222 protein-coding genes and 1 riboswitch (2 of these 223 only partly in view) are annotated in these 224531 nt (G+C 68.7%); of the genes, 159 read left to right on the forward strand and 63 right to left on the reverse strand.

From position 1 onward, the window contains the following. The 4 genes from EO081_RS11335 to EO081_RS11350 form a co-directional block, all read left to right on the forward strand. A protein-coding gene (locus EO081_RS11335) for a 3-hydroxybutyryl-CoA dehydrogenase (protein ID WP_129342505.1) crosses the window boundary here: on the forward strand, positions 1-795 show its 3' portion. Its footprint begins 75 nt before the window's first position; only the last 795 of its 870 coding nucleotides appear in the window; the start codon falls outside the window, past its left edge; the stop codon is at positions 793-795. 240 nt (positions 796-1035) lie between these two features. After that, complete coding sequence (gene otsB, locus EO081_RS11340) at positions 1036-1791, forward strand: trehalose-phosphatase (RefSeq protein ID WP_129342020.1); 756 nt, start codon at positions 1036-1038, stop codon at positions 1789-1791. Continuing rightward, positions 1788-3587 (forward strand): glycoside hydrolase family 15 protein, encoded by a 1800-nt coding sequence (locus EO081_RS11345; RefSeq protein ID WP_129342021.1) that lies wholly within the window; start codon positions 1788-1790, stop codon positions 3585-3587. The genes otsB and EO081_RS11345 overlap by 4 nt, the downstream gene beginning before the upstream one ends. Then, positions 3584-4978 carry an alpha,alpha-trehalose-phosphate synthase (UDP-forming) gene (locus EO081_RS11350; RefSeq protein ID WP_129342022.1) on the forward strand — a complete coding sequence of 465 codons (1395 nt, stop codon included), beginning with the start codon at positions 3584-3586 and terminating at the stop codon, positions 4976-4978. Before EO081_RS11345 ends, EO081_RS11350 begins: the two co-directional genes overlap by 4 nt. Before the next feature lie 22 nt (positions 4979-5000). Here the strand turns inward: EO081_RS11350 and EO081_RS11355 are convergent, their stop codons facing one another. Further along, positions 5001-6263 carry a NupC/NupG family nucleoside CNT transporter gene (locus EO081_RS11355; protein WP_129342023.1) on the reverse strand — a complete coding sequence of 421 codons (1263 nt, stop codon included), beginning with the start codon at positions 6261-6263 and terminating at the stop codon, positions 5001-5003. Positions 6264-6447: 184 nt separating this feature from the next. Here EO081_RS11355 and EO081_RS11360 point away from each other — a divergent pair, with 184 nt between their 5' ends. The 9 genes from EO081_RS11360 (at position 6448) to EO081_RS11400 (ending at position 17982) form a co-directional block, all read left to right on the forward strand. Continuing rightward, positions 6448-7104: a queuosine precursor transporter gene (locus EO081_RS11360; protein ID WP_129342024.1), complete on the forward strand. Its 657-nt coding sequence runs from the start codon at positions 6448-6450 to the stop codon at positions 7102-7104. Next, positions 7101-7409: a zinc ribbon domain-containing protein YjdM gene (locus EO081_RS11365; RefSeq protein WP_129342025.1), complete on the forward strand. Its 309-nt coding sequence runs from the start codon at positions 7101-7103 to the stop codon at positions 7407-7409. Before EO081_RS11360 ends, EO081_RS11365 begins: the two co-directional genes overlap by 4 nt. 168 nt (positions 7410-7577) lie before the next feature. Then, on the forward strand, positions 7578-8477 hold the full coding sequence (argB, locus tag EO081_RS11370; RefSeq protein WP_129342026.1) for an acetylglutamate kinase: 900 nt from the start codon (positions 7578-7580) through the stop codon (positions 8475-8477). Positions 8478-8747: 270 nt separating this feature from the next. Next, positions 8748-9044 (forward strand): YggT family protein, encoded by a 297-nt coding sequence (locus tag EO081_RS11375; RefSeq protein WP_375781663.1) that lies wholly within the window; start codon positions 8748-8750, stop codon positions 9042-9044. Next, entirely contained in the window at positions 9044-9355 is a 312-nt protein-coding gene (locus tag EO081_RS11380) for a DUF167 domain-containing protein (RefSeq protein WP_129342028.1), read from the forward strand. Before EO081_RS11375 ends, EO081_RS11380 begins: the two co-directional genes overlap by 1 nt. After that, complete coding sequence (gene folD, locus EO081_RS11385) at positions 9352-10227, forward strand: bifunctional methylenetetrahydrofolate dehydrogenase/methenyltetrahydrofolate cyclohydrolase FolD (protein WP_129342029.1); 876 nt, start codon at positions 9352-9354, stop codon at positions 10225-10227. The genes EO081_RS11380 and folD overlap by 4 nt, the downstream gene beginning before the upstream one ends. 16 nt (positions 10228-10243) lie before the next feature. Continuing rightward, positions 10244-10864 (forward strand): MarC family protein, encoded by a 621-nt coding sequence (locus tag EO081_RS11390; protein ID WP_129342030.1) that lies wholly within the window; start codon positions 10244-10246, stop codon positions 10862-10864. Between the two features lie 174 nt (positions 10865-11038). Next, positions 11039-14131, forward strand: coding sequence for a TonB-dependent receptor domain-containing protein (locus EO081_RS11395; protein ID WP_165284609.1), 3093 nt, complete (start codon positions 11039-11041; stop codon positions 14129-14131). Positions 14132-15015: 884 nt separating this feature from the next. Further along, positions 15016-17982, forward strand: a complete 2967-nt coding sequence (locus EO081_RS11400; protein ID WP_129342032.1) for a TonB-dependent receptor domain-containing protein — start codon at positions 15016-15018, stop codon at positions 17980-17982. Between the two features lie 603 nt (positions 17983-18585). Here EO081_RS11400 and clpB read toward each other — a convergent pair. Continuing rightward, positions 18586-21165, reverse strand: coding sequence for an ATP-dependent chaperone ClpB (gene clpB, locus EO081_RS11405; protein ID WP_129342033.1), 2580 nt, complete (start codon positions 21163-21165; stop codon positions 18586-18588). 65 nt (positions 21166-21230) lie between these two features. Between clpB and EO081_RS11410 the strand changes: the two genes are divergently transcribed. The 3 genes from EO081_RS11410 to EO081_RS11420 all read left to right on the forward strand — a co-directional run bounded on the left by EO081_RS11410 (position 21231) and on the right by EO081_RS11420 (position 24895). After that, the gene (locus tag EO081_RS11410; protein WP_129342034.1) at positions 21231-21542 is read left to right on the forward strand and encodes a hypothetical protein; all 312 of its coding nucleotides are present in this window, start codon (positions 21231-21233) and stop codon (positions 21540-21542) included. Between the two features lie 159 nt (positions 21543-21701). Then, positions 21702-24581 (forward strand): M16 family metallopeptidase, encoded by a 2880-nt coding sequence (locus EO081_RS11415; protein WP_129342035.1) that lies wholly within the window; start codon positions 21702-21704, stop codon positions 24579-24581. An 11-nt stretch (positions 24582-24592) separates the two neighbouring features. After that, entirely contained in the window at positions 24593-24895 is a 303-nt protein-coding gene (locus EO081_RS11420) for a hypothetical protein (RefSeq protein ID WP_129342036.1), read from the forward strand. 82 nt (positions 24896-24977) lie between these two features. On the opposite strand, the gene EO081_RS11425 is transcribed toward EO081_RS11420, so the two are convergent. Further along, positions 24978-25286, reverse strand: a complete 309-nt coding sequence (locus tag EO081_RS11425) for a hypothetical protein (protein ID WP_129342037.1) — start codon at positions 25284-25286, stop codon at positions 24978-24980. A 347-nt stretch (positions 25287-25633) separates the two neighbouring features. Between EO081_RS11425 and EO081_RS11430 the strand changes: the two genes are divergently transcribed. Together EO081_RS11430 and EO081_RS11435 are read left to right on the forward strand one after the other, a co-directional pair. After that, the gene (locus EO081_RS11430; RefSeq protein WP_129342038.1) at positions 25634-26209 is read left to right on the forward strand and encodes an opacity protein; all 576 of its coding nucleotides are present in this window, start codon (positions 25634-25636) and stop codon (positions 26207-26209) included. Positions 26210-26361: 152 nt separating this feature from the next. Then, the gene (locus tag EO081_RS11435; protein ID WP_183947916.1) at positions 26362-27036 is read left to right on the forward strand and encodes a fumarylacetoacetate hydrolase family protein; all 675 of its coding nucleotides are present in this window, start codon (positions 26362-26364) and stop codon (positions 27034-27036) included. Between the two features lie 61 nt (positions 27037-27097). On the opposite strand, the gene EO081_RS11440 is transcribed toward EO081_RS11435, so the two are convergent. Continuing rightward, positions 27098-29920 carry a TonB-dependent receptor gene (locus tag EO081_RS11440; protein ID WP_129342040.1) on the reverse strand — a complete coding sequence of 941 codons (2823 nt, stop codon included), beginning with the start codon at positions 29918-29920 and terminating at the stop codon, positions 27098-27100. A 1231-nt stretch (positions 29921-31151) separates the two neighbouring features. On the opposite strand from EO081_RS11440, the gene EO081_RS11445 reads away from it, so the two are divergent. Beyond that, the gene (locus tag EO081_RS11445; protein ID WP_165284610.1) at positions 31152-32951 is read left to right on the forward strand and encodes a WecB/TagA/CpsF family glycosyltransferase; all 1800 of its coding nucleotides are present in this window, start codon (positions 31152-31154) and stop codon (positions 32949-32951) included. A 256-nt stretch (positions 32952-33207) separates the two neighbouring features. Here the strand turns inward: EO081_RS11445 and EO081_RS11450 are convergent, their stop codons facing one another. From EO081_RS11450 to EO081_RS11465, 5 genes are all read right to left on the reverse strand, one after another. Continuing rightward, complete coding sequence (locus tag EO081_RS11450; protein WP_129342042.1) at positions 33208-33771, reverse strand: hypothetical protein; 564 nt, start codon at positions 33769-33771, stop codon at positions 33208-33210. A gap of 10 nt (positions 33772-33781) precedes the next feature. Then, the gene (locus EO081_RS11455; protein ID WP_129342043.1) at positions 33782-34093 is read right to left on the reverse strand and encodes an antitoxin Xre/MbcA/ParS toxin-binding domain-containing protein; all 312 of its coding nucleotides are present in this window, start codon (positions 34091-34093) and stop codon (positions 33782-33784) included. A gap of 3 nt (positions 34094-34096) precedes the next feature. Then, positions 34097-34270: a hypothetical protein gene (locus tag EO081_RS16870; RefSeq protein ID WP_165284611.1), complete on the reverse strand. Its 174-nt coding sequence runs from the start codon at positions 34268-34270 to the stop codon at positions 34097-34099. Between the two features lie 120 nt (positions 34271-34390). After that, positions 34391-35332, reverse strand: a complete 942-nt coding sequence (locus tag EO081_RS11460; protein WP_129342044.1) for a copper resistance protein B — start codon at positions 35330-35332, stop codon at positions 34391-34393. Then, a complete protein-coding gene (locus EO081_RS11465) occupies positions 35329-37215 on the reverse strand; it encodes a copper resistance system multicopper oxidase (RefSeq protein ID WP_129342045.1) in 1887 nt (628 codons plus the stop codon). The genes EO081_RS11460 and EO081_RS11465 overlap by 4 nt, the downstream gene beginning before the upstream one ends. Positions 37216-37370: 155 nt before the next feature. On the opposite strand from EO081_RS11465, the gene EO081_RS11470 reads away from it, so the two are divergent. Continuing rightward, on the forward strand, positions 37371-39713 hold the full coding sequence (locus EO081_RS11470) for a heavy metal translocating P-type ATPase (RefSeq protein WP_375781654.1): 2343 nt from the start codon (positions 37371-37373) through the stop codon (positions 39711-39713). Continuing rightward, entirely contained in the window at positions 39710-40102 is a 393-nt protein-coding gene (gene cueR, locus EO081_RS11475; RefSeq protein WP_129342047.1) for a Cu(I)-responsive transcriptional regulator, read from the forward strand. The genes EO081_RS11470 and cueR overlap by 4 nt, the downstream gene beginning before the upstream one ends. Positions 40103-40157: 55 nt before the next feature. Here cueR and EO081_RS11480 read toward each other — a convergent pair whose 3' ends face one another. Together EO081_RS11480 and EO081_RS11485 are read right to left on the reverse strand one after the other, a co-directional pair. Beyond that, positions 40158-41210 carry a ribonucleotide-diphosphate reductase subunit beta gene (locus EO081_RS11480; RefSeq protein WP_129342048.1) on the reverse strand — a complete coding sequence of 351 codons (1053 nt, stop codon included), beginning with the start codon at positions 41208-41210 and terminating at the stop codon, positions 40158-40160. Positions 41211-41254: 44 nt separating this feature from the next. Beyond that, the gene (locus EO081_RS11485) at positions 41255-41455 is read right to left on the reverse strand and encodes a hypothetical protein (RefSeq protein WP_129342049.1); all 201 of its coding nucleotides are present in this window, start codon (positions 41453-41455) and stop codon (positions 41255-41257) included. Between the two features lie 56 nt (positions 41456-41511). On the opposite strand from EO081_RS11485, the gene EO081_RS11490 reads away from it, so the two are divergent. Continuing rightward, complete coding sequence (locus tag EO081_RS11490) at positions 41512-41790, forward strand: DUF2171 domain-containing protein (protein WP_129342050.1); 279 nt, start codon at positions 41512-41514, stop codon at positions 41788-41790. A gap of 172 nt (positions 41791-41962) precedes the next feature. On the opposite strand, the gene EO081_RS11495 is transcribed toward EO081_RS11490, so the two are convergent. Continuing rightward, positions 41963-43864 carry a ribonucleoside-diphosphate reductase subunit alpha gene (locus EO081_RS11495; RefSeq protein WP_129342051.1) on the reverse strand — a complete coding sequence of 634 codons (1902 nt, stop codon included), beginning with the start codon at positions 43862-43864 and terminating at the stop codon, positions 41963-41965. Between the two features lie 409 nt (positions 43865-44273). On the opposite strand from EO081_RS11495, the gene EO081_RS11500 reads away from it, so the two are divergent. After that, a complete protein-coding gene (locus tag EO081_RS11500; RefSeq protein ID WP_129342052.1) occupies positions 44274-45863 on the forward strand; it encodes an amidase in 1590 nt (529 codons plus the stop codon). A gap of 380 nt (positions 45864-46243) precedes the next feature. On the opposite strand, the gene EO081_RS11505 is transcribed toward EO081_RS11500, so the two are convergent. Further along, positions 46244-46639: a DUF4345 domain-containing protein gene (locus EO081_RS11505; RefSeq protein ID WP_129342053.1), complete on the reverse strand. Its 396-nt coding sequence runs from the start codon at positions 46637-46639 to the stop codon at positions 46244-46246. Further along, positions 46636-47097 (reverse strand): DUF2721 domain-containing protein, encoded by a 462-nt coding sequence (locus tag EO081_RS11510; protein WP_129342054.1) that lies wholly within the window; start codon positions 47095-47097, stop codon positions 46636-46638. Before EO081_RS11510 ends, EO081_RS11505 begins: the two co-directional genes overlap by 4 nt. Positions 47098-47159: 62 nt before the next feature. On the opposite strand from EO081_RS11510, the gene EO081_RS11515 reads away from it, so the two are divergent. Further along, positions 47160-47864 carry a glutamine amidotransferase gene (locus tag EO081_RS11515; protein WP_129342055.1) on the forward strand — a complete coding sequence of 235 codons (705 nt, stop codon included), beginning with the start codon at positions 47160-47162 and terminating at the stop codon, positions 47862-47864. A gap of 7 nt (positions 47865-47871) precedes the next feature. Here the strand turns inward: EO081_RS11515 and EO081_RS11520 are convergent, their stop codons facing one another. Continuing rightward, positions 47872-48495 (reverse strand): DNA-3-methyladenine glycosylase family protein, encoded by a 624-nt coding sequence (locus EO081_RS11520; RefSeq protein WP_129342056.1) that lies wholly within the window; start codon positions 48493-48495, stop codon positions 47872-47874. A 66-nt stretch (positions 48496-48561) separates the two neighbouring features. On the opposite strand from EO081_RS11520, the gene EO081_RS11525 reads away from it, so the two are divergent. Continuing rightward, complete coding sequence (locus tag EO081_RS11525; protein ID WP_129342057.1) at positions 48562-48879, forward strand: 2Fe-2S iron-sulfur cluster-binding protein; 318 nt, start codon at positions 48562-48564, stop codon at positions 48877-48879. A gap of 284 nt (positions 48880-49163) precedes the next feature. Here EO081_RS11525 and EO081_RS11530 read toward each other — a convergent pair whose 3' ends face one another. Continuing rightward, on the reverse strand, positions 49164-50168 hold the full coding sequence (locus tag EO081_RS11530; protein ID WP_129342058.1) for a quinone-dependent dihydroorotate dehydrogenase: 1005 nt from the start codon (positions 50166-50168) through the stop codon (positions 49164-49166). 337 nt (positions 50169-50505) lie between these two features. Here EO081_RS11530 and EO081_RS11535 point away from each other — a divergent pair, with 337 nt between their 5' ends. The 8 genes from EO081_RS11535 (at position 50506) to EO081_RS11570 (ending at position 56765) form a co-directional block, all read left to right on the forward strand. After that, positions 50506-50988 carry an SUF system Fe-S cluster assembly regulator gene (locus tag EO081_RS11535; RefSeq protein WP_129342059.1) on the forward strand — a complete coding sequence of 161 codons (483 nt, stop codon included), beginning with the start codon at positions 50506-50508 and terminating at the stop codon, positions 50986-50988. Further along, positions 50988-52451, forward strand: a complete 1464-nt coding sequence (sufB, locus tag EO081_RS11540; protein WP_129342060.1) for a Fe-S cluster assembly protein SufB — start codon at positions 50988-50990, stop codon at positions 52449-52451. Before EO081_RS11535 ends, sufB begins: the two co-directional genes overlap by 1 nt. 139 nt (positions 52452-52590) lie before the next feature. Then, a complete protein-coding gene (locus EO081_RS11545; RefSeq protein WP_129342061.1) occupies positions 52591-52878 on the forward strand; it encodes a hypothetical protein in 288 nt (95 codons plus the stop codon). Between the two features lie 6 nt (positions 52879-52884). Continuing rightward, on the forward strand, positions 52885-53628 hold the full coding sequence (gene sufC / locus EO081_RS11550; RefSeq protein ID WP_129342062.1) for a Fe-S cluster assembly ATPase SufC: 744 nt from the start codon (positions 52885-52887) through the stop codon (positions 53626-53628). Then, positions 53625-54704 (forward strand): SufD family Fe-S cluster assembly protein, encoded by a 1080-nt coding sequence (locus tag EO081_RS11555; RefSeq protein WP_129342063.1) that lies wholly within the window; start codon positions 53625-53627, stop codon positions 54702-54704. The genes sufC and EO081_RS11555 overlap by 4 nt, the downstream gene beginning before the upstream one ends. Beyond that, positions 54701-55915, forward strand: coding sequence for a cysteine desulfurase (locus tag EO081_RS11560; RefSeq protein WP_129342064.1), 1215 nt, complete (start codon positions 54701-54703; stop codon positions 55913-55915). Before EO081_RS11555 ends, EO081_RS11560 begins: the two co-directional genes overlap by 4 nt. After that, entirely contained in the window at positions 55915-56397 is a 483-nt protein-coding gene (locus tag EO081_RS11565; RefSeq protein ID WP_129342065.1) for an SUF system Fe-S cluster assembly protein, read from the forward strand. The genes EO081_RS11560 and EO081_RS11565 overlap by 1 nt, the downstream gene beginning before the upstream one ends. A gap of 14 nt (positions 56398-56411) precedes the next feature. Further along, complete coding sequence (locus EO081_RS11570) at positions 56412-56765, forward strand: HesB/IscA family protein (protein WP_129342066.1); 354 nt, start codon at positions 56412-56414, stop codon at positions 56763-56765. A gap of 284 nt (positions 56766-57049) precedes the next feature. On the opposite strand, the gene EO081_RS11575 is transcribed toward EO081_RS11570, so the two are convergent. Next, a complete protein-coding gene (locus EO081_RS11575; RefSeq protein ID WP_240697643.1) occupies positions 57050-57667 on the reverse strand; it encodes an arylesterase in 618 nt (205 codons plus the stop codon). Positions 57668-57798: 131 nt separating this feature from the next. Here EO081_RS11575 and EO081_RS11580 point away from each other — a divergent pair, with 131 nt between their 5' ends. The 5 genes from EO081_RS11580 to EO081_RS11600 all read left to right on the forward strand — a co-directional run bounded on the left by EO081_RS11580 (position 57799) and on the right by EO081_RS11600 (position 62779). After that, on the forward strand, positions 57799-58497 hold the full coding sequence (locus tag EO081_RS11580) for an ABC transporter ATP-binding protein (protein ID WP_129342067.1): 699 nt from the start codon (positions 57799-57801) through the stop codon (positions 58495-58497). Continuing rightward, entirely contained in the window at positions 58494-61007 is a 2514-nt protein-coding gene (locus EO081_RS11585; RefSeq protein WP_129342068.1) for an ABC transporter permease, read from the forward strand. Before EO081_RS11580 ends, EO081_RS11585 begins: the two co-directional genes overlap by 4 nt. A 34-nt stretch (positions 61008-61041) precedes the next feature. Next, the gene (locus EO081_RS11590) at positions 61042-61653 is read left to right on the forward strand and encodes a TetR/AcrR family transcriptional regulator (RefSeq protein WP_183947914.1); all 612 of its coding nucleotides are present in this window, start codon (positions 61042-61044) and stop codon (positions 61651-61653) included. A 141-nt stretch (positions 61654-61794) separates the two neighbouring features. Beyond that, the gene (locus EO081_RS11595) at positions 61795-62205 is read left to right on the forward strand and encodes a hypothetical protein (RefSeq protein WP_129342069.1); all 411 of its coding nucleotides are present in this window, start codon (positions 61795-61797) and stop codon (positions 62203-62205) included. A 232-nt stretch (positions 62206-62437) separates the two neighbouring features. Further along, entirely contained in the window at positions 62438-62779 is a 342-nt protein-coding gene (locus EO081_RS11600) for a hypothetical protein (RefSeq protein ID WP_129342070.1), read from the forward strand. A 57-nt stretch (positions 62780-62836) separates the two neighbouring features. Here EO081_RS11600 and EO081_RS11605 read toward each other — a convergent pair whose 3' ends face one another. Genes EO081_RS11605 through tgt form a run of 4 tightly spaced genes read right to left on the reverse strand, consistent with a single transcriptional unit; the run spans position 62837 to position 68054 of the window. After that, positions 62837-63814 carry a cell wall hydrolase gene (locus EO081_RS11605; RefSeq protein ID WP_240697644.1) on the reverse strand — a complete coding sequence of 326 codons (978 nt, stop codon included), beginning with the start codon at positions 63812-63814 and terminating at the stop codon, positions 62837-62839. Between the two features lie 19 nt (positions 63815-63833). Beyond that, positions 63834-66680: a M16 family metallopeptidase gene (locus EO081_RS11610; protein ID WP_129342071.1), complete on the reverse strand. Its 2847-nt coding sequence runs from the start codon at positions 66678-66680 to the stop codon at positions 63834-63836. Positions 66681-66703: 23 nt separating this feature from the next. After that, positions 66704-66904, reverse strand: coding sequence for a hypothetical protein (locus EO081_RS11615; protein ID WP_129342072.1), 201 nt, complete (start codon positions 66902-66904; stop codon positions 66704-66706). A 19-nt stretch (positions 66905-66923) separates the two neighbouring features. Next, complete coding sequence (tgt, locus tag EO081_RS11620) at positions 66924-68054, reverse strand: tRNA guanosine(34) transglycosylase Tgt (protein ID WP_129342073.1); 1131 nt, start codon at positions 68052-68054, stop codon at positions 66924-66926. 99 nt (positions 68055-68153) lie between these two features. On the opposite strand from tgt, the gene EO081_RS16875 reads away from it, so the two are divergent. Then, on the forward strand, positions 68154-68318 hold the full coding sequence (locus EO081_RS16875; protein ID WP_165284613.1) for a hypothetical protein: 165 nt from the start codon (positions 68154-68156) through the stop codon (positions 68316-68318). Between the two features lie 201 nt (positions 68319-68519). Here EO081_RS16875 and pgeF read toward each other — a convergent pair whose 3' ends face one another. The 4 genes from pgeF to lgt are packed head-to-tail and all read right to left on the reverse strand — an operon-like array spanning position 68520 to position 71708. Further along, positions 68520-69284 carry a peptidoglycan editing factor PgeF gene (pgeF, locus tag EO081_RS11625; RefSeq protein WP_129342074.1) on the reverse strand — a complete coding sequence of 255 codons (765 nt, stop codon included), beginning with the start codon at positions 69282-69284 and terminating at the stop codon, positions 68520-68522. Then, positions 69281-69790 (reverse strand): GNAT family N-acetyltransferase, encoded by a 510-nt coding sequence (locus EO081_RS11630; RefSeq protein ID WP_129342075.1) that lies wholly within the window; start codon positions 69788-69790, stop codon positions 69281-69283. The genes pgeF and EO081_RS11630 overlap by 4 nt, the downstream gene beginning before the upstream one ends. After that, complete coding sequence (locus EO081_RS11635; RefSeq protein WP_375781653.1) at positions 69787-70833, reverse strand: class I SAM-dependent methyltransferase; 1047 nt, start codon at positions 70831-70833, stop codon at positions 69787-69789. The genes EO081_RS11630 and EO081_RS11635 overlap by 4 nt, the downstream gene beginning before the upstream one ends. Next, a complete protein-coding gene (lgt, locus tag EO081_RS11640; protein WP_129342076.1) occupies positions 70830-71708 on the reverse strand; it encodes a prolipoprotein diacylglyceryl transferase in 879 nt (292 codons plus the stop codon). Before lgt ends, EO081_RS11635 begins: the two co-directional genes overlap by 4 nt. A 113-nt stretch (positions 71709-71821) precedes the next feature. Here lgt and EO081_RS11645 point away from each other — a divergent pair, with 113 nt between their 5' ends. The 3 genes from EO081_RS11645 to phbB are packed head-to-tail and all read left to right on the forward strand — an operon-like array spanning position 71822 to position 75869. Then, positions 71822-74083 (forward strand): xanthine dehydrogenase family protein molybdopterin-binding subunit, encoded by a 2262-nt coding sequence (locus tag EO081_RS11645; RefSeq protein WP_129342077.1) that lies wholly within the window; start codon positions 71822-71824, stop codon positions 74081-74083. Beyond that, positions 74080-75087, forward strand: coding sequence for a ferrochelatase (gene hemH, locus EO081_RS11650; RefSeq protein WP_129342078.1), 1008 nt, complete (start codon positions 74080-74082; stop codon positions 75085-75087). The genes EO081_RS11645 and hemH overlap by 4 nt, the downstream gene beginning before the upstream one ends. 59 nt (positions 75088-75146) lie before the next feature. Beyond that, a complete protein-coding gene (gene phbB, locus EO081_RS11655; RefSeq protein WP_129342079.1) occupies positions 75147-75869 on the forward strand; it encodes an acetoacetyl-CoA reductase in 723 nt (240 codons plus the stop codon). A gap of 105 nt (positions 75870-75974) precedes the next feature. Here the strand turns inward: phbB and EO081_RS11660 are convergent, their stop codons facing one another. Further along, positions 75975-76367 (reverse strand): glycine zipper 2TM domain-containing protein, encoded by a 393-nt coding sequence (locus EO081_RS11660; RefSeq protein ID WP_129342080.1) that lies wholly within the window; start codon positions 76365-76367, stop codon positions 75975-75977. A gap of 164 nt (positions 76368-76531) precedes the next feature. Here EO081_RS11660 and EO081_RS11665 point away from each other — a divergent pair, with 164 nt between their 5' ends. Beyond that, positions 76532-77530 carry an esterase-like activity of phytase family protein gene (locus EO081_RS11665; protein WP_129342081.1) on the forward strand — a complete coding sequence of 333 codons (999 nt, stop codon included), beginning with the start codon at positions 76532-76534 and terminating at the stop codon, positions 77528-77530. A gap of 44 nt (positions 77531-77574) precedes the next feature. Here the strand turns inward: EO081_RS11665 and rpmB are convergent, their stop codons facing one another. Next, the gene (gene rpmB, locus EO081_RS11670) at positions 77575-77877 is read right to left on the reverse strand and encodes a 50S ribosomal protein L28 (RefSeq protein ID WP_129342082.1); all 303 of its coding nucleotides are present in this window, start codon (positions 77875-77877) and stop codon (positions 77575-77577) included. A 182-nt stretch (positions 77878-78059) separates the two neighbouring features. On the opposite strand from rpmB, the gene EO081_RS11675 reads away from it, so the two are divergent. Together EO081_RS11675 and EO081_RS11680 are read left to right on the forward strand one after the other, a co-directional pair. Next, positions 78060-78278 carry a hypothetical protein gene (locus EO081_RS11675; protein ID WP_129342083.1) on the forward strand — a complete coding sequence of 73 codons (219 nt, stop codon included), beginning with the start codon at positions 78060-78062 and terminating at the stop codon, positions 78276-78278. Positions 78279-78386: 108 nt separating this feature from the next. Next, on the forward strand, positions 78387-78815 hold the full coding sequence (locus EO081_RS11680; protein ID WP_129342512.1) for a nucleoside deaminase: 429 nt from the start codon (positions 78387-78389) through the stop codon (positions 78813-78815). Positions 78816-79020: 205 nt separating this feature from the next. Here EO081_RS11680 and EO081_RS11685 read toward each other — a convergent pair whose 3' ends face one another. Continuing rightward, positions 79021-79698 (reverse strand): YiaD family glycine zipper/OmpA-like lipoprotein, encoded by a 678-nt coding sequence (locus tag EO081_RS11685; RefSeq protein ID WP_129342084.1) that lies wholly within the window; start codon positions 79696-79698, stop codon positions 79021-79023. Positions 79699-79855: 157 nt separating this feature from the next. Here EO081_RS11685 and EO081_RS11690 point away from each other — a divergent pair, with 157 nt between their 5' ends. Then, entirely contained in the window at positions 79856-81163 is a 1308-nt protein-coding gene (locus EO081_RS11690; RefSeq protein ID WP_129342085.1) for a hemolysin family protein, read from the forward strand. A gap of 21 nt (positions 81164-81184) precedes the next feature. Here the strand turns inward: EO081_RS11690 and EO081_RS11695 are convergent, their stop codons facing one another. Both EO081_RS11695 and purD read right to left on the reverse strand, forming a co-directional pair. Further along, positions 81185-81865, reverse strand: coding sequence for a helix-hairpin-helix domain-containing protein (locus tag EO081_RS11695; RefSeq protein WP_240697645.1), 681 nt, complete (start codon positions 81863-81865; stop codon positions 81185-81187). A gap of 80 nt (positions 81866-81945) precedes the next feature. After that, positions 81946-83208 (reverse strand): phosphoribosylamine--glycine ligase, encoded by a 1263-nt coding sequence (purD, locus tag EO081_RS11700; protein WP_129342086.1) that lies wholly within the window; start codon positions 83206-83208, stop codon positions 81946-81948. On the opposite strand from purD, the gene xseA reads away from it, so the two are divergent. The 6 genes from xseA to mtnP all read left to right on the forward strand — a co-directional run bounded on the left by xseA (position 83207) and on the right by mtnP (position 89146). Beyond that, entirely contained in the window at positions 83207-84586 is a 1380-nt protein-coding gene (gene xseA / locus EO081_RS11705; protein WP_129342087.1) for an exodeoxyribonuclease VII large subunit, read from the forward strand. The two genes, purD and xseA, sit on opposite strands and share 2 nt — an antisense overlap. Before the next feature lie 19 nt (positions 84587-84605). Then, the gene (locus tag EO081_RS11710) at positions 84606-84806 is read left to right on the forward strand and encodes a DUF2093 domain-containing protein (protein WP_129342088.1); all 201 of its coding nucleotides are present in this window, start codon (positions 84606-84608) and stop codon (positions 84804-84806) included. After that, positions 84803-85711 carry a M23 family metallopeptidase gene (locus tag EO081_RS11715; RefSeq protein WP_375781652.1) on the forward strand — a complete coding sequence of 303 codons (909 nt, stop codon included), beginning with the start codon at positions 84803-84805 and terminating at the stop codon, positions 85709-85711. Before EO081_RS11710 ends, EO081_RS11715 begins: the two co-directional genes overlap by 4 nt. Before the next feature lie 56 nt (positions 85712-85767). Further along, on the forward strand, positions 85768-86301 hold the full coding sequence (locus EO081_RS11720; RefSeq protein WP_129342089.1) for a superoxide dismutase family protein: 534 nt from the start codon (positions 85768-85770) through the stop codon (positions 86299-86301). A 101-nt stretch (positions 86302-86402) separates the two neighbouring features. Further along, positions 86403-88280, forward strand: coding sequence for a CocE/NonD family hydrolase (locus EO081_RS11725; RefSeq protein WP_129342090.1), 1878 nt, complete (start codon positions 86403-86405; stop codon positions 88278-88280). Further along, positions 88277-89146 carry an S-methyl-5'-thioadenosine phosphorylase gene (mtnP, locus tag EO081_RS11730; RefSeq protein ID WP_129342091.1) on the forward strand — a complete coding sequence of 290 codons (870 nt, stop codon included), beginning with the start codon at positions 88277-88279 and terminating at the stop codon, positions 89144-89146. Before EO081_RS11725 ends, mtnP begins: the two co-directional genes overlap by 4 nt. A 240-nt stretch (positions 89147-89386) precedes the next feature. Here mtnP and EO081_RS11735 read toward each other — a convergent pair whose 3' ends face one another. Both EO081_RS11735 and acnA read right to left on the reverse strand, forming a co-directional pair. Further along, positions 89387-89812, reverse strand: a complete 426-nt coding sequence (locus EO081_RS11735; RefSeq protein ID WP_129342092.1) for a GNAT family N-acetyltransferase — start codon at positions 89810-89812, stop codon at positions 89387-89389. A 497-nt stretch (positions 89813-90309) separates the two neighbouring features. Then, positions 90310-92982: an aconitate hydratase AcnA gene (gene acnA, locus EO081_RS11740; protein ID WP_129342093.1), complete on the reverse strand. Its 2673-nt coding sequence runs from the start codon at positions 92980-92982 to the stop codon at positions 90310-90312. 234 nt (positions 92983-93216) lie between these two features. On the opposite strand from acnA, the gene EO081_RS11745 reads away from it, so the two are divergent. Genes EO081_RS11745 through EO081_RS11755 form a run of 3 tightly spaced genes read left to right on the forward strand, consistent with a single transcriptional unit; the run spans position 93217 to position 95949 of the window. Continuing rightward, positions 93217-93996: a histidine phosphatase family protein gene (locus tag EO081_RS11745; protein ID WP_129342094.1), complete on the forward strand. Its 780-nt coding sequence runs from the start codon at positions 93217-93219 to the stop codon at positions 93994-93996. Then, entirely contained in the window at positions 93993-94877 is an 885-nt protein-coding gene (locus tag EO081_RS11750; RefSeq protein WP_129342095.1) for an NAD(P)H-hydrate dehydratase, read from the forward strand. The genes EO081_RS11745 and EO081_RS11750 overlap by 4 nt, the downstream gene beginning before the upstream one ends. A gap of 52 nt (positions 94878-94929) precedes the next feature. Then, positions 94930-95949: a glycosyltransferase family 2 protein gene (locus tag EO081_RS11755; RefSeq protein ID WP_129342096.1), complete on the forward strand. Its 1020-nt coding sequence runs from the start codon at positions 94930-94932 to the stop codon at positions 95947-95949. Positions 95950-95955: 6 nt separating this feature from the next. Here EO081_RS11755 and EO081_RS11760 read toward each other — a convergent pair whose 3' ends face one another. Both EO081_RS11760 and EO081_RS11765 read right to left on the reverse strand, forming a co-directional pair. After that, complete coding sequence (locus EO081_RS11760) at positions 95956-96687, reverse strand: class I SAM-dependent methyltransferase (protein WP_129342518.1); 732 nt, start codon at positions 96685-96687, stop codon at positions 95956-95958. A 1-nt stretch (position 96688) separates the two neighbouring features. Then, entirely contained in the window at positions 96689-97072 is a 384-nt protein-coding gene (locus tag EO081_RS11765) for a GtrA family protein (protein ID WP_129342519.1), read from the reverse strand. Positions 97073-97246: 174 nt separating this feature from the next. On the opposite strand from EO081_RS11765, the gene EO081_RS11770 reads away from it, so the two are divergent. Beyond that, entirely contained in the window at positions 97247-99037 is a 1791-nt protein-coding gene (locus tag EO081_RS11770) for an AcrB/AcrD/AcrF family protein (protein ID WP_183947959.1), read from the forward strand. 6 nt (positions 99038-99043) lie between these two features. Here the strand turns inward: EO081_RS11770 and EO081_RS11775 are convergent, their stop codons facing one another. The 3 genes from EO081_RS11775 to EO081_RS11785 all read right to left on the reverse strand — a co-directional run bounded on the left by EO081_RS11775 (position 99044) and on the right by EO081_RS11785 (position 102925). Further along, on the reverse strand, positions 99044-99427 hold the full coding sequence (locus EO081_RS11775; RefSeq protein ID WP_239434974.1) for an acyl-CoA thioesterase: 384 nt from the start codon (positions 99425-99427) through the stop codon (positions 99044-99046). 31 nt (positions 99428-99458) lie between these two features. After that, positions 99459-101570 (reverse strand): RelA/SpoT family protein, encoded by a 2112-nt coding sequence (locus EO081_RS11780; RefSeq protein ID WP_129342521.1) that lies wholly within the window; start codon positions 101568-101570, stop codon positions 99459-99461. Between the two features lie 146 nt (positions 101571-101716). Continuing rightward, positions 101717-102925, reverse strand: a complete 1209-nt coding sequence (locus tag EO081_RS11785; protein ID WP_129342099.1) for an LL-diaminopimelate aminotransferase — start codon at positions 102923-102925, stop codon at positions 101717-101719. Between the two features lie 171 nt (positions 102926-103096). Between EO081_RS11785 and EO081_RS11790 the strand changes: the two genes are divergently transcribed. The 4 genes from EO081_RS11790 (at position 103097) to murA (ending at position 107804) form a co-directional block, all read left to right on the forward strand. Then, the gene (locus EO081_RS11790) at positions 103097-104881 is read left to right on the forward strand and encodes a PHA/PHB synthase family protein (RefSeq protein WP_129342100.1); all 1785 of its coding nucleotides are present in this window, start codon (positions 103097-103099) and stop codon (positions 104879-104881) included. A 122-nt stretch (positions 104882-105003) separates the two neighbouring features. Next, a complete protein-coding gene (locus EO081_RS11795) occupies positions 105004-105777 on the forward strand; it encodes a phasin family protein (RefSeq protein WP_206364375.1) in 774 nt (257 codons plus the stop codon). Positions 105778-105942: 165 nt separating this feature from the next. Further along, entirely contained in the window at positions 105943-106323 is a 381-nt protein-coding gene (gene clpS, locus EO081_RS11800; protein WP_375781651.1) for an ATP-dependent Clp protease adapter ClpS, read from the forward strand. A gap of 197 nt (positions 106324-106520) precedes the next feature. Then, on the forward strand, positions 106521-107804 hold the full coding sequence (gene murA, locus EO081_RS11805; protein WP_129342101.1) for a UDP-N-acetylglucosamine 1-carboxyvinyltransferase: 1284 nt from the start codon (positions 106521-106523) through the stop codon (positions 107802-107804). 155 nt (positions 107805-107959) lie between these two features. On the opposite strand, the gene EO081_RS11810 is transcribed toward murA, so the two are convergent. Genes EO081_RS11810 through EO081_RS11825 form a run of 4 tightly spaced genes read right to left on the reverse strand, consistent with a single transcriptional unit; the run spans position 107960 to position 110616 of the window. Further along, positions 107960-108904: a cation diffusion facilitator family transporter gene (locus EO081_RS11810; protein ID WP_129342102.1), complete on the reverse strand. Its 945-nt coding sequence runs from the start codon at positions 108902-108904 to the stop codon at positions 107960-107962. 53 nt (positions 108905-108957) lie between these two features. Continuing rightward, positions 108958-109467, reverse strand: a complete 510-nt coding sequence (gene coaD / locus EO081_RS11815) for a pantetheine-phosphate adenylyltransferase (RefSeq protein ID WP_129342103.1) — start codon at positions 109465-109467, stop codon at positions 108958-108960. Then, positions 109464-110369, reverse strand: coding sequence for a polyprenyl synthetase family protein (locus EO081_RS11820; protein WP_240697646.1), 906 nt, complete (start codon positions 110367-110369; stop codon positions 109464-109466). Before EO081_RS11820 ends, coaD begins: the two co-directional genes overlap by 4 nt. Position 110370: 1 nt before the next feature. Then, positions 110371-110616 carry an exodeoxyribonuclease VII small subunit gene (locus tag EO081_RS11825; protein ID WP_129342105.1) on the reverse strand — a complete coding sequence of 82 codons (246 nt, stop codon included), beginning with the start codon at positions 110614-110616 and terminating at the stop codon, positions 110371-110373. Positions 110617-110715: 99 nt separating this feature from the next. On the opposite strand from EO081_RS11825, the gene EO081_RS11830 reads away from it, so the two are divergent. Further along, positions 110716-112119, forward strand: coding sequence for an NAD-dependent succinate-semialdehyde dehydrogenase (locus tag EO081_RS11830; protein ID WP_129342106.1), 1404 nt, complete (start codon positions 110716-110718; stop codon positions 112117-112119). A 344-nt stretch (positions 112120-112463) separates the two neighbouring features. Here the strand turns inward: EO081_RS11830 and EO081_RS11835 are convergent, their stop codons facing one another. The 3 genes from EO081_RS11835 to EO081_RS11845 are packed head-to-tail and all read right to left on the reverse strand — an operon-like array spanning position 112464 to position 116844. Continuing rightward, entirely contained in the window at positions 112464-113840 is a 1377-nt protein-coding gene (locus EO081_RS11835; protein ID WP_129342107.1) for an efflux transporter outer membrane subunit, read from the reverse strand. Continuing rightward, positions 113837-114967 (reverse strand): HlyD family secretion protein, encoded by a 1131-nt coding sequence (locus EO081_RS11840; protein WP_375781662.1) that lies wholly within the window; start codon positions 114965-114967, stop codon positions 113837-113839. The genes EO081_RS11835 and EO081_RS11840 overlap by 4 nt, the downstream gene beginning before the upstream one ends. A 41-nt stretch (positions 114968-115008) precedes the next feature. Then, a complete protein-coding gene (locus EO081_RS11845; protein WP_206364376.1) occupies positions 115009-116844 on the reverse strand; it encodes an MFS transporter in 1836 nt (611 codons plus the stop codon). Here EO081_RS11845 and EO081_RS11850 point away from each other — a divergent pair. From EO081_RS11850 to EO081_RS11865, 4 genes are all read left to right on the forward strand, one after another. Further along, on the forward strand, positions 116843-117280 hold the full coding sequence (locus EO081_RS11850; RefSeq protein WP_240697647.1) for a phasin family protein: 438 nt from the start codon (positions 116843-116845) through the stop codon (positions 117278-117280). The two genes, EO081_RS11845 and EO081_RS11850, sit on opposite strands and share 2 nt — an antisense overlap. An 86-nt stretch (positions 117281-117366) precedes the next feature. After that, positions 117367-118146 (forward strand): molybdate ABC transporter substrate-binding protein, encoded by a 780-nt coding sequence (gene modA, locus EO081_RS11855; RefSeq protein WP_129342108.1) that lies wholly within the window; start codon positions 117367-117369, stop codon positions 118144-118146. 9 nt (positions 118147-118155) lie between these two features. Next, complete coding sequence (gene modB / locus EO081_RS11860) at positions 118156-118842, forward strand: molybdate ABC transporter permease subunit (RefSeq protein WP_129342533.1); 687 nt, start codon at positions 118156-118158, stop codon at positions 118840-118842. Then, positions 118832-119452 (forward strand): ATP-binding cassette domain-containing protein, encoded by a 621-nt coding sequence (locus EO081_RS11865; RefSeq protein ID WP_129342109.1) that lies wholly within the window; start codon positions 118832-118834, stop codon positions 119450-119452. The genes modB and EO081_RS11865 overlap by 11 nt, the downstream gene beginning before the upstream one ends. A gap of 45 nt (positions 119453-119497) precedes the next feature. On the opposite strand, the gene EO081_RS11870 is transcribed toward EO081_RS11865, so the two are convergent. After that, a complete protein-coding gene (locus EO081_RS11870; RefSeq protein ID WP_129342110.1) occupies positions 119498-121561 on the reverse strand; it encodes a TonB-dependent receptor in 2064 nt (687 codons plus the stop codon). Positions 121562-121709: 148 nt separating this feature from the next. Here EO081_RS11870 and EO081_RS11875 point away from each other — a divergent pair, with 148 nt between their 5' ends. The 29 genes from EO081_RS11875 (at position 121710) to tatC (ending at position 152454) form a co-directional block, all read left to right on the forward strand. Beyond that, positions 121710-122702, forward strand: coding sequence for a cysteine synthase A (locus EO081_RS11875; protein ID WP_129342111.1), 993 nt, complete (start codon positions 121710-121712; stop codon positions 122700-122702). A 77-nt stretch (positions 122703-122779) separates the two neighbouring features. Continuing rightward, complete coding sequence (locus EO081_RS11880; RefSeq protein WP_129342535.1) at positions 122780-123067, forward strand: hypothetical protein; 288 nt, start codon at positions 122780-122782, stop codon at positions 123065-123067. A gap of 357 nt (positions 123068-123424) precedes the next feature. Continuing rightward, entirely contained in the window at positions 123425-123907 is a 483-nt protein-coding gene (locus EO081_RS11885; protein ID WP_129342112.1) for a division/cell wall cluster transcriptional repressor MraZ, read from the forward strand. Beyond that, positions 123904-124851, forward strand: a complete 948-nt coding sequence (gene rsmH / locus EO081_RS11890) for a 16S rRNA (cytosine(1402)-N(4))-methyltransferase RsmH (RefSeq protein WP_129342113.1) — start codon at positions 123904-123906, stop codon at positions 124849-124851. Before EO081_RS11885 ends, rsmH begins: the two co-directional genes overlap by 4 nt. Then, complete coding sequence (locus EO081_RS11895) at positions 124851-125585, forward strand: hypothetical protein (protein ID WP_129342114.1); 735 nt, start codon at positions 124851-124853, stop codon at positions 125583-125585. The genes rsmH and EO081_RS11895 overlap by 1 nt, the downstream gene beginning before the upstream one ends. 20 nt (positions 125586-125605) lie before the next feature. Then, positions 125606-127291 (forward strand): peptidoglycan D,D-transpeptidase FtsI family protein, encoded by a 1686-nt coding sequence (locus EO081_RS11900; protein ID WP_221215075.1) that lies wholly within the window; start codon positions 125606-125608, stop codon positions 127289-127291. Continuing rightward, positions 127288-128709: a UDP-N-acetylmuramoyl-L-alanyl-D-glutamate--2,6-diaminopimelate ligase gene (locus EO081_RS11905; RefSeq protein ID WP_129342116.1), complete on the forward strand. Its 1422-nt coding sequence runs from the start codon at positions 127288-127290 to the stop codon at positions 128707-128709. Before EO081_RS11900 ends, EO081_RS11905 begins: the two co-directional genes overlap by 4 nt. Beyond that, complete coding sequence (locus tag EO081_RS11910; RefSeq protein WP_129342117.1) at positions 128706-130076, forward strand: UDP-N-acetylmuramoyl-tripeptide--D-alanyl-D-alanine ligase; 1371 nt, start codon at positions 128706-128708, stop codon at positions 130074-130076. The genes EO081_RS11905 and EO081_RS11910 overlap by 4 nt, the downstream gene beginning before the upstream one ends. Further along, the gene (gene mraY / locus EO081_RS11915; RefSeq protein WP_129342118.1) at positions 130076-131146 is read left to right on the forward strand and encodes a phospho-N-acetylmuramoyl-pentapeptide-transferase; all 1071 of its coding nucleotides are present in this window, start codon (positions 130076-130078) and stop codon (positions 131144-131146) included. The genes EO081_RS11910 and mraY overlap by 1 nt, the downstream gene beginning before the upstream one ends. Then, positions 131143-132432, forward strand: coding sequence for a UDP-N-acetylmuramoyl-L-alanine--D-glutamate ligase (gene murD / locus EO081_RS11920; protein ID WP_129342119.1), 1290 nt, complete (start codon positions 131143-131145; stop codon positions 132430-132432). The genes mraY and murD overlap by 4 nt, the downstream gene beginning before the upstream one ends. Continuing rightward, complete coding sequence (locus EO081_RS11925; protein ID WP_129342120.1) at positions 132429-133658, forward strand: FtsW/RodA/SpoVE family cell cycle protein; 1230 nt, start codon at positions 132429-132431, stop codon at positions 133656-133658. Before murD ends, EO081_RS11925 begins: the two co-directional genes overlap by 4 nt. After that, positions 133658-134812 (forward strand): undecaprenyldiphospho-muramoylpentapeptide beta-N-acetylglucosaminyltransferase, encoded by a 1155-nt coding sequence (gene murG, locus EO081_RS11930; protein WP_129342121.1) that lies wholly within the window; start codon positions 133658-133660, stop codon positions 134810-134812. The genes EO081_RS11925 and murG overlap by 1 nt, the downstream gene beginning before the upstream one ends. After that, positions 134809-136236 (forward strand): UDP-N-acetylmuramate--L-alanine ligase, encoded by a 1428-nt coding sequence (gene murC, locus EO081_RS11935; protein WP_129342122.1) that lies wholly within the window; start codon positions 134809-134811, stop codon positions 136234-136236. Before murG ends, murC begins: the two co-directional genes overlap by 4 nt. After that, positions 136233-136430 (forward strand): hypothetical protein, encoded by a 198-nt coding sequence (locus tag EO081_RS11940; RefSeq protein ID WP_129342123.1) that lies wholly within the window; start codon positions 136233-136235, stop codon positions 136428-136430. The genes murC and EO081_RS11940 overlap by 4 nt, the downstream gene beginning before the upstream one ends. Continuing rightward, positions 136427-137341, forward strand: a complete 915-nt coding sequence (murB, locus tag EO081_RS11945) for a UDP-N-acetylmuramate dehydrogenase (RefSeq protein WP_240697648.1) — start codon at positions 136427-136429, stop codon at positions 137339-137341. The genes EO081_RS11940 and murB overlap by 4 nt, the downstream gene beginning before the upstream one ends. Positions 137342-137384: 43 nt before the next feature. Beyond that, complete coding sequence (locus EO081_RS11950; RefSeq protein ID WP_129342124.1) at positions 137385-138326, forward strand: D-alanine--D-alanine ligase; 942 nt, start codon at positions 137385-137387, stop codon at positions 138324-138326. After that, on the forward strand, positions 138323-139303 hold the full coding sequence (locus EO081_RS11955; RefSeq protein ID WP_129342125.1) for a cell division protein FtsQ/DivIB: 981 nt from the start codon (positions 138323-138325) through the stop codon (positions 139301-139303). The genes EO081_RS11950 and EO081_RS11955 overlap by 4 nt, the downstream gene beginning before the upstream one ends. Positions 139304-139313: 10 nt before the next feature. Next, positions 139314-140573: a cell division protein FtsA gene (gene ftsA / locus EO081_RS11960; RefSeq protein ID WP_129342126.1), complete on the forward strand. Its 1260-nt coding sequence runs from the start codon at positions 139314-139316 to the stop codon at positions 140571-140573. 112 nt (positions 140574-140685) lie between these two features. Beyond that, positions 140686-142182: a cell division protein FtsZ gene (ftsZ, locus tag EO081_RS11965; protein WP_129342127.1), complete on the forward strand. Its 1497-nt coding sequence runs from the start codon at positions 140686-140688 to the stop codon at positions 142180-142182. Between the two features lie 139 nt (positions 142183-142321). Further along, positions 142322-144292, forward strand: coding sequence for a tetratricopeptide repeat protein (locus tag EO081_RS11970; RefSeq protein WP_129342128.1), 1971 nt, complete (start codon positions 142322-142324; stop codon positions 144290-144292). Further along, positions 144289-145458 (forward strand): deoxyguanosinetriphosphate triphosphohydrolase, encoded by a 1170-nt coding sequence (locus EO081_RS11975; protein ID WP_129342129.1) that lies wholly within the window; start codon positions 144289-144291, stop codon positions 145456-145458. The genes EO081_RS11970 and EO081_RS11975 overlap by 4 nt, the downstream gene beginning before the upstream one ends. A gap of 226 nt (positions 145459-145684) precedes the next feature. Then, positions 145685-147409: an arginine--tRNA ligase gene (argS, locus tag EO081_RS11980; protein ID WP_129342130.1), complete on the forward strand. Its 1725-nt coding sequence runs from the start codon at positions 145685-145687 to the stop codon at positions 147407-147409. After that, entirely contained in the window at positions 147409-148155 is a 747-nt protein-coding gene (locus EO081_RS11985; protein WP_129342131.1) for an SPOR domain-containing protein, read from the forward strand. Before argS ends, EO081_RS11985 begins: the two co-directional genes overlap by 1 nt. A 217-nt stretch (positions 148156-148372) precedes the next feature. Then, a complete protein-coding gene (gene nagZ / locus EO081_RS11990; RefSeq protein WP_129342132.1) occupies positions 148373-149380 on the forward strand; it encodes a beta-N-acetylhexosaminidase in 1008 nt (335 codons plus the stop codon). 215 nt (positions 149381-149595) lie between these two features. Beyond that, a complete protein-coding gene (locus tag EO081_RS11995; RefSeq protein ID WP_129342133.1) occupies positions 149596-150324 on the forward strand; it encodes a segregation and condensation protein A in 729 nt (242 codons plus the stop codon). After that, the gene (gene scpB / locus EO081_RS12000) at positions 150321-150899 is read left to right on the forward strand and encodes an SMC-Scp complex subunit ScpB (RefSeq protein WP_129342134.1); all 579 of its coding nucleotides are present in this window, start codon (positions 150321-150323) and stop codon (positions 150897-150899) included. The genes EO081_RS11995 and scpB overlap by 4 nt, the downstream gene beginning before the upstream one ends. A 30-nt stretch (positions 150900-150929) precedes the next feature. Next, the gene (locus EO081_RS12005; RefSeq protein ID WP_129342135.1) at positions 150930-151211 is read left to right on the forward strand and encodes a twin-arginine translocase TatA/TatE family subunit; all 282 of its coding nucleotides are present in this window, start codon (positions 150930-150932) and stop codon (positions 151209-151211) included. A 53-nt stretch (positions 151212-151264) separates the two neighbouring features. Continuing rightward, positions 151265-151681: a Sec-independent protein translocase protein TatB gene (tatB, locus tag EO081_RS12010; protein WP_129342136.1), complete on the forward strand. Its 417-nt coding sequence runs from the start codon at positions 151265-151267 to the stop codon at positions 151679-151681. After that, positions 151678-152454: a twin-arginine translocase subunit TatC gene (tatC, locus tag EO081_RS12015; protein WP_129342137.1), complete on the forward strand. Its 777-nt coding sequence runs from the start codon at positions 151678-151680 to the stop codon at positions 152452-152454. The genes tatB and tatC overlap by 4 nt, the downstream gene beginning before the upstream one ends. 294 nt (positions 152455-152748) lie before the next feature. Here the strand turns inward: tatC and EO081_RS12020 are convergent, their stop codons facing one another. The 4 genes from EO081_RS12020 to EO081_RS12035 form a co-directional block, all read right to left on the reverse strand. Then, positions 152749-154101, reverse strand: a complete 1353-nt coding sequence (locus EO081_RS12020; RefSeq protein ID WP_129342138.1) for a serine hydrolase — start codon at positions 154099-154101, stop codon at positions 152749-152751. A gap of 115 nt (positions 154102-154216) precedes the next feature. Next, positions 154217-156199 carry a DNA topoisomerase IV subunit B gene (parE, locus tag EO081_RS12025; RefSeq protein WP_129342139.1) on the reverse strand — a complete coding sequence of 661 codons (1983 nt, stop codon included), beginning with the start codon at positions 156197-156199 and terminating at the stop codon, positions 154217-154219. A gap of 51 nt (positions 156200-156250) precedes the next feature. Beyond that, positions 156251-157255 (reverse strand): alpha/beta fold hydrolase, encoded by a 1005-nt coding sequence (locus EO081_RS12030; protein WP_129342140.1) that lies wholly within the window; start codon positions 157253-157255, stop codon positions 156251-156253. Between the two features lie 79 nt (positions 157256-157334). Beyond that, entirely contained in the window at positions 157335-158051 is a 717-nt protein-coding gene (locus EO081_RS12035; protein WP_129342141.1) for a GcrA family cell cycle regulator, read from the reverse strand. Positions 158052-158119: 68 nt separating this feature from the next. Here EO081_RS12035 and EO081_RS12040 point away from each other — a divergent pair, with 68 nt between their 5' ends. From EO081_RS12040 to EO081_RS12060, 5 genes are all read left to right on the forward strand, one after another. Beyond that, entirely contained in the window at positions 158120-158962 is an 843-nt protein-coding gene (locus tag EO081_RS12040; RefSeq protein ID WP_129342142.1) for an ABC transporter permease, read from the forward strand. A gap of 129 nt (positions 158963-159091) precedes the next feature. Beyond that, positions 159092-160282: an aspartate aminotransferase family protein gene (locus tag EO081_RS12045; protein WP_129342143.1), complete on the forward strand. Its 1191-nt coding sequence runs from the start codon at positions 159092-159094 to the stop codon at positions 160280-160282. A gap of 90 nt (positions 160283-160372) precedes the next feature. After that, the gene (argF, locus tag EO081_RS12050) at positions 160373-161299 is read left to right on the forward strand and encodes an ornithine carbamoyltransferase (protein WP_129342144.1); all 927 of its coding nucleotides are present in this window, start codon (positions 160373-160375) and stop codon (positions 161297-161299) included. A gap of 304 nt (positions 161300-161603) precedes the next feature. Beyond that, positions 161604-162515 carry an Hsp33 family molecular chaperone HslO gene (locus tag EO081_RS12055; protein WP_129342145.1) on the forward strand — a complete coding sequence of 304 codons (912 nt, stop codon included), beginning with the start codon at positions 161604-161606 and terminating at the stop codon, positions 162513-162515. A gap of 73 nt (positions 162516-162588) precedes the next feature. Next, entirely contained in the window at positions 162589-163017 is a 429-nt protein-coding gene (locus EO081_RS12060; RefSeq protein WP_129342146.1) for a DUF3617 domain-containing protein, read from the forward strand. Positions 163018-163568: 551 nt separating this feature from the next. Here the strand turns inward: EO081_RS12060 and EO081_RS12065 are convergent. Continuing rightward, positions 163569-164861 carry a M20/M25/M40 family metallo-hydrolase gene (locus EO081_RS12065; protein WP_129342147.1) on the reverse strand — a complete coding sequence of 431 codons (1293 nt, stop codon included), beginning with the start codon at positions 164859-164861 and terminating at the stop codon, positions 163569-163571. A 288-nt stretch (positions 164862-165149) separates the two neighbouring features. On the opposite strand from EO081_RS12065, the gene EO081_RS12070 reads away from it, so the two are divergent. Further along, on the forward strand, positions 165150-165419 hold the full coding sequence (locus tag EO081_RS12070; protein ID WP_206364377.1) for a hypothetical protein: 270 nt from the start codon (positions 165150-165152) through the stop codon (positions 165417-165419). Positions 165420-165466: 47 nt separating this feature from the next. Here the strand turns inward: EO081_RS12070 and EO081_RS12075 are convergent, their stop codons facing one another. Further along, positions 165467-165922 carry a universal stress protein gene (locus tag EO081_RS12075; protein WP_129342148.1) on the reverse strand — a complete coding sequence of 152 codons (456 nt, stop codon included), beginning with the start codon at positions 165920-165922 and terminating at the stop codon, positions 165467-165469. 125 nt (positions 165923-166047) lie between these two features. Between EO081_RS12075 and EO081_RS12080 the strand changes: the two genes are divergently transcribed. The 40 genes from EO081_RS12080 (at position 166048) to guaA (ending at position 196820) form a co-directional block, all read left to right on the forward strand. After that, a complete protein-coding gene (locus EO081_RS12080; protein WP_129342149.1) occupies positions 166048-167367 on the forward strand; it encodes a pyruvate dehydrogenase complex dihydrolipoamide acetyltransferase in 1320 nt (439 codons plus the stop codon). A 40-nt stretch (positions 167368-167407) separates the two neighbouring features. Next, a complete protein-coding gene (locus tag EO081_RS12085) occupies positions 167408-167629 on the forward strand; it encodes a hypothetical protein (protein WP_129342150.1) in 222 nt (73 codons plus the stop codon). Then, on the forward strand, positions 167622-168011 hold the full coding sequence (locus EO081_RS12090; protein WP_129342151.1) for an acyl-CoA thioesterase: 390 nt from the start codon (positions 167622-167624) through the stop codon (positions 168009-168011). The genes EO081_RS12085 and EO081_RS12090 overlap by 8 nt, the downstream gene beginning before the upstream one ends. Positions 168012-168037: 26 nt before the next feature. Continuing rightward, the gene (gene lpdA / locus EO081_RS12095) at positions 168038-169438 is read left to right on the forward strand and encodes a dihydrolipoyl dehydrogenase (RefSeq protein WP_129342152.1); all 1401 of its coding nucleotides are present in this window, start codon (positions 168038-168040) and stop codon (positions 169436-169438) included. Between the two features lie 105 nt (positions 169439-169543). After that, positions 169544-169825: a hypothetical protein gene (locus EO081_RS12100; protein WP_129342153.1), complete on the forward strand. Its 282-nt coding sequence runs from the start codon at positions 169544-169546 to the stop codon at positions 169823-169825. Positions 169826-169912: 87 nt separating this feature from the next. After that, positions 169913-170521 (forward strand): DUF4142 domain-containing protein, encoded by a 609-nt coding sequence (locus EO081_RS12105; protein ID WP_129342154.1) that lies wholly within the window; start codon positions 169913-169915, stop codon positions 170519-170521. Positions 170522-170639: 118 nt separating this feature from the next. Continuing rightward, positions 170640-171935 carry a Xaa-Pro dipeptidase gene (locus tag EO081_RS12110; protein ID WP_129342155.1) on the forward strand — a complete coding sequence of 432 codons (1296 nt, stop codon included), beginning with the start codon at positions 170640-170642 and terminating at the stop codon, positions 171933-171935. A gap of 258 nt (positions 171936-172193) precedes the next feature. Next, positions 172194-172565, forward strand: a complete 372-nt coding sequence (rpsL, locus tag EO081_RS12115) for a 30S ribosomal protein S12 (RefSeq protein ID WP_086129340.1) — start codon at positions 172194-172196, stop codon at positions 172563-172565. 52 nt (positions 172566-172617) lie between these two features. After that, complete coding sequence (gene rpsG / locus EO081_RS12120; RefSeq protein WP_125961416.1) at positions 172618-173088, forward strand: 30S ribosomal protein S7; 471 nt, start codon at positions 172618-172620, stop codon at positions 173086-173088. Positions 173089-173183: 95 nt separating this feature from the next. Beyond that, complete coding sequence (fusA, locus tag EO081_RS12125) at positions 173184-175277, forward strand: elongation factor G (RefSeq protein ID WP_129342156.1); 2094 nt, start codon at positions 173184-173186, stop codon at positions 175275-175277. Positions 175278-175353: 76 nt separating this feature from the next. Beyond that, positions 175354-176550: an elongation factor Tu gene (gene tuf / locus EO081_RS12130; protein WP_129342157.1), complete on the forward strand. Its 1197-nt coding sequence runs from the start codon at positions 175354-175356 to the stop codon at positions 176548-176550. A 241-nt stretch (positions 176551-176791) separates the two neighbouring features. Then, positions 176792-177100, forward strand: a complete 309-nt coding sequence (gene rpsJ / locus EO081_RS12135; protein WP_033921125.1) for a 30S ribosomal protein S10 — start codon at positions 176792-176794, stop codon at positions 177098-177100. 305 nt (positions 177101-177405) lie between these two features. Beyond that, positions 177406-178155: a 50S ribosomal protein L3 gene (gene rplC / locus EO081_RS12140; protein ID WP_129342158.1), complete on the forward strand. Its 750-nt coding sequence runs from the start codon at positions 177406-177408 to the stop codon at positions 178153-178155. 2 nt (positions 178156-178157) lie between these two features. Next, a complete protein-coding gene (gene rplD / locus EO081_RS12145) occupies positions 178158-178784 on the forward strand; it encodes a 50S ribosomal protein L4 (protein WP_129342159.1) in 627 nt (208 codons plus the stop codon). Further along, positions 178777-179094 carry a 50S ribosomal protein L23 gene (locus EO081_RS12150; RefSeq protein WP_125961411.1) on the forward strand — a complete coding sequence of 106 codons (318 nt, stop codon included), beginning with the start codon at positions 178777-178779 and terminating at the stop codon, positions 179092-179094. The genes rplD and EO081_RS12150 overlap by 8 nt, the downstream gene beginning before the upstream one ends. After that, positions 179094-179942, forward strand: a complete 849-nt coding sequence (rplB, locus tag EO081_RS12155; protein WP_129342160.1) for a 50S ribosomal protein L2 — start codon at positions 179094-179096, stop codon at positions 179940-179942. Before EO081_RS12150 ends, rplB begins: the two co-directional genes overlap by 1 nt. 4 nt (positions 179943-179946) lie before the next feature. After that, positions 179947-180225: a 30S ribosomal protein S19 gene (gene rpsS / locus EO081_RS12160; protein ID WP_125961409.1), complete on the forward strand. Its 279-nt coding sequence runs from the start codon at positions 179947-179949 to the stop codon at positions 180223-180225. Then, positions 180225-180602: a 50S ribosomal protein L22 gene (rplV, locus tag EO081_RS12165; RefSeq protein ID WP_125961408.1), complete on the forward strand. Its 378-nt coding sequence runs from the start codon at positions 180225-180227 to the stop codon at positions 180600-180602. The genes rpsS and rplV overlap by 1 nt, the downstream gene beginning before the upstream one ends. Continuing rightward, the gene (rpsC, locus tag EO081_RS12170; protein ID WP_129342161.1) at positions 180602-181309 is read left to right on the forward strand and encodes a 30S ribosomal protein S3; all 708 of its coding nucleotides are present in this window, start codon (positions 180602-180604) and stop codon (positions 181307-181309) included. The genes rplV and rpsC overlap by 1 nt, the downstream gene beginning before the upstream one ends. Positions 181310-181320: 11 nt before the next feature. Beyond that, complete coding sequence (rplP, locus tag EO081_RS12175) at positions 181321-181752, forward strand: 50S ribosomal protein L16 (RefSeq protein WP_125961406.1); 432 nt, start codon at positions 181321-181323, stop codon at positions 181750-181752. A 2-nt stretch (positions 181753-181754) separates the two neighbouring features. Further along, entirely contained in the window at positions 181755-181958 is a 204-nt protein-coding gene (gene rpmC / locus EO081_RS12180) for a 50S ribosomal protein L29 (RefSeq protein WP_125961405.1), read from the forward strand. Between the two features lie 12 nt (positions 181959-181970). Then, positions 181971-182243, forward strand: coding sequence for a 30S ribosomal protein S17 (rpsQ, locus tag EO081_RS12185; protein WP_125961404.1), 273 nt, complete (start codon positions 181971-181973; stop codon positions 182241-182243). Between the two features lie 174 nt (positions 182244-182417). Then, positions 182418-182786 carry a 50S ribosomal protein L14 gene (gene rplN, locus EO081_RS12190; RefSeq protein WP_125961403.1) on the forward strand — a complete coding sequence of 123 codons (369 nt, stop codon included), beginning with the start codon at positions 182418-182420 and terminating at the stop codon, positions 182784-182786. After that, positions 182786-183100 carry a 50S ribosomal protein L24 gene (rplX, locus tag EO081_RS12195; RefSeq protein WP_125961402.1) on the forward strand — a complete coding sequence of 105 codons (315 nt, stop codon included), beginning with the start codon at positions 182786-182788 and terminating at the stop codon, positions 183098-183100. The genes rplN and rplX overlap by 1 nt, the downstream gene beginning before the upstream one ends. Next, on the forward strand, positions 183093-183677 hold the full coding sequence (rplE, locus tag EO081_RS12200) for a 50S ribosomal protein L5 (protein WP_129342162.1): 585 nt from the start codon (positions 183093-183095) through the stop codon (positions 183675-183677). Before rplX ends, rplE begins: the two co-directional genes overlap by 8 nt. Positions 183678-183774: 97 nt before the next feature. Then, the gene (rpsN, locus tag EO081_RS12205; protein ID WP_129342163.1) at positions 183775-184080 is read left to right on the forward strand and encodes a 30S ribosomal protein S14; all 306 of its coding nucleotides are present in this window, start codon (positions 183775-183777) and stop codon (positions 184078-184080) included. 11 nt (positions 184081-184091) lie between these two features. Then, complete coding sequence (rpsH, locus tag EO081_RS12210; RefSeq protein WP_125961399.1) at positions 184092-184487, forward strand: 30S ribosomal protein S8; 396 nt, start codon at positions 184092-184094, stop codon at positions 184485-184487. Beyond that, on the forward strand, positions 184487-185020 hold the full coding sequence (gene rplF / locus EO081_RS12215; RefSeq protein ID WP_125961398.1) for a 50S ribosomal protein L6: 534 nt from the start codon (positions 184487-184489) through the stop codon (positions 185018-185020). Before rpsH ends, rplF begins: the two co-directional genes overlap by 1 nt. Further along, complete coding sequence (gene rplR / locus EO081_RS12220; protein WP_129342164.1) at positions 185020-185379, forward strand: 50S ribosomal protein L18; 360 nt, start codon at positions 185020-185022, stop codon at positions 185377-185379. Before rplF ends, rplR begins: the two co-directional genes overlap by 1 nt. Before the next feature lies 1 nt (position 185380). Further along, positions 185381-186085: a 30S ribosomal protein S5 gene (rpsE, locus tag EO081_RS12225; protein WP_129342165.1), complete on the forward strand. Its 705-nt coding sequence runs from the start codon at positions 185381-185383 to the stop codon at positions 186083-186085. A gap of 4 nt (positions 186086-186089) precedes the next feature. Beyond that, positions 186090-186266 carry a 50S ribosomal protein L30 gene (gene rpmD / locus EO081_RS12230; protein WP_129342166.1) on the forward strand — a complete coding sequence of 59 codons (177 nt, stop codon included), beginning with the start codon at positions 186090-186092 and terminating at the stop codon, positions 186264-186266. Positions 186267-186363: 97 nt separating this feature from the next. Beyond that, entirely contained in the window at positions 186364-186891 is a 528-nt protein-coding gene (rplO, locus tag EO081_RS12235; protein WP_129342167.1) for a 50S ribosomal protein L15, read from the forward strand. Positions 186892-187099: 208 nt separating this feature from the next. Further along, positions 187100-188467 (forward strand): preprotein translocase subunit SecY, encoded by a 1368-nt coding sequence (gene secY / locus EO081_RS12240; protein WP_129342168.1) that lies wholly within the window; start codon positions 187100-187102, stop codon positions 188465-188467. Positions 188468-188490: 23 nt separating this feature from the next. Next, entirely contained in the window at positions 188491-189138 is a 648-nt protein-coding gene (locus tag EO081_RS12245; protein ID WP_129342169.1) for an adenylate kinase, read from the forward strand. Between the two features lie 355 nt (positions 189139-189493). Next, positions 189494-189862: a 30S ribosomal protein S13 gene (rpsM, locus tag EO081_RS12250; protein WP_125961391.1), complete on the forward strand. Its 369-nt coding sequence runs from the start codon at positions 189494-189496 to the stop codon at positions 189860-189862. An 86-nt stretch (positions 189863-189948) separates the two neighbouring features. Beyond that, the gene (gene rpsK, locus EO081_RS12255; protein WP_129342170.1) at positions 189949-190338 is read left to right on the forward strand and encodes a 30S ribosomal protein S11; all 390 of its coding nucleotides are present in this window, start codon (positions 189949-189951) and stop codon (positions 190336-190338) included. Positions 190339-190436: 98 nt separating this feature from the next. Next, the gene (locus EO081_RS12260) at positions 190437-191501 is read left to right on the forward strand and encodes a DNA-directed RNA polymerase subunit alpha (protein ID WP_129342171.1); all 1065 of its coding nucleotides are present in this window, start codon (positions 190437-190439) and stop codon (positions 191499-191501) included. Positions 191502-192307: 806 nt separating this feature from the next. Next, entirely contained in the window at positions 192308-192730 is a 423-nt protein-coding gene (rplQ, locus tag EO081_RS12265) for a 50S ribosomal protein L17 (protein ID WP_129342172.1), read from the forward strand. Positions 192731-192995: 265 nt separating this feature from the next. After that, a complete protein-coding gene (locus tag EO081_RS12270) occupies positions 192996-195053 on the forward strand; it encodes a prolyl oligopeptidase family serine peptidase (RefSeq protein ID WP_129342173.1) in 2058 nt (685 codons plus the stop codon). A 207-nt stretch (positions 195054-195260) separates the two neighbouring features. After that, positions 195261-196820: a glutamine-hydrolyzing GMP synthase gene (gene guaA, locus EO081_RS12275; RefSeq protein ID WP_129342174.1), complete on the forward strand. Its 1560-nt coding sequence runs from the start codon at positions 195261-195263 to the stop codon at positions 196818-196820. A gap of 77 nt (positions 196821-196897) precedes the next feature. Here the strand turns inward: guaA and EO081_RS12280 are convergent, their stop codons facing one another. Both EO081_RS12280 and EO081_RS12285 read right to left on the reverse strand, forming a co-directional pair. Further along, positions 196898-198256, reverse strand: a complete 1359-nt coding sequence (locus tag EO081_RS12280) for a PQQ-dependent sugar dehydrogenase (protein WP_129342175.1) — start codon at positions 198254-198256, stop codon at positions 196898-196900. After that, positions 198256-198705, reverse strand: coding sequence for a DUF2231 domain-containing protein (locus EO081_RS12285; protein ID WP_129342176.1), 450 nt, complete (start codon positions 198703-198705; stop codon positions 198256-198258). Before EO081_RS12285 ends, EO081_RS12280 begins: the two co-directional genes overlap by 1 nt. A gap of 180 nt (positions 198706-198885) precedes the next feature. On the opposite strand from EO081_RS12285, the gene EO081_RS12290 reads away from it, so the two are divergent. From EO081_RS12290 to EO081_RS12300, 3 genes are all read left to right on the forward strand, one after another. Beyond that, positions 198886-199182: a hypothetical protein gene (locus EO081_RS12290; RefSeq protein WP_129342177.1), complete on the forward strand. Its 297-nt coding sequence runs from the start codon at positions 198886-198888 to the stop codon at positions 199180-199182. Positions 199183-199295: 113 nt separating this feature from the next. Further along, a complete protein-coding gene (locus EO081_RS12295; protein ID WP_129342178.1) occupies positions 199296-200618 on the forward strand; it encodes an erythromycin esterase family protein in 1323 nt (440 codons plus the stop codon). Positions 200619-200712: 94 nt separating this feature from the next. Beyond that, entirely contained in the window at positions 200713-201156 is a 444-nt protein-coding gene (locus tag EO081_RS12300; RefSeq protein WP_129342179.1) for an NIPSNAP family protein, read from the forward strand. Positions 201157-201210: 54 nt separating this feature from the next. Here EO081_RS12300 and metE read toward each other — a convergent pair whose 3' ends face one another. Continuing rightward, the gene (gene metE / locus EO081_RS12305) at positions 201211-203499 is read right to left on the reverse strand and encodes a 5-methyltetrahydropteroyltriglutamate--homocysteine S-methyltransferase (protein WP_129342180.1); all 2289 of its coding nucleotides are present in this window, start codon (positions 203497-203499) and stop codon (positions 201211-201213) included. 107 nt (positions 203500-203606) lie between these two features. Then, a riboswitch (cobalamin riboswitch) is annotated at positions 203607-203825 on the reverse strand. Positions 203826-203960: 135 nt separating this feature from the next. On the opposite strand from metE, the gene EO081_RS12310 reads away from it, so the two are divergent. Next, positions 203961-204530 carry a hemerythrin domain-containing protein gene (locus EO081_RS12310; RefSeq protein ID WP_129342181.1) on the forward strand — a complete coding sequence of 190 codons (570 nt, stop codon included), beginning with the start codon at positions 203961-203963 and terminating at the stop codon, positions 204528-204530. Between the two features lie 54 nt (positions 204531-204584). Here the strand turns inward: EO081_RS12310 and EO081_RS12315 are convergent, their stop codons facing one another. Further along, complete coding sequence (locus EO081_RS12315; protein WP_129342182.1) at positions 204585-205604, reverse strand: SDR family oxidoreductase; 1020 nt, start codon at positions 205602-205604, stop codon at positions 204585-204587. A gap of 143 nt (positions 205605-205747) precedes the next feature. Here EO081_RS12315 and EO081_RS17070 point away from each other — a divergent pair, with 143 nt between their 5' ends. From EO081_RS17070 to EO081_RS12325, 3 genes are all read left to right on the forward strand, one after another. Continuing rightward, entirely contained in the window at positions 205748-206134 is a 387-nt protein-coding gene (locus EO081_RS17070; protein ID WP_240697649.1) for a hypothetical protein, read from the forward strand. Further along, on the forward strand, positions 206131-206553 hold the full coding sequence (locus EO081_RS12320) for a GNAT family acetyltransferase (protein ID WP_240697650.1): 423 nt from the start codon (positions 206131-206133) through the stop codon (positions 206551-206553). Before EO081_RS17070 ends, EO081_RS12320 begins: the two co-directional genes overlap by 4 nt. A 102-nt stretch (positions 206554-206655) precedes the next feature. Next, a complete protein-coding gene (locus tag EO081_RS12325; RefSeq protein WP_129342184.1) occupies positions 206656-207939 on the forward strand; it encodes a family 1 glycosylhydrolase in 1284 nt (427 codons plus the stop codon). 72 nt (positions 207940-208011) lie between these two features. Here EO081_RS12325 and EO081_RS12330 read toward each other — a convergent pair whose 3' ends face one another. Next, a complete protein-coding gene (locus EO081_RS12330) occupies positions 208012-208191 on the reverse strand; it encodes a hypothetical protein (protein ID WP_129342185.1) in 180 nt (59 codons plus the stop codon). A 241-nt stretch (positions 208192-208432) separates the two neighbouring features. Between EO081_RS12330 and EO081_RS12335 the strand changes: the two genes are divergently transcribed. The 11 genes from EO081_RS12335 to EO081_RS12385 all read left to right on the forward strand — a co-directional run bounded on the left by EO081_RS12335 (position 208433) and on the right by EO081_RS12385 (position 217445). Continuing rightward, positions 208433-208792 carry a hypothetical protein gene (locus tag EO081_RS12335; RefSeq protein WP_129342186.1) on the forward strand — a complete coding sequence of 120 codons (360 nt, stop codon included), beginning with the start codon at positions 208433-208435 and terminating at the stop codon, positions 208790-208792. Positions 208793-209125: 333 nt separating this feature from the next. Then, on the forward strand, positions 209126-209398 hold the full coding sequence (locus tag EO081_RS17285) for an energy transducer TonB (RefSeq protein WP_410176409.1): 273 nt from the start codon (positions 209126-209128) through the stop codon (positions 209396-209398). A 225-nt stretch (positions 209399-209623) separates the two neighbouring features. After that, positions 209624-210577, forward strand: a complete 954-nt coding sequence (locus tag EO081_RS12345) for a hypothetical protein (protein ID WP_129342188.1) — start codon at positions 209624-209626, stop codon at positions 210575-210577. A 125-nt stretch (positions 210578-210702) separates the two neighbouring features. Further along, positions 210703-211074: an arsenate reductase gene (locus tag EO081_RS12350; protein ID WP_129342189.1), complete on the forward strand. Its 372-nt coding sequence runs from the start codon at positions 210703-210705 to the stop codon at positions 211072-211074. Between the two features lie 227 nt (positions 211075-211301). Then, positions 211302-211721: a hypothetical protein gene (locus EO081_RS12355; protein ID WP_129342190.1), complete on the forward strand. Its 420-nt coding sequence runs from the start codon at positions 211302-211304 to the stop codon at positions 211719-211721. 236 nt (positions 211722-211957) lie between these two features. After that, on the forward strand, positions 211958-212824 hold the full coding sequence (panB, locus tag EO081_RS12360; RefSeq protein ID WP_129342191.1) for a 3-methyl-2-oxobutanoate hydroxymethyltransferase: 867 nt from the start codon (positions 211958-211960) through the stop codon (positions 212822-212824). 68 nt (positions 212825-212892) lie between these two features. Then, complete coding sequence (locus EO081_RS12365) at positions 212893-213615, forward strand: tetratricopeptide repeat protein (protein WP_129342192.1); 723 nt, start codon at positions 212893-212895, stop codon at positions 213613-213615. Next, positions 213612-214946, forward strand: coding sequence for an outer membrane protein assembly factor BamB family protein (locus EO081_RS12370; protein WP_129342193.1), 1335 nt, complete (start codon positions 213612-213614; stop codon positions 214944-214946). The genes EO081_RS12365 and EO081_RS12370 overlap by 4 nt, the downstream gene beginning before the upstream one ends. 18 nt (positions 214947-214964) lie before the next feature. Next, the gene (der, locus tag EO081_RS12375) at positions 214965-216320 is read left to right on the forward strand and encodes a ribosome biogenesis GTPase Der (RefSeq protein WP_129342194.1); all 1356 of its coding nucleotides are present in this window, start codon (positions 214965-214967) and stop codon (positions 216318-216320) included. Further along, entirely contained in the window at positions 216317-216520 is a 204-nt protein-coding gene (locus EO081_RS12380; RefSeq protein ID WP_129342195.1) for a sulfurtransferase TusA family protein, read from the forward strand. Before der ends, EO081_RS12380 begins: the two co-directional genes overlap by 4 nt. Before the next feature lie 145 nt (positions 216521-216665). Then, positions 216666-217445 carry an SDR family oxidoreductase gene (locus tag EO081_RS12385; RefSeq protein ID WP_129342196.1) on the forward strand — a complete coding sequence of 260 codons (780 nt, stop codon included), beginning with the start codon at positions 216666-216668 and terminating at the stop codon, positions 217443-217445. A gap of 100 nt (positions 217446-217545) precedes the next feature. On the opposite strand, the gene bfr is transcribed toward EO081_RS12385, so the two are convergent. The 5 genes from bfr to purL form a co-directional block, all read right to left on the reverse strand. Beyond that, positions 217546-218037, reverse strand: coding sequence for a bacterioferritin (gene bfr / locus EO081_RS12390; RefSeq protein ID WP_125961468.1), 492 nt, complete (start codon positions 218035-218037; stop codon positions 217546-217548). A 106-nt stretch (positions 218038-218143) separates the two neighbouring features. Beyond that, a complete protein-coding gene (locus EO081_RS12395; RefSeq protein ID WP_125961363.1) occupies positions 218144-218314 on the reverse strand; it encodes a (2Fe-2S)-binding protein in 171 nt (56 codons plus the stop codon). Positions 218315-218406: 92 nt separating this feature from the next. After that, positions 218407-219663: a DUF418 domain-containing protein gene (locus EO081_RS12400; RefSeq protein ID WP_129342197.1), complete on the reverse strand. Its 1257-nt coding sequence runs from the start codon at positions 219661-219663 to the stop codon at positions 218407-218409. Between the two features lie 429 nt (positions 219664-220092). Beyond that, entirely contained in the window at positions 220093-220491 is a 399-nt protein-coding gene (locus tag EO081_RS12405; protein WP_129342198.1) for a hypothetical protein, read from the reverse strand. A gap of 63 nt (positions 220492-220554) precedes the next feature. Further along, entirely contained in the window at positions 220555-222774 is a 2220-nt protein-coding gene (purL, locus tag EO081_RS12410) for a phosphoribosylformylglycinamidine synthase subunit PurL (protein WP_129342199.1), read from the reverse strand. A gap of 154 nt (positions 222775-222928) precedes the next feature. Here purL and EO081_RS12415 point away from each other — a divergent pair, with 154 nt between their 5' ends. After that, a complete protein-coding gene (locus tag EO081_RS12415; protein ID WP_129342200.1) occupies positions 222929-223351 on the forward strand; it encodes a VOC family protein in 423 nt (140 codons plus the stop codon). A gap of 19 nt (positions 223352-223370) precedes the next feature. Here the strand turns inward: EO081_RS12415 and EO081_RS12420 are convergent, their stop codons facing one another. Both EO081_RS12420 and EO081_RS12425 read right to left on the reverse strand, forming a co-directional pair. Further along, positions 223371-223775 (reverse strand): Dabb family protein, encoded by a 405-nt coding sequence (locus EO081_RS12420; RefSeq protein ID WP_240697651.1) that lies wholly within the window; start codon positions 223773-223775, stop codon positions 223371-223373. A 45-nt stretch (positions 223776-223820) separates the two neighbouring features. Beyond that, on the reverse strand, positions 223821-224531 hold the end of the coding sequence (locus EO081_RS12425) for a tetratricopeptide repeat protein (protein WP_240697652.1). The gene runs 852 nt beyond the window's last position; 711 of the gene's 1563 nt are visible here — the last part of the coding sequence; its start codon lies off the right edge, out of view; it ends in the stop codon at positions 223821-223823.

Consider the following 224531-nt stretch of genomic DNA (forward strand, 5'->3'; position numbering starts at 1 on the left):
CGCGTGCTGCTGTCGGACGTGTCGGTCGAGCGTGCCGAAGCGGGCAGGACGGGGATCGCCAAGCAGCTTGCCCGCGCCCTCGAGAAGGAAAAGATCACCGCGCACGACCGGGATGCGGCGCTCGGGCGCATCGAAGCGGTGGGCGACCTCGCCGCCATGGCCGGGTGCGACCTGGTCATCGAGGCCGCGACGGAGCGCGAGGAGATCAAGCGCGCGATCTTTGCCGACGTGGGCACGGTGCTGGGCACCGATGCGATCCTGGCGAGCAACACCTCGTCGATCCCGATCACCCGGCTGGCGCAGGCATCGCCCGATCCCGCCCGCTTCATGGGCGTGCACTTCTTCAATCCCGTGCCGGTGATGGGGCTGATCGAACTGATCCGCGGGCTCGCGACCTCCGACGAGACGGTGTCGCGCGTGGAGGCGTTCGGCCAGTCGCTCGGCAAGCGCATCGTCCACGCCAACGACGCGCCCGGCTTCATCGTCAATCGCGTGCTGATGCCGATGCTGAACGAGGCCTGCTTTGCGCTGGGCGAGGGCGTGGCGACGATCGCGGACATCGACGCCGCGTGCCAGCTGGGGCTCAACCATCCGATGGGGCCGTTCACGCTGGCCGACTTCATCGGCCTCGATACCTGCCTGGAGATCACGCGCGTCCTGTTCGAGGGGACGGGGGACCCCAAGTTCCGGCCGGCGCCGCTCCTGGTGAAGTACGTCGAAGCCGGCTGGTACGGACGCAAGACCAAGCGCGGCTTCTATGACTACACGGGCGCGGAGCCGGTGCCGACGCGATAGCGCTTTCGGCTCGGCGCAGGAGCGGCCCGGCCGACGCCCGGTTGCCCCGGTGAGCGCCGGAGCCCGGCGGAAGGGGGCCCGACTCCCTGCCGACGGGTCGCGTTGTCCCCGGCCTCCGCCGGGGTGCGGCTGCCATGATGGGGCGGGTGGCCGGGCGCACCCGCGGGCGTTAAGGGTCGTTTCCTGTACGAAATGACTGCTTGCGCGAAACAACTGCGCGGCTGTCGGGTTAGGAGTGGCATGCAACCACCATCGGCGTTCGCGGCTCTGGAGGAGCCACCCTTTTCCCTGCTTCGTGATGCAAGCCTGTTCCTGGACTTCGACGGAACCCTCGTCGACCTGGCCGAACGACCGGACGGGGTCGAGGTGGACGACGCGCTGCACGCGCTGCTTCCGCGGCTGGCAGAGCGGCTCGACGGGCGGGTAGCCATCGTCAGCGGGCGATCGGTCGCACAGATCGACGACTTCCTCGGCGGCTCGCTCGGGCAGATCGCGGTCGTTGGCAGCCATGGCGCGGAGATCCGCCGCGCCGGCGGCGCGATCGTGCGGCCCGAACGGCCCCCGGTTCTGGAAACTGCCGAGGCGGCGTTCACGGAGCGGCTGGGGGATCGCCCCGGCGTGGTCATCGAGGTGAAGTCGCTGGGCGTCGCCATCCACTACCGCATGGCGCCGGAAGTGGAGCCGGAGGCCAAGGCCCTGGTGGAGGCGTTCGCGCGACACGACGGCCTGGAAGTGCAGCACGGCAAGATGATGGCCGAATTGCGCATGGCCGGCCATGACAAGGGCACGGCGATCGCCGCGCTGCTGGAGGATGCGCCGTTCCTCGGCCATGCGCCGATCTTCGTCGGCGACGATCTGACCGACGAGCCCGGATTCGTGTTGTGCGCCCGTCATGGCGGTGCCGGCATCCTGATCGGCAGCCCGCGCGATACCGCGGCCCGGTTCCGGCTCGAGGACGTGTGGCGCCTGCGTCGCTGGCTGGAGGCGGCGGCTTGACTGCGACGCTCGACCTCTGGCCCATCGGGAACTGCCAGGTATCCGCGCTTGTCGATCGTGCCGGCCGCTTCGTGTGGGGCTGCGTGCCGCGCGTCGATGGCGAACCGACCTTCTGCTCCCTGCTCGACGACCGGCCCAAGGGCGGCGAGGAGGGGTCGCGCGGCTTCTGGGACATCGACCTCGACGGCTGCGTCGAGACCCGCCAGTCCTACGTGCGCAACACTCCGGTGCTGACGACCCGGCATAGCGACGCCGATGGCAACGCCATCGAGGTGATCGACTTCGCCCCGCGGTTTCGCCGCAACGGGCGCATGTACCGGCCCGTGGCCTTCTGCCGGATCGTGCGGCCGGCCGCGGGGTCGCCCCGGGTGCGCGTGCGGCTGCGCCCGGCGCGGGACTGGGGCGCGCACTCGCCCGAGCGGACGCGCGGCACCAACCATATCCGCTACCTGCTGGGCGACATGACGCTGCGGCTGTCGACCAACGCGCCGGTCGGCTGGATCGAGGACGAGCGCCTGTTCCGGGTGGAGCGCCCGCTCTATTTCTTCCTCGGGCCGGACGAGAGCTTCTCGATGGACATCCCGCCCGCCGTCGAGGCGATGCTCGACGAGACGGTGGGGGAGTGGCGGCACTGGGTGCGGGATCTTGCCACCCCCGCGGAGTGGCAGGACGCCGTGATCCGCGCGGCGATCACGCTCAAGCTGTGCCAGCATGAGGAGACCGGCGCCATCGTCGCGGCGCTGACCACCTCGATCCCCGAACATGCGGGATCGCAGCGCAACTGGGACTATCGCTTCTGCTGGATCCGCGACGCCTATTACACGGTGCAGGCGCTCAACCGGCTGGGCGCGCTCGACGTGCTGGAGGGGTATCTCGAATATCTCCGCAACATCGTCGACAACGCCAAGGGCGGCCACATCCAGCCGCTCTATGGCGTGGGCGGGGAGGCGCAGCTTCCGGAGCGGATCGCAGAGGCGCTGACGGGCTATCGCGGCATGGGGCCCGTCCGCGTCGGAAACCAGGCATATGAGCAGGTCCAGCACGACGCCTACGGCCAGATCGTGCTGTCGAACGCCCAGGCCTTCTTCGACCAGCGGCTGTTCCGCATCGCGGGCGAGCGCGACTTCGAAGCGCTGGAACCGGTGGGGGAGCGGGCGTGGGAGTCGTTCGACCAGGCGGACGCCGGCCTTTGGGAACTGCGCACGCGCAGCCATGTGCATACCTATTCGGCGGCGATGTGCTGGGCGGCATGCGACCGCCTGGCGAGCGTCGCCAACCATCTGGGGCTCGAGGAGCGTGCATCCTTCTGGCGCGCGCGGGCCGACACGATGCGGAAGCGCATCGAGAAGGCGGCGTGGCGGCCGGAGACGAACCGCATGTCGGCGACCTTCAGCGGCGACGACCTCGACGCCAGCCTGATCCAGCTGCTCGACCTGCGTTTCGTCGCGCCCGACGACCCGCGCTTCCGCGGCACGCTGGAGGCGGTGGAGGCGGGGCTTCGGCGCGGGTCGCACATGCTGCGCTATGCGACCGAAGACGATTTCGGCCTGCCGCATACGGCCTTCAACGTCTGCACCTTCTGGCTGATCGAAGCGTTGCACGCGACCGGACGGGTAGAGGACGCGCGCGTCCTGCTGGAGGAGATGATCGAGCGGCGTACGCGCGCAGGACTTCTTTCGGAGGATATCGATCCCGCCACCGGCGAGCTCTGGGGCAACTATCCCCAGACCTACTCGCTGGTCGGGCTGATCAATTCGGCGATGCTGCTCAGCAAGCCGTGGACGGAGGTACGATGAGCCGCCTGATCGTGATTTCGAACCGCGTGCAGGCCCCGACCGCGGCCGGCGTCGGCGGCGCGCAAGGGGGGCTGGCGGTGGCGCTGACGGCGGCGCTGCGCGAGGAGCACGGCATCTGGTTCGGCTGGTCGGGCGAGACCGGCGAGGACCACGAGCTTCGGTTCGAGACCTTCGAGGGCGTGACCTCTGCCGTCATGGACCTGTCCGAGCAGGACGTGGAGGAATATTACGACGGCTTCGCCAATCGTACGCTCTGGCCGCTGTTCCACTATCGCCTCGACCTCACCGAGTTCGAGCGCGACTTCCAGGGCGGCTACGAGCGGGTGAACCGCGTCTTCGGCCAGGCGATCGGCCCCCATATCGAGCCCGACGACGTGGTGTGGGTCCACGACTATCACATGATCCCGCTCGGCTGGGTGCTGCGCCAGCAGGGCGTGAACAACCGCATGGGCTTCTTTCTCCACATCCCGTGGCCGCCGACGCGTCTCCTGGTCGCGCTTCCGCAGCACCGGCGGCTCGTCGAGTCGCTGTTCGCCTATGACGTCGTCGGCTTCCAGACGGAGGAGTGGCTCGAATCCTTCCGCCACTATGTCGTGACGGAAATGGGCGGCGTCCTCTCCGACGGCGACTGCGTGACCGTCGGCGGTCGCACCATCCGCGCGATCGCCTGCCCGATCGGCGTCGACGCGGAATCGTTCATCGCGGCCGCCAACGGGCCGGTCGCCAAGGCGACCCAGCTGCGCATGCTCGAGAGTGCGGTGGGGCGCAGCATGATGGTGGGCGTCGACCGGCTCGACTATTCGAAGGGCCTTGCCGAGCGCTTCTCAGGGTATGAGCGGTTCCTCCAGAACCATCCCGACCGTCGCGCGCTGGTCTATCTGCTCCAGATCGCCCCGCCGTCCCGCACGGCCGTGCAGAGCTATCGCGACATCCGCGATAACCTCGACGCCATGTCCGGGCGCATCAACGGCGCCTATGCCGACATCGATTGGGTGCCGATCCGCTACGTGAACCAGGGCTATCCGCGCGACGTGCTGGCCGGCATCTATCGCGCGGCCCGGATCGGGCTGGTCACCCCGTTGCGCGACGGCATGAACCTGGTGGCCAAGGAGTTCGTGGCGGCCCAGGATCCGCACGACCCCGGTGTGCTGATCCTTTCGCGCTTCGCGGGTGCCGCCGCGCAGATGCCGCAGGCCGTCCTCTGCAATCCCTACAGCGCCGAGGACGTGGCGGATGCCATTGACAAGGCGCTGCGCATGTCGCGCGAGGAGCGGATCGCCCGGTGGAAGCCGATGTTCGACAACGTGCGCAACGAGGACGTGCTGTGGTGGCGCCGGCGCTTCCTGGACACGCTGACGGAAGCGCCGCTGTGCGAGCGGAACGCGATCTAGCCGCGGCAGCTGCGTCCTGGATTCAGGACAGCAGCAGCCCGGCGAGCGCCGCCGACATCAGGTTTGCAAGGCTCCCGGCGACCAGCGCGCGCACGCCGAGCTTGGCGATCATCGGGCGCTGATTGGGGGCCAGGCTGCCGGTCGCGGCCATCTGGATCGCGATGGAGCTGAAGTTCGCGAAGCCGCACAGCGCGAAGGTCACGATGGCGACGGTGCGGGGCGACAGCTGGTCGCGCAGGTTGCCGAGTTCGATGAACGAGACGAACTCGTTCAGCACGACCTTGCTGCCGAACAGCCCGCCGGCGATGCCTGCCTCGTGCCAGGGGATGTTGAGCAGGAACATCACCGGCTGGAACACCGTGCCGATGATCATCTGGAAGCTCAGCTCGGGATGGCCGAACCAGCCGCCGACCGCACCCAGAAGGCCGTTGGCGAGCGCCACCAGCGCGACAAAGGCGAGCACCATCGCCCCGACGGCGACGGCGATCTTCACGCCGATCTGCGCGCCCGTCGCCGCCGCCATGATCAGGTTGGCGGCGCGTTCCTCTTCCAGGTGAACCTCCGCCTCGCGGATGGTCTCCTCCTCATCCGCCGCCGCTGTCGCATCCTTTGCCGCGACCGGGGCGTCCGGCATGATGATCTTGGCCATCAGCAGTCCGCCGGGTGCCGCCATGAAGGAGGCGGCGAGCAGGAAGGGCAGCGATTGCGGGCCGAGGAAGGCCGCATAGGCGGCAAGGATCGTGCCGGCGACGCCCGCCATGCCGACCGACATCACCGCGAACAGCTGCGAGGGCGTGAGGCTGGCGAGATAGGGCCGGATCACCAGCGGAGCCTCGCTCTGGCCCACGAAGATGTTGGCCGCGGCGCACAGCGATTCGACCTTGGAGACGCCGGTTACCTTTTCGATGCCCCCGCCGACCCAGCGGACGACGAACTGCATCACCCCCAGATGGTAGAGGATCGAGACCAGGGCCGCGAAGAAGATGATGACCGGCAGGGCCGAGATGGCAAAGCTGTGGCCGCCCATTTCCGGCCGCGCGAGCGGGCCGAACACGAAGTCGGTGCCGGCCTGCGCATAGCCGAGCAGCGCGGAGACGCCCGCGGCGGCACCCTGGATCAGGCGCCGGCCGAACGGTACGTAGAGCACCAGCACCGCGATGCCGACCTGCAGCGCGAAGGCGGCGCCCACGACGCGCAGCCGGATGGCCCGGCGGTTCGTCGAGATTGCGAAGGCGATCGCAAGGATCACGACGATACCGGCCACGCCGATAAGAAAACGGTTCATTCCTGGTTCCGGCCCCGTGCCCGCTCGGCAGGCGTAGTGATGGTCACGTCGAGCTTCTGGCGCAGAAGCGCGGCGGCACTATGGCCAAGCGGCGCTCGCGGCAACAGTCCTTTCATCGCGGGACGTTGCATTTCAGGCGGTTGCGCGCATTGACCGACACGGGAAAGCGTCTAGCGTCGCGCGGATGACTCCCCATCCTTCCACCGCGGTTCCGCGGTCGTTGTTCGTGTTCTCCATCTTCTACGGCGGCATGGTCTGCATCGCGGGTGTGCTGGGCAACAAGCAGGTCGCACTCGGGCCGCTGGCCGTCGAAGCGGGCATCTTCGCCTTCCTGCTGCTCGTGACCGTCTCCAGCGCAGTCGCCGAACTGCACGGCCGCGCCACCGCCAACCGGCTGGTGCAATATGGCTTCGTCCCGCTGATCTTCTCGATCCTGCTGCTGCTGGCGGTGCTGACCGTGCCGGCCGCGCCGGACATGGAGCCCGAGCGGCTGGCCGCGTTCGACCTGATGATGCGCGCGACGCCGCGCATCTGGGGCGCGGGGATCGTCGCCTATGGCGTGTCGCAGACGCTGAACGTCACCATCTTTGCCGCGATGCGCCGCGGCGTGGGCAAGTTCCTGTGGCTGCGGGCGGGAACGGCCAGCGCCCTGTCGCAGATCGTCGACACGCTGATCTTCATCACCATCGCCTTCTACGGCGCCTTCCCGATCGGCCAGCTGATCGTCGGACAGATGATCGCCAAGGTGGTGCTGTCGATCGTGCTGGTGCCGCCGCTCATCTATTTCTTCGTCGCGCTCGGCCGCTGGCTGGACGGGACCGGAGCGGAGCGGGCGGCATGAGCGACGACTACATCTATGACGAGGCGACCGGCGAGTGGATCAGCCCGGCCGACGCCGCCGCTGCCGCCCCTTCGGAGGCGCCGGACGGCGAGGTCGAGGTGCGGGATGCCGCGGGCAACCTGCTTGCGGACGGCGACAGCGTCACGCTGGTCAAGGACCTGAAGGTCAAGGGCGCGAACCAGACGCTGAAGCGCGGCACCGTCATCAAGTCGATCCGCCTGACCGGCGACGCGCAGGAGATCGACTGCCGGTTCGAAGGCATCAAGGGGCTGGTGCTGCGCGCGGAGTTCGTGCGCAAGCGGTGAACGCGCCGGACCCCGGCGCAGGCCGGGGGTCCGGATCCCGATAGGGCGACCGCGGTTGGTGCGCGGGGCCCTGGGCTCCTGCCTCCGCAGGAGCACGGCGCAGGCGGGGGAGTGCCCGCCCCTTCAAAAACTTTGGATCGCGGCGCGCTTGGCGCTACAGGCGCGCGCATGACCGACCATTCCCCCGATCCCGCGATGCTTGCCAAGGCGGAGACGCTGACCGAAGCGCTGCCTTATCTCCAGCGCTATGCCGGCAAGACCTTTGTCGTGAAATATGGCGGGCACGCGATGGGCGACCCGGAACTGCAGCGCGACTTCGCCGAGGATGTGGTGCTGCTGAAGGCGGTGGGCATCAACCCGGTGGTGGTCCACGGCGGCGGGCCGCAGATCGGGTCGATGCTCAAACGGCTGGGCGTCGAAAGCCGCTTCGTCGACGGTCTGCGCGTGACCGATGCCGCCACGGCCGAGGTCGCGGAGATGGTCCTCGCCGGCAAGATCAACAAGGAGATCGTGTCCTGGATCGCCGCCGCCGGGGGGCGCGCGGTCGGTATCTCGGGCAAGGACGCCGGCCTCGTGCGCGCCGAAAAGGTGCAGCGGATCGAGCCCGACCGCAATTCGGGCATCGAGCGCCATGTCGACCTGGGCTTCGTTGGCGAGCCGGTGGCGGTGGACCCGACGCTGCTCAACAGCCTGGCGCGCGACGGCTTCATTCCCGTCGTGGCGCCGGTCGCGCTCGGCGCGGACGGCCACACCTACAACGTCAACGCCGACACCATGGCGGGCGCGATCGCCGGCGCGCTGGGGGCTGCGCGCTTCTTCCTGCTGACGGACGTGCCCGGGGTGATGGACAAGCAGGGCGAGTTGCTCACCGACCTCCAGCCCGGCGACATCGCCGCGCTGAAGGAGGACGGCACCATCAAGGGCGGCATGATCCCCAAGGTCGAGACCTGCGTCGCCGCCGTCGGCGCGGGCGTGGACGCGGCCGTAATCCTGGACGGCCGCATTCCGCACGGGCTGCTCTTGGAGATCTTCACGCGGCAGGGCGCGGGAACGCTGGTTCGCGCCTGAGGGGGCGCCTCTTTTCCGGTCAAGCCGACGTTTGCAAAGCCCGCTTTGTGCCCCTGCGCAGGCAGGGGCCCAGGGCCAAGCAGACCAACGGGTGCCTTGCCGCCCTGGGCTCCTGCCTGCGCAGGAGCACGGGAAAGGGCTTTGCGAAGGTTCCACGGTCGCCAGGGTGACGGGAGAGCAGGTGGGGCAGGGCGCACCGCCCCGCTTGTCCGCATGGGGGCGGCTGGGGTATCTCCCCGTCCAGCAAGCCTTGGAGCCCCCGCGTTGAACATCCTCATCGAGATCCTCAACTACCTGCTCAACGTCCTGTGGTGGATCATCTTCGTCCAGTTCGTGCTGTCGATCCTGATCGCCTTCAACGTCATCAACACGCACAGCGACTTCGTGCGCAGCGTGTGGCGGGCGCTGAACGTCATCACCGAACCGATCTATCGCCCGTTCCGCCGGATCCTGCCGGACCTGGGCGCGATCGACCTTGCGCCGATGGCGGTGCTGGTGACCATGGGCATCCTCCAGACGATCGTGCTGCCGGCGCTGTATCGGGCGACGCTGCCCTACGCGATCTGATGCGGGCCGGGGCGGCCTGGTCGCCCGACGCGCATGGAATCCGCATCGCGGTGCGCGTGACGCCCCGTTCCTCGCGGGAGGCGTTCGGGGGCAGCGATGCGGAGCATTTTTCCGCGCGGCTGACGGCGCCGCCCGTCGAAGGCGCCGCCAATGCCGCGCTGGTGCAACTGGTGGCCCGCAGCTTCGGCGTACCGAAGCGTGCGGTGACGCTGGTCGCGGGCGACACGGCGCGGCTGAAGCGGTTGCGGGTGGAAGGCGACACCGCGGCGCTGGAACAGACGGCCGCGACCCTCTATGCGACCAAGGCATGAGCGCTGACATCATCGACGGAAAGGCCTTCGCGGCCGGGTTGCGGGGCCGGGTAGGCGAGGCCGCAGGAGCATTTGCCAAGGCCGCCGGCCGCCCCGCGGGGCTTGCGGTGGTGCTGGTGGGCGAGGACCCGGCCTCGGCCGTCTACGTCCGCTCCAAGGGCAAGGCGACGGTCGCCGCCGGCATGGCGAGCTTCGAGCACCGCCTGCCCGCCGACACCGACCAGGCGACGCTCGAGGCACTGGTCGACCAGCTCAACGCCGATCCGGCGGTCGACGGTATCCTGGTGCAGCTGCCGCTCCCGCGCCACCTGGATGCGGACGCGGTGCTGCTGCGCATCGATCCGGACAAGGACGTCGACGGCTTCCACCCGGTCAACGCCGGTCGGCTCGCCTCCGGCCTGCCGGGCTTCGTGCCGTGCACGCCGCTCGGCTGCCTGATGCTGCTGCGCGACCGGCTCGGCGACCTGTCGGGGAAGGAGGCGGTGGTGATCGGCCGCTCCAACATCGTCGGCAAGCCGATGGCGGCGCTGCTGACCGCCGATAGCGCCACCGTCACGCTGGCGCATTCGCGCACGCGGGATCTTCCGTCCCATGTGGGTCGCGCCGACATCGTCGTCGCGGCCGTGGGTCGTCCGAACTTCGTGCGCGGCGAGTGGCTGAAGCCCGGCGCGACGGTAATCGACGTGGGCATCAACCGAGTCGAGGGCGGGCTGGTCGGCGACGTCGACTTTGCCTCCGCAGTCGAAGTGGCCGGGGCGATCACGCCGGTGCCGGGCGGGGTGGGGCCGATGACCATCGCCGTCCTCCTGCGCAACACGCTGGTCGCAGCGCACCGTCGTGCGGGCGTGCCGCTCGACGACGCCACGCTCTAATCGCGGAGGGCCCGCCGTGCTCGAGCTGTTCATCTCCGCCCTGATCACCTTCTTCGTGGTGATCGATCCCCCCGGCTGCGCCCCGATCTACGCGGGGCTGACGGCGGGGGCGAGCGGGGTGCAGCGCCGCAGCATGGCGATCCGCGCGGTGGTCACCGCGGCCGCGATCCTGCTGGTGTTCGCGCTGTTCGGGCGCGGCCTGCTCCATGCGCTCGGCATCAGCCTCGACAGCTTCCGGATCGCGGGCGGCATCATGCTGTTCCTGATCGCGCTGGAAATGGTGTTCGAGAAGCGCACCCAGCGCCGCGAGGACCGCGCCGCCAAGATCATCGAGACGCACGAGGTGGAGGACGTCTCGATCTTCCCCATGGCGATGCCGATGATCGCGGGGCCGGGATCGATCGCCAGCGTCATGCTGCTGATGGGTCAGACCGACGGCACCACCGCCAAACTGGTCGTGCTGGCCGCCCTGGCGAGCAACCTCCTGCTGATGCTGGTGGCGCTGCTCGCGGCCGCCCCGCTGATGCGCCTGCTGGGCGCCAAGATCGAAGCGGTGATCACTCGCGTGCTGGGCGTCCTGCTGGCGGCGCTCGCCTCGCAGTTCGTGATCGACGGCCTGCGGGCGAGCTTCTTGTAACCTGCGCGGCTCTTTGTTGCGGTTCTGCTACACGCACGACAGAAAATTTCGCGGCCGGCGCAACTTTCTTTACAGTCCGATATGCACGAGCCATCCCCAGGGAATGCGGGCGTAGGAGCGCCTGTATTCCGAGGCCCGGACCAACGTTCGGGCACACAGGGGGACAACAAGTTGATGAGTTCTTCCACCAAGCGCACCATCCTGCGCGGAACCACTGCACTTTCTGCTCTCGCTCTTGTCGGCGTGACTGCGCCTGCGTTCGCTCAGACGGCGACCACCGCCGCTCCCGATGACGCAACCACGGTCCTTGCGCCTGCTCCGCAGGAAACGGCAGTCGAGGAAACCGGCGCCGACATCGTGGTGACTGGCTCGCTGTTCCGGCGTACGGACGCGGAAACCCCGTCGCCCGTGACCGTCCTGAGCGCCGAATCCTTGGCGCAGCGCGGCATCAACACGGTTGCAGAGGCGGTGCAGCGCGTTTCGGCAAACGGCGCTGGCACGATTTCTCAGGGCTGGAACACCGGCAACAACTTCGCGACCGGCGCAAACGCCGTGTCGCTGCGCGGCCTGACGGTGCAGTCGACGCTGACCGTGTTCGACGGCTTGCGCATGGCGCCGTACCCGCTCGCGGACGACGGCCATCGCAACTTCGTCGATCTGAACACCATTCCGAGCGCGATCATCGACCGGATCGAAGTGCTGCGCGACGGCGCATCCTCGACCTACGGTGCGGACGCGGTCGCCGGCGTGATCAACGTCATCACCAAGAAGCAGATCGAGGGGCTCCACCTCAACGGTTCCGCCGGCATCTCCGATCGCGGCGACGCGGCCGAGCAGCGCTTCGACGCGACCTGGGGCTACGGCGACCTGAAGGAGCAGGGCTTCAACTTCTACATCAACGGCGAGTATCAGCGGAACGAGGCGCTGTATGCGCGCGACCGCGGCTTCCCGTACAACACGGCGGATCTCAGCAGACAGTGCGCCCCGTCGATCGGCCGCCCGGAAGTGCGCGACGCCAACGGGAACATCACCCAGACCGCCATCGCGGCCGGGACCACCACCTGCCGCGCCAATGGCATTCGCAACGGCTTCAACGTCGACGGCGGCTTCAACGGTCTGCTTTCCACCACCGTCCCTGTTGCACGTCCCGTGGATGACGCGGGCGCAGGCACCGGCCGTTACAACCTGATCAACGCCGCCGCGGGCTGCCGTGATCTGACCGCCGTCACCGTTCTGCCGAGCCAGTCGGCCACGGCAGGCTCGATCCAGTGCCAGCAGGATTTCCGCAACCAGTATTCGCAGCTGCTGCCCGATCAGGAGCGCCTGGGCTTCTCCGGCCGCTTCACGGCGAACGTCGGTGATCGCGCGCAGGTGTATGCGATCGCCAACTATTACCAGACCGAGACGAAGACGCAGCTTTCGCCCCTCGGCTTCAACAACCAGACGACGCCCCCGGGCACCGTCCTGCTCAACCCGCTCTACCTGCCGGTGTATGTCTGCGCGGGTGGCGTGGGCTCGCTCACGATGCTGGATACCGGGTGCAATGCCACCAATGGCACGCTCAATCCGAACAACCCGTACGCGGCAACCGGCCAGCGCGCCCAGGTCCTGGCGCTGTACGACCAGCCGCGTATCATCGAGTCCAAGGCACGCGCGCTGCGCGGCGTTGTCGGCATCTCGGGCACGTTTGGAAGCGACTGGAACTACGCCGCAGACTTCACCGCGTCGAACGTCCAGCTCGACATCAACCAGGCAAATTATCTGATTCCGCAGCGAATCATGGATGTCGTTGCCCGCGGCACGTACAACTTCGTCAACCCGGAGCTGAACTCGCAGGAGATCCGCGATTACATCGCGCCGCTCAACAGCACGCGTTCGGAATCCGACCTGTGGCAGGCAAGCGCCACCCTCAGCAAGGGCATCGTCCGCCTGCCTGGTGGCCCGCGTCAGGCTGCGGTCGGCGTGTCCTATCGTCACGAGTCGATCAACAATCCGAGCGCGAACCCGCAGAACGACTCCTCGCCGTATGACCGCTATTACGGCGTGAACTCGGTTGGTGCGATCGGCAGCCGCGAAGTGCGCTCGGCGTTCTTCGAAATCAACGCGCCGATCCTGGAACAGCTCGAAATCAACGGTTCGGGCCGGTACGACGACTACTCGTCGGGCCAGAGCAACTTCTCGCCGAAGATCGGCGCGAAGTTCACGCCGATCCGGCAGCTGGCGGTGCGCGGTACCTATTCGAAGGGCTTCCGCATCCCGAGCTTCAACGAAGCCTTTGGTCTTCCGACCACCGGCTACGTGACTCGGCAGCTCGACCGCAATAATCCGGCGCAGCTGGCGTTCATCAATGCGCACGGCGGCAACGATTATGCGACGGGGCAGTTCTCGGTTGGCCAGACCACGACCGGCAACCCGGGCCTGGATCCGGAAAAGTCGACCAGCTGGACGGTCGGCGCGATCTTCGAGCCGATGCGCCGGGTCAGCCTGACGGTCGACTACTGGAACATCCGGATCGACGGCATCATCGGCGCTGCGGACGACACGGGCGTGTTCGAGCAGTACTACGCCAACAACGGCGTCGTGAACGTTCCGGGGATCACGGTTCGTCCGGGCATTGCAGACGTGAACTTCCCGAACGCGCTGCCGCACCTCGGCTTTATCGAGTCCTCGTTCCAGAACGGCGACTCCCAGAAGGTGTCCGGCATCGACTTCGGCGCGAACGTCGAGTTCCCGATCAACGACAACATCACCTTCATCAGCAGCCTGGAGGGGACGTATCTGCTCAAGTTCGAGCGGATCACCGAATCGGGCAACGTGCAGCGTTACGACGGCACGCTCAGCCCCTGCGACGTCACGTCGTGCTCGGGTGCGCCGAAGTGGCGTGGCAGCTGGCAGAATACGGTCATCATCGGCGACGCGTCGATCACGGCCACTGCCTATTACACCAGCGGCTATGACCTGGCTTCGATCGACTATGACGGTGTGAAGGGCGACTGCCTTGCCAGCATCGGCGCGTCGGTCGTCACCTATCGCGATGGCGTGACCCCGGTCCGGTGCGAAGGCCCCGAGACCTGGAACGTCGATCTGACGGCGAGCTACAAGATCAACGACAAGTTCACGCTGTACACCAACATCTTGAACGTGCTCGATCTGAAGGCGCCGTTTGACCCGAGCGCTGCCTACAGCACGGGCCAGTACAACCCGGCATGGGCGGGCGCGAACATCCTCGGCCGCTTCATCCGCGTTGGTGCGAAGGTCGATTTCTAAGCGATCCGCTTAGACCCACTAGGAAGGGCCGCCTCGAAAGAGGCGGCCCTTTTTCTTCAGCATCGCCCAATGCCCTGCCATTTGGTGGCGCCGCTTCAACCCACGGCCGGTGGCGGTCCGTCGCCTTCATTCATTGCACGGTGGAGCGATCCCGCACCTCGTCCGTCAGGATCGGGCCGGGAAGCTTGCAGCCGCGTCGTCAGGTGGATCGAGCTGTTGCGACTGACCAGCAGTTTTGCGATCCGATCGGTGATCGAAGAGCGCCGACAAGGGGGGCGGCGGCCTGTCGAACAGGATGGTCGCGTCGATCCGGCCCATGCACGAAGGGTGGAAGTGCGGACACGCCACGTCCGCTACTGTCGGCTCGACTTGCTCTGTGCGGGCTCGTTCGCGTGAGTGCGTGCTCAGCATTGTTATCGCTGCGCCGCTACGACGATCTGGAGCAGTGCCCTAGAGGTTGGCTTTACCTGCCCCACCGCATTCAATATCGCCTCCGAAGCTTGGCCTGCTCCCCCGATCAGTCGTTTGCTGGCGGCGTCTGGCCCGCAACCTGATGCGGTGTACGTCCAGCAACCCGCCCATCAATGACAGTCATTGCACCGCTGCCTTGTGGGAACCAAGGGGACGAGCATTGTAGGCCGGGAACGATCGCAGATCCTTGCCGGGGTTGCTCCGGGCTCCACTAGGTGACCAACAGAGTTGCGAGGCAGGAGTTCTTGGAGATCCGGCATGGTGACAGGAATGTCACGTCCTCCGAAATTTCGGTGGCCCGCGATCACGGATGTTGCGCTGCGGCACGTGATCCATAGCATGAAGGCAGCGACGGCATTGCGTGAGCCGCGCCTTGAGCAGTGTGATACGTCGCCTTCAAGGGGAAAACACGAATGAAAGCTGTTTTTCGGTCGCGCCTCCTGGTCTCCTCCCTGCTGATCGGGACCACCTTGAGCGCCCATCCCGCCTTTGCGCAGATAGTGCCGCAAACTGAAGAAACCGCCACAGGGGATGCGTCCCAGGCACCGGCAGACGTTCCGAGCGGCGACATCGTGGTCACCGGAACACTGATCCGAAATCCGAACCTCACGTCGTCAAGCCCAGTTAACGTGGTGGGCCAGGAGGAACTGGCGTTGCGGCAAAGCAACGTGGCCGAAGAAGTGCTGCGTTCGCTGCCAGGCGTCGTTCCGAGCATCGGTTCCTCGGTGAACAACGGCAACGGTGGTTCCTCGTTCGTCGACCTCCGCGGCCTGGGTCCTCAACGCAACCTGGTGCTGCTGAACGGCTCGCGGCTGGTGCCGGCCGATTTCAACGGCCAGGTCAATCTGAACATCATCCCCTTGGCGCTCGTCGATCGGGTCGACGTGCTGACCGGTGGCGCCACCACCACCTATGGTGCGGACGCCGTTTCGGGCGTCGTGAACTTCATCACCCGCAAGGATTTCAGCGGGCTGGAGATCAATGCCTCGGAGCAGATTACGGAGCGCGGTGATGGCAACGTCTTCCGCGTCGACCTGACGACCGGCGCGAACCTGGACGACGGTCGCGGCAATGTGACGCTGAGCGTCGGCTATCAGAAGGCGAAGCCGGTCTTCCAAGGCGACCGCGACGTGTCGATCGCACAGGTCGATTCGGTCACCGGCGAGGAATCCGGTTCGGGCACGACGGTGCCGATCCGCCTGAATCTGGGCGACGGCAACGGCACGCTGCAGTTAGACCCCGCAAGCGGAAACCTGGTTCCCAGCTACCAGTTCTTCAACTTCAACCCGTACAACGTCTTCCAGACGCCGTTCGAGCGCTACAGCCTCTACACCGCCGGCCGCTATGAAGTCGCCGACGGCATCGAAGCCTATGCCGAGGGTCTGTTTTCAAAGACCAAGGTTTCGACGGTCATCGCGCCTTCGGGCACCTTCGGCCTTTCGTACCAAATCCCGTACAACAGCCCGTTCCTGCCCGCAGGCGTTCTCAACGCGGCTTGTGCCGCAAACGGCCTCGACGCCGCAGCCTGCGCTGCAGCGGCTTCGTCCACGGCGACGCCCGTCGCTGGCCAGAATACCTTCGGCGCCACGCTGTCGCGTCGCTTCACCGAAGGCGGCTCGCGCATTTCCGAGTACACGACGCAACTGTTCCAGTTCCGCACCGGTCTGCGTGGCGATGTCGGCGAGCACCTGAGCTACGACGTCTCAGGGAGCTATGGTGAGAGCGAAAACACGTCGCGCAGCACTGGCCAGGGCTTGTTCTCGCGGACCCAGGCCGCGTTGCTGGCAAACAACACGACCACTTGCGCGAACGGTGACGCGGCGTGCGTCCCGCTGAACCTGTTCGGCCCGGAAGGTTCAATTACGCCGGAGATGTTCGCCTATCTGAACATCCCCACGACCTCGGCGACCAAGACTTCGCTGGCCACCGTCCGGGGTGTCCTCTCCGGAGACTTCGGCTTCGCGACCCCAGGTGCGAACGATGCGGTCGGCTTCGCGGTCGGCGCTGAGTATCGCCGCTACGTCGCCGAAAGCACCTCGGACCTGTCCAGTCAGACTCCGGACGAAGTCCTGGGTGCGGGCGCAGCCAATCCGGACTCGCGCGGGACCTACAATGTCAAGGAAGCGTTCGCCGAGATCATCGCCCCACTGGTTCAGGACCGTCCGTTCTTCCACAACCTCACTCTGGAACTCGGCGCGCGGTATTCCGACTATTCGACCGCAGGTTCCAACTGGACCTGGAAAGCGGGCGGGAACTGGGAGCCGACGAACTGGATCAAGGTTCGCGGCAACTATCAGAAGGCGACCCGTGCACCGAACATTGGCGAGCTGTTCAGCCCGCAGGTGACCGGCCTCGACAACTTCGCCACGGATCCGTGCCAGGGCGCAGCCCCGGTGACCAACGCTCAACTGCGCGCGATCTGTCTTGCTCAGGGTGCGCCCGCCTCCTCCATCGGCAGCATCGAAGCCGAGCCATCCGCACAGCCGAACAACCGCACCGGTGGCAACCTGGATCTGGGCGTCGAAAAGGCCACCACCTGGACGGCGGGCGTCGTGGTGACCCCGGACTTCGTGCCTGGCCTGACCATCTCGGCCGACTATTACAACATCAAGGTTCGCGACGCGATCAGCCAGCCGTCGTTTGGCGATGCACTGAACGCGTGCTTCCTGGAGTCCAACAACCCCGGCCTCGACCCGACCAATCCAGCCTGTACCGCGATCCGCCGGAACCCGGCGACGGGCGGTCTGTTCGGCACCGCAGGCGCCTATGTCCCGCTGCCCTATTCCAACTCGGGCCGCATCTGGACGGATGGTGTCGACTTGACGATCAACTATCGTCGCGACCTGCAGTTCGCGAAGCTTGATCTGAGCTTTGCGGGGAATTGGACGAACGCATCGAAGTTCCAGGCGACCCCGGCTTCGGTGATCCGCGAGTGCGTTGGCTACTACAGCAACAGCTGCGGCAGCCCTGGTGCGGGTATCAACTTCCGCGGATCGATCCAGCCGGAGTGGAGCTTCAACCAGCGTACCACTCTGAGCTTCGACAAGATCGATGTGTCGCTGTTGTGGCGTTACGTCGACAAGATGGAATATGAGCCGCTCGCGGTCGAGGAACTCCTGAATGACAACAACCCGGACACCGATCCGCCTCTGGAGCAGTTCCGCCGGATCAAAGCGGCGCATTATTTCGATCTGGCGACCCGCTTTGCCGCGACCGAGAACTTCGACTTCACCGTGACGGTGACGAACCTGTTCGACAAGGATCCCCCGCTGGTCGGTAACACGATCGGTTCGACGTCGTTCAACAGCGGCAACACCTATCCGTCGACCTACGACGCGCTGGGTCGTCGTTTCGCCTTTGGTGCCAAGCTGAGGTTCTGATTTACGCGGAAAGCTTCAGGAAGGAGGGCGGGCCGCAAGGCTCGCCCTTTTTCATGGGGTTCTCGCTGCCTGTACAAAGCAATCAGCAGCGTGCCGCGAACGGATGAACCGCGAAGCCCTGCCTCTTCGGCGGAGGATTTAGCGCCGGCCTGGCAAGCAGCGGCGCATCGCGCCAAGGCTATCCGACCGGACGGGCCGCCCCGCTCCTGCAGCCCGTCAGGAGCCGTCCGGGCGGTGCGAGTTGATCGGGGTGCGATCCCGAAGCCGATCGAGCTCGGCGCCGTCACGCCGTTCCAGTGCCCGCCACTCAGCCTCTGTGCGGCAGACGCGCTGCTTGCGAACGTAGGATCCCGTTTCCTCGATGCGGACGCAGCGTTTCTTTGGGGGCGTGGGCGTGGGCAGTGCCGGCGGGGAAGCCTGAAGGGCCAAGGCGGCGGCGAGAAGGCTGAGCAAGGGCAATCTCCTGCAATCGCCGCATGAACCTCTCACAGTCGCCCGTGCAGGGCAACGTCACGCTGCGGCGTGACGGGAACCCGGCGCACGAAGAAAGAAGGGCGCGTCAGGGTTCGACGCGCCCCTTTCGTGCGGGCAGGCAGCTGTGCCTCAGGCCACGCTCAGCCGCAGGGCGCCTTCGCCTTCGTCCACGGTGACGGTCGAACCGTCGCGGACCTCGCCCTTCAGGATCAGGTCGGCGAGCGGGTCCTGCAGGTAGCGCTGGACTGCGCGTTTCAACGGGCGCGCGCCGTAGACGGGATCATAGCCCACCCGGCCGAGCCAGTCGCGCGCACCGTCGGTCAGGTGGATGGCGATCTTGCGATCCGCCAGCAGCTTGGCCACGCGGCCGACCTGGATGTCGACGATCGGCGCCATGTGCGCGCTGCCCAGGCGATGGAACAGGATGATCTCGTCCAGCCGGTTGAGGAATTCCGGGCGGAAGTGCGCGCGCACCACGTCCATCACCTGCGGCTCGACATCGTCGACCGACTGGCCCTCGGCGAGGTTGGTCAGATACTGGCTGCCGAGGTTCGAGGTCAGGATGATGATCGTGTTCGAGAAATCGACGGTGCGGCCCTGGCCATCGGTCAGCCGCCCGTCGTCGAGCACCTGGAGCAGCACGTTGAACACGTCGCCGTGCGCCTTCTCGACCTCGTCGAACAGCACGACCTGATACGGTCGGCGCCGGACGGCTTCGGTCAGCACGCCGCCTTCCTCATAGCCGACATAGCCCGGAGGAGCGCCGATCAGGCGGGCGACAGCATGCTTCTCCATGAACTCGCTCATGTCGATGCGGACCATCGCGTTGGGATCGTCGAACAGGAATTCGGCGAGCGCCTTGGTGAGCTCGGTCTTCCCGACGCCGGTCGGCCCCAGGAACAGGAACGAGCCCAGCGGCCGGTTCGGATCCTGTAGGCCGGCGCGGCTGCGGCGGACGGCGGTGGAGACGGCACGCACCGCCTCGGCCTGGCCGATCACGCGCTTGCCCAACTGTTCCTCCATCGCGAGCAGCTTTTCTCGCTGGCCCTCCAGCATGCGGTCGACGGGGATGCCGGTCCAGCGGCTGACCACGCCGGCGATGTCGTCGGCGGTGACCTCCTCGCGCAGCATCGCGCCCTTGGTCTGGCTCTGCGCTTCCTCCAGCTGGCGGGTGAGGGCGGGGATGCGGCCGTAGGAGAGCTCGCCAGCACGGGCGAGATCGCCCTGGCGCTGCGCCTGCTCCAGCTCGACGCGCGCGGCATCGAGTTGCTCCTTCAGCTTGGCTTCGGCGCCGATCTTGTCCTTCTCGCCCTGCCAGCGGGTGGTGAGCTCGGCCGACTGCTGTTCGAGGTTGGCGAGTTCCTCCTCCAGCGTGGCGAGCCGGTCCTGCGAGGCGGCGTCGCTCTCGCGGCGCAGCGCCTCGCGCTCGATCTTGAGTTGGATGATCCTGCGGTCGAGGTTTTCGATCTCCTCGGGCTTGGATTCCACCTCCATGCGGATGCGCGAGGCCGCCTCGTCCATCAGGTCGATCGCCTTGTCGGGCAGGAAGCGGTCGGTGATGTAGCGGTTCGACAGCGTCGCCGCCGAGACCAGCGCACCGTCGGTGATGCGCACGCCGTGGTGAAGCTCGTACTTCTCCTTCAGCCCGCGCAGGATCGAGATGGTGTCCTCGACCGTCGGCTCTCCGACGAACACGGGCTGGAAACGCCGCTGGAGCGCGGGGTCCTTTTCGACGTACTTGCGATATTCGTCGAGCGTGGTCGCGCCGATGCAATGGAGCTCGCCGCGAGCGAGCGCGGGCTTCAGCAGGTTGCCGGCGTCCATCGCGCCTTCGGATTTGCCCGCGCCGATCAGCGTGTGCATCTCGTCGATGAAGAGGATGATCTGGCCCTCGGCGCCCTTCACCTCGTCGAGCACGCCCTTCAGCCGCTCCTCGAACTCGCCGCGATATTTCGCGCCGGCGATCAGGCTGCCCATGTCGAGCGCCATCAGCGTGCGGTCCTTGAGCGTGTCGGGGACGTCGCCGTTGGCGATACGCAGCGCCAGGCCCTCGGCGATCGCGGTCTTGCCGACGCCGGGTTCTCCGATCAGCACCGGATTGTTCTTGGTACGGCGGGCGAGGATCTGGACGGTGCGGCGGATTTCCTCGTCGCGGCCGATCACCGGATCGAGCTTTCCGGCGTGCGCTGCCTCCGTCAGGTCGCGCGCGAACTTCTTGAGCGCGTCGTAGCGGTCTTCGGCCGTCGCGGTGTCGGCGGTGCGGCCGCCGCGCAGATCGTTGATCGCGGTGTTGAGCGCGTCCGCGCGCACCCCTGCGGCGGCAAGCGCCTTGCCCGCGGCAGTGTTGGGGGAAAGTGCAAGGGCGAGCAGCAGCCGTTCGACGGTGACATAGCTGTCGCCGGCTTTCTGCGCGACCTGCTCGGCCTGGTCGAGCACGCGCACCGCGTCGTTGTCGAGGCCAGGGGTCTGCTGCGCGCCGCTGCCGGACACGGCCGGGATCCTGGCGAGCGCAGCGTCGGTGTCCGCGACGGCACGGGGCGCGTCGCCGCCGGCGCGCTGGATCAGCCCGGCGGCCATCCCTTGGTCGTCATCGAGCAGGGCCTTGAGCAGGTGTTCGGGCGCGATACGCTGGTGGTTGAGGCGAATGGCGACGGTTTGCGCGGCCTGGAGGAAGCCCTTCGCGCGATCGGTGAATTTCTCTAGGTTCATGACGAATCCCTGTTACCTTTGAGAAGCAAGATGGTGTTGCCATTGTGCAACACAAGAGGTGTGTGATGCTGACATTCGCATTGTTGATCCTGGCCCCGATGCAGGATGCTCCGTCGCCTGCGCCGGTCAAGCTGGTGGTGCCGGCGGGGCCGTGCAAGCCGATGGTCGACGGGGTCGTCGTCACGCTCGACGGCCTGCGCGCGGCCACGGGGCAATGGGCGGCAGCGAAGCGCGAGGTGCGGTTCGAGCCGGATGCTAAGGCGGACCCCGCCTGCATGCAGGACGTGCTCAAGCTGCTGGGTGCGGCGGGGGCGGGGGAGAAGTTCCCGCTCGCCTTCGTCGAGAACGAGGCGATGTCGGGCGTCGAGGGAGACTGATCCTTCGGGGCGGGGCGCCGGCCGCGGGTCGATCTCGGGAAATAGGCTCGGGCGCCTGCGATGACGTGAGCTTTCACCGCGTCGAGCCGTGGAATCCATTGTCACCTTCCTCGCGAGACCATAGGCTTGGTGCATCCAGCTCTCGATCCTCGAGGTTTCATGTTCCGCTTCGCCACGCTTCTCGCCGCTTCCACCGCGCTCGCCACCGGCTCGGCCGCCTGGGCTGCGCCAACCGCGCCGCAGGCGGTAGCGGCAACCGCCGCACCGCTGCCGGCAGCACCGCTCGCCGAACTGATCCGGCCGGTCGACATTCCCCATGAGAAGTTCACGCTGCCCAACGGCCTGACCGTGATCGTCCACACCGATCGCAAGGCGCCGATCGTGGCGGTGTCGACCTGGTACGACGTCGGCTCCAAGCACGAGCCCAAGGGGAAGACCGGCTTTGCGCACCTGTTCGAGCATCTGATGTTCAACGGCTCGGAGAATGCACCGGGCGACTTCTTCGCGCCGCTGCGCGAAGTGGGGGCGACCGACTTCAACGGGACGACCTCGTTCGATCGCACCAACTATTTCGAGACGGTGCCTCGGGCGGCGCTCGATCGCGCGCTGTTCCTGGAAAGCGATCGCATGGGTTATCTGCTCGGCGCGATCACCCAGGGCGTGCTCGACGAGCAGCGCGGCGTCGTTCAGAACGAGAAGCGTCAGGGCGACAACCAGCCCTATGGCCTGGTCCGCTACAAGATGACTGAGGGGCTGTTCCCGGCGGGAAGCCCGTATCACCATTCCGTGATCGGCTCGATGGCGGATCTGGATGCGGCAAGCCTGGAGGATGTGAAGACCTGGTTCCGCAGCCACTATGGCCCGAACAACGCGGTGCTCGTGCTCGCGGGGGACATCACCGCAGCCGAAGCGCGGCCGCTCGTTCAGAAGTATTTCGGCAGCATCCCGAAGGGGCCGGAGTCGGCCCGACCGGCCATCACCGTGCCGACGCTTTCCGCCGCCAAGGTGGAGACAATGCGCGACCGCGTCGCCACCACCCGGGTCATGCGCATGTGGGCGGTGCCGGGGATGGACAGCGCCGATGCCACCGCGCTGGATGTCGCGGCAGGGGCGCTCGGCGGGCTCGGCAGCTCGCGGCTCGACAACGTGCTGGTGCGGCAGGAGAAGCTGGCGGTCTCGGTTTCCGCCTCCAATCAGACGCTCGCGCAGGCGGGCATGTTCGTGATCAGCATGGACGTGCGCCCGGGCGTGGATGCGAAGCTGGCGGCGCAGCGGCTCGACCAGGTGATCGCCGACTTCCTGCGCACCGGCCCGACGGCAGAGGAGGTGCAGCGGATCGCCACCGTCGCGGTCTCGGGCACCGTTGCGGGACTGGAGTCGGTCGGCGGCTTCGGGGGCAAGGCCGTCGCGCTTGCTCAGGGCGAACTCTACCTGGGCGACCCGGAATACTACAAGAAGCAGCTCCAGCAGCTCGCCGCGACCACCCCGGCCAGCGCCAAGGCGGCGGCGAACAAGTGGCTTTCGCGGCCCGTCTATGCGCTGACGGTGGAGCCGGGTGCGCGCGACGCCTATGAGGAGACTCAGGCGGCCCCCAAGACGCCGGCAGGCAACACCGCGCCCACGCCCGCTTCCGCGGAGGGCCCGGCCAAGGCCACGCGCGGTGCGATGCCGGCGGTCGGCCAGGTGCAGGACCTGAGTTTCCCCGCGATCCAGCGCAGCCGCCTCTCCAACGGCATCGAACTCGTCTACGCGCAGCGCACGGCCGTGCCCGTGACGCAGATCGCGGTCAGCTTCGACGCGGGTGCGGCCGCCGATCCGGCAGGCAAGCTCGGCACCCAGGCGCTGACGCTGGCGGTGATGGACGAGGGTACCGCCACCCGCAATTCGGTAGCGCTGGCGGAGGAGCAGGAGCGGCTCGGCACCAGCATCTTCTCGTCGAGCACGCCGGACCTGACCTATGTCGGGCTGGGCGGGCCGACCGCGAATCTGGGCAGCAGCGTGACGCTGCTCGCCGACATCGTGCGCAACCCTGCCTTTGCGCCCGCCGAAGTCGAGCGGCTGAAGGCGACGCAGCTCGCCCGCATCGCCCAGGAGATGACGAGCCCCGGCGGTCTGGCGAGCCGGGCGATGCCGCCGCTGCTCTATGGCAAGGATTCGCCCTATGCGAAGCTCGCCGCCGGCAGCGGAGACCCGGCCGCGGTCCAGGCGCTGACCCGCGACGATCTGGTCGCCTTCCACCGGGCCTGGCTGCGTCCGGACAAGGCGAAGATCTTCGTTACAAGCGACCGCCCGCTCGCCGAGGTGCAGGCGGCGCTCGAAAAGGGCTTCGGCGACTGGCGGGCAAGCGGTCAGGGCGGCGCCAAGAACTTCGCGGCGGCGCCCGCGCAGGCCGCTCCGAAGATCGTGCTGATCGACCGGCCGGATTCGCCGCAGTCGCTGATCTATGGCGCGCAGCTGACGCCGGAGAACGGAACCGACGACCTGCTCGCGCTGAACACCGCGAACGATGCGCTCGGCGGCAACTTCCTGTCGCGGATCAACATGGACCTGCGCGAAGAGAAGCACTGGTCCTATGGCGCCCACGGGTCCGTGAACCAGTTGCCGAACGCGGTGAGCTATGTGGTCTCCGCGCCGGTCCAGGCGGATCGCACCGGGGATTCGATCGCGGCCCTGCAAAAGGACGTGCGCGAGTTCCTGACGACTAACGGGATGACCCAGCAGGAATTCGATCGCACGATCACCGGTGAGACGCGCGAACTGACCGGCCGGTTCGAGACGTCGGACGCGGTGCTGAACGCGATGATCTCGAACGACCTGCTCAAGCGTCCGGACGATTACTACGCGACGATCACCGACAAGTACCGCGGCTTCACCCTGCCGCAGCTTAACGCGGCGGCGCGCAAGGCGCTGCGCCCGGACCGCTTCGTCTATGTCGTGGTCGGGGACGCCAAGGTCGTCCGCCCCCAGCTTGACAGCCTGGGGCTCCCAGTCGAGGTGGTTCCCGCACAGCCCGCCGCGACCGGACAGGGAAGCAAGTAGGAGAGCGTAGCATGGCAGAGATCGACGGCAGCTGGGATACGGTGACCAAGACGCCGCTGGGCGAGCAGCAGGCGACGCTGACCATCCGGCAGGAAGGCAGCAGCTTCACCGGCAGCTATTCCGGCGCCATGGGTTCGGTCGACATCGAGGACGGCCAGGTTGAGGGCGACACGCTGCGCTGGAAGGTGTCCGTCACCGTGCCGATGCCGCTGACGCTCGATTGTACCGCGCGGATCGAGGGCGACACGATCACGGGCGATGTCGGCGCAGGGGCGTTCGGCAGCTTCCCGATGACGGGAACGCGCGTCGGCTGACGGCGTAGCCGCACCCACGCGCAACGAAAAAGGGCCCGTCCGCCATCCCGGCAGACGGGCCTTTTTCGTCGGCAAGCGAGGCCTATTCGACGGTCACGACCGGGAACCGCCGGATCGGGCGACCTTCCTCGGCCATTTCCTTGCGGAAATCATGCTTCGCGTCGGCGATCTCGCGCCGATACTCGGCCCAGGCGTCTTCCCGGTCCGCTTCGTCATCCGCGCGCGCCAGGTCCTTGCGCAGCTCACGCTTCGCTTCGCTGATGTCGGTCTTGTAGTCGAGGTAGTGGGAGTTTGCGTCCGAGTAGATCGGCGCCCGGTTCCGGTCCCCGGCAAGGGCGGGTCCGGCAAGCACGGTTCCGGCGGCGGCAAGGGCCAGCATGGTCTTGTACATGATACGCTCTCCTGATGGCACCGGCCGAAAACCGGTGCCGCCAGGCGCGAGTTCCGGTCCTGCCGCCAGTGGTGCTCGTGCCGCGCCGAATCGAACCCGCAGGGCTTTACAAACGCGGCAAAGCGGATTGCCACATCTCCGCCACCTTTCGGCGGTTCCCCTGCCGCAGTTGAAGCGCCTTGTTCACCCCCGCGTCAGGAACTGTTGCCGAAAGGCCACTGGTTCCCGCCGAGTGTCCTCGCGAAACGATCGCGGTGCAACATTCCTGATGCTGGCCGGTTAACGGAGCCTCGGATAGCCGGCGCACCAACGACACCGGATCCAAACGAGTAACAGAGGTACAGAGTATGCGTAAGTTCACGCTTGCGGCCGCTGCCGCCGCCGCCTTCGTCGCCATGCCGGCTTATGCGCAGGACGAGGCCCCCGACGGCTCGCGCGCGTTCGGCATCGATCCGTATGTCGCCGTGCTGGGTGGCTGGGAGCAGTTCGACAACGAGCCGAACGAAGCAGGCATTCCGGCCGCGACTCGTGGCCGCCTCGACGGCAGCCTGGTTCAGGGCATCGTCGGCTTCAACGTCCCGCTCGGTCCCGTGTTCGTGGGCGCCGAAGGCAATGTCGCCAAGGGCATCTCGGGCGACATCGACTGGGAATATGGCGTTGCCGGCCGCGCGGGTGTCCGCGCCGGTGAGAGCGGCCTGATCTACGGCAAGGTCGGCTACCAGTGGGTCAACTTCGCCGCCTTCGGCAAGGACAGCCCCGACTATCACGCCATGACCTACGGCCTCGGCTTCGAAGTCGGTCCGAAGGACATCGGTCTCGGCGGTCTCACCGACAACGCCGGCTTCCGCTTCCGCGCGGAAGTCACCACCTTCGGTGACGCCCAGAGCCTCCGCCCGATGGCGGGTGTGGTTGCGCACTTCTAAGCGCGCGATCGTGTAACTGCGTACCGGAAGGGGCGGGGTTCGGTTTGCCGGACCCCGCCCTTTCTGCATGTGCGGGCAAGGCGATGCCCCGGCGGCATCGCGGGCGTGCAGGACCCTGGCCGGACGAGCAGGCGCGCACTATCCTCCTGCCCATGAACCTTCCCACCGTCTCCATCCCGACCGTCGCCATCCACGGCAGCAGCGCCTGCTTCCCGGTGCGGCGCATCTTCTGTGTCGGCCAGAACTATGCCGAACATGCCCGCGAGATGGGGAGCGATCCCGAGCGGCAGCAGCCGTTCTTCTTTGCCAAGCCTGCCGATGCCGTGGTGGCGAGTGGAACCACCCTCCCGTTCCCGAGCCGCACGCAGAACCTGCACCACGAGGTGGAACTGGTGATCGCGCTGGGCGAGGGCGGTGCCGATGTCCCCACGCAAGACGCCGAGCGGCTCATCTTCGGCTGTGCGGTGGGGATCGACCTCACCCGGCGGGACCTTCAGGCAGTCGCCAAGAAGGCAGGGCGGCCATGGGACATGGCCAAGGGGTTCGACCAGTCGGCCCCGGTCGGCGCGATCGTGCCGGGAGCGCTTCCAGCGAGGGCATCGGCGATCACGCTGGAGGTCAACGGCAGCCGTCGCCAGTCCGGCGTGCTGTCCGACATGATCTGGTCCCCGGCCGAAATCCTGGCGATCCTGTCCAACTATGTGCGCCTGGCACCCGGCGACCTGATCTTTACCGGCACGCCGTCGGGCGTGGGGCCGCTCAACCGAGGCGATCAGGTGACGGCAAGCGTCGAGGGCCTGCCGCCGGTCCGCATCGAACTCGCCTGAATGCAAAAGAGGCGCAGTCCGCAGGGACCGCGCCTCTTTCATAGTCAGCAGCGACCTTTCGTCAGAAGCGGAAGCGAACACCGAGCGAATATGCGCGCTCCAGGTACAGGACCTGACGCGTGTAGGCATCGCCCACGTCGTTATACTCGCGGGTACGGCGAAGCGGGTTGCCGAGCAGGTTCACGATGTCGAACGCGATCGTCACATTGTCGATCGGCGTCAGCGAGGTCGAGAAGTCGAGCTGCCCGCGACCGCGCTCCACGATCGCGTGCGCCGTGGGATCGAATGTTTCGAGCGTGTAGGCGGTGATGAACTTCGAGCGATAGTTGTAGGCGAGGCGCGCCGAGAACTGCTTGCGCTCGTACAGGCCAACGACGTTATAGGCCCAGCGGGACACGCCCGGGAACGCTTCCTGTCCGCCGCCGCGGGTTTCCGCGAAGCTCGGGATCAGGTCGCCCTTGGCATCGATGTAGGTACCGTTCGCCTGAATGCCGAAGCCCTTGGCCCAGTCCGGCAGCCCCTCAAAGTCGAGGAAGCTGGTGAACGTCACTTCGGCGCCCTGCAGCCGCGTCTTGCCCAGGTTGACCGGGCGGGCGATGCGCAGCCCGTCGACCGAGCGATCGTCGACCGTCGCCAGGAAGCCGGCGGCATCGTGGCGGAACAGCGCGGCCGTGAACGACCCAGTGCGCGAGAAATAATACTCCAGGCTGATGTCGTAGTTGTCCGAAGTGAGCGGCTTCAAGTCCGGATTGCCGGCCGAACCGCCACGACGCAGGCGCTCGACGCAGGCGGCCGTGGTGGGGTCATCGTTGCAGGGATCGTCCGGCGCAAGCACGACCGGCTGTCCGAGCGAGAGGTTCGGACGCAGGTCGAAGAAGTTCGGCCGCGTGCGGGTCTGGGTATAGGCCAGGCGCAGCTGCAGCTCGTCGGTGAGGCCGATGCGGGCGCTCGCGTTCGGCAGATAGTCGGTATAGTCGTTGCCCGCGCTGATCGCCGGGTAGGAGAGGATCTCTGCCCCGTTTTCGTCGAGCCCTTCGACGACACGCGAGAAGCCGTCGATCTTGGTCTTGGTCTTGACCGCGCGCAGGCCGACGACACCGTCGACGACTGTCGAGCCGAGGTCGAAGCCGTACTTCACCTGGGCATAGGCGGCGTAGGACTTCTCGTTCGCGCGGAAGTTTTCGGCCGGATTGAACGGCGGCACGCCTTCGGGCACGCCGAAGAAGCTACGCAGGTCGACGATGCTGTCCCGCATGCTGTCGCGCGTGGGAGCCGCGAAGAAGACGTTCGGCTGCGCCCGATTGTAGGTGAAGCCCGGCAGCATCGTCCGGATGTCGAGGCCCGGCAGCGAGGTGAGCGGGACGCGATCTTCTTCGTTGTTGATGTAGAGGTTGCCGAGGTCGCGCCCGGCCTTGCGGTCCGAATAGCGGACGCCGACGTCGATGCGCTTCAGGAAGCCGAGGTCGAGATCATAGGACAGGTCGGCACGCGTCTGCCAGTCCTGGCCGCTGACGACCAGCCGCTCCTGCCACAGGCCGCGGCTGATGTAGTTCGCCGGGTCGGTGATGTCGAAGTCCACGAACGTCTGGGTCGGCCCGCCGTCCTTTGCAGTCTCGAACTGGACGTTGCGCACCGGCGAGCTCGCCATCGCATAGTCGATGTTGATGACGCTCGTGCTGTACGTGCTGTCGGTATAGGCGACGTCGGCCGAGAGCCGCAGCCGGTCCTTGGTCCAGATCGCGCCGGCGCCGGCCTGATAGGTGTCGGTCTTGCCGTTGAACGAGCCGGTATAGCCGTCGGGACGCGATGCGCCGGTGACGGTCGCGCTGCCGATCTGGTTGGTGCCGCCGATCGTCTCGACGTTGGTCAGCGTCAGGTCCCCGTAGATGGGGATGAACATCCAGCGGTTATAATCCTTCGAGCGGAAGCCCTGGTACAGGCCGTCGGCGTAGATCTCGAGCTCCGGCGTCGGCTTCCACTGGAAGGCGGCATTGGCGGACGGGCGATAGCGGTTGCCATAGCCCAGGAAATTGCCCTGTGCGTCCGGGAAGCGCAGGCCAGCGGCGGCGCCGGGTGCGCGGTTCGACACCGTTCCATCCGCGTTGGTGACGTTGGTGGTGGCGATGACCAGCGACTGCTCGCGGGTGGAGTCGAGGAAGTTGACGCCGACATAGGAGGCGTTGAGCAGCAGGCCCATCTCGCCCATGCCGGTATCCCAGCGATTGCTGATCAGCAGGTTGCCGTTGGGCACGATCTTTTCGGACTGCTGCGACAGCACGCCGTTGAGCGAGCCCGAAAGCTCAAAGCCCTTGAAGTCGAACGGCTTGCGGCCGCGCACGTTGATCGAGCCGGCGATGCCGCCCTCGATCTGCGGGGCGAGGCCCGACTTGTACACTTCGAGCGCAGCGACGGTGCCGGCCGGGAAGTCCTGGATTGCGACGTAGCGACCTTCCGCCGTGAAGATCTGGCGACCGTTATAGGTGGTGGTGAGGTCGGGAAGACCGCGCACGGTGACGCCCGCTGCCTCACCGCCGCCGCGGGTGACGTTGACGCCCGCGACGCGCTGAAGTGCCGACGACGCAAAGGTGTCGGGCAGCTTGCCGATGTCTTCGGCGACGACCGCGTCGACGATGCCTTCCGAGTTGCGCTTGATCGCGGCTGCGGTGGCAAGGCTGCGGCGCAGGCCGGTGACGACGATCGCGTCGCTTGCCGCTTCGCCCGTATCCGCCTGTGCGGGGAGGGACTCCTGAGCGGACGCCGGCGTGCCCCCCTCGGCGGTCTGCCCCGAAGCCGGAACCTGCACGTCCTGGCCCCATGCCGCCGGCGCACTCGTCAGCAGTGCGAGCGCGGAAGTGGTGACGCAAAGACGCCTTCTCTTGATCATATATCCTCCCCCAGCATCATCATTACGCGGCAGCTTTGCGCCGTTCGTATATGTCCGATAATAGAGCGCCCACGCTTGGCGATTTGCAAGTATCCCAGGCGGCGCCTCTGCACGAAAGCTCCACTGTGGCTATTCTGACACAGTAGCTGGTCCGTAGTTCGGCGGTCCGGCAGGGCACGGCGCCAGCTTAGTGGGTATTTCATTCGTCTGAAATGGACGAAACGCCGATCCAAGTTGAACCCAAGTACCCTGGCTACGCGGGGCAGGAAAGCTAAGCTGATCTCCTGACTCTTGATGATGGGGCGGGGGTGGCGAGTGCAGGAGCGTGCCTGTATTTCTTGCGTGTCCGAGCGCGAGGACTGCCGTCGCAAGAGACATTCTTCCGCCCGAGGTGGTCGACGGTCCGCACAGACTGGCGGACCGCTCCCGATTGTACCGCGCGATCCCCTTCCGGGGGGGAGAACCTCGGCCGGGCCAGGTGGCGTGCCGTTCGCTTCAGTTGCACCACCCGCTTCATGGTGCAGTCCTACGGAAGCTGCGGTCGGCGCCGGGCCCGGGCGAGTAGGTGTGCGGCGGGGTGTGACCCCCATTCCGCCGCACACCGCTTCTGCCGCGATCTCGGCGAGCCGGGGCCGCGATGCCGGCAACGGGGCGTGCCGTGGCCACTGAACCGCCGGCGACGTCGCATCGACGAACGCGAAGCTTCGGCCGCCGAGGATTGGCCGACGCGCCACCGGACCGCCTCGCGCCCACGGATGCACTGAAAAGGGAAAGGGAAGCCGAGGCGGCGCGTGGCCGCGGCTCGGCGGCGCTGCCGCGGATTGCGGCGTCGCCGGCTGGGCCGACGTGCTCAGGGTGGGCGACTCAAGAGGCCGGTGTCGTCGCGGACCCAGGCGTGCCCCAAGGGGCCGACGTCGTCGCGGACCCAAGCGTGCCCGAAGAGGCCGATGTCGTCGCGGACCCAAGCGTGCCCCAAGAGGCCGATGTCGTCGCAGACCCAGGCGTGGGTCAAGTGGCCGGTATCGTTGGCGACGCCCGCGTTCGGCCGGCCGGGATCGTTGCTGATCCGGCCGCGAGGCAGGGGGCAGCCATCGGCGGGCGGCCGCGGGACAGCGCGGTCCCAAGCCCTGCGGCCCGGCAGTCCTCCTCGCCCGAGCCCTCTGCCGCCGCGCTCCTGCACGGGCTGCGCATCGTGCATGTGGTCCGGCAGTTCGCGCCTGGCGTGGGGGGGATGGAGGACTACGTCCGGCAACTGGCGCTGCAGCAGCGGGCGGCGGGGATGGTGGTGCGGATCGTCACCCTGGATCGCATCTTCGACCAGCAGCAGCCGGCGCGGCTGGCCGCGCGGGAGTGGATCGATCGGTTAGAGGTGGTGCGGCTGCCGTGGTGGGGATCGAAACGGTATCCGATTGCGCGGGGCGTGCTTCCCGCATTGGCAGACGCCGATCTGGTGCATGTCCATGGCGTCGACTTCTTCTGCGACTTCCTGGCGGCGACACGGGGAGTGCATCGCAAGCGGCTGGTGCTGTCGACCCACGGCGGCTTCTTTCACACCCCCTTCGCCGCGCGCGCCAAGCGATGGTTCTTTCACCTGGTGACGCGCCGCAGCCTTCGGGGGTTTGCCGCCATCATTCCCTCCAGCATCAGCGATGAAGTGCAGTTTCGGGCGATCCGGTCCGACGGGCTGGAGACGGTCGAGAACGGCGTCGACCTTGACAAGTTCGAAGATTGTGCGGATCCGACCGCGCACACCATGATCTATTTCGGCCGGCTCGCCCCCAACAAGGGACTGGACCGGCTGATCGACTGGTTCGCCGAGGTGCATCGGCAGGACCCGTCCTGGCGCCTGATCCTGGCAGGTCGGCCGATGGGCGTGGAGCCGGACACGCTGGCCAGCCAGGTGCGGCTGTCCGGGATTGCGGAGGCCGTGGAGATCCACCCCTGGCCCACCGATGCCGCGTTGCGGGCGTTGATCGGGCGCAGCAGCGTCTATGTCTGCGCCTCTGCCTATGAGGGATTCGGGATCGCCGCGGTGGAGGCGATGGCCGCCGGGCTCTATCCGGTGCTCAGCGACATCCCCGCCTTTCGGCGGACGCTCGCGCGGGCAGGCTATGGAACGCTCGCGACCTTCGCTTCCAATCCGGATGCGGTCGCGCAGACGCTGGCCGGGGTGGAAGCCGGGCTGCGAGGCGCACCCGATGCGGCCCGGCGCCGTCGCCGGCTCGCTCCGTTCGGCTGGGCGGGGGCGGCAGAGGCGATCGGCCACATCTACCTGCGCGCGCTCGGGCGCAGCCGGCGGCGGATCGGGCGGGTCTCGATCACCGTCTCGTGCCGGCGGGAGTTCCTGCGCCTGGTGGACCGCACCCTTTCCAACCCGCAGCGGCCGCCGCTGTTCGTGGCATTCTGCAACGCCCACACCGCCAATACCGCGGATCGCGATCCGGCCTTCGCCGCCGCCATGGCAGAGGCGGTGGTGGTCAATGACGGCCTGGGGATCGACCTTGCCAGTTCGGTCCTGTTCGGAAAGCCGTTCCAGGAGAATCTCGCCGGCACCGACCTGGTCGACCAGGTGCTGGAGCGTACCGCGGCGAGCCTGCGCGTCTTTCTGGTGGGCAGCGCGCCCGGCGTCGCGGAGCACGCGGCGCGGGTGCTGCGCGATCGCGTCCCCCGGCATCGCGTGGTCGGCACCGCCCATGGCTTCTTCACCGATGCGGAGACGCCGGACCTCGTCGCCCGTATTCGCGCAAGCGGCGCCGATCTGGTGCTGGTCGGCATGGGCCATCCCCGCCAGGAAATCTGGTGCGCGACCCATTACCGGGAGCTAGGGGCGATCACGATGGCAATTGGCGCCTATCTCGATTTCCTCGCCGGGGAGGTCCGGCGCGCGCCGCACTGGATGCGACGGGTGCGATGCGAATGGATCTACCGGCTCGTCCAGGAACCGCGCCGGCTATGGCGCCGGTACCTCGTCGGCAATCTCCGGTTCCTCGCGCGGCTGGTGGCGCAATGGTATCGCGGTGCCCGTATCTGAAGGGGGAAGCTCTTGCCGCCGGTCACCCCGAAGGCGGTCGTTCACGACCTATGGCGATCGGCCCGGCCGCTACCACGCCGGCGGTGATCCGCCTTCGAGGGCGAAGGGCTGCGCCGAAGTCGAGACGGCGCGGCACCGAAGTGGCGCCGTCCCGGCCGCAGCCGCAACGGCCGGGGGCGCCGCCTTCGGTGAGAGGCTGGTGCAGCCGCCGCATGGAACGTCGCTGCATTCGATCCCCCTCCCGCGCCCCGCGCCCTCAAGTCGGCTGGGCCGCGCTCCCGGAGCCGGGCTTCGTCAGTCGGCTGGCGATCGACAGATAGAAGTCGCAGACGTCGGCAACATCATCGGCGGTGATGATCAGCTGTTCGCCGACCGGGAACTGCTTGAGCGGCCCCGCACGATCGGGGGCATCGGCCCAGCCGACCGTCAGCCAGGGGGAGCCTGCCACGTCGCCCCGCGTCACCATCCCGCTGCAATGGAAGAGGCAGTCGCGCGCCCGGCCCAGGGCACGGAGCCGGGCATGTTCGCCGTCCGGCCGCCGCGAGCCGGTCAGGAGCGCGCGCAGCTTGTTCGCGGTGTTGCGTTCCGCGGGGGAGGGGGAACGGCCGGTCGCGATCGCCACCTCGTCCACCAGCACGTTCAGGAAGCGGTCGAGCTCGCGAAACCCGTTGCCGATCACCTTGGTGCGGTAGCGGCCGAGGATCGGGGTCCGCGCTTGCAGCGGCTCGGCATACAGGCCGGCCGCAAGGAAGCGCGCACCCTGTCGCAGCGTCGCCTCGGCCCGGGCAAGCGGTGCGTGCGTCAGGGAAGGGCTGGGCATGCGGCGTCGGTCAGCCGGCAGTGGCGCGCCCGGCGATCGCGTGCTCGACTGCCGCAAGGCCGGCGTCGCTTCCGACCGCGAGATCGAGCGGACGTCCTTCCAGAACCGGATCATGGCTGTTGAGAAAGGCGATCGCCTCGTCGCGGCCGCCCAGCATGCGAAACGCCATCAGGGTGATACGCCCCTGGCGGTCGGCCTCTTCCGGCGACAGTCGTGGCGCCTTGTAGCGGCTCACGAACTGGCGGCGTTTCGGCCGCTGGAGCGAGTCCGCAGGCTCTTCAGCGCTCCGGTTGGCGGTTGGCGTGGTGGACTTGTCCGTCATTGTTCACTGCGCCTGGATGATCGGCGAGGTCGCGCCGAGATCGAGCCGCAGCGCGTCGATGCGGAGGGCGTATTCGCTGGCCAGGCGTCGGTGGGCGAAGCGTGCCTCGCACCCGCTGGCATTTTGCACGCGCATCAAGGAAACCTGATGGCGTGCGAGCAGATAGTTGAGATCCATGGCAGTCTCCGGCTTGTAAGCGGGAGCGCATGCGTCTCTCAGTCGAGGGCGCCTACAAAGCGGATTGCCACCGATGTCTCCAATATGGGGGATCGCGCGCGAAATGGAAGGTGCGGGCGCCTAGAACCAGAAGCGGACCCCCGCGACAAAGGCCGTGTCTTCCACCTCGTCGCCGTCCTGCCGCGCGAAACGGGCGGTGTCGCCCAGCTTGCGGCTCCAGGACACGCCCACATAGGGTGCGAACTCCCGCCGGAGTTCGTAGCGCAGCCGCAGGCCGAGTTCCGCGTCGCTGAGGCCGGAGCCGGTGCGGGTGGCGGCCACGTCCTGCGCCGCGATGTTGAGCTCGGCGCGCGGCTGCAGGATCAGCCGTTGCGAGATCCGCTGGTCGTACCATCCCCCCAGGCGGCCGAGCAGGTCGCCCCTGGTCGACAGAAACAGCGCAGCTTCGGTGTGGAATTGGTAGGGAGCCAGTCCCTCGATCCCGAGCGTCGCATAGGTCCGGTCGCGTCCGGCGCCGAAGTCCTGCCGTACGCCCGCCTGCAGGTTGAAATAGGGGTCGATCGCACGCGAATAGAGCGCCTGCACTTCCGCATGCTCGGTGTCGCGGCCGAAGCTGCCTTCGCCTTCGCTCTTGAGCCACAGCCGATCGATGTCGCCGCCGAAGAAGGCTTCGCCGTCCCAGCGATAGCCATCCGTTCCGTTGCGTATCTGAACCTCGGCAAGGTTGAGCAGCAGCTGGCCGTAGCGCTGGCCACCGCCCTCCTGCATCATCGCATGGTGGCCGCGCGCCATCGCCTCGGGCGGAAAGAAGCGGTCGGCGTAGCGGTCCCGCGGGACGGGCGGGGGCGGCGCATCGCCGGCGGGCAGATCGGTGCCGACCGGCCCTGCCGGGGCGGCCGCGGGTGCCGGCATCGTGTGGCCCGCGTGCGGGTCGGCGGCGGGCGCGGAGTGCTGAGGCGCAGGCGGCGGGGCGGGTGCCGTCTCGTGCGCGCCATGGTGCTGCGCGAAGGCCGGAGCGCTGGCGAGGATCGCGAGCGTCGTCCACGGAAGCGCGCGGATCATGCCGCGTCTCCTGCCGGTCGCACGCTCACGACGCGCATCATCCCCGACGCCATGTGGTAGAGCATGTGGCAGTGGAACGCCCAGTCGCCGATCGCGTCCGCGGTAAAGTCGAAGGTGACGGTGCCGCCGGGATGGACGAGCACCGTGTGCTTGCGCGGGGCATGGCCGCCATGGCCGGTCACGAGTTCGAAGAAGTGGCCGTGCAGGTGGATGGGGTGGCCCATCATCGTGTCGTTGACCAGCTTCACGCGCACGCGTTCGCCCAGCGAAAAGGGCAGCGGCTCCATCGAGTCCGACATGCGCAGTCCGTCCATCGACCACATGTAGCGCTCCATGTTGCCGGTGAGGTGGACTTCGATCGAGCGGCTAGGCGCGCGCACGTCGGGATTGGGCGCAAGCGCGACGAGGTCGCGGTAGACGAGCACGCGGTGACCGGCATCCGCCAGTCCCTGCCCGGGCTCGCCGGTGCGGTCGACCGGCATCGGTGCGATGGTCTGGACGCTCGGATCGCGCGCGACCTGCGGCGCGTTGGCGAAGTCGCGCATCTTCATGGAGCCATGATCCATCTTGTGCGGCGCCGGTGCGCTGTGGCCCATGGCACCATGATCCATTCCGGCGTGACCCATGGCAGCGTGGTCCATCCCTGCGTGACCCATGGCAGCAGCGTGATCCATCGCGCCATGTGCCGGCGGGGCCGCGGCGGGCGTAGCAAGGCGTGCGGAGGCGTTCTGCTCGGCGGTCGGATCGACACCGCGTACGGCCTCGTGTTGCATGTCGCCCATGCCCATGTCCTTCATGGTCGCGACCGGCCGGCGGCGAAGCGGTGGCACCGGCGCGACCATGCCGGCGTGCGGCGCCAGGGTCGCGCGCGCCATGCCGGAGCGGTCGATGCTCTCGCCCACCAGCGTGTAGGCGCGGTCCTCCGCCGGCGTGACGACCACGTCATAGGTCTCGGCGACCGCGATCTGGAGCTCGTCGACGGTGACCGGGCGTACATGCTGCCCGTCTGCCTCCACCACCGTCAGCGGCAGGCCCGGAATGCGGACGTTGAAGGTCGTCATCGACGAGGCGTTGATGATGCGCAGCCGCACTCGCTCGCCCGGCCGGAACTGCGCGATCCAGTTGTCTGCGGGGCCATGGCCGTTGACCAGATAGGTGTAGGTTTCGCCCGTCACGTCGGCGATGTCGGTCGGGTCCATGCGCATCGCGCCCCAGTGCAGCCGGTCCCTGAGCGGCTGGTCCTTGCCCGCGGCGAGGCCGGCGAGCGTCTGGCGCTGCCGGTTGTAATAGCCGGGCTCGACCTTCAGGTGCCGGAAGATCGCGTCGGGCGACTCGCGGCTGTGGTCGGACAGGACGATCACATGCTCGCGATCGAAGGCGACCGGGTCGGGGCCCGCGGGATCGATGACGATGGGGCCATAGAGCCCCATCTGCTCCTGGAAGCCCGAATGACTGTGGTACCAATAGGTGCCCGACTGAACGATCGGGAATTCGTAGGTGAAGTGGGTGCGGGGGCGGATGCCCGGGAAGGAAACGCCCGGTACGCCGTCGAACTGCGCCGGCAGCAGCAGCCCGTGCCAGTGGAGCGAGCTGTCGACGTCGAGGTCGTTGTGCACGTGCAAGCGGAGCTTCTGCCCTTCGCGCAGGCGCAGCAGCGGAGCGGGCACGGTGCCGTTGATGCCGATCGCCTTCGTCCGCCGGCCGTCGATCGTCATCTCTTGCCGCTGGATGCGCAGCGTGATGTCCTCGCCCGAGAGCTCCGGAAGCGCAGTCCCGGTCGACACCGATTGTGCCCACGCCGGCATCCAGGCCGACAGCGCCATGCCGCCGCCCGCCAGGGTGGCACCGCGCAACAATCTGCGGCGATCGAGAACCAGACTCATGCGTTCACCCTCATGCGGCCACGACTCTGCGGCCCTGCGAGCCCTTGCTCGCATGGGAGACCTTGGCGGCTGACACCATGTCAGGGTCAAGCGGAAAGCAGCTCTTGACCCTGACATGATGTCAGTCCCCATCTAGGGCGGCGATGGAGGATGCGATGCACGATCACCACTCGCCCATGCCAGACCATGCGCATGGAGGATGCTGTGGCGGAGGAGCCATGGCCAGGGACCCGGTGTGCGGAATGGCGGTGGATCCGGCCAAGACCGACCATCATGCCGAACATGATGGTGTCGCCTATCATTTCTGTTGCGCCGGTTGCCGCACCAAGTTCCTGGCCGATCCCGACCGCTATCTTGGGGATGCGCCCCGCGCGCAGGCGCCTGCCGCGCCGGATGCGACCTATACCTGCCCGATGCACCCGGAGATCCGGCAGCAGGGGCCCGGCACCTGCCCGATCTGCGGCATGGCGCTGGAGCCGGAGGCGCCGTCGCTCGACGATGGCCCCAATCCGGAACTGGTCGATTTCACGCGCCGCACCTGGGTGTCCGCGGCGCTCGCGGTGCCGCTGCTCGGCCTCTCGATGGGCGCGGAGATGCTGGGACTGCGGCTGGTGCCGCCTGCATGGTCGGCCTGGGTGCAGCTCGTGCTGGCGGCGCCGATCGTGCTGTGGGCGGGGCTGCCCTTCTTCGAGCGCGGATGGGCGTCGCTGCGCTCGCGCCACTTCAACATGTTCACGCTGGTGTCGATCGGCGTGGGCGCGGCGTTCCTCTACAGTCTGGTGGCGACGGTCGCGCCGGGGCTGTTCCCGCCCACCTTCCGCATCCACGGCATGGTGCCCGTCTATTATGAGGCGGCGGGTGTCGTCGTGACGCTGGTGCTGCTGGGCCAGGTGCTGGAACTGCGCGCCCGTGCCGCCACCGGCCGCGCGATCCGCGCGCTCCTCAACCTTGCGCCTAAGACGGCACGCCGCATCGGCGCCGATGGGCGCGAGGCGGAAGTGGCGCTGGACGCCATCCTTGCGGGCGACCGGCTGCGCGTGCGCCCGGGCGAGGCGGTGCCGGTGGATGGGATCGTGGTCGAGGGGCACTCGTCCGTCGACGAATCGATGCTCACCGGCGAGCCCGCGCCGGTCGCCAAGGAGGCGGGCGCGACGCTCACCGGCGGTACCGTCAACGGCACCGGTGCTCTCGTGATGGAGGCACGCGCAGTGGGCGCCGACACAGTGCTCGCGCGCATCGTCGCGATGGTCGCCGCCGCGCAACGCAGCCGTGCACCGATTCAGGCGGTGGCGGATCGCGTCTCCGGCTGGTTCGTGCCGCTGGTGGTGGCGATCGCGGCCGGGACGTTCCTGGCGTGGAACGTCGCGGGGCCGGAGCCGCGGTTCAGCCATGCGCTGCTGAACGCCATCGCGGTGCTGATCATCGCCTGCCCCTGCGCACTGGGGCTCGCCACGCCGATGTCGATCATGGTGGGCACCGGCCGCGGCGCCCAGGCCGGCGTGCTGGTCAAGGACGCCCAGGCCTTGCAGGCGCTGGAGAAGGTCGACACGCTGGTGATCGACAAGACGGGCACGCTGACCGAGGGCAAGCCGCGGCTGACCGCGATCGAGCCGATCGATCTGCGCGAGGACGAACTGCTCGCCCTCGCAGCGGCGGTGGAGGCGCATTCCGAGCATCCGCTGGCGCACGCCATCGTGGCGGAAGCGGCCCGGCGCGGCCTGGCGGTGGCAGCGGCCGAGGGGTTCCGATCGAGAACCGGCGCGGGCGTGCGTGCAGAGGTCGCCGGGCGCTCGGTCGCGATCGGCAATGCCGCGATGATGCGCCACACCGGCGCGGACCCGCAGCCGCTCGCCGCCCGCGCGGAGGCGCTGGCCCGCGAGGGGGCGGGCGTGATGCTGGTCGCGGTCGACGGCCGCATCGCCGGCCTGCTCGGCGTCGCCGATCCCGTCCGCGAGGCCGCCTCGGTGGCGATCGCCCAGCTGCGTGCCGAGGGCCTGCGGATCGTCATGCTCACCGGCGACGGCCGCGGCACCGCGGAGGCGGTCGCGCGCACCATCGGCGGCATCGACGAAGTCCACGCCGGGCTCGCTCCCGAGGACAAGGCCCGCATCGTCGGCGAGCTCAAGGCGCGCGGCGCACGCGTGGCGATGGCAGGCGACGGCATCAACGACGCGCCCGCGCTTGCCGCAGCCGATGTCGGCGTGGCGATGGGGACCGGCACCGATGTCGCGATCGAAAGCGCGGGGCTGACGCTGACCCGCGGAGAGCTGGCCGCAATGGTGCGCGCACGGCGGCTGGCGAAGGCGACGATGCGCAACATCCGCCAGAACCTCGCCTTCTCCTTCCTGTTCAACGGCGTCGGCGTGCCCGTTGCGGCCGGCGTGCTCTATCCGGTGGCCGGCATCCTGCTGTCGCCGATGTTTGCCGGGGCGGCGATGGCCTTGTCGTCGTTTGCAGTGGTAACCAACGCGCTGCGGCTGAACGGAGTGCGGCTATGAACATCGGCCAGGCGGCGGACGCGAGCGGCATCTCCCAACGGATGATCCGCCATTATGAGAAGATCGGGCTGATCCCGGCGCCGCTGCGGCGGGACAGCGGCTATCGCGACTATGACGCGGCGGATGTGGCGCGCTTGCGCTTCGTCGCCCATGCCCGCGACCTGGGCTTCCCGATCGAGGAGATCCGCTCGCTCCTGGGCCTGTGGCAGGACCGCCACCGATCCAGCGCAGACGTGAAGGCGCTGGCGATAGCGCGCGCCGAGGAACTGGGCCGCAAGGCGCGGGCGCTGGAGGAGATGCGGGGCACGCTGCTCGACCTGGCGCAGCGCTGCCACGGCGACGACCGGCCGGACTGTCCGATCCTCGACCGCCTCGCAGACCCGGCCTGAACGCAAAAGGGGCGCCGCAGCGCGACGCCCCCTTCGGTTCGGCGGCTAGGCCGGGTTACTCCGCGGCGACGCCGTTGTGGGAGAACATGTCGCTCTCGCTCGCTTCCTCGTTCGCGGCGGCCGGACCCTTGGCCTTCTGGCGCTTGTCGAAGCTGTCCCAGACCTCGTTCCAGTTGCCGCGGGTTGCGCCCTTCGAATATTCGGTCGCGCGCTGCTCAAAGAAGTTGGCGTGCTCGACGCCGTTCAACAGCGGCGTCAGCCACGGCAGCGGGTGCTCGTCGATCATGTAGATCGGCTTCAGGCCCAGCTGCCCCATCCGCCAGTCGGCAATGTAGCGGATGTACTTCTTGATCTCCTTGGGCGTCATGCCGTTGACCGGGCCCATCTCGAACGCGAGGTCGATGAAGGCGTCCTCCAGGCGAATGGTGGTCTGGCACTGGTCGGCGATGTCGTCCTTCACCGCCTTGGTCAGGCAGTCACGCTCCTTGCAGAAGGCGTGGAACAGCTGGATGATGCCCTCGCAGTGCAGGCTCTCGTCGCGCACCGACCAGGACACGATCTGCCCCATCCCCTTCATCTTGTTGAAGCGCGGGAAGTTCATCAGCATCGCGAACGACGCGAACAGCTGCACGCCCTCGGTGAAGCCGCCGAACATCGCCAGCGTGCGGGCGATGTCCTCGTCGGTGTCGACGCCGAACTGCTGGAGATAGTCGTGCTTGTCCTTCATCTCGGCATAGTCGAGGAAGGCGCCATACTCGCTCTCGGGCATGCCGATGGTGTCGAGCAGATGGCTGTAGGCCGCAATGTGGATGGTCTCCATGTTGCTGAACGCCGTCAGCATCATCTTGACCTCGGTCGGCTTGAACACGCGGCCGTACTTCTCGTGGTAGCAGTCCTGCACCTCGACGTCGGCCTGGGTGAAGAAGCGGAAGATCTGCGTCAGCAGGTTGCGCTCGTGATCGCTGAGCTTCTGCGCCCAGTCGCGGCAATCCTCGCCCAGCGGCACTTCCTCCGGCAGCCAGTGGACCTGCTGCTGGCGCTTCCAATATTCATAGGCCCAGGGATATTCGAAGGGCTTGTAGGTCTTGCGGGCGTCGAGAAGGGACATGGGTCAGACTCCAGGAATTTGAATGGGGCGGGCGCGGCGACCGGTCATGGTGTCTGGTTCCAGGACCATTGCGCCGTCGCGAAGATGGCGAGGACGAGGGCGAGGGCCGCGAGCATCGTGCCGGCGATGCGATAGCCGTAGACCGCACCCTCGCTGGTGGCCGCGCGTAGCCGCAGGAGCAGCCAGCCGCCGGCGACACCTGCGACGAGTGCCACGCCCACCATGATGAGCACCGCGATCGTCATGCGACCATCCGCTGCGACATGCGTTGATCGACCGACACCAACCAAGGAGGAATCCCATGGCAGACCTGTCGGCCATCAAGGAACATATGGAAGTGATCGGCGCGGACGGCGTCCACATCGGCACCGTCGACAAGGTCGAGGGCGACCGGATCAAGCTGACCAAGAAGGACAGCGGTGCCGACATCGAAGGCGTCGAGAGCGGGCTTCACACCGACCATCACCACTTCATCTCCACCGGCCTCGTCGCCGAGGTCGAGGGCGACAAGGTCCGCCTGTCCGCCAATGCCGACGTCGCGGTGACCTTCGAGGAGGAAGAGGGCGGCGAGCCGCTCTGATCCGGATGACGTCGCACCGGTCCGCAAGACGCGGGCCGGTGCGGCGATTCCGAACGTGGCGGAGGCTGCGTTCATTCCATCCTCATCGCCCCGGTCGGGGCGGATCGGCGTCCCGGAGCAACGGCTCGGGGGGCGCCTTCCTATAGCATAGCCGACGGGCGGCTGCGCGGCCTTACTGGCAGGCCAGGCACTCGTCGTAGTCGGTGCTCTCGCCGATCTCGAACTTCGGCGCCTCGGGCGTGTTGTCCGCCTCGACGCCGCCGGTGCCGGCGAAGCCTGCGCGCTGGATCGACTTCGAGCGCAGATAGTAGAGCGACTTGATGCCCAGTTCCCACGCACGGAAGTGGAGCATCAGCAAGTCCCACTTTTCCACGTCGGCCGGGATGAACAGGTTCAGCGACTGCGCCTGGTCGATATAGGGCGTGCGGTCGCCGGCCAGTTCGAGCAGCCAGCGCTGGTCGATCTCGAAGCTCGTCTTGAAGCACGCCTTCTCGTCCGCCGACAGGAAGTCGAGGTGCTGGACCGAGCCGCCATGCTCCAGGATCGAGTTCCAGACCGCGTCCGAGTCCTTTGACTTCTCGCGCAGCAGCTTCTGGAGGTGCGGGTTCTTGACCGCAGTCGATCCCGACAGCGTCTTGTGCGTGTACATGTTCGCCGGGATCGGCTCGATACACGCCGAGGTGCCGCCGCAGATGATCGAGATCGACGCAGTCGGCGCGATCGCCATCTTGCAGCTGAACCGCTCCATCACGCCCATGTCGGCGGCGTCGGGGCAGGGGCCGCGCTCGACCGCCAGCTGCATCGACGCCTCGTTCACCTGGGCGTTGATGTGCTTGAAGATCTTGAGGTTCCACGACTTCGCCATGGCGCCCTCGAACGGCAGCCCGCGCGCCTGGAGGAAGCTGTGGAAGCCCATGACGCCGAGACCCACCGAGCGCTCGCGCTCCGCCGAATAGCGCGCGCGCGCCATCTCGTCGGGGGCATTCTTGATATAGTCGGTCAGCACGTTGTCGAGGAAGCGCATCACGTCCTCGATGAAGCGCTTGTCGCCGTTCCACTCGTCCCACTTCTCGAGGTTGAGCGAGGAGAGGCAGCACACCGCCGTACGATCGTTGCCGAGATGGTCGGTGCCGGTCGGCAGCGTGATTTCCGAGCAGAGGTTCGAGGTCGAGACCTTGAGCCCCAGGTCGCGATGATGCTTGGGCATCGTCGAGTTCACATGGTCGGAGAAGACGATGTAGGGCTCACCGGTCGCGAGGCGGACCTCGACCAGCTTCTGGAACAGCGCGCGTGCATCGACCTTGCCGCGAACCGAGCCGTCCTTGGGGCTCTTGAGCTCCCATTCGGCGCCGGCGCGGACCGCTTCCATGAACGCGTCGGGGATCAGCACGCCGTGGTGCAGGTTCAGCGCCTTGCGGTTGAAGTCGCCCGAGGTCTTGCGGATCTCGAGGAACTCCTCGATCTCCGGATGCGAGATGTCGAGGTAGCAGGCCGCCGAGCCGCGGCGCAGCGAGCCTTGCGAGATCGCCAGGGTGAGCGAATCCATCACCCGCACGAACGGGATGATGCCGCTGGTCTTGCCGTTGAGGCCGACCGGCTCGCCGATGCCGCGGACGTTGCCCCAATAGGTGCCGATGCCGCCGCCGCGCGAGGCGAGCCAGACGTTCTCGTTCCAGGTCTCGACGATGCCCTCCAGGCTGTCGGGCACCGAGTTCAGGTAGCAGGAGATCGGCAGGCCGCGGCCGGTGCCGCCGTTCGACAGCACGGGCGTCGCCGGCATGAACCACAGGCGCGAGATATAGTCGTACACGCGCTGCGCATGCGCGGCATCGTCGGCATAGGCGGAGGCCACGCGCACGAACAGGTCCTGGAACGACTCGCCCGGCAGCAGGTAACGGTCGGTCAGCGTTTCCTTGCCGAACTCGGTCAGCAGCGCGTCGCGCGCATGGTCGACCTCGACCGGATAGGGGCGGGCGATCGAGCGGCTGTCGCGCGCGGCCGCCGGCGCGGGTGCGTCCAGCGTGGCCGTGCTGTCACTTGCGCGATTGTCCTGGCTGTCCCTGCTGAAGTCCATGCTGCCCTCGTTCCAAATGTCTTGTTCGCGGCCGTGGCAGGCCCGATGTAGCGTCGCCGAACACGGCCGCAACCGGCCCGCGTGAGCCACCTGCACCGTCAAAAAACGCGGCTTTTCCGCCGCATTCCGTTCAAACTGGAAGCCTTCGCTGGATACCAGCGATAGCGCCGCTTCCCAGGCGCCACCACAAGACTTGGTGTCGCGCAAACCTTCGCGGCTTGCAAGATCGCTTCTCGCAGTGAATCCGGCGTTCATCGTTCCGCGGCGCGCGCGACGCGTGGACATTCCTAGCGTTCAAGCGAAAACCGCAGCCTGAAAAAATTTTCGCATGCGCCCGGCAGCCCTGCCGGCCCCGTTGCAAGCGGTGGCTGTCCGTCTCAAGCTGCGTCCACAAGGTAGGGAGTATCGGATGCGGCGGGTACAAGGGGGAATGCTGGGATTGGCTCTGCTGGCGCTTGCGACGACTGCGCGCGCGGAGCGGCCCAAAGCGCCTGCCGTCGAGGAACTCTCCCTCTCCGACGCCGCGGCCGCCTTGGCCGCGGGCACCAGCAGCGAGGCGCTGACCCGCGCCTATCTCGCGCGCATCGACGCGATCGACCGCAAGGGCCCGACGCTGCGCAGCATCATCGCCGTCAACCCCGAGGCGCTGGCGCAGGCGCGCGCGCTCGACGCCGAACGGCGTGCGGGTCGGATTCGCGGCCCGCTTCATGGCGTGCCGATCCTGATCAAGGACAATATCGAGACTCGCGAACTGCCGACCACCGCCGGCAGCCTGGCGCTCAGGGACAATCGCACGGGCCGCGATGCGCCGGTGGTGGCGCGGCTGCGCGCGGCAGGCGCCGTGATCCTGGGCAAGACCAACCTGTCCGAATGGGCGAACATCCGTTCCTCGGCATCGATGAGCGGGTGGAGCGCGGTCGGCGGGCTGGTGCGCAACCCCTATGCGCTCGACCGCACCGCCTGCGGATCCTCCAGCGGCAGCGGCACGGCGGCCGCGGCCAGCCTCGCCGCGGCCGCGGTGGGGACCGAGACCGACGGCTCGGTCGTATGCCCGGCGGCGATGAACGGGCTGGTGGGGCTCAAGCCGACGATCGGCTTGGTCAGCCGCACCCACATCGTGCCCATCAGCCACAGCCAGGACACCGCGGGGCCGATGGCGCGCAGCGTGCGCGATGCGGCGCTGCTGTTCTCGGCAATGATCGGCAGCGACCCGGCCGACCCGACTACGCGCGACGCCGACCGGCATCGAACCGACTATGCCGCCGCGCTCTCGGCCGATGCGCTGAAGGGTGTCCGCGTGGGCGTGCTCCGTCCGGAGATGTCGGCACCGCTCGCCAGGCAATATGATGCGGCGCTCGCAGTGCTGCGCGCGGCCGGCGCGACCCTGGTCGACGTGACCCCGCCCAAGCTCGAAGGCCTGGGGGAGGCCGAGTTCCTGGTGCTCAAGGCGGAGCTGAAGGCCGACCTCGACGCCTATCTCGCGACCACGCCGCCCGCCGTGAAGACGCGGACGCTCGCCGACGTGATCGCCTTCAACGCCGAGCACGCCGATACCGAAATGCGCTTCTTCGGCCAGGACACGTTCGAGGCGGCGCAGAAGATGCCCGGCCTAGAAGATCCCGCCTATAGGGAAGCGCGCGCCAAGGCGCTGCGGCTGGCGGGCGCCGAGGGCATCGACGCGATGCTCGGCCAGGCCAAGGTGCAGTTGCTGGTGTCGCCGACCTATGGCCTGCCGTGGCTGTCCGACCCCGTCCATGGCGACCATTTCGTGCCGCCATCGGCCAGCGAGCTTCCCGCGGTGGCCGGCACCCCGCACCTGACGGTGCCGATGGGCCTCGTGCAGGGATTGCCCGCCGGCCTCTCCTTCCTGGGCCCCAAGTACAGCGAAGCGCTGCTGCTGGGCGCTGGCTATGCGTTCGAACAACGCGGCCGCCTGCGGGTGAAGCCCGGCTATGCGGCGAGCGTGCCGACCGGCGAGGGACTCAAGGGCACCCCGTGAGGGATGAAAAGAAAAACGGGAACATTCTCACTCGCGGCCACGGTCTTCGGACTGGCTACGGTTTATATCCTGACAGGACCCTGGGAGGCCAGCGACGAACGTCAGTATGAAAATTTGAGAGACATTTCGACACAGATCGGCTTCCGGCAGTCGTCACGCCATGGTCCTGAAGTAGTAGCCGGGTGTCTTCTTCGGCTGCCTCCGACTGTGCTGAACCTCAGCCGCCTTCCAGCAGGAGAAGGTATAACGCTTGCAAATCCTGCTCAACACATGCTGGTCGAAATCAAGGAAGAAGGTGGTGGGTCGACACTGACCGTTTCACGACCACCAGAGCGAGATCTGCGGCCAGATCACGTCGCCGCAATGGCGCAATGTAGCGCTTAGCCTCGCTGCCAGCGGCGTTGCAGGCTCGCCTGCCATAGTAGGACCAGCGGTACCGCCCCCAGTTCGACGCACAGCCCGACCAAATGCGCCGTCGACGGCGGGCCAACCTCGATCAGCGACCAGGCCCGCGCCAAGCCGCCGATCACCACCATCATCCCCAGCAGGCGAAAGCGCGCGCCCTGTCGCTCGATCACAGGGATGCAGCTTGCGAAGCCCAGCGCCATCCCCAGGAAGATGCCGGACAGGTAGCGGAAATGGCTGTCGAGGTCCGGGCGCACGGCGTCCTGCGCCAGCCACTCGGCCCCCCGCAGGATGCCGACGCTCGCCGTGGACAGCGGGATCATGCACAACAGCGCGACGACCGCCTGCAGCAGGCGGCGCTCCCGAGTCACGGCAGCGGCAGTTCGAGCAGGTCGGAGCGGACGCGGATCGCGCGCACGGACATGTGGATCTCGATCAGGAAACAGATCAGCCCGCCGGTCAGCAGCAGCATCGAGACGATGAACGCCACCGCGATCACCTGGCCGATCTGGAAATTGCCCAGTTCGGCCACGAACAGCATGGCCACCACCAGACAGATCGCGATCGCGGCCATGACGACCAGATAGACGGCATTGTTGATCATGCGGATGCGCCCGTCGATCAGCCGCAGCTCCTGGAGGTGCTGGACCCGCTCGGGATCGTCGCCGCGCAGCTGCAGCGCCGTCAGCTGGCGCGAGCGGTCGACGATGCGGGCCAGCCGCCCGACCATCACGTTGAGGATCGCGCCGAGACCGGCGAGCAGGAACACGGGCGCGATCGCGACCTGGATCGTTTCCGCGACGGTGGAGAGAACCGGAGAGAATGCCACGAGCCCGTTATTCGGGGGCCGCCGAGGTTGCGCAAGCGAAATGGTGGCGGGATAGTGGCGACATGCCCCCGCGTACCGCCATCGCCATCCGTCACCTGGCCTTCGAGGACCTCGGCAGCTTCGCCGCGCCGCTGGAGCAGGCGGGATATCGCGTCCACACGCTCGACGCAGGTTGCGACCCGCTGGATGAGATCGACTCGCTCGCGCCCGATCTGCTGGTGGTGCTCGGCGGCCCGGTCGGCGTCTATGAGGCAGGGCGCTACCCGTTCCTGGCGACGGAACTCGATCTGCTACGACGCAGGCTGGCGGCGGACCGGCCGACGCTCGGCATCTGCCTGGGCGCGCAGCTGATGGCGGCGGCGTTGGGCGCGCGGGTGTATCCGTCCGGCGCCAAGGAGATCGGCTGGGCACCGGTGACGCTCACGCCCGAGGGGCACGCGCTGCTGAGCGCGCTCGACGGTGCGCCGATGCTGCACTGGCATGGCGACACCTTCGACCTGCCCGCCGGATGCGCGGGGCTCGCCTCGACCGAGCAGACGCCCAACCAGGCGTTCGCGCGGGGGCCGCACATCCTGGGGCTGCAATTCCACCCCGAGGTGCCGGGCCGCGGGTTCGAGCGCTGGCTGATCGGCCATGCCGCCGAACTGGCGGGGGCGGGGCTCGACCCGTCGGTGCTGCGCGCGCAGGCGACGATCGCCGCACCGGCGCTGGAGCAGGCGGCGGCGGCATGGATGCGGCAGTGGCTGCAGGCGATCGATCGGCGCTAGGCGGCGCTCAGATCACTTCCATCTTGCTGTTGTAATGGTGCCAGGCGAGGATCGCGGCGGCGCCGCGGTGCGGACGCCAGGCTTCCGCCAGGACGCGCACCAGCTTCTCGTTCGGGCGCTCGGCATGGCCCAGGATGCGGCCGACCTCCACCTGCACCGCCAGGTCGCCGGCCGGCCAGATGTCCGACCGCCCTTCCGCGAACAACAGATAGATTTCTGCCGACCAGCGGCCGATGCCCTTGATGCGGGTGAGCGCTGCGATCGCTTCCTCGTCGTCCTCGGGCAGTGCTGCGAGATCGAGGCGGCCGCTCGCCACTTCCTCGGCAAGGCTGCGGGCATAGCCGATCTTCTGCCGCGAGAGGCCGGCGGCGCGCAGCGTCTCGTCGCTCGCCGCCGCCAGGCGGGCGGGGTCCTCGACGTCGCCGAGCGCCTCCTCCAGCCGGCGCCACACGGCGGCGGCGGCATGGACGCTCACCTGCTGGCCGACGATCGTGCGCAGCAGCGTCGCATAGCCGGGCTCGCGGATGCGGGGCGGGGGATAGCCGACGCGGCCGAGCGCTGCGGCGAACGCCGGCTCGATCGCGGCGAGCGCATCCAGCGCCTCGCGCAGCTGTTCCGCACTCAGGCCCATGCCCGTGCGCCTTGAATTTGGCGGCGGCGGTCGCCAATGCCCTGACAGCTGTTCTGGAGAAAATGCATGCCCACGCTTACCGTCACCACGCGCGAAGGAGAAGAACGCAGCGTGCCCGCCGAGGTGGGCCTGAGCGTGATGGAAGTGATCCGCGACGCCGGCTTCGACGAACTGCTGGCGCTGTGCGGCGGCTGCTGCAGCTGCGCGACCTGCCACGTCCATGTCGACGAAGACTTCCTGCCGCTGCTGCCCGCGATGAGCGAGGACGAGGACGAGCTGCTCGACAGCACCTCGGACCGCGACGCGCGCTCGCGCCTGTCGTGCCAGATCCCGTTCACCGATGCGCTGGACGGCCTGCGCGTGACGATCGCCGCGGAGGATTGAGGCGGTCCTTCTCCTTCCCCGTCATGCTGACGAAAGTCAGCATCCATTCGCGCTCCGCCTGAAGTCGCGAGCGTAGCGGCAATGGATCCTGACTTTCGTCAGGATGACGAGAGTGGGGCCTGTCGAGGTACGAAACAGACCTCCGCATCCCGCCGCATCCCTGCGCAGGCGGGGAACCAGGGTCGGGCAGAACAACGGTCTGCTGTGGCTCGAAACCCTGAGCTCCTGCGTGCGCAGGAGCACCGCAACGGGATAGGCCAGACCCGCGGCCGCCGGGATGACGGTCAGGCGGGCCGCAGGCCCTTGACGATGCGCCGGGCCAGCCCCGGCCCCTCGAACACCAGCGCCGAGTAGAGCTGCACCAGGCTCGCGCCGGCATCCAGCCTCCGCTGCGCCTCGTCCGCCGAGCCGATGCCGCCGACCGAGACCAGCGGCAGCTGCCCGCCGGTGATGTCGCGCGCCTCCGCCAGCTTTGCGCGGGCGAGTTCGGCGAGCGGGGCGCCCGAAAGCCCGCCGGTCTCGCCCGCATTCGCCGACCGCAGCCCGGCGGGACGCGATATGGTTGTGTTGGAGACGACCAGCGCGTCGATGCCGCCGTCGATCGCGGCGCGCGCGGCCACTTCCAGCCCGGCGCGGTCGAGGTCGGGGGCGACCTTCAGGAACAGCGGCACGCGCTTTGCCCCGGTGTGGCGGGCGGCGTCACAGGCGGCGATCAGCTCGCCGAGCGCGGGTTGCGCCTGCAGGTTGCGCAGGCCCGGCGTATTGGGCGAGCTGATGTTGATCGTCAGATAATCGGCCAGCGGCGCTGCCCGGGTGACCCCGTCAACATAGTCGGCGATGGCGCTGTCGCCCGCCACCGAATCCTTGTTGGCGCCGACGTTGATGCCGAGCACGCCGCGGCGTTCGGGCAGCCGGGCGATGCGGTCCAGCGCCGCCTCGAGCCCCCCGTTGTTGAACCCCATGCGGTTGATGACCGCGCGGTCCTCGACCAGCCGGAACAGGCGGGGCTGCGGATTGCCCGGCTGCGGGCGCGGGGTGAGCGTGCCGACCTCGACCGACCCGAAGCCGAGCGCGAAGAAGCCGGCCACCGCCTCCGCATCCTTGTCGACGCCAGCGGCGAGCCCGACCGGGTTGGGAAAGCGCAGGCCCGCGATCGTCACGGGCATGTCACGCGCGGCGCCCGGCGCCAGCGGCGTGCCGGCGGCACCCCAGGCGGACAGCATGCGGATCGTCAGGCGGTGCGCACGCTCGGCATCGAGCGCGAACAGCAGGGGATGGTAGAAGCGCATGGTCCGGCTATGGCAGCGGCGGGGAGGGGGGTCAAAGCCCCTCCGCGCAAGGCCGCTGCGAACGCCACGGCAAAAGCCGAGCCACGCCCGTCGTCCTGACGAAGGTCAGGATCCATTGCCGCTTGAACCGCTGGCGCTGCGTGTCTGGATGCTGACTTTCGTCAGCATGGCGATGTGGAGGCGTGTTGACGGGGTCGCGGTGCGGGATTGGTGCCGGTCGATCACGGTGATCGGAAGAATAGGGCCGCAAGGGCGCTTCGCAGCCGCGAAATCGGGTTGACCCGAAGGGGCCGTGCTCCCATCTGCAATTCAGACCGGAACGATCCGATTGGGAGCCATGCGTCTTTCGAGCCTTGCCGATTATGCCGTCGTGATGATGAGCGCGACCGCGCGCCATTGCGGTGGCGTGGCGCGGCTCAACGCGACCCGGCTTGCCGAGGAGACCGGCCTGCCGCTGCCGACCGTCCAGAAGCTAGTGAGCCGCCTGTCGGCCGCTGGCCTCATCGAAACGGGACGGGGTGCCGCCGGCGGCTTCCGGCTGGCGCGGCCGGCGGCGGCGATTTCGCTTGCCGACATCGTCGAGGCGGTGGAAGGGCCGATCGCGCTCACCACCTGCGTCGATGCCGATCGCCACGACTGCGCGGTGGAGGGCAGCTGCCGGGTCCGTCCGCACTGGGGCGGCGTCAACGCGCTGGTCCGCGATGCGCTGGCCTCGGTCAGCCTGGCGACGATTTCTTCCTCCGCAGGCGCCGAGCCTGCTGAACCGACCTTTTCTCAACTGGACCCCGTGCTGCGGCCGGGTGCCGGAGTGCACGCATAATGGCTACCAAGAACGCAGAGGCGCTCGCCGCCGCGAACAAGAAGTACGAGTGGGGCTTCTCCTCGGACATTGAGCAGGACTTCGCGCCCAAGGGGCTGACCGAGGACACCGTCCGCTACATCAGCGCGAAGAAGGGCGAGCCCGAATGGATGCTCGACTGGCGGCTGAAGGCGTTCCGCCTGTGGCAGACCATGGAGGCGCCGGACTGGTCGAAGCTCAACGTCCCGCCCATCGACTATCAGGACGCCTATTATTACGCCGAGCCCAAGGCGAAGCCGAAGCTCGGCAGCCTGGACGAGGTCGATCCCGAGATCCTGCGCGTCTACGAAAAGCTGGGCATCCCGATTGAGGAGCAGAAGATGCTCGCCGGCGTCGAGGGCGCGCGGAAGGTCGCGGTCGACGCGGTGTTCGACAGCGTGTCGGTTGCCACCACCTTCCGCAAGGAGCTGGAGGCGGCGGGCGTGATCTTCCGCTCGATCTCGGAAGCGATCCGCGAATATCCGGAGCTGGTGAAGAAGTGGCTCGGCAAGGTCGTGCCGCAGCGCGACAACTATTTCGCGACGTTGAACTCGGCGGTCTTTTCGGACGGCACCTTCGTCTACATCCCCGAGGGCGTGCGCTGCCCGATGGAGCTGTCGACCTATTTCCGCATCAACGCGGAGAACACCGGTCAGTTCGAACGCACGCTGATCGTCGCCGACAAGGGCGCCTATGTGTCGTACCTGGAGGGCTGCACCGCCCCCATGCGCGACGAAAACCAGCTGCACGCCGCGGTGGTCGAACTGGTCGCGCTGGACGATGCCGAGATCAAATATTCGACCGTTCAGAACTGGTATCCGGGCGACGAGAACGGCGTCGGCGGCATCTACAATTTCGTCACCAAGCGCGCGCTGTGCCAGGGCAGGAACTCGAAGGTGTCGTGGACGCAGGTCGAGACCGGCTCCGCGATCACCTGGAAATATCCGAGCTGCGTGCTGGCGGGCGAGAACAGCGTCGGCGAATTCTATTCGGTGGCGGTGACCAACAACCGCCAGCAGGCCGATACCGGCACCAAGATGATCCATCTGGGCAAGGGGTCGCGTTCGACGATCGTCTCGAAGGGCATCTCGGCCGGGCGCTCGGACAACACCTATCGCGGGCTGGTGCGCGTCGGGCCGACGGCCGAGAACGTGCGCAACTTCACCCAGTGCGACAGCCTGCTGCTGGGCGACCAGTGCGGCGCGCACACGGTGCCCTACATCGAGGTGAAGAACCCCTCGGCGCAGATCGAGCATGAGGCGACGACGTCGAAGATCAGCGAGGACCAGCTGTTCTACGCGATGCAGCGCGGGCTCGATCAGGAAGCGGCGGTCGCGCTGATCGTCAACGGCTTCGCGCGCGAGGTGCTGCAGCAGCTGCCGATGGAATTCGCGGTTGAGGCGCAGAAGCTGCTGGGAATTTCGCTGGAAGGCTCGGTTGGATGACGACCGCCGCCACCTCCCTCCTCGTCATTCCCGCGAAGGCGGGAATCCATCGTGCCACCAGCGCGCGCGGTGAGATGGATCCCGGCCTGCGCCGGGATGACGGAGTGGTTGTGATTGATGGCGCGCAGAGGAGCAGAGGGTGACGCTCTCCGACCTGCTCTTCCTAGCGCTGGTGGTTGTGCTGCCAGTTTTGGTCTCGGTCCGCGTGTTTGCTAATGAGCCGGTCGGAAGGCCGTTTCTCGCGACGTACATGCTCGCCGTCCTTGGCAGTTCCATGTTGTTCGCGCTTTCTGCGCTCATCTTATCGGCTACGCAGGTCGGAGGCGTGGGGCCGTTCGACGGCTTTTTCTGTTTGATTGTCAGTGTGCCAGTCGCCCTCGTCGTGGGCTTGTTGGTCCGGCGCCAGCGTCGCCGCATAGCTTTGTGAGATCATATGCTTAGAATCGAAAACCTGCACGCCGAGATCGACGGCAAGCCGATCCTCAAGGGCCTGACGCTGACCGTGAGTGCGGGCGAAGTGCACGCGATCATGGGGCCGAACGGCGCCGGCAAGTCGACGCTCGGCTATGTGCTGGGCGGGCGCCCGGGCTATGAAGTGACCGAGGGTTCAGTGACCTTCGCGGGCGAGGACCTGCTGGAGATGGAGGCGGACGCACGCGCGGCTGCCGGGCTGTTCCTGGGCTTCCAGTATCCGGTGGAAATCCCCGGCGTATCCAACGTCCAGTTCCTGCGCGAGGCGTTAAACGCCCAGCGCAAGGCGCGCGACGAGAAGCCGTTGTCGGGCGGTGAGTTCCTGAAGCTCGCCCGCGCGCAGGCCGATGCGCTCAGCATGGACGCGGAAATGCTCAAGCGCCCGGTCAACGTCGGCTTCTCGGGCGGCGAGAAGAAGCGCAACGAGATGGTGCAGATGGGCATCCTCGATCCCAAGCTCGCGATCCTGGACGAGACCGACAGCGGCCTCGACATCGACGCGCTGCGGATCGTCGGCGACGGCATCAACCGCATCATGCGCGCACCCGACAAGGCGGTGATCCTGATCACCCATTATCAGCGGCTGCTCGATTACGTGAAGCCGGACGTGGTGCACGTGCTCGCGGACGGCCGCATCGTGCGCACCGGCGGCGCCGAACTTGCGCTAGAGCTGGAGCGCGAGGGCTACGCGCAGGTGGCGGCGTGAGCACGCTCGAACTCCCTTCGCCCAAGCTGGAGCGGTGGCGCTGGGCGGACCTGCCGGCGTTGCAGCGCGCGGCCGAGAGCCCGCGTGGGACTGCGCCCGATCTCGACGCCGCGCTGCTGCCGCTCGACGGACCGCGGCTGGTGTTCGTCGACGGCGCCTATGATGCCGAGCGCAGCGCGCCCGGACCCGTCACCGTCGGTCGCCGCGCCTGGACCAGCGAGCACCCGCTCGCCCGCTTCGGGCAGCTTGAGGGCTGGGCGCTCGACCTGGGCCAGGAGGCGGTGACCGATCCGATCCAGATCGTCCATCTGGGCTCGGGCGGCGACAATCATCTGCGCGGGTTCATCGCGCTTGCGGCCGATGCCGCGGCTTCGGTGGTCGAGACGTTCGTCGGCAGCGGCTGGGCCAATCGCCAGACCCGCATCGAGCTCGCCCGCGGTGCGCGGCTGATGCGCTCAGTTCGGCTGATCCAGGCGGACGGCTTCGTCTCGATCCGCGACGAGGTCGATGTCGGCGAGGCGGCGAGCTATGCTGCGACCTTCCTGGGTGCGGGCGGCATGGGCAGCCGCATCGACGGCGAACTCGTGGTGAGCGGCACCGATGCCTATGCGGAAATGGGCGGCGCGCTGCTGACCCGCGGCGACCAGCGTCAGGAATGCGCGGTCACCGTGCGCCACGCCGCCGAACGCGGCACCAGCCACCAGACCTGGCGCGCGGTTGCGGCCGACCAATCGGCAGCGAGCCTTGCCGCCCGCGTCGACGTCGCGCGCGGTGCGCAGAAGACCGACGGCGAGCAGTCGCTGCGCGGCATCCTGCTCCAGCGCACGGCGACCGTGAACCTGAAGCCTGAGCTTGAGATCTTCGCGGACGACGTGAAGTGCGCGCATGGCGCGACCGTGGGCGAACTCGATAACCGCGCGCTCTTCTACCTCCAGAGCCGCGGCGTGCCGCGCCCGCGCGCCAAGGCCCTGCTGACCCGCGCGTTCGTGGCCGACTCGCTCGATCGCATCGGCCAGGAGGTGGTGCGCGAGGCCTTCGTGGCCGACGCCGATCGGTGGCTGGAAGCGGCACTGTGAGCGTTAGCGCCGACACCCGTCCGCTCGACGTGGTCGCCGATTTCCCGGCGATCCCGGCGGGCTATGCCTATCTCGACACGGCCGCCACCGCGCAGAAGCCGCGGCCGGTGCTCGACGCGATTGCGCGCGGCTATGGCGAGACCTATGCCACCGTCCACCGCGGCGTGTACCAGCGCTCGGCCGACATGACGCTGGCGTTCGAGGCGGCTCGGCGGCGGGTGGCGGAGTTCATCGGCGCAGGCTCGCCGGACGAGATCGTCTTCACCCGCGGCGCGACCGAGGGGATCAACCTGGTCGCGCAGTGCTGGGCCGGCACGCAGTTGAAGGCGGGCGACCGCATCCTGCTGTCGATGCTGGAGCACCACAGCAACATCGTGCCATGGCAGATGGTCGCCGAGCGCGTGGGCGCGGCGATCGACGTCGTGCCGCTCACCGCCGACGGCCGCATCGACCTGGACGCGATGGAGCGGATGCTGCGGCCCGAGCACAAGCTGGTCGCGCTGGCGCATGTCTCCAACGTGCTCGGCTCGGTGCTCGACGTGTCGCGCGCGGTGGCACTGGCGCACAAGGTCGGCGCGAAAATCCTGATCGACGGCTGCCAGGCGGTCGCGCGGCTGCCGGTGGACGTGACGAAGCTCGGCTGCGACTTCTACGTCTTTTCGGGGCACAAGCTCTACGGCCCGACCGGCATCGGCGTGCTGTGGGGCAGGGGCGAACTGCTTGAGGCAATGCCGCCCTATCAAGGTGGCGGGTCGATGATCGACCGGGTGACGTTCGAGCGCACCACCTATGCGCCGCCGCCGGGCCGGTTCGAGGCGGGGACGCCGCACATCGTCGGCGTGCTCGGGCTGCATGCCGCGATCGACTATGTCGCCGGCATTGGCCTGGACGCGATCCACGCGCACGAGACGGCGCTGGTCGCGGCCGCACGCGATGGGCTGGAGCGGATCAACTCGGTCACGCTGTTTGGGCCGGAAGATTCCGCCGGCATCGTCAGCTTCGCGATCGAGGGGGTGCATCCGCACGACATCGGCACCATCTTGGACGAGGAACGCGTGGCGATCCGCGCCGGTCACCATTGCGCACAGCCGCTGATGGAGCGGCTCGGCGTGCCGGCGACCGCGCGGGCGAGCTTCGGCGTCTATAACTCCGCCGCCGATGTGGATGCGCTGGTACGCGGACTGGAACGGGTAAGCAGGATCTTCGGGTAATGGACGAGACACGCAGGATCGCGGTGGAAGAGGTCGATACGGTGGACGCGCCGCGCAAGGCGCGCGTGGACGAGGTGGTCGATGCCCCGGCCAATGTCGGGGCGGAGCCGCGCCGCCGCGACTATCTCGAAGGCTTCCTCGCGCAGAAGCCGGAGCCGGTGTCGGCCGGCGAGCCGGGCGGGGAAATCTACGACGGCGTCATCGCCGCGCTGAAGGAGATCTACGACCCCGAGATTCCGGTCAATCTCTACGACCTCGGCCTGATCTACGGCGTCGACGTGACGGAGGGCGGCCATGTCGCCGTCACCATGACGCTGACGACGCCGCATTGCCCGGTCGCCGAATCGATGCCGGGCGAGGTCGAGTTGCGCGTCGGCGCGGTGCCGGGCGTCGCCACGGCCGAGGTGAACCTGGTGTGGGATCCGCCCTGGGACCCGCAGAAGATGTCCGACGAGGCCAAGCTCGAACTCGGCATGTTGTAAGGGAGGAACGACACATGGCCACCACCCTTCGCCCCCGTCCCGCCGCACTGACGCTCACCGCGTCGGCCGAGCAGCGCATTGCCGACCTGATGGCCCAGGCGCCCGAGGGCGCGGTGGGCGTCAAGCTCTCGACCCCGCGGCGCGGCTGCTCGGGCCTCGCCTACTCGGTCGACTATGTGACCGAGGCCAAGCCCTTTGACGAGCGCATCGACACCGCCGGCGGCACGCTGTTCGTCGATGGCGGGTCGATCCTGTACCTGGTCGGCTCGACCATGGACTGGGTGGAGGACGATTTCACCGCCGGCTTCGTGTTCAACAACCCCAACGCCAAGGGCGCGTGCGGGTGCGGGGAGAGCTTCACGGTCTGAGGGGTAGCGCCCTTGTCAGGCCGCGGCGGCTTGATCGGCCCCAGCGGCTCCCCCGGCCGTGCTCCTGCGCAGGCAGGAGCCCAGAGCCACGACCGTCGCCGCCGGTAACCCTAGGCTCCTGCCTTCGCAGGACCACGTTGAGCGGCGGAAGCACATGCCTCCACGCCCGTCATCCTGACGCAAGTCAGAACCCCTTGACGCTACCTGCTTGAGCCTCAGGCGCCGCGCGTCTGGATGCTGACTTTCGTCAGCATGACGGATGGGAGAGAGGTCGCGCATCCCCCTCAATCCAGCCGCTGCAGCCGTTCCGTCACCACCGGCGCAATCCGCGTGACCATCTGCTGCACGCCCTTGGCGTTCGGGTGCACCCGGTCGGCCTGCATCAGCGCGGGGTTGCCGATCACGCCGTTCAGCACGAACGGGTAGAGCACCGCGTCATATTCCTCGGCGAGTTCGGGGAAGATGCGGTTGAATGCGCCTGCATAGTCCGCGCCCAGGTTCGGCGGCGCCATCATGCCGGTGAGCACCACGGGGATCTTGCGGCGCTTCAACTCGTCCAGCATCGCCTTCAGGTTCTCGCGCGTCGTGGCCGGCGGGATCTGGCGCAGCACGTCATTGCCGCCCAGGCCCAGCACGACCAGGTCCGGCGTGCGCTTGAGATTGTCGAGCGAGAAAGCGAGCCGCTGCCGTCCCGCGGCGGTCGTGTCGCCGGAAACGCCTGCGTTCACCACCGTGGCGTTGATGCCGGCACTGCGCAGCGCCGTCTGCAACCCGTCCGGAAAGCTCTGCCCGCGCGCCAGGCCGTAGCCTGCATAGAGGCTGTCGCCGAAGGCGAGCACCAGCCGCTCCGGGCCCTGGGGCACGCTCGCCGCGGGTGCGGCGGCCGCCTGTGCGCCGTTCACCGGTACGTTCGCCTGTTCGGCCGGAACCCCTTGCGCCCCCCGATCATCGCAGCCGGCGAGCAGCAAGGCTTGGAGAAGCAGCGCACCCGCTCCATAACGAAAGCTACCATCCTCCAACGCGATCCTCCGACATGCCCGAAACCAACCCCGGCGATATGGTGATCGCCGCGCGCGATGTCACCTTGACCCTTGGCAGTGGCGAAGCCGCCACGCCCATCCTGCGCGGAATCAGCCTGTCGGTGGCGCGCGGCACCAGCGTGGCGCTGCTGGGCGCATCGGGCTCCGGCAAGTCGTCGCTGATGGCGGTGCTTTCGGGACTGGAGCGGGCGACGGGCGGCAGCGTGCAGGTGGCCGGCCTCGACTTCGGTGCGCTCGACGAGGATGCGCTGGCACGGGCGCGTCGCGGGCGCATCGGCATCGTGCTCCAGGCATTCCACCTGCTGCCGACCATGACCGCGCTCGAGAATGTCGCCGTGCCGATGGAGCTCGCCGGCGACGCGGATGCGCTCGCCCGTGCCGAGGCGGAGCTGCGGGCGGTCGGGCTCGGCCATCGCCTCGGCCATTATCCCGCGCAACTTTCGGGTGGCGAGCAGCAGCGCGTCGCCATCGCCCGCGCGCTCGCCGGCCGGCCGGAGATCGTGTTCGCCGACGAGCCGACCGGCAACCTCGACGCGGCGACGGGCGCCGCGATCATGGACCTGCTGTTCGAGCGACGCGCCGCCACCGGCGCCACGCTGGTCGTCATCACCCATGATCCCGCGCTTGCCGAGCGCTGCGATCGCATCGTCTCCCTCGCCGACGGGCGGATCGTGCGGGACGAGAACCAGTGAACGAATGGCGGCTGGCCTGGCGCCTCGCACGGCGGGAACTGCACGGGCGGTTCCGGGGCTTGCGCCTGCTGCTCGTGTGCATGTTCCTGGGCGTGGGCGCACTGGCGGCGATCGGCAGCCTCTCGGCCGCGATCGACGGCGAGCTCAAGGCGCGCGGCGCGGCCATCCTGGGCGGCGACGTCGAGTTCGCCACCTCGCAGCGAGCGGCGACCGAGGCGGAGCGCGCAGCCTTCGGCCGGCTCGGCAGGGTCTCCGAGACGACCGGCATGCAGGCGATGGCGGTGCGGGAACGCGGTGCCGAGAGCCCCCAGACGGTGCCGGTCACGCTCAAGGCGGTGGACCGCAGCTATCCGCTCTACGGCAACCTGCGCCTTGCCGACGGCAGCATCGCGCATCCCGCGGACCCGACGCACGTCTGGATCGCGCCCGGCCTTGCGGAGCGGTTGCGCGTCGGCGTGGGGCAGCAGCTGCGCCTGGGGAGCGCGCGCTTCACCATCGCCGGCATCATCGCCGACGAGCCGGACCGACTGGGGGAGGGCTTCACCCTCGGTCCCGTCGCGATCGTCTCGAGGGAGGGTGTCGCCCGCACCGGCCTGATCCAGCCGGGCAGCCTTTATGAGACCAAGTACCGGATCGCGCTGCCCGCGGATCGTGCGCCCGACGCGGCGGCGGAGGCGATCAAGGCGGCCTTTCCCGATGGCGGATGGGAGAGCAAGACCCGCGACCGCGCTTCCCCGGGCGCCGCGCGCTTCCTGGACCGGATGGGCCAGTTCCTGGTGCTGGTGGGGCTCGCAGCGCTGGCGATTGCCGGGATCGGCGTTGGCAATGGCGTCGGCTCCTATCTGGCGGCGCGCCGCGGCAGCATCGCCGCGTTGAAGGTGCTGGGCGCGACCTCGGGAGGCATCGCGCGTGTCTACCTGCTTCAGGTCGCGGTGGTCGCCGGCGTCGGCATCCTGCTGGGACTGGTGGCGGGCATCGCCGCAGTGCCGCTGATCCTGTGGGTGGCGGGCGACGTGCTGCCGGTGGCGCCGGAGTTCGCGATCCATCCGGCACCGCTGGCGCTGGCCGCCGGCTATGGCCTGCTGACCGCGCTCGCCTTCACCGCGCCGCCGCTGGTGCGCGCGGGCGCCGTTCCCGCCGCGGGCCTGCTGCGCGGCAGCCTGGACCTTCGCCGGGCGCCCTGGCGGCGGGTGCTGCCGTGGACCGGCGGGGCGGGGGCCGCCGTGGTCGCGATCGCGGTCGCCACTGCCGAGCAGCCGTGGTTCACCGCCAGCTTCCTCGCCACCATCGCCGGCACGCTGCTGCTGCTCGCGGCCTTCGGCTGGGGCGTGCGCTGGCTCGCCGCGCGCTTGCCGCGGCCCCGTGGCCCGCTGCTGCGGCTGGCGCTCACCGGACTCCACCGGCCGGGCGCGCGTACGGTCACGCTGGTGGTGGCGCTTGGGCTCGGCCTCACGTTGTTCGTGCTGCTGGCGGCGATCCGCACCAGCATCGACGCCAACATCCGCGAGACCATCCCGCAAAAGGCACCCGCACTGTTCGCGCTCGACGTGCCCCGCGACCAGGTCGATCTCTTCCGCCGCACCGTCACTGGCGTTGCGCCCCAGGCGGAGCTGCGGATGGTCCCGCTGATGCGTGGCACCATCACCGCCTATGCCGGGACGCGCGTCGCCGACCTCCAGACCCTGCCGGAAGGTGCCTGGGCGCTTCGGGGCGAGCGTGGCCTCACCTATTCGGAGACGCTTCCCGAGGGCAACGAGCTGGTGGAGGGCAAATGGTGGCCCGTCGGCTATGCCGGGCCACCGCTGGTGTCGCTGGACGTGGATCTCGCGCGCGCCCTGGACCTCAAGATCGGCGACCCGATCCGCTATTCGGTGCTCGGTGTCGAGCGGGAGGCGCGCGTCGCTTCCTTCCGCCGCATCCACTGGGACAGCCTGGGCTTCAACTTCGTGATGGTGTTCAGCCCCAACGCCATCTCGGACGTGCCGCACAACCTGGCCGCCACGATTGACCTGGCAAAGGGGCAGGAGGGCGCGGTCACCCGTGCGCTGCTGCCCCGCTTCCCCTCCGTCTCCGTGGTCGAGGTGCGCGGCGTCGTGGAGCAGGTGCGCACGATCGTCAGCCAGATGGCGACCGCCATCGCGGCGGCGGCCTCCGTCGCGATCCTCGCTGGCATCGCCGTGCTGATCGGCGCCATCGCCGCGGCGCGAGAGGCGCGGACCTATGACGGGGTGATCCTGAAGACGCTAGGCGCGACGCGGGCGCAGGTGCTGGCGGTGCAGGCGCTCGAATATGCGTTGCTGAGCGCCGCCATCGCCGCCCTGGCGCTGGCGCTGGGCCTGGTGGGCGCCTGGTACGTGGTGGTGGAGGTGTTCGCGTTCGAATGGCTGCCGGACTATCCGGCCGTCTTGGGGACGCTTGCGGCCGGGGCGGGGGTGACGCTGGTCATCGGCATCCTGGGCGCGCTCCCGATTCTGGGCATTCGTCCGGCACGCGCCTTGCGTGAGCTCTAGCGGTGAGCGCTAAGTTGTTTATATGACGGGAATTATGAAAGCCGCGCTTTGCTGTTCCGGACGGGGTCGTCCCCGCGAATTCGATGTCGAGGAAGCCTTGGCGGCCGCGCTGCGGGTGTTCTGGAGCAAGGGCTATGAGGGCGCTTCGCTGTCCGACCTGACGGAGGCGATGGGCATCACGCGCCCGAGCCTCTATGCCGCCTTCGGCAACAAGGAGTCGCTGTTCCGCAAGGCGCTCGACCTCTACGAGCGCGAAAAGCTCAGCTATATCAGCGTCGCGCTGGAAGCGCCGACCGCGCGCGAAGTGGCCGAGCGGCTGTTGCGCGGCGCAGTGGAAAGCCATGCCAGCACCTCCGGACCGCGCGGCTGCCTGGGCGTGATCAGCTCGGTCGCGTGCGGGGCGGACGCGGAGTCGATCCGGGAGGAAGTCCTCAAGCGGCGCGCCTCGTCCCAGGCGGCGCTGGTCGCCCGGTTCGAGCGCGCGAAGGCCGAGGGGGACCTGCCCGCGCACGTCGACCCGCAGGGGCTCACCGCCTATCTGGTGGCGATCCTTCAGGGCATGACCGTGCAGGCGGGCGCCGGTGCCAGCAGCGAGGCGTTGAACGCGTTGGTCGATACCAGCCTCGCGATGTGGCCAAGCGCCTGAACGCTGGGTTTCGCTGAAAACTACCAACAGGTACAAAAATCCCGTTGACGGTTCCGATCGTCTTCTATACCGGTCAGTAGGTATTGAGGGCACGACGACGGCACCGCCGTGGACCTGCCCATCCGAGACCGAGGGAAGGCCATGGGCTATCTGACATTCAGCGAGTTCGGCGGCGCTGCCGCTGCGAAGGCGGCGGCGGCTCCCATCGTGCCGCAGGCCGATCCGGTGCCGGTCCAGGCCGGGCTGTCGCCGCTCGAATGGTCGGTCGTGGCGATCGCCCGCAACGAACGCCTGGGAAGCCTCCGCCAGCCGGGCCGGGTCATGGCCGCGCTCGGCTCGCTGTTCGGCGCCCGCCCGCGCCTTCCGCTCGCCGATCCGAAGCTGGAGGCGCTGCGCCGCCTGTCGGTGCTTGCCTGGCACCGCGGCGACAACCTGCCCAAGTCTGAGATCGCCCGCTTCTTCTCCGCAGGGTTCAGCACGCATCAGTTCGAAACACTGCTGACCAGCATCGGCCGCGGCCGGCTGGCGAGCACCCGTACCCGCGCCGCCTGAGACGCGCACGACTTCCGTTCCCTCCCGACCAGTCCCCCTTGGGCGGTTCGTCTTCCGGCGAGCCGCCCCATTTTTATGCGGCAGCGACGCTTCCGGTCGCTCGAAGATGAACGATGCGGTCGCGGTTGCGACAATCGGCGACACAAAAGCGGTATTGCTGACACGATCCAGCGACGGCACGCCCCCAAATTGCTCTTCGACCGGACGAAGGTCGGACTTGAGGAGTGTAGCCATGAAGAAGATCGCACTGATGATCGTGGGCCTTGGGATCGCCGCGACCGCGCTGCCCACCGCCGCGAGCGCGGCGCCGTGGCAGAACATCAACCAGCGCCAGGCGACGCTTGAGCATCGCATCGACCAGGGCGTGCGCAGCGGACGCCTCGACCGCCGCGAGGCCACTCGCCTCCGCGCCGAGTATCGCCAGATCGCGCAGCTCGAGAATCGCTATCGCCGCAGCGGCGGCGGCCTCTCGGTGGGCGAGCGGCGTGACCTCGACCAGCGGCTCGACCGGCTGATGGCACGGACGAAGTATCAGAAGCATGATCGCCAGGGATATCACGGCCCCCGCCGCTGAGCCTGACGACCGCGAACCACAAGACGCCTCGCCGGCAGCGGCGGGGCGTCGTTCGTTTCAGCGCAACGGCTTGCCCGAATCCTTCCACCGGTCGAGGACCGTCGACTCGGGCAGCTTGTTTTCCGCCGCCGAGGGCGCCGGGCCGGGCGTCGGACCCACCTCGGGCGCGCCGGTGCCCGGTTGCAGCGCCGGGGGCGGAGGCGCGTCCGCGGCGGGCTCCGGAAGCGGGAGCGGGTCGAGCGGCGAAGGCAGGTGGGGCCCCGGCGGGGGTTCACGCCCCGCATAGCGGTCGCTGAACGCATCGGCCGTGCCCCACCAGCCCTTCCAGCGGTGGAAGAAGTGCGCGCCGAACGCGCCCGTCATCACCAGAGAGCGGTTCCACGCCGGAGTGACGGCATAGGTGTGGTAGTGCGTGGCGAGCCCCACCGGCGCGAACACCGCGCCGCTCAGCGCCTGAGCGGCGACGCGCCGCGCGCGTGCCCAGGCGGCGGGTACGCGCTGCCGGGCCATGGCACCGTCGCAGGCGAAGCTGAACTGGCAGCCGCGCCGCTCCGATCCCTGGTAGACCACGCCGCACACGGTGGCGGGGAAAGCCGGATGGCGCGCGCGATTGAGCACCACTTGCGCCACCGCGCGCTGCCCGTCGTCGGGCTCGTTCGCCGCCTCGTAATAGACCGCGGCCGTGAGGCATTCGAGCGCGCGCGCCTGGTCGAGCACGCTGCCGCGCGCGCGAAAGGGGCGCGCGGACACGATTGATCCGTCTCCCTCCAGCGCGGCGAGCGCGGGGATCGGCAGGTCGGGCAGCGGGGCGGTGCCGGTGGTCCCCGCCTGTGGTGCCGCAAGCGCGCCGGAGAAGGGCGGCGCCTCCGCCCGCGCACTGCTGCGCGGGGGCAGGGCCATGCGCCGGGCGGCGGCGCGCTGCTGCTGGTCGAGCGCGATGCTTCCGGCGTGCAGCGAGAAGGCGAGGGCGGCAACGGCGACCGCCGTTACCGCGACGTGCCGCCTCCGCAGGCGTCCCAGGCGCGGCGCCGTCACTCCCTGGCCTCGTTCCCGGTCAGCGCGTCAGCTTGGGGGTGTCGAGGTCGAGCGCGCCGGCCGGAATCACCTCGGCCTGCGGGTAGCGCTGGCGCAGCGTGTCGGCGAACTGCTTGGCGTCGCCCACCACGACGATGCTGGCGCCTGCCGGATCGAGCACCTGGGCGGCAATCTGCTGCACCGCCTGTGCATCGACCCCTTCGATCTCGGCGAGCGCGTTGTCGATCGCGTTCACCGGCTGGCCCGCCAGCACATAGGCGCCGAGCTTTGCCGCCAGGCCGCCGCGCGTCTCGACGTCGCGGCTGAAGCCGCCCGACAGCACCGCCTTGCGCGTCGCGAGTTCGGCGGCCGGCACCGGATCCCGGCCGATGCGGCGAAGCTCCGCCACGATCAGATCCACCACCTCGGGCGCGGACTCGTTCTTGGTTTGCACGGTGGCGCTGAACGGACCCACGCCACGGTCGCCGGCGAGGGCGCTGCGTGCCCCGTAGGAAAGCCCGCGCTTGATGCGGATTTCCTGGTTGAGCCGCGACGAGAAACCGCCGCCCAGCACCGTGCTCGCCAGGCGCGCCGCCGGGAAGCGCGGATCGCCGCGCGACAGCGCCGCACGCGACACCACCACCGCCGCCTGCCCGCTGCCGGGCAGGTCGACCACGACCACGCGGGGCGTCGCGGGAAGTGCCGGCTCCGCCGGTGCCGCCGCGCTGGCGCCGCTTGCCCGCCAGTCGCCGAACAGCCGCTCGGCCATGGTCTGCGCCTTGGCGGGCGTGATGTCGCCGACCAGGATCAGCGTCGCGCGGTCCGGGCGCCAGGCTTCGCCATGGGAGGCGACGATCTGCTCGCGGGTCACGCCGCGATAGCTGGTTTCCGTCCCGACCTTGCCATAGCGGCTGTCGCCGAACACCGCGCGCGCCGCGACCTTGCCGGCGAGCGAACCGGGATCCGACTGCTCGATCTGGAGCGCATCGATCCACTGGGTGCGGACCCGCTCGATCTCCTTGGGATCGTACGCCGGATTGCGGACCACATCGGCCAGGATGCCCATCGCCGGCGCCAGGCCGTTGGTGCCCACCAGCAGCGAGACGCTCGCGCCGTCGTCCTCGGCGTCGGTGTCGAGCGACGCGCCCAGCGCCTCGACCTCCGCCGCGATCTGCGTGGCGGAGCGGGTGCGGGTGCCTTCCGTCAGCAGTTCGGTCGCGAACTGGCTCGGTTCCGGGCGGCGGCCGGGCGCGGACAGCTCGCGCGTGTCGACCACCATCGTCGCGGCGACCAGCGGCAGGCCGGGCTTGGGGACGGTCACGAGCCGCAGGCCGTTCGCGAGCCGCGTCTCGCTTCGCGCGGGAAGCGCGGCGGTGGCGGCAGGGCCGGGCTGGGGCAGCGGCTTGCGCTCGGCGTCCGATGCGACCTGATGCACCGCCACACCTGCGGGGATGGTGAGCGCACGCGTCTCGACGGTCGAGGGAACGCGGATCGAGTCGTCTGCGGCTGCACCGTCGGCCTGCGGCAGATATTGCAGCACCGCCACCTGGTTCTCGCCGAGGTAGCGGCGGGCGACGCGCTGGACCGCGGCTGCATCGACCTTGGCGATCGCGGCGAGCTGGCGGTCGGCGGCGCGGGGATCCCCGTTGACGATCACGCTGTTGGCAAGCGTGAAGGCGCGCCCTTCGGCGGTTTCGCGCCGGGCAAGCGCGGCGGCCAGGATCTCGTTCTTGGCTTCCGCCAGTTCGGCGGCGGAGACCGGCGCGTCGCGCAGGCGCGCCACCTCGCGCTTCAGCCCGGCTTCGACCGCGCCGATGTCCTTGCCCCCGGCGGCGATCGCATAGGCCGCGAGCACGCCGGTGTCCTTCTTGCTGTCCAAATAGGTCTCGGCCGACTGGGCGAGTTGGTCGCGATAGACCAGCGCCTGGTAGAGCCGCGAGTTGCGCCCCGTCGAAAGCACCGCGTTCAGCACCGCGAGCGCGGCCTGGTCCGGGTGATTGTCGGGCGGAACCTGGTAGCTCAGCACCACCGCCGGCAGCGGCGTGTTCTCGGCATGGACGACGTGTCGCGTGGCCGCGGTGCGCGGCGGCTCCTTCACCGCCACGCGCGGGATCGGCCGGTCCGGCTTGGTGACGGGCGCGAAATACTGGTCGACCCAGCGATCGAGCTGCGCCGGATCGAAGTTGCCGGCGACCACCAGCACCGCATTGTCGGGCCGGTAATAGGTCGCGTGGAAGGCACGAATGTCGTCGATCGTGGCGGCGTCGAGGTCCTCGATGCTGCCGATTCCCGGCCGCGCATAGGGATGGCGGGTGTAGGAGATCATCGGCAGGTAGAAGCCGAACAGCTTGCCATAGGGCTGCGCGAACACGCGGCTGCGCAGTTCCTCCTTCACCACGCCGCGTTCGGACGCGAAGCTCGTCGGCTCCACCACCAGCGTCGCCATGCGATCGGCCTCGGCGAACAGCAGCCGCTCGAGGTGGTTGGCCGGCACGACCTCGAAATAATTGGTGTAGTCGTCGGCCGTGGAGGCGTTGTTGTAGCCGCCCACGTCCTCGGTCAGCCGGTCGAACGCCTCCGACGGCAGGTTGCGCGTCTGCTTGAACATCAGATGCTCGAACATGTGCGCAAAGCCCGATCGCCCGCGCGGATCGTCCTTGGAGCCGACGTCGTACCAGACCTGCACCGCGACATTGGCCGTGGAGGGGTCGCGGATCGCATAAACCTTCAGGCCGTTCGCCAGCGTCCGCTCGGTATAGGCGAGCGGCGCGACCGGCGCCGGCGCCGGTGGCTTGGCGGCCGATGCGGCAGGCGCGTGCTGCTGTGCGGCGGCGGTTGCGGGAACAAGGGCAGTGGCGAGCAGCAGCGCCGCGCGGAAATTGAGCATCGATCAGCCTTGTGGTGCGCGGGTCAGCGCTTGGTACGGGAGCGGTTGGCGTAGAGCAGCGCGGCGGTGAGCGCCGCCGAGCCGATGCCGACGCCGATGCTGATCGGAACGGCGGGCCAGCGCTTGGGCCGATCGGTATCGGCGGTCTCGGCCGCAGCCTCGCGCACGCGCTTGGCGTCCTTGCAGGCGGCCTCGACTTCGTTGATCGGGTGCGTGTCGGTCATTGCTCTTCTCCGAGTACGATCATCCGCGACTGGAATAGCGCGTCCGGAAGTCGTTGGCGAACATGGATAAGCTGCCCGCCGCAATTGCCGCGCGCAGGTCCGCCATCAGCCGCTGGTAGAACCACAAATTGTGCTCGGTCATCAGCATCGCGCCCAGGATCTCGCCCGCGCGGACCAGGTGATGAATATAGGCGCGGCTCCAGCCGGTGCAGCTGGGGCAGGGGCATTCCGGATCGAGCGGCCCCGTGTCCTCGGCAAAGCGCGCGTTGCGGATGTTGATCGGGCCGGTGCGGGTGAAGGCCTGGCCGGTGCGGCCGGAGCGGGTAGGCAGCACGCAGTCGAACATGTCGACCCCGCGCTCGACCGCGCCGACGATGTCGTCGGGCTTGCCGACGCCCATCAGGTAGCGGGGGCGGGCGGCATCGAGCTGGCCCGGCGCATAGTCGAGCACGCCGAACATCGCCTCCTGGCCTTCACCCACGGCCAGGCCGCCGATCGCATAGCCGTCGAAGCCGATGTCCTTGAGCGCATCCGCCGACTCGCGGCGCAACACTTGGTCGAGCGCGCCCTGCTGGATGCCGAACAGCGCCGCACCCTCGGCGTGGGCGCCCCCCGAATCGAAGCCGTCGCGGCTGCGCTTGGCCCAGCGCATCGAGCGCTCCATCGCGCGCGCCTGCACGTCGCGGGTCGCGGTGGTGGGCACCAGTTCGTCGAACGCCATGACGATGTCGGAGCCGAGCAGCCGCTGGATCTCCATCGAGCGTTCGGGGCTGAGCAGGTGGCGCGATCCGTCGAGGTGGCTCTTGAATTCGACGCCATCCTCGGAACGCTTGGTGAGATCGGACAGGCTCATCACCTGATAGCCGCCGCTGTCGGTCAGGATCGGGCGGTCCCAGCCCATGAAGCCGTGGAGGCCACCCAGCCGATGGACGCGCTCGGCGCCCGGGCGCAGCATCAGGTGATAGGTGTTGCCGAGCAGGATGTCGGCGCCCGAGGCGCGCACGTCCGCGGGTTTCACGGCCTTCACCGTGGCGGCGGTGCCGACCGGCATGAAGGCGGGGGTGCGGATGGTGCCGCGGCGCATCGCGATTGCGCCCGTGCGGGCGCGGCCGTCGGTCGCGTGGATGGTGAAGTCGAAACGGGGGGACATGCCCGCCTGATGCCGCCGCGCGCCGCCGCTGTCGAGCCGCGATCGCGGGAGCGTCGGGCTTGGCGGTGCGTTTGGGTTCGTGAGGAAGAGGAGCAAGCCATGGCCGAACAACCCCTGTCCCCCGGCGACGACGCCGCACCCGGCACTCCCGGCACCGGCGAGAACCTGTGCCCGCGTTGCGGCGGCAGCGGGCGGATCGACGGCGCGCAATGCCCGGAATGCGACGGCACCGGCAAGGTGATCGAGGGTATCGGCGGGGGATGATATCCTTCCGGCTGTCCCTCCTGTCATCCTAACGGAAGTCAGGATCCATTCGGGCACCGTCTGAGACTCACGAGCGGAGCGTGAATGGATGCCAGCCTTTGCTGCATGACGACAGAGGCGGGCGTATCGAAGCGCCGCCACGCGGGCTTCGATAGAGGTCTTCGACTCCGCTCAGCCCCTACTCAGCACGAACGGCTTGGGTCACTCCAGTCCGATGATCGCGATCTGCCGGCCATAATCGGCCTCGCCGCGGTGCGTCGCTCGGCGGTAGCTGAAGAACCGCTCCGGATCGGCATAGGTGTCGAGACCCAGCGCTTCGATCCGCCGCACGCCGGCGCTTGCGAGCCGGTGGACGACATAGGCTTCCAGGTCGAACTGGGCGTGGCCTTCCCGCGTGTCGGTGAAGAAGCGCTCGTTCTCCGGATCGGCTTCGGTGAAGCGATCGACGAACGTACGATCTACCTCGTAACTCGCACGCGCGATGCACGGCCCCACGGCGGCGGCGATCCGCTCCCGCCGCGCGCCCAACTGCTCCATTGCCGCGAGCGTGGAATCAGTGACACCGCCGATCGCCCCCTTCCAACCCGCATGCGCAGCCCCGACGACGCCGGCCTCGCGGTCGGCGAGCAGCACCGGCGCGCAGTCCGCGGTGAGAATGCCGAGGGCGAGGCCAGGGCGATCGGTGACCAGCGCGTCGGCGTGCGGGCGTCCGGCCTGCTCGAACGGCTGCGTCACCGCCACCGCCTCGGCGGAATGGACCTGGAACAGCGTCACCAGCTGCGCACCCGGCAGCACCGCCTCGGTCGCGCGGCGACGGTTCTCCGCCACCACTTCGGCGGCGTCTTCGGAGCCGAGCCCCACGTTCAGCCCGGCATGGATGCCGCTCGACACCCCGCCGCGCCGGCCCAGGAAGCCGTGCGGCACGCCAGCCAGCGTGGCGGCGCGGATCACTTCGGGATTGCTCACAGATCGAGGCTCCAGATGCGGTCGTCGTCGACCTGCTCGCCGACGACGAACTCATAGCGGCCGACTTCGACGAAGCCGTAGCGCGCGTAGAAGCGCTGGGCGCGATGGTTGTCGACATAGACGCTCAGCACCAGCCGGTCGGCACCGTCGGCGCGGGCGGTGGCGAGCGCCCAGTCCATCAGCGCCGGGGCCACGCCTTCCCCCTGCCAGGGGCCGAGCACGTACAGCTGGTGCAGCTCGGCGGTACGCGTCCCCCAGTCGCCCGGGAAGACGACCGGGCCGAGCTTGGCGAAACCGGCGATCGCGCCGCCTTCCGCCTCGGCCAGCCGCACCTTGTAGGCCGGATCGGACAGGTGCGAAGGCAGGCCGTTCTCGCCAAAGGTGCCGTCGAGGAATGCCGCGAGGTCGGACGCGCGATAGAGCGTGCCGAAGGTGTCGCAGTAGCAGCGCTTGGCCATCTCCGACAGCGCCGGCCCGTCCGCCGGCACCGCGTCGCGCAGGATCATGCGAACCCCGCCGGCGCCGGCCACTCGGGGGAGGTGACGGCGATCGCCTTGAACAGCTCGCCCATCTTGTCGGGCGCGACCAGCCGCTGGCGATCCTCGGCGATCTGTTGCGCGCGTTCGGGACTGGCGAGGGCGAGCGTCGCCACCCGCGCGTCGATTCCGAGCGCGGTCAGCCAGAACCCCTGTTCGAGCGGGCCATAGGCGCTGGCGTCCTCGACGCGCGCAGCCTCCAGCAGCGTGCCGAAGTCGACATGCGCGGTGAGGTCCACCTCGCCGGGAGTGTCGAACGGATTGGCGAACTGATGCTCGCGCACCGCCTGCAGCGAGTCTCCGATCGCGGGCCCGGTATAGCCATAGTCGATCACGAGCGCGGTGCCGCCCTGCGCCACCAGCCGCTTCGCCAGCTGGCGCATCACCGCGACCGCGGCGGGGGCCGTTTCCAGGATCGATCCGGGCGGTGCGTCGCGCAACGCCTCCGGCACGATCGGGTCGAAGCCGGTGGTGCCGGCGATGGGGAGGAACAGCGTGTCCTGGCAGGCGACCAGCCGCTCGCGCCAGCCCTCCGCGGTCTTGATGAGCTGGCGGATGGGCAGGGCGTCGAAGAATTCGTTCGCCACCACCAGCAGCGCGCCGTCGTCGGGTACCCCCACCAGGTCCACGTGCCACTCGGCGTCGGGCACGCGCTCCTTCTGCGCGGCACGCAGCGTGGCGCTCGTCTCGATGAAGTGCACCTGCGGCTCGAGCCCTGCGCTCGCCATCGCCCGCAGCGCGTCGGCCGCCAGCGTTCCCCGGCCGGGCCCGAGTTCGACATAGCGGGCCGGCGGCCGCCCGGCGCGATGCCAGGCGTCGGCAAGCGCCAGCCCCACCAGTTCGCCGAACATCTGGCTGACCTCGGGCGCCGTCGTGAAGTCGCCCCGCGCGCCCAGCGGATCGCGGCTGTTGTAATAATGAGCGTTCGCCGCGCCCATGAACTGCGACAGCGGGATCGGCCCGCCGAGCGTGATGGCGCGGGCGAGCCGGTCGGGAAGCGACCCCTCGCTCAAGCCACGCTCTCCGACCCCGCGATCGGCTCGATCCGCTGGCGGCGGCGATTGGCGGTGACGATCAGGTAGATGCCGCCCGCGATCATCGGCAGCGTCAGCCACTGGCCCATGTGCAGGCCGGTCTGCCGCGCGAACTCCATCAGCTGCTCGTCCGCCTCGCGGAAGAACTCGACAAAGAAGCGGCTGAGGCCGTAGCCCAGTAGGAACCAGCCGACGAGCTTGCCCGGCTGATAACGGGCGTTGGTGCGCCAGAACAGGAACCAGAGGAGCGCACCGAGGACGATTCCTTCCAGCCCCGCTTCGTAGAGCTGGCTCGGGTGGCGCGCCGGGTCGAGCCCGCCCGCCACGGTGTTCGGGAACACGATGCCCCAGGCAACGTCGGTCGGCTTGCCCCACAATTCGCCGTTCACGAAGTTGGCGAGGCGGCCGAAGAACAGCCCGAACGGGGCGCAGCACGCGACATAGTCATGGATGCGCAGCCAATTTAGCTTGTGCTTGCGCGCCATCAGCAGGATGCCGATCGAGGTGCCGACGACGCCGCCGTGGAACGACATGCCGCCGTCCCACAGCCGCAGGATCCGCCACGGATCGGACCACATGTCCTCGCCGTAGAACAGCACATAGCCGATGCGCCCGCCCAGGATGATGCCGAGGGTCGCATAGAAGACCATGTCGTCGGCATGGCGGCGCGCCATCGGTGCGCCGGGCTGGGCGAGCAGCTTCAGCAGGTACCACCAGCCGACCAGGATGCCGGCAAGATAGGCGAGCGAATACCATTTCAACGTAAAGAAGCCGAGGTCGAGCGCCACGGGATCGAGCCCCAGCTGGTCGAACCGGATGTGGCCGCCGGCGGCGGCAAGCGTCGAAAGGATCAAGTCGAAGGCTCCGCAAGTCTGTGCGCTGCTGGTACGCCGCTCGTCCCGAAAACCCAAGCGCGGAAGCGCGGCCCGGCTGGCGCCGGCTTTCGCCCGGCGATAGAGCGGCGGCCATGGCTTTGGATGCAGTGTCGCGCGCGGCCCCTTCGGCAACGGGATTGACCCGGCGCAGGCTGCTGGTCGGCGGCGCGGCGGGGGTGGGGCTGGTGGTCGGCTGGGCGCTTTGGCCGCGCGACCACGCCGTCAACCTGACGGCGGCCGAGGGGGAGACGATCTTCGGCCCCTGGATCAAGATCGGCGCGGACGGCCAGGTGACCGTCGCGATACCCCAGGCGGAACTCGGGCAGGGCGTGTTCACCGCCCTGCCGCAGATCGTCGCCGACGAACTGGGCGCGGACTGGCGCACGGTCGCGGTCGAGCCGGCACCGATCAACCCGCTCTATGCCAACCGGCTCGCGGCATCGGTGCTGTTCGAAGATGCGGTGGGCGACCTGCCGGAGCGGGTTCGCAGCCGCCACGCCGAGGCGCAGACGCTTATGCTCACCGCCGCCTCCACATCCGTCCGCGCGTTCGAGGGCGAATTGCGCAGGGCCGGCGCCGCCGCCCGCATCCTGCTGTGCAAGGCGGCGGCACGGCGCTGGGACGTGGACTGGCACGGCTGCGTCACGGTCGACGGCTTCGTGGTCGCAGGCGCGCAGCGCGAGCGGTTCGGCGCGCTCGCGGCGGATGCGGCCGACGAGCGGCTGCCGAGCGGGGACCTGCCGCTGCGCGCCGGCGAGGAGAAGCGGCTGACCGGAGAGTCGCTGCCCCGCCTCGACGCGCCCGCCAAGGTCGACGGCAGCGCCAATTTCGCGGGCGACATCCGCCTGCCAGGCATGGTGTTCGCGGCCATCCGCCAGGGGCCGATCGGCGACAGCCGGCTGGTGCGCGTGGACCGTGCGGCGGCCGATCGCGTGCGCGGCGTCTCCGCGGTGGTGGAGAACCCGAACTGGGTCGCCGCCGTGGGGGAGACCTGGTGGGCGGCCAATGTCGCGCTCGATGCGTTGGCCCCCCGCTTCGAGACGCGCAGCCCGCGGGTGGACAGCGCGTCGGTCGACGCCGCCCTCGACGCCGCCCTCGACGGCGAGGGCACCCGCATGGCCCGCGTCGGCGATCTCGCCGCGACCTTCAAGGACGCACAGGTCGTCACCGCCGACTATCGCGCGGGCGCGGCGCTGCACGCCGCGATCGAGCCGACCACCGCCACCGCCGCCTGGCGGGATGGGCGGCTGACCCTGTGGATGCCGACCCAGGCGCCCGCGCTCGCACGCGCGGCGGCGGCCAGGAGCCTGGGCATCGGCGAGGAGCGCGTCGTGCTGCACCCGACGATCGCCGGCGGCAGCTTCGGCGCCAACCTCGAACATCAGGTCGCCGAGCAGGCGGCGCTGCTGGCCCGGCATCTCGAAAAGCCCGTGCAGTTGACTTGGTCGCGCAGCGAAACCTGCCTGCACGATCGCTACCGTCCGCCTGCCGCCGCCCGCATGACGGCGCGGCTGGCCAAGGGTGGCGGGGTGGCCGGCTGGCTGTGCAAGATCGCGGCGCCCGTGGTCGGCCACGAGCTTTCGGCACGCTTGCTTGCCGGCGATCCCACCGCCCGCGCGGCCATGCTGTTGCCGCAGGGGGGCGACGCGCTGGCGGTGGAGGGGGCCATGCCCGCCTATGCGATCCCGGCGCTGGCGATCGACCACCACCCAGCCGAGATCGGCGTGCCGGTCGGCTACTGGCGTTCGGGCGCCCACAGCTACACCGCCTTCTTCAACGAGTGCTTCATCGACGAGCTCGCCCATGTCGCTGGCATCGAGGCGCACTCCTTCCGCATCGCCATGCTCGGCGGCAACCCGCGGCTGGCGCGGTGTCTGTCGACGGTGGCGACGCTGGGCGGATGGCAGGGCGGGATCCCCGGCAGTGGCCAGGGGCTCGCCTGCCACCAGATGCGCGGCTCCTTCATCGCGGTCATGGCAGAGGCGCGGATGGGCGCAGACCAGCGGGTGAAGGTCGACCGGTTGGTCGCGGCGGTGGACTGCGGGCGGCAGATCAACCCGGACCTCGTGCTCCAGCAGATCGAGGGCGGGCTGATGTTCGGAATGGCCGCGGCGCTCGGCGCCACCACCGGCTTCACCGACAATCTCGCCGACGTGCGCGGCTTCGGAGCGATGAACCTGCCGCGGCTCGCCGACACGCCGGAGGTGTCGGTGGAGCTGATCCGCAGCGACGCGGATCCGGGCGGGGTGAGCGAGCTTGCGGTGCCGCCGGTCGCCCCCGCCATCGCCAATGCGGTGATGGCCGCAACCGGCGTTCGCCTCCGCCGCCTTACGCTGCTACCGGAGGAAGAATGACCCCGCCTGCCGATCATCCCGCCATTCCCCAGCCCCGGATCGGCGTCCTGCTGATCAACCTCGGCACGCCCGACGCGCCCGAGCCGCGGGCGGTCAAGCGCTACCTGGGCGAGTTCCTGTCGGACCGGCGGGTGGTGGAACTGCCGTCGATCGCGTGGCAGCCGATCCTGCGCGGCATCATCCTGAACACCCGGCCGAAGAAATCCGCGCACGCCTATAGCCAGGTGTGGACGGAGAACGGCTCGCCGCTCGCCGCCGTTACGCGCGCCCAGGCAGAGGGGCTGAAGGACGCCTTCGGCCCCGAGGTGCTGGTCGACTGGGGCATGCGCTATGGCAATCCGGCGATCGGCGACCGGCTGCACGCGATGAAGACCGCGGGATGCGAGCGCATCCTGCTGGCACCCCTCTACCCGCAATATTGCGCAGCAACGACGGCGACCGCCAACGACAAGGCGTTTGCCGCGCTCGCGCAAATGCGCTGGCAGCCCGCGATCCGGACCCTGCCGCCCTATCACGATCATCCCGCCTATATCGATGCGCTCGCGCAGACGGTGCGGGAGGATCTGGCGAAGCTTTCCTTCACCCCCGACGCGATCGTCGCCAGCTTCCACGGCATGCCGCAGCGGACGCTGGAACTGGGTGATCCCTATCACTGCCACTGCCAGAAGACCGGCCGGCTCCTCTCGGAAGCGCTGGGGACCGAACTGGTGGTCGCGTTCCAGTCGCGCTTCGGTCGCGCCAAGTGGCTGGGCCCGGCCACCGACGACACGCTGGCGGCGCTCGCCCGGGCCGGAAAGCGGCGGGTGGCGATCGTCGCTCCGGGCTTCTCGGCCGATTGCGTGGAGACGCTGGAGGAACTGGCGATCCGCGGACGCGAGACGTTCGAAGAGGCGGGCGGCACCGATTTCGCCTATCTCCCATGCCTCAACGCCGAGCCTGTGGGATTGCGGATGCTGCGCAGCATCCTTGCAGCGGAGCTTGCAGGCTGGCTGCCCGCCGCCTAGCCTGACGGGGAAGCGAGCGGCCTGTTTTGGCGCCCGCACCTCGGATGGAGAGCAAGGTCATGGCACGGGTAGCGATTGTAACCGGTGGCACGCGCGGCATCGGCGAGGCGATCAGCCTGGCGCTCAAGGAAGCGGGCATGACGGTCGCCGCCAACTATGCCGGCAACGAGGAAAAGGCGAAGGCGTTCACCGAGCGCACCGGCATCGCCGCCTTCCGCTGGGACGTGAGCGACTATGATGCCTGCCAGCAGGGCGTCGCCGAGGTCGAGGCGGCGCTGGGACCGGTCGACGTCGTCATCAACAACGCCGGGATCACCCGCGACGGCACCATCCTGAAGATGACGGCCCAGATGTGGGACGAGGTGATCCGCACCAACCTGGGCGGCTGCTTCAACATGGCGAAGGCGGCGTTCCCGGGCATGCGCGAGCGCAAATGGGGCCGCATCGTCAACATCGGCTCGATCAACGGCCAGGCCGGCCAGTATGGCCAGGTCAACTACGCGGCGGCGAAGTCGGGCATCCACGGCTTCACCAAGGCGCTGGCGCAGGAAGGCGCGCGCTTCGGCGTGACGGTGAACGCGATCGCGCCGGGCTATATTGATACCGAGATGGTGGCGGCGGTTCCGGCGGACGTGCTGGAAAAGATCGTCGCCAAGATCCCGGTCGGGCGCCTCGGCCAGGCGCATGAGATCGCGCGCGCCGTCGCGTTCCTCTGCGCCGAGGACGGCGGCTTCATCACGGGCTCGACGCTGTCGATCAACGGCGGCCAGCACATGTACTGATCCGGGAGGGCGGGCTTCCTCCCGCCCTTACGGCCAAACGTAAGAGGGCCGGTCCATCGCTGGACCGGCCCCGGCTCCCGATACGCTACAGGGGAGCGAGATCCGTTAGCGGCAGCGACGCGGGCTGTCCGAGCGATCAATCGCACGACCGGCAATCGCGCCGACTGCACCACCCAGCACCGTGCCGAGCAGGCGGTCTCCGCGACCCGCGACCTGGTTGCCCAGCAGGCCACCTGCGACCGCGCCGATCACCGTGCCGCCGTCGCCATTGTCGCAGCGGCGATAGTTGCGGTTGTTGTAGTAGCGGCGGTCATAGCCGCGATAGCTGCGGCGATCGTACCCGCGGTCATAGCGGCGGTCGTAGCCACGGTCATAACCGCGATCATAGTGGCGATCACCGTAGTAGTGGCGGCTCTGCGCGACCGCCGGAGCGGTGGGAACCAGCGCGGTGAAGCCCATGGCGAGGGCGGCGCCTGCGAGAGAAAGCTTCTTGAACATCGGTCGTCTCCCAACTCGAACTTTTTCGTCAGCGGCGGGATTGCCCGTCGTCGATGAAGCCCTTTTGGCCGAGTCGCGTTGAGCCGAGCCTGAATGCGCTCGTTATCGGAGGTTCATGCGCGAAACGGCTGTCGCGATGCCGAATCGCCGCTTAAGGCCGGCGCATGCGTATCGCTTCCGTGGTGCTCCTGACGCTGGCGCTCGTGCCGAGTTGGACCGGCACCATTCCCCGCCAGATCCTGGGCAAGCACCCGAACGTGACGGCGCGGCAAGTGCCGCTGCGTGCGGGCGACCCGCAGGATCGCCGGGTGGGGGCGCTCACCTATTTGGGCGGCGTCCAACTCACCAGCCGCGACCGCGCCTTCGGCGGCTTCTCCGCCCTGCGCGTCGAGGGAGATCGGTTCACCCTCCTCAGCGATTTCGGATCGGTCGTTCGCTTTCGCATGGACCCCGACTGGCAGGTTTCCGAACCCGAGTTTCTGTCGCTCCCTGGCGGACCCGGCACCGGCTGGGAAAAGCGGGACCGTGACAGCGAATCGCTTGCGGTGGATCCGGCGACCGGCCGCTTGTGGGTAGGCTTCGAGCGCGCGAACGCGATCTGGCGCTACTCGGCCGATTTCGGCGCCGCCGAGCGGCACGTCCGCCCAAAGGCGATGGCCAAGTGGCCCAACGCTAGCGGGCCGGAAGCGATGGTGCGTCTGCGATCCGGCGCTTTTCTGGTGTTCAGCGAAGGCGCTCGCAACCGGAAGCGGCGCGACATCGGATTTGACGCGATCCGATTCGCAGGTGACCCGACGGTGCACCCCGGGCGCGGCTTTCACTTCCGCTACCTGCCGCCCAAGAACTATGCGCCCACGGATGTGGTGGAGCTCGCCGACGGACGGCTGCTGATGCTGCATCGTGCGGCATCGCTACGGAAGGGGTTCACCGCCGTCCTGTCGGTCATCGAACCGGATGCGATTCGGCCCGGGGCGGTGGTGCAGGGGCGGGAGATCGCCCGGCTGGCGGACGACGTGATCCACGACAATTACGAGGCGCTGGCCGTCACATACGAAAAAGACGCGACCATCCTGTGGCTCGCGTCCGACGACAACCAGATGTGGATCGAGCAGTCGCTGCTCTTGAAGTTCCGGCTGGACCTTCCGCCCGCAGGCGGAAGGTAGCAGGATCAGACCGCCCGTCCGCCCGAAGGGGACAGGCAGCTAGATCAGGCCGCCGCCTCGGTGGTGGTGGCGATCTTCTTGGCGATCTCGCGCTTCAGGCGACGAACGCGCAGCGACAGGTCGGTGTCGCTGGTCTTCAGCAGCCAGTTGTCGAGGCCGCCGACGTGCTCGACCGAGCGCAGACCGTGCGTCGACACGCGCAGCTTCACGCCGCGCTCCAGCGCGTCCGAAAGAAGCGTCACGTTCTGCAGGTTCGGCAGAAAGGTACGCTTGGTCTTGTTGTTGGCGTGGGAAACGTTGTTACCCACCTGCCGGCCCTTGCCGGTCAGCTCGCAAATGCGCGACATGCGTTGGTTCCTGGTTACGGCAATGGTCGGGGCAACTGCCCCGGGAAAGTCGGCGCTAGTAACGGCAGAGGCGCGCCGCGTCAACCGCGCCGCCGCGGACTGACGTTGCGCAGCGTGCAACCGCCCGCCGCCTGCGCGCGTTATTCCGGCAGCGAATCCTTTTGGCAACCGGGGAATCCTTCATGCGCACGATCCTCTTCATCCTCGGCCTCGTCGTCCTGCTGCTGATCGGCGCGATGATGCTCGGCCTGGTCAGCATCGACATGGTCCGCCCGGCCGCCGTTCAGGCGCCCAAGTTCGAGGCGGACGTCGGCCGCGTAGACGTGGGGACCGAGAACCGCACCGTGCAGGTGCCGACCCTCGACATCCAGCGCGCCGACAACACCCAGGCGGCGCAGTAACCACGGGCCTGGTTCCGCCCAGCGGCGGGGGGGCTCGCACTCTGGCCGCTGGCGCAAGGCTCCGTGGCGGGCCATGAGGCGGCCATGGCCTTTCCGCTTCCCGAACCCATGCGCCTGGCGCTCGACGCGGCGCGCGCTGCTGCCGACGCGGGCGAGGTGCCGGTGGGTGCCGCGCTGCTCCAGCATGGCCGCGTGCTAGCGGTGGCCGGCAACGCGCCTCGAACGCTCTCCGATCCGACCGCCCATGCAGAAATGCGAGTGATTCGCGCGGCCGCCGCGGCGCTCGGGCGCGAGCGGCTGGAGGATTGCGACCTGTGGGTGACGCTGGAGCCCTGCGCCATGTGCGCCGGCGCGATCGCCCACGCGCGAATCGCACGGGTCTACTACGCCGCATCCGATCCGAAGGGCGGTGCGGTGGAGCACGGGCCCCGGTTCTTCGCGCAGCCGACCTGCCACCACCGGCCGGAGGTCTATTCCGGCATCGGCGAGCGCGAAGGTGCGGCGCTGCTGCGGGATTTCTTTGCGGGTCGGCGGTAGCAGCGCGGCTGAGCCCAGCATCTGTACGCCCATCGCGATGTCGGGAGAGGCCGGCAAAGCAAAACGCCCGCCGAACCTCGACGGGCGTTTCGCAATCACCGTGCTCCTGCGAAAGCAGGAGCCCAGGGTTCCGGGCGCTGTCCTGTATGGCCCTGGGCTCCTGCCTTCGCAGGAGCGCTGCCTAGGGACAGAACCTGGTTCCGCCTTAGCGGACCTCGTCCTGGTTGATCGGCACGATCTTGATCTCGACGCGCCGGTTCGCGGCGCGGCCGGCGTCGGTGTCGTTGCTGGCGATCGGCTGGGTCTCGCCAAAGCCGCGGGTGCCGATTCGCGCGCTCTGCACGCCATGGCTGGAAAGATAGCCGGCGACGGCCGAGGCGCGGCGCTCCGACAGCGTCTGGTTGTACGCGTCGGACCCGGTCGAATCGGTGTGGCCGTACACGTCGATATAGGTCTGGTTGTACTGCGACAGCACGTCGGCGACCTGGTCCAGCGTCGGCTGGAACTGCGGCTGCACGGTGGCGCTGTCATAGGCGAAGGTGATGCCGGAGGGCATGTTCAGCAGCAGGTCGTCGCCCTGGCGGACGACCTGCACGTCGGTGCCGGCGGTGCGCTGGCGCAGTTCCCGCTCCTGCCGGTCCATGTAGTTGCCGATCGCCGCGCCGGCGATGCCGCCCAGGCCCGCGCCCACGATCTTTTCGGTGCGGTCGTTGCGTCCGCCGACCAGGTCGCCCAGCAGATAGCCGCCGAGCACGCCGCCGATGCCGCCGATCGCCGCCTTGGAAATCGAGCGCTGGCCGGTCTCCGGATCCGTCACGCACGCGCTGGTCAGCGTCATCGTACCCAGTGCACCCGCCAGCATCAGCTTCGACACACTCCGCATCATGTTCCTCCGTGTCACATTTCTTGATTTGATCTTGTGCCGGTGAACACCGACCCGGACCTGATTGTTCCGCACGCGATTTGAACGCCGGCTTACCGAAAGCCCATCGCGCAGTTGTCGCGACCGCACCATTGCGGCTAAGCGTTGGGGAAGAACAATGACCCAGTTCACCCCATTCCCGTGGATCGACGTCGCGATCATCTTCGCGCTGGTCCTCCTGAACGGCGTTTTCGCCATGTCCGAACTCGCGATCGTGTCCGCACGGCCCGCCCGGCTGGAGGCGCTGGCACGGGCTGGCGGCAGGGGAGCGGCGACCGCGATGCGGCTGGCGAGCGATCCGGGCAAGTTCCTGTCGACGGTGCAGATCGGCATCACCCTGATCGGCATCGTCGCGGGCGCCTATTCGGGCGCGAGCCTGGGCGGCCCGGTCGGCGAACGGCTGAGCGCGTGGCTCGGTCTCGCGCCGCAGGCAGGGCAGACGGCCGGCTTCGCGATCGTCATCGGGCTCACGACCTATGCCTCGCTGGTGATCGGCGAACTGGTGCCCAAGCAGTTCGCGCTCCGCTCGCCCGAGCCGATCGCGGCCATCGTCGCGCTGCCGATGCTGTGGCTGTCGAAGCTGACCGCACCGCTGGTCTGGCTGCTCGACACCACCACCGGCCTCGTCTTCCGGCTGCTGCGCCTCGATCGCGAGACGGAGAACCGAGTCACGGCGGAGGAGCTGCAATTGCTGGTGGCCGAAGCGACCAAGTCGGGCGTGATCGAGGAGCATGAGCGCTCGATCATCTCGGGCGTCGTGCGGCTGGCGGACCGGCCGGTGCGCGAAATCATGACGCCGCGGACTGCCGTCGACTGGCTCGACCTGGACTTGGAGCCGGAGAAGCTGCGCGCCGCGCTTGCCGATACACCGCACACCCGCCTGCCCGTCGCCGAAGGCTCGATCGACAAGGTCGTGGGCGTGGTACAGGCGCGCGACATCGTCGCTGCGACCATGCGCGGCGAGGCGCTGGACCTGCGCCGCCTGATGCATGTCGCCCCGGTGCTGCCCGATCAGGTCGACGCGATGGACGCGCTCACGGCGTTGCGCGGTGCCGATGTGCCGATGGGTCTGGTCCACGACGAATACGGCCATTTCGAAGGGCTGGTGACGCCTGCCGACCTGCTCAAGGCGATCGCCGGCGAGTTCGCGTCCGACGCCGAGCCGGGCGACACGCCCAATGTCGTCGAGCGTGAGGACGGCACCCTGCTGGTCTCCGGCCAGCTCTCGGCCGACGCGCTGGCGGAGCGGCTCGGGATCGAGCTGCCCGAGGATCGCGACTATGCGACGGTCGCGGGTCTTGCGCTTGCGGTGCTCAAGCACCTGCCCGAGGAGGGCGAGCACTTCCTCGAGCAGGGCTGGCGCTTCGAGATCGTCGACATGGACGGGCGCAAGATCGACAAGCTGCTGGTGTCCGCCGCGGTCTGAGCCGCGGCGGCTCTCGGGATCTCAGCCGAGCTTTCCGAACTTCGCTTCATAGCCGGCGCGGTCGCCCGCCGAGAGCAGGCGTGCCTGCTCCACCCAGCGGTCCCGCGCCATCCGCCCCTGGAAGCTGCCGAGCGAGGCGTCGATCCGGTCCGCCTCGGCCGGGTCGAGCGCGGCCAGGTCCGCGATGCTCGTGATCCCCAGCTCGGCAAGCTGCGCGGCCACCTTGGGGCCGAGCCCCTTCAACGTGGTGAGGTCGCTCGCCGTCGCCGCCGGAACGGGCGCGGCAGCCGGAATGGATCTGGCAGGCGGAGCGCTCGGCGCAGCGGCGGCTGCCGGCTCGGCGGGTGCTGGCGGATTCGCGGAATCGGCTGACGCGACCTGCCGTGGAGCCTGCACCGGCTGCGGCGCGGGCGCCGGGAGGTCGGTCGGCTCGACCGGGGTGCGGCGCTCGGCTGCGATGGCTGCGCCCGGCGCATCCGGATCGGCCACGGCCGCGCCGGGCTCCTCGCGGCGGCTCTGTCCGATCGCTTCCAGCTCGCGCTCGGCCGCGCGCCGCTTGGCGCGGAGCCGCACTCCCCACAGGATCGCCGCGACGACGATCACCGCGAAGATCGCGATCACCACCAAATGGGTGACGGTGACGGGCATCATCTGGTCCGCCGCACCGACGACGGTCTGGCGGGATTGTTCGGCTTCTTGCATGGGTACGCCTCCGGCCGGCCAAACCGCGGCCGGAGGCAAAGCATAGCGGCGTAGCCGCCATGCTCAAGGCGTTGAGGCGCTTAGCCTTCTTCGCGCGCGATTTCGCGCCAGCCGATGTCGCGCCGGCAGAAGCCGTCGGCAAAGGCGATGCGGTCGACGGCCCGGTACGCCGCGGCCTGTGCCTCGCGGACGCTGGGGCCGGTGGCGGTGACCGTCAGCACGCGGCCGCCCGAGGCCACCAGCGCCTCGCCGTCGCGGCGGGTGCCGGCCTGGAACACGCGTGCGCCGTGCGCCTCGGCCGTGTCGATGCCGGTGATGGCGCCGCCGGCCGCCGGCGTACCAGGATAGCCGCGCGCGGCCACCACGACGGTCAGCGCCGGGTCGTCGGAGAAGCGCACCTTGTGCCCCGCGAGCCTCCCCTCGGCGGTCGCGAGCATCACCTCCAGCAGATCGCTTTCCAGGCGCATCATCAGCACCTGGCACTCCGGATCGCCGAAGCGGGCGTTGTATTCGATCAGCTTGGGGCCGAGCGGGGTGAGCATCAGCCCGGCATAGAGCACGCCGCTATAGGGCATGCCTTCCTCGGCCAGCTTCTCGATGGTGGGACGCACGATCGTATCGATCGCCAGCTGCTCCAGCTCGGGCGTCAGCACCCGGGCGGGGCTGTAGGCGCCCATGCCGCCGGTGTTCGGCCCCACGTCGCCGTCGCCGACGCGCTTGTGGTCCTGCGCGGAGCCGAACGGCAGATAGCTGGTGCCGTCGGTCAGCACGAACAGGCTGGCTTCCTCGCCGGTCAGGAACTCCTCGATCACCGCCTCGGCACCGGGGCCGTCGAACAGCGCGGCGAGCGCAGCGTCCGCCTCTTGCGGAGAGCTGGCGATGGTCACGCCCTTGCCGGCGGCCAGGCCGTCCGCCTTGATGACGACCGGCAGCCCGAAGGTGCCGAGCGCGTTGCGGGCGGCTTCGAGCGAGGTCACGCGGACATAGCCGGCGGTCGGGATGTCGGCGCGCTGGCACAGGTCCTTGGTGAAGCCCTTCGACCCCTCCAGCTGCGCGGCGGCCGCGGACGGTCCGAATACGGCGATGCCGGCCTCGCGCAGCGTGTCGGCGAGTCCTTCGACCAGCGGCTGCTCGGGCCCCACCACCACGAAGCGCACGTCGTGCTCGCGGCAGAAGGCGAGCAGCGCCGCCTGGTCGGTGCCGGCGATCGCGACGCACTCGGCGTGCTCCGCAATGCCGGGGTTGCCTGGCGCGGCATAGAGCCTATCGAGGAGCGGAGATTGTGCGAGCCGCCATGCGAGCGCATGTTCGCGCCCCCCCGAGCCCACCAGCAGGACGTTCATGCCCGATCCTTTTTCCGGCTTTTCATCGGGGCGGCTCGTAGCCGAGCCGATCCCCGGGGACAACGCCGCCCCCGTCAGTGTCAGCGAACTTGCCGGCCGCCTGAAGCGGATGGTGGAGGGCGAGTTCGGCCATGTCCGCCTGCGTGGCGAGATTTCGGGCTACAAGCGGGCCGCTTCGGGCCACGTCTATCTGTGCCTGAAGGACGAGAGCGCGGTGATCGACGGCGTCATCTGGCGCGGTGCCGCCGCCGCGCTGCCGTTCCAGGCGCAGGACGGGATTGAGGTCGTCGCGACCGGAAAGCTCACCACCTATCCCGGCCGCTCGAAATACCAGATCGTGATCGATCGCATGGAGCTGGCGGGCGAGGGCGCGCTGATGGCGCTGCTCGAGAAGCTCAAGGCCAAGCTCGGCGCCGAGGGGCTGTTCGATCCCGCGCGCAAGAAGCCGCTGCCGTTCCTGCCGCGGGTGATCGGCGTCGTCACCTCGCCAACCGGCGCGGTGATCCGCGACATCCTTCACCGGCTGGAGGACCGCTGCCCCAGTCATGTGATCGTGTGGCCGGTGCAGGTGCAGGGGGAGGGCGCCGCCCAGCAGGTTGCAGCGGCCGTGCGCGGCTTCGGCGCGATCGAGCCCGGCGGCCCGGTGCCGCGCCCGGACCTGCTCATCGTCGCGCGCGGCGGCGGTTCGATCGAGGACCTGTGGGCGTTCAACGAGGAAGCGGTGGTGCGCGCGGTCGCCGACTGCTCGATCCCGGTGATCTCGGCGGTCGGGCACGAGACCGACACGAGTCTGTGCGACCACGCCGCCGACCTGCGCGCGCCGACTCCGACCGCGGCGGCGGAACTCGCGGTGCCGGTGCTTGCCGACCTGCGCCACACCGTCCAGAGCCATGCGATGCGCACCGAGCGTTGCGTCCGCCGCTACCACCAGCGCGGCGAGGAGCGGCTTGCCGCGCTCGTCCGCGTGCTGCCGCGGCGCGACGCGCTGCTCGGGCCGCAGCGCCAGCGGGTGGACGATCTCGCCCAGCGGCTGGGGCTGGGGCTGGAGCGGCGGCTGGGGCAGGCGCGGCGCACGCTTGATCGACAGTCGGCGGTGCTGCGGCCGGCGATGCTGGACCGCCAGCTGACCCGCGGGCGCCAGCATCTCGCCTCGGTCGGACGGCTGCTGGAAAGCGTGAACCCCGACAACCTCCTCAAGCGCGGCTATGTCCGGGTCGAGGGGCGCGGCACCGGCAAGACCATCGACTCCGCCGCCGCCGCCCGCGCGGCCGGCGGCCTGAAGCTCCACTTCCGCGATGGCGTGGTGGACGCACGGGTTGAGCGTGCCGGGGGCAAGCCCTATCCTCCGGACAAGCTCGAGCAGCCGAGCCTGCTCTGATGACCCTTTGGAAACTCGGATGCTGATGTCGAACCATTCGCGCCAGGCGCGCCTCCACTACCTCTCGGGCGGGTTCCGCGTCCTGTCGCCGGGCGATCATGTCGTCTGCGCCCGTACCGGCGAGAAGATCCCGCTCGAGGAGCTTCATTACTGGAGCGCCGAGCGGCAGGAAGCCTATGCCACTGCGGAGGCCGCAACCGCGGCGATGCGCCCGGCGTGAGGCTGCGCGCAGCGTTCGGCGCGGGGTTGCTCGCGCTGACGGGGTGCACGGTGGTTCCGGCCGGTGCGGCAGGCCCCGCTCCGGTTCAGGCGGCGCCTGCGCCGGTGGCACCCGCCGCCGTGGCGCCGGCTCAGCCGGCGGCACCGGTGCTGTTCCGCTACGAGGGGCAGCGCATCCAGGGCGGCATGCTGGTCGGCACCGCGCCGGCAGGCGTGACGTCGCTGTCCTTCGAGGGCGAGCCGATCGCACTCGCTCCGGACCGCCGCTTCCTGATCGCCTTCGATCGCGATGCCGGCCCCGTCGCCCGGCTGGTCGCGCGCTTCGCCGACGGGCGCGAGCAGGTCGAGACGTTCGCCGTCGCACCGCGCGCCTGGCAGATCGAGCGGCTGCCGACGCTGCCCAAGGTCAGCCAGCCGAGCGCCGAGTTCCAGCGCCGCCGCCCGCCCGAGCTTGCGCAGATCGTCGCCGCCCGCAAGCAGGAGACCGGGGCGCAGGGCTGGTCGCAGCGCTTCCGGTGGCCGGCGACCGGGCGCATCTCCGGCCGGTTCGGGTCCCAGCGCATCTATGCGGGCGAGCCCGGCAGCTACCATTCGGGCGTCGACGTGGCCAAGCCGACCGGCGCCCCGGTAGCGGCGCCCGCCGACGGCGTGGTGATCCTGGCGGCGGATTCGCCCTTCACCCTGGAGGGCAACCTGCTGATGCTCGACCATGGCATGGGGCTCAGCAGCGCGTTTCTTCATCTCTCGCGCATCGATGTCCGGCCCGGGCAGCGCGTCCGGCAGGGCGAGGTGATCGGCGCCGTCGGCAGCACCGGCCGCGCCACCGGCCCGCACCTCCACTGGGGCATGGTCTGGAAGGGGCGGCGGCTCGACCCGATGCTGATCGCGGGGCCGATGCCCGACTGACGCGGAACCGCCATCGCGATCGGCCATTGAACCGGCAACAAACAAGGGGAACGACGATGAAGACGCACCTGGCACTGCTCGCCGCGACCGGCATGATCGCTGCCTGCACGCAGACCGCTCCCATGGACACTAGCGCAGGCCCCGCCGGACCGCGGGTCGCGACCGCGATGCTGCGCACCGCCGCCAATGCGCCGGCGGGCACCGCCACGGCGACGGAGGTGCCGGGCGGCGTCCGCATCGCCCTCAGCGTCAACGGGCTGCCCCAGGGACCCCACGGCGCCCATGTGCACACCACCGGCCGTTGCGACGCGCCGGACTTCACGACGGCGGGCGGCCACTGGAACCCGACGACCCGGCAGCACGGCACCAAGAACCCGGCCGGGCCGCACGCAGGCGACATGCCCAACCTGCTGGTCGGCACCGACGGCACCGGCTCAATCGAGTTCACCCTGCCGGGTGGCACCTTCGACGGCCTGCTCGATGCCGATGGCTCGGCGTTCATGGTGCATGCGAACGCCGACGACCTCATGACCGACCCGTCCGGCAACAGCGGCGGCCGGATCGCCTGCGGCGTCTTCAACCCTGCCTGACGCGCGGGGTCGGGCGCCGGCGGCGGCGTCCGGCCAGCGGGTCGCGATTGACTCACCACCTCCTGCACCCGACACGTCGGGCCGGGACGACAGGAGGTGGCATGCGATTGGTTTCCTTTACCGCGGCGGTGGCGCTGCTCGCCACGCCGCTCTCGGCGCAGGATTATAGCCGCTACAGCGAGGCGGGGCTGAAGGCGGAGCTTTCCGAGGCCGGCGTGTCGGAGACGGCGGTGCTGGTGCCGATGCGCGACGGCGTCGGCCTGTCCACCAACATCTACCGCCCGCGCGATGCCAAGGGGCCGTTCCCCACCATCCTGTGGAAGACGCCGTACAACGAGCACAACCTGCGCGGCTCGACCCTGCGCTATGCGGTCGAGGCGGTGAAGCGCGGCTATGCGTTCCTCGTCCAGAACGAGCGCGGCCGCTATTTCTCCGAAGGCAGCTACGAGATCCTCGGGAAGCCGCAGACCGACGGCTATGACGCGCTCAGCTGGATCGCCAAGCAGCCCTGGTCGAACGGCAAGGTCGGGACGCTCGGCTGCTCCTCCTCGGCCGAATGGCAGCTCGCGCTGGCGGCGCAGAACCACCCCGCCCACGCGGCGATGGTGCCGATGGCGTCGGGGGCGGGCATCGGCAAGGTCGGCCGCTTCCAGGAACAGGGCAACTGGTACACCGGCGGCGTGCCGCGCAACCTGTTCTTCGTGTGGCTCTATGGCGTCGACAATCCCCTGCGCCCGCAGCTGCCTGCCAACCTCGATCCCAAGGTGCGCGCGCGCATCGCCGGCTACAACGATCTCGACGCGACCAAGCCCAAGGTCGACTGGGTGCAGCAGATCCAGCACCTGCCGGTCGACGAGATGCTGTCCGACCTGGGCGAGCCGCCGGCGACGTTCGAGAAGTTCATCCGCCGCACGCCCGCCGATCCGGCATGGCGCGAGGGCGGGCTGTACCACGACGACATGGGCTGGGGCGTGCCGGCGCTGTGGTTCGACAGCTGGTACGACGTGTCGATCGGGCCGAACCTGGAGCTGTTCAACCACGCTCGCCAGACGACGGGCGATCCGGAAGCGGCAGCGAACCAATATGTCGTCGTCGCCCCGAACCCGCACTGCGCCTTCGCCAAGCTCGGCCCGGACATGGTGGTCGGGGAGCGGCAGATGGGCGACACCAGCTTCGACGTCGACGGCACGATCTTTCGCTGGTTCGACCGCTGGCTGAAGGGCGATCGCAGCGCCTTTCCGGCCTCGACCCCGCACGTCCAATATTACACCATGGGCGCCAACAAGTGGCAGAAGGGGCCGCAATGGCCGCCGCGCGATGCCCGGCCAGTGCGCATGTACCTGACCAGCAACGGCCACGCGAACAGCCTCTACGGCGACGGCAAGCTGTCGCTGACGGCCCCGGCGGCGGGCACGCCGGCCGACGCCTATCGCTACGATCCGATGAACCCGGTGCAGACGATCGGCGGCGGCGACTGCTGCAACGGCGGGCTGGTGCAGGCGGGCGCCTATGACCAGCGCGTGATCGAGGCGCGCAACGACGTGCTGGTCTACACCAGCGACGTGCTCACCGAGCCGATGGAGGTGACCGGCTTCGTCGACGCGGTGCTCAAGGTGTCGTCCTCGGCGAAGGACACCGACTTCGCGGTCAAGCTGGTCGATGTGGCACCGGACGGCACCGCCTATATCCTGGGCGATACCATCCTGCGTGCGCGCTACCGCGACGGCTACGACAAGCCGGTGATGATGGCGCCGGGCCAGGTCTACACGATCAAGCCGACGCCGATGACGACGAGCAACACCTTCCTGCCCGGCCACCGCATCCGGGTGGAGGTGACATCGTCCAACTTCCCCAAATTCGTCCGCAACCTCAACACCGGCGGGCCGAACGAAAGCGAGAAGACGGGCGTCGTTGCCGACAACCGCATCCACCACGATGCGGCCGCACTCTCCTACATCGAGCTGCCGGTGGTGAAGTGAGCGGCTGGACGCTGGGGATCATCGGCGGCTCCGGGCTCTATGGGGTCGCCGGAGTCGAGGACGGGCGGTGGGAGACGGTGGAGACGCCGTGGGGCCCGCCTTCCGACGCCTGCTACGTCGGGCGGATGGGGCATGTCCGGGTCGTGTTCCTGCCCCGCCACGGCCGCGGGCACCGCATTCCGCCCTCCGACCTCAACGCGCGCGCCAACATCGATGCGCTGAAGCGGCTGGGCGTCACCGACGTGCTGGCGATCTCGTCGGTAGGCTCGCTGGTCGAGGACCGGCCGCCGGGTAGCTTCACCGTGGTCGACCAGTTCATCGACCGCACCCGCGGGCGGCCGTCGAGCTTCTTCGGACCGGGGCTGGTGGCACATGTTTCGATAGCGGACCCGGTATGCTCGCGTCTGTCGGCGCTTGCCGTGGACGCCGCGCGCGCGGCGGGGGCCGATGTGTCGCCAACCGGCACCTATCTCGCGATGGAGGGGCCGCAGTTCTCCACCCGTGCGGAGAGCCGGCTCTACCGCAGCTGGGGCTGCGATGTGATCGGCATGACGGCGATGCCGGAAGCCAAGCTCGCGCGCGAGGCGGAGCTGCCCTACGCGCTGGTCGGCATGGTCACCGACTATGACTGCTGGCGCGAGGGCGAGGCGGTGGATACCGCCGAGATCATCGCCCAGCTCGGCGCCAATGCGGCGAAGGCGCGGGCGCTGGTGCAGCATCTGGTCGCCGCGCTGCCCGAAGAGCGGCCGGCGTCGCCGATCGACACCTGTCTGGACGCCGCGCTGCTGACGGCACCGGCGATGCGCGATCCGGCGCTGGTGGCGTTGCTCGATGCGATAGCGGGTCGGGCGTTGCGGAGCAGCTGAGACGCCCTTCCGTACCCCGGCGAAGGCCGGGGTCCAGGTACGGCGCGCGTCGAGCGTTTGCGTGCCCTCTCCGCCGCCTTCCCACCTGGGCCCCGGCCTTCGCCGGGGTACGGGAGGTAAGGGGTGCCCTCTCTTCACCCGTCATGCTGACGAAAGTCAGCATCCATACGCGCATCGCTTCTTGTCCAGACGGAGCGGCAATGGATTCTGACGCTCGTCCGGCTGACGAGGGGTGAGGCCTTACCCGTCCAGCCGCTTGCTCAGGAAGAACCGCCGGCTGCCGCGGGGGTGATCCTCCAGCGTGCCGAACACGGTGAACCCCAGCTTCTCGTAGAACCCGCGCGCCTGGAAGGCAAAGGTGTCGAGCCACAGGCCGCAGCAGCCGCGCGCGCGGGCGATCCGCTCGGCCTCGGCGATCAGCGCACTGCCCAGCCGCTGGCCGCGCAGCGCCTGGGGCACCGCCAGATATTCGACGAACAGCCAGTCATAGCCGCTGCGTCCCCACAGGCCGCCGATCGTGTGCCCGTCCGCGTCGCGCAGCAGGATCGCGACCGGCTCCGTCCGTGCCGGACCCGCCATCGCCTCATTATAAAGGCGCAAGGGTGCCAGCACCGCCTCCCGGTCTTCGGCAGTGGGGGCGTCGGCGACGTGAAGCTCGATGGTCATGGCGCCGGTGTAGCGCGCCGCAGCAGCGCCAGGCAAAGCGTCCAGCGCAGGGCGCTCAAGAAAAGCAGCAGGGCAGGTAACCGCGTGGGGGAGAGCAGGCGCTGACGGCAGCTCGATCCCCCACGCTGCACCCGCCGTCATGCCGGTTTACCGGCGGCTCCGCTCCCAATGATTATTATCGTTCGGCGGCTGCAGTGCCACGCGCATAGCAGAACGCCGGACAAAAAAAAGGGCCGACCCGAGGGTCGGCCTTGAAAGGTTTAGGAGAGGATGCCTGAAAGGCACGTGCTTTGTGCGCCGCAGCACGGCTTAACGCAATTGCGAAGGTTTATTGGTGCAGTTGCAGTTCTTGCAACGGTCGCGTGCGCGCAAATTCCGCACTCCTGCAGGGGGATTAGGCAGCTGCCCTGTGCGCTGCCCGATTAGCAGGCAGCGGACAAAAAGAAGGGGCGCGGGAAGTCTCCTTCCCGCGCCCCCATTGCTCGTCCGGCAGCAGCTTAGGCGGCGAGCTTGCGCAGCACGTAGTGCAGGATGCCGCCGTTCAGGAAATACTCCAACTCGTTGACGGTATCGATGCGGCAACGGGTCTGGAACGTCTCGGTGGTGCCGTCGGCACGCACCAGCGTGACCTCCACGTCCTGGCGCGGGCGCAGGCCTGCGACGTTCTGGATGGTGAAGGTCTCGTCGCCCTTCAGGTCCAGCGACTGGCGGGTGACGCCTTCCGCGAACTGCAGCGGCAGCACGCCCATGCCGACCAGGTTCGAACGGTGAATGCGCTCGAACGACTCGGCGATCACCGCGCGCACGCCCAAGAGGTTGGTGCCCTTGGCCGCCCAGTCGCGCGACGAGCCGGTGCCATATTCCTTGCCGGCCACGACCACCAGCGGGGTGCCGTCGGCCTTGTGACGCATCGCCGCGTCATAGATCGGCATCACCTCGCCCTCATACTGGGTCATGCCGCCTTCGACGCCCGGCACCATCTCGTTCTTGATGCGGATGTTGGCGAAGGTGCCGCGGACCATGACCTCGTCGTTGCCGCGGCGCGCGCCGTAGCTGTTGAAGTCCTTGCGCGCGACCTGGTGCTCCTGGAGGAAGGTGCCCGCCGGGCTGTCCGCCTTGATCGAGCCGGCCGGCGAGATGTGGTCGGTCGTGATCGAGTCGCCCAGGATCGCCAGCGGCTTCGCCTCGATGATGTCGGCGACCGGCGCCGGCGTCATCGACATGCCCTGGAAGTACGGCGGGTTGTGGATGTAGGTCGAGCTCGAGGGCCAGTTGTAGGTGTCCGAGCCCTCGACCGAGATCGCGCTCCAATGCGCGTCACCGGCATAGACGTTGCCGTAGCGCGAGCGGAACATCTCGTCGTCGATGTTGGCCGCCATCAGGTCGGCGACTTCCTGGTTGGTGGGCCAGATGTCCTTGAGGAACACGTCCTGCCCGTCCGAACCCTGGCCGATCGGCGTCTCCATCAGATCCTCGGTGACGGTGCCCTTGAGCGCATAGGCGACCACCAGCGGCGGCGAGGCGAGGAAGTTGGCGCGCACGTCGGCCGACACGCGGCCTTCGAAGTTGCGGTTGCCCGACAGGACCGAGGCGGCGACGATGTCGTTGCCGTTGATCGCCTGGCTGATCGGCGCCGCGAGCGGGCCCGAGTTGCCGATGCAGGTCGTGCAGCCATAGCCGACGAGGTTGAAGCCGATCGCGTCCAGGTCCTCGGTCAGGCCGGCCTTGTTGAGATAGTCGGTGACTACCTGCGAACCCGGCGCGAGCGAGGTCTTGACCCAGGGCTTGGGGCTGAGGCCCAGCGCGCGCGCCTTGCGGGCGACCAGGCCCGCGGCGACCAGCACCGAGGGGTTGGAGGTGTTGGTGCAGCTGGTGATCGCGGCGATCACGACGTCGCCGTCGCCGATGTCGTGGTCCTTGCCCTCGACTGCGACGCGCTCCGGCTGCTCCTTCTTGTAGAGCTTGGTGAGGTCGCCGTTGAACACCTCGTCCACCTTGTTCAGGCTGACGCGGTCCTGCGGGCGCTTCGGGCCGGCAAGGCTGGGAACGACGCTGCCCATGTCGAGCTCGAGCGTGTCGGTGAAGATCGGGTCCTCGCGGCCCGCTTCGTGCCAGAAGCCGTTGGCCTTGGCATAGGCTTCGGTCAGCGCGATCACTTCTTCCGGACGCGCGGTCAGGCGCATATAGTCGATCGTCTTCTCGTCGATCGGGAAGAAGCCGCAGGTCGCGCCATATTCCGGCGCCATGTTGGCGATGGTCGCGCGATCGGCGAGCGTCATCGACGACAGGCCCGGGCCGTAGAATTCCACGAAGCGGCCGACGACGCCCTTGGCGCGCAGCATCTGGGTGACGGTCAGCACCAGGTCGGTGGCGGTGATGCCTTCCTTGAGCGCGCCGGTCAGCTTGAAGCCGACGACTTCCGGGATCAGCATCGACACCGGCTGGCCGAGCATGGCTGCTTCCGCCTCGATGCCGCCCACGCCCCAGCCGAGCACGCCGAGACCATTGACCATGGTGGTGTGGCTGTCGGTGCCGACCAGCGTGTCGGGGTAAGCGATGGTCGCGCCGTCGGTCGCCTGCGACGACCACACCGACTGGGCGATATATTCCAGGTTCACCTGGTGGCAGATGCCGGTGCCCGGCGGCACGACCTGGAAGTTGTCGAGCGCCTTGGAGCCCCACTTCAGGAACTCATAGCGTTCCATGTTGCGCTGGTATTCCAGCTCGACGTTCTGCTCGAACGCCTTGGGGGTGCCGAACTCGTCGACCATGACCGAGTGGTCGATGACGAGGTGGACGGGGACCTGCGGGTTGATCTTGGCGGGATCGCCGCCGAGCTTGGTGATCGCGTCGCGCATCGCCGCCAGATCGACCACGCAGGGCACGCCCGTGAAGTCCTGCATCAGTACGCGCGCCGGGCGATACTGGATCTCGCGGTCGGAGCGCGCGTCCTTCTGCCAGTCGACGATCGCCTGCGCGTCGGCCGAGGTGACGGTGGTGCCGTCCTCGAAGCGGAGCATGTTCTCCAGCAGCACCTTCATCGAAAAGGGCAGGCGGCTGATGTCGCCGAGCTTCTCGGAGGCCTTGGCGAGGCTGTAGTAGCTGTAGCTCTTGCTGCCGACCGTGAGCGTATCACGGGTGCCGAGCGTATCCTGGCCGATGGCGGTCATTGGGGCCTTGTCCTTCCCAGTCTGCGCGGCGCGGACGGGAGGGCGGGAGGGGGTCCCGCTCGGGCGCGCCGCCGTCAAAAGCGAATGCGAGATTCGGGCGGGCTGTAGCAAGGGGGTGCGGCCGTGGGAAGGGCAGGTTCGCACCTGCGAAAGGGTCGCAAAAAGAGGTGGTTCTGGAACTCCGCCGGGGTTCGCCGCTTCCTTCCTGCAAAGATGCCGCAGGAGCTTCCGTCCATGCCCACCGCCCATCCCGCCGCCTGGCCCGAACGCCTCTGGATCGTGCGGCACGGCGAAAGCGCGGGCAATGTGGCGCGCAACGCCGCCCAGGCGGCAGGGGCTCCCCGGATTGCGGTCGGGACCCGCGACGTGGACGTGCCGCTCTCCCCCCGCGGCGAGGAACAGGCGCGCGCGCTCGGCCGCTGGTTTGCGCGGGGGGAGGCGCATGGCCGCCCGGAAGTGCTGCTTGCCTCCCCTTATGCGCGCGCGATGGAGACGGCGCGGCTGTTCCGCGAGCATGGCGGCACCGCCATCCCGGAGGAGCCGATCTGCCCGGACGAGCGCCTCCGCGAAAAGGAGTTCGGCATCCTCGACGGGCTCACCACCAGCGGGATCGTGAGCCTGCAGCCCGAACAGGCCGAGTTCCGCCGGCTGCTCGGCAAATTCTACCATCGGCCGCCGGGCGGCGAGAGCTGGTGCGACGTGATCTTCCGCCTGCGCTCGCTGATGGACACGGTGGGGCTGCACTATGGTGGCCGCCGGGTGATGATCGTGGCGCACCAGGTCGTGGTGCTCTGCCTGCGCTACGTCATCGAGCGGATGAGCGAGGCGGAGATCCTGGGCATCGACCGGGAGGGGGACGTGGCCAACTGCTCCGTCACCGAATATCGCTACGATCCGGGCAAGGGCCGCTTCGGCGGGCTGTCCCTCGTCCGCTACAACGAGACCGCTCCGGTCGAGGAAAGCGCGGTCGCGGTCACCGCCGAGCCCGACCGCAGTGCCGGAGTGCGCGGATGAGCGAGCCGACGGCGATCGACAGCGCCTGGCTCGCCGCGCACCCGCTGCCGGTGCATGGCGAGGGTACCGACAAGAACAGCCGGGGACGCGTGCTGGCGGTCGGCGGCTCGCGGCGCGTGCCGGGCGGGCTGCTCCTGACCGGCGAGGCGGCGCTGCGAGTCGGAGCGGGAAAGCTGATGCTCGCGACGGTCGCTTCGGCGGCGCCGCTGCTGGGCATCGCCATGCCCGAAGCCGGCGTGACCGCCCTCCAGGAGGATGCGGACGGCGAGATCGCAGGCGAGGCCGGCGTGCTGGCGCAGGAGTCGCGGCGCTGCGACACCATCGTGCTCGGGCCGGCTATTTCGGATCGCACGGCGGCGGCCAGGCTGGTCCAGCAACTCGCGGACGATCCTCCGGAGGGTGCCGCGCTGGTGCTGGACGCGGCTGCGGTCGCCTGTGCCGGGCCGCTCTCGGGGCGGCTGGCCTCCGCCTTCGGGGGGAGGCTGGTTCTCACGCCGCACCTCGGCGAGATGGCGGCGCTGTGCGAATGCGATGCGGACGAGGTCGCCAGGGACCGGGAAGCGGTGGTGCTGCGGACGGCAGAGCGCTTCCGTGCGGTCGTCCTGCTCAAGCACAGCAGCACGCTGGTCGCGGCGCCCGACGGGCAGACGCTGCTGCGCTACGCCGGCGGCGGCGTCGGGCTTGCCACGGGCGGCTCGGGCGATGTGCTCGCGGGCGCCATCGCAGGGCTGGTTGCGCGCGGTGCCGATCCGCTGGTCGCGGCCGGCTGGGGCGTGTGGCTGCATGGCGAGGCCGGGTCGGCCCTGGCGATGGCGAACGGACCGCTCGGCTTCCTGGGTCGCGAACTGCTGCCCCAGCTTCCGCGGCTCTTGCCGCGCTGACCGTCGCGCAGGCAATTCCGTTCGGCGCAGAGTTGGAGTATCGCGCCGGCCCATGAACCGCCCCGCGCTCTCGATCGTGATCCCCTGCTACAATGAAGAAGCGTGCCTGGACGCGCTCCACGCGCGCGTCTCCGCCGCCGCGCATGCCGCCGTGGGGGCCAGTCACGAGATCGTGCTGGTCAACGACGGCTCACGCGACGGCAGCTGGCCGGTCATGCAGCGCATCGCCGCCGCCGACCCCTGCGTCGTCGCCATCAACCTCTCACGCAACCACGGCCACCAGCTGGCGCTCACCGCGGGACTCGACCTGTGCGCGGGCGAGCAGATCCTGATCCTCGACGCCGATCTTCAGGACCCGCCCGAGCTGCTGTCCGACATGCGCGCGACAATGGTGCGGGAGGGCGCGGACGTGGTCTACGCCGTGCGCCGCAAGCGGGACGGCGAGTCGCTGTTCAAGAAACTGACCGCAGCGATCTTCTACCGTGTGCTCGATCGCGTGACGGACACGCCGATCCCGCTCGACACCGGCGATTTCCGCCTGATGAGCCGGCGTGCGCTCGATGCCTTCCTGTCGCTGCCCGAACAGGCGCGCTTCATCCGCGGCATGGTCGCCTGGGTGGGCTTCCGGCAGGTGCCGTTCCTCTACGACCGTGCCGAGCGCCACGCGGGCGAGACCAAATATCCGCTCGCCAAGATGATGCGCTTCGCCTTCGACGCGATGACGGGCTTCTCGACCGCGCCGCTGCGCCTTGCCAGCCACATGGGGTTGGTGCTCACCGGCGCGTCGGTGCTGCTGATGCTCTACATCGCCGTCGGCTGGGCTATGGGGAATGCGGTCCAGGGCTGGACCTCCACCATGCTGGTGGTGGTGTTCCTGGGCGCGGTGCAGATGTTCGTGCTCGGCATGATCGGCGAATATCTCGGCCGGCTCTATGTCGAATCGAAGCGCCGGCCGCTCTACCTCGTCGCCGACGTCGCCGGCCCCGTGCAGGGCCGCGCCTCGCTCGGCTATCGCGCCGGCGAACCCGGCGAGGTCGTCTACGCGCCGCGCGGGCCCACCGCGGCGGAGTAGGCGTGCCTACGCGGGTCGCGACAGCAGCGTGATCAGCGACAGGCCGGGCGGCAGGGGCACGCGACCCACCAGGTGCCGCTCCAGCGCGAAGATCTTCTCGAACGCCAGGTTCAGCGGCTTTGCGGGCGGCGAATCGTCGCTGTCGTCCTTGCCCGTCAGCTTGCCGACGGCACGGGCCGCAAGCGCGGCGGGGAACAGCAGCGAGTTGAAGTAGCGCAGGCCGTTGTGGGCAAGGCCCGCATCGGCGATCGCCTTCGCCATCGTCGCCTTGGAATAGCGGCGGTGGTGGTGGTTCACCACGTCGTGCGCGCTCCACATCCACTGGTGCGCCGGCACGGTCACCAGGATCTTGCCGCCCGGCTTCAGCCGCCGCGCCATGCCGGCGAGTGCCGCCACGTCGTCCTCGATATGCTCCACCACGTCGAGCACCGCGATCAGGTCGTAGCTCGCTTCCGGAACCCCGGTGAGTTCGGGAAGCGGTGCCTCGCCGACGGGCTTGCCCAGCCGTGCGCTGGCGATCTCGCGGGCCGCCGCGTCGATCTCGATCGCGTCCACGTCGCCGAACGCGGCCAGCATGGGCAGATTGTGGCCGGTGCCGCAGCCGATCTCCAGGACGCGCGCGTCCTTCGGCAGGTCCGCATAGCGCGCGATATAGTCGGCAAGGATGTCGCGGCGGGCGCGATACCACCAGTGGGTGGAGTCGTGCGCTGCCATGCGATCGTAGATGACGCGGTCCATATCAGCCAAACACCAGCCAGCGGTTGAGGATGAAGGTGAGGATCGTGGCGAGCGCCACGGCCGGAAGCAACGGAGCCCAGGCCGGCAGGCCGAACACCGCCGTGCCCACCCAGGTGATCGCCGCGTTCAGCGCCATGCCCGATCCCTGCACCGCCACGAACTGCAGCTGCTGGCGCACGCCGGGGTGGCGGGTGCCATGGCCCCTGAAGCTCCAGCGGCTGTGCAGGAAGAAGCCCGCGGTCACCGCCACGGCAAAGGCAAAGGGCACGGCATAGACCGCGTGCGCGCGCGCGAAGACCCAGGTGGTGAGCGGCAGGTACACCGCGGCATAGATCAGCGTCGAGATGCCACCTGCGATGGCGAATCGGATCAGCTGGCCGAGCATGCCGCTCGTCCGCATCGTCTCGACCCGTCTCAAGATGGTGTCCACGCCCGTCTCGCCCTTGCCCTTTGCGCGCCCGCCACTAGAGCCGGCGCCGAGCGCGCGGGCAGTATCGTGCCCGCCGGGGTGAGGAAAGCGGTTTTGAACGACGGGTCGGGCAAGCTCAGTCTCGCACAGATGCTGGAGCGCCATTGGGTGCGCCGGGCGCTACTGGTTTGGGCGGTGATCGCCACCGTCTATCTGATCCAGCGCTGGCCGCAGATCCACTGGCTGGTGCTCAACGACACCGACGACAACATGCGGCTGATGCAGGTCCGCGGCCTTCTCGGCGGCCAGGGCTGGTACGACCTGCGCCAGTACCGCCTCGATCCGCCGGCGGGGATCGACATTCACTGGTCGCGGCTCGTCGACCTGCCGATCGCCGGGCTGTTCCTGCTGTTCAGGCCGTTCACCGGCCCGGCGCTTGCCGAGCGGCTCGCGTGCGGCATCGCGCCGCTGCTGCCGCTGGGGGTCGTGCTGGTCGCACTCGCCGCCACCGTCCGCCGGCTGGTCGCGCCCCAGGCATGGGCGCTCGCCATCCTGTTCCTGTTCGGTTGTTCCGCGACCCTGCCGATGTTCATGCCGATGCGCATCGACCACCACGGCTGGCAGCTCGCCTTTCTCAGCCTGACGGTGGCGGGGCTCGCCGACCCGCGCAAGGGGCGGGGCGGGGCCCTGGTCGGCATCTCGAGTGCGCTGTCGCTCACCATCGGCCTGGAACTGCTGCCCTATTGCGCGATGGCCGGCGGCCTGGTCGCGCTGCGCTGGGTGTGGGACCGGGCGGAGGCGCGACGGCTCGCCGTCTATGGCGCGACGCTTGCCGGCGGCAGTGCGCTCGGCTTCGTCGCCTTTGCCTCGGACGCCAACTACGCGATGCGCTGCGACGCGCTCACGCCGGTGTGGCTGTCGGTGACGGTCGCAGGCGGCGCGGCGCTGTTCGCGCTCTCGCGCCTGCCGCTCGACAGCCGCCTCGCGCGGCTTGCGGCCGGCGCCGCCGTAGGCGCGGTGATCGCGGGCGGCTTCGCGGCGCTGTTCCCCCAGTGCCTGTCGCGGCCGGAGGGTGTGTCGGACGAACTCGCCGAGCTTTGGCTCAACAACGTCCGGGAAGCCAAGCCGATCTACAAGCACCCGCTGCGCATCGCCGTGCCGATCGCGGTGGTGCCGGCGCTGGGCCTGCTGGGAGCCTGCCTCGCCTGCTGGCGCGCCCGGCGCAACCCGGAGCAGCTGGCGGGCTGGGCCGCGATCGCGCTGTTCACCGCCTTTGCCGGCGCGATGCTGCTATGGCAGATCCGCGCCGGCCCTGCCGCACAGCTGCTGGCGATCGCGGGCGAAGTGGCGCTCGCCTGGCTGATCCTGACCTGGTTCGTCGGCCGTCGTTCGACGGCCATCAAGGTCGCGGGCGGGGTGCTTGCGCTCGTGTTGCTGCTCGCCGGGCTGTTCTCCGCGACGCTGATCCAGCGTCTGCGCCTCGACCCGCCGGACCGGCGGACGCTGGTGGTGAACCGCGCCAGCGCGCGCTGCATGAGCATCTCGGCGCTGGCCGAGCTGAACCGCATCCCGGCCGCCACCCTGTTCACCCATGTCGATCTGGGGCCGCGCCTGATCGTGGGCACCCATCACAACGGCATCACCGGCCCCTATCACCGCAACGAGCAGCCGATCCTGGACGTGCATCACGCGTTCCAGGGCAGCGCCGATGCGTTTCGCCGGATCGCCCGGCGGCACGGCGCGACCTATCTGCTGGTCTGCCCGAATCTCGCGGAAACCACGCTCTACCGCGCGCGCGCGCCGGGCGGCTTCTACGCCCAGCTTGCCAAGGGTCAGGTGCCGGCATGGCTGGAGCCGGTGCCGCTGTCGAAGCGGGCGCCGTTCAAGCTGTGGCGGATCCGTTATGCGGACGGACCCGCGCCCGCAGCGCCGGCCCGCTGATCGGGATCAGTCCGGCAGGAAGCGGCTGACGACGTCCCGCGCCAGCCGTGAGGGGCGGCGGGTGTCGGAATCGAGCGAGCACCAGGTGCTCTGCACCTCGGCCAGCACTTCCTCACCCCGTTTGATCAGCGTCGAGAAGAAGGCGCGGGCACCCTGGACGCGCTCTGCGACCACGGTCGCGATGATCGCATCGTCCAGGAAGGCCGGGCGGCGATAGGTGATCTCGTGCTTGAGCGCGACCCAGAGGTGCCGGCCGACCGCCTCGGCAGGCGCGACCTTCTCCCAATAGGCGACGACGGCTTCCTGAACCCAGGACAGGTACACCGCATTGTTCACATGACCCATGTGATCGATATCGGCAGGTGCCACGGCGAGCGGGTGGAGGTGCATGAGAGATGCCTGCGCGCCACTGACACCCATGTCAATTGCTTTGGGCGGAACCGTCGATGCGCTGGGCGGCATTCACGACGTCGGCGGCCCGAAGTGCCGCCAGCAGCCGCATCAGGTGCGTCGCGTCCCGCACCTCCAGGTCAATGGTGTTGGTGTGAAAGGTGGTGTCGCGGTTGTCGAGCCGCAGCCCCAGGATGTTCGCCTTGTGCGCGCCGATGATGGTCGCGATCGCGCCCAGCGCACCCGGCTCGTTCTTCAGCGTTACGGCAATGCGGGCGGTGCCGCCCTCCGCGCCGTCGCCCCAGGCGACGTCGATCCAGTCGGCGTCGTAGCGGTCGGCGAGCGAGGGGCAGCTGATCGCATGCACCTCGATCCCCCCGCCGGGCTTGCGCAGCGCGACGATGCGGTCACCTGGAACCGGAAGGCAATCCTCGGCCAGGTCGAAGGCGACCCCCGGGGTCAGCCCCTCGATCAGGATCGGGGCACGCTGCCCCAGCAGCTGCTTGGCGCGCGCGCCCGCGGCGGTACCGGGCATCAGCGCCTCGATGACCGCTTCGTCGTCCAGCTTGCCGTTGGCGATCGCGTCGCGCAGCGCGTTCTCGTCGGACAGCCCCAGCCGCTTGAGCGCATCCTCCACCGCCGCCGCGCTCAGCGTGACCGGCAGCCGCGCGACGATGTCGTCGTAGAGCTTGGCGCCCAGCGCCAGCGTCTCCTCGCGCTCCTTGTGCCGAAGGTGGCGGCGGATCGCCGCCTGCGCCTTGCCCGTTACCGCGAAGTTCAGCCAGTTGCTCTGCGGCTCCTGCGCCTTGGACCGCAGGATCTGCACCTGGTCGCCGTTGCGCAACTCGGTGCGCAGCGGCACCACGCGCCCGTTCACCTTGGCGCCCACCGCCTGGCTCCCGAGATCGGTGTGCACGGCATAGGCGAAGTCGATCGGCGTCGCGCCCTTGGGCAGCTGGTGCAGCTCGCCCTTGGGGGTGAAGGCGAAGATGCGATCCTGGTACATCGCCATGCGCGTGTGCTCGAGCAGTTCCTCCGGGCTCTCGGCCGTGTCCAGGATCTCGACCAGGTCGCGGATCCAGGTCACCTGCGTGTCGGGCCGCACCGCGTCCTGCTTGTACGCCCAATGGGCGGCCAGGCCGAACTCCGCCTGGGCATGCATCTCGCGCGTGCGGATCTGGATTTCGACGCGCATGTTCTCGGAATGGATGACGCTGGTGTGCAGCGAGCGATAGCCGTTGCGCTTGGGCGTCGAGATATAGTCCTTGAACCGCCCCGGGACCATCGGCCAGCGCCGGTGGATGATGCCCAGCGCCCGGTAGCATTCCTCCTCGGTCTCGACGATCGCGCGGAATGCCATGATGTCGGTCAGCTGCTCCATGCTGACGTGGCGCTCCGACATCTTGCGCCAGATCGAATAGGGGTGCTTTTCGCGGCCCGAGACTTCCGCCTCGATGCCGCTGCGCTCCAGCAGCTGCTTCAGGCCGCCGGCGATGTTCTCGATGCGCTCGCTGCCGCCGGTCTGCAGCTGCTCCAGCCGGCGCGTGATCGACTCATACGCCTCCGGCTCGAGCTGCTGGAAGGCGAGCGTCTGCATCTCGTTCATGAATTCGTACATGCCGATCCGCTCAGCGAGCGGGGCGTAGATATCCATGGTCTCGCGCGCGATCCGTCGCCGCTTCTCGGGCTTGGCGATGTGGTGCAGCGTGCGCATGTTGTGCAGCCGGTCGGCCAGCTTCACCAGCAGCACGCGGATGTCGTCGGACATCGCCAGCAGGAACTTGCGCAGGTTTTCCGCGGCGCGCTGGTTCTCGGTTTGCGCCTCGATCTTCGACAGCTTGGTGACGCCGTCGACCATGCGCGCCACCGACGGCCCGAACTTCGCCTCGATCTCCTCGGGCGTCGCCACCGTGTCCTCGATCGTGTCGTGGAGGATCGCGGTCGCGATCGTCTCGTCGTCGAGGTGCAGGTCGGTCAGAATGCCGGCCACCTCGATCGGGTGGCTGAAATAAGGGTCGCCCGACGCCCGTTTCTGGCTGCCATGGGCATGCATTGAAAAGACATAGGCGCGGTTCAGCAACGCCTCGTCGGCCTCCGGGTCATAGCCTTTGACCCGCTCCACCAGTTCATATTGTCGCAGCACGGGAACTAGATGGGGTGGCTCGCTGCTGCTTTGCAACGAAATTCTCCCGCTTCAGGGGGAGATTTGCTTCGTCTGCTCTCGGCGATGCGGCGCAGCATCGCCGGGTTGGCGGCGGAGCGAAGGCCGGCCTCGCTCCGCCCACAGGATCAGCCCGCGGCCTGACCCGGCGTGTTGACGCCCATCGACTGGAGGTAGCGCTTCACGTTACGCGCCGCCTGGCGCAGCCGCTGCTCGTTCTCCACCATCGCGATGCGGACGAAGCCCTCGCCGTTCTCGCCATAGCCGACGCCTGGTGCGACCGCGACCTTGGCGTGGGTGAGCAGCTGCTTGGAGAACTCCAGCGAGCCAAGATGCGCCAGGGCCGGCGGCAGCGGTGCCCAGGCGAACATCGAGGCGGGCGGGGAGGGGATGTCCCAGCCGGCGCGCGCGAAGCTCTCGACCATCACGTCGCGGCGCTTGTGATAAAGCTGCCGATTGCGTTCCACGATGTCCTGCGGGCCGTTGAGCGCCGCGCAGGCTGCCGCTTGGATGGGGGTGAACGCGCCATAGTCGAGGTAGGACTTCACCCGCGTCATCGCCGCGATCAGCTGCTTGTTGCCGACCGCGAAGCCGATCCGCCAGCCCGCCATGGAATAGGTCTTCGACAGCGACGTGAACTCGATCGCGACGTCCTTCGCGCCCTTCACCTGCAGGATGGAGGGGGTCGGCTTGCCGTCGAAATACAGCTCAGAATAGGCCAGGTCGGACAGGATCCAGACCTTGTTCTCCTTCGCCCAGGCGACCAGCCGCTCGTAAAAGGCGAGGTCGACCGCTTCCGCCGTCGGGTTCGACGGATAGTTGACCACCAGGATGCTCGGCCGCGGGACCGTGAAGTTCATCGCCCGCTCGAGGCTCTCGAAATAGGTGTCGTCCGGCGTCGTCGGCACCGCGCGGATGGTCGCGCCCGCGATGATGAAGCCGAAAGTGTGGATCGGGTAGCTGGGGTTGGGCGCCAGCACCACGTCGCCCGGCGCCGTGATCGCGGTGGCGAGGCTGGCCAGGCCCTCCTTCGATCCCATGGTCACGACGACCTCGGTTTCGGGGTCGATGTCGACGCCGAAGCGCCGGCCGTAATAGTTCGCCTGCGCACGCCTCAGCCCCGGGATACCCTTGGACGCCGAATAGCCATGGGCATCGGGCTTGCGCGCGACCTCGCACAGCTTGTCGATCACATGGGGCGGCGGCGGCAGGTCCGGGTTGCCCATGCCCAGGTCGATGATGTCCTCCCCGCCCGCGCGCGCCGCCGCTCGCATCGCGTTCACTTCGGCGATGACATAGGGCGGCAGGCGCTTGATGCGGTAGAATTCCTCGGACATCGGTCCCTCGTTGCTTGATGGAGCGTTCTTCTACGCCATTCGCGCGCTTGCGGGAAACAAAGTTGGCGTCGCGAACGCACCCGCCGCAAGAAAGCACGCGTCGGATCGGGCCTGACGCAACCGCCGGCTTGCGCTACACCGGCCGGACGGCACCAGATCGAGAGGAATGTCATGGCAGACGATGCCGCCCCCCCGCCGCCGGAGCAGCCGGCGATCCCCTCGCTCGCCGACCTCCAGCATTGGACGGCGGTGTTCGGCCGCGCGCAGCAGATGTTGCTGGAGCACGGCTTCGCTTTCCCGGCCGATACGGAGGCCAAGGCGGCTGCGGCCGGCGAAGCCGCTCCCGCCGCACTGCCCGCCTGGGCGGACCCCTTCGCCCTAGCGCAGGCCGGTACCGCCTATTGGGCCGACACGCTGAAGCTGTGGCAGCGCTTCATCGATCCTGCCCATGCGGGGCCCTATGTCGAGCCGGAGGCGCAGGCCCGCGACCGCCGGTTCAAGGCCCCGCAATGGCATGAACAGCCGGTGTTCGACTTCATCCGGCAGAGCTATTTCCTGGCCTCCGAGCATTTGATGAAGGGGGTCGACGCGCTCGAGGGCATCGAGCCGCGGCAGAAGGAGCGGCTGCGTTTCCTCGCCCGCGGCTTCGTCGACGCGATGAGCCCCACCAACTTCCCCGTCACCAATCCGCTGGTGCTGGAGCGGATCGTCGAGACGCGGGGCGAGAACCTGCTGAAGGGCCTGCAGAACCTTCTGTCCGACATGGCGCGCGGCCAGCTCACCCAGAGCGACGCCACCGCGTTCGAGGTCGGGCGCAACATCGCCACCACGCCGGGCAAGGTCATCAAGCGCACCGAACTCTACGAGCTGATCCACTATGTGCCCACCACCGAGAAGGTGTTGGCGACGCCGCTCGTGATCTTCCCGCCGTGGATCAATCGCTTCTACATCCTCGACCTGACGGCCGAGAAGAGCTTCATCCGCTGGGCGGTGGAGCAGGGGCTGTCCGTGTTCGTCGTTTCCTGGCGCTCCGCCGACGCCAGCATGAAGGACGTGCGCTGGGACGATTACGTGCTGCACGGCCAGATCGACGCGATCGATACCGTGCGCGAGCTGCTGGACGTGCCGGCGGTGCATACGGTCGGCTATTGCGTGGCCGGCACCACGCTTGCCGCGACGCTGGCGCTGCTGGCCGCGCGCGGCGAGGCGGACAAGGTGGCGAGCGCGACCTTCTTCACCGCGCAGGTCGATTTCTCCCAGGCCGGCGAATTGTCGCTGTTCGTCGACGACGACCAGCTGGAGCTGATCCGCACCCTTTCGGCCGAGGGCTTCCTGGACGGCCGGGTCATGGCCGCGACGTTCAACCTGCTGCGCGGGCGCGAGCTGATCTGGAACTATGTCACCGCCAATTATCTGCTCGGCGAGGACGCGCCGCCGTTCGACCTTCTCCACTGGAACGCGGACGTCACCAACCTGCCGGCGACCTGGCACCTGAGCTACCTGACCGATCTCTACCGCGACAACCGGCTGGTGCAGCCGGGGTCGATCGCGATCGACGGCACGCCGCTGGACCTCACCACCGTCCGGACGCCCAGCTACATCCAGGCGGGGCGCGAGGACCATATCGCCCCGGCGGAAAGCGTGTGGCGGATCACCCACCACTTCGACGGACCGCTCCGCTTCGTGTTGGCGGGATCCGGCCACATCGCGGGCGTTGTGAACCCGCCGTCTGCGGGCAAGTACCAGTATTGGCTCAACGACTCGCCCGGCGTGGAGACGCTCGCCGATTTTCTGAGCGGCGCGCGCGAGGTGAAGGGCAGCTGGTGGCCCGACTGGATCCAATGGCTGCGCGGGATCGATGCTGCGGAGGTGGAGGTGTCGGGCGGGCGCGTCCCTGGTGAGGGCGCGCTCCCCCCGCTAGGGCCAGCCCCCGGGGAGTATGTCCTGAAAAGATGAACGATCCCAGGGAGTTGGTCGGGTGAAACGCGGTTATGCTGCGCTGCACAACGACGGTTGCAAAGCAGCGAAATAGGGGGTATTTGTTGCGCCGCAGCAGCGTTACGCAGGAGGCCGTTCGCATGGCAGGCAAGGATCCCAAGGCAAAGGCGCCCGCGCCATTGGCTCGCAAGGCTCCGCCGCTTCGTGCCAAGCCGGCCGTGTCCCCGCCGCCTGTTGCCGCCGCCGCCGAAAAGAAGCCTGTCGAAGTTCCGTTCGTGGCACCCGCCGCGCCGGAGCCGGTCGAACAGCTCGTGGCTCCGGTGACCGCGCAGTTGGAAACCATCGCCGACAAGCCCGCCGATGTCGCTGCCGCCGCGATGGCCGCAGCAGATGTGCAGATGCTTGCCGGGGAAACCAGCCCGGACGCCGCCGAGCCGGCCGCGCCCGCGCCAGAGGAACGCACCATGATCCACACCAACGAAGCTGCCGAAGCCACCACCGACAAGGCCCAAGCCCTGTTCTCCGACTTCAACGCCCGCACCAAGGCGGCGATGGAAAAGAGCGCCAAGGGCGTCGAGGAAATGACCGACTTCGCCAAGGGCAACGTCGAAGCGCTGGTCGAGGCCAGCCGCATCGCTGCCAAGGGTCTGGAGACGATCGGCCACGACGCCGCCGACTTCGGCCGCCGCAACTTCGAGAACGCGACTGCGACCATGAAGACGCTCGCTTCGGTCAAGTCGCCGACCGAGTTCTTCAAGCTCCAGTCCGACTTCTTCCGCAGCGCGTTCGACTCGTTCGTCGCCGAGACGTCGAAGAACACCGAAGCGATGCTGAAGCTGGCCGGCGATGCCGCGCAGCCGCTGTCGAACCGGGTCGCGATCGCGACCGACAAGTTCAAGGTTGTCGGCGCCTGAACCCATCCGCGCGTCGGGTTCTACGCGGGAAGAAACGGGGCGTCCGCGCAAGCGGGCGCCCCTTTTTCGTCCCCGCTCCTCCAGGGTCGCGGGGGGCGCTGCGCGGGTCCGGTGCGGCCGAATCCGCCGGTCTCCGCCCGCGCGGCCTTGCCCTTGCGGCGTGCGATGCCATATTTGCCGTTCGTGATGATCGATGCCTCCACCCTGCGTCCCCGCCTTGCAGAAGGCGGCGAGAACGACGACGATTCGGGCTCCGTCTCGGGTGTCGCCACGCGCACCCGCACGCGGACCAAGAAGCCGACGCCCTATCGCGTGCTGATGCTCAACGACGATTACACGCCCATGGAGTTCGTCGTCCTCGTGCTGCAGCGCTTCTTCCGCATGAACATGGAAGAGGCGACCCGCGTGATGCTCCACGTCCACCAGAAGGGCGTCGGGGTGTGCGGCGTGTTCAGCTACGAAGTCGCCGAGACGAAGGTCGGGCAGGTCATGGACTTCGCACGCCAGAACCAGCATCCGCTGCAATGCACGCTGGAAAAGGCCTGATCGCCAGAGCCTGACCGGCGGTAGTCCGACGCATCTCAACTCGTGCTCCTGCGGAGGCAGGAGCCCAGGGTCCCGGGCACCCACAAGTCGTTGTTCTACTTGGCCCCGTGCTCCCGTTTCCGAGGGAAAGCCGGTCCCCGCGATCAAACGCGCCACCACCCGCTTGCGCGCCGCCAGCAACTGAGTAAAGCCGCGCCATGGACCGTATCCTCATCCGCGGCGGCAACCGTCTGAAGGGCCGCATCGCCATCTCGGGCGCCAAGAACGCTGCCCTGACGCTGCTCCCCTGCGCGCTCCTGACGGAAGAGCCGCTGACGCTGCGCAACCTGCCGCGCCTCGCCGACGTCGACAGCTTCGGCCACCTGCTCAACCAGTTCGGCGTATCGACCATGACCGAGGGCGCCCATCCCAGCGACTTCGGCCGCGTGATGACGATGCGCGGGCAGCGCCTGACGTCCACGGTCGCGCCCTATGACATCGTCCGCAAGATGCGAGCCTCCATCCTGGTGCTCGGCCCGCTGGTCGCGCGTGCTGGTGAGGCGACGGTGTCGCTGCCGGGCGGCTGCGCGATCGGCAACCGCCCGATCGACCTGCACCTGAAGGCGCTGGAGGCACTGGGTGCGGAGATCGAGCTCGCCGCCGGCTATGTGAAGGCGACGGCGCCGAACGGCCGCCTGCCGGGTGGCCGCGTGACCTTCCCGATCGTGTCGGTGGGCGCCACCGAGAACGCGCTGATGGCCGCCGTGCTCGCTTCGGGCTCCTCGGTGATCGACAACGCCGCGCGGGAGCCCGAGATCGTCGACCTGTGCCGCTGCCTGGTGGCGATGGGCGCGCGCATCGACGGCATCGGCACGGAGCGGCTGGAGATCGAGGGCGTCGATCGCCTCCACGGCGCCACCTATGCCGTCATGCCGGACCGGATCGAGGCGGGCAGCTATGCCTGCGCGGCCGCGATCACCGGCGGTGCGGTCGAACTCGCCGGCATCGCCGCCGAAGACATGCGCGCGACCATCGACGCGCTGGTCGAGGCGGGCGTGACGGTCGAGGAGCGCCGCAACGCGCTGTTCGTCGAGGCAACCGGCCCGATCGGCCCGCTGACCCTGTCGACGGCACCGTTCCCGGGCTTCGCCACCGACATGCAGGCGCAGTTCATGGCGATGCTCACCAAGGCAAGCGGCGCCAGCGTGCTCACCGAGACGATCTTCGAGAACCGCTACATGCACGTGCCGGAACTGGCGCGCATGGGTGCCGACATCCAGGTCCGCGGTCGCGTGGCCGTGGTTCGCGGCGTGGACAAGCTGGTCGGCGCGCCGGTGATGGCGACGGACCTGCGCGCGTCGATGAGCCTGATCATCGCCGGCCTCGCCGCCGAGGGCGAGACTTCGGTCAGCCGCATCTATCATCTCGACCGCGGCTATGAGCGGCTCGAGGAAAAGCTGCAGGCGGTCGGCGCCGACATCCAGCGCGTCGGCGGGGAATAAGGGGAGGGGGCGATCCCGCTCCTTTCCACCCACCCGCGTCATCCTGACGGAAGTCAGGATCCATTGCCGCTACGCCAGAAAGCGCAAGCGAAGCGTGATTGGATGCTGACTTTCGTCAGCATGACGGGAATTGGAAGCGGCGCGCGTTTCCAGCCTTACACCAGGCGTTCGCCCATGCCGCAGTCTGCGGCTTCGGTCAGCTCGATCTGCAAGGTCGCGTGGCCGATGCCGAAGTCGTGGGACAGCCGGTGCTGCGTGCTCGCCAGGAACGCGTCGCCGGGGTGCCCGGCCGGCATCACCAGATGCGCGGTGAGCGCCGTCTCGGTCGTGCTCATCGGCCAGATGTGCAGGTCGTGGAGCCGCGCGACCCCGGGCAGCCCCTCCAGCATCGCGGCCACCTTGTCCGGATCGATCCCCGGCGGCACCGCCTGCAGCGCGAGCACGGTGGATTCCTTGAGCAACCCCCAGGTGCTCCACAGGATCACTGCGACCACCACCAGGCTGACGGCAGGATCGATCCATGCCGCCCCGCTCCACCAGTAGAGCGCGCCCGCGATTACCACGCCGGCGGATACGGCCGCGTCCGCCGCCATGTGCAGGAACGCGCCGCGGATGTTCACGTCGCCCTTGCGCCCGCTCGCGAACAGCATCGCCGTGCCCAGGTTCACCACGATGCCGATGGCGGCGACGATCATCACCGGCCCCGCCTGGATCGGCTGCGGATCGGACAGGCGGCGGAACGCCTCCAGCGCGATGGCGCCCACCGCCACCAGCAGCACCAGCGCGTTCGCCAGCGCCGCCAGGATTGAGGAGCCGCGCAGGCCATAGGTGAAGCGCTTGGACGTCGGTCGCTTGGCCAGTTCCGCGCCGCCCCAGGCGATCAGCAGGCCCAGCACGTCCGACAGGTTGTGGCCAGCGTCCGCGAGCAGCGCCACCGAGTTGGTGAGGAACCCCGCACCACCCTCGATGCCCACGAACAACAGGTTGAGCGCGGTGCCGATCGCAAAGGCGCGGCCGAAGTCGGCGGGCGCATGGCTATGCCCGTGGCCGCCGTGCGCATGGCTGTGGCCGTGTCCGTGATTCGCGTGGTCGTGTCCCATCCCCGCCTGGGTAGCGGGCCGGGGGGAGGTGATGCTAGCCCATCGGCCGCGCCTCAGGCGCTGCCCTTGCGCCCCATCTTCTCGACGCGCGCCGCCACGTCCTCCTGCACCGCCGGGCACACGAACTTGCCGATGTCGCCGCCGTAGAGCGCGATCTCCTTCACCAGCCGGCTCGCGATCGGCTGGAGCGAGACGTCCGCCATCAGGAAGACCGTCTCGACCCGCGGATTGATCTGCTGGTTCATGCCGGCCATCTGATATTCGTATTCGAAGTCGGCGACGGCGCGCAGCCCGCGCACGATCACGCTGGCGTGCTCGCGCTCGGCGAAGTCCATCAGCAGCGAATCGAAGCTCACGACGCGGATGTCGCCGCCGATGTCGGCGACCTCGCGCTCCACCATCGCCAGCCGCTCGGCCAGCGAGAACATCGGAGACTTGGACGGGTTGGTGGTGACGCCGATCACCAGCCGGTCGACCAGCTTGGCGCCGCGTCGGATGATGTCCATGTGGCCGCGCGTGATCGGGTCGAAGGTACCCGGATAGACGCCGATGCGATCGGTCACCGGTCGCGCTCCAGCACGTAGCGGGCGATCGCGCGCAAGAGGTCCGCCTCCGGCCCGAAGCCGTGGAGATGCGCCACCGCCTGGTCGATCAGCATGCGCGCCTGTTCGCGCGCGCGCTCCCGGCCGAGCAGCGAGACGAAGGTCTCCTTGCCGGCGTCGCCATCCTTGCGCAGCGCCTTGCCGACCGCCGCCTCGTCGCCCTCGACGTCGAGCAGGTCGTCGGCGATCTGGAAGGCGAGCCCCAGGTCGTGGGCATAGCCGCGCAGGCCGGTGCGGCCCTCCACCGGCAGGCGGCCCAGGATCGCGCCGGCCTCGACCGAACAGGCGATCAGCGCGCCGGTCTTGAGCGCCTGCAGCCGCGTGACGGTGGCGAGGTCGAAGCGGGTGCCCTCCGCCTCCAGGTCCATCGCCTGGCCGCCGGCCATGCCGACGGGGCCGGCCGAGCGCGCCAGATCGGCTATCAGCTCGACGCGCACGCGCGGGTCGGGGTGGGTCTCCTCGTCGGCCAGCAGCTCGAACGCGAGCGCGTGCAGCGAATCGCCCGCGAGGATCGCGGTCGCCTCGTCGAACGCCTTGTGCACCGTCGGCTTGCCGCGGCGCAGGTCGTCGTCGTCCATCGCCGGCAGGTCGTCGTGGATCAGGCTGTAGACGTGGATGCACTCGATCGCGGTCGCCGCGCGCGCCAGGCAGGTGCGATCGACCGCGAACAGCTGGCCGGTCGCGAACACCAGCAGCGGGCGCAGCCGCTTTCCCCCGCCGATCGCGGCGTGGCGCATCGCTTCGTACAGCGGTGCGCGCGCATCTTCGGGCACCGGCAGCAGCAGGTCGAACTGGCGGTCGATCTCCGCCCCGACCTCGCGCAGCGCGGTCTCCAGCGACGAGAGGGCTTCGGCAGTCGCCACGTCAGCCTGCGGCAAAGGGGGTGGTGCCGGTGGGGCGGCCGTCCGCACCCAGGCGGATCGCCTCGATCCGTTCCTGCGCGGCATCCAGGCGGGCGGCGCAGTGCTGGCGCAGCTTGTCGCCCCGCTCATAGAGCTGGATCGCCTTGTCGAGCTCCTCGTCGCCCGTTTCCAGCCGGCCGACGATCTGCTCCAGTTCCTTGAGCGCCTGCTCGAAGCTGAGGTCCGCCATGTCCTGTTCTTCTGTCATGCGGGAGCTATGCGGCAGGTGCGGCAAAGGCGCAACCGCCGGACCGATCGCCGCACTGCCGCGTTGGTACGGCAACCCCGAACCGTCGAGAAAGCCCCCATGTTCACCAGCATCAACCCCGCCACGGGCGAGACCGTCGCCACCTATCCCGAGCTGACGGACGCCGAAGTGGAGAAGAAGGTCGCCGCCGCCCACGCCGCCTTCGCGCAGTGGCGCACCACCGATCTGGCCACCCGTACGGCGCTGCTCTCCGCAATCGCCGACCAGTTCGAGACGAACAAGCAGCGCCTGGGCGAGATCGCGACGAGGGAGATGGGCAAGACGCTCAAGTCCGCCGTCGCCGAGGTCGAGAAATGCGTCAGCGGCTTTCGCTATTATGCGGAGCACGGGCCGAAGCTGCTGGAGCCCGTCGAGGTGCCGCTGGCCAAGGGGACGGGCACCGCGCGCTGGCTCCCGACCGGCGTGGTGCTCGCGATCATGCCGTGGAACTTCCCCTATTGGCAGGTGGTGCGCTTCCTGGCGCCCTGCATCCTGGCGGGCAATGTCGGCCTGTTGAAGCACGCCTCGCTGACCCAGGGCTGCGCGCAGGCGATCGAGGAGATGGTGACGGCCGCCGGCGCGCCGCAGGGGCTGTTCGCGAACCTCGGCATCCCGTCGCGCCGCGTCGCGCCGCTGATCGAGGACGACCGCATCGTCGCCGTCACCCTCACCGGCAGCGAGGGTGCGGGCATCAAGGTGGCCGAGGCGGCCGGCCGTGCGCTCAAGAAGGTGGTGCTGGAACTCGGCGGGTCGGACCCCTTCGTCGTCATGCCCTCGGCCGATCTCGACGCGGCGGCCAAGGCTGCGGTCACCGGGCGCATCCAGAACGCCGGCCAGTCGTGCATCTGCGCCAAGCGGATGATCGTCCACACCGACATCTACGACGCCTTCCTCGACAAGTTCGCCCAAGGCATGCGCGACGCCAAGGTCGACGACCCGATGGCCGAGGACACGACCATGGGCCCGCTGTCGAGCGTCGAGCAGCGCGACACCGTGCTCGATCAGGTCGCGACCGCGCAGGAGAAGGGCGCGCGGCTGCTGATGGGGGCCGAGAAGATCGACCGGCCCGGCGCCTGGATGACGCCGGGCGTGCTGGTCGACGTCCCGCTCGACGATCCGGTCGCGCAGGAGGAGCTGTTCGGCCCCGTCGCGATGGTGTTCCGCGCCGCCGACATCGACGAGGCGATCCGCATCGCCAACGACGTGCCCTTCGGCCTCGGCTCCAGCGTCTGGACCAACGAGCCGGCCGAGCAGGAGCGCTTCGTGCGCGACATCGAGGCGGGGATGACCGCGATCAACCAGATCCTCGCCTCGGTGCCGGAGGCGCCGTTCGGCGGGGTGAAGCGCTCGGGCCACGGCCGGGAGCTCGGCCCCTGGGGCCTGCACGAGTTCATGAACCTGAAGGCGGTGCTCAGCGCGCCGGAGACGGCGCCCAAGGACGCCGGCAGCGCCGCGACGGATTGAGGAGGGCAGCGGCGGGAGCCGAGTTCCTGCCGCAATCCGTTGCGGTATCCGCCTTCACCTACGGCGCGACCTGTACCCCGGCGAAGGCCGGGGCTCAGCTGCGGTGCGGTTCGACGGTTTCGCACACCTCGGCCACCTTCCCAACCGACCCCGGCCTGCGCCGGGGTACGGGAAATGGGCAACTGCCATTAACGGTGCTCCTGCGCAGGCAGGAGCCCAGTGCCAAGCAGTGCGACGCCTCTTAACTCTGGTTCCTGCCCGCGCAGGAGCACGGCAGGAGGTGCGAGCAGGTCTCGAGTGGGTCTAAAATCAGCTGCGACACGTCGGGAACGGCCGGCGCGCCCTTATCGCGCCGCACCGCCGGTCCAGCCGCCGCCCATCGCCTGGTACACGGCCACCAGCGCGGTCAGCTGGTCGGCTCGGGCCTGGGCCAGGGTCAGCTGCGCGTTGAACAGGCTGCGTTGCGCATCGAGCTGTTCCAGATAGGGGCTGTAGCCGGCACGATAGCGGTTGGTCGCGTGCCGCAGCGTCTCCGCAAGCGCCACCCGCTGCGCCTCCAGCCGCCGCTGCTGCTCGCCCAGCCGATCGACGGCGGCGAGCGCATCCTCCACCTCCCGGAGCGCGGTCAGCACCGTGCGCTGATAGCCGAACGCCGCCTGGTCCCTCCGTGCGGCCGACGCCTCGACCCCGCCGCGCAGCCGCCCGCCCTGGAAGATCGGCGCAAGCACGCTCGCCCCCAGCGACCAGATGCCGACCGGGCTTCCAAGCGAGCTGGAGAACAGCTCGCCCGTGGAGGCGGCAAGGTTCAGCGAGGGGAGAAAGGCCGCGCGCGAGGCGGCGAGCGTCGCGTCCGACGCGGCCAGGGTCAGCTCGGCCTGCGCAATGTCCGGCCGGCGGCGCAGCAGTTCGGACGGCAGAACGGCCGGGATCGCGGGCGCCTGCAATGCGGCCAGCGTCGCGCCGCGTTCGATCGCGCGCGGCGATTCGCCGATCAGCATCGCCAGCGCATCCTCCTGCCGTCGCGCGGCGAGTTCGAGCGCGGGCAGCGTCTGCGCGACGCTCTGGTATTCGGCCTCTGCCTGCCGAAGCTCCAGCTCGGACGTATAGCCGACTTCGGCGCGGTCGCGGGCGATGCGCAATGCCTCGCTGCGGGAGGCGATCGTCTCGCGCACGATCTCGATCCGGGCGTCGAGCCCGCGCAGCGTGACGTAGCCGGACGCGGTCGCCGCCGCGACGCTCAGCCGCGTGGCGTCCGCCGCGGCGGCCGCGGCCTCGCCCGACAGCCGCGCCGCCTCGACCTGGTTGGCGATCCGCCCGAACAGGTCGACCTCATAGGCGGCCTGGAACACCGGCTGGGCGGAGGTGCCGACCCCCGGCTGGCCGAGCGCGTTGACGCTGCGCGACTCCGTCAGGCTGGTGCCGGCGCTCAGGGTCGGCAGCCGGGCGGCGCGGGCGATCGTCTCCTGCGCGCGCGCTTCGCGGACCCGTGCCACCGCAATCCCGATGTCGCTGTTGCGGGCAAGCGCCGCCTCGACCAGCCGGGTCAGCACCGGATCGCCGAAGCGCTGCCACCACTGCGCGTCGATCGCGGCGCCCGCCGGCAGCTGCGTGCGCCAGCCGGCCGGCGCGAACACGGCCGCGCCCGCCGGGGGCGGCGTATCGGGCGGGGTACAGCCGGCTGCGAAGGCGACGCCGGCAAGCGCGCAGAGCCCGCGCCTCATCGGGCGTTCGGGGCGGGCCCGCCCCGCGTGTCTACCCGTGCCTCGACCGACATCCCCGGCCGGAGCCGCGCGAACAGCGGGTCGCTGCGGTCGATCGCGATCCGCACCGGGATGCGCTGCGCTACCTTCACGAAGTTGCCGGTCGCATTGTCCGGGCGGATCACGGTGAACTCGTTGGCGGCGGCCGGCGCGATCCGCTCGACGCGCCCGTGCAACTCGGCGCGGTCGAGCGCGTCCACGCGGATCGTCGCCGGCTGACCGGGCGCCATGCGCGCGGTCTGCGCCTCCTTGTAGTTGGCGGTCACCCAGACGGTCGGCGGGACCAGGAAGACCAGCTGCGTGCCGGCGGTGACATATTGCCCCAGGCGGACGCCGACTTCGCCCAGCCGGCCGTCCTGGGGCGCGCGGATCATGGTGTTGGCGAGGTCGATCTCGGCGAGGCGAAGCGCCGCGCGCGCCCCTTCCACCGCTGCCTCCAGCCCGCCACGCCCGACCGTCACCGACCGCACCTGTTCCTGGGCGACGCTGCGCTGCGCCTCCGCCTGGTGCACCGCCGCCTCCGCCTGGCGCAGCGCCGCGAGCGTCTGGTCGCGCTCGCGCAGCGACACCGATCCCTCGTTCACCAGTTCGGCGACGCGCCGCATGTCCGCCTGGGCTCGGGCGAGCTGGGCGCGCGCATTCTCGACCGCGGCCGCCTGGCCGCCCAGCGTCGCCTGGCTCGACCGCTGGCTCTGGGTGGAGTTGCTGAGCGTCGCGATCTGCGTGGCAAGCTGCGCGCGCGCCTGCTCGACCCGCTGGCGATAGATGCGGTCGTCGATCCGCGCGAGCACCTGCCCCTTCTTCACCACCTCGAAGTCGCGGACGGCCACCTCGGTGATATAGCCGTTGACCTGCGGCGCGATCACCGTCGTCTGCCCACGGACATAGGCGTTGTCCGTCTCCTGGAACGCGGTGGTGAAGGGCGGAAGCCCCCAGGCGTAGAGTGCCAGCAAGACGCCCGCGACCAGCATCGCGATGAAGCCGATGGTCGCGCGCAGGCTGCCGCGCGGCGGCGCCCAGCCGCGGGCGGGTGCCGGCGCGGGAGCGGCGGCCGCGTCGGCCTCGCGCGGCACCTCGATCGGGTCCACGAGCCGCTCGTGCGGCTCCTGTGCGGGGGTACGGGGTTCGCTCACGTCGTCTGTCGCATCCGTTGCACTGCCACCAGTTCCTCCGCGAGCGGGTTGACCCCGCGCAGCTTGTGATAGAGCCAATAGCCGCTGAGCCACACGGTCAGCACGACCGAGAGCATCGCGACGAGCAGGAAAACGTCGTTGTAGGCCAGGATGTTCGCCTCGCGCGTGACCTGTTGGGCGAGAAGGCTTGTGCCCTGCGCTTGCTGCCGCGCGGGGTCGCCGATCGCGGAGGCATAGGCGCCGCCGAGTTGCCGGATGCGCGACACGACCTGCGGATCCGTCGTGGTCAGGGCCTGGGTGATCTGGAACGCGTGGAACTTCTCCCGCACGATCTGCAGGCTGCCCAGCAGCGACGATCCGATGAGGCCGCCCATCGTCTGCGAAATACCGAACACGGCGGAAAAGCTGATGATGTGGCTGGGGCCGCGGGCGAGCGCGCGGAAGATGCCGATCATGATCATCGGCCCCAGGAAGAACAGCGCGGCAAAGGAGATCAGCGCCTGGCTGAAATAGAGGTTGGCCGGCCGGGTGAGATTGGTCGCATGCGAGTCCATCCAGGCCGCAATGCCGATCAGCACGATGGACGCGATCACCGGCAGCCCCAGCTCGTTCGGGGTGAGGGTCGCCAGGCTCACGCAGATGCCCGCGATCGAGGCGAACACCACCACCAAGTTCAGCGTGACTAGCTGCTCGTTCCCCATGCCCACTGCGGTCAGCAGGCCGATGGAGCCGAAATTCTGTTCGGACAGCAGGATGCGCATCGATGCGGCGACGACCGCGAACCGCAGGATGTTGCCGTTGCGCATCCAGCGCGTATTGAGCAGCGGGTTGGCCCGGTTGTGCTCGATCAGCAGCGCGATCCCGATCAGCGGGATCGCCGCCGCGATCGCGTATCCAAGCCATTCGGTCGTCCACCACTGGATGCGGCCCTGCACCAGCACGGCGCACAGCAGCGCCATTCCCGGCGCGAACAGGGCAAAGGTCAGGAAGTCGATCCGCTCGAACGCCTGGAAGCGCTCGCTCGGCGGCAGCCTGAGCAGGCCGACCGACGCCAGCGCGGCGAGGGTCAGCCCAAGCTCGAACAGGAACAGGTTCTGGATGTGCCCGTCCAGCAGCAGCAGCGGCGAGATCACCCGCGCCAGCGGCAGCGCGACCGTGGAGGAGCCGAAGCCGATGATCATCCCCGACAGGCGCATCGAAGCCGGCAGCGACTGCATGATGTACATGAAGCACAGCGTGGTGAGCGCGCTTCCCACCAGCCCGGCGGCCCCCCGGACGATCAGCTGGGTCACATAGCCGTGGACGAAAAGCTGGAAGACGTTGAGGCACAGGAACGCCACCAGGAACACGCGGGTGAAGCGTTGCAGGCCGAATTGCTGGCGGAACTTGATCAGCAGCATGCCCATGCACACGCTGGTCATCGCGTTGATCGCAGTCAGCCAGCCTCCCTGCACGGGCGTCAGGCCCAGCGAACCCTGGATCTGGGGCAGGTTGGCGGTGAGCAGGCCGTTGTTCAGGCCGCCCGTGATCCCAAGCAACGTGCCGACCGCGAAATAGGCGTAGCGGCGGCCGAGCGGATGCTCGGGCGTCGCCGGCGAGCCCGGCAGCAGCGGCCGCTCGTGCGGCTTGAATTCATAGGCGGTGGCGACGGCTCGACTCCGCTCAAGGACGACGGCTGGGAGACGGTCAACTTTTCGCGCGGGAAGTCGTTCCGTTGCGGAGATGAAACGGCCCTCCGGCGCGGAACCTTGCCGATCCTCGCGCGTCGCACCGACAGGCGCGGGCAGACCCCCTTTTCGAGGCTGGGCGCCGCGCCGGCAGGAGACAGACATGGCGGAAGAAAATCCCGGTAACAGCACCTCCGAACCCGCAGACGACGGTGCCGCGACCACGGGAGCGGGCATCGGCGGCGCAGACAATGCCTTCGGCGGCGACGGCATGCCGGGCGGATCGGGCGATGCGGCCGGCGGCATGGCCGAGGGGCTGCGCGCCGCGGGCGAGCGCATGCGCGAGGCCGGCGGGCAGATCGCCGGCCAGGGCAGCGAGCTCGGGCTCCGGATGCTCGACCAGGCCGAGACCAACACGCGCGAAGCCTTTCGGATGATGCGCGCCGCCGCCCAGGCTCGCGACATGAACGAGGTGATGCGCCTGCAAAGCGAATTCATGCGCGAGCAGAGCACGCGCTCGGTCGCCCAGGCCCGGGAGATCGGCGAGCTGATCGCCAGCTTCGGCCGCGCCACCATCGGGCAGATGACCGGCAAGTCCTGACCCGCCGGGTCGCAGCGGCGGGCCAAGCGACAGGTGCAACCGCCTCCGTCTCCCGCTAGGAACGGCGGGATGGGACGGAGACGGGGATGTTGAGACGAGGCGTGCTTGCCGCGCTGGCGCTGCTGGGTCTGACGGCGGCTTCCACGTCGGTGCCGCTTGCCGCCCAGCCGCGGCCCGCGCTGGTGCTCGCCGCGGCCAGCCTGCAGGAGTCGATGAACGCCGCGGCCGACGCCTGGGCGCGCCGCGGTCATCCGCGGCCGCGGCTGTCATTCGCCGCCAGCTCGGCGCTCGCCCGGCAGGCCGCCTCCGGCGCGCCGGCAGACCTGTTCGTGTCCGCCGACCGGGACTGGATGGATGATCTCCAGCGGCGCGGACTGGTCGTTCCCGGCACCCGCACCGATCTTCTCGGCAACCGGCCGGTGCTGATCGCGCCACGCGGCAGCAGCGTCCGCGTCGCGTTGCGGCCCGGAGTGGATCTGCGCCCCGCGCTTGGGCCTCGCGGGCGGCTTGCCATGGCCAATCCCGACGCGGTGCCGGCCGGCAAATACGGCAAGGCGGCGCTCGAAAAGCTCGGCGGCTGGCAGCGTGTCGCCCCGCGGGTGGTGCGCGGCGAAAGCGTGCGCGCGGCCCTCGCGCTGGTGGAGCGCGGCGCCGCACCGCTCGGCATCGTCTATGCGACCGACGCACGCGCCTCTGCAAAGGTGCGGATCGCGGGCGTCTTTCCGGCTGGCAGCTACCCCCCGATCGTCTACCCCGCCGCGCGTCTCAGGAACGGGACCAGCCCGGATGCGGAGCCGTTCCGCCGCTTCCTGAACAGCCGCGAGGGCAGGGCGATCTTCGCCCGCTTCGGCTTCTCGACGCGCTGAGCGGTGGAATTGTCGCCCGAGGAATGGACCGTCGTCTGGCTGTCGCTGCGCGTGGGCGGTGTGGCCGTGGCAGCGGCGCTGCCGGTCGCCTTCGCACTCGCCTGGCTGCTGGCGCGCGGACGCTTCCCCGGCCGGGTGCTGCTCGACGGCATCGTCCACCTGCCCCTGGTGTTGCCCCCGGTGGTGACCGGCTGGCTGCTGTTGCTCGCCTTCGCACCGGCAGGCCCGGTCGGCGCGCTTCTCGAGCGCTGGACCGGTGAGACCGTGCTGTTCCGCTGGACCGGGGCCGCGATCGCGGCGGCGGTGATGGCGCTGCCGCTGATGGTGCGGGCGATGCGCCTGTCGATTGAGGCGGTCGACCGCCGCCTCGAATCGGCCGCGCGCACGCTCGGGGCGGGGCGGGTGCGCGTCTTTGCGACCATAACCCTCCCGCTGAGTCTTCCCGGCGTGCTGGCCGGCGCCGTGCTCGGCTTCGCGCGCGCGCTCGGCGAGTTCGGCGCGACCATCACCTTCGTCTCCAACGTGCCCGGCGAAACCCAGACGCTGCCGCTCGCCATCTACGATGCCCTCCAGGTGCCGGGGCGCGAGCCGGCGGTGCTGCGGCTCGCCATCCTCTCGGTCGCGCTCGCCTTGGCCGCGCTTGTCGTCTCCGAGGTGCTGACCCGCCGCTCCGGGCGGAGGCTGCATGTCCTTTGACGTCGATGTCGTGCTCCGCCGCGGGGACCGCCGCTTCGCGTGCCGGATTGCGCCGGCGCCCGGGCTGACGGTGCTGTTCGGCCCCTCGGGAGCCGGTAAGACCACGGTGCTGAACATGCTCGCCGGCCTGGTCCGTCCCGACCGCGGCCATGTCCGGGTGCGCGAGCGAACGCTGTTCGACTCCGCTGCGGGCATCGACGTGGCCATCGCCCGCCGGCAGGCAGGCTATGTCTTCCAGGAGGCGCGGCTGTTCCCGCACCTGCGGGTGCGCAGCAACCTGCGCTACGGCGCCCGCCGGGCGGCGCGGGAAGGGGCGCTGATCGGCTTCGACGAGGCGGTGGCGCTGCTGGAGCTCAAACCCCTGCTCGATCGCTGGCCGCGCACGCTCTCGGGAGGGGAGGCGCGCCGCGTCGCGATCGGCCGCGCGCTGCTGTCGGGCGCGCGCTTCCTGCTGCTGGACGAGCCCATGTCCTCGCTCGACCGCAATCGGCGTGAGGAGGTGATGCGCACCATCGAGCGGCTGCGCGACGAACTCGCGCTGCCCATGCTGATGGTCACCCACGACCCCGGCGAGGTCCAACGCCTCGCCGGGGCGGTCGTGGAGATGTAGGCCCGCGCCTCCCGCGCCGTATCCCTGCGCAGGCGCGCGAAAAGGCTACCCGCGGTAGCGCAGCCCCACCCACAGCGTCCGCGGCGATGCCCGCTCGACCACGTCGGCGCCGCTGATGCCGGTCTCCACCCGCTCGTTGAGCAGGTTCTCGCCCCGCAACTCCACCGAGAAGCCGGCGCGGATCGGTGCTGCGAAGAAGGCGTCCACCGTGGTCGCAGGCGCCAGCGCCTCCGCATTGGCATCGTCCTCGAACTGGCGCGCGGCGTGGCGCAGCGTCAGTGCGGCGCCCCAGCCGCCCTGCCGCCAGTCGACGGTCGCCGACACCAGGTCGCGCGGCGTCTGCGCCGGCCGCAGCCCATCGAGCGCCGCGGCGCTGCCCGACGCCTCCACCCGCGGATCGGTGTGCGACCAGGACAAGCGCGCGCCGACGGGGCCGGGGCGGTAGCTCGCGTCCAGCTCGAACCCCTTCGACTCGATGGCGTCGAGGTTGCGCCGCACCCGGTAGACGCCCGCCGCCGACACGAAGCCCACGCCCGGGAAAGTGCCCGGCCCGCGCCCCTCCGTCACATTGGCGATCGCATCCTCCAGCCGGTTCCAGAAGAAGGTGCCCGACAGCTGCATGCCCGGCAGCGGGGTGAGGGTGACGCCGCCCTCGGCACCGGTCAGCTGCTCGGGTGCCAGGTCCGGATTGGCCGCGGTGGCGTCCGGCCCCACCCGGAACGGTCGGTAGAGCTCGTTGAGTGTCGGCAGTCGCCACCCGCGATAGGCCGCGGCCCGCAATGCGATCGCGTCGCTTGCCTGCCACGCGATCCCCGCACGCCCGGTCGCCTCGCTGCCGTCGCGGTCGGCAAAGCGCGTGTCGGTCAGCGCCGCGCCCCCGGTGAGCGCGCGCTCGTCGAGATGCCCGTCCTCGATCCGCCACCAGTCGACGCGGCCGCCCAGCGACAGGGTCAGGTCGCCCAGCTGCGCCGATCCGTCCGCGAACAGGCCCAGCGTCTGCGTCCGCCCGCCGGTCTCCCGGCGCCGGGTCGGGCTGCCCTCGACAAAGGTGTAGCGTTCCTGCGTGCGCCCCTCGAGCGCCCGCACGTCGCTGCCCAGCCGCAGCGAAACGCCCTTGCCGACCGGCGGCGCGACTTCGAAGCGCGCGCCGATGCCGGTGGCCGGCACGTTATACTGGTCCAGCGACTGGGTGGCGGTGGTCCGGGTCGCATCGACGCTCGCAAAGCTGCTCGCAAAGGCGCGCGTCTGGACATAGCCCAGCGCCGACCAGCCCCAGCGGCCACGGCCGACCAGCCGGACGCTCGCGTCGGCGCCCTCGCTGCTGTTGTCGGTAAAGGCGGTCCCGCGCTCGCGCCGGTCGGTAAAGGCGCTGACGTTGACCTGCACTTCGGTCTCCGGCGCGATGGCGATGCCCGCGCGGATCGCGCCCGACGCCTGCTCATAGGGTGCGGCGCGATCGGCGGGGCCGCGGTCTTCCGCCACGGTCGGCACGAAGCCGTCGCCCCGGGCATAGGCGCCCGACACGGTCGCAAAGCCACTGCCGCGCACCAGCGTTGCCGAGCCGTTGGCCTCCACCGAGTCGCGGCTGCCATAGGCGACGCTTCCGGTGAGCGGCGACAGCTGGTCGGGCGTCGCGCTCTCCAGCTCCACAGTCCCGGCGAGCGCCCCCGGCCCCCAGAAGCCGCTGCCGCCGCCGCGGGTCACGCGGATGCGGCCCAGCCGCTCGGTCGCATAGGCGGGGAAGGCGACCCAGCCGCCGAACGGGTCCGCCTGCGGCACCCCGTCCAGGATCAGCAGCGCGCGGCTCGACGCATTGCCGCCGATGCCGCGCAGCGACAGGCCCTGCGCGGTCGGATGCGCCGAGCGCGAGTCGGCGCGGCGGAACTGCTGCAGGCCGGCCGCGTCCGCGAGCAGGGTTTCGAGCCGATGGCTCGCCTCCGACAGGATGCGCTCGCGGTCGATCTCGACCACCGCCACCGTGGCTTCGGCCGGGGTTTCCAGGCCGCGGCCGGTGACCACCACCTCGTTCATGGGCGGCGTTGCCTCCTGCGCCATCGCGGCGACAGGAGTGCACGCCGCGAGCGCGGCGATGGAATGCGACAGCTTCATGGTGGAAATTCCCTTGTGTCCGGCCCGGGCCCTATTGCCTTCGGGCGCTAAGCTGAACCGAAAAGCGCGGGCATCCAGCGAATGCGGGTTGGTCCGCCCCTAGCATCGCTTGCTTGTGCCCGGGGCGGCTTGCACCCATGTAGCCGTCATGCACACCGCTCCCAACTCGCTCGCCCTGATCGGCAACACTCCGCTCGTCCTGTTGAAAGGCCCAAGCGAAGCCGCGGGCGCGGAAATCTACGGCAAGTGCGAGTTCGCCAACCCCGGCGCCTCGGTGAAGGACCGCGCGGCGCTTTCGATCATCGAGGATGCGGAGGCGCGGGGGCTGATCGCGCCCGGCGGCACGATCGTCGAGGGGACGGCGGGCAACACCGGCATCGGCCTGGCGCTGGTCGCCAACGCCAAGGGCTATCGCACCATCATCGTGATGCCGGAGACGCAGAGCCGGGAAAAGATGGACACGCTGCGCGCGCTCGGCGCCGAACTCGTGCTGGTGCCGGCGGCCCCCTATTCGAATCCCGGCCATTTCGTGCACACCTCGCGCCGCATCGCCGAGGAGACGCCGAACGCGATTTGGGCGAACCAGTTCGACAACATCGCCAACCGCCGCGCGCACATCACCGGCACCGCTCCCGAGATCTGGGAGCAGATGGACGGCCGCATCGACGGCTTCACCTGTGCGGCGGGGACGGGCGGCACGCTTGCGGGTGTCGGCCTGGCGCTCAAGGAGCGCGATCCGAACGTCACCATCGCGCTCAGCGACCCGCACGGCGCCGCGCTCTACGAATATTATGCCAATGGCGAGCTGAAGTCCGAGGGGGCCTCGGTTGCGGAAGGGATCGGCCAGGGCCGGATCACCGCCAATCTGGAGGGGGCGCCCATCGACACCCAGTTCCGCATCTCCGATGCCGAGGGTTACGAATGGGTTCGCCGCCTCTTGGACGAGGAGGGGATCTGCGTCGGCCTCTCGTCGGGCATCAACGTCGCCGGGGCCGTGCGCCTGGCGCGGGAGCTTGGGGCCGGCAGCCGGGTCGCGACGATCCTGTGCGACACGGGCTTTCGCTACCTCTCCACCCTCTACAACCCCGAATGGCTGGAAGCGAAGGGCCTCGCCCCCCTGCGCGAAGCGGCGGCAGCCTGACGCCACGGTCGACAGTGCCGGACGATTCGACTAGTTCTCCTGCAAGCATGCCGAATGCCAATGAACAGCTGAGCGCGATGCAGCGTGTGCGGGTCGGGATGACCGGCCTCGCCGTCGTGCTCATCCTCATCCTCCTGGCGAGTGCGCTGGTCAGTTCCGCGCGCAACGATGCGCCGGTGGTGGCCGTGGGCGTGCCGAACGTGGAGACAGTCGCCAACATGACCGGCACCGACAAGGGCGTGAGCACCGCCGACGCCGGCCGCGAGCCGCTCGCCGAACTCGGCATCGCACCCGCCGCCACCAACAGCATCGCGCCGCCTGCCAAGCTCGCGCCGATGGAGCCGCCGGCTTCGATTCCCCAGTAGGCGCGGTTCCCACCCGCTGACGGACACGTCCGCGCGTCCGCGCTCGGCGCTGCGGTCCCGTGCTCGCGCCCGCGATCGGGCGGCATTTCCCAGTCTCTCCCACCGCCATCGGTCCGCTCCCGCCTCCGCCGCGAAGCGTGGGTTCGGGCGCGTGGGGGTCAATCCCGGACCAACCGGGAAAAAGTGGCGGTAAATCCCACTCTCACCCAGGTTAGCCCATTGTGGGCCAAAGATGGATTTGATACGAATGTGTCAACGAGGGGGCAGCACCTCCGCCGCGAGCCGAAGCGCGACTGGCCGGCGCCAGCATCGTGAGGACAGCGGGGAAGGCGACGCTGCGCGACCGATTGGGGCAGCGTGTCAGACCGAGAACTCTATCTGAGCTACGGGCTGCAAGCAGTTGACGCCAAAGGGCGAGTCGCTGTTCCCGCCAAGCTGCGCGCCGCACTGGAGCGCAACGCGGATGCCCGCGACCTGCTGATCGCGCGCGATGCCCAGCACGGCTGCCTGGTCGGGTTCGACGTCAACTGGCCTCGCGTCCTGCACGCGCGCCTCGATCCGCGTGAGCTGGCGCTCGAGAACAACGGGGAGGCCGTGGACTACAACGTGGCGGGCAATGCGTTCGGCAACCTGGAATCGGCGCCGTTCGACAGCGCCGGCCGCTTCGTGCTGCCCACCTTCTTCCGCCGCCGCGCCAAGATCGAGAAGTGGGCCTTCTTCCACGGCCGCGGCAACACCTTCAACATCTGGAACCCGGAAGCGCTGCTCGCCGACGCAAGCATCGCCGAGGAGACGCGCGAGCTCGTCGAGTTCTGCATGGAAGAGAAGGGGCTGCGATGAGCGAGGCGCCCCACATTCCCGTGCTGCTCGACGAGGTGCTCGACGGCCTCGCGATCGAGCCCGGCGAAGTGCATGTCGACGCCACCTTCGGGGCCGGCGGCTACACCCGCGCGATGCTGGGCCGGGGCGCGCGGGTGATCGCGTTCGATCGCGATCCCGATGCGGTGGCGAATGCCGCGCCGACGCTCGCCGAAGCGGGCGAGCGGCTGACGCTGGTCGAGGCGCCCTTCTCCTCGATGGCCTCGGCACTGGCGGATCTGGGCGTGGTGCCGGTCGACGGCGTGACGATGGACATCGGCGTGTCCTCCATGCAGCTCGACCAGGCGGAGCGCGGCTTCTCGTTCCAGACCGACGGGCCCCTCGACATGCGGATGAGCCAGTCCGGCCCGACCGCGGCCGACTTCGTCAACACCGCCGACGAGGCGGAGATCGCCGACGTGCTCTATCATTATGGTGAGGAGCCGCGCTCGCGGCGGGTGGCGCGCGCGATCGTCGAGGCGCGCCCGATCACCCGCACCGCCGAGCTGGCGTCGATCGTCCGCCGCGCGCTCGGCCACAAGCCGCACGAGAAGAAGGACCCGGCGACCCGCACCTTCCAGGCGCTACGCATCCACCTGAACGCCGAGCTCGACGAGCTGGAGCGCGGGCTGGAGGCGGCAGAGCGCGTGCTGAAGCCGGGCGGGCGACTGGCGGTGGTGACGTTCCACAGCCTGGAGGATCGCATCGTGAAGCGCTTCCTGCGCGAGCGCAGCGGCAGCACCCCCTCCGCGTCGCGGCACATGCCCGCCCAGGCGGCAGGGCGGGCGCCGAGCTTCGAATCCCCCGCCAAGCCGGTGCGCGCCGGCGAGGCGGAACTCGCGCGCAACCCGCGCGCACGATCGGCAACATTGCGAACCGCCCGGCGTACGGCCGCCGCGGCATGGACAGAGGCAGGAGTGAAGTAATGGCAGCGTTCGGGTTCAAGACACTCGGCTGGTGCCTGTGCGTCGCGGTGGTCGCGCCCGCCTTCTACCTCGTCACCTCGCAGGTGGCCGCCGAGCGCAGCCGCGTCGAATCGGTCGAGCGCGCGATCGTGAAGGCGCGCAACGACATCCGCGTGCTGGAGACGGAGTTCGACACCCGCGCGAACCTCGCCCAGCTGGAGCGCTGGAACGGCGACGTCCTGTCTCTGGCCGCTCCCCGTGCCGAGCAGTTCGTCGGTGGCGAGGCGATGCTGGCGCAGCTGCCCGGCCGCACCCCCGGCGACGACGTCCAGTTCGCCTCCTATGTGGTGCCGAGCGCCGGTGTGGTGCTGACCGCCGCGACGATGGCGCAGGCGGAGGCGGACGCCGCAGCAGCCAAGGCCGCAGCCGAAGCGGTGACCACCCGCGCCCCGGTCGCTACCGCCAGCGCGACGTCCACCAAACCCGCCGCCGCAGCGCCCGTGGCAGTCGCGCGGACGCAGCCGGCACCGCGTAAGGCTGCCGCCGCACCGGTCGCCGTCGCAAGCGCCGCGCCCGCAGTGCGCAAGCCTGCCGCCGTCCCGGTCCGCACCGCTGGCCTGGTGACCGCCGCACCCAGCCGCCCGGCCGAGCGCAAGGCCCAGGCCGTGGCGATGCTCGATCAGACGCTGCTCAGCGACCGCACCCTGCGCGATCTCGCCCGCGGCGCCCGTCAGGAGGCGGTGAAGAACCGGTGATCGTCGTCGTCGCGCCCCCGATGACTCAGCGCCAGGGTGATGGCGGCCGGCATTCGCTGGTCGCCATCGCCCACGTGCGGCTGATGATCGTGCTGCTGCTGTTCGCGGCGGGCGTGGCGATGGTGCTGCTCCGGCTGGCGACGCTCGCCATCTCGACCTCGCCCGCATCGTCGCGCGACGCGGCGGCGGCGCTGGTGCCGTTGCGCGCCGACCTCGTCGACCGCAACGGGGCGCCGCTTGCCCGTACCATCGATGCCTGGTCCATCGCGGTGCGGCCGAACAAGGTGATCGGCGACAAGGCGCTGCTCGCCGAGCAGCTGGCGGCCGTCCTTCCCGAGCATGACGTCGGCTACTACCGCCGCATTCTCGGGGGCGACGCGACCTTCCGCTATCTGCGCCGCCGCGCGCTGCCGGAGCTGGTGGGGCAGGTGAATGCGCTGGGCGAGCCCGGCATCGTCTTCGCGCGCGAGCCGGAGCGGCTGTATCCGCAGTCCACGCTGGCCGCCCATGCGCTCGGCTATCTCGACATGGACGGCCGCGGCATGCGCGGCATGGAGCGCTATCTCGATACCCGCCTGACCGACCCGGCAGAGCGCGGCCAGCCGGTCGCGCTGTCCCTCGACGTGCGTGTCCAGGCGGCGCTGGAGAGCGAGCTCAGCCAGGCGATGGCGCGCTTCCAGGCGGTCGGCGCTGCCGGCGTCATCCTGGACGTCGATTCGGGGGAGGTGATGGCGATCACCTCGCTTCCCACTTTCAATCCCAACAAGGTGACGAGCGGCGGGTCCGAGCTCAACATCCCCACCCAGGGCGTCTACGAGCTCGGCTCGACCTTCAAGCCGCTGACGGTCGCCGCCGCGATCGAGACCGGCGTCGCGAGCTCGATGAGCAAGCGCTACGACGCGACCGTGCCGCTGCAGGTCGGCCGGTTCCGCATCCACGACGACCATGCCGAGCGCCGCTGGCTCAACATCCCGGAGACGCTGGTCCACTCGTCCAACATCGCCACCGCCCGTATCGCCGACGAGATGGGCGAGGCGCGGATGCGCACGCTCTTCCGCAGCCTGGGCTTCGACACGCCGCCCAGCATCGAGATCGAGAAGGCGCGCCCGATCTGGCCGACCTTCTGGGCGCGCACCACGACCATGACCTCCGCCTATGGCCATGGCATCGCGGTGACGCCGCTGCACCTCGCGACGGCCTATGCGACCATGGTCAACGGCGGCATCTGGCGCCCGGCGACGCTGCTCAAGCGCGAACCGGGCACGGTGCCCAAGGGGCGGCGCGTGTTCAGCCAAGCGACCAGCGACCGCATGCGCCAGCTGCTGCGGCTGGTGGTGCTGGAAGGCACCGGCCGGCGCGGCGAGGCTCCGGGTTTCCGCGTCGGCGCCAAGACCGGCACGGCCGAGCGGGTGTCGGGCGGCGGCTATTCCAAGAAGGTCAACGTCTCGACCTTTGCGGCGGTCTTCCCCATGGATCATCCGCGCTATGTGGTGATCGCGATGCTCGACTCGCCCAAGGGGACGAAGGAAACCTATGGCTTCACCAGCGCCGCCTGGACGGCCGCGCCGGTGGCCTCGCGGGTGATCAGCCGCACGGGGCCGCTGCTGGGGGTGATCCCGGATGCGCGGGCCGACGTCGACACGAGCGAACTGCGCGGGCTGCTCTGGCGCCCGTCCAGCCAAGACAAGAGTGCGGGACCGGAATGAAGTTGGGAACTCTCCTCGGCACCGAAGGCGGCCCGGCCGTCACGGGATTCGCCATCGACCATCGCAAGGTGGCCCCGGGCACGGTCTTCGGCGCGTTCGAGGGTGCGACGGTGAATGGCGAGGATTTCATTCCCGCGGCCGTCGCCGCCGGGGCCATCGCGGTGGTCGCGCGGCCGGAGGCGGTGGTCGAGGGCGCGGTGCACATCGCCGACCGCAACCCGCGCGAGCGCTTCGCCCGCCTCGCGGCCGCGTTCTTCGCGCCCTTCCCGGGAACCGCCGTCGCGGTGACCGGCACCAACGGCAAGACCTCGACGGTCGAGCTTACCCGCCAGCTGTGGCGCATGCAGGGGCACCACGCGGCCTCGATCGGCACGCTAGGCGTTACCACCGCCGACGATCGCGTCTCGACCGGCCTCACCACGCCCGACGTGGTGACGTTCCTTTCTAACGTCGCCGGCCTCGCCCGCGAGGGCGTGACCCATGTCGCCTTCGAGGCTTCGAGCCACGGCCTTTCGCAATATCGCACCGAGGGCCTGCCGGTTCGCGCCGCCGCCTTCACCAACCTCAGCCGCGACCACCTCGACTATCACGGCGACATGGCGACCTATTTCACCGCCAAGCTGCGCCTCTTCTCCGAAGTGCTCGACCCGGACGGCACGGCCGTCGTGTGGGTGGACGATCCCCACGCCGATCGCGTGATCGACCTCGCCCGCATGCGCGGCAACCGGCTGCTCACGGTGGGCGAGCATGGCGAGACGCTGCGCCTCGTCGGGCGCGACCCCACCTTGCTGGGTCAGACGCTCATGATCGAGGCGGAAGGGGAGACCCACAAGGTCAACCTGCCGCTGATCGGCGCCTATCAGGCCGCCAACGCACTCACCGCCGCCGCGCTGGTGCTGGCCACCGGCGGCGATCTCAAGGCGACGCTCGCCGGCCTGTCCCGGCTCCAGCCCGTGCGCGGCCGGCTGGAGCGCGCCGTCATCACCCGCAGCGGCGCGCCGGTGTATGTCGACTATGCGCACACCCCGGACGCGCTCGAGGCGGCGATCGCGGCGCTGAAGCCCCATGCCGCCGGCCGGCTGATCGTCGTGTTCGGTGCCGGCGGCGACCGCGACACCGGCAAGCGCAAGCCGATGGGGGCCGCGGCCGCCGCCGGAGCCGACCTGGTGATCGTCACCGACGACAACCCCCGCAGCGAGGATCCGGCCGCCATCCGCGCCCAGGTGCTCGAAGGGGCTCCGGCCGCCCGCGAGATCGGCGGCCGCCGCGATGCGATCGCTGCGGCCATCGCGGAAGCCGGGCCCGAGGACATCGTGCTGCTCGCCGGCAAGGGGCACGAACAGGGGCAGATCGTCGGGGATTTGGTGCTGCCGTTCGACGACGTGGCGGTGGCCCGGGAGTGTGCGGAGACGGCATGAAACCCTTGTGGACCTCGGCCGAGATCGCGGCTGCCACCGGCGGCACCGCCTCGGCCGAATTCGCCGCCAGCGGCGTCACCTTCGATTCGCGGGAGGTGGCACCCGGAGACCTGTTCGTCGCGCTGAGCGGTGAGGCGACCGACGGCCACCGCTTCCTCGACGGGGCCTTTGCCCGTGGTGCCGCCGGCGCGCTGGTATCGGTCGAGACGCCGCATCCGAGTGTCCGGGTGGCGGACACCACGGCCGGACTCGAGGCACTGGCCCGTGCCGCCCGCGCCCGCACGGATGCGACCGTGATCGGCGTCACCGGCTCGGTCGGCAAGACCGGCACCAAGGAGGCGTTGTTCGCGGCCCTCGACCGCGCGTCTCCGGGCAGCGCGCACCGCTCGGTCAAGAGCTACAACAACCACACCGGCGTGCCCCTGAGCCTCGCGCGCATGCCGGCGGCGACCCGCTTCGGCGTGTTCGAGATGGGGATGAACCACGCGGGCGAACTGGCGGCGCTCACCCGCATCGTGCGCCCGCACATCGCGGTCGTCACCACCATCGCCCCGGCGCACACCGCCTTCTTCCCCTCCGAAGCGGCCATCGCCGACGCCAAGGGGGAGATCTTCCAGGGCCTGGAAGCCGGCGGCACCGCCATCATCCCCTTCGACAGCCCTCATCGCGACCGGCTGATCGCCGCGGCCCGCCCGCATGCGGGCCGGATCGTCACCTTCGGGCTGGGCGAGGGTGCGGACGTGCGCGCGGTCGAGCATGTCGCGATCGGCACCGGCGGCACCTTCGTCATCGCGCAGTTGGGGGACCGCGAGCTCAGCTTCACCCTGGCGCCTCCCGGCGTGCATTGGGTCGCGAACGCGATGGCCGTGCTCGCGGCGGTCGATGCGGCCGGCGGCGACCTCGCCCAGGCCGGCCTCGCGCTCGCGGACCTGCCGGGCCTTCCTGGCCGCGGCGCGCGCACCGAAATCGCGATCGGCGAGGGCAGCGCGCTGCTGATCGACGAGAGCTACAACGCCAATCCGGCCTCAATGCGCGCGACGCTCAAGGTGCTTGCCGAGGAACCGGGCCGCAGGCTCGCGGTGCTCGGCGAAATGCGCGAGCTCGGCGAGGCGAGCGACCGCTTCCATGCCGAGCTGGCGGGGCCCCTCGGCGAAGCGGGGGTTTCCCACGCCATATTGGTGGGCGCGGGCATGAAGGCCCTTGCCGAAGCCCTTGAGGGCACGGTCGATTTCGTCCATGTGCCCGACGCCGCTGCCGCGCAGGAGCGCCTTCTGGCGCTGCTTGCGCCGGGCGACGCGGTTCTCGTCAAGGGCTCGAATGGGGTGGGGCTGGCAGCCGTGGTCGCGGCGCTGGCGGAAAGAGGCTGATGCTGTATCTGATCGCCGAGACGCTGGGGTTTCCGGGCGTCCTGAACCTCGTCCGCTATCTGAGCTTCCGCAGCGGCGGTGCCGTTGCGACCGCGCTGCTGCTGGGGCTCATCATCGGCCCGTGGTTCATCGGCTGGCTGCGCGTCCGCCAGGGCAAGGGGCAGCCGATCCGCACCGACGGGCCGCAGACCCATCTCGCCAAGGTCGGCACGCCCACCATGGGCGGCCTGATGATCCTTACCTCGATGACGCTGTCCATCCTGCTGTGGATGGACCTGCGCAACCCGTTCGTCTGGGCGTGCCTGTTCGTGACGCTGGGCTTTGCGGCGATTGGCTTCCTCGACGACTATGACAAGGTGCGCAAGGCGAGCACCGCGGGCGTGCCCGGCCGGATCCGCCTGCTGCTGGAATTCGTGATCGCCGGTATCGCCAGCTGGCTGATCATCCGCGAGACGGGCACCCAGCTCTACGTGCCCTTCTTCTCCAACGTCGCGATCGACCTCGGGCCGTTCTACGTCGTCTTCGCCGCCTTCACGATCGTGGCGTTCGGCAATGCCGTGAACCTGACCGACGGGCTCGACGGCCTCGCGACCATGCCGGTCATCATCGCCTCGGTCGCGTTCATGGTGATCGCCTATCTGGCGGGCAACGCGAAGTTTGCCGCCTATCTCGGCATTCCCTATGTCGCAGGCGCGGGCGACCTCGCCATCCTGTGCGGCGCGATCGCGGGGGCGGGGCTCGCCTTCCTCTGGTTCAACGCGCCGCCGGCAGCCGTGTTCATGGGCGACACCGGCAGCCTTGCGCTGGGCGGCGCGCTCGGCGCGATCGCAGTGACCGCGCACCACGAGATCGTGCTCGGCATCATCGGCGGCCTGTTCGTGGTCGAGGCGCTCAGCGTCATCATCCAGGTGTTCTTCTACAAGCGCACCGGAAAGCGGGTGTTCAAGATGGCGCCGATCCACCATCATTTCGAACAGCTCGGATGGGCGGAGGCGACGGTGGTGATCCGCTTCTGGATTGTGGCGCTGGTGCTGGCATTGGCCGGCCTGTCGACGTTGAAGCTGCGATGATCGTCGCGGGCGGCTGGTCCGGCAGGCGCTATGCGGTGCTGGGGCTTGCACGCTCCGGCATCGCCACGGTCAACGCGCTGCTTGCCGGTGGCGCGAACGTCACTGCTTGGGACAGCGATCCCGCGCGCCGTAATGCCGTGAGTGGCGCCTCGCTCGCCGACCCGCTGGAGATCGACCTCGCCGGCTTCGACGGGATCATCGTCTCGCCGGGCGTGCCGCTCAACAGCCACCCGATCGCCGCAAGGGCCGCCGCCGCGGGCGTGCCGATCCTCGGCGACATCGAGCTGTTCGCGCAGGCCCGCGCCGACCTGCCGCCGCATCGCATCGTCGGCATCACCGGCACCAACGGCAAGTCGACCACGACGGCGCTGATCCATCACATCCTTCAGACGGCGGGCGTGCCAACCCTGATGGGCGGCAACATCGGCCTGCCGATCCTGGAGCAGCAGCCGCTTGTCGCAGGCGGCGTCTATGTGCTCGAACTGTCGAGCTACCAGATCGACCTCACCACCGCGCTCCACTGCGACGTGGCGGTGCTGCTCAACATCACGCCGGACCACCTCGACCGCTACGCCGGCTTCGACGCCTATGCCGCATCCAAGGCGCGGCTGTTCGCGATGCAGTCGCCCGGCCACGCCGCGATCATCGGCATCGGCGACACCCCCTCGGCGCTGATCGCCCGGCAGGTGGCACAGTCCGGTCGCAGCGCCGACCTCACCAAGATCGCGCCCGGCGTCTGCATGGACCAGTCGCGCTGGCCATCGCTCCAGGGGCCGCACAACGCCCAGAACGCACTCGCCGCGATCGCCGCATGCGAGGCGCTCGGTATCGGCAACGCCGCGATCGACGCGGGCCTCGCAAGCTTTGCCGGCCTTCCCCACCGCATGCAACGGGTGGGGGAGGTGAACGGCGTCGCCTTCATCGACGACAGCAAGGCGACCAATCCGGAGTCCGTCGCGCCCGCGCTCGCTGCCTTCCCGCGCGTCCACTGGATCCTGGGCGGCAAGCCCAAGGGCGACGATCTCGACGCCTGCCGCCCCGGCTTCGGCCATGTCGTGCGCGCTTATACGATCGGTGAGGCAGGCCCCCGCTTTGCCGAGGTGCTGGCCGCCGACCTGCCGGTGGAGGAAGCGGGCACGCTGGACGCCGCCGTCCGCGCCGCCGCCGCCCGTGCGAAGCCGGGCGAGGTAGTGCTCTTGTCGCCGGCCTGCGCCTCGTTCGACCAGTTCAGCGACTATGCCGAGCGTGGGCGCGCCTTTGCGCGCGCGGTGGAGGACCTGCGATGACCGATGTTGCGCGCGCCGATTCGCTCCGCGCCGATCCCCTGCGCGAGCGCGTCCAGCGGCATGTCGGCCGCGGCGCCCGCTCGCCGATCGGGCTGTGGTTCCGCGACATCGACCGCGTGCTGCTGCTGATCGCGATGCTGCTGGTCGCGCTCGGCCTGGTTGCCGTTGCCGCCGCCAGCCCCGCTACCGCGGTGCGTTATTCCAGCGGCGCGGTGAAGATCCCGGCGATGGCCTATTTCTGGCGCCAGGCGCTCTGGGTGGTGCTGTCCTTCCCGGTGATGATCGGGGTCTCCATGCTGCCCGCGACGGCAGCACGGCGCTTTGCACTGGGCGGGGCCGCCGTGTTCCTGGTGTTGCTGATGGCGACGCCGCTGATCGGGGTCGAGATCAACGGGGCCCGGCGCTGGATCGGGGTCGGGATCAGCCAGTTCCAGCCCTCCGAGTTCCTGAAACCGCTTTTCATCGTCGCGACCGCCTGGATCCTGTCGTTCCGCGCCAAGGATCCGCACCTGCCGGTGGTGCCGATCACCGGCGCGCTCACCGCGCTGGTGGGCTGCGTGCTGATGCTCCAGCCGGACTTCGGCCAGACGATCATCTTCGGCTCGGTGTGGCTGACGCTCTTGATGATCGCCGGCATCTCCACCCGGATCATGGCGTTGCTGGGTGCGCTCGGCGCGGGCGGCGTGGTCGCGGCCTATGTCTTCTACGATACTGCGCGCATCCGCATCGACAGCTTCCTCTTCCCCGATCCCAACGCCGTCCACACCGACAGCTACCAGACCGACATGGCGCATGCGGTGCTCACCGCCGGCGGCATCACCGGCACGGGGCCGGGCGGCGGCCGCATCAAGTTCAAGCTGCCGGAAGCGCACACCGACTATATCTACGCCGTGGTCGGCGAGGAGTTCGGCCTGATCGCCTGCGCCGCGATCGCGCTGCTGTTCCTGGCGCTGGTGGTGCGCGTGTTCGTGCGGCTGCTGGACGAGGAGGATGCCTTTCGCCTGCTCGCCGCCGCCGGCCTTGCCGTGCAGTTCGGATTGCAGGCGCTGATCAACATGGCGGTGAACACCGGCATCGCACCGTCGAAGGGCATGACCCTGCCGTTCATCAGCTATGGCGGCTCCTCGATGATCGCGCTGTCGCTCGGCATGGGACTGCTGCTCGCTTTCACGCGCCGGAACCCGTATCTGACGCGATCTCCCTACGGTACCCGGTGGAACGGTTGATGCGCGGATCGAAACATTATGTCCTGGCAGCTGGCGGCACGGGGGGGCACATGGTCCCCGCGGCGGCCCTTGCGACGGAGCTGACCGCGCGCGGACACCGCGTCGCGCTGGTCAGCGACGGGCGGGGCGTGCGCTTCCCGGGGCTGTTCGAGGATGTGCAGACCCATGTGCTGCCCGCTGGCCGCCTTCAGGGTGGGCCGATGGGGTGGCTTCGCGCCGGGCGGCAGATGCTCGCCGGCCGCGCGATGGCGATGACGCTGTACGACACCTTCCACCCGGCAGCTGTCATCGGCTTCGGCGGCTATCCCGCGCTTCCGGCTTTGCTCGGCGCCTTCGCGCGCAAGGTGCCGACCATCATCCACGAGCAGAACGCCGTGCTCGGCCGGGTCAACCGCCTGGTGGCCGGTCGCGTCGACGCGATCGCCACGTCCTACGAGGACGTCCAGCGGCTGAAGCCCACCTATGCGGGCAAGGTCCACCTCGTGGGCAATCCGGTTCGGGAGTCGGTGCTGGCGCTGCGCGACCGGCCGTTTCCCACCCCGGAAGAGGATGGCCTGTTCCGCGTGCTCGTTACCGGCGGCAGCCAGGGCGCCAGCATCCTCAGCCAGGTGGTGCCCGACGGTCTCGCGCTGCTTCCGCTCCACTTCCGCCGACGCCTGCAGGTGACGCACCAGGCGCGGATCGAGGACATCGACCGCGTGCGCGCGCAATATGCCGAGCACGGCATTCCGGCCGAGATCGCCACCTATCTGCCCGACCTGCCGGAACGCCTTGCCTGGAGCCATGTCGTGATCGCCCGCGCCGGTGCCTCGACCATCTCCGAACTCACTGCGGCCGGCCGTCCGGCGATCCTGGTGCCGCTCCCCAGCGCCACCGACGATCACCAGACCGTGAACGCGCGCGAGATCACGCAGGCAGGCGGCGCACGCACCATTCCGCAGACCGCCTTCACCCCGACCGAACTCGCCAAGCAGATCCAGAAGCTCGGCCTCGAGCCGCAGGCGCTGGAGAATGCCGCGCTTCGCGCGCGCAGCTGCGGTCGTCCCTATGCGGTCCGCGACCTCGCCGATCTGGTCGAAAGCATCGACTCGCGCCCGGCCAGGATCCCGGGCGGATCGGCCAGGCCTGCCCCCGCGCGGGAGGCGCTGGCATGAAGGGCGTCGCAACCGACATCGGCACGATCCACTTCGTCGGCATCGGCGGCATCGGCATGTCCGGCATCGCCGAGGTGATGAAGAACCTGGGCTATCGGGTGCAGGGCTCCGACGTGGCTGAGGGCTATGTCGTGCAGGGCCTGCGCGACCGCGGCATCCCGGTGGCGATCGGCCATGCCGCCGCCAACCTCGGCGACGCGGCGGTGGTCGTCACCTCCACCGCGATCCAGCGCGGCAACCCGGAGGTCGAGGCTGCGCTCGCCCGCCGTGTACCGGTCGTGCGCCGCGCCGAGATGCTCGCCGAGCTGATGCGCCTGAAGTCCACGGTCGCGGTCGCCGGCACCCACGGGAAAACCACCACCACCTCGCTGATCGCAGCCCTGCTCGATGCCGGCGGAGTCGACCCCACCGTAATCAACGGCGGCATCATCAACGCCTATGGCTCCAACGCACGACTGGGCGCCAGCGACTGGATGGTGGTGGAGGCCGACGAGAGCGACGGCAGCTTCCTGCGCCTGGACGGCACCATGGCAGTCGTCACCAACATCGATCCCGAGCATCTCGATCACTACGGTTCGTTCGATCGCGCCAAGGACGCGTACGTCGAGTTCGTCGAGAACGTGCCCTTCTATGGCGCCGCGATCCTGTGCCTCGATCATCCGGAGGTGCAGGCGATCATCCCGCGCGTGCGCGACCGCCGGATCGTGACCTACGGCTTCGCAGCGCAAGCCGATGTGCGCGGCACCAACATCGTGTCGAAGGACGGCTGCAACCGCTTCGACGCGGTGGTGCGGGAACGCGACGGCAGCCAGCGCACCATCACCGGCATCGTCCTGCCGATGGCCGGTCGCCACAACGTGCAGAACGCGCTCGCTGCCATTGCCGTGGCGATCGAGATGGGCATCGACGATGCCACCATTGCCAGCGGCTTCGGTGCCTTCGGCGGAGTGAAGCGCCGCTTCACCAAGGTCGGGACGGTCGCCGAGCCGGCGATGACGGTGATCGACGACTATGCGCATCACCCCGTCGAGATCCGCGCCGTGCTCTCCGCCGCGCGCGAAGCCTCCGCCGGGCGGGTGATCGCGGTGGTGCAGCCGCACCGCTATTCGCGGCTGGGCGCGCTGATGGATGAGTTCGCACAGGCGTTCAACGATGCCGATGCGGTCTATGCGCTCCCCGTCTATGCGGCGGGCGAGGCGCCGGTCGAGGGGGTGAGCGGGGAGGCGCTGGCCGAGCGCATCTGCCGCCGCGGTCACCGCTCTGCGCGCTCGGTCGCGGATGCCGAGACGCTCGCACAGCTGCTCGCCGCCGACGCGCGGGAGGGCGACCTGATCGTCTGCCTGGGTGCAGGGGATATCACCAAGACCGCCGCCGGCCTCGCGGACGCGATCGTCCAGGCGGCGCGCGTGGAGCAGGCGGCATGAGCGACTGGTTCAAGACGGCGACCGAGGCGCAGCGCGAGCTCTTCCGCGCCCACGAGGCGCAGGTCGACGCCGTTCGCCGCATGTTGCAGGCCGGAGGCAAGGCCGCCGACTTCCAGGACGCCGGCCGCCGCGCGGCAGAGGCGCAGTGGACGGCATGGCTCGCCTGGGCGAAGCTGTGGGGCTGGACCAAGTGAGCACCGCCCTCCGCCTCGAGACGAGCGCGCTGCCCCCGGTCGCCGGCAGGGTCGAGCCGCAGGGCTCGCTCGCCGATTTCATCTGGTTCCGCACCGGCGGCCCGGCGGAGTGGCTGGTGCGGCCCGACACGGTCGAGGCACTGGCGGATCTCCTCGCCGCCCTCGATCCGGACGTGCCGGTGCTCCCGGTCGGGGTCGGCTCCAACCTCATCGTGCGCGACGGTGGCGTGCCCGGAGTTGTCGTGCGCCTGCCCAAGGCGATGGCGCGCGTCTCCGTCGAGCCCGGCAACCGCGTGCGGGCAGGGGCGGGGGCGATGGGCATCACCGTGGCCTCCGCGGCGCGCGACGCCGGCATCGCCGGGCTCGAGTTCCTGCGCGGGATTCCCGGCACGGTCGGCGGCGCGGTGCGCATGAACGCCGGCGCCTATGGCCGCGACACCAGCGACATTCTGGTCGAGGCGACCGTCGTCACGCGCGCCGGTGCGATCGAGACCTGGCCCGCCGAGCGGCTGGGCTACACCTATCGCCACTCCGAGCTGCCGGCCGGCGCCGTGGTGGTCGAGGCGGTGTTCGAGGGCACGCCCGGCGACCCCGCCGCGATCGGCGCCGAGATGGACCGCATCGCCGCCGAGCGCGAGGCGTCGCAGCCGCTGCGCAGCCGCACGGGCGGATCGACCTTCAAGAACCCGGACGGCCACAAGGCCTGGGCGCTGATCGACGCCGCCGGCTGTCGCGGCCTGCGCCGCGGCGACGCGCAGGTCAGCGAGAAACATTGCAACTTCCTCCTCAACCTGGGTGCGGCGAGCAGCGCCGAGATCGAGGCGCTGGCCGAGGAAGTGCGCGCACGGGTGAAGGCCCATTCCGGCGTCGAGCTGGAATGGGAGATCCAGCGCGTGGGGCTTGCCCAGTGATGCCGCGCACCATCGTTCTGGCCGCGAGCCAAGGAGTTTCCCTGTGACCGAGCGCACCCTTCACATCGCCGTGCTGATGGGCGGCTGGTCGGCCGAGCGTCCGGTCTCGCTGATGTCGGGCTCGGGGGTCGCGGATGCGCTGGAGTCGCTCGGCCACCGGGTGACCCGCATCGACATGGATCGCGACGTCGCGCTTCGCCTGGCAGAGACGAAGCCCGACGTGGTGTTCAACGCGCTGCACGGCTCGCCCGGTGAGGACGGCACGGTGCAGGGCATGCTCGACCTGATGGGACTGCCCTATACCCATTCCGGCCTCGCCACCTCGGTCATCGCGATCGACAAGCAGCTCACCAAGCAGGCGCTGGTGCCGCACGGCATCCCGATGCCTGGGGGCCGCATCGTCGGCACCGAGGAGTTGTTCGAGCGCGATCCGCTGCCGCGCCCCTATGTGCTGAAGCCCGTCAACGAGGGGTCCTCGGTCGGCGTCGCCATCGTCACGGACGAGGGCAACTATGGCAACCCGATCGCGCGCGAGGCGACCGGCCCCTGGCAGGAGTTCGACGAACTGCTGGCCGAGCCGTTCATCCGCGGTCGCGAGCTCACCACGGCGGTGCTGGGTGACCGCGCGCTTGCCGTCACCGAACTGCGCCCCAAGTCCGGCTTCTACGACTTCGACGCGAAATACACCGAGGGGCTTACCGAGCACGTCTGCCCGGCCGACATCCCCGAGGACATCGCCGAGGCGTGCAAGGCGATCGCGGTCGCCGCCCACCAGCGGCTCGGCTGCCGCGGCGCGTCGCGTTCCGACTTCCGCTGGGACGACAGCCAGGGTGTCGAGGGTCTGTTCCTGCTGGAGGTCAACACCCAGCCGGGCATGACCCCGCTCAGCCTGGTGCCCGAACAGGCACGCGCGGTGGGCATGTCCTATCCGCAGCTGGTGCAGTGGATCGTCGACGAGGCCCTCACCCACGGAGCGACCGAATGAGCCGTGCAAGTTCTCGTCGCCCGGCACCGTCGCGCACGGTGAAGCCCAAGCGCCGCCCGCAGCCCAAGCGCCAGCGCCGCGCCTCGATCCTCGACCACGCCCTGGCCCGCGTGCCCGGCGGCGAGGCGACCGTGAAGAAGGCGGCTGCCTGGGGCATCACCGCGCTCGTCGGCGGCGCTGCCATCGCCGCGGCCGGCTGGCTCGGCGTCTTCGGCCTGGTCGGCACCGCCATGGCGGAGGGCATCGGCAGCCTCGGCTTCCGCGTCGCCCAGATCGAGGTGACCGGTCTCAAGCGCATGGACGCCAATTCGGTCTATGCCGTGGCGCTCGACCAGCGTTCGCGCGCGATGCCGCTGGTGGACCTGAACGGCACCCGCGACCGGCTGCTCGAATATGGCTGGATCGCGGACGCGCGCGTGTCGCGGCGGCTCCCTGACACCCTCGTGATCGACGTGGTCGAGCGCGATCCGGCGGCCGTCTGGCAGAACAACGGCCAGCTGATGCTGATCGACCACAAGGGCGTGCTGCTCGACGAGGTGCCCGCGCATGCGATCCCGCGCCTGCCGCTGGTGATCGGGGAGGGCGCCAATGCGCAGGAGCCGGCCTATCAGCGGCTGATCGCCGCGGCGCCTGCGCTGCGGCCGATGGTGAAGGCCGCGACCTGGGTCGGCAATCGCCGCTGGGACCTGCTGTTCCAGTCGGGCGAGACGCTGGTGCTGCCGGAAGGCGAAAAGGCGGCGGCGAATGCGCTGGTCAAGTTCGCGCAGATGGACGGCACCATGGGGCTGCTGGGCAAGGGCTATGCCCGGTTCGACCTGCGCGATCCCAGCAAGCTGGTGGTACGCATGGCGCCGGGTGCCGCAGCCGCGCCCGCGGCCGACGATGCCGCGCCCGGCAACGCGGCGGAAGGGGCTGCGCCTGCCGGCCAGGGCAACGAGACAGGCAGCGTAGAGACAGGCAGCACGGGCGTCGTTTAAGGGGCAGGCGATGGCGAAGGTAGCACCGGAAGGATTGATCACCGCACTCGACATCGGATCGTCGAAGGTGTCGGCGCTGATCGCGCAAAAGGGGGACGGCGGCGAGCTGGTGGTGCTGGGCACCGGCCAGCGCGAGAGCCGCGGCGTCAAGCGCGGCTATATCGCCGACATGAAGGCGACCGAGACCGCGGTGCGCGAGGCGGTGGAGCAGGCGGAACGCATCGCCGGGCTCAACATCGAGGACGTGTGGGTCAGCTTTTCGGCCGGCGGACTGCTATCGGACATCGTCAAGCTGGAGGTCGACCTGGGCGGCCACCGCGTCGAGCAGTCGGACGTGGACGCGCTGCTGAAGGCGGGCCGCAACGCCATCGACCCCGGTGCGCTGATGGTCATGCACGCCCAACCGATGCGCTATTCGCTCGACGGCCTCGGCGGCGTCCGCGACCCGATGGGGCTCCATGCCGATCGCCTGGGCGTGGAAATTCACGTTGTCGCGACCGAAGGTTCGCCGGTCCGCAACCTCGATCTCTGCGTCCGCTCGGCGCACCTGGAGGTGAAGTCGATCATCGCCGCGCCCGTGGCGACCGGCCTTGCGTGCCTGTCGGAGGAGGAGCGCGAACTCGGTGTCGCCCTGGTCGAGATCGGCGCGGGCGTCACCAACGTCTCGGTGTTCGCGAACGGCGTGCTCACCGGCCTCGCCTCGATCGCGATGGGAGCGGCCGACATCACCGACGACGTCGCCTCCGCGTTCGGCACCGGCCGCAGCCAGGCCGAGCGGCTGAAGTGCTTCTATGGCTCCGCCAACATGAGCCCGCGCGACAACCACGACATGATCGACGTGGCGCCGGTCCGCCCCGACGAGGATGCCGAGGGCACACGCATCACCCGGGCCCAGCTGATTGCGGTGATCCGCCAGCGGCTCGACCGGCTGATGGCGGAGATCCAGAAGGAGCTGCGCAAGCTCCACTTCGACGATCCGGTCGGGCGCCAGGTGGTGCTCACCGGCGGCGGCGCGGAGCTGAAGGGCATCGCCGACTATGCGCAGCAGGCGCTCGGCCGCACGGTCCGGGTCGGGCGTGCGCGTGGGCTGACCGCGTTGCCGGAGGCGCATTCGGGCCCCGGCTTCGCCACGCTCGCAGGGCTGGCGATGTTCGCGGCGTCCGATCCGGTCGATCTGAGGGCGATTCAGCCGACCCATCAGGTGGTCACGCGGCCCAGCCCGATGGCGATGCTGCAGCGCCTGATGGCCGCCTTTCGGACCAACTACTGAAGATTCGCTACGGATGGTGGCAAACGGGGCTAGAGTCCCCCAAGCCGTTGGTGCAGAAGAAACTAGTTAGGCGGTTGCTGGCCAGCGGCCGGCCCGCTTCGGGAGATCAGGAATGAGCATCGAATTTCTTCCGCCGGACCTCGACGATCTGACGCCGCGCATTTCGGTGATCGGCGTCGGCGGGGCGGGCGGCAACGCCATCGCGAACATGATCCGCGCCGACGTGCAGGGCGTGGAGTTCCTGGTCGCCAATACCGACGCGCAGGCGTTGAAGCAGTCGGAAGCGCCGCAACGCATCCAGCTGGGCGTCAAGATCACGCAGGGCCTGGGCGCCGGCAGCCGGCCCGAGATCGGCCGTGCCGCGGCTGAGGAAACCATCGAGCAGGTGCAGGAAGCGCTGCAGGGCGCGCACATGTGCTTCATCGCCGCCGGCATGGGCGGCGGCACCGGCACCGGTGCAGCGCCGGTGATCGCCAAGGCGGCGCGCGAGATGGGCATCCTGACCGTCGGCGTCGTGACCAAGCCCTTCTCGTTCGAAGGCAAGAAGCGCGCCCGCTCGGCCGACGCCGGGATCGAGGAGCTTCAGAAGTACGTCGACACGCTGATCGTCATCCCGAACCAGAACCTGTTCCTGATCGCCAACGCCAACACGACGTTCAAGCAGGCGTTCGAAATGGCGGACGAGGTGCTGCAGCAGGGCGTGCGCGGCATCACCGACCTGATGGTCATGCCCGGCCTCATCAACCTCGACTTCGCCGACGTCCGCTCGGTGATGCAGGAGATGGGCAAGGCGATGATGGGCACCGGCGAGGCCGAGGGCGACAGCCGCGCCATCGAGGCCGCGCAGAAGGCGATCGCCAACCCGCTGCTTGACGGCGTGTCGCTGAACGGCGCCAAGGGCGTGATCGTCTCGATCACCGGCGGCGACGACATGCGCCTGCTCGAGGTCGACGAGGCGGCGAACCACATCCGCGAGCTGGTGGACGACGACGCCAACATCATCTGGGGTTCGGCGTTCAACCCGGAGCTGGAAGGCAAGATCCGCGTGTCGGTGGTCGCCACCGGCATAGAGGCAAGCTCGCCCGCGCAGCAGGCAGCGGCTGCAGTCGCTGCCGAGCCGGCGCGCACCTCCTTCTCCTTCGGCGGCAGCCGTCGTCCCGCTCCGGCAAGCGAGCCGCAGGCCGTCGAGGCTCCGGTCCAGCCGGCACCGCAGCCCGCGCCGGTACCGCAGGCGGCAGCACCCCAGGCCCAGCCGGTCGCCGCTCCGCAGCCGGTCCAGGCAGCCCAGCCCGCGCCGCAGCCGCCGGTCGAGGATGACGAGCTGGTGCTCGGCGCGGACACCATGGTCCCGCAGCAGGCAGCCGCGCCGGCCCCGGCACCCAAGCCGTCGGCAGACGAGCCGCGTCCCGGTTTCGAGGCGCGCCGTCGCTGGCTGACCCCGGGCACCGAGGCGCCGGCCGGTGAGGAGCAGGGAAGCGGCCGCAGCCGTCCGGGCGGTACGCTGTTCGAGCGGATGGCGAACGCCGGCCGCGCACCGGCGCGCGGGGAGGAGACGGCCAAGGAGCCGCTCGACATCCCGCGCTTCCTGCACCGCCAGAACAACCAATAAGGCTGGTGGCCGGGCGCCTCCCTGGGGCGCCCGGCCATCCCTCCGGACGCAGTTCGTCCCCTGAGGGTATCGTCTGGTCGCCCGGTGCGCGGGGCGCAGCTTTCCGTATTCCGCCTCCGCTCTTAAGATGGCTGCACCCATGAACCGTTTCCCGACCACCGGTCGCGGGGCGTTGCTGCCAACGCTGCTCGCCGCCTCCTGCCTCGCCCTGGCGCAGGCGAGCCTTCAACCCGCATGGGGCCAGGCGATCGTCCAGCAGCCGACCCCGAACGCGGACCGCCTGTCCGAACAGATGCGGATCCTGGCAACCAGCCCGACCGACCTCAACGCCCTGATCGAGGCGGGCCGGCTGAGCACCCGCCTCGGCGACCCGGAGGCCTCGGTGCAGTTCTTCGCCCGCGCCGAGAAGGTGGCGCCCGGCGATCCGCGCGTGCTCGCAGGACGCGCCTCCGCGCTGCTGTCGATGGAGCGACCGGGAGAGGCGATGCGCCTCTTCGCCGCGGCCGAACGCGCGGGCCTCGCGGCGCGCTATTTCGCGGCCGACCGCGGGCTCGCCTTCGACCTGCTCGGCTATCCCACCAATGCGCAGCGCGACTACCGGCTCGCGCTTTCGGCCGAGCAGGATGACGAGATCGTCCGCCGCCTCGCGCTGTCGCTCGGCATCACCGGCGACGTGCGCGCCGCCAACCAGCTGCTCGACCCGCTGCTCCGCCAGAGCGACCGTGCGGCGTGGCGCGTCCACGCCTGCGTCCTTGCCATGCAGGGCGATGCGGCCGGTGCCGACCGGATCGCCGCCACCATGCTCCCGGGCTTCGGCACCCAGCTCGCGCCCTTCTTCCGCCGCCTGCCGTCGCTTTCGCCCGCCGATCGCGCCTTTGCCGTGCACTTCGGTCGCCTGGGAACCACGCCCGCCCGCATCGCCGACGCTCGGCTCGCGCCCCCGATCGTGCCGGCACCGCGTGCCGAGGCGCCGGTCGCCGTCGCGGCGGCGGCCACGCCGGTGCAGCCGGTGCAGACGGCCACGCGCCCCCGCAAGCTCTCCGGGCGGGAGCGCCGCGCCGCCGCGGCCGCCGCCCGCCGCGAGACCGAGGCCCGCCAGCGCGAGGCCGAGCTCGCCGCGGCCCGCAAGGCGGAGGCGGATCGCGTCGCCGAGGCGGCGCGCGTGGCCGAAGCCGCCCGTGCCGCTGAAGCCGCCCGCCTCGCCCAGGTCGCGCGCGCGGCCGAGGCGGCCCGCACCGCGGCCGCTGCAGAAGCCGCGCGCCGGGCAGAAGCCGAACGCGTCGCCCAGGCGCAGCGTGCCGCAGAGGCTGCCCGGCTCGCCGAGGCACAGCGCCTGGCGGAGGCCGCGCGCCTCGCCGATGCGCAGCGGGCTGCTGCCGCCGCCGCCGCCCGGGAAGCGCGCGACGCCGCGGCCGCCGCGCCGGTGCAGCTTGCCTCCGCCCCCCAGCCGCCGGCGCCCGCGCGCAGCGATGCCGCCGCCGCTGCCACCGACACCACGCTTGCGACCATTATCCGCAACCTCACGATCCCGGCGACCGAGCTGGGTGTCGCGCCGCTGCCCTCCGCCGCGCCCGCCCCCGCACCGGTGACGCCTGCGGCGACGGTCCCCGTTGCGCCCCCGGTTCGTGTCGAGCCCGCCCGGCCCGAGCCCAAGCCGACGCCTGCTAAGGCTGCCGCGGCGCGCGAGCCCGAAAAGCCTGCCGCCAAGGAGCCGACAGCCAAGGTCAAGGAAGCCGCCGCAAAGCCCGGCAGCGCCAAGACGGCGGCAAAGGACGATCCCAAGGCGGCGACCGCGAAGGCCAAGACGAAGGCGCCGGCCAAGCCCGATCCCGCCAAGCGCGATCCCGCGCGCGCCTGGGTGCAGGTTGCGGGCGGCGCCAACAAGGCAGACCTGCCGAAGGCGTATCGCGCGCTGGGCGCCAAGGCGGCGGCGCTCAAGGGCCGGCAGGCGTGGACCACGCCGCTGCGTGCCACCAATCGGCTGCTGGTGGGGCCGTTCAAGACCGACGACGAGGCGCAGGCTTTCGTCAACACGCTCGCCAAGCAGGGCCTTTCCGCCTTTGCCTGGACCAGCGAACCCGGACAGAAGATCGAGCAGCTTCCCAAGTGACCAGACAACAGGCGCCCTGGGCGGCGGACCCTCGGGCGCACGGCGGACGCCTGCACGACGAGGGCAACGAGACGGCGCGCGGCCCCCGCGACGCGTTCCAGCGCGATCGCGATCGCATCATCCACTCGATCAGCTTCCGGCGCCTGCGCCACAAGACGCAGGTGTTCATGGCGCCGGACGGCGACCATTTCCGCGTCCGTCTGACCCACAGCCTCGAGGTCGCGCAGATCGGCCGCGCGATCGCCCGCGCACTGGGGCTGAACGAGGATCTGACCGAGGCGCTGTGCCTGGCGCACGACATCGGCCACCCGCCGTTCGGCCATGCCGGCGAGGATGCGCTCAAGGACGCGCTGATGGGCGCCGGCGGCTTCGACCACAACGGCCACACGCTGCGCACCCTGACATTGCTCGACAGCCCCTATCCGCGCTGGCGGGGGCTCAACCTCACCTGGGACACGCTGGAGGGGCTCGCCAAGCACAACGGGCCGGTCCGCCGCCCCGGCTGGGCGCTGGCCGAGGCCGACGCCGCCTTTCCCCTGCGCATGGGCGAATGGTCGTCGCTGGAGGCGCAGGTCGCAGCCCTCGCCGACGACATCGCCTACGACAACCACGACATTGACGACGGCCTGCGTGCGGGGCTGCTGACCTTTGATCAGATGCTGGCGGTGGGGATCGTCGCCGAGCGCTGGGACGAGGTGCGCGCGCAATTCCCCGACGACCCGCCCGATCGGCTGGTGGGCGAGCTGATCCGCGCGCAGATCGGTGCCATGGTCAACGATCTGATCGCCGAGACGCGCCGCCGCATTGCCGACAGCGGCGTGCAGAGCGTCGCGGACGTGCGCGCCTGCGGCCGCTGCCTCGTAGGCTTCTCGGACAAGGTCCGCGAGCAGGAGCGCACGCTCAAGCGCTTCATGTACGCCAACCTCTACCACCACCCCTCGCAGCTTGCGGCCGCGGATGCGGCGCGCACGGTGGTGACGGGTCTGTTCGCCGCCTATCGGGACGACCCGGCGTTGTTGCCCGACGGCTGGGGCACCGATCTTCCCGCGGACGAGCCCGGCCGCAGCCGCCACATCGCCGACTTCATCGCCGGCATGACCGACCGCTTCGCCATCGCGCGTTATCGCGAGCTGGTGGGGGATCTGAGCTTGCCGGAAGGGTTCTAGGGAGGGCCGCAGCTTAGCGTCGTATTCCCGCGCAGGCGGGAACCCAGGGCCAAGCAGGATACCGGCCGTTGCGCCCGATACCGTGGGCTCCCGCCTGCGCGGGAGCACGGCGATGGCACCTGCGCAGCACCGCCCAGGCCCTTCATGCCACTTTCGTGCGGATGATGGTTCAAGCGGATCGAAAACTGCTCTAGAGCCGCGCCTGATTTTCACCACCGGAACGCCCATGACGCTGTACGCACGCTTTGCCGCCCATCTCGATGCCGCCCTCGATGCGCTGGTCGCGTCGGGCGACCTGCCCGAGGGGCTGGAACGACGCGCCGTCACGGTGGAGCCGCCCCGCGACGCGAGCCACGGCAATCTGTCGACCAACGCCGCGATGGTGCTGGCCAAGCCCGCGCGCACCAATCCGCGCGCGCTCGCCGAAAAGATCGCCGCCGAGCTCGGCAAGCTCGATGCCGTTGCCGAAGTCTCGGTGGCGGGCCCGGGCTTCATTAACCTGACGCTGACCGACGACACCTGGCGCGACGAGCTGCGCGGCATCATCCAGGCGGGCGGCGACTATGGCCGCTCGACGATGGGGGCGGGGACCACCGTCAACATCGAATATGTCTCGGCCAATCCCACCGGCCCGATGCACATGGGCCATTGCCGCGGCGCGGTGGTGGGCGACGCGCTCGCCAGCCTGCTCGAGTTCGTCGGGCACAAGGTGATCCGCGAATATTACGTCAACGACGCCGGCGGCCAGGTCGACGTGCTCGCCCGCTCGGCGCACCTGCGCTACCGCGAGGCGCTCGGCGAGACGATCGAGATCCCCGAGGGGCTCTACCCGGGCGACTATCTCAAGCCGATCGGCGAGAAGCTCGCAGCCGAGCACGGCGCCCGCTTCGTCGACGCGCCTGAAGGCGAGTGGCTCGCGATGTTCCGCCGCGAAGCCGTCGCCGCCATGCTGGTCATGATCAAGGACGATCTGGCGCTGCTCGGCATCCACCACGACCTGTTCTCGTCGGAAGCCGAGCTCCAGGCGGCCGGCAAGCCCGAGGCGGCCGAGGCGTGGCTGCGCGAGCGCGGCCTCGTCTACGACGGCGTGCTGGAAGCGCCCAAGGGCGAGACGCCCGAGGACTGGGAGCCGGTCGAGCTGCCGCTGTTCCGCTCGACCCAGTTCGGCGACGACCAGGATCGCCCGATCAAGAAGTCCAACGGCCAGTGGACCTATTTCGGCGCCGACCTCGCCTATCATTTCCAGAAGGCGCAGACCGCCGACCAGCTGATCGACATCTGGGGCGCCGACCACGCCGGCACCGTCAAGCGCATCGTCGCCGCGGTCCAGGCGCTGACCGAGGGCAAGACCCGCTTCGACGTGAAGCTCGTGCAGATGGTGCGCCTGCTGCGCGCGGGCGAGCCGGTGAAGATGTCCAAGCGCGCCGGCAACTTCGTGACGCTCGCAGACGTGGTGAAGGAAGTCGGCAAGGACGTCGTCCGCTTCACCATGCTGACCCGCAAGGCCGATGCCCAGATGGACTTCGACTTCGCCAAGGTTGTGGAGGCGTCGAAGGACAATCCGGTCTTCTACGTCCAGTACGCCCATGCGCGAGTCGCCTCGCTGCACCGGCGCGCGCGGGAGGCGGGGATCGAGTGCGACACTGTCGACCTGTCCCGGCTTGACACGACGGAGCTGCGTTTGGTGCAGCGTGCCGCCCAGTTCCCGCGCGTCGCGGAAGCCGCGGCGACGGCGCGCGAGCCGCATCGCATCGCCTTCTACCTCTATGATCTGGCGGCCGAATTCCACGCGGCCTGGAACATGGGCAACGACGATCCGTCGCGCCGCACGCTCCAGCCCGACGATCCGGCGCTCACCTGCGCGCGGCTTTTCCTCGCCGACGCAATCGGGCAGATCATCCGCAACGGGCTCGCCGTGATGGGCGTCGAGGCCGTCGAGGAGATGCATTGATGGCCGAACGGCTGGCGACGGGCATGCACGCACGCGACGAGGATCGCCTGCCGTGGCTTGAGAGCGTCGAGCCCCCGCCCGAGGCGACCGCCTCGCTGTGGCGGGTGCTGCTGCTCGTCCTGGTCGGCCTCGCCGTACTCGGCGGCGTCGTCTGGGCGGCGCTCAACTTCGGCGCGAACGTGACGGGCGGCGGCGGCAACGGCGCGATCATCACCGCTGAAAAGGGCCCGTACAAGGTGAAGCCCGACCAGCCCGGCGGCATGGAAGTGGAAGGCACCGGCGACACTGTCTTCGCCACCAGCGAAGGCCGGGACGCGGGCGCCGCAACGGTCGACCTGAGCAAGGTGCCCGAGGCGCCGGTCCTGGGCCAGGCGGCACCGGCACCAGCGCCCGCCGCGACCGTGTCCGAGGGTGCGCCCAAGGTGGTGGCAGCCGTTCCGGCCTCGGCCGGCCAGCTCCAGGCCCGGGCCCCCGCCCGCCAGGCGGCAGCGGCCCCGGTCCGCACGGCATCCGGCTCGGTGGTCCAGCTCGGCTCCTTCCCCCAGGCGAGCGTCGCCAACAGCAGCTGGCAGCGGCTCACCAAGCGCTTCGGCTATCTCGCCCCGCTCACCCCCTCGATCGAACAGGCCGAGGTGAACGGCAAGACCGTCTACCGGCTGCGCGTCGACGCGGGCGACGCTCCCAAGGCCGGCGAACTGTGCGGCAAGCTCAAGCTCGCCGGCGAAGGCTGCTACATCGCCCGTTGACCCGGGTCACGCGCGACAGTCTGCCTTCCTCGTCATGCTGACGAAGGTCCGCATCCAGACGCGCTGCGCTTGCGACTCCAGGCGTAGCGGCGATGGATCCTGATTTTCGTCAGGATGGCGAGAGGAGAAGTTGGTGTGACTTTCGCACCCGGCGCCTCGGCGGCTGCGCGCACTTCCCCCTGTTCTCTTCGCGGCCCCGAGCCGCTAGGCAGCGGCCATGAAGCCCGTGATCTTCGGCCTGTCCGGCCCCGCCCTCACCGACGACGAAGCCGCCTTCTTCCGTGAGGCCGAGCCGGCCGGCTTCATCCTGTTCGGCCGCAACGTCGTCGATCGCCCGCAGCTGCGCGCGCTGACGGATTCGTTGCGGACGCTCACCCGCCGCGACGACCTGCCGATCCTGATCGACCAGGAGGGCGGGGCGGTATCCCGCATGAAGCCGCCCGAGTGGCCGGCATTTCCCGCCGGCGCCGCCTTCGCACGGCTGTGGGACGTGGCGCCTGCCTCCGCGATCGAAGCGGCGCGCGCCAATGCCGAGGCGATCGGCCATACGCTTGCCGAGGTCGGCATCACCGTCGATTGCCTGCCGCTGCTCGACGTGCGCCAGCCCGACACCACCGCCGCCGTCGCCGAGCGCACCTATGGCGCCGATCCGCTGCAAGTGGCGGCGATCGGCCGCGCGGTGCTCGACGGCCTCGCCCGCGCCGGCGTGGTCGGCATCGTCAAGCACATGCCCGGCCACGGCCGCGCGGTGGTCGACAGCCACCTCGAGCTGCCGGTCGTCGATGCCGATGCCGCGGCACTCGATCGCGACATCGCACCGTTCCGCACGCTCGCGGGCGCGCCGATGGGGATGACCGCGCACGTCGTCTACCGCGCCTGGGACGCCGAACGCCCGGGCACCCTGTCGCCGACCGTGATCGGTGAGGTGATCCGTGGCCGCATCGGCTTCGACGGGCTGCTGATGACCGACGACATCGACATGAAGGCGCTGTCCGGCACCGCCGGCGAGAAGGCGGCGGCAGCGATCGAGGCCGGCTGCGACCTGGTGCTCGACTGCTGGGCGCGGATGGACGAGATGGTGGAGATCGCCGGGCGACTGGGAGAGATCGCGCCCGAAAGCCGCGCGAGACTGGACCGCGCCATGGCGAGCGTTACCCGCCCTGCCGAGGCGGCCGACATCGCTCCCCTGTTGGAAAAGCGCGACGCTCTCCTGGCCCTCGCCTGACGCAGACCCGCAGCTCCTTCGTCGTACCCCGGCGAAGGCCGGGGCCAGTTGGGATGGCGCGGTAAGGGAGCGCAGCCCCCGATAGCACACCCCAACTGGGGACCGGCTTCCGCCGGGGTACGAGGGTGTACGCTAAGTCACCCACCTGCGATCCTCGGACGCGGAGGACGCATCCCCCTCTGGCAATCCGCACGCCGACCCTGTCTAACACCCCCATGGAAACGGACGACACGCTGACGGTGGAGGTCGAGGGCTGGGAAGGCCCGCTCGACCTGCTGCTGGCGCTCGCCCGCACGCAGAAGGTCGACCTGCGCGAGATCTCGATCCTGAAGCTCGTCGAGCAGTATCTCGCCTATGTCGAGCAGGCGCGCGCGCTGAAGCTGGAGCTCGCCGCCGATTACCTCGTCATGGCCGCCTGGCTTGCCTTTCTCAAATCCGCGCTGCTGCTCCCCCGCGATCCGGAAGCGCAGCCGGACCCGGAAGAACTGGCGCTCCGCCTCCAACTCCGCCTCGAACGGCTGAACGCGATGCGCGAGGCCGGCGCCCGGCTGCTCGCGCGCGACCGCATCGGCCGCGACGTCTTCCCGCGCGGCGCGCCAGAGGGGCTGCGCGTGCTGCGCCAGACGATCTGGCAGGCCGAGATCTACGACCTCGTCGCCGCCTACGGCCGGGTGAGCGCGCGCACCCGCCCGGTGCTCCACATCGTCCAGCATCGCCCGGTGATGACGCTGGAGACCGCGATCGAGCGGGTGTCGGCGATGCTCGGCACCCAGGTCGACTGGACGGTGCTCGAACGCTTCCTGCCCGAGGATGCCGACACCGCCTTCCGCCGCTCCGCGCTTGCCTCCAGCTTCCTCGCCGCGCTCGAACTGGCGCGCCAGGGTAGGGTCGAGCTCGAGCAGAGCGCCCCCTTCGCACCGCTCCGCATCCGGGCGATCCGATGAGCACGGCACCCGACGAACTGGTGCGCGCGGTGGAGGCGGTGCTGTTCGCGGCCGACTCGCCGATGAGCGTCGCCGCGATCCGCGCCTATGTGGGGGAAGGGGCGGACGTGCCGCGCGCGCTCGACCAGCTCGTCGCCGACTACGCCGGCCGCGGCATCGCGCCCGTCCGCCGCGGCGACCGCTGGCATTTCGAGACCGCGCCCGATCTCGCCCGCTTCCTGCGCCGCGATCGCGAGGAGCCGCGCCGCCTGTCGCGTGCCGGCATCGAGACGCTGGCGATCATCGCCTATCACGAGCCGGTCACCCGCGCCGAGATCGAGGCGATTCGCGGCGTGCAGGTGGCCAAGGGCACCATCGACGTGCTGATGGAGGCGGGCTGGGTGCGTCCCGCCGGTCGCAGGGAAGTGCCGGGCCGGCCGCTCACCTATGCGACAACGCCCGAATTCCTGACCCATTTCGGTCTTCGCACGCGGCGCGATCTGCCGGGGATGGAGGACCTTCGCGCCGCCGGCCTGCTCGATCCGATCGACGTTGCCCTTGCGGGCGAACTAGAAAGCGGCGACGAGAGCGACTAAGTGAGCGCCAACGCGTAATGGAGAGTGACAATGGGCGGTCTTAGCATCTGGCATTGGCTGATCGTCGGGATCATCGTGCTCCTGCTGTTCGGCAAGGGCCGCTTTTCCGACATGATGGGCGACGTCGCCAAGGGACTGAAGAGCTTCAAGAAGGGCATGGCCGAGGAAGACGACGATCTTCCGCCCGCGCGCCCCTCGCGCCTGGAGCAGCGCAACGAGGTCACCCGCAGCCCGGACGGCGAAGTGGTCGCACCGCGTGAGCCGGCGCGCGACCCGGTTCGCGAGGCCGATCGTCCGCTCGACGACCGTTGATCCTGACCTTTGCGGGCGCGCCCGGCGCGCCCCTCGACGCGAACGGGCGCTGAATGTTCGATATCGCTCCGACCGAGCTGATGCTGGTGGCCGTGGTTGCGCTGCTGGTGATCGGCCCGAAGGACCTGCCCAAGGCAATGCGCTTCGTCGGCCACTGGGTCGGCAAGGCGCGCGGCGTCGCGCGCCAGTTCCGCTCCGGCTTCGATGCCATGGTGCGCGAGGCGGAACTCGCCGAGATGGAAAAGAAGTGGGCGGAGGAAAACGCCCGCATCCTGCGCGAGCATCCGGCGCTCCCGGCCGCGGACACCGCCAGCCCCGCCGCCCCTGAAGCGGACGCAGCGGACACGGCGCCGTTCCCCGAAAACGCGCAGGACGCGCCCGTCCTGGTCGAAAAGCCCCATGTCGAGCCGGCGGGTGAGGACGATCGCCCGGCACAGCCGCCGGCACTGGATGGAAAGGCGCCGTCGTGAGGGATATCGACGACAGCCAGGCACCGCTGCTCGACCATCTGATCGAGCTTCGCCAGCGCCTCATCTACTCGCTGATCGCGATCGCGATCGCGTTCGGCGCCTGCTTCTATTTCTCCGAACAGATCTTCGCTTTCCTGGTCCAGCCGCTGCTGGCGGCCGGGCAGAAGCGGATCATCTTCACTCAGATTTTCGAAGGCTTCTTCGTCCAGGTGAAGGTCGCCTTCTTCGCGGCGATGATGCTGTCCTTCCCCGTGATCGCGAACCAGCTGTGGCAGTTCGTCGCCCCGGGCCTCTACCGGTCGGAAAAGAGGGCGCTGTTCCCGTTCCTGCTCGCGACGCCGGTCTTGTTCCTGATGGGCGCGGCGCTCGCCTACTACGTCACCATTCCGGTCGCGCTGCACTTCCTGCTCGGCTACCAGGGCAATCTGGGCGGCGTGCAGCAGGAGGCGCTGCCCTCCGTCGCCAATTACCTGTCGTTCGTGATGCAGTTCCTGTTCGCGTTCGGCCTCGCGTTCCTGCTGCCGGTGCTGCTGATGCTGCTGGAGCTCGCCGGGATCGTCACGCGCACGCAGCTGGTAAGCGCCCGCCGCTACGCGATCGTCGCCGCCTTCGCGCTCTCGGCGGTGCTGACGCCTCCGGACGTCTGGTCGCAGATGCTGCTCGCGATTCCGCTGGTGCTGCTCTACGAGATCGCGCTGATCGGCATCTGGTTCACCGAGCGCAAGCGCGCCCGCAACGCCCCGCCCGAGGAAGAGGACGAGGCAAAGGCCTGAGCTGCCGGAAGGCGTTCCGCACACCTCCAGTACCCCGGCCATGGCCGGGGCCCAGCTGGGGGACGATCGCGAAGTGAGCAGCCCCCCGGAGGCGCCGCAACGGGGTGACCTCAGGTGACGGTGCCAACCGCGCCACCGTACCCCTGCGAAGGCAGGGATCCAGGGCCGAGCAGAGCAACGGCCGATGGCGTTCGGAACCCTGGGCTCCTGCCTGCGCAGGAGTATGGCTTCGGGAATATCCCTTGGCCTAGGGATCCGCGCGCAGATCCGCTTCGGCTCCCGCGGTTCGGCCCTTCAGGGCGCAGACAATGCCGCCGCCTTGTTGATCAGCGCGATGAAGCGCGCTTCGTCGATCGCGGCTTGCGGGTTGTTCCAGCTCGCCGCCATCGCCACCCAGCCGCCGGACCGGGCACGCATCAGCAGCGTCATGTTGACCACGCCGGGCTCCGACCCGCCCTTGTAGCCCACCCAGTCCCAGCGTGCGGCGTTCGCCGGCGCGATGCCGGGGTTCCTCGACAGCACCGCCCGCGCGTCCGCCCCGGCGGGCCCTTCGGTATTGCGCCGCAGCCAGTCCATCACCCGCAGCAGGTCGTCGGCGGAGGCGAACCACTCGATCGTCGCGATCCGGATCGGCTTGCGATCCTGGAACAGCGAGGCCGGGATCGTCGACACCGGTGCTTGCGCGACCGCTCCGTCCAGCAGCGCACGGCGGCCGTCGATATCCGCCGCCTCCCACCGCTGCCCGAGCGCACCGCCTTCCACACCCTTGAGCTTGAACGCCTCCAACGTGCCCAGGAACGGCGTATTGCGCCCACGCGCGTCGCGGATGCCGATCACCGGCAGCATGGCCTCCACCCTGTCGCGCCCCAGGGCGCGCAGCAGGATGTCGGTCGCCGAATTGTCGCTGACGGAGATCATCTGCGTCGCCAGCTCGCGCAGCGAAACGTGCGTCCCCGCTGGCCTGCCCGTATAGCCTCCGCCAGGAAGTGGGCTGCCGTCCAAGGCCACGGTGTCGTCCCACCCGCGCTCGCCGGCAGCCGTCGCCCGCACCAGCTCCGCCAGAATCACCAGCTTGAAGGTCGATCCGATCGCGAGCGGCGTGGCAGAATCGTGCGCCACCAGATGCACGGGGCCGCCGTCCTCCAGCCGCGCCAGCGCAAAGCCGGTCGCACCGGGCAACGCCCGGATCGCATCGACCACCGCCTGGACGCTCGCCTCCGGCGCCTCACGCGGTTCGCTGCCGGTGATGCGGAGGCCGGTCACCAGGTGCGGCGCCGCGGGATCGACCACAATCTGCCCGACCGCCGTTCCGCGCTCGAACCCGAGGCGGAAGTCGGCGACATGGGGCGTACGCGCCACCAGCGCCTCGAGGCGTGTCGGCTTGCCGAGACCCCCCGTCAGCTGGTCGCGCACCTGCCGGAATGCCGCCTCGGGGATCGCGGCCCGAAAGCTGGGCGCGAAATACCGGTCATAGGGGATGCTCCCCGCGATCGCCGCCCCCAGCGCCTCGGCCCGCTGCCGCAACTCCGACGACGCCGTCACCGCCAGCGCCTCAGGGGCAGGAGCGGGCGCTTCTTGCGCGGCGAGCGGCGTTCCGGATGCCAACGCGGTGGCCAGGGCGACGCGGCGCAGCAGGGGAGGCCGCATCTCAGTGTCCGTACCGCATCGTCCGGATCGTACCCGTCGCCTGCCCCATCGCCCGTCCCCTGAGAACTCCCGGGCGGGAGGCTATCAACCGGTCCCTTCGGCTGTCACGCGCTTTTCAGGCGTCGATGACTTCTTCGTCCAGCCGTGCCGCATTCTCCTGGATGAAGGCGAAGCGGTGGGCGGGATTATTGCCCATCAGCCGATCGACCAAGTCCTTCACCCCTGCGCGCTCCTCATATTCCTGGGGCAGGGTGATGCGGATCATCGAGCGCGTCTTGGGATCCATGGTGGTCTCGCGCAGTTGCATCGGGTTCATCTCGCCCAGGCCCTTGAAGCGCGCGACCTCGACCTTCTTGCCCTTGAACGCGGTGCGCTCCAGCTCGGCGCGATGCGCATCGTCGCGGGCGTACAGGCTCTTGGCCCCGACCGTCAGGCGATAGAGCGGCGGCTGCGCCAGATAGAGGTGCCCGCGCCGCACCAGATCCGGCATTTCCTGGAAGAAGAAGGTCATCAGCAGCGTCGCGATGTGCGCGCCGTCGACGTCCGCGTCGGTCATGATGACGATGCGCTCGTAGCGCAGCTGGCTGGGATCGCAGTCCTTGCGCGTGCCGCAGCCCATGGCGAGGATCAGGTCGGCGATCTCCTGGTTGGCCAGGATCTTGGCACTGGTAGCAGACGCCACGTTCAGGATCTTGCCGCGGATCGGCAGGATCGCCTGCGTCTTGCGGTCGCGCGCCTGCTTGGCAGAGCCGCCGGCCGAGTCGCCCTCGACGATGAACAGCTCGGTACCTGCGGGATCGTCGGCGGCGCAGTCGGTGAGCTTGCCCGGCAGGCGCAGCTTGCGGGCCGACGTCGCGGTCTTGCGCTTGACCTCGCGCTCCTGCTTGCGGCGCAGGCGCTCGTCCATCCGCTCCAGGACGTAGCCGAGCAGCGCGCGCCCGCGCTCCATGTTGTCGGAGAGATAATGGTCGAAATGGTCGCGCACCGCCTTTTCGACGAGCGCGGTGGCGTCGGGGGAGGTCAGCCGGTCCTTGGTCTGGCTCTGGAACTGCGGATCGCGGATGAACACCGACAGCATCACTTCGGACCCGGTGAGCACGTCGTCGGGCGTCAGGTCCTTGGCCTTTTTCTGCCCCACCAGCTCGCCGAAGCCGCGCAGGCCGCGCACCAGCGCCTGGCGCAGGCCCTGCTCGTGGGTGCCGCCGTCCGGCGTCGGGATGGTGTTGCAGTACCAGCTGTAGCTGCCGTCGCTCCACAGCGGCCAGGCGACCGCCCATTCGACCCGGCCCTGCGCGTCCGGGAACTCCTGCGCGCCGGCAAAGAAGTCGGACGTCGCGCACTCGCGCGCGCCGACCTGCTCGCGGAGGTGATCGGCGAGACCGCCGGGGAACTGGAACACCGCTTCGGCCGGCGTGTCGTCGGAGATCAGCGAGGGCGCACAGCGCCAGCGGATTTCCACGCCCGCGAACAGATACGCCTTGGAGCGGACCAGCTTGTGCAGCCGCGCTGGCTTGAACAGCATGTCGCCGAAGATCTCGGTGTCGGGCGTGAACGCGACGGAGGTGCCGCGCCGGTTGGGCGCCGCGCCGACCTTCTCGAGCGGCCCCAGCGTCTGCCCGCGGGCGAAGCGCTGGCGATACAGCTGCCGGTCGCGCGCCACCTCCACCACCGTGTCGGACGACAATGCGTTCACCACGCTGATGCCGACGCCGTGAAGGCCGCCCGAGGTCGCATAGGCCTTGCCGGTGAACTTGCCGCCCGAGTGCAGCGTCGAGAGGATCACCTCCAGCGCCGACTTATCGGGGAAGCGCGGGTGCGGGTCCACCGGGATGCCGCGGCCGTTGTCGACGATGGTCAGGCGATTGCCTTCCTCCAGCGTCACCTCGATGCGGTTGGCGTGGCCGGCGACGGCCTCGTCCATCGCATTGTCGAGCACTTCGGCCGCCAGGTGGTGCAGCGCGCGCTCGTCGGTGCCGCCGATGTACATGCCGGGCCGGCGGCGCACCGGCTCCAGCCCTTCGAGCACCTCGATCGACGAGGCGTCGTAGCTGTTGGTCGCGGTGGTGGAGGAGGGGGATGCGAACAGGTCTTCTGCCATGGAACAGCTATAGTACGCGGGGGACCCCAGCGCAAAGCACGCTGCCCATGTTCAGTGCCGGATCGCGTGGGCGAGCGCGAGGTGGAAGCCCTTGGGATCCTCGACCATCGGCGAGTGGCCAAGGGCGGGCAGCCGCACCAGCCGCGCGTTGGGGAAGGCCTTCACCGCGGTCTCCGCCGCCTGCGGCACCGTGCGCACCTTGGCTCGCACCGCTTCGGGCGCGGTGTTGGCGCGGAAGGCGGTCTTGTCGAGCTGCCCGATCAGGAGGGTGACCGGCACCGCCACGCGCGGCAGCTCGGCCGCGACCGGCTGCGTCTCGATCATGTCGGAAAGCCGCGCCTGGGCTTCGCGCACCGTGTCGCCCTCGGCGCTCGCATATTGGCCGGCGAGCATCGCCACCCAGCGGTCATAGGCCGGACGCCACTGGCCATGGTAATAGTTGCGCAGCTGATAGGCCTTGATCGAGCCGGCGTCGGTCTTCGCCTCCTCGGCGCGCAGGCCGTCGAGCGGCGTATAGGGCACGCCCTCCGCCAGCGTGTCGTTCAGGCCCAGCGGATTGACCAGCACCAGTTGCGACAGGCGCTTGGGGTAGAGCAGGGCGAAGCGGGTCGCGAGCACGCCGCCCGTCGAATGGCCGACCAGCACGACCCGCCCGGCACCCGCACGGTCGAGCAGCGCCGCCGTCAGGCTCGCCAGCGCGTGGAAGCTGTACTGGAAGCCCACTGGCTTGGACGATTTGCAGAAGCCGATCTGGTCGGGCGCGATCACGCGATAGCCGCGTGCGGCCAGGTCGCCGATCGTCTCGCCCCAGGTGGCCGCGCAGAAGTTCTTGCCGTGGAGCAGCACGACGGTGGTGCCGTTCGCGGCCGCAGTCGGGGCCACGTCCAGATAGGCCATGCGCACCGCCTCGTTCTGCGCGCGCGTCTCGAACCAGCGGACCGGATAGGGATAGTCGAACCGCTCCAGGTTCGCCCCGAAACCGGGTTTCGACTGGGCGAGGGCCGGGAACGGCGCTCCCGCCAGCGCCAGCGCGATCATCCAGCCTGCAGTTCGCATCCTCGCCTCCTCGCCGCCCCGTCAAAATGCGATCGCCCCGGAACGGGGTTCCAGGGCGATCCGTGTTTCGTGCTCTGCCTCAGCGGACGCGCGGGCCGCCATAGGGCAGCGGTGGCGGCGGGCGCCGGTCGCGGCGGGGCAGCTGCGCCTGATAGGCGTGGCCGCAATGCTCGACGCAGTACGGGAAGCCCGGGTTCACCTTGTCGCCGCAGAAGTGGAAGTCCGGCTCGCCCGGGTGGCCGATCGGCCACTTGCAGATGCGGTCGTTGAGGTCGAGCAGCGTGGTCTTGCCGGCGATTGCCTCGCTGGGGCGCGCCGGCACCAGGCGGCGCGGCGGGGCGGGCGTGATCGGCGCGCTGTTCTCGCCCGGGTTCTGGCGCAGGAAGCCGCCCGGGCCGACCGAACGCAGCGTCGGCTGGGGCCGCGATTCGGCTGCCGGTGCGGTGTCGTCCTCTTCGGCCGGTTCCGGCGCGGCAGCGCGCACCGGCTCGGGCGCGCGTACCGGCTCCGGCTTCACCGGTTCGGGAGCAGGCGGCGGCGACGCTTCGACTCGCTTGGGCGCCGGCGGCTCGGCCGGCGCGGCCACGGGCGCGGCCGGGGCTGCTGCGGCGGCCTTCTTGGCTTCCGGATCATTGGCGCGAACGGGCGAAGGACGCGACTGCAGCCCCAGCCGATGGGCCTTGCCGATCACCGCATTGCGGCTGATCCCGCCCAGCTCTTCCGCGATCTGGCTCGCCGTCTGCCCGGCTTCCCACATCTTGGTCAGCGTGGCGATGCGTTCCTCGGTCCAACTCATTCGTCGTCGTTCCCCACTCGGTTCCGGTGCGGGTTGCGGCCCGCGGCGCCAGCGACTAGGCGGCACCCATGGCCGATCAGCCCCTCGCATCCGAAAACAGGATTTCCGACCCCGGTGTTCCGGTTATCCGGAACGTCAACTGGGGCGGCTTGCGTGCGCTCTATATCAAGGAGGTGCGCCGTTTCTTCAAGGTGCAGCTCCAGACGATCTGGGCACCGGCCGTGCAGACCCTCCTGTACCTCGTGGTGTTCACCACCGCGCTGGGGGCACGCGGGGCGGTTCCGGTCGGCGGCGGCACCGTCGCCTTTGCCGATTTCCTGGCCCCCGGCCTGATCGTCATGGGCATGCTCACCAACGCCTATGCCAACGCCAGCTTCTCGCTGCTGGTCGGCAAGATGCAGGGCACGATCGTCGACTATCTGATGCCGCCGCTCTCGACCGGCGAGCTGCTCGCGGCGCTGACCGGCGGCGCGGTCACGCGCGCGTTCCTGGTGGGCGGCGCGGTCTGGCTGGCGATGGCGCTGTGGCCGGGCGTGCACGTCACCCCGCAGCATCTCTGGGCGATCCTGTGGTTCGGCTTCCTCGGTTCGGTGTTCCTGGCGCTGGTGGGCGTGCTCACCTCGATCTGGGCGGAGAAGTTCGACCATGCCGCCGCGGTCCAGAACTTCGTGGTGGGCCCGCTCACGCTCCTGTCCGGCACCTTCTATTCGGTCGAGCGTCTGTCGCCGACCTTCCAGGCGATCAGCCACGCCAACCCCTTCTTCTACATCATCTCGGGCTTTCGCTACGGCTTCATCGGCGCTGCCGATTCGCCCGTGCTGCTCGGCAGCCTGGTGATCCTGGGGGTGGACGTGCTGCTCGCCATCATCGCCTACCGGCTGCTCGCGACCGGCTGGAAGACCAAGAGCTGACGCCCGTGCGCCAGCCTTGGTGTTGACCGGCCTCGCCGGTCGCGCGTAAAGCATCGGAAGGGCGGCCTGGCTGGGCCGCCCTTTCGCGTTTCTGGAGCTTTTTCCACCTAGCCTGAAGGAGGCAGTTCGATGTCGATCACCGCGCTCATGCCCGTTTACCCACGGTGCGGCGTGCGCCCGGTGCGAGGCGAGGGCTGCTATCTCTTCAGCGAAGACGGCACCCGCTACCTCGACTTCGCGGCCGGCATCGCGGTGAACGCGCTCGGGCACGGCCACCCGCATCTGGTGAAGGCGATCGCCGACCAGGCGGCGACGCTGATGCACGTCTCCAACCTCTACGGCAGCCCGCAGGGGGAGGCGCTGGCGCAGCGTATCGTCGACAACAGCTTTGCCGACACGGTGTTCTTCACCAACTCGGGTGCCGAGGCGGTGGAGTGCGCGATCAAGACCGCGCGCCGCTATCACTACGCCAACGGCAATCCTGAGCGGCACAAGCTCATCACCTTCCAGAATGCCTTCCACGGGCGCACGCTCGGCGCGATCTCCGCGACCGACCAGCCCAAGATGCGCGACGGGTTCGAGCCGCTGTTGCCCGGCTTCGACTATGTGCCCTTCAACGACCTGGAGGGCGCGCTCGCCAGGATCGATGACGAGACCGCCGGCTTCCTGGTCGAGACCGTCCAGGGCGAGGGCGGGCTGATGGCCGCCACGCCGGAGTTCCTCCAGGGCCTGCGCAAGGCGTGCGACGAGCACGGCCTGTTGCTGGTGCTGGACGAGGTGCAGTGCGGCTATGGCCGCACCGGCACCTTCTTCGCGCACGAGCAATATGGTGTCCGGCCCGACATCATGTCGGTGGCCAAGGGCATCGGCGGCGGCTTCCCGCTCGGCGCCTGTCTTGCGACCGAGGAAGCGGCCAAGGGCATGGTGTTCGGCACCCATGGTTCGACCTATGGCGGCAACCCGCTTGCGATGGCGGCAGGCCAGGCCGTGCTCGACGTGATGCTGGAGCCCGGCTTCCTCGATCATGTGAAGGCGATGGGCGAGCGCCTGCGCTCGGCCCTCGAGCAGATGATCCCCAACCACGACCATCTCTTCGAGGAGGTTCGCGGCAAGGGGCTGATGCTCGGCATCAAGCTCAAGGCCGATGCGCGCGAGTTCGTGGCGCACCTGCGCGACAACCACCAGCTGCTGACCGTCTCGGCCGGCGGCAACGTGGTGCGCGTGCTGCCGCCGCTGGTGATCGACGAGCGCCACATCGCCGAGGCGGTGGAAAAGCTCTCCGCCGGCGCGCGCACCTTCGTGCCCGTCGCCGACGATTGATCCGCACCGCCTGAATACCGTTCCCTCCGCTCCGCCGGTCCGCCTCGTTCCGAGTGCGGCCGTCGGGCGCGGCAGCCAAGGGCCTTTGCCATGACCCAGACCCGCCACTTCCTCGACCTCTCCTCCGCCGGTGCCGACGGCGTCGCCGCGATGCTCGCGGACGCCCTCGATCGCAAGCAGGCCCGCGCCGGCTTTCCCAAGGGGCGTCCGGACGCCGATGCGCCGCTCGCCGGCCACACGCTTGCGATGGTGTTCGAGAAATCCTCCACCCGCACCCGGGTGTCGTTCGACATGGCGATGCGCCAGCTGGGCGGCAGCGCGGTGATCCTCGACAGCGGCACCAGCCAGCTCGGCCGGGGCGAGACGGTCGCCGACACCGCGCGCGTGCTCTCGGGCTATTGCGACGCCATCATGGTGCGCACCGACGACCATGCGAAGCTGGAGGAGATGGCGGCCTATGCGACCGTGCCCGTCATCAACGGCCTTACCGACGATTCGCACCCCTGCCAGATCATGGCCGACCTGTTGACCGTGATCGAAGCGGGCAAGGCGCTGCCGGGCAGCAAATGGGCCTGGCTGGGCGACGGCAACAATGTGCTCCACTCGATCATCGAGGCGGGCGCGCTGATGCACTTCGACGTGGTCGCCGCCTGTCCGGAGGGGTTCGACCCGGCGCCGCAGGTGCTGGAGGCGGCGGGCGCCCGCGCGCGCGTCTGCCGCGATCCGCTGGAGGCGGTGGCCGGCGCCGACGTGATCGTCACCGATACCTGGATCTCGATGGGCCAGGCCCATGCCGACGCGAAGCTCGCGGCCATGGCGCCCTTCCAGGTGACCGAGGCGCTGATGGCCGCGGCCAAGCCGGACGCGAAGTTCCTCCACTGCCTGCCGGCGCACCGCGGGGAGGAAGTGGTGCCGGAAGTGATCGACGGCCCGCAATCGCTGATCTGGCCGGAAGCCGCGAACCGCCTCCACGCGCAGAAGTCGGTGCTGCGCTGGTGCTTCGGCCAGGTCGGCTGAGCGGCCCGCATTCATCACCGTTCGTGCTGAGTAGGGGCTGAGCTTGTCGAATCTCCGTATCGAAGCATCCTTCGATACGCCAATTCGACTTCAGCCAATGGCACCTCAGGACGAGCGGCGGAGATGAACGTCTTCGGCTCCCGGTAGGAAGACTAGCCGCAGTTGCCGAACGCGCGCGGCTTCCTATCTCTGTTCCACACCACCGAGCGCCGTTCGCCCCCTCACCGGGGCCGCTCTTCTTCTCCCATGCGGGCGGAAGGGGAAGGGCAGGGCTCGGACAGGCTCAGCCCGAACGGTAGACACCATGCAGGAACCCACCGCCACCGATCTCGACCGCGCGATCGGCTTCACCATTCCCGACCGCGACGCACGCGGCCGCATCACCCGGCTGGGGCCGGTGCTCGATTCGATCCTTTCCGCGCACGCCTATCCGCCGGCGATCGAGACGCTGCTGGCCGAGGCGCTGGCGCTCACCGCGCTGCTCGGCTCGACGCTGAAGGGCGAGGAGGGGCAGCTCACGCTCCAGGCGCAGACCCAGAACGGCGTCGTCCGGCTGATGGTCTGCGACTTCAAGGCCGGGGAGCTGCGCGGCTATGTGGACTATGACGCCGAGCGCCTGGCGGCGCTGCCGGAGGCGCCGTCGCTGTTCGCGCTGTTCGGCAACGGCTATCTGGCGATCACCTTCGACCAGGCGGTGACCGGCGAGCGCTACCAGGGCATCGTGCCCCTGGACGGCGAGTCGCTGGCCGATGCTGCGCAGAGCTACTTCCTCCAGTCGGAGCAGATCCCGAGCCTGGTGCGCCTGGGCGTCGGTCGCGATGCCGCCGGCCGTCCGGTTGCGGGCGGGCTGTTCCTGCAGCACTTGCCCGATGGCGAGGAGGGGCGCGATCGGATCCACACCCGGCTCGATCATCCGCAGTGGCAGCATGTCGAGGCACTCGGCGCCACCATGGGTGCGGACGAGCTCACCGACCCGGCGCTTGCGCTGGAGACGCTGGTCTGGCGCCTGTTCAACGAGGAGCGCGAGGTGCTGGTGCAGGGAAGCACGGCGATGAGCCGGGGTTGCCGCTGCGATGTGACCTACATCCAGCAGGTGCTGTCGGGCTTCCCGGAGGAGGAGCGGCGCGAGATGGCCGACGAGAACGGCCTGATCACCGTCGACTGCGCCTTTTGCGCCACCAAGTTCCCGGTGCCGTTCGAGGCGGCGCTCTCCTGACGTTGCATCCCCGGCAGGCAGCCCCCACATGCGCGGCGGGGGCTGCCGCGCTGCGGCAAACGGAAGGTGAGACATGAGGGGTGGGGGCGCAACGCGCGCCGTTCTGGCCGCAGTGGTGGCGATGCTTGGCGCGGCATCTGCCGTAGCCGTCGCTCCCGGCTCCGGGCTGAAGGCGACAGCTTCGATCGAACCGGGCCTGTGGCAGGTCCGGGAACGGGGTGCAAAGTCCGGAGGGCGCAATCTCTGCGTCCGCGATGTCGGCGCGCTTATCCAGCTCCGTCACGGCAGCGCGCAATGCTCGCGATTCGTGATCGACGACGGCGCCAGCCGCGCCACGGTGCACTACACCTGCCCGGGTGCCGGCCATGGCCGCACCACGATCACCGTCAACACCTCGCACGCGATGACGGTCGAGACCCAGGGCATCGCCGACGGCTTGCCGTTTCAGGATGAATATTGGGTTCGCCGCCTGGGCAGCTGCAGGAACGGTCGCGGTCGTTAAGGCTGGGTTTATGCTGGCCGTTCTAGGCATGGGACAGCCGAAATGCGGCGCATGTTCCCCTAACGACATGATCCTCGGGCCGCTCTTCAGCGGCCCGTTCTTTGTGCGCCCGCGCGTGCCGGCATCCCGCCCACACCCGCCGAACCCTCCCTTTGCTCTACGTAGTACTACGTACGCAATTCAACCGAGCCCGGCCACGTGCGGTCGTTTGCGGCATGGCGTCTTTTTGCAGCGCAGCGTATAGGAGTCGCGCTTTGCTGCGCTCCGTCGCGGCCACGGGCTTTGGGGGGCGAAGCAGATAGCAGGGGAGAGTCGGGAGACGATCCGTGGGTTGGCTATGCAAGGTGATGGGCCACAAGCACGCCAAACGTGTGTGGCACGACGGGATCGACTTTCGTGCCCGGTGCGTGCGCTGTGGCGACGGAATGCTCCGCGACGACATCCGGGGCGAATGGCGGCTCTTCGACCCGGTCCAGGACGCCGATCCCTCCCGCATGGAAAAACCGGAACGCCAGTCCCGCACGGGGTGAGATCGGCGCGCCATCCAGGCGTCAGCCGCGCGGCGCCCGGCCCGCGAAGCTGACCAGGCTCTCGCTGCCGTCCTTGGCCAGCGCCGACACGCCGACGAAATGGTCGTCGACGATCACGCCCTTCAGCACATGGCTGGTGCCCGTCACGTCCACCTTGTCCGTCCAGTCCTGGCGATCGTTGCCGCGCCAGCGGATGCGGTAGCCGGCCGCGCCTGCGACCGGCTGCCAGCGCACCGTCGTGTCGGTGCTGAGCGCGCCCGCGATCGTCACCCCCTCGGGCGCGGCCGGTGCCGCCGCCAGCCGCGCGAGCGTCGCCACGTTCAGCGCCGTCACCCTGGCGAGATAGGGGAAGTCCATCCGATCGAGCGTGTCGCCATAGACGCGGCCGTTTTCGGTGCGCAGGTCCTGGTGCTGGGCGTCGTAGTTCTCGACGCCGACCGAGAAGCGCACCGCGGGATAGCCGAGCTTCAGGAACGGCTCGTGGTCGCCGCCGCGCCCGAAGCGATCTGGGCGCCGTTCCAGCACCGCGTCGACGCCGCCCGGCAGCGCGCCCGCCAGCCCATCGATCGCCTTGGCCAGCGCGCGGCTGGGGCCGTCGTCCTCGCCGCCGGCGGCGCGGCGCGCGATCTGCTGCTCCAGCGACTCGGAACTGCGGATGCCTTCGGAGAACACCCGCACCCGATCCGCGACTCGCCGCCCGTCGAGGCCGATCGTGTTGCCGACGATGTCGTTGTTGAGCACCGCGCTCACCGTCCAGCCGCGTTCGCGCGCGGTGTCGGCGAGCAGCTCGCCGCCCCACAGCCCCTGTTCCTCGCCCGACAGCGCCGCATAGACGATGGTCGCGTCGAACTTCTCCTTGGACAGGATCCGCGCCGCCTCCAGCACCAGCGCCACGCCCGAGGCGTCGTCGTTGGCGCCCGGCGCGTCGCTGGTCACGTCCATGACATCCGTAACGCGGCTGTCGATATGCCCCATCACGATCACCACCCGCTTGGGATCGCGTCCCTGCTGGAAGCCGAGCACGTCGACGATCTGCACGCCGTTTGGCGCGCGCGGGCCGGTGAAGCCGCGGGCGATGTTCGCGACCTCGATGCAGCCGCCGCACGCCTCGCCGATCCGGCCCATCTCGTTCGCGAACCAGCGTCGCGCCGCGCCGATGCCGCGAACCGGGTCGTCGGGCGAGGACAGCGTGTGGCGGGTGCCGAACGACACCAGCTTCTCGACATCGGCCTTCATCCGCTCGGGCCTGGGCGCCTCCCGCGCGGCAGCGGGGGTGGCGAGGGCGAGCAGCGGCAGCAGGAGAAGGGTTCGCATCTGCACGATCATGCCGGTCCGGCCAGATGCACTCAAGCGACTTCGGATGCACGCGATCCAGCAGCGGGCAACCCGGAGCGGTAAATGCTGCGGTGCGCTACAACTATGCCTCGCGATCCAATTAGGTAATCAAGTTGAAAAAAGCGTCCGTCACTTGAGTATACAATAGATACTTCCGAAACCCTGCGACTTAATCTGGTGGTGCGGCGTTGCTGCGCCGGGAATTTTGGTCGGCCATTTTTACCGTGCTCGCTCCCCGGCGGACGGGGCAATGCCGTCCGGTGCCGCATGGAGGTAACCTCGACAGGGAGCCTCATCGCCGCGGCGGACCGGATCAGCGACGCGCGCGACTCGCTCGACGGCAGCAGCGATCTGGATCAGGGGATCACGATGGACGGCGATGCCAATCTGGTGCCGGCGGACGAAGACGGCATCGCGTTCAGCCGCTCGACGGGCCAGGTGCTCAACATCGTCTATCTGAATGCCGCGTCGACGGGTTCCGGCGGCTTCTTCGCGGTCGGCGTCAACGGTGCCTTTGTGACGAGCGGCCCCGCCTGACGCGGGCGGGGCGGGGGCGGCTGCCGGCCGGTGCCGCCCCCGCTTCCTCAGCTCAGCCGGTCGATCGCGTCGCGATCCAGGCTGCCGGGGATGATCATCACCGGCACCGGCAGCGTGCCCGCGTCGGTGCCGGAGAAGTGGCTGACCAGCGGCCCCGGGGCGCCGCTCGCGGCCGCGCCCAGCACCAGCGCGGCGATGTCCGGGTTGCCGGCGATCATTTCCCGCACGATCGCCGGGCCGTCGCCCTCGCGCACCGTCAGCGCGGGCTTCAGCCCCGACTCCTCCAGCAGCGTGCCCGCGGCGGCAGCAACCAGCCCTTGCGCGCGTTGCTGGGTTTCCTGCTCCATGGTGGCCATCACGCCGCCCCATTGGACGAACTCCGGCCGCTCGATCAGCGCCAGGATCTCGACCGAGCCGCCGGTCTTCACCGCGCGCCGCGCGGCAAAGCGCAGCGCGATCTGCGACTCGGGACTTTCGTCGATCACCACCAGATACGTACGCATCGAAAACGCTCCCCTTTGGTTTCAAGCGTGGCGACGCTCGGCCGTTCACGCAAGCCCACGGGGTTGACCGGTGCGGCTGTGACGGCAAAGGAAGGCCAGAGCCCCGAGAGGATCCAGCTGTACCCATGTCGATCGAAATCAAGATGCCCGCGCTTTCCCCCACCATGGAGGAGGGAACCCTCGCCAAGTGGCTGGTGAAAGAGGGCGACACCGTTCGTTCCGGCGACCTGATGGCGGAGATCGAGACCGACAAGGCGACGATGGAGTTCGAGGCGGTGGACGAGGGCGTGATCGCCAAGATCCTCGTCGCCGAGGGCTCGGACAATGTGAAGGTCGGCACCGTGATCGCGATCCTGGCGGGCGAGGGTGAGGACGCCAGCACGATCGAGGCGCCCGCAGCGGCAAGCCCTGCGCCGGCCGCCACCCCGGCGCCCGCCGCCAGCCCCGCGGCCGCCGAGCCCAAGGCGGAGGCGAAGCCCGCCGCCGCTCCGGCAGCCCCGGCCAGCGGCGGCAGCCGCGTGAAGGCCAGCCCGCTTGCGCGCCGCCTGGCCGCCGAAAAGGGCATCGATCTGGCTGGCCTCGCCGGCTCCGGCCCGAACGGCCGCATCGTCAAGGCCGACCTCGACGGCGCCAAGCCCGGCCAGACGAAGGCAGCGGCGCCCGCACCCGGCGCAGCGGCCGGCGCCGGGGCCAGCGTCCCCGCCGGCGGCACCGCACCCAGCCAGGAGACCAAGGCGGTCTGGTACGACGAGTCGATCCCGCACGAGGTGTCGAAGCTCTCGAACATCCGCAAGACGATCGCGCGCCGCCTGACCGAGGCGAAGCAGACGATCCCGCACATCTACCTCACGGTCGACGTCCGCCTCGACGCGCTGCTCAAGCTGCGTGGCGAGCTCAACAAGAGCCTGGACGCGCGCGGCGTAAAGCTGTCGGTCAACGACCTGCTCATCAAGGCGCTCGGCATCGCGCTCGAGCAGAGCCCGAAGTGCAACGTGACCTTCCTGGGCGACCAGCTCGTCAGCTACACCCGCGCCGACGTGTCGGTGGCGGTCTCCACCCCGACCGGCCTGATCACCCCGATCATCCGCGACGCCGCCGCCAAGGGCGTGGCCCGCATCTCGACCGAGATGAAGGAGCTCGCCGGCCGCGCCAAGGAGAACAAGCTGAAGCCCGAGGAATATCAGGGCGGCACCGCCAGCCTCTCCAACATGGGCATGTTCGGCATCAAGCAGTTCGAGGCGGTCATCAACCCGCCGCAGGGCATGATCCTGGCGGTGGGTGCGGGCGAGAAGCGCCCGTACATCGTCGACGACGCGCTGGGTGTCGCGACGGTCATGACGGCGACCGGCAGCTTCGACCACCGCGCCATCGACGGTGCGGACGGCGCGCAGATGCTCAAGCTGTTCAAGGCGCTGGTCGAGCAGCCGATGGGCTTGCTTGCTTGAGGTTCGGGCGCAGCCGGTGGTTGCTGGACGGAGCGCGGCGATGAAGATGCGGGTTGCGATCGAGCTGATCCAGATCGTGTTGAGCGTCGCCGCCGTCGTCGGGGTGGGGATGCTCTCCGCCTGGTCCTACCGGCCCGCGCGGGACGACATCGAGCTGGTGACGCTGGGCGCGGTGCTGGTGGTGGTGGTGCTCGGCATCCGCCAGCTGCAGCGCGCCATCGCCGAGCAGCGCTTCGCCCGCGAGGGTGTGGCCCATGACTGACGGGCCGCCCCAGGGCCAGCCGGCGCTGCGCGTCACCACCATGCCCGCCGACGCCAATCCCTATGGCGACATCTTCGGCGGCTGGCTGATGAGCCAGATGGACATGGCCGCCGGCCTCACGGCGGCGCGCCACGCACGCGGCCGCGCCGTCACCATCGCGGTGGAGGCGATGCAGTTCCACGCTCCTGTCGCAGTGGGCGACGAGGTCTCGGTCTATGCCGAGCTGGTGAAGACCGGCCGCACCTCCATGACGATCGAGGTCGAGGCCTGGCGCCGCGGCCGCCACGTCGAGGAACAATGCCGGGTGACCCAGGCGCGCTTCGTCTTCGTCGCGATCGACGAGCACCGGCGCCCGCGCCCGATCAACACCGTACAACCTTAAGAATCGCAGAACGAAAGCACCAAGCCATGGCTGAAACCTACGACCTCATCGTTCTCGGCTCCGGGCCGGGCGGCTATGTCGCGGCGATCCGTGCGGCGCAGCTGGGCCTCAAGACCGCGATCGTCGAGCGCGAGAACCTGGGCGGCATCTGCCTCAACTGGGGCTGCATCCCGACCAAGGCGCTGCTGCGCTCGGCCGAGATCTTCCACTATATGCAACACGCCAAGGACTATGGCCTGGTCGCCGACAAGATCAGCGCCGACCTGGACGCGGTGGTGAAGCGCTCGCGCGGCGTCGCCAAGCAGCTCAACCAGGGCGTCACCCACCTGATGAAGAAGAACAAGGTGGCGGTGCACATGGGCACCGGCAAGCTGACCGGAAAGGGCAAGCTGAGCGTCACCGGCGCCGACGGCAAGACCACCGAGCTTTCGGCCAAGAACATCATCGTCGCGACGGGCGCGCGCGCCCGCGACCTGCCGAACCTGCCTGCCGACGGCAAGCGCGTGTGGACCTATCGCCATGCGATGACGCCGTCCGAGATGCCGAGCAAGCTGCTGGTCATCGGCTCGGGTGCGATCGGCATCGAGTTCGCCAGCTTCTACAACGACATGGGCGCCGAAGTGACCGTCGTGGAGATGATGGACCGCATCGTCCCCGTCGAGGATGCCGACGTCTCCACCTTCCTGGAGAAGTCGCTCACCAAGCAGGGCATGAAGATCCTGACGAGCGCCAAGATCGACAAGATCGCGGCCGACGCGAACGGCGTGAAGGCGACGATCACCGGCAAGGACGGCAAGGCGTTCGACGGCGAGTACAGCCATGTCATCGTCGCGATCGGCATCGTGCCGAACACCGCCGACATTGGCCTCAAGGAACTGGGCGTCGCGATGAACGACCGCGGCTTCCTGGAAACCGACGCCACCTGCAAGACCAACGTCGACGGCCTGTGGGCGATCGGCGACATCACCGCGCCGCCCTGGCTCGCGCACAAGGCCAGCCACGAGGGCGTGATCGCGGTCGAGGCGATCGCCGGCAAGCACCCGCACGCGATGGACGTCCGCAACATCCCGGGCTGCACCTATTGCCACCCGCAGATCGCGAGCGTCGGCCTGACCGAGGCGAAGGCCAAGGAAGCGGGCTATGAGGTGAAGGCGGGGACCTTCCCCTTCATCGGCAACGGCAAGGCGATCGCGCTGGGGGAGGCAGAAGGCTTCATCAAGACGGTGTTCGACGCCAAGACCGGCGAGTTGCTCGGCGCGCACATGGTCGGCGCCGAGGTGACCGAGATGATCCAGGGCTATACCGTCGGCAAGACGCTGGAGACCACGGAAGCCGAGCTGATGGAGACGGTGTTCCCGCACCCGACCATGTCCGAGGCGATGCACGAGAGCGTGCTCGCCGCCTACGGGCGCGCCCTGCACATCTGATCCGGCAGGCGGGCGGCGCGATCGCCGCCCGCCGCCCTCGACTGGCCGGCGGCTTCGGAACGGCCCTCGCGAACGCACGTTGTTGCCCGCGAAGGAGACGCCGCCATGACCAAAGCCGTTCCGATGCTGATGCTGCCGCTCGTTGCCCTGCTCGGGGCGTGTGGAGGCGGCGAAGAGGTCCGCGTGACCAACGACGAGAACGTCGTCCTCAACGACAGCTACGATAACATGGCCTTCTCGAACGACGGCGAAGACCCGGCCAATGCCGTGGGCAGCGCGGGCGGGGCGGACGGCGCCATGATGGACAACGGCACCGGCGGCAACATGACGATGCCCGCCGGCAACGAGACGCTGCCGATCGCCAACGACACCGCCCCCGCTCGCTGACCAGGACGGCCGCCGGCCCACGCTTCATCGCAAATGAAGGAACGGGCGCGGGAAGACTGCGTTGCACAGCCCCGAAGGAGAGAATGCATGAAGAAGCTTTTGCTGATCGGGGCCGTGTTGCCCGCACTGGCGGGCCTAGCGGCCTGCGGCGATCGTACCGCCACCGACAACACCAACACGGTGATCGCCGATGACGGCATGGCCAACGACACCATGCTGACCGACGAGACGCTGGACGGCAACGAGGCCGCCACCGCCGGCAACGCGACCGATGCGGCTGCGCTGACCGCGCAGAGCTTCGCCAACACCATGGCCGCCAGCGACACGTTCGAGATCGAATCGGCGAAGATCGCGCAGGACAAGGCGACGGCACCGGCCCTCAAGCAGTTCGCAGCGCAGATGGTGAAGGATCACACCGCTTCCACCGCCAAGCTGAAGACCGCGGCCGCCAGCGCCAACGTCACCCCGGCACCGGCGCTCACCGCCGAGCAGAACGCGAACCTGGAAGCGCTGCGCGCCGCTAGCGGTGCCGAGTTCGACAATGTCTACAAGCAGCAGCAGGTCGCGGCGCACCAGCAGGCGCTCTCGGCGCTGCAGGGCTATGCCGCCAATGGCGAGGCAGCCTCGCTCAAGACCTTTGCCTCGAACACCGCCAAGGTGGTCGAAGGCCATCTGAAGGAAGTGCAGGGGATGTAACCCCCGGCGGCGGGTGCGAGGGCTCTGCGCTTTCGCACCCGCCGCATTTTCTCCCCTGAGTGGATTGACCCCGCCTGCATCCGCCCCGACCAAGGGGGCGAACGCGTGCAGGGGGACGATGATGCGGAACTTGGGGGTGGCGGCTGCGGTCGCAGCGGCGGCATTCGCGCCGCCGGCATTCAGCCAGACGACAAGCTCGGAAACGGTCGTGGTGACGGCCGATCGCATGCTCGACGTCCAGAGCGGCCGGTTGCTCGATCAGCCGGTGGTGGTGATCACCGACGGGCGCATCGCCTCGGTCGCGACCGGCAATGCGCGGCCGCTGATTCCGGCGGGCGCGACTCGCATCGATCTTCCCGGCAAAACGATCGTCCCCGGCCTGATCGACATGCACGTCCATCTCACCAGCAATCCGAAATACGGCGGCTACACCGGCCTCCAGTTCACCGACAGCTTCTGGGTGGCGCAGGCCGCGGGCAATGCCGCGCGGACGCTGCGCGCCGGCTTCACCACCGTGCGCAACGTCGGGTCGGACAACTACGCCGACGTCGGCCTGAAGCAGGCGATCGAGGAAGGCTGGATCGACGGCCCCCGCATCGTCCCCGCGGCCTATGCGCTCGGCGCCACCGGCGGCCATTGCGACGAGACCTTCCTGCCGCCTTCCTTCCAGCGCGTCTCGCCGGCCATGGGGGACAGCCCTGAGGAGCTGAAGAAGCGGGTGCGCGAGCAGCGCAAATATGGCGCGGAGGTCATCAAGGTATGCGCCACCGGCGGCGTCTTCTCCCGCAACACCGAGCCCGGCATCCAGCAGCTCCATGAAGAGGAACTCAAGGCCGTCGCCGACGAGGCGCATTTCTGGAAGCTCAAGACCGCCGCCCACGCCCATGGTGCCGAGGGGATCAAGGCCGCGATCCGCGCAGGCATCGACACGATCGAGCACGTCAGCTTCATCGACGACGAGGGCATCCGCCTCGCCCGGGAGCGCGGCACCTGGCTCGGCTTCGACGTCTACAACACGGAGTACACGCTGGCCGAGGGCAAGGCGAACGGCGTGTTGCCGGAGAATATCGAAAAGGAGCGCCGCGTCGGCACCCTCCAGCGCGAGAACTTCGGCCGCGCGGCAAAGGCGGGCGCGCGCATGATCTTCTCGACCGACGCCGGCATCTATCCCCATGGCGACAATGCGCGCCAGTTCGCCGTCATGGTCCGCTTCGGCATGACGCCGCTCGACGCGATCCGCACCGCCACCTGGAATGCTGCGCAGGCGCTGGGTCGCGAAGCCGACGTGGGCTCCATCGCCGTCGGCCGCTTCGGCGATCTGGTGGCGGTCGACGGCGATCCCACCCGTGATGTGACCCTGCTCGAACGGCCCGCCGCGGTGGTGAAGGGCGGTCACCTGGTCGCGGGCGGCTAACGCGGCCGCGGCGTCCTCGTGAAGGCGTGAACGGCGGCGGTGGGGCCCGGCGCGCCGCCCGCGCCGCCATTGACCGTGCGCGGGCGAGCGCGTATAGGCGCGGCCGTTCAATGGGATGGTTCCGGTTTCCGGTCCCGACCTGCTGGGCAGCGCTGAACGTTGTTGGAGACCTAAGGCCCCGGGGCGTCTCGCCGCGTGGCCTTTGCGCATTCCTGTCACGACTCCGGCAAAGTAACCGTTTGAAAGGTGAAGGGCTTCATGCCGACGATCAACCAGCTGGTCCGTAAGGGCCGCGAACTGCAGAAGACCAAGTCCAAGGTCCCTGCGATGGAGCAGAACCCGCAGAAGCGCGGCGTCTGCACCCGTGTGTACACGACGACCCCGAAGAAGCCGAACTCGGCTCTGCGCAAGGTGGCCAAGGTTCGCCTGACCAACCAGCGCGAAGTCATCAGCTACATCCCGGGCGAGGGCCACAACCTCCAGGAGCACTCGGTGGTGCTCATCCGCGGCGGCCGTGTGCGCGACCTTCCGGGCGTGCGCTACCACGTGCTGCGCGGCGTGCTCGACACCCAGGGTGTCAAGGACCGCCGTCAGTCCCGCTCCAAGTACGGCGCCAAGCGTCCGAAGTAAGCCGGCCGCTGTTGCGGTCCATTCAGGCTGAAGTTTTAAAGGAATAAAGCAGATGGCACGTCGTCGTCGTCCCGAGAAGCGGGAAATCCTGCCCGATCCCGTTTATGGGGATCAGGTTCTTTCGAAGTTCATGAATTCGGTGATGCTGGACGGCAAGAAGTCCGTCGCCGAAGCCATCGTCTATGGTGCGTTCGAGACCATCGAAGCGCGCGCCAAGCGTGACCCGATCGGCGTCTTCCACGACGCGCTGGGCAACGTGAAGCCGGGCATCGAAGTCCGCAGCCGCCGCGTCGGCGGTGCGACCTACCAGGTTCCGGTCGAAGTCCGTCCGGAGCGTGCGCAGGCGCTCGCGATCCGCTGGCTGATCGCATCGGCCCGCAACCGCAGCGAGAACACCATGGCAGCCCGTCTGTCGGGTGAGCTGATGGATGCCGCTAACAACCGCGGCAACGCGGTCAAGAAGCGCGAAGACACGCACCGCATGGCGGAAGCGAACCGCGCCTTCTCGCACTACCGCTGGTAACGGCGGGTCCGGCGGTCTTCCGCTGGCAACACAACCGACCTATATGATGGGGAGCCGGGCCAACCGGCTCCCCACATCGCTAAGGAAGAACGATCATGGCCCGCAGCCATCCGCTCGAGCGCTATCGCAACATCGGCATCATGGCGCACATCGACGCCGGCAAGACGACCACGACCGAACGCATCCTCTATTACACCGGCAAGTCCTACAAGATCGGCGAAGTGCACGAAGGCACCGCGACGATGGACTGGATGGAGCAGGAGCAGGAGCGCGGGATCACGATCACCTCGGCGGCGACCACGTGCAAGTGGCGCGCTGAAGAGGGCAAGGGCGAAGAGCACCTGATCAACATCATCGACACCCCCGGCCACGTCGACTTCACCATTGAAGTCGAGCGTTCGCTGCGCGTGCTCGACGGTGCGGTTGCCTGCTTCGACGGCGTTGCCGGCGTGGAGCCGCAGTCGGAGACCGTGTGGCGCCAGGCCGACAAGTACAAAGTTCCGCGGATGTGCTTCGTCAACAAGCTCGATCGCACCGGCGCGAACTTCTATTACTGCGTGGACACGATCGTCGAGCGTCTCGGCGCCCGTCCGGCCGTGCTGTATCTCCCCATCGGCGAGGAAGGCGGCTTCAAGGGCCTGGTCGACCTGGTCGAGAACCGCGCGATCATCTGGCTCGAGGAGAGCCTGGGCGCGAAGTTCGAATATCGCGACATCCCCGACGAGCTGAAGGAAAAGGCCGCGAAGTATCGCAGCGACCTGATCGAGATGGCCGTCGAACAGGACGATGCGCTGATGGAAGCGTATCTCGAGGGCAACGAGCCGTCGGTCGCCGACCTCAAGAAGCTGATCCGCAAGGGTACGCTCGAGATGGCGTTCGTTCCGATCCTGTGCGGCTCGGCGTTCAAGAACAAGGGCGTGCAGCCGCTGCTCGACGCGGTGGTCGACTATCTGCCGTCGCCGCTCGACATTCCCGACGTGCAGGGCGTGAAGCTCGACGGCGAGACCGCGGACTCGCGTCCGCCGGAAGACAATGCGCCGTTCTCGGCACTGGCCTTCAAGATCATGAACGATCCGTTCGTCGGCTCGCTCACCTTCACCCGCATCTATTCGGGCACGCTGACCAAGGGCAGCTACCTGAACTCGGTGAAGGACAAGAAGGAAAAGATCGGCCGTATGCTCCTCATGCACGCGAACTCGCGTGAGGACATCGAGGAAGCGCGCGCCGGCGACATCGTCGCGATCGCGGGTCTCAAGGAGACCACGACCGGCGACACGCTGTGCGACTCGTCGAACCCGATCATCCTGGAGCGGATGGAATTCCCCGAGCCCGTGATCGAGCTGTCGGTGGAGCCGAAGACCAAGGCCGACCAGGAAAAGATGGGCATCGCGCTCAACCGCCTGGCCGCCGAGGATCCCTCCTTCCGCGTTTCGACCGACCACGAGTCGGGCCAGACCATCATCAAGGGGATGGGCGAGCTCCACCTCGAGATCCTGGTCGACCGCATGAAGCGCGAGTTCAAGGTCGAGGCGAACGTCGGTGCGCCGCAGGTGGCGTATCGCGAGTATCTCGCCAAGCCCGTCGAGCTGACCTACACCCACAAGAAGCAGTCGGGTGGTTCGGGCCAGTTCGGTGAAGTCAAGGTCCAGGTGAAGCCGGGCGAGCGTGGCTCGGGCTACCAGTTCTTCGACGAGATCAAGGGCGGCAACATCCCGCGCGAATACATCCCGTCGGTGGAGAAGGGCTTCCGCGAGACGGCGCAGACGGGCTCGCTGATCGGCTTCCCGATCATCGACTTCGAAGTGCACCTGATCGACGGCAAGTACCACGACGTCGACTCGTCGGCGCTGGCGTTCGAGATCTGCGCCCGCGGCGCGATGCGTGAGGCCGCTCAGAAGGCCGGCATCAAGCTGCTCGAGCCGGTCATGAAGGTCGAGGTCGTTACCCCGGAGGATTATCTGGGCGACGTCATCGGCGACATGAACAGCCGTCGTGGCCAGATCCAGGGCACCGACAGCCGCGGCAACGCGCAGGTGGTCGAGGCGATGGTGCCGCTGGCCAACATGTTCGGCTATGTGAACCAGCTCCGCTCGTTCACCCAGGGCCGTGCGCAGTACTCGATGCAGTTCTCGCATTACGACGAAGTGCCGCAGAACGTGGCGGACGAAGTGAAGGCGAAGCTGGCGTAACCCCCAAACAGTCGCTATGGGGCCGCGTTCGCGTGGCCCCTGATGCGGCAGCGGATTCGAATCAGAAGGTAGGAAAATGGCAAAAGCGAAATTCGAGCGGAACAAGCCGCACCTCAACATCGGCACCATCGGCCACGTCGACCACGGCAAGACGTCGCTGACCGCAGCGATCACCAAGGTGCTGGCCGAGAACGTCGCGGGCAACGCCGCCGTCGACTTCGCCAACATCGACAAGGCTCCGGAAGAGCGCGAGCGCGGCATCACCATCTCGACCGCGCACGTCGAGTATGAGACCGACAAGCGTCACTATGCGCACGTCGACTGCCCGGGCCACGCCGACTATGTGAAGAACATGATCACCGGTGCCGCCCAGATGGACGGCGCGATCCTGGTGGTCGCCGCGACCGACGGCCCGATGCCGCAGACCAAGGAGCACATCCTGCTCGCTCGCCAGGTCGGCGTGCCGACCATGGTGGTCTTCCTCAACAAGGTCGACCTGGTCGACGACGAGGAAATCCTTGAGCTGGTCGAAATGGAAATCCGTGAAGAGCTCTCCAAGCGTGAGTTCGACGGCGACAACATTCCGATCATCCGTGGTTCGGCGACCGCAGCTCTCTCGGGCTCGGACGACAAGCTCGGCAAGGACGCGATCCTGGCCCTCATGGCAGCGGTCGACGAGTCGATCCCGCAGCCGGAGCGTCCGCTCGACAAGCCGTTCATGATGCCGATCGAAGACGTGTTCTCGATCTCGGGTCGCGGCACCGTCGTCACCGGCCGCGTCGAGACCGGCGTTGTGAAGGTCGGCGAGGAAGTCGAGATCGTCGGCATCCAGGAAGCCGTCCGTAAGACCGTCGTCACCGGCGTGGAAATGTTCCGCAAGCTGCTCGACCAGGGCGAGGCTGGCGACAACATCGGCGCGCTGATCCGTGGCGTTGGCCGTGAAGAAGTTGAGCGTGGTCAGGTTCTGGCCAAGCCGGGTTCGATCAAGCCGCACACCGACTTCCAGTCGTCGGTCTACGTGCTGTCGAAGGACGAGGGTGGCCGTCACACGCCGTTCTTCGCCAACTACCGCCCGCAGTTCTACTTCCGCACCACGGACGTGACCGGCACGATCGAGCTGCCGGAAGGCACCGAGATGGTCATGCCGGGCGACGAAGTCGCGCTGGGCGTCAAGCTCATCGCACCGATCGCGATGGACGTTGGTCAGCGCTTCACCATCCGTGAGGGCGGTCGTACCGTCGGCGCGGGCGTGGTCAGCGAAATCAACAAGTAAGCCGCTCACAAGGCGACTGACAACAGCCGCCCGGCATCCCCAAAAAGGGGGTGCCGGGCGGTTGCCTTTTTGTAGAGGCCTCTGTAAGGGCGGCCTTCCAGTTTTTTTGAGTTTCGGCTCTTTCTCCGCCATCCCGGTTTCTTCCGGGATCTCAACCCGCCGGCGCTGCGCCTGCGGCACGAGCCCTCAGCTTCGGTTGGGGTGACGGCCGGGGTCGTGACCATTTCGCATCGGTAGGGATATGGACAACAACATCCGCATTCGCCTGAAGGCGTTCGACCATCGCGTGCTCGACCAGGCGGCCGGCGACATCGCCGACACCGCGCGTCGTACCGGCGCTCTGATCCGTGGTCCGATTCCGCTGCCCACGCACATCGACAAGTTCACCGTGAACCGCGGCCCGCACATCGACAAGAAGTCGCGCGAGCAGTTCGAGACCCGCACCTACAAGCGTCTCCTGGACATCGTGCAGCCGACCCCGCAGACGGTGGACGCGCTGATGAAGCTCGACCTCGCCGCCGGCGTTGACGTCGAGATCAAGCTGGCGTAATGCGCCGGCACCGCGACGCTTGGTGATTCACCGGGCGTCGCGCTTTCGCTTCCCGCGCTAAGTCGCGGTAGAGGCTGGGAAAGCAGCTACGGGATACCGAACGGCCGGGGATCATTCGATCAAAGCCGTTGTCCGCGTCCCCGCTATCGAGGGAAAAACAGGCGGTTCGCCCGCACTGTCCTCGATGACCGGCCCTGGCGGGGGCGTTTGTCGTGAGGGCTGGGGCTCCGGAGCGTGAAAGCGGCCGGGGCCTTTTTCGTTGGCAAGCTCGCCGGGATGGCGAGCCTCTGTTGGAGGAGTGGGTCATGCGCACTGGCGTGATCGCTAAGAAGATGGGAATGACCCGGTTGTTCCAGGATGACGGGCGCCACGTGCCCGTGACCGTCCTGGCGCTGGAAGAGGTTCAGGTGGTGGCGCAGCGCACTGCCGACCGTGACGGCTATGTCGCGGTGCAGATCGGTGCCGGCACTGCCAAGGCGAAGAACGTCGCCAAGCCGCAGCGCGGCCACTTCGGCAAGGCCGAGGTCGAGCCGAAGATGGAAGTCTGCGAGTTCCGCGTCGCCGACGATGCGCTGCTGGACGTCGGTTCGACGATCTCGGCGGACCATTTCGTCGCCGGCCAGCTCGTCGACGTGTCCGGCAAGACCCAGGGTAAGGGTTTCGCGGGCGCCATGAAGCGCTGGAACTTCGGCGGTCTGCGCGCGACGCACGGCGTGTCGGTCTCGCACCGTTCGCACGGTTCGACCGGTAACCGCCAGGATCCGGGTCGCGTCTTCAAGAACAAGAAGATGGCCGGCCACATGGGCGACCGCAACCGCACCCAGCAGAACCTCGAGATCGTCTCGACGGACGCTGAGCGCGGGCTGATCTTCGTGAAGGGCTCGGTCCCGGGTCACAAGGGCAGCTGGCTGGTCGTCAAGGACGCGGTGAAGGTCGCGCGCCATGCCGACGCTCCGTATCCCGCCGGCCTGAAGGCCGTCGCCAACAGCAACGAAACCCCGGCCGAGGCGCCCGCACAGGCGGCTCCCGAGGCGACCGAAGGCCAGGAGGGCTGAACGTGAAGGTCAAGGTACAGACCCTCGACGCCGCCGAGAGCGGCGACATCGAGCTGAAGGACGAGGTGTTCGGCGTCGAGCCGCGTGCCGACATCCTGCACCGCGTCGTGACGTGGCAGCTGGAAAAGCGCCGCGGCACCGCCCGTGGCACCCGCGAGCGTGCCGACGTCGCACGCACCGGCAAGAAGCTCGGTCGCCAGAAGGGCGGCGGTGTGGCTCGTCACGGCGATCGCCGCGCTCCCGTCTTCGTCGGCGGTGGTAAGGCTCACGGTGCGCGCGTTCGCGACTTCAATCCGTCGCTGAACAAGAAGATCCGCGCCCTGGGCCTGCGCATGGCGCTGTCGAGCCACGCCAAGGCGGGTTCGCTGATCGTCGTCGACGGCCTCACGGTCGAGGACGGCAAGACCAAGGCGCTGACCGGCAACCTGTCGAAGCTGGGCTTCGGCAAGACCGCGCTGGTGATCGACGGCGATGCCGTCGAGACGAGCTTCGCGCTCGCCGCTCGCAACCTGCGGGCCGTGAACGTGCTGCCGGCCGGTGGTGCCAACGTCTACGACATCCTGAAGCATGACACGCTGGTGCTCACCCGCGCCGCTGTCGAGAAGCTGGAGGCGCGCTTCCATGGCTAAGGCAAGCAAGGCGGTCGACGTCCGCCACTACGACGTGGTGCTCGCGCCCCACATCACCGAGAAGTCGACCCTGGTGTCGGAGCAGAACGCAGTCGTGTTCAAGGTGGCGAAGACCGCCTCCAAGCCCGAGATCAAGGCGGCGGTTGAAGCGCTGTTCGACGTGAAGGTCACCGGCGTGAACACGATCGTCGTCAAGGGCAAGACCAAGCGCTGGAAGGGCGAAGCCTACAAGCGCACGGACATCAAGAAGGCGATCGTCACCCTGGCCGAAGGCCAGTCGATCGACGTAACGCAGGGGACCATGGCGTAATGGCACTCAAGCATTACAACCCGACCTCGCCGGCACGGCGCGGCCTGGTCCTCGTCGACCGTTCGGGTCTGTTCAAGGGGCGCCCCGTAAAGGCGCTGACCGAGGGCAAGACCAAGACCGGCGGCCGCAACAACAAGGGCCACGTGACGTCGCGCGGCATCGCGGGCGGCCACAAGCAGCGCTATCGCATCGTCGATTTCAAGCGCCGCCTGTGGGACGTCGAGGGCACCGTGGAGCGGATCGAATATGATCCCAACCGCACCGCCTTCATCGCGCTCGTCAACTATGGCGAGACCGACGGCAAGCAGAGCCTGGCCTACATCATCGCCCCGCAGCGTCTGGGCGTCGGTGACAAGGTGATCGCCGGTCGCAAGACCGACGTGAAGCCGGGCAACGCGATGGAGCTGGGCCAGGTGCCCGTCGGCACCATCGTCCACAACGTCGAGATGAAGCCCGGCAAGGGCGGTCAGATCGCACGTTCGGCCGGCACCTACGTGCAGGTCGTGGGCCGCGACAAGGGCATGGTCATCGTTCGCCTGAACTCGGGCGAGCAGCGCTACATCCGTGCGGAGTGCATGGCGACGGTCGGTGCGGTTTCGAACCCGGACAACCAGAACCAGAACCTCGGCAAGGCGGGCCGCAACCGTTGGCTGGGCAAGCGCCCGCTGACCCGCGGCGTTGCCAAGAACCCGGTCGACCACCCGCACGGCGGTGGTGAAGGCCGGACCTCGGGCGGCCGTCATCCGGTCACCCCGTGGGGCAAGCCGACGAAGGGTGCGCGCACGCGCCACAACAAGGCGACCGACAAGATGATCATCCGGTCGCGTCACGCGAAGAAGAAGGGCTGATAGAATGGCTCGTTCTGTTTGGAAGGGCCCGTTCGTCGAACTGAGCCTGCTGAAGAAGGCGGAGGCCGCTCAGGAAGCCGGTACGCGCGCTGGTCCGATCAAGACCTGGTCGCGTCGTTCGACGATCCTGCCGCAGTTCGTCGGCCTGACGTTCAACGTGTACAACGGTCGCAAGTTCGTGCCGGTGTCGGTCAACGAAGAGATGGTGGGCATGAAGCTCGGCGAGTTCGCACCCACCCGCTTCTTCCCCGGCCACGCCGCCGACAAGAAGGGTAAGCGCTGATGAGCAAGCAGGCAGCCCCTCGCCGCGTGGGCGAGAAGGAAGCACTGGCAGTCGCCACGCAGGTGCGTGGTTCGGCCCAGAAGCTGAACCTCGTCGCCGGCCTCATCCGCAACCGCTCTGCCGGTGAAGCGATGAACATCCTCGCCTTCTCTAAGAAGGCGATGGCCGTGGACGTCCGCAAGTGCCTCGCCTCGGCGATCGCCAATGCGGAGAACAACCACAACCTCGACGTCGACGCGCTCGTCGTGAAGGAGGCTTCGGTCGGCAAGTCGATCACCATGAAGCGGTTTGCTACCCGCGGCCGTGGTAAGTCGACCCGCATCCTGAAGCCGTTCAGCCGCGTGCGCATCGTCGTTGCCGAGGTGGAGGAAGCGTAATGGGTCAGAAGTCGAACCCCATCGGTCTGCGCCTGCAGATCAACCGCACCTGGGACAGCCGCTGGTTCGCGGAAGGCCATGACTATGGCCGTCTGCTGCTGGAGGATCTCAAGATCCGCAAGTACATCACCGAGACGCTGCCCCAGGCCGCGATCTCGAAGGTGGTGATCGAGCGCCCGGCCAAGCTGTGCCGCGTGTCGATCTATGCGGCCCGTCCGGGCGTGATCATCGGCAAGAAGGGCGCCGACATCGAGAAGCTTCGCAAGAAGCTGTCCGCGATGACCTCGTCCGACGTGTCGCTGAACATCGTCGAGATCCGCAAGCCCGAGATCGACGCCAAGCTCGTCGCACAGGGCGTCGCCGACCAGCTCGAGCGCCGCATCGCCTTCCGTCGTGCCATGAAGCGCGCGGTGCAGTCGGCACTCCGCCTGGGCGCCGAAGGCATCCGGATCACCTGCGGCGGCCGTCTCGGCGGCGCCGAGATCGCACGGACCGAATGGTATCGTGAGGGCCGCGTTCCGCTGCACACGCTGCGCGCGAACGTCGACTATGCAGAGGCCGAGGCGCACACCGCCTATGGCGTCTGCGGCGTCAAGGTCTGGATCTTCAAGGGCGAGATCCTCGGCCACGACCCGATGGCGCAGGACCGGCTGATGCTGGAGGCTCAGACCTCCGGCGTGCGCCCGGCCCGCGATGACCGCCGCTAAGGACTAGGAAAATGCTGCAACCAAAGCGCACCAAGTTCCGCAAGGCCTTCAAGGGCCGCATCCATGGCGACGCCAAGGGTGGCACCGCGCTCAACTTCGGCTCGTATGGGCTGAAGGCGATGGAGCCGGAGCGGATCACCGCTCGCCAGATCGAGGCGGCTCGCCGCGCGATCACGCGCCACATCAAGCGCCAGGGACGTCTCTGGATCCGCGTGTTCCCGGACGTTCCGGTTTCGTCGAAGCCGGCCGAAGTCCGCATGGGCTCGGGCAAGGGTTCGCCGGAGTTCTGGGTCGCCCGCGTCAAGCCGGGCCGGATCCTGTTCGAGCTGGACGGCGTTCCCGGCCCGCTCGCGGCAGAGGCATTCGAGCGTGCAGCCATGAAGCTGCCGATCGCGGTCAAGGTCGTTGCCCGTCTGGGCGACACCTCGCACCTGGAGGGTTGAAAATGACCAAGGCAACCGATCTGCGCGCCAAGAGCGACGATCAGCTGACCGAGGAGCTGGGCAACCTGAAGCGTGAGGCGTTCAACCTCCGCTTCCAGGCTGCGACCAGCCAGATGGAAAAGCCGAGCCGCGTCAAGGAAGTCCGTCGCGACATCGCGCGGATCAAGACGCTGCAGAGCGAGCGCACGCGCTCGCAGGCCAAGTAAGGGACGACTGACATGCCGAAGCGCGTGCTGACCGGGACGGTCGTCTCGGACAAGACCGACAAGACGGTGGTGGTGAAGGTGGAGCGCAAGGTCAAGCACGCGCTCTACGGCAAGATCATCCGCCGTTCGAAGAAGTACCATGCCCATGACGAGGGCAACGAGTACCGCGAGGGCGAGACCGTGCGCATCGAAGAGACCGCGCCGATCTCCAAGCTCAAGACCTGGAAGGTCGTGGACCGCGTGAACACCCACGCGACCCCGGCCCAGGTGGCGGCGGAGGCCTAACGGCCTCCACCTCCGGCCTTTCGGGGCCGGAAAACGGGAATTGGGGCAGGGGCTTGCGTTCCTCCCCAGGGACGGCTAGTTGGCCGCTCCCCCTGGCGCGGTTGCCCGCGCCGGGGGTTCGTTTTTGAAGGCGGGCGCCGGTCGGAATCGGGCCCATAGAGAAGGAAGCGCATCATGATTCAGATGCAGTCCAATCTCGACGTCGCAGACAACAGCGGCGCGAAGCGGGTGCAGTGCATCAAAGTGCTGGGCGGCTCCAAGCGCCGCACGGCAGGTGTGGGCGACGTCATCGTCGTCTCCATCAAGGAGGCCGCACCCCGCGGCCGCGTGAAGAAGGGTGACGTGCACCGCGCCGTCATCGTTCGGACCGCCAAGGACATCCGTCGCACCGACGGTTCGGTGATCCGTTTCGACGGCAACGCCGCGGTGCTGGTCAACAAGAACGAGGAGCCGATCGGCACCCGTATCTTTGGCCCGGTGGTTCGCGAGCTGCGTTCGCGCGGCTTCATGAAGATCATCTCGCTCGCGCCGGAGGTGCTGTAATGGCTGCCGCCAAGATCAAGAAGGGTGACCAGGTCATCGTCCTGTCCGGCAAGGACAAGGGCAAGACCGGCGAAGTCGTCCGTTCGATGCCGAAGGACGGCAAGGTCGTGGTGTCGGGCGTGAACATCGCCGTGCGCCACCGCAAGCCGACCCAGGTCAACCCGCAGGGTGGCCTGGAGCGTTCGGAAGCGCCGCTCCACATCTCGAAGGTCGCGCACGTCGTTGACGGCAAGCCGACCCGCGTCCGCTTCGAAGAGCGTGACGGCAAGAAGGTCCGCGTGGCCGTGAAGACGGGGGATGTCATCAATGGCTGACAAGTACACGCCGCGGATGAAGTCGATCTACGACGACCGCATCGTCAAGGCGATGACGGAGAAGTTCGGCTACAAGAACGCGCTCGAAGTGCCGCGGATCGAGAAGATCGTGCTCAACATGGGCGTGGGCGAGGCGACGCAGGACAAGAAGAAGGTCGAGCAGGCGGCTTCCGAAATGGAGCTGATCGCGGGCCAGAAGCCTGTCGTCACCAAGGCGAAGAAGTCGATCGCGCAGTTCAAGCTGCGTGAAGGCATGGCGATCGGCTGCAAGGTCACGCTGCGCCGCGAGCGGATGTACGAGTTCCTCGACCGCTTCATCACGATCGCGCTTCCCCGCGTCCGCGACTTCCGCGGCCTGAACCCGAAGTCCTTCGACGGTCGCGGCAACTATGCCTGCGGCATCAAGGAGCAGATCGTGTTCCCGGAAATCAGCTATGACCGCGTCGACAAGGTGCGCGGCATGGACGTGATCGTCACCACCACCGCCAAGACCGACGACGAGGCCCGCGAGCTTCTGCGTCTGTTCGGGTTCCCGTTCCCGCAGGCGCAGGACGGCGAGCAGAAGAAGGCGGCCTAACCCCTTGATGGCATCGCCCCGGCCGACGGTCGGGGCGATGCCGCAACAAAGGGCTCCGGCGCGTTGCCGGGGCCACGACTAGGAAGAGCTTAAGTCCATGGCGAAACTGAGTTCGATCAACAAGAACGAGCGTCGCAAGCAGCTGGTGAAGAAGTACGCCGGCAAGTATGCGAAGCTGAAGGCGCAGGCAGCGGACACCTCGCTGGACGAGACCGAGCGCCTGATCGCGCGCCTGAAGATGGCCGAGATCCCGCGCAACGCCAACCCGACCCGGGTTCGCAACCGCTGCGAGGTCACCGGCCGCCCGCGCGCCTATTACCGCAAGTTCCGCCTCGCCCGCGTGATGCTTCGTGATCTTGCCAACCGCGGCATGATCCCCGGCGTCGTCAAGTCGAGCTGGTAAGGACCGTACCGATGGCATTGACCGATCCCCTGGGTGATATGCTCACCCGCATCCGCAACGGCCAGCGCGCGCGCAAGGACTCCGTCCTGTCGCCGGCGTCGAAGCTGCGGACCCGCGTCCTCGACGTGCTTCAGCGCGAGGGCTATATCCGTGGCTACAGCGAAGAGCAGATGGGCCCCGCGGCCGGCGTCCGCATCGAGCTGAAGTATTTCGAGGGTCAGCCGGCGATCAAGCACGTCGCGCGCGTCTCGAAGCCCGGTCGTCGCGTCTACTCGGGCAGCCAGGAGCTGCCGCGCGTCCGCAACGGCCTCGGCATCACGATCGTCTCGACGCCGCGTGGCGTTCTCTCCGACGCCGAAGCGCGCGAGCAGAACGTCGGTGGCGAAGTGCTGGCGGAGGTGTTCTAATGAGCCGCATCGGCAAGAAGGCAGTCCCGGTTCCGGCCGGCGTGACCGCCAACATCGCCGGCCGTGAGCTGAGCGTGAAGGGTCCCAAGGGCACCCTCTCCATGCCGCTCGCGGACGACATCGCCTACGAAGTCACCGACGGTGGCATTTCGGTTCAGCCGGCGAACGACACCAAGCGCGCCCGTGCCTTCTGGGGCATGCAGCGTACCCTGGTGCAGAACCTGGTGACCGGCGTGACCGAGGGCTTCTCCAAGAAGCTGCTCATCACCGGCGTCGGCTATCGTGCGGCAGCGCAGGGCAAGGTGCTCAAGCTGCAGCTCGGCTATTCGCATGACGTGAACTTCGACATCCCCGAGGGGATCGAGGTGAAGACCCCGGATCAGACCACGGTCGAGATCTCGGGCATCGACAAGCAGAAGGTCGGCCAGGTCGCCGCTGAGATCCGCCGCTGGCGTAAGCCGGAGCCCTACAAGGGCAAGGGCATCAAGTACGACGGCGAGTTCATCTTCCGCAAGGAAGGGAAGAAGAAGTGATGTCTACCAAGGGTATGTCGCTGTTCGAGAAGCGCCGCCGCCGCAACCGTACCGCGCTTCGTGCGCGCTCGGGCGGTCGTCCGCGCCTTTCGATCCACCGTTCGGGCAAGCACATCTACGCCCAGGTCATCGACGACGCCGAGGGCCGGACGCTCGCTTCGGCTTCGACGCTGGAAAAGGACGTGCGTGGCCAGAGCGGCGCGAACGTCGATGCCGCCAAGGCGGTGGGCCAGCGCGTCGCGGAGGCCGCAAAGGCTGCCGGCGTGACGCAGGTGGTGTTCGATCGTGGTGGGTTCCTCTTCCACGGACGCGTCAAGGCGCTGGCGGAAGCCGCGCGCGAGAGCGGATTGGAGTTCTAAGATGGCCGACGAGAACAACCAGGCCGAAACCCCCGCCGTCGAGGCGACGGGTGCAGAGGCAGGCGCGCCCCAGGGCCGTGGTCCGCGTGGCGGCCGTGGTCGCGGTGGCGAGCGTGGTCGTGGCGGCCGAGACGGCAACCGCGGGCGTCGCGACGATCGTCGCAACGAGGATGGTGGCGAGGAGCTGATCGAAAAGCTCGTCCACATCAACCGCGTGTCGAAGACCGTGAAGGGCGGTAAGCGCTTCGGCTTCGCAGCACTCGTCGTTGTCGGCGACGGCAAGGGCCGGGTCGGCTTCGGGCATGGCAAGGCGCGCGAAGTGCCGGAAGCCATCTCCAAGGCGACCGCTTCGGCGAAGAAGGCGATGGTCCGCGTTCCGCTCAAGGACGGCCGCACGCTGCACCACGACGGCAACGGTCACTTCGGTGCCGGTCGCGTGACGGTGCGTTCGGCGCCTGCCGGTACCGGCATCATCGCGGGTGGCCCGATGCGCGCCATCTTCGAGAGCCTGGGCGTGGCCGACGTCGTGACCAAGTCGGTCGGCACGTCGAACCCGTACAACATGATCCGTGCGACCTTCGAGGCGCTGAACGAGCAGACTTCGCCGAAGTCGGTCGCGCAGCGTCGTGGCAAGAAGATCGCCGACCTGCTGGGTCGTGGCGGATCGCAGGCTGCCGAGGCGGAAGCCGCGGCGGTGGTGGAGTAAGTCCATGGCTACCGTGAAGATCACGCAGACCGGTTCGCCGATCCGGCGCACCAAGGACCAGCGCGCGACGCTCGTCGGCCTGGGCCTCAACAAGATGCACAAGACGGTCGAGCTGACCGACACCCCCGAGGTGCGCGGCATGATCCGCAAGGTGCAGCACATGGTGCAGGTCGAAGGCTGAAGCCTTCACCTTCACCGGTGACAAATAGGGGGAAGGGGGCTATGCGGCCCCCTTCCTCATTTCATCAGCGCGTAAAAAGCGAAAGCGAGTGCACATCATGAAGCTCAACGAACTCACCGACAACCAGGGCGCCCGTCACCGCAAGATGCGCGTCGGCCGCGGCATCGGTTCCGGCAAGGGCAAGACCGCAGGCCGTGGTCAGAAGGGCCAGAAGAGCCGCGAAGGCGTCTCGATCAAGGGCTTCGAGGGCGGTCAGATGCCGCTCCACATGCGTCTGCCGAAGCGCGGCTTCAACAACATCTTCGCCAAGGACTATGCTGAGGTGAACCTCGGCGCGATCCAGGCGCTGGTGGATGCCGGCAAGCTGACCGCGACCGACATCGACCACGCAGCGCTCAAGGCCGTTGGCCTCGCCCGCGGCGGCAAGGACGGCGTCCGTCTGCTCGGCAAGGGCGAGCTGACCGCCAAGCTGAGCTTCACCGTCGCCGGCGTGTCGGCTTCGGCCCGCGAGGCAGTCGAGAAGGCTGGCGGCACCGTCAACGTGATCGAGGTCGTCCCGGCCGCCGAGAAGGCGAAGGCCAAGAAGGGCCAGACCCTGGCCGCCAAGAAGGCCGCGCGCGCCTGATCGGCGCCGCCTGAACGTCGTTCGCGTCGGGCCCGTCCGCTTCCGCTCTGCTTCGCGCTCCGGCGCAGCAGGCAGGGGTGGGCGGGCCCGCCCGTTTGAAGGGGCTGCGCGCGTTTCGTGGCGCCCCCGTTAGACATCCCGGCAGCAAGTCCTATATGGGCGCCGGGGGTGGGGCATCAGTGCCCGCCAGCATGATCGGGACACATCCATGGCATCGGCAGCCGACAGCCTTTCGACCAACCTGAACCTGGCCAAGTTCGGCCAGGCGACCGAGCTCAAGAAGCGCCTGTGGTTCACGCTGGGCGCGCTGATCGTCTTCCGGATGCTCAGCTACGTGCCGCTGCCGGGGATCGATCCGACGCAGCTCGGCCTGCTCGCCAACCAGACCCAGGGCGGCGTGCTCGACTTCTTCAACACCTTCTCGGGCGGCGCGCTGACGCGCATGTCGGTCGTGGCGCTGGGCGTCATGCCGTACATCACCGCCTCGATCGTCGTGCAGCTCGCCAGCTCGCTGTCGCCGCAGCTCGCCGCGATCAAGAAGGAAGGCGAGTCGGGCCGCAAGAAGCTCAACCAGTACACCCGCTACGGCACGGTCGCGCTGACGGCGGTGCAGGGCTATTTCATCGCCGTCGGGCTTGAGGCGTTCGGCGCCTCGGCCGGGGCGCAGGCGGTGATCGAGCCGGGAATGACCTTCCGCATCGCGGCGGTCATTTCGCTGATCGGCGGCACCATGTTCCTGATGTGGCTGGGTGAGCAGATCACCAGCCGCGGCATCGGCAACGGCATCTCGCTCATCATCATGGCGGGCATCGTCGCCCATCTGCCGACCACGCTGGTGCAGCTGTTCGAGGGCAGCCGCTCGGGCACGCTCGATCCGCTCAAGCTCGTCGGCATCACCGTCGCCGTGATCGGCCTGGTGCTGTTCATCTGCTTCATGGAGCGCGCGCAGCGCCGCATCCTGATCCAATATCCCAAGCGCCAGACGGCGCGTGGGGTGCAGGCGGACCGCAGCCACCTGCCGCTCAAGATCAACACCGCCGGCGTCATTCCGCCGATCTTCGCATCCTCGCTGCTGCTGATGCCGGTGACGATCACCCAGTTCGCAGGCCAGGCGGCAGAGGGTCAGAGCTGGTGGGGCGACTTCGTCATCAGCCTGAACCAGTATCTCCAGCACGGCAGCCCCGTGTACATGCTGCTCTACGGCGCCGGCATCGTCTTCTTCTCGTTCTTCTACACCGCGGTGGTGTTCAATCCGGAAGAGACGGCCGACAACCTCAAGCGGTACGGCGGCTTCATTCCCGGCATCCGTCCGGGCAAGAACACCGAGGCGTATTTCGACTATGTGCTGACGCGCATCACGGTGATCGGTGCGGCCTATCTGGTCGTGCTCTGCCTGCTGCCGGAGTATCTCGTGTCGGCGCTGGCCATTCCCTTCTATCTTGGTGGGACTAGCCTTCTGATCGTGGTCAACGTAACCATGGACACGGTGACGCAGATCCAGTCGCACCTGCTGGCGCACCAGTATGGGGACCTGATCAAGAAGGCCAAGCTCAAGGGCGGCCGCGCGCGCCACTGATCGACTGAAGAGGGGAATACACCGTGGACATCATCCTGCTCGGACCGCCGGGCGCCGGCAAGGGTACGCAGGCGAACCGACTGGAGCACGATCGCGGGATGGTGCAGCTGTCCACCGGCGACATGCTGCGCGCAGCGGTCAAGGCGGGCTCTCCGGTGGGGCTCAAGGCGAAGGCGGTGATGGAGGCGGGCGAGCTCGTCTCCGACGCGATCGTCTCCGCCCTGATTGGCGAGCGCCTCGACCAGCTTGAGGAAGGGCAGGGCGCGATCTTCGACGGCTATCCGCGGACCGCGGCTCAGGCCGACGCGCTCGACCTGCTGCTCGAGCATCGCGGCCGCCGCCTTGCCTATGTGATCGAGCTGGTGGTGGACGAGGATGCGCTGGTCGAGCGCATCGTCGGCCGCTTCACCTGCGCCGTCTGCGGTACGGGCTATCACGACACGTTCAAGCTGCCCAAGGTCGCCGCGACCTGCGACGTCTGCGGCTCGACCGAGTTCAAGCGCCGCCCCGACGACAACGAGGAAACCGTGCGCACCCGCATGGCCGAGTATCGCGCCAAGACCGCGCCGATCCTGCCCGGCTATGAGTCGCGCGGGCTCGTCGAGCGAGTCGACGGCATGGCCGACATGGATACGGTCGGCACTCAGATCGCGGCCATCCTCGACCGCTGACGGTTAGGGGGAGCGGGCCACGTCCCACTCCCCATCCGTCATCCTGACGAACGTCAGGATCCATTGCCGCTCCGGCAGGAAGCCGGAGCGTTGCGCGAATGGATGCTGACGTCCGTCAGTATGGCGACAGGGTCGGCAGCGCCGCCGCGCCCGGGCTCACACGCCTCACCGCAAATTTGGTTCCCCGGGGCGGTTGACAGCTTTCCCGCCGGGGCTTACCTGCGCTTTACCCCGACACACCGGTCCCGGCGGCGCGCACGCGTGTCCGCCGCAATCGTGCGTTTCGGGTCAACGCTACGAGATGGGGTGCGCGTATAGCCATGCGGTGCCTCGTGGAGCTGGGAGAATAAAGTTCATGGCACGTATCGCGGGTGTTAACATCCCGACCAACAAGCGCGTCATCATTGCGCTGCAGTACATCCACGGCATTGGTCCTGCGAAGGCCAAGCAGATCACCGACGCGCTGGGCATCGCTGCCGAGCGTCGCGTGCAGGACCTGAGCGATCAGGAAGTGCTGCAGATCCGCGAGACGATCGACGCCAGCCACACCGTCGAGGGTGACCTCCGTCGCGAAACCGCGATGAACATCAAGCGCCTGATGGACCTGGCCTGCTACCGCGGCCTGCGTCATCGCAAGGGCCTGCCGGTCCGTGGCCAGCGCACGCACACCAATGCGCGCACCCGCAAGGGCAAGGCCAAGCCGATCGCGGGCAAGAAGAAGTAAGCGCAGCGCGCTTGCTTCTCCGCAGGCCGGTGAGAGGCTGAACGCCTCCCGGCCTTCGTCACACGATATCAGGTCAGGATTACCCCATGGCACAGGCACCGCAGCGCCTTCGTCGGCGCGAACGCAAGAACATCACCGCAGGCGTCGCGCACGTGAACGCCAGCTTCAACAACACCATGATCACCATCACCGACGCGCAGGGCAACGCGATCAGCTGGTCTTCGGCCGGCATGATGGGCTTCAAGGGTTCGCGTAAGTCGACCCCGTACGCCGCTCAGGTCGCTGCCGAGGACGCGGGCCGCAAGGCTGCCGACCACGGCGTGCGCACCCTCGAAGTCGAAGTGAAGGGCCCGGGTTCGGGCCGCGAGTCGGCGCTGCGCGCGCTGCAGGCCGTTGGCTTCCAGATCACGTCGATCCGCGACGTGACCTCGATCCCGCACAACGGCGTGCGCCCCTCCAAGCGCCGCCGCGTTTGATCGATCCCGTCCGGCCGTCGCGACCCTTGTTGGCTGCGCGGCCGGATCGTCATTCGGCGCGGGCAGCCCCCGCCTGCGCCCACAACTAGGGGAAGCCCGTGTCTGTCAACGCTAAGAACTGGCAGGAACTCAAGAAGCCCAGCGGCCTCGAGAAGAAGGCTGGTGGCGATTCCAAGCGCAAGGCGACCTTCGTTGCCGAGCCGCTGGAGCGTGGCTTCGGCCTGACGCTCGGCAACTCGCTGCGCCGGGTGCTGCTGTCCTCGCTGCAGGGCGCCGCGGTCACCTCCATCAAGATCGAGAACGTGCTGCACGAGTTCTCGAGCCTGGCGGGCGTGCGCGAGGACGTGACCGACATCGTCCTCAACGTGAAGCAGATCGCGCTCAAGATGCAGGGCGAGGGCGCCAAGCGCCTCCAGCTGTCGATGACCGGCCCGGCCGAGGTCAAGGCTGGCGACATCGCCGTCTCGGGCGACATCGAGGTGATGAACCCCGAGCTGGTGATCTGCCACCTCGACGAGGGTGCGACGCTCAACATGGAACTGACCGCCGAGAGCGGGAAGGGCTATGTGCCGGCCGCGAGCAACCGTCCGGCCGATGCGCCGATCGGCCTGATCCCGGTCGATGCGCTGTTCTCGCCGGTGCGCCAGGTGTCGTACAAGGTCGAGAACACCCGCGTCGGGCAGGAGCTCGACTACGACAAGCTGACGCTGACCGTCGAGACCGACGGCACGGTGACCCCGGAGGACGCGATCGCCTATGCCGGCCGCATCCTTCAGGACCAGCTGGCGCTGTTCGTGCACTTCGACGACTCGTCGGTCACCCGTCAGGCGCCGACCGGCGCCGCGGCTCCGGCACAGGTCGCCGAGGCGGCGGGCGACACCGCCCAGATCAACCGCTTCCTTCTCAAGAAGGTGGACGAGCTGGAACTGTCGGTGCGTTCGGCGAACTGCCTGAAGAACGACAACATCATCTACATCGGCGATCTGGTTCAGAAGACCGAGGCAGAGATGCTGCGCACCCCGAACTTCGGCCGCAAGTCGCTCAACGAGATCAAGGAAGTGCTCTCGTCGATGGGTCTGCGCCTCGGCATGGAAATCCCGGGCTGGCCGCCCGAGAACATCGAGGAAATGGCCAAGAAGCTCGAGCAGGAAATTATGGGGTGAGGCGCACCGGATCAGCCTCGCTGATCCGGAGACGCCGAACCCCGGCCGGCGGACCGGTTGCACCGGTCCGTCCGACGTCGCGGCTTTGCCGCGGCGATCTGCTCCACCGAGTAAAGAGGGGGCTCCGCAGCAATGCGGGGCCCTTTTCGATGGCGCGTCGCAGAAGAACTGGCGCCTTGCCCGTCGGAGCAGGTCGGCTATTGTTCGCCGGTGTCCCGCTACTCCCTTTTCGTGCTGATTGTCGGCACCGCAATCGCGGCCGAGGCACTCTATCGTTGGCTGAACCTCTTGGAGGTGAGCTGGAGTTGGTTGTGCGGGAGGGCAACCGTGCTCACCCTGATAGTGCTCGTTCAAGCTGCGGTTTCGCGCCACGAACAGAGGCGCGAAGCGCGGGGTGAAAGGGCCAGCAGTACGACTCTCATCGCGATTGGCGGAATGTTGTTGGGCAGTACCGGCAGCTGGATTTGGGGGTGGAGAGCCATTGACGCGGTCCGGACCGGCGGTGTGGTCGTATCCACAGGACCTGATGCTTATACGTTTTGGGACACGAATCCGTCCGGCTTCCTTATCGCTGTGGGCTTTGGACTGGGCGCGCTCCTGCTGTTCCTGGTTATGCTGGTTGGGAGCATCTGGATATTCTGTACTTCGATGCGCGCCAGACGAGTCCTTCGATCTTGACAAACTGGCGTGTTCCCGCTCTTAGCAGCCGCTTCACGCATTCGTGATCGGGTTTTGGGTGGTGACCCTGTTTCACCGCCTGGCCGGCAGTACCTTGAACGGCTGTCGGACGAACAAAGGAAATACCCATGCGTCATCGCGTTGGCGGTCGTAAGCTGCAGCGTACCTCGGCCCATCGTCTGGCCCTGTTCCGCAACATGTCGGCCGCACTGATCAAGCATGAGCAGATCACCACCACCGTCGCCAAGGCGAAGGAACTGCGTCCCTACGTCGAGAAGCTGGTGACGCTGGCGAAGAAGGGTGGCCTGTCCAACCGTCGTCTCGCCCACGCCCGTCTGCTCGACGACGCGCAGCTGGTGAAGCTGTTCGACGTGCTGGCGACCCGCTATGCCGATCGCAACGGCGGCTACACCCGCATCATCAAGGCCGGCATCCGCGCGTCGGACGCCTCGCCGATGGCGATCATCGAGTTCGTCGACCGCGACGTCTCGGCCAAGGGCCAGGACTCGGGCCCGGTCGCGACCGACGAGGACTTCGACGAAGCGGCGTAAGCTGCTTGGCCTTGTGCTCCTGCGCAGGAGCACGGATACGCAGGCACCGCCGCCGCACCTAAGCGGTTGCAAACAAAGAAGGGCCGGGCCAGTTTGGCGCCGGCCCTTTCTTTTTCCCTGGAGACTCTGTGTGGCACGACGCGTCTGCGCGACGGCAATGGTTTTGGTTTCGCTGGCACTTGCCGGCTGTGGCAAGTCCGACCCCGGCTTTCGTGCCGGCATGCCCGGCATCTCGCAATCGCCGTCCCACAAGGCTGAGGTAACCATGTCCTACCCCGAAACGCGCCGGGTCGATCAGGTCGACAAGCTCTTCGGTGAAAAGATCGAGGATCCGTATCGCTGGCTGGAGAACGACGTCCGCAGCGATGCGGAGGTGGCGTCCTGGGTCGCTGCGCAGAACCGCGTCACCGACGCCTATCTCGCCACGCTGCCCGGCCGTGCCATCTTCAAGGAGCGGCTGCGCACCCTGATCGACTATGAGCGCTTCGGCCTGCCGACCAAGAAGGGCGGCCGCTATTTCTACACGCACAACAGCGGCGTGCAGAACCAGTCGGTCCTGTACGTGCGCGATTCGCTCGACGGCGCCGGCCGCGTCCTGATCGATCCCAACGGCTGGGCGGCCGACGGCGCCACCGCGCTGTCGGAGTGGGTGCCGTCGGAGAACGGCCGCCTGATCGCCTATGGCATCCAGGACGGCGGCACCGACTGGCGCACGCTCAAGGTGCTCGACGTCGCCACCGGCAAGCCGCTCGACGACGAGGTGAAGTGGGCGAAGTTCACCGCCATCTCCTGGGCGCACAACGGCTCGGGCTTCTTCTACTCGCGCTTTCCGGAGCCCGAGCAGGGTGCCGCCTTCCAGGCGCTGAACCTCAACCACGCGCTCTACTTCCACAAGATCGGCACGCCGCAGTCTGCGGACATCAAGGTCTATTCGACCCCCGACAAGCCCAAGCAGAGCCACGTCGGCCAGGTCACCGACGACGGCAAGTGGCTGGTCATCACCACGTCGGAAGGGACCGACAACCGCTACGAGATCACGCTGATCGATCTGACCGACAGCCGCATGCGTCCCCGGACGCTGGTGCGCGGGCTCGAGAACAGCTGGGAACTGGCGGGCAATATCGGCAGCACCTTCTACTTCGTGACCGACAAGGACGCGTCGCGCGGCCGGATCGTCGCGATGGATGCCGCCGCCTCCACCGATCGCCTGCGCGAGGTCGTGCCGCAGGACGAGGCGACGCTGCAGGGTGCGAAGATCACCGGCGGCAAGCTGATGGCGAGCTACCTGGTCGACGCGAAGACCGAGGTGCGCCGCTACACGCTGAACGGCGCGCGCGACGGCGCGGTGGCGCTGCCCGGCATCGGCACGGCGAGCGGCTTCGGCGGCGACCAGGACGATCCCGAGACCTTCTTCGCCTTCACCAGCTTCGCCACCCCGACCACGATTTATCGCTACGACGTCCGCACGGGCCAGGCGACGCCGTGGCAGACGCCCAAGGTCGCGTTCGACCCGAACGCCTATGACGTCGCCCAGCGCTTCTACGGCTCGAAGGACGGCACCCGCGTGCCGATGTTCCTGGTTCGCAAGAAGGGCACGACCGGCCCCGCGCCGACGCTGCTGTACGGCTATGGCGGGTTCAACTCGTCGGTGCTGCCGTCGTTCTCGTCCAGCCGCCTGGCCTGGCTGGAGCAGGGCGGGGTGCTCGCGGTCGCCAACATCCGCGGCGGTGGCGAATATGGCAAGGCGTGGCACGACGGTGGCCGGCTCGCCAACAAGCAGAACGTCTTCGACGACTTCATCGCCGCGGCCGAGGATCTGATCGCCAACGGCGACACCACCAAGCAGCAGCTGGTGATCCAGGGCGGCTCCAACGGCGGGTTGCTGGTGGGCGCGGTCGTCAACCAGCGCCCGGACCTGTTCGCCGCCGCGCTGCCGGCCGTGGGCGTGATGGACATGCTGCGCTTCGATCGCTTCACCGCCGGCCGCTACTGGGTCGACGACTATGGCGATCCGGCGAAGGAAGCCGACTTCAAGGCCTTGCGCGCCTATTCGCCGTACCACAACATCCGCAAGGGTAAGGACTATCCCGCGATCCTCGCCACCACCGCCGACACCGACGATCGCGTCGTGCCGGGCCACACGTTCAAGTATGTGGCAGCGCTCCAGGCGGCCAAGATCGGCGACAAGCCGCACCTCGTCCGCATCGAGACCCGCGCCGGCCACGGCTCGGGCAAGCCGACCGACAAGGTGATCGAGGAATATGCCGACCTGTGGGCGTTCTCGGCGCGCTGGACCGGCATGGAGGTGAAGCCGGTCGAATAGCTCCGATAGGGTATTCGACCTCTCCCGTTTGTTTCGAGCAGCCGGCGAGCTTGTCGAGACGGCGTGTCGAGAAATCGGCCGCGGCTCTCTCGACACGGGCTCTCGACAAGCTCGATCCCTGCTCGAGGCAAACGGTATGGCGGAAGGTCAATCACCCCACGCCAAAGGGGCTGGCAGCGCGCACAAGCTCTGCTATCGCGCGGGCCCATGAGCGTTCATCCCACAGACTCCATCCTGATCGTCGACTTCGGCAGCCAGGTCACGCAGCTGATTGCCCGCCGCGTCCGCGAGGCCGGCGTCTACAGCGAGATCGCGCCCTTCCAGTCGGCCGCCGAAGCCTTCGAGCGGATGCGCCCGCGCGGCGTGATCCTGTCGGGCGGCCCCGCCTCGGTGCCGGAGGAGGGGAGCCCGCGCGCACCCCAGGCGATCTTCGATTCGGGCGTGCCGGTGCTCGGCATCTGCTACGGCCAGCAGGTCATGACCCAGCAGCTCGGCGGCACCGTCGAGAAGGGTATGAGCGGCGAGTTTGGCGAAGCCTATATCGGCGTCGAGGACGCCTGCGGCCTGTTCGACGCGCTGTGGGACGAAGGCGATCGCCACCAGGTGTGGATGAGCCACGGCGACAAGGTGACGGCGCTCGCCCCCGGCTTCCGCGTCGTCGCGACCAGCCCCGGCGCGCCGTTTGCGGTGATCGCCGACGATACGCGCCGCTACTACGGCACCCAGTTCCACCCGGAAGTCGTCCACACGCCCGACGGCGGCCGGCTGATCGGCAATTTCGCGCGCCACGTCTGCGGCCTCACCGGCGACTGGACGATGGCCGAGTTCCGCGAAGCCAAGATCGCCGACATCCGCGCCCAGGTCGGCCAGGGCCGCGTGATCTGCGGCCTGTCCGGCGGCGTCGACTCGGCAGTGGCAGCGGTTCTGATCCACGAGGCGATCGGCGAGCAGCTCACCTGCGTCTTCGTCGACCACGGCCTGATGCGCACCGGCGAGGCCGAGCAGGTCGTCTCGCTGTTCCGCAACCACTACAACATCCCGCTCGTGCACGTGAACGCGGAGCCGCTGTTCATGAACGGCCTCGCCGGCGTCACGGACCCGGAGGCCAAGCGCAAGTTCATCGGCAAGACCTTCATCGACGTCTTCGAGGACGAGGCGAAAAAGATCGGCGGCGCCGAGTTCCTGGCCCAGGGCACGCTCTATCCGGACGTGATCGAGAGCGTCAGCTTCACCGGCGGCCCGTCGGTGACGATCAAGAGCCACCACAATGTCGGCGGTCTGCCCGAGCGTATGAACATGAAGCTCGTTGAACCCTTACGCGAGCTGTTCAAGGACGAGGTGCGCGAGCTCGGCCGCGAGCTGGGCCTCCCCGACGCATTCGTCGGCCGCCACCCGTTCCCCGGGCCCGGCCTCGCGATCCGCATCCCGGGCGAGGTCACCAAGGAGCGCTGCGACATCCTGCGCAAGGCCGACGCCATCTATCTCGAAGAGATTCGCAACGCGGGCCTCTACGACGCGATCTGGCAGGCGTTCGCGGTGCTGCTGCCGGTGCGTTCGGTGGGCGTCATGGGCGACGGCCGCACCTATGATTCGGTGCTGGCGCTGCGTGCCGTCACCTCCACCGACGGCATGACCGCCCAGGCGTTCCAATTCCCCGGCGACTTCCTGCCGCGCGTGGCGACCCGCATCGTCAACGAGGTGAAGGGCATCAACCGCGTCACCTACGACTATACGAGCAAGCCGCCCGGCACGATCGAGTGGGAGTGATCCCAGGCTCGCGATAATCGAACAGCTTCCGTCCGGCGCACTCCACCCGAGTGCGCCGGACGTTGCGTTTGGGGTTGTTACGTCGCGCTGCGGTCGCCGGGGCCGGCAGCGGGAGCCCCGCCGGCATGACTGATCCGCCACACCGTGTTGCCGACGTCGTCCGCCACCAGCAGCGCGCCGGTGCGGTCGACCGCAACGCCCACCGGCCGCCCGCGTGCCTTGCCGTCCTTCAGAAAGCCGGTGACGAAATCCTGCGGCATGCCCGTGGGGCGGCCGCCCTGGAAGCGGATGAACGCCACCTTGTAGCCATGGGGATCGCTGCGGTTCCAGCTGCCATGCTCGCCGACAAAGGCGCCGCCCCGGTAGGCCGCAGGGAAGCTCGCGCCGGTGTAGAAGGCCAGGCCGAGCGGCGCGACATGCGATCCCAGCGAATAATCGGGGGAGATCGCCTTGGCGACCAGCTCGGGCCGCTGCGGCCGCACGCGCGGGTCCACATGCTGCCCGTAATAGCTGTAGGGCCAGCCATAGAAGCCGCCCGGCCGCACCGACGTCATGTAATCGGGCACCAGGTCAGGGCCCAACTCGTCGCGCTCGTTGATGACGGCCCACAGCGTGTTCGACCCGGGGTAGAAGGTCAGCCCGTTGGGATTGCGCAGCCCGCTCGCGTACACCTTCAGCAGGCCCGTCCTGGGATCGACCTCCAGGATCGCCGCCCGGTCCCGTTCTGCCTCCTCGCCGCGCTCCATCGCGTTGCTGTTCGATCCGATGCCCACGTAAAGGCGGCTTCCGTCCGGGCTCGCCGTAAGGCTCTTGGTCCAGTGGTGGTTGATCGGCCCGGCCGGCAGGTCGGCGACCTTGACGCCCGGCGCGGTGATCCGCGTCTGGCCGGGTACGAAGGGATAGCGCACGATCGCGTCGGTGTTCGCGACGTACAGGTCGCTTCCGATCACCGCCACGCCGAAGGGCGCGTTCAGCTTGTCGACCAGCACCGATCGCCCGTCCGGCCGGCCGTCGCCATTGGCATCGCGCACCAGGGTGATGCGGTTGCTGGGTGCGGGTGCCTCGCCGCTCTTTGCCTGGCCATGCGCCATCGACATGATCCAGTCGCGGATCGGGTCCTTGGGCCGCTGGACCGGCTCGCCGCCTTCCTTCTTCGATTCCACGATCAGCACGTCGCCGTTGGGCAGCGCCAGCACGTTGCGCGGGTTGGAAAGCCCGGTCGCGATCGCCTCGATGCGGAACCCGGCCGGCACGGTCGGGGTCTCGCCCGTCTTCCAGCCCACGACCTTGTATACGCCGACGTCGGAGATCAGCGCCTCCTTCGGCTCGGGCAGGACGGGGTTCGGCCCGTATTGCGCGTTGGGGTCGATCTTCTGGCCGCCCCCGCAGCCGGCAAGGGCGGAAACGGCGAGCAGGGCTGCAAGGCTGCGCTTCATCACAGATCTCCCGCCACGCGGTGAGTGGCGGACTGCCAGAACCATCCGGCCAGCAGCGCGAGCACGACGGCCAGGATCGACAGCATCAGCCCGGTCGGCACCACCGCCGTCCACCCGTCGCGCGTGTGGACGAAGGAGTTGAACACCTCCACCACCCAGGCGGCGAGAAACAGCAGCGCATGCGCCGTCCACGCGCCCTTACGCCGCGCGCGGCTGCGGATCGTCTCCACGATCAGCACCACGCCGGCGACCCCGCCCACGACCAACCCGGCGAGCAGCAGCCAGCTCGAAAAATCGAGCCACATCATGTCGGGCGATCGGGAATAGACGATGTCGGTGATCAGCGCGCCGATGAAGCAGGTGATCGAAACCGGGAGCAGCGCGGAATAGATCCGGTGGCCGAGGACGCCGGGTGGCCGTCGATCCGCGTGCGCGATGCTCTCGGCCATAGGCATGTCCTTCCCTGTCTCTCTGGGGGCACTACGACCGGAGGGGGAGGGGAGTTCCCGCGCGGGCGTGCCGCGCGCGAAGCGGCCCGAGACGCTGTCTGGTCGATGAATGTCGCGGACGGACTTCGTTCAGGCCCGCGCGCTTAGCTTCTCCCCATCAAGATTGCAAAGGAGAGGACCATGCGTACGCTGATCATCCTGGCCACTGTGGCCGCTGCGGCCTTCACCCCGGCTGCGGCATCCGCCCAGCGCTATGGCTACAACCACGAAGTCCGGCGCGAGGTGCAGGAGTGCCGCCGCGAGCTGCGCCGTGCGGATAGCCGCCGCGAATACCGCCGCGAACAGCGCGAGTGCCGCCGCGAGATCGCAGAGGCGCGCCGCGACAGCCGTCGCGACTGGCGCCACGATCGCCGCGACTGGCGGGACAACCGTGGTCACTATGGCTGGCGCGACCGTCACTACGGCCAGCGCTGGTAACTACTCGACGCCGGGCAGGGGCAACCCTTGCCCGGCGCGGACGTCCCTGCCGATCGCGGCACCCGAACTAAGCCGCCGCCCCGGCGTTGGTCTCCCGTAACGGGAGCAGGCTGATGGTGGCAGAAGACGACCCGCGCCGGGCGGCGCAGCTGGTGGCAGGCGCTGCCGAACCGCTGCCCGATATCGACGATCCGGCGTTCGGGGCGCTGTTCGATCGCTTCGCCGACGCCCGCGTGGTGTGCCTGGGCGAGGCGAGCCACGGCACCTCCGAATTCTACCGCGCCCGGGCCGCCATCACCCGCCACCTGATCGAGCGGCACGGCTTCACCATGGTCGCGGTCGAGGCGGACTGGCCCGACGCGGCGGTCATCGATCGCACCGTGCGCGCAAGGCCTGCGCCGCCCGAGGCGCCGACCCCCTTCACCCGCTTTCCCGCCTGGATGTGGCGGAATGCCGAGTTCGACCGCTTCGTGGAGTGGCTCACCGCCCACAACGCCGATCGGGACGCATCCGCGCGCGTCAGCTTCCACGGGCTGGACCTCTACAACATGACGGCCTCGGTCGCCGCCGTGATCGGCTATCTGGAGCGGGTCGATCCGGTGGCCGCCGCCGAGGCCCGCCGCCTCTACGGCTGCCTGAAGCCCTGGAAGGAGCAGCCCGAACGCTACGGCCGCATGGCGCTGAGCGAAGGGCATGGCCGGTGCGAATCGGCGGTGGTGCAGCTGCTGCGTGACCTGTTCGCCAACGAAGCCGCCTATGCGCCCGGCGATCCGGACTCTTTTCTCGATGCGGCGCAGAACGCCCGGCTCGTCGCCAATGCAGAGGCCTATTATCGCGCCATGTACTATGGGTCGGCTGCCAGCTGGAATCTACGCGACGAGCATATGGCCGACACTCTGGAACTGCTGCTGCAGCGCAAGGGGCCGGATGCCAAGGCGGTGGTCTGGGCGCACAACAGCCATGTCGGTGACGCCCGCCGGACCGACATGGGCCAGAGCCGCGGTGAGCTGAACCTCGGCCAGCTGGTGCGGGAACGCTACGACGGCGCCGCCTGCCTGATCGGTTTCGGAACCCACGCCGGCACCGTGGCCGCCGCCGATGATTGGGACGCGCCCATGCGAATCATGTCGGTCAATCCGTCCCGCCCCGACAGCTTCGAACGGGTCCTCCACGACAGCGGCGCCCCCCGCTTCCTGGTCGATCTGCGCGAGGGGGCGGCAAGCCCCGAGCTGCGCGAGGCCCTCACGGCCGAACGGCTCGAGCGGTACATCGGCGTCATCTACCGCCCCGACACAGAACGCTGGAGCCACTATTCCGAGGCGACGCTGGCGCAGGAATATGATGCCTTCCTGTGGTTCGACACCACGACTGCCGTGCAGGCTACGGCGGCAAGCAGCGAGGCGGGGCAGGACGAGACCTGGCCCACGGGATTGTAGAGGGACGGCCGCTAACAGTCGGAACCGCGCCGCCGGAGTGGCGCGCGGTCGCGCATGGTGCCTATGATGGCCCTCACCTGTCCGGGAGATCCCAATGCGCTTCCTGTTCGCCGCCTGTCTTGCCGCTGCGACAATCGCCAGTCCTGCCGCCACGCGTCCGGCGATCCCCCAGTCCGCGGCACCCGACCCGAAGACCGCGGTCTACGAGTTGCGCATCTACCACCCCGCGCCCGGCAAGCTCGCCGCCCTCAACGCCCGCTTCCGGGAGCATACGCTCAAGCTCTTTGCCAAACACGGCATGCACAATGTCGCCTATTGGAACGAGCAGCCGACGGCGGAAGCGCCGGAGGGCCGGATCGTCTACGTTCTCGCCTATCCGAGCCGGGCGGCGCGGGAGGCGAGCTGGAAGGCGTTCGGCGCCGATCCGGAATGGCGTGCGGTGGTCGCCACCTCCGAAGCCGGCGGCAAGCTGGTGACGAAGGTCGACAGCGTGTTCATGACGCTGGCCGACTATTCCCCGCGCCTCCCGCTCCGCTGAGACGACGCGGGAAGGCTGCGTGCCGCCGATCCGGCACGCAGCCGCTCTTCAGCGCTAGGCGGCGCGCAGCGTGCGTGCCGCGGCGACCATCGCCTCGATCGCCGGCTTCACCTCGTGCCATTTGCGCGTCTTCAGCCCGCAGTCCGGGTTCACCCAGAGCTGCTCGGGCCTCAGATGCTGCTGGGCCAGCCGCATCAGCTCGACCATCTCGGCCTCGCCCGGCACGCGTGCGGAGTGGATGTCGTACACGCCCGGGCCGATCGCGCTCGGGTAGCGGTACTTCGCGAACGCCTCCAGCAGCTCCATCCGCGACCGCGCCGTCTCGATCGAGATCACATCGGTGTCCATCGCGCCGATCGACGGCAGGATGTCGTTGAACTCCGAATAGCACATGTGCGTGTGGATCTGCGTGCCGTCCGCCACGCCTGCGGCCGAAAGGCGGAAACAGTCCACCGCCCAGTCGAGATACGGCTGCCAGTCGCGCTTCCTAAGCGGCAGCCCCTCGCGCAGCGCCGCCTCGTCGATCTGGATCGCCCTGCACCCGGCCGCTTCCAGGTCCAGCACCTCGTCGCGGATCGCAAAGGCGATCTGGCGGCAGGAGGCCTCGCGCGGCTGGTCGTCGCGCACGAAGCTCCAGTTGAGGATCGTGACTGGCCCGGTGAGCATGCCCTTCACGGGCTTGTCGGTGAGGCCCTGCGCAAAGCGCCACCAATCCACCGTCATCGGGTGGGTACGGCGGACGTCGCCGAACAGGATCGGCGGCCGGACGCAGCGCGAGCCATAGCTCTGCACCCAGCCGTTCACCGTGAAGGCGAAGCCGGCGAGCTGCTCGCCGAAATACTGCACCATGTCGTTGCGCTCGAACTCGCCGTGGACGAGCATGTCGAGCCCCACATCTTCCTGCCAGCGGATGGCGCGCTCGGTCTCCTCGCGCAGGAACTGCTGGTAGCCGGCATCGTCGAGGTTGCCGCGATTATGCTCGGCACGCGCATGGCGTACCTCGGCGGTCTGCGGGAAGGAGCCGATGGTGGTCGTAGGGAAGGGCGGCAGGTCGAGCAGCCCGGCCTGCGCACGCGCGCGTTCGGCATGGCCGGAGCGGCGCTCCCGCATGTCCGGCGTCGCCTGCGCCACCCGCGCCTGCACCGCCGCGTCGTGGATGCGGGGCGACACCTTCCGGTTCGCTGCCGCCTCCGCCGCCGCCGCGAGCGGCCCCGCCACGCTGTCCCGTCCTTCGTTCAGCGCGCGCTTGAGGACGGCCAGTTCCTCTACCTTCTGAACCGCAAAGGCGAGCCACTGCTTCACCTCCGCGTCGAGCCTGGGCTCGAGCGTCAGGTCCACCGGCACGTGCAGCAGCGAGCAGGACGGCGCCAGCACCACGTCGCGCGATGCCGCGATGGGTGCCACGCGTTCCAGCACCGCGTCCAGGTCGGCACGCCAGACGTTGCGCCCGTCGATCACGCCTAGCGAAAGCAGCAGGTCCTTGGGCGCCGCCCGCAGGACGGCATCGAGCTGTCCGGGCGCGCGGACGAGATCGACGTGGAGGCCCTGCACCGGCAACGCAGTCGCCAAGGCCAGATTGTCCTCCAGCCCGCCGAAATAGGTCGTCAGCATCAGCTTCGGGCCGGACCGCTGGAGCGCGGCATAGGCGCGGGTGAAGGCGGCGCGCTGCTGCTCCGACAAGTCGGTGACCAGGATCGGCTCGTCGATCTGCACCCACTCGGCCCCGGCATGGGCGAGATGGCCCAGGATCACGCGGTAGAGCCCTAGCACTTCGTCGAGCAGGTCGAACGGGTCGATCCCATGCCCCTTGGCAAGGCTCAGCCAGGTGACCGGGCCGAGCAGCACCGGCCGCGTCTCATAACCCTGCGCTTGGGCCTCGCGATATTCCTCGACCACCTTCAACCGCCCGAGCGCGAGCTTGCGGTCGGGTTCGATCTCCGGGACGATGTAGTGGTAGTTGGTGTCGAACCACTTCGTCATCTCGCCGGCGGTCACCGAACCGTGCGAATGGCCGCATCCCGCGTCCTCGCCCGTGGTGCCCCGCGCCATCGCGAAATAGGTCGCCAGGTCGGTGACCCCGTCCGCCGCGCCATAGCGGCTCGGGATCGCGCCCAGCATCACGCTGGTGTCCAGCACATGGTCGTAGAGCGAGAAGTCGTTGGAGGGCAGCCAGTCGGCGCCCAGCGCCTTCTGCCGCGCCCAGGCGGCGGTGCGCAGGCCCGATGCGGCCTCCTGCAGCTCGGCTTCGCCGATCCTGCCGGACCAGAACTTCTCCAACGCGAACTTCAACTCGCGGCGCGGACCGATGCGGGGAAACCCCAAGGTCGCGATCGTCACTGTCATGTCTTCAACCCCGAAGAGGGCGAAGCGCCGGACCGAGCGCAGGCAGGCACGCGCCAGGGATCGCCCGGCCGCACAAGCACGCGACCAGACCGGGCACCCCGCCGGTGGACGTTATGGCGTCAAAGGCAGGTCTCCTGGCTCGCGGGTCAGCACGGACGATCCGTCTTCCCAAGGCGCAGGGGCCTCAGTGACATGGTTGGATCGCCGCTCGCCGCTTACAGTTGCGGGGGCAGCGCCGGCCTTGCCCATCACGAGCGCACCGGCTTCCCGTCTTAGCTCCGGCGCAGGCACGCGCCCGGCCGGAGAACCTCGACGCAATAAGCATCGGCGCAAACCGCGCGCCGGTCAACCGTCATATAAAGAGATCTTTATATGACGCTCTGCACCCCTCCATATCCCGGGCGGCGGCGGAACGGGCCCGCCGCGCCGTCGTTGAGTCGGGAAAGCTGAGGAGCAAGCAGATGGCCACGACACAGGAAGCATCTTCGGGAAATGTCGGCCGCACGGTCGCGATCGGCGCCGCGACGGGAGTGGTCGCCGGGCTCCTCGCCAATTTCCTGCGCAAGGCTGCGGTGCAGGCGCCGACGGTGATGGCCGGCCGCTGGGACAAGGCGCTGGCGGCCGAGCACGCCGCGGCGCTCAAGATCTTCGACCTGTTGGAAAAAACGAGCGACGAGGACACCGCCCGCCGCGCCTTCCTGCTGATGCAGTTGAAGCACGCGATCAGCAAGCATGCCTTCCAGGAGGAGAACGTCGTCTACGCGATGATGCGCGACCAAGGCCTGACGGAGGCGGCGGACCATCTCAACCACGAGCATGGCTATGTGAAGCAGTATTTCTTCGACCTGACCGAGATGCCCAAGGACGATCCGGCCTGGCTTCCCAAGCTCAAGGAATTCCGCGGCCTGATCGAAAGCCACATGCGCGAGGAGGAACAGGACCTGTTTCCCAAACTGCGCGACCAGCTTTCCGAGGCGCAGAACAAGCACATCACCGCCGCCATGAACAAGGAAGGCCTCAAGCTCGCCTGACGGCGCCTCCCTCGCGCCCGGCCGCCGCCGCTCCGGAGCCCCGCCGGGCGGCGGTCAGGGCTCCGCCCTGCGGCCCCGCGCGCGGACGGCGAAGCCCAGTGCCGCACCCGCCAGCGCAACCGCCCCGAGCGCGAGCCCCGGGTGGGTGCGGGTGGCCGTGAAGGCGCTGACCGACCGTCCCTTCTGCTCGCCCTCGACGATCCCGTCCTTGCCGTCCGGCGCGTAGAGATTGCCCGGGCTCACCGGCACCGGCTGGCTGGGATCGGCCAGCAGCACGCTCATGTTCTGCGCCACCCGGTCGAACAGCCGCGGCACCAGCTGTGCGCCCAGCACCTGCAGCTTGCCCACCCCGCCGACGGTCAGTGACCGCCGCGGGTGCTGTGCCGCGTCCAGGATCGCGTCCGCCACCAACGATGGTGCGTAGAGCGGCGGCGGCAGCTGCGCCTTGTAGCCGGTCAGGTTGCGGCCGTGCTGGGGGAAAGGGGTGCCGACCGGGCCCGGCTTGATCAGGGTGATCGACACCGGCGCGCCCTCCGCCATCATCTCCAGCCGCAGCGAATCCGTGAAGCCCTTCACCGCATGCTTGGACGCCGTGTAGGAGGAAATCACGGGCGACGGCATGTCGGAGTTGATCGACCCGACGTTGATCAGCGCGCCGCCGCCGGGCTTCTCCTTCAGGTGGCGCAGCGCTGTCAGCGATCCGTACACCACCCCCCAGTAATTCGTTTCGAACACTTGGCGGTGGTCGGCCGTGGGCGTCTCCAGCGCGGCGGCATAGACGCCGATACCGGCATTGTTCACCCAGGTGTCGAAGCCGCCGAAATGGTCGATCGCAAAGGCCGCCGCGCGCTCGACTTCCTCCTCCTGGCCGACATCGGCGACGAAGGTGGCGGCGCTGCCGCCGGCGGTCTGGATCTGGTCGCGGACCCGCGCCAGCGCATCGCCGTCGCGCGCGATGAGCACCACCCGCGCTCCCGCCGCCGCCGCCCGGCGGGCCGTCTCCAGCCCGTGGCCGGAACTTGCGCCGGTGATGACGATCACCTGCTCGGAAAGCGGCTTCAGCTGGGCCTTCATGCTACCTCGTCTGGCTGTGCGACGCCGTAAACGGGGCCGCCGTGAGGGCGCAGAACGAGCCGCGGCTGCGATCCGATCCCTGGCGGCTCTGGCGGCGGCGCAGGCGCTTGGCTATGCGGGCAGCTTGCAGGGGAGGGGCGAGAATGAACGTACGGAACGGCCGGGTCGGGGGCATGGGGCTGGCGGCTGCGGTGCTGCCGCTGCTGTTGGTCGCCTGTTCGGACGAGGCGCCGCGTTCGGATCCGGCGCTGCCGCCGCAAGCCGCCGCGACCAGCCTGCCGCCGGCGATGCTCGGCCGCTGGGGTGAGGACGCGGCCTGTGTCCAGCCGCTCGAGGTGACGGCGGATCGCATCGCCGGCGCCCGCATCGACGCGGTCACCACCGCCGCCGATGGTGCGGTCGACGTCGACACCTCGGCGGAGGTCGACGGCATCACCACCGGGCGGCGCTATCGGCTCGCGAGGTCCCGCGGCGAGCGGCTGGCCGTCACCGTCGACGGCGCCACCGCCACCCGCATCCGCTGCCCGTGACGCCGGTAGAGGCCGGCCCCGGCGACGCCGCCGCCGTGGTCTCGCTGTGGCAGGCGGCGGGGCTGACGCGGCCCTGGAACGATCCTGCTGCCGATTTCGCCCGCGCGCTCGCCGCCGCGGATTCGACGGTGCTGGTGCTGCGCGACGGCCGGGCGCTGATCGGCAGCGTCATGGTCGGCTATGACGGCCACCGCGGCTGGGTCTATTATCTCGCCGTCGCCCCCGACCACCGTCGCCACGGGCTCGGCCGCACGCTGATGGGGGCGGCGGAGTCGTGGCTGCGTGCCCGCGGCTGTCCCAAGATCCAGCTGATGGTCCGCGCCGGCAATGCCGATGCGCTCGCCTTCTACGATCGGCTGGGGCTCGCCCCCCAGGACGTCGTCACGCTCGGCCGCTTCCTGGATCCCGATCCCGCCTGACGGGGCGGCCCCGGCGCTTCCGAAACCTTTGCCGCGCGGCTCGCGTTCGCATGCCTGTCCGGCCCGCGCCCCCGCGATCCGACCGGGCGTCGAGGAACGCGGATGGCCAATTTCATGTTCTGCACGGGGATCGAGAACAGCATCCCCACCATCGACAACGGCCGCACCCGCGTCGACCAGATGGAGTCCTGCGGCCATTATGCGCGCTGGCGCGAGGATTTCGACCTGGTTGAGGATCTCGGTATCCGCTTCCTCCGCTTCGGTCCGCCACTGCACAAGACGCTGCTGGGCGCGGGCAAGTACGACTGGGAATTCGCGGACCTGACCCTCGGCGACCTGCGCCGCCGCGACATCACGCCCATCGTCGATCTCTGCCACTTCGGCGTGCCGGACTTCATCGGCGACTTCCAGAACCCGGACTTTCCGGAGCTGTTCGCCGACTATGCCGCGGCCTTCGCGCGGCGCTATCCCTGGGTGCAGCTCTACACGCCGGTCAACGAGATGTTCATCTGCGCGGTCTTCTCCGCGCTCTACGGCTGGTGGAACGAGCAGCTGGCAAGCGACCGCGCCTTCGTCACCGCGCTCAAGCACATCGTGAAGGCGAACGTCCGCGCGATGCAGGCGATCCTGCAGCATCGGCCGGACGCCATCTTCATCCAGAGCGAATCCTCGGAATATTTCCACGCCGACAGCCCGGCCGCGATCCACCCGGCCGAGATCATGAACGCGCGCCGCTTCCTCAGCCTCGACCTCAACTACGGCCGCCGGGTCAACAGTGAGATGTACGAGTATCTGATGGACAACGGCATGACACGGGAGGAGTACCACTTCTTCCTCGGCAACCGCCTGAAGCAGCACTGCATCCTCGGCACCGATTACTACTGGACCAACGAGCATCGCGTGCACCAGGATGGTCGCACCTGGGCCTCGGGCGAAGTGTTCGGCTACAGCGAGATCACCCGCCAATATTACGGGCGCTACGGCCTGCCGGTGATGCACACCGAGACCAACATCGCCGAGGGACCGAACGGCGACGAGGGCGTCAACTGGCTGTGGAAGGAATGGGCCAATGTCCTGCGCCTGCGCAACGTCGGCATCCCGACCGTCGGCTTCACCTGGTACTCGCTGACCCATCAGATGGACTGGGACACGGCGCTGCGCGAACAGAACGGCCGGGTGACGCCGGTCGGCCTCTACGACCTCGATCGCAACATCCGCCCGGTCGGCAAGGCGTACAAGCAGCTGATCGCCGACTGGCGCGACGTGCTGCCGGCGCAGAGCCTGTGCCTGGTGGTCCCGGTCGTGCCGCCCGCCGCAAGCGATGCGCCCGATGCATGGGAGCAGGAGGTCGAGGCCACCGCCCGTAGGGGGAATTCCGCGCCTTAGGGGCAGGACGACGCATCCGCGGCGGCAAGCAGTTCTGCCGCAGTCAAACCGCTGCCCTGACGCGACGAACCCTCAGGAATCATCGCGCGTGGTTTCCTTGTCGCCAGCCTTGTCGGGCGCCTTCTTGGTCGCGGTCTTGCGTGCACCCGTACCGGTTCCGCCGCCACGACCGGTGCCGGTGCTGCCACGCGCACCGTCGCCGCCCTTGGTGGTGATCGCCCCGGGATTGCCGCCTGCACCTTTCTGAGCCACGTCGAACCTCCGTCTTGCCACAGAGCCAACCCGCCGGCCCGCCCCCGGTTCCAACCGGCGCCGCGTCCTGAGGGCTCGACCGTGAAACCCAAACGCAAACGGCCGCTAACGCCCGGATCAATTCGTTCTCGACCGATCTATCGATGCCTGATTGCGGACAGTCTTGGGACCTGTAGGATCGAGAACATCGAGGCACGGACACGCACGCCACGGAGAAGCCAAAGTGAAAGGGTGTCTGCGCATGGTCCTCCCAATCATCGTCTTGATCGCGCTGGCAATATATTGTGCTTTCCCGCATCCCACTCATAATCAAGCGCAATTGGAGGCAATCGCAGCCGATGCCGAGCATCTGATGGCGACTCATCCGCTCGGGCCGTCAGACCAGTCCGCTGACATCCCGAAAGGAAAGTGGCCACCTTCTATCGCCAAGTTGGAGCCGTATTCTGTGACGGTCCACCACGGCATGGTGGATATTACGACAAAGCCGTTTTTTGATGGCGGCTGGGGGTATAGCTTTGCTCCATACAAGCAGGATGCGACAACGCTCGTCGAATGCTGGTCAGAACTGGAGCACGGCGTATATTGGCATGTCCCCTGCTGACCGGAGCTCCACAACCTGGGCAATAGGGTAAGCTTGAGGTTCGCCGACGGCCCCGCTGTCGTGTCTCCGCTCAAATCCGACGGGCAGCTAACCACCAAATCAGGTCGTTCTGCGGTGGCTCGGGGTAAACGGCAGCAATCGCCTAGTTTCGGGCGTTCGGTAACTCGTCAGCATTGCCCGATTGCTTCCCGTGCGACACACTGGTGGTCGAAGCCTCTGGAGCGAAGAATGCCCCCTATGATGGTAATGCTGGTGAGTTTGGCAGGGGGCGCTTTACAGGTTCAGCCGAGCCCTCCGTCACAAGGAGTGGCGATCTCGCCGCCGAAGCCCGCGATGCGGCAGGGCGGCTCGATTGGAAAGTCTGCCTATCCGGCCGAGGCGCTGAAACGGCGTCAGGATGGGACGACCACCCTCACTGTTCATGTGAGTTCGAAGGGCAAGGTGACCACGTGTTCGATCACGGAAACGAGTGGGTCCACTAGCCTTGATGACGCAAGTTGCGCATTCGTTCGCAGCGTGCGGTTTGATCCGGCTCGCGACGAGAATGGCCGAGCCGTGGAAGGAGACGCTCGGTTTCCCATGACATGGCGGTTGCCGAAGGATTGAACCTTCGACGCCCGCTTCGCTGCAGCGCGAATGTCGGCGTACCACTTCAGCCGCCAGGCAGTCGTCCGCCACTCGCTTTCCACCACGTCTGCCATGTCTCGTCGATCCGCCGCTTGACGGCTGCATACAGAACCAGGGCTGCGCCCAAGTTCTCGAACCAGCTTCACAGCTATCGGTCCCCTCGTTACTGAGGCCGCCGACTATCGGGCCAGTACATCAGGGGGAATGACTTTGCGCACCGTGTGGATCAAGGTTCTTGCGTCGGTTTCCGTGTCGATGCTCGCCTGGGGCGCCGTCCCCGCGGATGCGCAGTTCGGCATGCTCGGCGATCTCGCCAAGCGTGCGGGCGTCTCGATGCCCAGCCTGCGCAAGGAACCGATCACCACCAGCCTTCCCGACGCGCGCTGGGGCGATCCCAGCCAGGACGGCTTCGTGCCGCGGGAAGCCAAGCGCAACCTCGCCGAACTGCAGCGCACGCCCAACGGCGGCTTCGTCCTGCAGCCGGGCTATTACAGCTTCCACGACCAGAGCTACTGCCTGCACGCCGGCACCCACGGGCCGGGCAACGGCGACGGCTATCTCTACGCCCCGCCGCTCGGCGCGGCCAAGGACGCGGTGATCACCATCGTCCGCAACTCGGTCCAGCACCCGGAGATCGACCAGCACACCATCCAGGCGCTGCTGTGGGCGATCCTCTCGCGCGCGAAGCTGGAGGACATGTCCAACGAGCATCGCGCCGCCGCCGCCCAGCTGCTGACCCCGCGCCAGCTCGCCGGACTCAACCGCGGCGTGCTCGACATGCTCTCGTCCGGCCCGATCGCGGACAACCTGCCGTCTGAGGTGCGCGCCGTGCTCCGCGCGGAAGCGGACCTGCGCCAGATGCTGACCACCCCCGGCACCAGCTACGGCGAGCTGGAGCGCGTGGCGGTGCTCGCCGGCATGGCTCCCGTGGGGGCCGGCAGCCGCGACGTGCCGAACGGCCGCTGGAGCCACCATCCGGACGGCTATTGGGTCCGCTACCTGCCCAGCAGCTACACCAACACGGTGGTAGAGATCTGGGTCCCCGCCAATGCGCCCGGTGTCGGCAAGGAGTTCGATCCCGCCACCCACATCGCCGTCCCGGGCAACACCGCCCGCCAGCGCCTGATCCAGTCCGGCCGCGCCTACCGCGCGAGCTGACTGGGCGCTGCCGCCTTAGATCGTCAACGGCGGATGAGGCGGCCGCCCCGGCCTTTCGCACCTGCGCCCCGACCGATAGGGCGGGGGGCAATAGCTGCGGCGCATTCAGGTAAAGGCGAGCCACGATGACGATCGTTCTGTACGGGATCCCCAACTGCGACACCGTCAAGAAGGCACGGCTGTGGTTGGCCGAACGCGGCATCGATCACGAATTCCACGACTACAAGAAGCAGGGCGCGGACCCCGAACGGATCGCCGGCTGGATCGCGCAGGCCGGACTGGCGCGGGTCCTGAACAAGGCGGGCACGACGTACAAGCGGCTGCCCGATGCGGTCAAAGTCGAGATGGAAGGGGACAAGGCGACGGAAGTGATGGCTGCCCAGCCGTCCACCATCAAGCGGCCGATCGTCGAATACCCTGGAGGGCTGCTGGTAGGGTTCAAGCCGGAGGAGTGGGAGGCGGCTTTCGCGTCCCAGTCTTCTGCTTCTCCCTGCTGATCGACTCTTCCGCACGGCTGGCAGAGCTTTCGATCTCCAAGAGCTTCCTCGGTACCAAGTACTTACTTGAAAGCCTAGGTATTTTCTCGCGACCCGATCCGTGTTTTTCATCGCGAACATCACTGGTGAGGATGCGGAACATAGATAAGCTCGGTCGGTCGGAACTGTCCCGAGTCGTATTTATCCCTTGGGCATAGTTTTTCCGACTAGGCACATAGGGGGTTGTCATGAGGAAGCCCTACATCGCTGGTGCAATCGCGTTGCTTGCTGTCGCCTCTCCACTATACGCGCAAAGCGCCGTGCAGGTTGTCGTCAGCCAGTTCGAGCATTGCGTTAGTCAACATCGGAACCTGACGTTGCGACAAGGCTTTGTCGGTCATGTGAACGAGGGAAGTTTCGTTCGGCATCGGCTGCGGACCGACTTCAACGGCCGACTGGAACTGCACGGCTTCTGCGATGCTGATTGCAGTGACATGGACCTGGAGGTCGTCGACCAGAACGGCTATCTGGTTGTAGCCGACACGACCGACGACGATGTTCCCATCGTCGCCTTCTATCCAGATCCGGGCGTCGAATACACCGTCAACGCCAAGATGTTCTCGTGCTCGTCGAATCGTTGCTACTATTCGGTCGCCACGTTCACATGAAGAAGGCGGGTATGCCCTCCTTCACGCCTGCGCCCAACCAGGGAGCTTGATGCACGCGAGCCTCGCCCCGGCAATGCCATGCACGTGCCGGCGCTTGTGATCGCTCGCGGCGGGGTCCAGGACGCTGCTGGCCGGGTCTGGGCATGATGCCTGTGCCCGGCCGTGGATCCGATCGGTCCAGGGGGTCATTCGGAGGGTGACTGGCGCGCGGGCGCCGCAGCCTCTATTCCGCGCCCATGTCCACCACCTCTTCCATCGAGGGCGGCGCACGTCGTGCCGATCCCGCGTCTCCTCCCGCCAAGCGGCTGACCGTGCCGGCGCTCCGCGCCCGCAAGGGTGCCGATGCCGAGCCGCTGGTGATGATCACCGCCTATACCGCGCGCATGGCGCAGCTGCTCGATCCGCATTGCGACGTGCTGCTCGTCGGCGACAGCCTGGCGCAGGTGATCTACGGCCTTCCCTCGACGGTGCCCGTCACGCTGGAGATGATGGCTGCGCATGGCGCGGCGGTGGTGCGCGGCAGCGATCACGCGCTGGTCGCGATCGACATGCCCTTCGGCAGCTATGAGGCGAGCCCCGCCCAGGCCTTCGAAAGCGCCGCGCGGCTGCTCAAGGAAACCGGCGCCGCTGCGGTGAAGCTGGAGGGCGGGGAGGCGATGGCGCCGACCGTGCGCTTCCTCACCGAGCGCGGCATCCCCGTGATCGGCCACGTCGGCCTCACGCCCCAGGCGGTGAACCTGCTGGGCGGCTATGGCGCGCGCGGCCGCAGCGAGGTGGAGGCCGCCAAGATCGTCGCCGACGGCGTCGCCATTGCAGAGGCCGGCGCCTTCATGGTCGTGATCGAGGGCGTCCTGGAGCCGATCGCGATCGAGGTGACCGACCGCGTCGCCTGCCCAACCATCGGCATAGGCGCGTCGGCCCGGTGCGACGGGCAGGTGCTGGTGGGAGAGGACATGCTCGGCCTGTTCGATCGCACCGCGCGGTTCGTGAAGCGCTACGAGGATCTCGCCGGCCGTATTTCGGCCGCGGTTGAAGCCTATGCGGGGGAAGTGCGGTCGCGTGCGTTTCCCGCCGCGGAACACCTCTATCAACCCAGGGTCTGAACGGCTTTCGTTTCCCCTCGCGCGCCGCTAGATAGCGCGCTTCGTTCGCCGCACGCATGGAGTAGGACTTGGCGCTCACCCCCCAGAACAACCAGGCCTTCCTGCGCGAAGTCGACGAGGAGCTGCGGCGCGACCAGGTGGCGAGCTTCGGCCGCCGCTACGGCCTGTGGGTCGCGGTGGCGATCGTCGCAGTGCTGGCGGCATTCGGCGGCTGGATCTGGTGGCAGCACCACCAGAAGGAGAAGGCGGCCGAACAGGGCGTGCTGCTGCAGCAGGCGATGGACGACCTGGGCGCAAGCAAGGTCAATGCCGCCACCGGGGCGCTCGCCAAGCTCGAGAACTCCGGCAGCGACGGCTACCGCGCCTCGGCCAAGTTCGTGCAGGCCGACATCCTGCTCAACAAGCAGGATCTGAAGGGCGCCGCCGCCAAGTTCGCCGAGGTCGCGAACGACAGCTCGCTTCCGGGCGAGTTCCGCGATCTCGCGCTCCTGCGCCAGACCGCGGCCGAATATGACACGTTGAAGCCCCAGGCCGTCGTCGATCGGCTGCGCGGCCTCGCCAGCAAGCAGAGCCCCTGGTTCGGCAGCGCCGGCGAAATGGTCGCGATCGCCTATGTCCGCCTGGGTCGCCGCGACCTGGCCGGCAAGATGTTCGGGGAAATGGCCCAGACCGAAAGCGTGCCGGAATCGATCCGGCAACGTGCGGTTCAGATGGCGAGTGCTCTTGGCGTAGACGCGCCCGCCCCCAAGGCGCCGACGACCCCCACCTCAGAGGAAAAGAACGCAGGATGAGGACCAGCGCGAAGCTGATGACGGCCGTGGCAGCGCTTTCGCTGCTCGGCGGCTGCGGCATCTTCAAGGGCGATGGCAAGCGCAAGACGCCGATCCTCGGCGAGCGCGTGCCGATCTTGTCCGCGGAGAACGACGTGACGGTCGATCCGTCGCTCGCCGCCGTGCAGGTGCTGCTGCCGCCGCCGGTCGCCAACGTCGACTGGACCCAGCCGGGCGGCAACGAGTCGAAGGCGATGGGCCATCTCGCGCTCGGCGCCTCGCCCAGCCGCGTGTGGAGCGCCCGCATTCCCGGCGGCACCACCCGCGTCCGCCTGGCCGCGGCCCCGGTGGTCGCCGGCGGCCGTCTCTACGTCATGGACGTGGACGGCGTGGTTCATTCCTTCGACGCGACCACCGGCGCCGCCGGCTGGACGGCCACCACCGTCAAGGATGCCGACAAGGGCAACCAGGCGGCGCGCTTCGGCGGCGGCGTGAGCGTCGGGGAAGGGCGCCTGTTCGCCACCAACGGCCTCGGCGACGTGGTCGCGCTCAACGTGGCGGACGGTGCCGAAGTGTGGCGCGCCAAGCCGGGCGGCCCGCTGCGCGGTGCCCCCACGGTCGCCAACGACCAGGTCTATGTCGTCAGCCAGGACAACCAGCTGTTCGCGCTGGCGCAGGCCGATGGCACCGTCGTCTGGACCCAGGCCGGCTCGGTCGAGAGCCAGGGCGTGTTCGGCGTCGCAGCCCCCGCCTCGGCACAGGGCACGGTGGTCGCCGGCTTCTCCTCGGGCGAGCTCAACGCCTACCGCTACGAGAACGGCCGCTCGCTCTGGACGGACAGCCTGTCGCGCACCAGCGCCACCACCTCGGTCTCCTCGCTCGCGGACATCGATGCGGAGCCGGTGATCGACGCCGGCCGCGCCTATGCGGTCGGCCAGGGCGGTCGCATGGTCGCGCTCGAGGTCACCAGCGGCCAGCGCCTGTGGGAGCAGAACCTCGCCGGCATCTCGACCCCTGCGGTCGCCGGGGAATGGCTGTTCGTCGTCACCGACGATGCGCGCCTGCTCTGCGTCGCGCGCGGCAGCGGCAAGGTCCGCTGGATGCACCAGCTGCCCCGCTACAAGAACGAGAAGAAGAAGAAGGGCCCGATCCTGTGGGTCGGCCCGGTGCTCGCCGGCAACCGCCTGGTGCTCGCCAACTCCGAAGGCCAGCTGGTCTACGCCTCGCCCGAGGACGGCAATGTCAGCGCCACCCTCGAGGCTTCCAACGGCCCGATCGGCCTCTCGCCGGTGGTCGCCAACTCGACCCTCTACCTGCTCGATGATTCGGGCACGATCAGCGCCTGGCGCTGATCGCTGCTGAAAACGGATATGCCGCTTCCTACCGTCGCCATTATCGGACGCCCCAATGTGGGCAAGTCGACGCTGTTCAACCGGCTCGTCGGCAAGCGGCTCGCGCTTGTCGACGACCAGCCGGGCGTCACGCGCGACCGGCGGGAGGGGGATGCCAACCTCCTCGGCCTGGAGTTCCGGATCATCGACACCGCCGGGTTCGAGGATGAGGACCCGCAAAGCCTGCCCGGCCGCATGCGCCAGCAGACCGAGGCGGCCGTCATGGACGCCGACGTCGCGCTGTTCATGATCGACGCCCGCGCCGGCGTGACCCCGCTGGACGAGGAAATCGCCCGCTGGCTGCGTGCCGCCGACCGCCCGGTCGTGGTGCTCGCCAACAAGGCGGAGGGCCGGGCGGGCGAGACCGGCGTGATCGAGGCGATGGCGTTCGGCTTCGGCGATCCCGTGCCGCTGTCTGCCGAGCATGGCGAGGGCGTGGTCGACCTGTTCGACGCGCTGCGCCCGTTCGTCGACCGGGAGGACGAGGACGAGCCGGAGGAGGATCCCGAATCCCCCGACGCGCCGCTCAAGCTCGCGATCGTCGGCCGCCCGAACGCGGGCAAGTCGACGCTCATCAACCGCATGCTCGGCCAGGACCGGCTCATCACCGGGCCGGAGGCGGGCATCACCCGCGACTCGATCGCGATCGAATGGGAATGGGAGGGCCGCCCGGTCCGCCTGATCGACACCGCCGGCATGCGCAAGCGCGCGCGCGTGCAGGAGAAGCTGGAAAAGCTCTCGGTCGCCGACGCGCTGCGTGCGGTCGACTTCGCCGAGGTCGTCGTGCTGCTGCTCGACGCCACCCGCGGGCTGGAGGTGCAGGACATCAAGATCGCCGATCGCGTCCTCCAGGAAGGCCGCGCGCTGGTGATCGCCCTCAACAAATGGGACGTGGCGGAGAACGCCTCCAGCCTGTTCAACGGCGTCAAGGGCGCGCTGGAAGAGGGGCTGGCGCAGGCCAAGGGCGTGCCGCTGCTTACCGTCTCCGCGTTCAGCGGCAAGGGCATCGACACGCTGCTCAAGGTCGCGTTCGAGACGCGCGAGGCCTGGAGCCGCCGCGTGTCGACCGGCCAGCTCAACCGCTGGTTCGACCGCGCGATCGAGGCCAATCCGCCGCCCGCACCGGGCGGCAAGCGCATCAAGATGCGCTACATCACGCAGAACAACACGCGTCCGCCCAGCTTCGTGCTGTTCGGCACGCGCGTCGACATGCTGCCGGAAAGCTACAAGCGCTACCTCATCAACGGCATCCGCCGCGAGTTCGATTTCGGTGCGGTGCCGGTGCGCCTGAACCTGCGCGCGCCCAAGAACCCGTTCGACAACAAGGACGGATGATCGACGCCCGCGGCCTGCGCTGCCCCTGGCCGGCCCTGCGCCTGGCCAGGGCGCTCCGCCTGGGGGAGCAGCCGGAGCCGTTCGAGGTTCTCGCCGACGATCCCAATGCCGAACGCGAGATGCGTGCCGTGGCCGAGGCCGCCGGCCGCCGCCTGATCCGCCTCGCCGACGCCCGCTTCGAAGTCCGTCCCGCCGCCTGAGCCGCGGCGGATTGCCACCGGCGACCCGCCGGCGTACCACCCCCCCGTTCTCGGGAGTTTTCGAAATGATCCAGCGTTACCGCTAAGGCGGCAAAACCTGCGCCAGCGGAGCGATCCGCCGACCGGACTCTGTTTCGAGAACATCATGCAACGACTGAAGAACAAGACGTGCGTCGTCACCGGCGCCGCGCGTGGCATCGGCCGCGCCATCGCCGCCCGCTTCCACGACGAAGGGGCAATCGTCATCCTGACCGACATCGACGCCGTCTCGGGAGCGGCTGCGGCCGCCGAGATCGGCTGCCGGTTCGAACCCCTCGACGTGCGCGAGGAAGGCGACTGGGCGCGGCTGGCCGGCATCGTCCCGGTGGCCGATGTGGTGGTCAACAATGCCGGCATCACCGGGTTCGAGGGGGGCATGGTGCCCCACGACCCAGAACACGCCAGCCTCGCGGACTGGCGCGCCGTACACCGCGTCAACCTGGACGGCACCTTTCTCGGCTGTCGCTACGCGATCGGCGCGATGAGGGGGACGGGGACGGGTTCGATCCTCAACATCTCCTCGCGCTCGGGGCTGGTCGGCATTCCGGGTGCGGCGGCCTATGCCGCGTCCAAGGCCGCGATCCGCAACCACAGCAAGACGGTCGCGCTCTATTGCGCGCAGCAGGGCTGGCAGATCCGCTGCAACTCGATCCACCCGGCCGCCATTCTCACCCCCATGTGGGAGCCGATGCTGGGAAGCGGCCCGGGTCGGGAGGCGAGGATGCAGGCGTTGGTGGCCGACACCCCGCTCAGGCGCTTCGGCATGCCCGAGGAAGTCGCGGCACTCGCGGTGACGCTCGCCTCGGACGAGGCGACCTACGTCACCGGCACCGAGATCCACGTCGACGGCGGCCTGCTGGCGGGCTCGGCGGCTTCCCCCGGCTGACGCAAGAACCCGGGCCAGGCCCCGCTTGGCCCCGGCCGCGCACAAAAAAAGGGGCCGGCGTCGCCGCCGGCCCCATCTTTTCGGAAACGGGTAGGGAGGCTCAGCCTTCCTTCACGTCATATTCCGACTTCGCATTGAGGGCGATGTAGTTCTCCAGGCCCATGCGCTCGATCATCTCGAACTGGCGCTCCAGCGTGTCGACATGCTCTTCCTCATTCTCGAGGATCTCGGCGAACAGATCGCGGCTGACGAAGTCGCGGACGCTCTCGCAGTACGCAATCGCCTCGCGCAGCTGCGCGACGGCTTCCAGCTCCAGCGCCAGGTCGGCCTTGATCGCCTCAACCACGGTCTCGCCGATGCGGAGACGTCCGAGCAGCTGGAAGTTGGGCAGCCCGTCCAGGAAGAGGATGCGCTCCGCCAGCCGGTCGGCGTGCTTCATCTCCTCGATCGATTCCTCGCGCTCGAACTTGGCGAGCTTGTACACCCCCCAGTGATCGAACATCCGGTAGTGCAACCAATATTGGTTGATCGCCGTCAGCTCGTTCCGGAGCGTCTCGTTGAGGAATTCGACGACCTTGGGATCACCCTTCACGTTCACATGCCCTTGCTGGTAAATTACGGGCGTGAATCTACGGGGATGATCCCGGTTTGAACAGGCGAAAAACGGCGGAAATCTGCGGTTTTTCTACCTGCGAGCGTCACGCAATCGCGCGCTCTTCGTCGATGATCTCGCGTGCGAATGGCACGCATTGTCCGCACTTCGCCTGCCGGCCGAGCGCGCGATAGGCCTGGCAGGCACTCATCGCGCCGGACCGCGCGGCCCGCCGGACTTCGTCTTCTCGAATCGCATTGCAAACGCAGACGACCATTGCCGATTCCTTGTTGACGCGGATCGGGTAGCGTCCTTGCGAACAACTCGCAACTGTTTTGCGACGCATTCGCAATTTTGGATGGTGCGTCCTCAGCCGGGCAGGGCGGCCGTCTTTCTCATGGGCTGGAGTTCGAGTCGCGCCAGCGACCGCCACAGCCACTCGAACGGGCCGTAGCGAAAGCGCGAGAGCCAGGCCGGCGACCAAAGCAGCATCGCCCCCCACATGGCGAGGACGATCGGATAGAGCGCCGCGCGCGACAGCGTGCCGTACCAGCCCAGGCCATAGCCGTAGAAGATCGTGGTCATCACGATGCTGGTGGTCAGATAGTTGGTGAACGCCATCCGTCCGGCCGCGGCGATCCGCTCGCCAAGCCCGCCGCCCGGCCGCGCCAGCAGCAGGATCAGGCACGCCCACCCCAGGATCATCGGCACGCGCAGCGGCGTGGCGAAGGCCATCGTCGCGGTCGCCACCGCCAGCAACTCGAAGTCGCGCGAGACGAGCCAGGCGGCGAGCAGCGCATAGCCGGGGATGCCGATGCCGAAGCCGACCAGCATCCAGCGGCAATAGCGCGCCCGCGGCCAGGCGCCCGTCAGCATCCCCGAACGCAGCGCCGCCATGCCCAGCAGCATGTAGCCCAGCGTCTCCGCCCCCACGAACAGCGTGGCCGACAGCGAATGCGTCAGCTCTCCCCAGCGGTGCGCGACCAGGCCGCTCCAGCTGCCCCGGTGCAGCGCCAGCTCCTGCTGGATATGCGCAGGGCTGGGAACGCCCATGGAGTCGATGAAGGCGCGCAGCGACTGGGCGTTCTCGGCGGCCTTCGCCGGATCGGGGTCGTGGATGCCGGCCTGCATCGCCAGGATGCCGAGCGGCATGATCGCGTACACCAGCCACGCTACCCCCACGAGCACCAGCCCGCGGGTCACCAGCGCTCGCACGCCCGCGTTGCGGCACGTATAGGCGATCGCCCCGATCACCGCATATTGGTTCAGGATGTCGCCCCACCACAACAGCAGCAGATGGGCGATGCCGAACGCGAACAGCCAGGCCATGCGCGCGAAGTGCACCCGCGCCGGGCTCTCGTCCTTGGCCGCAGCCCGGTCGATCACCAGCAGCATCGACGCGCCGAACAGGAAGCTGAACAGCCCCCGCATCTTGCCGTCGAACAGCACGAAGTTGACCAGGTAGACGGCCAGGTCGATCCCCTGGTGCCCGCCATAGGCCTTGGGATTGATGTACGCCGCATCGGGCATCGCAAAGGCGACGATGTTCATCAGCAGGATGCCGAGCACCGCCACCCCGCGCACCGTGTCCAGCGACCCGATCCGGTCCGCCTGCGTCGTCGCCATCGCTGTTCCCCCATGCGCCCCACGGGGGACGCTATAGGAAGATGGGTTGCGGCTGAAGTGGGACAGCACGGGTTCGCGCTCGGGCGGCGTTGGGACGCGCACGCCAGCGCGGCGGTGCGGCGTCGGCAGCATCCGCAGCCTCCTCCCCCAGTGCTCCTGCGAAGGCACGAGCCCAGGGTTGCGGACGCCGCCGCGGGTCGTCCTGCTCCACCCTGGATCCCCACCTGTGCGGGGATACGGCGCGCGTTGGGGGAGACAGCCGCCCGCCCGCAGAAATCTCCTCGTCCTGCTGACGAAAGTCAGCGTCCAGACGCGCATCGTCTCGGAAGAAAAACTCGCGACCCCAGCGGCAACGGATCCCGACGTCCGTTAGGATGATACGGAGGGGGTGGGCTCCCGCCTGCGTCCCTCCGCCGCAACCCGTCGCCCTTACCCGCCGACCCGCTCGCGCCGTCGCGGTACCAGCTTGGTCGCGCGCCAGCCCGGCACCAGCACGAGCGGCTCGACGTCCACGAGCCAGCCGGGTCCGACCAGGTCGCCCAGCTGCGGCGAATCGAGCCCCAGTGCGCCCTGGCGCCAGCCGATCCACACGAAGCTGGACGGGGCAAGCAGGCCGCGCAGCCGCTCCAGCGCGGTGGCGAGCGCCTCGCGGGAGGGGACCACCACCAGCGCCGCATCCAGGCCCGCGGACGGCGCCGCCTCGATCGACAGCCCCGGCACGGTCGCGTCGATCGCGGCGGCAATCTCTTGCGGAACGCCGCTCACCCACACGCGCATCCCGCGCTTGAGGTTCAGCTGGGCGGCAAGGCTGGCAGAATCCGGGGTCATGCGCGGCCTCCTCGAGGGATCTTACCCCAAGGAGACTCCCGCACGCCCCTCGCAGTTCCCGGGTCAGGCGAGGGCGGCGTCGGCGCCCATCAGGTCGGGGAAGAAGCCCTCGTGCGCCTGGCGCAGCGCGTCCAGCGACACGACGAAGTCGCCGTCGGCCAGTTCGAAGATCAGCCGGCTGCCGATCGTGCGGCCGATCGGCTCCGCGTCGATGCCGGCCGCCTGCGCGCCCTTCAGGAAGTCGAGCAGCGCATGGTCGTGCACCGTCACCAGATACACGCCCTGGTCCTCGCCAAAGAAGGAGCAGGCGTTGTCGTACGGCTGCTTCTTGTCGAGGATCGCGCCGATGTTGCCGGCCAGCGCCATTTCGGCCAGCGCCACCGCCAGGCCGCCGTCGGCCACGTCGTGCGCCGCCGTCACCACGCCCGCGGTGATCGCGGCGCGGAGATAGTCGCCGGTGCGACGCTCGGCATCCAGGTCCACCGGCGGCGGCGGGCCTTCCTCGCGGCCGTGGATCTCGCGCAGCCACAGCGACTGGCCGAGATGGCCGGAGCGGTTGCCCAGCGCGATGATGATGTCGCCGGTCTGCTTGAAGGCGATGGTCATCGACTTCTCCCAGTCGGCCATCAGCCCCAGGCCACCGATCGCCGGCGTGGGCAGGATCGCCGAGCCGCCGCCGGTCGCCTTGGACTCGTTGTAGAGCGAGACGTTGCCCGACACGATCGGGAAGTCGAGCGCGCGGCAGGCGTGGCCCATGCCCTCCAGGCATCCGACGATCTGGCCCATGATCTCCGGCCGCTGCGGATTGGCGAAGTTCAGGCAGTTGGTGATCGCGAGCGGGGTCGCACCCACCGCCGTCAGGTTGCGCCACGCCTCGGCCACAGCCTGCTTGCCGCCCTCGACCGGGTCGGCGAAGCAGTAGCGCGGGGTGCAGTCGGTGGTGATCGCCAGCGCCTTCTTGGTGCCGTGGACGCGCACCACCGCGGCGTCGCCGCCCGGGCGCTGCACGGTGTCGGCGCCGACCATGTGGTCGTACTGCTCCCAGATCCAGCGCCGGCTGGCGATGTCGGGCGAGCCCATCAGCTTCAACAGGTCCGCGGCCGGATCGGTGCAGGCCGGCACGTTCGTCAGTTCGGCCGGCTTGGGCGTCGGCACGTGCGGACGGTCGTAGAGCGGCGCCTCGTCGGCAAGCGGCGCGAGCGGGATGTCGGCGACGGTGTCGCCTTTCCACTTCAGCACCATGCGGCCGGTGTCGGTGACGCGGCCGATGATCGCGAAATCCAACTCCCACTTGCGGAAGATCGCCTCGGCGAATTCCTCGCGGCCGGGCTTCAGCACCATGAGCATGCGCTCCTGGCTCTCCGACAGCATCATCTCATAAGGCGTCATGCCCTCTTCGCGCTGGGGAACATCGTCCATCACCAGCTCGATGCCGACGCCGCCCTTGGACGCCATCTCGACCGAGGAAGAGGTGAGGCCGGCCGCACCCATGTCCTGGATCGCGACGATCGCGTCGGACGCCATCAGTTCCAGGCACGCCTCGATCAGCAGCTTCTCGGTGAAGGGGTCGCCGACCTGGACGGTGGGGCGCTTTTCCTCCGAGTCCTCGCCGAAGTCGGCCGAGGCCATGGTCGCGCCGTGGATGCCGTCGCGGCCGGTCTTGGAGCCGACGTAGACGATCGGATTGCCCACGCCCGACGCTGCCGAGTAGAAAATCTTGTCCGTGTCAGCGACGCCCACGGTCATCGCGTTGACCAGGATGTTGCCGTCATAGGCCGGGTGGAAGTTCACCTCGCCGCCCACCGTCGGCACGCCGACGCAATTGCCATAGCCGCCGATGCCGTGGACCACGCCCGCGATCAGGTGGCGCATCTTCGGGTGATCGGGTCGACCGAAGCGCAGCGCGTTCAGGTTGGCGACCGGGCGCGCGCCCATCGTGAACACGTCGCGCAGGATGCCGCCGACGCCCGTCGCCGCGCCCTGGTAGGGCTCGATGTAGGACGGGTGGTTGTGCGACTCCATCTTGAAGATCGCCGCCTGGCCGTCGCCGATGTCGACCACGCCCGCATTCTCACCCGGACCGCAGATCACCTGCGGGCCTTCGGTCGGCAGCTTCTTCAGGTGAATGCGGCTCGACTTGTACGAGCAATGCTCGGACCACATCACCGAGAAGATGCCGAGCTCCGTCAGATTGGGCTCGCGCCCCATCGCGTGCAGGACGCGCTCATATTCCTCGGGGGAAAGGCCGTGCTCGGCGACGATCTCGGGCGTGATCTGGGTCATGCGCGAGCCCTTAGCGGCACCTGCGCGAGCGGGCTAGAGGGCAGGCGCGCCGAGCCGCGGCTGGCTGCGGATTTTCGCCCCTGCCGGACAGGCCGCTTGCCTGGGCCGGCGGTCCGCTCGACCATGGCGCGGAAACCGATGGAGGAGCGCGCACGTGCAGCAGCAGATTTCGGTCATCACGCTCGGCGTCACGGACCTGCACCGATCCCGGCGCTTCTACATGCATGGCTTCGGCTGGACGCCCGTGTTCGAAAATGCGGAGATCGTCTTCTACCAGATGAACGGGCTGGTCCTCGGCACCTTCAATCGCGCGGCGCTGGAACGCGACATGAACCGGTTCGGCTCCGCCCCCGGCGGCGCCTTCTCGCTGGCGCATAACGTGCCGGCCCAGACGGACGTTGAGCCCCTCATGGAGCAACTGGTCGCGGCGGGCGGAAACATCCTCCGCCCGGCGGATGCCCCGCCGCACGGCGGCTATCGCGGCTATGTCGCCGATCCGGACGGGCACGCCTGGGAAATCGCGTGGAACCCGGCCTGGACCATCGACGAGAACGGTTTCGTCACCTTCGCGGCCTGAACCCGCCGCGGACTCGGGCTCACACGTCGATGCTGTCGTAGACCACGACCCGCGCCCACAGGTCGCCGCACGTCTCCACGAAGCGCTGGTGGATCGGGTGGTCCTGGTAGCGAGCCTGGTCCGCGACCGTATCGAACACCATCAGCTCGGACACATGGTAGCTGCTGTCCACCACCGATCGCTGCTCGGTAGGGGCGGGGACGCCCACCCGCAGCTCCCGGATCTCGGGGATCGCGCGCAGCGTCTTGAGGCCGGCGATCAGCTTCTCCCGGTCGCCCGCGCGCGCCGGCTCCTTCAGCCAGAAGAAGACGTGGTGGACCATCTGGCCCTTGCGCGGCGCCGCCCCGGCTGCGGCCCGGGCCCCGAGCACCGGCAGCCCCAACGCCGCCATGAGTCCCATCCAGCCTCGACGATTCACGATCATCCCTGTCTCCATCCCTGCCGCGCCTGCGGGGTCGCAGGCGGCGCTTCAGTCCGCATCCGCAGCCGCTGCCGCCTTCGCGGCCTCGGCCTCCATCGCCGCCAGCACCTCCTTGCCGGACTTCTTCGCGTCCAGCTGTGCCAGCAGCCACGCTGCCCCGTTGTCCGAGGCGGCGTGCGCCGAATAGGCGAGGGGCCGCAGCGCGCGCCTCGCATCCTCGATCCGCTCGTCGATCAGCGACTGGTGCGCATAGGCGAAGCGCAGCCCGTCGTCCTGTGGCACCAGCTCGTGCGCGCGGGCGAGCGCCTCCTTCGCATTGGCGGTGGGCTGCGCGCCCGCCATGCCGAAGCTCGAGTAGAAGAGCAGCAGCGTATAGGCGTCGTTGGGGTCGATCTTGTTCGCCTTCAGCAGCCAGCTGCGCGCCTCCTTCCACGCGGCCGGGTCGCTCGTCTTCGCCTCTCGCGCCCGGTTGAGGAGGATCTGCGCCTTGTAGACGAGTGCCTGGGAGGAGTTCGGATCGATTTCCAGCGCGCGGTCGGCCGCCGCTTCGGCCAGGTCATAGCGGCCCGCGTCCAAGGCCATCTCGGCAAGCCAGCCCTGGACCACCGGGTCGTCGGGATAGCGCGCGCCGATCGGGATCGCGTCTTCCAGGATCGGCTGCGCGGTCTTGGCATTGACCCCGCGGTCGGACCGCATGCGCAGGCCGATCATCGCCCTCTCGCCGGCGGTCAACGGCCGCACCTGCACCACCGGCTTCGG

Source organism: Sphingomonas desiccabilis, from assembly GCF_004135605.1.
GTDB classification, from domain to species: domain Bacteria; phylum Pseudomonadota; class Alphaproteobacteria; order Sphingomonadales; family Sphingomonadaceae; genus Sphingomonas; species Sphingomonas desiccabilis.

Bases quoted from the DNA above. Each gene is read 5' to 3' on its own strand.
- otsB (WP_129342020.1), top strand. From the start codon at position 1,036: ATGCAACCACCATCGGCGTTCGCGGCTCTGGAGGAGCCACCCTTTTCC.
- EO081_RS11350 (WP_129342022.1), top strand. From the start codon at position 3,584: ATGAGCCGCCTGATCGTGATTTCGAACCGCGTGCAGGCCCCGACCGCG.
- EO081_RS11355 (WP_129342023.1), bottom strand. From the start codon at position 6,263: ATGAACCGTTTTCTTATCGGCGTGGCCGGTATCGTCGTGATCCTTGCG.
- EO081_RS11360 (WP_129342024.1), top strand. From the start codon at position 6,448: ATGACTCCCCATCCTTCCACCGCGGTTCCGCGGTCGTTGTTCGTGTTC.
- EO081_RS11365 (WP_129342025.1), top strand. From the start codon at position 7,101: ATGAGCGACGACTACATCTATGACGAGGCGACCGGCGAGTGGATCAGC.
- argB (WP_129342026.1), top strand. From the start codon at position 7,578: ATGACCGACCATTCCCCCGATCCCGCGATGCTTGCCAAGGCGGAGACG.
- EO081_RS11380 (WP_129342028.1), top strand. From the start codon at position 9,044: ATGCGGGCCGGGGCGGCCTGGTCGCCCGACGCGCATGGAATCCGCATC.
- folD (WP_129342029.1), top strand. From the start codon at position 9,352: ATGAGCGCTGACATCATCGACGGAAAGGCCTTCGCGGCCGGGTTGCGG.
- EO081_RS11395 (WP_165284609.1), top strand. From the start codon at position 11,039: ATGAGTTCTTCCACCAAGCGCACCATCCTGCGCGGAACCACTGCACTT.
- EO081_RS11400 (WP_129342032.1), top strand. From the start codon at position 15,016: ATGAAAGCTGTTTTTCGGTCGCGCCTCCTGGTCTCCTCCCTGCTGATC.
- clpB (WP_129342033.1), bottom strand. From the start codon at position 21,165: ATGAACCTAGAGAAATTCACCGATCGCGCGAAGGGCTTCCTCCAGGCC.
- EO081_RS11410 (WP_129342034.1), top strand. From the start codon at position 21,231: ATGCTGACATTCGCATTGTTGATCCTGGCCCCGATGCAGGATGCTCCG.
- EO081_RS11415 (WP_129342035.1), top strand. From the start codon at position 21,702: ATGTTCCGCTTCGCCACGCTTCTCGCCGCTTCCACCGCGCTCGCCACC.
- EO081_RS11420 (WP_129342036.1), top strand. From the start codon at position 24,593: ATGGCAGAGATCGACGGCAGCTGGGATACGGTGACCAAGACGCCGCTG.
- EO081_RS11425 (WP_129342037.1), bottom strand. From the start codon at position 25,286: ATGTACAAGACCATGCTGGCCCTTGCCGCCGCCGGAACCGTGCTTGCC.
- EO081_RS11430 (WP_129342038.1), top strand. From the start codon at position 25,634: ATGCGTAAGTTCACGCTTGCGGCCGCTGCCGCCGCCGCCTTCGTCGCC.
- EO081_RS11435 (WP_183947916.1), top strand. From the start codon at position 26,362: ATGAACCTTCCCACCGTCTCCATCCCGACCGTCGCCATCCACGGCAGC.
- EO081_RS11440 (WP_129342040.1), bottom strand. From the start codon at position 29,920: ATGATCAAGAGAAGGCGTCTTTGCGTCACCACTTCCGCGCTCGCACTG.
- EO081_RS11445 (WP_165284610.1), top strand. From the start codon at position 31,152: ATGGAGGACTACGTCCGGCAACTGGCGCTGCAGCAGCGGGCGGCGGGG.
- EO081_RS11450 (WP_129342042.1), bottom strand. From the start codon at position 33,771: ATGCCCAGCCCTTCCCTGACGCACGCACCGCTTGCCCGGGCCGAGGCG.
- EO081_RS11455 (WP_129342043.1), bottom strand. From the start codon at position 34,093: ATGACGGACAAGTCCACCACGCCAACCGCCAACCGGAGCGCTGAAGAG.
- EO081_RS16870 (WP_165284611.1), bottom strand. From the start codon at position 34,270: ATGGATCTCAACTATCTGCTCGCACGCCATCAGGTTTCCTTGATGCGC.
- EO081_RS11460 (WP_129342044.1), bottom strand. From the start codon at position 35,332: ATGATCCGCGCGCTTCCGTGGACGACGCTCGCGATCCTCGCCAGCGCT.
- EO081_RS11465 (WP_129342045.1), bottom strand. From the start codon at position 37,215: ATGAGTCTGGTTCTCGATCGCCGCAGATTGTTGCGCGGTGCCACCCTG.
- EO081_RS11470 (WP_375781654.1), top strand. From the start codon at position 37,371: ATGCACGATCACCACTCGCCCATGCCAGACCATGCGCATGGAGGATGC.
- cueR (WP_129342047.1), top strand. From the start codon at position 39,710: ATGAACATCGGCCAGGCGGCGGACGCGAGCGGCATCTCCCAACGGATG.
- EO081_RS11480 (WP_129342048.1), bottom strand. From the start codon at position 41,210: ATGTCCCTTCTCGACGCCCGCAAGACCTACAAGCCCTTCGAATATCCC.
- EO081_RS11485 (WP_129342049.1), bottom strand. From the start codon at position 41,455: ATGACGATCGCGGTGCTCATCATGGTGGGCGTGGCACTCGTCGCAGGT.
- EO081_RS11490 (WP_129342050.1), top strand. From the start codon at position 41,512: ATGGCAGACCTGTCGGCCATCAAGGAACATATGGAAGTGATCGGCGCG.
- EO081_RS11495 (WP_129342051.1), bottom strand. From the start codon at position 43,864: ATGGACTTCAGCAGGGACAGCCAGGACAATCGCGCAAGTGACAGCACG.
- EO081_RS11500 (WP_129342052.1), top strand. From the start codon at position 44,274: ATGCGGCGGGTACAAGGGGGAATGCTGGGATTGGCTCTGCTGGCGCTT.
- EO081_RS11515 (WP_129342055.1), top strand. From the start codon at position 47,160: ATGCCCCCGCGTACCGCCATCGCCATCCGTCACCTGGCCTTCGAGGAC.
- EO081_RS11520 (WP_129342056.1), bottom strand. From the start codon at position 48,495: ATGGGCCTGAGTGCGGAACAGCTGCGCGAGGCGCTGGATGCGCTCGCC.
- EO081_RS11525 (WP_129342057.1), top strand. From the start codon at position 48,562: ATGCCCACGCTTACCGTCACCACGCGCGAAGGAGAAGAACGCAGCGTG.
- EO081_RS11530 (WP_129342058.1), bottom strand. From the start codon at position 50,168: ATGCGCTTCTACCATCCCCTGCTGTTCGCGCTCGATGCCGAGCGTGCG.
- EO081_RS11535 (WP_129342059.1), top strand. From the start codon at position 50,506: ATGCGTCTTTCGAGCCTTGCCGATTATGCCGTCGTGATGATGAGCGCG.
- sufB (WP_129342060.1), top strand. From the start codon at position 50,988: ATGGCTACCAAGAACGCAGAGGCGCTCGCCGCCGCGAACAAGAAGTAC.
- sufC (WP_129342062.1), top strand. From the start codon at position 52,885: ATGCTTAGAATCGAAAACCTGCACGCCGAGATCGACGGCAAGCCGATC.
- EO081_RS11565 (WP_129342065.1), top strand. From the start codon at position 55,915: ATGGACGAGACACGCAGGATCGCGGTGGAAGAGGTCGATACGGTGGAC.
- EO081_RS11570 (WP_129342066.1), top strand. From the start codon at position 56,412: ATGGCCACCACCCTTCGCCCCCGTCCCGCCGCACTGACGCTCACCGCG.
- EO081_RS11580 (WP_129342067.1), top strand. From the start codon at position 57,799: ATGCCCGAAACCAACCCCGGCGATATGGTGATCGCCGCGCGCGATGTC.
- EO081_RS11590 (WP_183947914.1), top strand. From the start codon at position 61,042: ATGAAAGCCGCGCTTTGCTGTTCCGGACGGGGTCGTCCCCGCGAATTC.
- EO081_RS11595 (WP_129342069.1), top strand. From the start codon at position 61,795: ATGGGCTATCTGACATTCAGCGAGTTCGGCGGCGCTGCCGCTGCGAAG.
- EO081_RS11600 (WP_129342070.1), top strand. From the start codon at position 62,438: ATGAAGAAGATCGCACTGATGATCGTGGGCCTTGGGATCGCCGCGACC.
- EO081_RS11610 (WP_129342071.1), bottom strand. From the start codon at position 66,680: ATGCTCAATTTCCGCGCGGCGCTGCTGCTCGCCACTGCCCTTGTTCCC.
- EO081_RS11615 (WP_129342072.1), bottom strand. From the start codon at position 66,904: ATGACCGACACGCACCCGATCAACGAAGTCGAGGCCGCCTGCAAGGAC.
- tgt (WP_129342073.1), bottom strand. From the start codon at position 68,054: ATGTCCCCCCGTTTCGACTTCACCATCCACGCGACCGACGGCCGCGCC.
- EO081_RS16875 (WP_165284613.1), top strand. From the start codon at position 68,154: ATGGCCGAACAACCCCTGTCCCCCGGCGACGACGCCGCACCCGGCACT.
- EO081_RS11630 (WP_129342075.1), bottom strand. From the start codon at position 69,790: ATGATCCTGCGCGACGCGGTGCCGGCGGACGGGCCGGCGCTGTCGGAG.
- EO081_RS11645 (WP_129342077.1), top strand. From the start codon at position 71,822: ATGGCTTTGGATGCAGTGTCGCGCGCGGCCCCTTCGGCAACGGGATTG.
- hemH (WP_129342078.1), top strand. From the start codon at position 74,080: ATGACCCCGCCTGCCGATCATCCCGCCATTCCCCAGCCCCGGATCGGC.
- phbB (WP_129342079.1), top strand. From the start codon at position 75,147: ATGGCACGGGTAGCGATTGTAACCGGTGGCACGCGCGGCATCGGCGAG.
- EO081_RS11660 (WP_129342080.1), bottom strand. From the start codon at position 76,367: ATGTTCAAGAAGCTTTCTCTCGCAGGCGCCGCCCTCGCCATGGGCTTC.
- EO081_RS11665 (WP_129342081.1), top strand. From the start codon at position 76,532: ATGCGTATCGCTTCCGTGGTGCTCCTGACGCTGGCGCTCGTGCCGAGT.
- rpmB (WP_129342082.1), bottom strand. From the start codon at position 77,877: ATGTCGCGCATTTGCGAGCTGACCGGCAAGGGCCGGCAGGTGGGTAAC.
- EO081_RS11675 (WP_129342083.1), top strand. From the start codon at position 78,060: ATGCGCACGATCCTCTTCATCCTCGGCCTCGTCGTCCTGCTGCTGATC.
- EO081_RS11680 (WP_129342512.1), top strand. From the start codon at position 78,387: ATGCGCCTGGCGCTCGACGCGGCGCGCGCTGCTGCCGACGCGGGCGAG.
- EO081_RS11685 (WP_129342084.1), bottom strand. From the start codon at position 79,698: ATGCGGAGTGTGTCGAAGCTGATGCTGGCGGGTGCACTGGGTACGATG.
- EO081_RS11690 (WP_129342085.1), top strand. From the start codon at position 79,856: ATGACCCAGTTCACCCCATTCCCGTGGATCGACGTCGCGATCATCTTC.
- EO081_RS11695 (WP_240697645.1), bottom strand. From the start codon at position 81,865: ATGCAAGAAGCCGAACAATCCCGCCAGACCGTCGTCGGTGCGGCGGAC.
- xseA (WP_129342087.1), top strand. From the start codon at position 83,207: ATGCCCGATCCTTTTTCCGGCTTTTCATCGGGGCGGCTCGTAGCCGAG.
- purD (WP_129342086.1), bottom strand. From the start codon at position 83,208: ATGAACGTCCTGCTGGTGGGCTCGGGGGGGCGCGAACATGCGCTCGCA.
- EO081_RS11710 (WP_129342088.1), top strand. From the start codon at position 84,606: ATGCTGATGTCGAACCATTCGCGCCAGGCGCGCCTCCACTACCTCTCG.
- EO081_RS11720 (WP_129342089.1), top strand. From the start codon at position 85,768: ATGAAGACGCACCTGGCACTGCTCGCCGCGACCGGCATGATCGCTGCC.
- EO081_RS11725 (WP_129342090.1), top strand. From the start codon at position 86,403: ATGCGATTGGTTTCCTTTACCGCGGCGGTGGCGCTGCTCGCCACGCCG.
- EO081_RS11735 (WP_129342092.1), bottom strand. From the start codon at position 89,812: ATGACCATCGAGCTTCACGTCGCCGACGCCCCCACTGCCGAAGACCGG.
- acnA (WP_129342093.1), bottom strand. From the start codon at position 92,982: ATGACCGCCATCGGCCAGGATACGCTCGGCACCCGTGATACGCTCACG.
- EO081_RS11745 (WP_129342094.1), top strand. From the start codon at position 93,217: ATGCCCACCGCCCATCCCGCCGCCTGGCCCGAACGCCTCTGGATCGTG.
- EO081_RS11750 (WP_129342095.1), top strand. From the start codon at position 93,993: ATGAGCGAGCCGACGGCGATCGACAGCGCCTGGCTCGCCGCGCACCCG.
- EO081_RS11755 (WP_129342096.1), top strand. From the start codon at position 94,930: ATGAACCGCCCCGCGCTCTCGATCGTGATCCCCTGCTACAATGAAGAA.
- EO081_RS11760 (WP_129342518.1), bottom strand. From the start codon at position 96,687: ATGGACCGCGTCATCTACGATCGCATGGCAGCGCACGACTCCACCCAC.
- EO081_RS11765 (WP_129342519.1), bottom strand. From the start codon at position 97,072: ATGCTCGGCCAGCTGATCCGATTCGCCATCGCAGGTGGCATCTCGACG.
- EO081_RS11770 (WP_183947959.1), top strand. From the start codon at position 97,247: ATGCTGGAGCGCCATTGGGTGCGCCGGGCGCTACTGGTTTGGGCGGTG.
- EO081_RS11775 (WP_239434974.1), bottom strand. From the start codon at position 99,427: ATGCACCTCCACCCGCTCGCCGTGGCACCTGCCGATATCGATCACATG.
- EO081_RS11785 (WP_129342099.1), bottom strand. From the start codon at position 102,925: ATGTCCGAGGAATTCTACCGCATCAAGCGCCTGCCGCCCTATGTCATC.
- EO081_RS11790 (WP_129342100.1), top strand. From the start codon at position 103,097: ATGGCAGACGATGCCGCCCCCCCGCCGCCGGAGCAGCCGGCGATCCCC.
- EO081_RS11795 (WP_206364375.1), top strand. From the start codon at position 105,004: ATGGCAGGCAAGGATCCCAAGGCAAAGGCGCCCGCGCCATTGGCTCGC.
- clpS (WP_375781651.1), top strand. From the start codon at position 105,943: ATGCCATATTTGCCGTTCGTGATGATCGATGCCTCCACCCTGCGTCCC.
- murA (WP_129342101.1), top strand. From the start codon at position 106,521: ATGGACCGTATCCTCATCCGCGGCGGCAACCGTCTGAAGGGCCGCATC.
- EO081_RS11810 (WP_129342102.1), bottom strand. From the start codon at position 108,904: ATGGGACACGACCACGCGAATCACGGACACGGCCACAGCCATGCGCAC.
- EO081_RS11825 (WP_129342105.1), bottom strand. From the start codon at position 110,616: ATGACAGAAGAACAGGACATGGCGGACCTCAGCTTCGAGCAGGCGCTC.
- EO081_RS11830 (WP_129342106.1), top strand. From the start codon at position 110,716: ATGTTCACCAGCATCAACCCCGCCACGGGCGAGACCGTCGCCACCTAT.
- EO081_RS11835 (WP_129342107.1), bottom strand. From the start codon at position 113,840: ATGAGGCGCGGGCTCTGCGCGCTTGCCGGCGTCGCCTTCGCAGCCGGC.
- EO081_RS11850 (WP_240697647.1), top strand. From the start codon at position 116,843: ATGGCGGAAGAAAATCCCGGTAACAGCACCTCCGAACCCGCAGACGAC.
- EO081_RS11845 (WP_206364376.1), bottom strand. From the start codon at position 116,844: ATGTCTGTCTCCTGCCGGCGCGGCGCCCAGCCTCGAAAAGGGGGTCTG.
- modA (WP_129342108.1), top strand. From the start codon at position 117,367: ATGTTGAGACGAGGCGTGCTTGCCGCGCTGGCGCTGCTGGGTCTGACG.
- EO081_RS11865 (WP_129342109.1), top strand. From the start codon at position 118,832: ATGTCCTTTGACGTCGATGTCGTGCTCCGCCGCGGGGACCGCCGCTTC.
- EO081_RS11870 (WP_129342110.1), bottom strand. From the start codon at position 121,561: ATGAAGCTGTCGCATTCCATCGCCGCGCTCGCGGCGTGCACTCCTGTC.
- EO081_RS11875 (WP_129342111.1), top strand. From the start codon at position 121,710: ATGCACACCGCTCCCAACTCGCTCGCCCTGATCGGCAACACTCCGCTC.
- EO081_RS11880 (WP_129342535.1), top strand. From the start codon at position 122,780: ATGCAGCGTGTGCGGGTCGGGATGACCGGCCTCGCCGTCGTGCTCATC.
- rsmH (WP_129342113.1), top strand. From the start codon at position 123,904: ATGAGCGAGGCGCCCCACATTCCCGTGCTGCTCGACGAGGTGCTCGAC.
- EO081_RS11895 (WP_129342114.1), top strand. From the start codon at position 124,851: ATGGCAGCGTTCGGGTTCAAGACACTCGGCTGGTGCCTGTGCGTCGCG.
- EO081_RS11900 (WP_221215075.1), top strand. From the start codon at position 125,606: ATGACTCAGCGCCAGGGTGATGGCGGCCGGCATTCGCTGGTCGCCATC.
- EO081_RS11905 (WP_129342116.1), top strand. From the start codon at position 127,288: ATGAAGTTGGGAACTCTCCTCGGCACCGAAGGCGGCCCGGCCGTCACG.
- EO081_RS11910 (WP_129342117.1), top strand. From the start codon at position 128,706: ATGAAACCCTTGTGGACCTCGGCCGAGATCGCGGCTGCCACCGGCGGC.
- mraY (WP_129342118.1), top strand. From the start codon at position 130,076: ATGCTGTATCTGATCGCCGAGACGCTGGGGTTTCCGGGCGTCCTGAAC.
- murD (WP_129342119.1), top strand. From the start codon at position 131,143: ATGATCGTCGCGGGCGGCTGGTCCGGCAGGCGCTATGCGGTGCTGGGG.
- EO081_RS11925 (WP_129342120.1), top strand. From the start codon at position 132,429: ATGACCGATGTTGCGCGCGCCGATTCGCTCCGCGCCGATCCCCTGCGC.
- murG (WP_129342121.1), top strand. From the start codon at position 133,658: ATGCGCGGATCGAAACATTATGTCCTGGCAGCTGGCGGCACGGGGGGG.
- murC (WP_129342122.1), top strand. From the start codon at position 134,809: ATGAAGGGCGTCGCAACCGACATCGGCACGATCCACTTCGTCGGCATC.
- EO081_RS11940 (WP_129342123.1), top strand. From the start codon at position 136,233: ATGAGCGACTGGTTCAAGACGGCGACCGAGGCGCAGCGCGAGCTCTTC.
- EO081_RS11955 (WP_129342125.1), top strand. From the start codon at position 138,323: ATGAGCCGTGCAAGTTCTCGTCGCCCGGCACCGTCGCGCACGGTGAAG.
- ftsA (WP_129342126.1), top strand. From the start codon at position 139,314: ATGGCGAAGGTAGCACCGGAAGGATTGATCACCGCACTCGACATCGGA.
- ftsZ (WP_129342127.1), top strand. From the start codon at position 140,686: ATGAGCATCGAATTTCTTCCGCCGGACCTCGACGATCTGACGCCGCGC.
- EO081_RS11970 (WP_129342128.1), top strand. From the start codon at position 142,322: ATGAACCGTTTCCCGACCACCGGTCGCGGGGCGTTGCTGCCAACGCTG.
- argS (WP_129342130.1), top strand. From the start codon at position 145,685: ATGACGCTGTACGCACGCTTTGCCGCCCATCTCGATGCCGCCCTCGAT.
- EO081_RS11985 (WP_129342131.1), top strand. From the start codon at position 147,409: ATGGCCGAACGGCTGGCGACGGGCATGCACGCACGCGACGAGGATCGC.
- nagZ (WP_129342132.1), top strand. From the start codon at position 148,373: ATGAAGCCCGTGATCTTCGGCCTGTCCGGCCCCGCCCTCACCGACGAC.
- EO081_RS11995 (WP_129342133.1), top strand. From the start codon at position 149,596: ATGGAAACGGACGACACGCTGACGGTGGAGGTCGAGGGCTGGGAAGGC.
- scpB (WP_129342134.1), top strand. From the start codon at position 150,321: ATGAGCACGGCACCCGACGAACTGGTGCGCGCGGTGGAGGCGGTGCTG.
- EO081_RS12005 (WP_129342135.1), top strand. From the start codon at position 150,930: ATGGGCGGTCTTAGCATCTGGCATTGGCTGATCGTCGGGATCATCGTG.
- tatB (WP_129342136.1), top strand. From the start codon at position 151,265: ATGTTCGATATCGCTCCGACCGAGCTGATGCTGGTGGCCGTGGTTGCG.
- EO081_RS12020 (WP_129342138.1), bottom strand. From the start codon at position 154,101: ATGCGGCCTCCCCTGCTGCGCCGCGTCGCCCTGGCCACCGCGTTGGCA.
- parE (WP_129342139.1), bottom strand. From the start codon at position 156,199: ATGGCAGAAGACCTGTTCGCATCCCCCTCCTCCACCACCGCGACCAAC.
- EO081_RS12030 (WP_129342140.1), bottom strand. From the start codon at position 157,255: ATGCGAACTGCAGGCTGGATGATCGCGCTGGCGCTGGCGGGAGCGCCG.
- EO081_RS12035 (WP_129342141.1), bottom strand. From the start codon at position 158,051: ATGAGTTGGACCGAGGAACGCATCGCCACGCTGACCAAGATGTGGGAA.
- EO081_RS12040 (WP_129342142.1), top strand. From the start codon at position 158,120: ATGGCCGATCAGCCCCTCGCATCCGAAAACAGGATTTCCGACCCCGGT.
- EO081_RS12045 (WP_129342143.1), top strand. From the start codon at position 159,092: ATGTCGATCACCGCGCTCATGCCCGTTTACCCACGGTGCGGCGTGCGC.
- argF (WP_129342144.1), top strand. From the start codon at position 160,373: ATGACCCAGACCCGCCACTTCCTCGACCTCTCCTCCGCCGGTGCCGAC.
- EO081_RS12055 (WP_129342145.1), top strand. From the start codon at position 161,604: ATGCAGGAACCCACCGCCACCGATCTCGACCGCGCGATCGGCTTCACC.
- EO081_RS12060 (WP_129342146.1), top strand. From the start codon at position 162,589: ATGAGGGGTGGGGGCGCAACGCGCGCCGTTCTGGCCGCAGTGGTGGCG.
- EO081_RS12065 (WP_129342147.1), bottom strand. From the start codon at position 164,861: ATGCGAACCCTTCTCCTGCTGCCGCTGCTCGCCCTCGCCACCCCCGCT.
- EO081_RS12070 (WP_206364377.1), top strand. From the start codon at position 165,150: ATGGAGGTAACCTCGACAGGGAGCCTCATCGCCGCGGCGGACCGGATC.
- EO081_RS12075 (WP_129342148.1), bottom strand. From the start codon at position 165,922: ATGCGTACGTATCTGGTGGTGATCGACGAAAGTCCCGAGTCGCAGATC.
- EO081_RS12080 (WP_129342149.1), top strand. From the start codon at position 166,048: ATGTCGATCGAAATCAAGATGCCCGCGCTTTCCCCCACCATGGAGGAG.
- EO081_RS12085 (WP_129342150.1), top strand. From the start codon at position 167,408: ATGAAGATGCGGGTTGCGATCGAGCTGATCCAGATCGTGTTGAGCGTC.
- EO081_RS12090 (WP_129342151.1), top strand. From the start codon at position 167,622: ATGACTGACGGGCCGCCCCAGGGCCAGCCGGCGCTGCGCGTCACCACC.
- lpdA (WP_129342152.1), top strand. From the start codon at position 168,038: ATGGCTGAAACCTACGACCTCATCGTTCTCGGCTCCGGGCCGGGCGGC.
- EO081_RS12100 (WP_129342153.1), top strand. From the start codon at position 169,544: ATGACCAAAGCCGTTCCGATGCTGATGCTGCCGCTCGTTGCCCTGCTC.
- EO081_RS12105 (WP_129342154.1), top strand. From the start codon at position 169,913: ATGAAGAAGCTTTTGCTGATCGGGGCCGTGTTGCCCGCACTGGCGGGC.
- EO081_RS12110 (WP_129342155.1), top strand. From the start codon at position 170,640: ATGATGCGGAACTTGGGGGTGGCGGCTGCGGTCGCAGCGGCGGCATTC.
- rpsL (WP_086129340.1), top strand. From the start codon at position 172,194: ATGCCGACGATCAACCAGCTGGTCCGTAAGGGCCGCGAACTGCAGAAG.
- rpsG (WP_125961416.1), top strand. From the start codon at position 172,618: ATGGCACGTCGTCGTCGTCCCGAGAAGCGGGAAATCCTGCCCGATCCC.
- fusA (WP_129342156.1), top strand. From the start codon at position 173,184: ATGGCCCGCAGCCATCCGCTCGAGCGCTATCGCAACATCGGCATCATG.
- tuf (WP_129342157.1), top strand. From the start codon at position 175,354: ATGGCAAAAGCGAAATTCGAGCGGAACAAGCCGCACCTCAACATCGGC.
- rpsJ (WP_033921125.1), top strand. From the start codon at position 176,792: ATGGACAACAACATCCGCATTCGCCTGAAGGCGTTCGACCATCGCGTG.
- rplC (WP_129342158.1), top strand. From the start codon at position 177,406: ATGCGCACTGGCGTGATCGCTAAGAAGATGGGAATGACCCGGTTGTTC.
- EO081_RS12150 (WP_125961411.1), top strand. From the start codon at position 178,777: ATGGCTAAGGCAAGCAAGGCGGTCGACGTCCGCCACTACGACGTGGTG.
- rplB (WP_129342160.1), top strand. From the start codon at position 179,094: ATGGCACTCAAGCATTACAACCCGACCTCGCCGGCACGGCGCGGCCTG.
- rpsS (WP_125961409.1), top strand. From the start codon at position 179,947: ATGGCTCGTTCTGTTTGGAAGGGCCCGTTCGTCGAACTGAGCCTGCTG.
- rplV (WP_125961408.1), top strand. From the start codon at position 180,225: ATGAGCAAGCAGGCAGCCCCTCGCCGCGTGGGCGAGAAGGAAGCACTG.
- rpsC (WP_129342161.1), top strand. From the start codon at position 180,602: ATGGGTCAGAAGTCGAACCCCATCGGTCTGCGCCTGCAGATCAACCGC.
- rplP (WP_125961406.1), top strand. From the start codon at position 181,321: ATGCTGCAACCAAAGCGCACCAAGTTCCGCAAGGCCTTCAAGGGCCGC.
- rpmC (WP_125961405.1), top strand. From the start codon at position 181,755: ATGACCAAGGCAACCGATCTGCGCGCCAAGAGCGACGATCAGCTGACC.
- rpsQ (WP_125961404.1), top strand. From the start codon at position 181,971: ATGCCGAAGCGCGTGCTGACCGGGACGGTCGTCTCGGACAAGACCGAC.
- rplN (WP_125961403.1), top strand. From the start codon at position 182,418: ATGATTCAGATGCAGTCCAATCTCGACGTCGCAGACAACAGCGGCGCG.
- rplX (WP_125961402.1), top strand. From the start codon at position 182,786: ATGGCTGCCGCCAAGATCAAGAAGGGTGACCAGGTCATCGTCCTGTCC.
- rplE (WP_129342162.1), top strand. From the start codon at position 183,093: ATGGCTGACAAGTACACGCCGCGGATGAAGTCGATCTACGACGACCGC.
- rpsN (WP_129342163.1), top strand. From the start codon at position 183,775: ATGGCGAAACTGAGTTCGATCAACAAGAACGAGCGTCGCAAGCAGCTG.
- rpsH (WP_125961399.1), top strand. From the start codon at position 184,092: ATGGCATTGACCGATCCCCTGGGTGATATGCTCACCCGCATCCGCAAC.
- rplF (WP_125961398.1), top strand. From the start codon at position 184,487: ATGAGCCGCATCGGCAAGAAGGCAGTCCCGGTTCCGGCCGGCGTGACC.
- rplR (WP_129342164.1), top strand. From the start codon at position 185,020: ATGTCTACCAAGGGTATGTCGCTGTTCGAGAAGCGCCGCCGCCGCAAC.
- rpsE (WP_129342165.1), top strand. From the start codon at position 185,381: ATGGCCGACGAGAACAACCAGGCCGAAACCCCCGCCGTCGAGGCGACG.
- rpmD (WP_129342166.1), top strand. From the start codon at position 186,090: ATGGCTACCGTGAAGATCACGCAGACCGGTTCGCCGATCCGGCGCACC.
- rplO (WP_129342167.1), top strand. From the start codon at position 186,364: ATGAAGCTCAACGAACTCACCGACAACCAGGGCGCCCGTCACCGCAAG.
- secY (WP_129342168.1), top strand. From the start codon at position 187,100: ATGGCATCGGCAGCCGACAGCCTTTCGACCAACCTGAACCTGGCCAAG.
- rpsM (WP_125961391.1), top strand. From the start codon at position 189,494: ATGGCACGTATCGCGGGTGTTAACATCCCGACCAACAAGCGCGTCATC.
- rpsK (WP_129342170.1), top strand. From the start codon at position 189,949: ATGGCACAGGCACCGCAGCGCCTTCGTCGGCGCGAACGCAAGAACATC.
- rplQ (WP_129342172.1), top strand. From the start codon at position 192,308: ATGCGTCATCGCGTTGGCGGTCGTAAGCTGCAGCGTACCTCGGCCCAT.
- EO081_RS12270 (WP_129342173.1), top strand. From the start codon at position 192,996: ATGTCCTACCCCGAAACGCGCCGGGTCGATCAGGTCGACAAGCTCTTC.
- guaA (WP_129342174.1), top strand. From the start codon at position 195,261: ATGAGCGTTCATCCCACAGACTCCATCCTGATCGTCGACTTCGGCAGC.
- EO081_RS12280 (WP_129342175.1), bottom strand. From the start codon at position 198,256: ATGAAGCGCAGCCTTGCAGCCCTGCTCGCCGTTTCCGCCCTTGCCGGC.
- EO081_RS12285 (WP_129342176.1), bottom strand. From the start codon at position 198,705: ATGGCCGAGAGCATCGCGCACGCGGATCGACGGCCACCCGGCGTCCTC.
- EO081_RS12290 (WP_129342177.1), top strand. From the start codon at position 198,886: ATGCGTACGCTGATCATCCTGGCCACTGTGGCCGCTGCGGCCTTCACC.
- EO081_RS12295 (WP_129342178.1), top strand. From the start codon at position 199,296: ATGGTGGCAGAAGACGACCCGCGCCGGGCGGCGCAGCTGGTGGCAGGC.
- EO081_RS12300 (WP_129342179.1), top strand. From the start codon at position 200,713: ATGCGCTTCCTGTTCGCCGCCTGTCTTGCCGCTGCGACAATCGCCAGT.
- metE (WP_129342180.1), bottom strand. From the start codon at position 203,499: ATGACAGTGACGATCGCGACCTTGGGGTTTCCCCGCATCGGTCCGCGC.
- EO081_RS12310 (WP_129342181.1), top strand. From the start codon at position 203,961: ATGGCCACGACACAGGAAGCATCTTCGGGAAATGTCGGCCGCACGGTC.
- EO081_RS12315 (WP_129342182.1), bottom strand. From the start codon at position 205,604: ATGAAGGCCCAGCTGAAGCCGCTTTCCGAGCAGGTGATCGTCATCACC.
- EO081_RS17070 (WP_240697649.1), top strand. From the start codon at position 205,748: ATGAACGTACGGAACGGCCGGGTCGGGGGCATGGGGCTGGCGGCTGCG.
- EO081_RS12325 (WP_129342184.1), top strand. From the start codon at position 206,656: ATGGCCAATTTCATGTTCTGCACGGGGATCGAGAACAGCATCCCCACC.
- EO081_RS12335 (WP_129342186.1), top strand. From the start codon at position 208,433: ATGGTCCTCCCAATCATCGTCTTGATCGCGCTGGCAATATATTGTGCT.
- EO081_RS17285 (WP_410176409.1), top strand. From the start codon at position 209,126: ATGCGGCAGGGCGGCTCGATTGGAAAGTCTGCCTATCCGGCCGAGGCG.
- EO081_RS12345 (WP_129342188.1), top strand. From the start codon at position 209,624: ATGACTTTGCGCACCGTGTGGATCAAGGTTCTTGCGTCGGTTTCCGTG.
- EO081_RS12350 (WP_129342189.1), top strand. From the start codon at position 210,703: ATGACGATCGTTCTGTACGGGATCCCCAACTGCGACACCGTCAAGAAG.
- EO081_RS12355 (WP_129342190.1), top strand. From the start codon at position 211,302: ATGAGGAAGCCCTACATCGCTGGTGCAATCGCGTTGCTTGCTGTCGCC.
- panB (WP_129342191.1), top strand. From the start codon at position 211,958: ATGTCCACCACCTCTTCCATCGAGGGCGGCGCACGTCGTGCCGATCCC.
- EO081_RS12370 (WP_129342193.1), top strand. From the start codon at position 213,612: ATGAGGACCAGCGCGAAGCTGATGACGGCCGTGGCAGCGCTTTCGCTG.
- der (WP_129342194.1), top strand. From the start codon at position 214,965: ATGCCGCTTCCTACCGTCGCCATTATCGGACGCCCCAATGTGGGCAAG.
- EO081_RS12380 (WP_129342195.1), top strand. From the start codon at position 216,317: ATGATCGACGCCCGCGGCCTGCGCTGCCCCTGGCCGGCCCTGCGCCTG.
- EO081_RS12385 (WP_129342196.1), top strand. From the start codon at position 216,666: ATGCAACGACTGAAGAACAAGACGTGCGTCGTCACCGGCGCCGCGCGT.
- EO081_RS12395 (WP_125961363.1), bottom strand. From the start codon at position 218,314: ATGGTCGTCTGCGTTTGCAATGCGATTCGAGAAGACGAAGTCCGGCGG.
- EO081_RS12400 (WP_129342197.1), bottom strand. From the start codon at position 219,663: ATGGCGACGACGCAGGCGGACCGGATCGGGTCGCTGGACACGGTGCGC.
- EO081_RS12405 (WP_129342198.1), bottom strand. From the start codon at position 220,491: ATGACCCCGGATTCTGCCAGCCTTGCCGCCCAGCTGAACCTCAAGCGC.
- purL (WP_129342199.1), bottom strand. From the start codon at position 222,774: ATGACCCAGATCACGCCCGAGATCGTCGCCGAGCACGGCCTTTCCCCC.
- EO081_RS12420 (WP_240697651.1), bottom strand. From the start codon at position 223,775: ATGATCGTGAATCGTCGAGGCTGGATGGGACTCATGGCGGCGTTGGGG.